The 208,814-nt window shown below is 64.3% G+C and carries 168 protein-coding genes, 11 pseudogenes and 1 riboswitch (1 of these 180 only partly in view); of the genes and pseudogenes, 119 read left to right on the forward strand and 60 right to left on the reverse strand.

The features are described from left to right. Positions 1-681: the 3' portion of an amidase gene (locus F6X40_RS02660; RefSeq protein WP_187626731.1), read on the forward strand. 672 nt of this gene lie to the left of the window's left edge; only the last 681 of its 1,353 coding nucleotides appear in the window; its start codon lies off the left edge, out of view; it ends in the stop codon at positions 679-681. Between the two features lie 116 nt (positions 682-797). Next, positions 798-951: pseudogene (locus tag F6X40_RS42095) on the forward strand (IS6 family transposase); the annotation flags it as partial. Between the two features lie 228 nt (positions 952-1,179). Here the strand turns inward: F6X40_RS42095 and F6X40_RS02665 are convergent. After that, positions 1,180-1,422: pseudogene (locus F6X40_RS02665) on the reverse strand (transposase); the annotation flags it as partial. 183 nt (positions 1,423-1,605) lie between these two features. On the opposite strand from F6X40_RS02665, the gene F6X40_RS02670 reads away from it, so the two are divergent. The 6 genes from F6X40_RS02670 (at position 1,606) to F6X40_RS02695 (ending at position 12,646) form a co-directional block, all read left to right on the forward strand. Beyond that, a complete protein-coding gene (locus tag F6X40_RS02670) occupies positions 1,606-1,956 on the forward strand; it encodes a hypothetical protein (RefSeq protein WP_187626732.1) in 351 nt (116 codons plus the stop codon). Positions 1,957-2,445: 489 nt separating this feature from the next. Beyond that, positions 2,446-3,732, forward strand: a complete 1,287-nt coding sequence (locus F6X40_RS02675) for an ATP-binding protein (protein ID WP_187626733.1) — start codon at positions 2,446-2,448, stop codon at positions 3,730-3,732. A gap of 264 nt (positions 3,733-3,996) precedes the next feature. Further along, on the forward strand, positions 3,997-4,995 hold the full coding sequence (locus tag F6X40_RS02680; protein WP_187626734.1) for an efflux RND transporter periplasmic adaptor subunit: 999 nt from the start codon (positions 3,997-3,999) through the stop codon (positions 4,993-4,995). Positions 4,996-5,007: 12 nt separating this feature from the next. Next, on the forward strand, positions 5,008-8,082 hold the full coding sequence (locus F6X40_RS02685) for an efflux RND transporter permease subunit (RefSeq protein WP_187626735.1): 3,075 nt from the start codon (positions 5,008-5,010) through the stop codon (positions 8,080-8,082). After that, a complete protein-coding gene (locus F6X40_RS02690) occupies positions 8,079-11,231 on the forward strand; it encodes an efflux RND transporter permease subunit (RefSeq protein WP_187626736.1) in 3,153 nt (1,050 codons plus the stop codon). The genes F6X40_RS02685 and F6X40_RS02690 overlap by 4 nt, the downstream gene beginning before the upstream one ends. Further along, positions 11,228-12,646: an efflux transporter outer membrane subunit gene (locus tag F6X40_RS02695; RefSeq protein ID WP_187626737.1), complete on the forward strand. Its 1,419-nt coding sequence runs from the start codon at positions 11,228-11,230 to the stop codon at positions 12,644-12,646. The genes F6X40_RS02690 and F6X40_RS02695 overlap by 4 nt, the downstream gene beginning before the upstream one ends. A 260-nt stretch (positions 12,647-12,906) precedes the next feature. Here the strand turns inward: F6X40_RS02695 and F6X40_RS02700 are convergent, their stop codons facing one another. Next, positions 12,907-13,698: a response regulator gene (locus F6X40_RS02700; RefSeq protein ID WP_262421344.1), complete on the reverse strand. Its 792-nt coding sequence runs from the start codon at positions 13,696-13,698 to the stop codon at positions 12,907-12,909. Positions 13,699-14,256: 558 nt separating this feature from the next. Between F6X40_RS02700 and F6X40_RS02705 the strand changes: the two genes are divergently transcribed. Continuing rightward, on the forward strand, positions 14,257-15,003 hold the full coding sequence (locus tag F6X40_RS02705; RefSeq protein WP_184071184.1) for a response regulator: 747 nt from the start codon (positions 14,257-14,259) through the stop codon (positions 15,001-15,003). A 223-nt stretch (positions 15,004-15,226) separates the two neighbouring features. Here the strand turns inward: F6X40_RS02705 and F6X40_RS02710 are convergent, their stop codons facing one another. After that, positions 15,227-16,234 (reverse strand): response regulator transcription factor, encoded by a 1,008-nt coding sequence (locus tag F6X40_RS02710; RefSeq protein WP_187626738.1) that lies wholly within the window; start codon positions 16,232-16,234, stop codon positions 15,227-15,229. Continuing rightward, positions 16,197-19,625: an ATP-binding protein gene (locus F6X40_RS02715; protein WP_187626739.1), complete on the reverse strand. Its 3,429-nt coding sequence runs from the start codon at positions 19,623-19,625 to the stop codon at positions 16,197-16,199. Before F6X40_RS02715 ends, F6X40_RS02710 begins: the two co-directional genes overlap by 38 nt. Positions 19,626-19,806: 181 nt before the next feature. Between F6X40_RS02715 and urtA the strand changes: the two genes are divergently transcribed. The 11 genes and pseudogenes from urtA to F6X40_RS02770 form a co-directional block, all read left to right on the forward strand. Beyond that, positions 19,807-21,081: an urea ABC transporter substrate-binding protein gene (gene urtA / locus F6X40_RS02720; protein WP_090804068.1), complete on the forward strand. Its 1,275-nt coding sequence runs from the start codon at positions 19,807-19,809 to the stop codon at positions 21,079-21,081. Between the two features lie 55 nt (positions 21,082-21,136). Next, the gene (gene urtB / locus F6X40_RS02725) at positions 21,137-22,054 is read left to right on the forward strand and encodes an urea ABC transporter permease subunit UrtB (protein WP_090804070.1); all 918 of its coding nucleotides are present in this window, start codon (positions 21,137-21,139) and stop codon (positions 22,052-22,054) included. A gap of 53 nt (positions 22,055-22,107) precedes the next feature. Beyond that, the gene (gene urtC / locus F6X40_RS02730) at positions 22,108-23,274 is read left to right on the forward strand and encodes an urea ABC transporter permease subunit UrtC (protein ID WP_184071190.1); all 1,167 of its coding nucleotides are present in this window, start codon (positions 22,108-22,110) and stop codon (positions 23,272-23,274) included. A 3-nt stretch (positions 23,275-23,277) separates the two neighbouring features. Beyond that, positions 23,278-24,021: an urea ABC transporter ATP-binding protein UrtD gene (urtD, locus tag F6X40_RS02735; RefSeq protein WP_090804072.1), complete on the forward strand. Its 744-nt coding sequence runs from the start codon at positions 23,278-23,280 to the stop codon at positions 24,019-24,021. 20 nt (positions 24,022-24,041) lie between these two features. Continuing rightward, positions 24,042-24,731, forward strand: a complete 690-nt coding sequence (gene urtE / locus F6X40_RS02740) for an urea ABC transporter ATP-binding subunit UrtE (RefSeq protein ID WP_184071192.1) — start codon at positions 24,042-24,044, stop codon at positions 24,729-24,731. 52 nt (positions 24,732-24,783) lie between these two features. Then, positions 24,784-26,022 (forward strand): formamidase, encoded by a 1,239-nt coding sequence (gene fmdA, locus F6X40_RS02745; protein WP_187626740.1) that lies wholly within the window; start codon positions 24,784-24,786, stop codon positions 26,020-26,022. Between the two features lie 25 nt (positions 26,023-26,047). Further along, entirely contained in the window at positions 26,048-26,383 is a 336-nt protein-coding gene (locus F6X40_RS02750) for an FmdB family zinc ribbon protein (RefSeq protein ID WP_187626741.1), read from the forward strand. A 72-nt stretch (positions 26,384-26,455) separates the two neighbouring features. Continuing rightward, positions 26,456-27,481 (forward strand): aliphatic amidase, encoded by a 1,026-nt coding sequence (locus F6X40_RS02755; protein ID WP_187626742.1) that lies wholly within the window; start codon positions 26,456-26,458, stop codon positions 27,479-27,481. A 55-nt stretch (positions 27,482-27,536) separates the two neighbouring features. Beyond that, a pseudogene (locus F6X40_RS43435) lies at positions 27,537-27,727 on the forward strand (IS6 family transposase); the annotation flags it as partial. 508 nt (positions 27,728-28,235) lie between these two features. After that, entirely contained in the window at positions 28,236-29,582 is a 1,347-nt protein-coding gene (locus tag F6X40_RS02765) for an acyltransferase family protein (protein ID WP_187626743.1), read from the forward strand. A gap of 23 nt (positions 29,583-29,605) precedes the next feature. Beyond that, a pseudogene (locus F6X40_RS02770) lies at positions 29,606-29,782 on the forward strand (ubiquinone-dependent pyruvate dehydrogenase); the annotation flags it as partial. Between the two features lie 67 nt (positions 29,783-29,849). Here F6X40_RS02770 and crcB read toward each other — a convergent pair. From crcB to F6X40_RS42100, 3 genes are all read right to left on the reverse strand, one after another. Further along, positions 29,850-30,230 (reverse strand): fluoride efflux transporter CrcB, encoded by a 381-nt coding sequence (crcB, locus tag F6X40_RS02775; protein WP_187626744.1) that lies wholly within the window; start codon positions 30,228-30,230, stop codon positions 29,850-29,852. A gap of 72 nt (positions 30,231-30,302) precedes the next feature. Further along, a riboswitch (Fluoride riboswitch) is annotated at positions 30,303-30,364 on the reverse strand. Positions 30,365-30,441: 77 nt separating this feature from the next. After that, complete coding sequence (locus F6X40_RS02780; protein WP_090804085.1) at positions 30,442-31,629, reverse strand: ammonium transporter; 1,188 nt, start codon at positions 31,627-31,629, stop codon at positions 30,442-30,444. A gap of 245 nt (positions 31,630-31,874) precedes the next feature. Next, on the reverse strand, positions 31,875-32,009 hold the full coding sequence (locus F6X40_RS42100) for a hypothetical protein (protein ID WP_260336579.1): 135 nt from the start codon (positions 32,007-32,009) through the stop codon (positions 31,875-31,877). 52 nt (positions 32,010-32,061) lie between these two features. On the opposite strand from F6X40_RS42100, the gene F6X40_RS02785 reads away from it, so the two are divergent. Further along, a complete protein-coding gene (locus tag F6X40_RS02785) occupies positions 32,062-33,831 on the forward strand; it encodes a sensor histidine kinase (protein WP_187626745.1) in 1,770 nt (589 codons plus the stop codon). 42 nt (positions 33,832-33,873) lie between these two features. Here F6X40_RS02785 and F6X40_RS02790 read toward each other — a convergent pair whose 3' ends face one another. Next, positions 33,874-34,197, reverse strand: coding sequence for a hypothetical protein (locus F6X40_RS02790; RefSeq protein ID WP_090804088.1), 324 nt, complete (start codon positions 34,195-34,197; stop codon positions 33,874-33,876). A 272-nt stretch (positions 34,198-34,469) separates the two neighbouring features. Further along, positions 34,470-35,327 (reverse strand): oxidoreductase, encoded by an 858-nt coding sequence (locus F6X40_RS02795; RefSeq protein ID WP_187626746.1) that lies wholly within the window; start codon positions 35,325-35,327, stop codon positions 34,470-34,472. 321 nt (positions 35,328-35,648) lie between these two features. On the opposite strand from F6X40_RS02795, the gene F6X40_RS02800 reads away from it, so the two are divergent. From F6X40_RS02800 to F6X40_RS02815, 4 genes are all read left to right on the forward strand, one after another. Continuing rightward, positions 35,649-36,113, forward strand: coding sequence for a hypothetical protein (locus F6X40_RS02800; protein ID WP_187626836.1), 465 nt, complete (start codon positions 35,649-35,651; stop codon positions 36,111-36,113). Positions 36,114-36,203: 90 nt separating this feature from the next. Continuing rightward, the gene (locus tag F6X40_RS02805; RefSeq protein ID WP_187626747.1) at positions 36,204-36,653 is read left to right on the forward strand and encodes an Rrf2 family transcriptional regulator; all 450 of its coding nucleotides are present in this window, start codon (positions 36,204-36,206) and stop codon (positions 36,651-36,653) included. 180 nt (positions 36,654-36,833) lie between these two features. Then, the gene (locus tag F6X40_RS02810) at positions 36,834-37,481 is read left to right on the forward strand and encodes an NAD(P)-dependent oxidoreductase (RefSeq protein ID WP_187626748.1); all 648 of its coding nucleotides are present in this window, start codon (positions 36,834-36,836) and stop codon (positions 37,479-37,481) included. A 118-nt stretch (positions 37,482-37,599) separates the two neighbouring features. After that, positions 37,600-40,404 carry a mechanosensitive ion channel family protein gene (locus F6X40_RS02815; RefSeq protein WP_187626749.1) on the forward strand — a complete coding sequence of 935 codons (2,805 nt, stop codon included), beginning with the start codon at positions 37,600-37,602 and terminating at the stop codon, positions 40,402-40,404. Between the two features lie 31 nt (positions 40,405-40,435). Here the strand turns inward: F6X40_RS02815 and F6X40_RS02820 are convergent, their stop codons facing one another. Further along, positions 40,436-41,104: a cysteine dioxygenase family protein gene (locus tag F6X40_RS02820; RefSeq protein ID WP_187626750.1), complete on the reverse strand. Its 669-nt coding sequence runs from the start codon at positions 41,102-41,104 to the stop codon at positions 40,436-40,438. Between the two features lie 138 nt (positions 41,105-41,242). On the opposite strand from F6X40_RS02820, the gene F6X40_RS02825 reads away from it, so the two are divergent. Beyond that, positions 41,243-41,728, forward strand: a complete 486-nt coding sequence (locus tag F6X40_RS02825; protein ID WP_090804098.1) for an Lrp/AsnC family transcriptional regulator — start codon at positions 41,243-41,245, stop codon at positions 41,726-41,728. A gap of 286 nt (positions 41,729-42,014) precedes the next feature. After that, positions 42,015-42,224, forward strand: coding sequence for a hypothetical protein (locus F6X40_RS02830; protein WP_184029963.1), 210 nt, complete (start codon positions 42,015-42,017; stop codon positions 42,222-42,224). A 19-nt stretch (positions 42,225-42,243) separates the two neighbouring features. Here the strand turns inward: F6X40_RS02830 and F6X40_RS02835 are convergent, their stop codons facing one another. After that, complete coding sequence (locus F6X40_RS02835; protein ID WP_187626751.1) at positions 42,244-44,796, reverse strand: FUSC family protein; 2,553 nt, start codon at positions 44,794-44,796, stop codon at positions 42,244-42,246. 213 nt (positions 44,797-45,009) lie between these two features. Here F6X40_RS02835 and recC point away from each other — a divergent pair, with 213 nt between their 5' ends. Genes recC through F6X40_RS02850 form a run of 3 tightly spaced genes read left to right on the forward strand, consistent with a single transcriptional unit; the run spans position 45,010 to position 54,205 of the window. Then, positions 45,010-48,402, forward strand: coding sequence for an exodeoxyribonuclease V subunit gamma (gene recC, locus F6X40_RS02840; protein WP_187626752.1), 3,393 nt, complete (start codon positions 45,010-45,012; stop codon positions 48,400-48,402). Continuing rightward, positions 48,399-52,118, forward strand: coding sequence for an exodeoxyribonuclease V subunit beta (gene recB / locus F6X40_RS02845; protein WP_187626753.1), 3,720 nt, complete (start codon positions 48,399-48,401; stop codon positions 52,116-52,118). Before recC ends, recB begins: the two co-directional genes overlap by 4 nt. After that, the gene (locus F6X40_RS02850; RefSeq protein ID WP_187626754.1) at positions 52,115-54,205 is read left to right on the forward strand and encodes an AAA family ATPase; all 2,091 of its coding nucleotides are present in this window, start codon (positions 52,115-52,117) and stop codon (positions 54,203-54,205) included. Before recB ends, F6X40_RS02850 begins: the two co-directional genes overlap by 4 nt. A 55-nt stretch (positions 54,206-54,260) precedes the next feature. Here F6X40_RS02850 and F6X40_RS02855 read toward each other — a convergent pair whose 3' ends face one another. Beyond that, complete coding sequence (locus F6X40_RS02855; protein WP_187626755.1) at positions 54,261-54,902, reverse strand: VC0807 family protein; 642 nt, start codon at positions 54,900-54,902, stop codon at positions 54,261-54,263. 189 nt (positions 54,903-55,091) lie between these two features. Here F6X40_RS02855 and arfB point away from each other — a divergent pair, with 189 nt between their 5' ends. Further along, entirely contained in the window at positions 55,092-55,496 is a 405-nt protein-coding gene (gene arfB, locus F6X40_RS02860; protein ID WP_184029945.1) for an alternative ribosome rescue aminoacyl-tRNA hydrolase ArfB, read from the forward strand. Between the two features lie 12 nt (positions 55,497-55,508). On the opposite strand, the gene F6X40_RS02865 is transcribed toward arfB, so the two are convergent. Beyond that, positions 55,509-56,804 carry an EAL domain-containing protein gene (locus F6X40_RS02865; protein ID WP_187626837.1) on the reverse strand — a complete coding sequence of 432 codons (1,296 nt, stop codon included), beginning with the start codon at positions 56,802-56,804 and terminating at the stop codon, positions 55,509-55,511. Between the two features lie 492 nt (positions 56,805-57,296). On the opposite strand from F6X40_RS02865, the pseudogene F6X40_RS02870 reads away from it, so the two are divergent. Next, positions 57,297-57,455: pseudogene (locus F6X40_RS02870) on the forward strand (putative quinol monooxygenase); the annotation flags it as partial. An 83-nt stretch (positions 57,456-57,538) separates the two neighbouring features. Here the strand turns inward: F6X40_RS02870 and F6X40_RS02875 are convergent. The 3 genes from F6X40_RS02875 to F6X40_RS02885 all read right to left on the reverse strand — a co-directional run bounded on the left by F6X40_RS02875 (position 57,539) and on the right by F6X40_RS02885 (position 59,196). Further along, positions 57,539-57,796 (reverse strand): DNA-binding protein, encoded by a 258-nt coding sequence (locus tag F6X40_RS02875; RefSeq protein WP_090804111.1) that lies wholly within the window; start codon positions 57,794-57,796, stop codon positions 57,539-57,541. A gap of 235 nt (positions 57,797-58,031) precedes the next feature. Beyond that, positions 58,032-58,271, reverse strand: a complete 240-nt coding sequence (locus F6X40_RS02880; RefSeq protein WP_187626756.1) for a hypothetical protein — start codon at positions 58,269-58,271, stop codon at positions 58,032-58,034. 205 nt (positions 58,272-58,476) lie between these two features. Further along, complete coding sequence (locus F6X40_RS02885) at positions 58,477-59,196, reverse strand: YdcF family protein (RefSeq protein WP_409259021.1); 720 nt, start codon at positions 59,194-59,196, stop codon at positions 58,477-58,479. 265 nt (positions 59,197-59,461) lie between these two features. On the opposite strand from F6X40_RS02885, the gene F6X40_RS02890 reads away from it, so the two are divergent. Further along, the gene (locus tag F6X40_RS02890; protein WP_187626757.1) at positions 59,462-59,785 is read left to right on the forward strand and encodes a hypothetical protein; all 324 of its coding nucleotides are present in this window, start codon (positions 59,462-59,464) and stop codon (positions 59,783-59,785) included. A gap of 372 nt (positions 59,786-60,157) precedes the next feature. On the opposite strand, the gene F6X40_RS02895 is transcribed toward F6X40_RS02890, so the two are convergent. Beyond that, on the reverse strand, positions 60,158-60,409 hold the full coding sequence (locus F6X40_RS02895; protein WP_090804114.1) for a hypothetical protein: 252 nt from the start codon (positions 60,407-60,409) through the stop codon (positions 60,158-60,160). A 335-nt stretch (positions 60,410-60,744) separates the two neighbouring features. Next, positions 60,745-61,140: pseudogene (locus F6X40_RS02900) on the reverse strand (transposase); the annotation flags it as partial. Positions 61,141-61,543: 403 nt separating this feature from the next. Here F6X40_RS02900 and F6X40_RS02905 point away from each other — a divergent pair. From F6X40_RS02905 to rluB, 4 genes are all read left to right on the forward strand, one after another. Next, positions 61,544-62,446 carry a LysR family transcriptional regulator gene (locus F6X40_RS02905; RefSeq protein ID WP_187626758.1) on the forward strand — a complete coding sequence of 301 codons (903 nt, stop codon included), beginning with the start codon at positions 61,544-61,546 and terminating at the stop codon, positions 62,444-62,446. Between the two features lie 190 nt (positions 62,447-62,636). Continuing rightward, on the forward strand, positions 62,637-63,857 hold the full coding sequence (locus F6X40_RS02910; protein ID WP_184071229.1) for a pyridoxal phosphate-dependent aminotransferase: 1,221 nt from the start codon (positions 62,637-62,639) through the stop codon (positions 63,855-63,857). Between the two features lie 375 nt (positions 63,858-64,232). Then, on the forward strand, positions 64,233-65,276 hold the full coding sequence (gene scpB, locus F6X40_RS02915) for an SMC-Scp complex subunit ScpB (protein WP_187626759.1): 1,044 nt from the start codon (positions 64,233-64,235) through the stop codon (positions 65,274-65,276). Between the two features lie 63 nt (positions 65,277-65,339). After that, positions 65,340-67,115 (forward strand): 23S rRNA pseudouridine(2605) synthase RluB, encoded by a 1,776-nt coding sequence (gene rluB, locus F6X40_RS02920; RefSeq protein WP_184071232.1) that lies wholly within the window; start codon positions 65,340-65,342, stop codon positions 67,113-67,115. A gap of 301 nt (positions 67,116-67,416) precedes the next feature. Here rluB and F6X40_RS02925 read toward each other — a convergent pair. Beyond that, positions 67,417-67,886: pseudogene (locus F6X40_RS02925) on the reverse strand (transposase); the annotation flags it as partial. A 654-nt stretch (positions 67,887-68,540) separates the two neighbouring features. Between F6X40_RS02925 and rimP the strand changes: the two are divergent. From rimP to truB, 5 genes are all read left to right on the forward strand, one after another. Beyond that, positions 68,541-68,999, forward strand: coding sequence for a ribosome maturation factor RimP (gene rimP / locus F6X40_RS02930; protein WP_006052964.1), 459 nt, complete (start codon positions 68,541-68,543; stop codon positions 68,997-68,999). Further along, positions 68,996-70,471, forward strand: a complete 1,476-nt coding sequence (gene nusA, locus F6X40_RS02935) for a transcription termination factor NusA (RefSeq protein WP_187626760.1) — start codon at positions 68,996-68,998, stop codon at positions 70,469-70,471. Before rimP ends, nusA begins: the two co-directional genes overlap by 4 nt. Positions 70,472-70,565: 94 nt before the next feature. Further along, positions 70,566-73,487: a translation initiation factor IF-2 gene (gene infB, locus F6X40_RS02940; protein ID WP_187626761.1), complete on the forward strand. Its 2,922-nt coding sequence runs from the start codon at positions 70,566-70,568 to the stop codon at positions 73,485-73,487. 222 nt (positions 73,488-73,709) lie between these two features. Continuing rightward, complete coding sequence (gene rbfA, locus F6X40_RS02945) at positions 73,710-74,075, forward strand: 30S ribosome-binding factor RbfA (protein ID WP_008922231.1); 366 nt, start codon at positions 73,710-73,712, stop codon at positions 74,073-74,075. A 78-nt stretch (positions 74,076-74,153) separates the two neighbouring features. Then, positions 74,154-75,089, forward strand: a complete 936-nt coding sequence (gene truB / locus F6X40_RS02950) for a tRNA pseudouridine(55) synthase TruB (protein WP_187626762.1) — start codon at positions 74,154-74,156, stop codon at positions 75,087-75,089. A gap of 124 nt (positions 75,090-75,213) precedes the next feature. Here truB and F6X40_RS02955 read toward each other — a convergent pair whose 3' ends face one another. The 4 genes from F6X40_RS02955 to F6X40_RS02970 form a co-directional block, all read right to left on the reverse strand. Next, positions 75,214-76,776, reverse strand: coding sequence for a DHA2 family efflux MFS transporter permease subunit (locus F6X40_RS02955; protein WP_187626763.1), 1,563 nt, complete (start codon positions 76,774-76,776; stop codon positions 75,214-75,216). A 34-nt stretch (positions 76,777-76,810) separates the two neighbouring features. Further along, a complete protein-coding gene (locus F6X40_RS02960; RefSeq protein ID WP_184071240.1) occupies positions 76,811-78,052 on the reverse strand; it encodes an EmrA/EmrK family multidrug efflux transporter periplasmic adaptor subunit in 1,242 nt (413 codons plus the stop codon). Between the two features lie 83 nt (positions 78,053-78,135). Then, the gene (locus F6X40_RS02965; protein WP_187626764.1) at positions 78,136-79,668 is read right to left on the reverse strand and encodes an efflux transporter outer membrane subunit; all 1,533 of its coding nucleotides are present in this window, start codon (positions 79,666-79,668) and stop codon (positions 78,136-78,138) included. Between the two features lie 53 nt (positions 79,669-79,721). Continuing rightward, complete coding sequence (locus tag F6X40_RS02970; RefSeq protein ID WP_184071244.1) at positions 79,722-80,237, reverse strand: MarR family winged helix-turn-helix transcriptional regulator; 516 nt, start codon at positions 80,235-80,237, stop codon at positions 79,722-79,724. Between the two features lie 326 nt (positions 80,238-80,563). On the opposite strand from F6X40_RS02970, the gene typA reads away from it, so the two are divergent. The 6 genes from typA (at position 80,564) to F6X40_RS03000 (ending at position 90,401) form a co-directional block, all read left to right on the forward strand. Next, positions 80,564-82,393, forward strand: a complete 1,830-nt coding sequence (gene typA / locus F6X40_RS02975) for a translational GTPase TypA (protein WP_187618988.1) — start codon at positions 80,564-80,566, stop codon at positions 82,391-82,393. A gap of 405 nt (positions 82,394-82,798) precedes the next feature. Next, the gene (locus tag F6X40_RS02980) at positions 82,799-85,660 is read left to right on the forward strand and encodes a 2-oxoglutarate dehydrogenase E1 component (RefSeq protein ID WP_187626765.1); all 2,862 of its coding nucleotides are present in this window, start codon (positions 82,799-82,801) and stop codon (positions 85,658-85,660) included. A gap of 141 nt (positions 85,661-85,801) precedes the next feature. Next, positions 85,802-87,076 carry a 2-oxoglutarate dehydrogenase complex dihydrolipoyllysine-residue succinyltransferase gene (odhB, locus tag F6X40_RS02985; RefSeq protein WP_184029896.1) on the forward strand — a complete coding sequence of 425 codons (1,275 nt, stop codon included), beginning with the start codon at positions 85,802-85,804 and terminating at the stop codon, positions 87,074-87,076. Positions 87,077-87,214: 138 nt separating this feature from the next. Continuing rightward, positions 87,215-88,657, forward strand: coding sequence for a dihydrolipoyl dehydrogenase (gene lpdA, locus F6X40_RS02990; protein ID WP_187626766.1), 1,443 nt, complete (start codon positions 87,215-87,217; stop codon positions 88,655-88,657). 88 nt (positions 88,658-88,745) lie between these two features. Continuing rightward, positions 88,746-89,843: a cell division protein ZapE gene (gene zapE / locus F6X40_RS02995; protein ID WP_090804139.1), complete on the forward strand. Its 1,098-nt coding sequence runs from the start codon at positions 88,746-88,748 to the stop codon at positions 89,841-89,843. Between the two features lie 99 nt (positions 89,844-89,942). Next, entirely contained in the window at positions 89,943-90,401 is a 459-nt protein-coding gene (locus F6X40_RS03000) for a transposase (RefSeq protein WP_187626767.1), read from the forward strand. A 159-nt stretch (positions 90,402-90,560) separates the two neighbouring features. Here the strand turns inward: F6X40_RS03000 and F6X40_RS03005 are convergent, their stop codons facing one another. Next, positions 90,561-91,046, reverse strand: a complete 486-nt coding sequence (locus F6X40_RS03005) for a DUF2147 domain-containing protein (protein WP_187626768.1) — start codon at positions 91,044-91,046, stop codon at positions 90,561-90,563. Positions 91,047-91,247: 201 nt separating this feature from the next. Then, positions 91,248-91,446 (reverse strand): annotated as a pseudogene (locus tag F6X40_RS41795) (ShlB/FhaC/HecB family hemolysin secretion/activation protein); the annotation flags it as partial. A 294-nt stretch (positions 91,447-91,740) separates the two neighbouring features. Between F6X40_RS41795 and F6X40_RS03010 the strand changes: the two are divergent. After that, positions 91,741-92,457: a DUF2968 domain-containing protein gene (locus tag F6X40_RS03010; protein ID WP_184029876.1), complete on the forward strand. Its 717-nt coding sequence runs from the start codon at positions 91,741-91,743 to the stop codon at positions 92,455-92,457. Between the two features lie 240 nt (positions 92,458-92,697). Here the strand turns inward: F6X40_RS03010 and F6X40_RS03015 are convergent, their stop codons facing one another. After that, positions 92,698-92,889 carry a hypothetical protein gene (locus F6X40_RS03015; protein ID WP_090805694.1) on the reverse strand — a complete coding sequence of 64 codons (192 nt, stop codon included), beginning with the start codon at positions 92,887-92,889 and terminating at the stop codon, positions 92,698-92,700. Positions 92,890-93,085: 196 nt separating this feature from the next. Between F6X40_RS03015 and F6X40_RS03020 the strand changes: the two genes are divergently transcribed. After that, positions 93,086-93,313, forward strand: a complete 228-nt coding sequence (locus tag F6X40_RS03020) for a hypothetical protein (protein ID WP_187626769.1) — start codon at positions 93,086-93,088, stop codon at positions 93,311-93,313. 30 nt (positions 93,314-93,343) lie between these two features. Here the strand turns inward: F6X40_RS03020 and hfq are convergent, their stop codons facing one another. Beyond that, positions 93,344-93,829 carry an RNA chaperone Hfq gene (gene hfq, locus F6X40_RS03025; protein WP_187626770.1) on the reverse strand — a complete coding sequence of 162 codons (486 nt, stop codon included), beginning with the start codon at positions 93,827-93,829 and terminating at the stop codon, positions 93,344-93,346. Between the two features lie 438 nt (positions 93,830-94,267). On the opposite strand from hfq, the gene F6X40_RS03030 reads away from it, so the two are divergent. The 5 genes from F6X40_RS03030 to F6X40_RS03050 all read left to right on the forward strand — a co-directional run bounded on the left by F6X40_RS03030 (position 94,268) and on the right by F6X40_RS03050 (position 98,063). After that, positions 94,268-94,405: a hypothetical protein gene (locus F6X40_RS03030; protein ID WP_184071258.1), complete on the forward strand. Its 138-nt coding sequence runs from the start codon at positions 94,268-94,270 to the stop codon at positions 94,403-94,405. 26 nt (positions 94,406-94,431) lie between these two features. Beyond that, complete coding sequence (locus tag F6X40_RS03035; protein WP_187626771.1) at positions 94,432-94,995, forward strand: sigma-70 family RNA polymerase sigma factor; 564 nt, start codon at positions 94,432-94,434, stop codon at positions 94,993-94,995. Continuing rightward, a complete protein-coding gene (locus F6X40_RS03040) occupies positions 94,992-95,900 on the forward strand; it encodes an anti-sigma factor family protein (protein WP_187626772.1) in 909 nt (302 codons plus the stop codon). Before F6X40_RS03035 ends, F6X40_RS03040 begins: the two co-directional genes overlap by 4 nt. Positions 95,901-95,996: 96 nt before the next feature. After that, entirely contained in the window at positions 95,997-97,574 is a 1,578-nt protein-coding gene (locus tag F6X40_RS03045; RefSeq protein ID WP_187626773.1) for an FAD-binding oxidoreductase, read from the forward strand. Positions 97,575-97,634: 60 nt separating this feature from the next. Continuing rightward, complete coding sequence (locus F6X40_RS03050) at positions 97,635-98,063, forward strand: hypothetical protein (protein WP_187626774.1); 429 nt, start codon at positions 97,635-97,637, stop codon at positions 98,061-98,063. On the opposite strand, the gene F6X40_RS03055 is transcribed toward F6X40_RS03050, so the two are convergent. The 8 genes from F6X40_RS03055 to F6X40_RS03090 all read right to left on the reverse strand — a co-directional run bounded on the left by F6X40_RS03055 (position 98,060) and on the right by F6X40_RS03090 (position 109,911). Beyond that, the gene (locus tag F6X40_RS03055) at positions 98,060-98,998 is read right to left on the reverse strand and encodes a DUF1571 domain-containing protein (protein ID WP_187626775.1); all 939 of its coding nucleotides are present in this window, start codon (positions 98,996-98,998) and stop codon (positions 98,060-98,062) included. The genes F6X40_RS03050 and F6X40_RS03055 overlap by 4 nt on opposite strands. Before the next feature lie 76 nt (positions 98,999-99,074). Continuing rightward, positions 99,075-100,862, reverse strand: coding sequence for an AMP-binding protein (locus F6X40_RS03060; protein WP_187626776.1), 1,788 nt, complete (start codon positions 100,860-100,862; stop codon positions 99,075-99,077). Between the two features lie 34 nt (positions 100,863-100,896). Beyond that, entirely contained in the window at positions 100,897-102,198 is a 1,302-nt protein-coding gene (locus F6X40_RS03065) for an acetyl-CoA C-acetyltransferase (protein ID WP_187626777.1), read from the reverse strand. Positions 102,199-102,257: 59 nt separating this feature from the next. After that, positions 102,258-103,190 (reverse strand): MaoC/PaaZ C-terminal domain-containing protein, encoded by a 933-nt coding sequence (locus F6X40_RS03070; RefSeq protein ID WP_090804158.1) that lies wholly within the window; start codon positions 103,188-103,190, stop codon positions 102,258-102,260. A 14-nt stretch (positions 103,191-103,204) separates the two neighbouring features. Then, the gene (locus F6X40_RS03075) at positions 103,205-104,620 is read right to left on the reverse strand and encodes a 3-oxoacyl-ACP reductase (protein WP_187626778.1); all 1,416 of its coding nucleotides are present in this window, start codon (positions 104,618-104,620) and stop codon (positions 103,205-103,207) included. Positions 104,621-104,764: 144 nt separating this feature from the next. Continuing rightward, positions 104,765-107,263: an acyl-CoA dehydrogenase gene (locus tag F6X40_RS03080; RefSeq protein ID WP_187626779.1), complete on the reverse strand. Its 2,499-nt coding sequence runs from the start codon at positions 107,261-107,263 to the stop codon at positions 104,765-104,767. Between the two features lie 202 nt (positions 107,264-107,465). Further along, the gene (locus F6X40_RS03085; protein WP_187626780.1) at positions 107,466-108,329 is read right to left on the reverse strand and encodes a TetR/AcrR family transcriptional regulator; all 864 of its coding nucleotides are present in this window, start codon (positions 108,327-108,329) and stop codon (positions 107,466-107,468) included. A gap of 331 nt (positions 108,330-108,660) precedes the next feature. After that, positions 108,661-109,911: an MFS transporter gene (locus F6X40_RS03090; protein WP_184071280.1), complete on the reverse strand. Its 1,251-nt coding sequence runs from the start codon at positions 109,909-109,911 to the stop codon at positions 108,661-108,663. A 371-nt stretch (positions 109,912-110,282) separates the two neighbouring features. On the opposite strand from F6X40_RS03090, the gene F6X40_RS03095 reads away from it, so the two are divergent. Both F6X40_RS03095 and F6X40_RS03100 read left to right on the forward strand, forming a co-directional pair. Then, the gene (locus F6X40_RS03095; RefSeq protein ID WP_187626781.1) at positions 110,283-111,692 is read left to right on the forward strand and encodes a 3-deoxy-D-arabino-heptulosonate 7-phosphate synthase; all 1,410 of its coding nucleotides are present in this window, start codon (positions 110,283-110,285) and stop codon (positions 111,690-111,692) included. Positions 111,693-111,810: 118 nt separating this feature from the next. Beyond that, on the forward strand, positions 111,811-112,056 hold the full coding sequence (locus tag F6X40_RS03100) for a hypothetical protein (RefSeq protein ID WP_090804167.1): 246 nt from the start codon (positions 111,811-111,813) through the stop codon (positions 112,054-112,056). Between the two features lie 164 nt (positions 112,057-112,220). On the opposite strand, the gene F6X40_RS03105 is transcribed toward F6X40_RS03100, so the two are convergent. Continuing rightward, positions 112,221-112,622 carry a DUF6566 family protein gene (locus F6X40_RS03105; RefSeq protein WP_184071284.1) on the reverse strand — a complete coding sequence of 134 codons (402 nt, stop codon included), beginning with the start codon at positions 112,620-112,622 and terminating at the stop codon, positions 112,221-112,223. 224 nt (positions 112,623-112,846) lie between these two features. On the opposite strand from F6X40_RS03105, the gene F6X40_RS03110 reads away from it, so the two are divergent. The 3 genes from F6X40_RS03110 to F6X40_RS03120 all read left to right on the forward strand — a co-directional run bounded on the left by F6X40_RS03110 (position 112,847) and on the right by F6X40_RS03120 (position 113,917). Continuing rightward, on the forward strand, positions 112,847-113,221 hold the full coding sequence (locus tag F6X40_RS03110; RefSeq protein ID WP_184071286.1) for a phage holin family protein: 375 nt from the start codon (positions 112,847-112,849) through the stop codon (positions 113,219-113,221). Beyond that, entirely contained in the window at positions 113,218-113,520 is a 303-nt protein-coding gene (locus F6X40_RS03115) for a hypothetical protein (RefSeq protein WP_262421345.1), read from the forward strand. Before F6X40_RS03110 ends, F6X40_RS03115 begins: the two co-directional genes overlap by 4 nt. A gap of 208 nt (positions 113,521-113,728) precedes the next feature. After that, on the forward strand, positions 113,729-113,917 hold the full coding sequence (locus F6X40_RS03120) for a hypothetical protein (RefSeq protein ID WP_090805701.1): 189 nt from the start codon (positions 113,729-113,731) through the stop codon (positions 113,915-113,917). Between the two features lie 229 nt (positions 113,918-114,146). Here F6X40_RS03120 and F6X40_RS03125 read toward each other — a convergent pair whose 3' ends face one another. Both F6X40_RS03125 and F6X40_RS03130 read right to left on the reverse strand, forming a co-directional pair. Next, positions 114,147-114,449 carry a DUF4148 domain-containing protein gene (locus F6X40_RS03125; protein ID WP_090804172.1) on the reverse strand — a complete coding sequence of 101 codons (303 nt, stop codon included), beginning with the start codon at positions 114,447-114,449 and terminating at the stop codon, positions 114,147-114,149. Between the two features lie 293 nt (positions 114,450-114,742). After that, on the reverse strand, positions 114,743-115,507 hold the full coding sequence (locus F6X40_RS03130) for an SDR family oxidoreductase (RefSeq protein WP_187626782.1): 765 nt from the start codon (positions 115,505-115,507) through the stop codon (positions 114,743-114,745). 138 nt (positions 115,508-115,645) lie between these two features. Here F6X40_RS03130 and F6X40_RS03135 point away from each other — a divergent pair, with 138 nt between their 5' ends. The 7 genes from F6X40_RS03135 to F6X40_RS03165 all read left to right on the forward strand — a co-directional run bounded on the left by F6X40_RS03135 (position 115,646) and on the right by F6X40_RS03165 (position 121,385). After that, positions 115,646-116,554 carry a LysR family transcriptional regulator gene (locus F6X40_RS03135; RefSeq protein ID WP_187626783.1) on the forward strand — a complete coding sequence of 303 codons (909 nt, stop codon included), beginning with the start codon at positions 115,646-115,648 and terminating at the stop codon, positions 116,552-116,554. A 272-nt stretch (positions 116,555-116,826) separates the two neighbouring features. Continuing rightward, positions 116,827-117,864 (forward strand): phosphate ABC transporter substrate-binding protein PstS, encoded by a 1,038-nt coding sequence (pstS, locus tag F6X40_RS03140; protein WP_316251783.1) that lies wholly within the window; start codon positions 116,827-116,829, stop codon positions 117,862-117,864. Positions 117,865-118,054: 190 nt separating this feature from the next. Next, on the forward strand, positions 118,055-118,483 hold the full coding sequence (locus tag F6X40_RS03145; protein ID WP_187626840.1) for a YciI family protein: 429 nt from the start codon (positions 118,055-118,057) through the stop codon (positions 118,481-118,483). 337 nt (positions 118,484-118,820) lie between these two features. Further along, a complete protein-coding gene (locus F6X40_RS03150; protein WP_184071289.1) occupies positions 118,821-119,216 on the forward strand; it encodes a tautomerase family protein in 396 nt (131 codons plus the stop codon). 129 nt (positions 119,217-119,345) lie between these two features. Beyond that, positions 119,346-120,278 (forward strand): hypothetical protein, encoded by a 933-nt coding sequence (locus F6X40_RS03155; RefSeq protein WP_187626784.1) that lies wholly within the window; start codon positions 119,346-119,348, stop codon positions 120,276-120,278. Between the two features lie 183 nt (positions 120,279-120,461). Next, on the forward strand, positions 120,462-120,890 hold the full coding sequence (locus tag F6X40_RS03160; RefSeq protein ID WP_184071293.1) for a YybH family protein: 429 nt from the start codon (positions 120,462-120,464) through the stop codon (positions 120,888-120,890). A 93-nt stretch (positions 120,891-120,983) separates the two neighbouring features. Then, positions 120,984-121,385 (forward strand): GFA family protein, encoded by a 402-nt coding sequence (locus tag F6X40_RS03165; protein ID WP_187626785.1) that lies wholly within the window; start codon positions 120,984-120,986, stop codon positions 121,383-121,385. Positions 121,386-121,394: 9 nt separating this feature from the next. Here F6X40_RS03165 and F6X40_RS03170 read toward each other — a convergent pair whose 3' ends face one another. After that, a complete protein-coding gene (locus F6X40_RS03170; RefSeq protein WP_262421347.1) occupies positions 121,395-122,372 on the reverse strand; it encodes an alpha/beta hydrolase family protein in 978 nt (325 codons plus the stop codon). Between F6X40_RS03170 and F6X40_RS03175 the strand changes: the two genes are divergently transcribed. The 8 genes from F6X40_RS03175 (at position 122,365) to F6X40_RS03210 (ending at position 131,553) form a co-directional block, all read left to right on the forward strand. Then, positions 122,365-122,532, forward strand: a complete 168-nt coding sequence (locus tag F6X40_RS03175; RefSeq protein ID WP_184071345.1) for a hypothetical protein — start codon at positions 122,365-122,367, stop codon at positions 122,530-122,532. The two genes, F6X40_RS03170 and F6X40_RS03175, sit on opposite strands and share 8 nt — an antisense overlap. A gap of 129 nt (positions 122,533-122,661) precedes the next feature. Further along, positions 122,662-123,783: an AI-2E family transporter gene (locus tag F6X40_RS03180; RefSeq protein ID WP_187626787.1), complete on the forward strand. Its 1,122-nt coding sequence runs from the start codon at positions 122,662-122,664 to the stop codon at positions 123,781-123,783. Between the two features lie 29 nt (positions 123,784-123,812). Continuing rightward, positions 123,813-125,354, forward strand: coding sequence for a TolC family protein (locus tag F6X40_RS03185; RefSeq protein ID WP_187626841.1), 1,542 nt, complete (start codon positions 123,813-123,815; stop codon positions 125,352-125,354). Further along, positions 125,351-126,487, forward strand: coding sequence for an HlyD family secretion protein (locus tag F6X40_RS03190; RefSeq protein ID WP_184071301.1), 1,137 nt, complete (start codon positions 125,351-125,353; stop codon positions 126,485-126,487). Before F6X40_RS03185 ends, F6X40_RS03190 begins: the two co-directional genes overlap by 4 nt. Before the next feature lie 7 nt (positions 126,488-126,494). Then, a complete protein-coding gene (locus F6X40_RS03195) occupies positions 126,495-127,508 on the forward strand; it encodes a DUF2955 domain-containing protein (protein WP_187626788.1) in 1,014 nt (337 codons plus the stop codon). A gap of 52 nt (positions 127,509-127,560) precedes the next feature. Then, entirely contained in the window at positions 127,561-127,941 is a 381-nt protein-coding gene (locus F6X40_RS03200) for a potassium channel family protein (protein WP_184029705.1), read from the forward strand. 357 nt (positions 127,942-128,298) lie between these two features. Then, a complete protein-coding gene (locus F6X40_RS03205; RefSeq protein ID WP_184071307.1) occupies positions 128,299-130,035 on the forward strand; it encodes a SulP family inorganic anion transporter in 1,737 nt (578 codons plus the stop codon). 63 nt (positions 130,036-130,098) lie between these two features. After that, positions 130,099-131,553, forward strand: coding sequence for a DUF2252 domain-containing protein (locus F6X40_RS03210; RefSeq protein WP_187626789.1), 1,455 nt, complete (start codon positions 130,099-130,101; stop codon positions 131,551-131,553). Positions 131,554-131,592: 39 nt separating this feature from the next. Here the strand turns inward: F6X40_RS03210 and F6X40_RS03215 are convergent, their stop codons facing one another. The 8 genes from F6X40_RS03215 to imuA all read right to left on the reverse strand — a co-directional run bounded on the left by F6X40_RS03215 (position 131,593) and on the right by imuA (position 145,703). Next, positions 131,593-132,060: a nuclear transport factor 2 family protein gene (locus tag F6X40_RS03215; RefSeq protein WP_187626790.1), complete on the reverse strand. Its 468-nt coding sequence runs from the start codon at positions 132,058-132,060 to the stop codon at positions 131,593-131,595. 116 nt (positions 132,061-132,176) lie between these two features. Further along, complete coding sequence (gene glgX / locus F6X40_RS03220) at positions 132,177-134,273, reverse strand: glycogen debranching protein GlgX (protein WP_222945975.1); 2,097 nt, start codon at positions 134,271-134,273, stop codon at positions 132,177-132,179. After that, positions 134,263-136,758, reverse strand: coding sequence for a glycogen/starch/alpha-glucan phosphorylase (locus tag F6X40_RS03225; RefSeq protein ID WP_187626791.1), 2,496 nt, complete (start codon positions 136,756-136,758; stop codon positions 134,263-134,265). Before F6X40_RS03225 ends, glgX begins: the two co-directional genes overlap by 11 nt. Positions 136,759-136,791: 33 nt before the next feature. After that, the gene (locus F6X40_RS03230) at positions 136,792-139,188 is read right to left on the reverse strand and encodes a phosphoketolase (protein ID WP_187626792.1); all 2,397 of its coding nucleotides are present in this window, start codon (positions 139,186-139,188) and stop codon (positions 136,792-136,794) included. A gap of 232 nt (positions 139,189-139,420) precedes the next feature. Then, positions 139,421-140,380, reverse strand: a complete 960-nt coding sequence (locus F6X40_RS03235) for an SOS response-associated peptidase family protein (protein ID WP_187626793.1) — start codon at positions 140,378-140,380, stop codon at positions 139,421-139,423. Between the two features lie 47 nt (positions 140,381-140,427). Further along, positions 140,428-143,577, reverse strand: coding sequence for an error-prone DNA polymerase (locus F6X40_RS03240; RefSeq protein WP_187626794.1), 3,150 nt, complete (start codon positions 143,575-143,577; stop codon positions 140,428-140,430). Positions 143,578-143,596: 19 nt separating this feature from the next. After that, positions 143,597-145,066, reverse strand: a complete 1,470-nt coding sequence (locus tag F6X40_RS03245) for a Y-family DNA polymerase (protein ID WP_187626795.1) — start codon at positions 145,064-145,066, stop codon at positions 143,597-143,599. After that, complete coding sequence (gene imuA / locus F6X40_RS03250) at positions 144,996-145,703, reverse strand: translesion DNA synthesis-associated protein ImuA (RefSeq protein ID WP_184029676.1); 708 nt, start codon at positions 145,701-145,703, stop codon at positions 144,996-144,998. The genes F6X40_RS03245 and imuA overlap by 71 nt, the downstream gene beginning before the upstream one ends. An 82-nt stretch (positions 145,704-145,785) precedes the next feature. Here imuA and F6X40_RS03255 point away from each other — a divergent pair, with 82 nt between their 5' ends. From F6X40_RS03255 to F6X40_RS03270, 4 genes are all read left to right on the forward strand, one after another. Beyond that, positions 145,786-146,070 (forward strand): hypothetical protein, encoded by a 285-nt coding sequence (locus F6X40_RS03255; RefSeq protein WP_090804206.1) that lies wholly within the window; start codon positions 145,786-145,788, stop codon positions 146,068-146,070. Between the two features lie 30 nt (positions 146,071-146,100). Continuing rightward, entirely contained in the window at positions 146,101-146,508 is a 408-nt protein-coding gene (locus tag F6X40_RS03260; protein ID WP_187626796.1) for a GFA family protein, read from the forward strand. A gap of 226 nt (positions 146,509-146,734) precedes the next feature. Then, positions 146,735-146,983 (forward strand): AbrB/MazE/SpoVT family DNA-binding domain-containing protein, encoded by a 249-nt coding sequence (locus F6X40_RS03265; protein ID WP_187626797.1) that lies wholly within the window; start codon positions 146,735-146,737, stop codon positions 146,981-146,983. Further along, positions 146,977-147,297: a type II toxin-antitoxin system PemK/MazF family toxin gene (locus tag F6X40_RS03270; protein ID WP_090804212.1), complete on the forward strand. Its 321-nt coding sequence runs from the start codon at positions 146,977-146,979 to the stop codon at positions 147,295-147,297. Before F6X40_RS03265 ends, F6X40_RS03270 begins: the two co-directional genes overlap by 7 nt. 204 nt (positions 147,298-147,501) lie before the next feature. On the opposite strand, the pseudogene F6X40_RS43155 reads toward F6X40_RS03270, so the two are convergent. The 5 genes and pseudogenes from F6X40_RS43155 to F6X40_RS03290 form a co-directional block, all read right to left on the reverse strand. Further along, positions 147,502-147,610: pseudogene (locus F6X40_RS43155) on the reverse strand (dihydrodipicolinate synthase family protein); the annotation flags it as partial. A gap of 271 nt (positions 147,611-147,881) precedes the next feature. Then, positions 147,882-148,136 (reverse strand): annotated as a pseudogene (locus F6X40_RS43160) (RNA polymerase sigma factor region1.1 domain-containing protein); the annotation flags it as partial. Then, positions 148,120-148,434, reverse strand: coding sequence for a high-potential iron-sulfur protein (locus F6X40_RS03280; protein ID WP_187626799.1), 315 nt, complete (start codon positions 148,432-148,434; stop codon positions 148,120-148,122). The gene F6X40_RS03280 and the pseudogene F6X40_RS43160, both read right to left, overlap by 17 nt. Before the next feature lie 86 nt (positions 148,435-148,520). Beyond that, a complete protein-coding gene (locus tag F6X40_RS03285; protein ID WP_187626800.1) occupies positions 148,521-149,792 on the reverse strand; it encodes a c-type cytochrome in 1,272 nt (423 codons plus the stop codon). Positions 149,793-149,909: 117 nt separating this feature from the next. Beyond that, positions 149,910-151,637, reverse strand: a complete 1,728-nt coding sequence (locus F6X40_RS03290; RefSeq protein ID WP_187626801.1) for a methanol/ethanol family PQQ-dependent dehydrogenase — start codon at positions 151,635-151,637, stop codon at positions 149,910-149,912. Positions 151,638-152,006: 369 nt separating this feature from the next. Between F6X40_RS03290 and F6X40_RS03295 the strand changes: the two genes are divergently transcribed. The 4 genes and pseudogenes from F6X40_RS03295 to pqqD all read left to right on the forward strand — a co-directional run bounded on the left by F6X40_RS03295 (position 152,007) and on the right by pqqD (position 154,811). Then, entirely contained in the window at positions 152,007-153,992 is a 1,986-nt protein-coding gene (locus tag F6X40_RS03295; RefSeq protein WP_187626802.1) for a sigma-54-dependent Fis family transcriptional regulator, read from the forward strand. Between the two features lie 302 nt (positions 153,993-154,294). Continuing rightward, the gene (gene pqqA, locus F6X40_RS43440) at positions 154,295-154,369 is read left to right on the forward strand and encodes a pyrroloquinoline quinone precursor peptide PqqA (protein ID WP_187626843.1); all 75 of its coding nucleotides are present in this window, start codon (positions 154,295-154,297) and stop codon (positions 154,367-154,369) included. A 65-nt stretch (positions 154,370-154,434) separates the two neighbouring features. Next, positions 154,435-154,533: pseudogene (locus F6X40_RS03305) on the forward strand (pyrroloquinoline quinone biosynthesis protein C); the annotation flags it as partial. Continuing rightward, positions 154,530-154,811, forward strand: a complete 282-nt coding sequence (gene pqqD / locus F6X40_RS03310) for a pyrroloquinoline quinone biosynthesis peptide chaperone PqqD (protein WP_187626803.1) — start codon at positions 154,530-154,532, stop codon at positions 154,809-154,811. The pseudogene F6X40_RS03305 and the gene pqqD, both read left to right, overlap by 4 nt. Here the strand turns inward: pqqD and F6X40_RS03315 are convergent. Beyond that, complete coding sequence (locus F6X40_RS03315; protein WP_187626847.1) at positions 154,803-155,051, reverse strand: hypothetical protein; 249 nt, start codon at positions 155,049-155,051, stop codon at positions 154,803-154,805. The two genes, pqqD and F6X40_RS03315, sit on opposite strands and share 9 nt — an antisense overlap. 236 nt (positions 155,052-155,287) lie before the next feature. Here F6X40_RS03315 and F6X40_RS03320 point away from each other — a divergent pair, with 236 nt between their 5' ends. From F6X40_RS03320 to F6X40_RS03345, 6 genes are all read left to right on the forward strand, one after another. Next, entirely contained in the window at positions 155,288-155,839 is a 552-nt protein-coding gene (locus tag F6X40_RS03320; RefSeq protein WP_187626844.1) for an RNA polymerase sigma factor, read from the forward strand. Next, on the forward strand, positions 155,839-156,771 hold the full coding sequence (locus F6X40_RS03325) for an anti-sigma factor (protein ID WP_187626804.1): 933 nt from the start codon (positions 155,839-155,841) through the stop codon (positions 156,769-156,771). Before F6X40_RS03320 ends, F6X40_RS03325 begins: the two co-directional genes overlap by 1 nt. Next, on the forward strand, positions 156,755-157,819 hold the full coding sequence (locus F6X40_RS03330) for a catalase family peroxidase (RefSeq protein WP_187618854.1): 1,065 nt from the start codon (positions 156,755-156,757) through the stop codon (positions 157,817-157,819). The genes F6X40_RS03325 and F6X40_RS03330 overlap by 17 nt, the downstream gene beginning before the upstream one ends. Positions 157,820-158,039: 220 nt before the next feature. Next, positions 158,040-158,924, forward strand: coding sequence for an anti-sigma factor family protein (locus F6X40_RS03335; protein WP_187626805.1), 885 nt, complete (start codon positions 158,040-158,042; stop codon positions 158,922-158,924). A 519-nt stretch (positions 158,925-159,443) separates the two neighbouring features. Further along, complete coding sequence (locus F6X40_RS03340) at positions 159,444-159,998, forward strand: RNA polymerase sigma factor (protein WP_187626806.1); 555 nt, start codon at positions 159,444-159,446, stop codon at positions 159,996-159,998. After that, a complete protein-coding gene (locus F6X40_RS03345; RefSeq protein WP_187626807.1) occupies positions 159,995-160,222 on the forward strand; it encodes a hypothetical protein in 228 nt (75 codons plus the stop codon). Before F6X40_RS03340 ends, F6X40_RS03345 begins: the two co-directional genes overlap by 4 nt. Before the next feature lie 29 nt (positions 160,223-160,251). On the opposite strand, the gene F6X40_RS03350 is transcribed toward F6X40_RS03345, so the two are convergent. The 4 genes from F6X40_RS03350 to F6X40_RS41800 all read right to left on the reverse strand — a co-directional run bounded on the left by F6X40_RS03350 (position 160,252) and on the right by F6X40_RS41800 (position 163,865). Next, a complete protein-coding gene (locus F6X40_RS03350) occupies positions 160,252-161,658 on the reverse strand; it encodes a serine/threonine-protein kinase (protein WP_187626808.1) in 1,407 nt (468 codons plus the stop codon). A gap of 28 nt (positions 161,659-161,686) precedes the next feature. Next, the gene (locus tag F6X40_RS03355) at positions 161,687-162,577 is read right to left on the reverse strand and encodes a DUF3365 domain-containing protein (RefSeq protein ID WP_184064128.1); all 891 of its coding nucleotides are present in this window, start codon (positions 162,575-162,577) and stop codon (positions 161,687-161,689) included. Further along, positions 162,574-163,542: a hypothetical protein gene (locus F6X40_RS03360; protein WP_187626809.1), complete on the reverse strand. Its 969-nt coding sequence runs from the start codon at positions 163,540-163,542 to the stop codon at positions 162,574-162,576. The genes F6X40_RS03355 and F6X40_RS03360 overlap by 4 nt, the downstream gene beginning before the upstream one ends. A 95-nt stretch (positions 163,543-163,637) precedes the next feature. Further along, complete coding sequence (locus tag F6X40_RS41800; protein ID WP_184029557.1) at positions 163,638-163,865, reverse strand: hypothetical protein; 228 nt, start codon at positions 163,863-163,865, stop codon at positions 163,638-163,640. Positions 163,866-163,960: 95 nt separating this feature from the next. Here F6X40_RS41800 and tssB point away from each other — a divergent pair, with 95 nt between their 5' ends. The 18 genes from tssB (at position 163,961) to F6X40_RS03450 (ending at position 188,556) form a co-directional block, all read left to right on the forward strand. Beyond that, the gene (gene tssB, locus F6X40_RS03365; protein ID WP_184064122.1) at positions 163,961-164,482 is read left to right on the forward strand and encodes a type VI secretion system contractile sheath small subunit; all 522 of its coding nucleotides are present in this window, start codon (positions 163,961-163,963) and stop codon (positions 164,480-164,482) included. An 8-nt stretch (positions 164,483-164,490) separates the two neighbouring features. Further along, a complete protein-coding gene (gene tssC, locus F6X40_RS03370; protein ID WP_184064118.1) occupies positions 164,491-165,984 on the forward strand; it encodes a type VI secretion system contractile sheath large subunit in 1,494 nt (497 codons plus the stop codon). Positions 165,985-166,096: 112 nt separating this feature from the next. Beyond that, entirely contained in the window at positions 166,097-166,600 is a 504-nt protein-coding gene (locus tag F6X40_RS03375; RefSeq protein ID WP_090804249.1) for an Hcp family type VI secretion system effector, read from the forward strand. A 57-nt stretch (positions 166,601-166,657) separates the two neighbouring features. Next, entirely contained in the window at positions 166,658-167,470 is an 813-nt protein-coding gene (locus F6X40_RS03380) for a type VI secretion system accessory protein TagJ (protein WP_187626810.1), read from the forward strand. Positions 167,471-167,483: 13 nt separating this feature from the next. Beyond that, the gene (tssE, locus tag F6X40_RS03385; RefSeq protein ID WP_187626811.1) at positions 167,484-167,987 is read left to right on the forward strand and encodes a type VI secretion system baseplate subunit TssE; all 504 of its coding nucleotides are present in this window, start codon (positions 167,484-167,486) and stop codon (positions 167,985-167,987) included. 5 nt (positions 167,988-167,992) lie between these two features. Continuing rightward, entirely contained in the window at positions 167,993-169,885 is a 1,893-nt protein-coding gene (tssF, locus tag F6X40_RS03390) for a type VI secretion system baseplate subunit TssF (protein ID WP_187626812.1), read from the forward strand. Further along, entirely contained in the window at positions 169,849-170,865 is a 1,017-nt protein-coding gene (gene tssG, locus F6X40_RS03395) for a type VI secretion system baseplate subunit TssG (RefSeq protein ID WP_187626813.1), read from the forward strand. Before tssF ends, tssG begins: the two co-directional genes overlap by 37 nt. 84 nt (positions 170,866-170,949) lie before the next feature. Then, positions 170,950-173,754, forward strand: coding sequence for a type VI secretion system ATPase TssH (gene tssH / locus F6X40_RS03400; RefSeq protein WP_187626814.1), 2,805 nt, complete (start codon positions 170,950-170,952; stop codon positions 173,752-173,754). A gap of 64 nt (positions 173,755-173,818) precedes the next feature. Continuing rightward, complete coding sequence (locus F6X40_RS03405; RefSeq protein ID WP_187626815.1) at positions 173,819-174,823, forward strand: TcdA/TcdB catalytic glycosyltransferase domain-containing protein; 1,005 nt, start codon at positions 173,819-173,821, stop codon at positions 174,821-174,823. Positions 174,824-175,212: 389 nt separating this feature from the next. Further along, positions 175,213-177,099, forward strand: coding sequence for a type VI secretion system tip protein TssI/VgrG (gene tssI, locus F6X40_RS03410; RefSeq protein ID WP_262421348.1), 1,887 nt, complete (start codon positions 175,213-175,215; stop codon positions 177,097-177,099). Next, the gene (locus F6X40_RS03415) at positions 177,096-177,650 is read left to right on the forward strand and encodes a DUF6931 family protein (RefSeq protein ID WP_187618819.1); all 555 of its coding nucleotides are present in this window, start codon (positions 177,096-177,098) and stop codon (positions 177,648-177,650) included. The genes tssI and F6X40_RS03415 overlap by 4 nt, the downstream gene beginning before the upstream one ends. Continuing rightward, positions 177,647-179,251: a type VI secretion system-associated FHA domain protein TagH gene (gene tagH / locus F6X40_RS03420; RefSeq protein ID WP_187626816.1), complete on the forward strand. Its 1,605-nt coding sequence runs from the start codon at positions 177,647-177,649 to the stop codon at positions 179,249-179,251. The genes F6X40_RS03415 and tagH overlap by 4 nt, the downstream gene beginning before the upstream one ends. Before the next feature lie 91 nt (positions 179,252-179,342). Further along, entirely contained in the window at positions 179,343-180,680 is a 1,338-nt protein-coding gene (tssK, locus tag F6X40_RS03425) for a type VI secretion system baseplate subunit TssK (RefSeq protein WP_187626817.1), read from the forward strand. Continuing rightward, positions 180,677-182,077 (forward strand): type IVB secretion system protein IcmH/DotU, encoded by a 1,401-nt coding sequence (gene icmH / locus F6X40_RS03430; protein ID WP_187626818.1) that lies wholly within the window; start codon positions 180,677-180,679, stop codon positions 182,075-182,077. Before tssK ends, icmH begins: the two co-directional genes overlap by 4 nt. Before the next feature lie 4 nt (positions 182,078-182,081). Next, positions 182,082-185,678: a type VI secretion system membrane subunit TssM gene (gene tssM / locus F6X40_RS03435; protein WP_187626819.1), complete on the forward strand. Its 3,597-nt coding sequence runs from the start codon at positions 182,082-182,084 to the stop codon at positions 185,676-185,678. Further along, entirely contained in the window at positions 185,675-187,186 is a 1,512-nt protein-coding gene (gene tagF / locus F6X40_RS03440; RefSeq protein ID WP_187626820.1) for a type VI secretion system-associated protein TagF, read from the forward strand. Before tssM ends, tagF begins: the two co-directional genes overlap by 4 nt. Continuing rightward, positions 187,183-187,902, forward strand: coding sequence for a PP2C family protein-serine/threonine phosphatase (locus F6X40_RS03445; protein ID WP_184064080.1), 720 nt, complete (start codon positions 187,183-187,185; stop codon positions 187,900-187,902). The genes tagF and F6X40_RS03445 overlap by 4 nt, the downstream gene beginning before the upstream one ends. A gap of 306 nt (positions 187,903-188,208) precedes the next feature. After that, positions 188,209-188,556, forward strand: coding sequence for a hypothetical protein (locus tag F6X40_RS03450; protein ID WP_187626821.1), 348 nt, complete (start codon positions 188,209-188,211; stop codon positions 188,554-188,556). 65 nt (positions 188,557-188,621) lie between these two features. Here F6X40_RS03450 and tssA read toward each other — a convergent pair whose 3' ends face one another. After that, positions 188,622-189,890, reverse strand: a complete 1,269-nt coding sequence (gene tssA / locus F6X40_RS03455) for a type VI secretion system protein TssA (RefSeq protein WP_316251784.1) — start codon at positions 189,888-189,890, stop codon at positions 188,622-188,624. A 208-nt stretch (positions 189,891-190,098) separates the two neighbouring features. Between tssA and F6X40_RS03460 the strand changes: the two genes are divergently transcribed. The 5 genes from F6X40_RS03460 (at position 190,099) to phaZ (ending at position 195,374) form a co-directional block, all read left to right on the forward strand. Beyond that, a complete protein-coding gene (locus F6X40_RS03460; RefSeq protein ID WP_187626822.1) occupies positions 190,099-191,742 on the forward strand; it encodes a fatty acid--CoA ligase in 1,644 nt (547 codons plus the stop codon). Between the two features lie 22 nt (positions 191,743-191,764). Beyond that, entirely contained in the window at positions 191,765-192,229 is a 465-nt protein-coding gene (locus tag F6X40_RS03465) for a MaoC family dehydratase (RefSeq protein WP_184064068.1), read from the forward strand. A gap of 47 nt (positions 192,230-192,276) precedes the next feature. Further along, complete coding sequence (locus F6X40_RS03470) at positions 192,277-193,983, forward strand: alpha/beta fold hydrolase (RefSeq protein ID WP_187626823.1); 1,707 nt, start codon at positions 192,277-192,279, stop codon at positions 193,981-193,983. Between the two features lie 66 nt (positions 193,984-194,049). Then, positions 194,050-194,469 carry a phasin family protein gene (locus F6X40_RS03475; RefSeq protein ID WP_187626824.1) on the forward strand — a complete coding sequence of 140 codons (420 nt, stop codon included), beginning with the start codon at positions 194,050-194,052 and terminating at the stop codon, positions 194,467-194,469. Positions 194,470-194,540: 71 nt separating this feature from the next. Next, complete coding sequence (gene phaZ / locus F6X40_RS03480; RefSeq protein ID WP_187626825.1) at positions 194,541-195,374, forward strand: poly(3-hydroxyalkanoate) depolymerase; 834 nt, start codon at positions 194,541-194,543, stop codon at positions 195,372-195,374. A gap of 159 nt (positions 195,375-195,533) precedes the next feature. On the opposite strand, the gene F6X40_RS03485 is transcribed toward phaZ, so the two are convergent. Continuing rightward, positions 195,534-198,185 carry a LuxR C-terminal-related transcriptional regulator gene (locus tag F6X40_RS03485; RefSeq protein WP_262421349.1) on the reverse strand — a complete coding sequence of 884 codons (2,652 nt, stop codon included), beginning with the start codon at positions 198,183-198,185 and terminating at the stop codon, positions 195,534-195,536. 328 nt (positions 198,186-198,513) lie between these two features. On the opposite strand from F6X40_RS03485, the gene F6X40_RS03490 reads away from it, so the two are divergent. The 7 genes from F6X40_RS03490 (at position 198,514) to F6X40_RS03520 (ending at position 207,572) form a co-directional block, all read left to right on the forward strand. Continuing rightward, positions 198,514-199,770 (forward strand): acyl-CoA dehydrogenase family protein, encoded by a 1,257-nt coding sequence (locus F6X40_RS03490; protein WP_187626827.1) that lies wholly within the window; start codon positions 198,514-198,516, stop codon positions 199,768-199,770. Between the two features lie 55 nt (positions 199,771-199,825). Beyond that, positions 199,826-200,941, forward strand: a complete 1,116-nt coding sequence (locus F6X40_RS03495) for a saccharopine dehydrogenase family protein (RefSeq protein WP_187626828.1) — start codon at positions 199,826-199,828, stop codon at positions 200,939-200,941. Between the two features lie 64 nt (positions 200,942-201,005). After that, on the forward strand, positions 201,006-202,247 hold the full coding sequence (locus F6X40_RS03500) for a thiolase family protein (protein ID WP_187626829.1): 1,242 nt from the start codon (positions 201,006-201,008) through the stop codon (positions 202,245-202,247). 54 nt (positions 202,248-202,301) lie between these two features. Continuing rightward, positions 202,302-203,918 carry an AMP-binding protein gene (locus tag F6X40_RS03505; RefSeq protein ID WP_187626830.1) on the forward strand — a complete coding sequence of 539 codons (1,617 nt, stop codon included), beginning with the start codon at positions 202,302-202,304 and terminating at the stop codon, positions 203,916-203,918. A 136-nt stretch (positions 203,919-204,054) separates the two neighbouring features. After that, complete coding sequence (locus F6X40_RS03510) at positions 204,055-204,804, forward strand: electron transfer flavoprotein subunit beta/FixA family protein (RefSeq protein WP_187626831.1); 750 nt, start codon at positions 204,055-204,057, stop codon at positions 204,802-204,804. Between the two features lie 15 nt (positions 204,805-204,819). Continuing rightward, a complete protein-coding gene (locus F6X40_RS03515; protein ID WP_184064037.1) occupies positions 204,820-205,767 on the forward strand; it encodes an electron transfer flavoprotein subunit alpha/FixB family protein in 948 nt (315 codons plus the stop codon). A gap of 14 nt (positions 205,768-205,781) precedes the next feature. Continuing rightward, complete coding sequence (locus tag F6X40_RS03520; protein WP_187626846.1) at positions 205,782-207,572, forward strand: acyl-CoA dehydrogenase C-terminal domain-containing protein; 1,791 nt, start codon at positions 205,782-205,784, stop codon at positions 207,570-207,572. Positions 207,573-208,414: 842 nt separating this feature from the next. Here the strand turns inward: F6X40_RS03520 and F6X40_RS03525 are convergent. Further along, positions 208,415-208,814, reverse strand: a 400-nt coding sequence (locus tag F6X40_RS03525) for a transposase (protein ID WP_187626832.1), incomplete at its 5' end; no start/stop codon positions are given.

Here is a 208,814-nt window from a genome sequence, read left to right on the forward strand (position 1 = left end):
GCCGATGCAGCCGATCCGCACGTCTCGCACGTTCCGCACACTGCCGCGACGACGCGCGGCACTGGGACGCGGCGCATCGGCGTGCTGTCGAAACAGGTCGGCGGCGAAGTCGAGCCGGCGCAACAGGCTGCGCTGGACAGGCTCGCGGCCCAGCTCGCGCGAGACGGTGCCGAGATAGTCTCAGTCGATCTGCCTGCCGAGATCTTCGAAACGCCCGCGCATGCGTTGAAACTGATGTCCGTGGAAGCGGCCATCACGCACGGCGAACTTGTAGACCGCACGCCCGAGCTCGTGAGCCAGGCAATGCGCGGTCTCGTCGACGAGGGACGCAAGCTGCCCGTCACCGCCTACGCCAGGATCAAGGCGGCGCAGATGCCGATGGCGCATCGCTTTCACGACTGGCTGACGCGCACGATGGCGCTCGATGCGCTGCTGGTCGCGCCGGCCACGGGCGAGCCGCCGCGCGGACTCGACTATACGGGCGACGCATCGTTCTGCGCACCGTGGACGTTCCTCGGTGTACCGGCCGTGACCGTTCCGGTGGGATTCGGGCCGGCGGGCTTGCCGCTTGGCGCACAACTGGTGGGCGCCGCTCACGGCGACCTGGATTTGCTGATGTTGGCGGAGTGGGTGGAAGCGCGCACTGGCTGGCAAGCGACGGTGGCTCAGCAGCACGGCTGAGCGCAGAGGCAAGGCTGGGGGCAATCGAAAACCGCATATCGCCGAGGGGCCGGTGAGCCGGCCTTTCCCATCGGCCGGTGTTGATGTTCGTAAATTCCGCTAGCCGTGTTCGCAGCAGCTATCCGGCGGCGAAGGCCAATATCCCTGAACTGGCGAACGTCAGGCATGTGTTCGTCAAAGCGAGCGCTCGTGTCAACAACCGCGCAAAGCAGTCATCAGCCGACGCGCGAGCGCGAGCGCCGAATGCGTGGCTTCCGAGCCCCAGAGAAATTGAACAGGGCCTAGGCATCCGGATCGAAGCAACGCGTTCAGATCGCGTCGACGTCGACCGAGCTTTCGTCGTGCGCGAGCAACTGGCTGTCCGGCAGGCGCAAGGGCACGAGGTTGTCAGCGAGTTCAGGCTGATCTGCGTGTTGACCGCCAGCTCCAGTTCGCCATCATGCCTCACCCGCGCGCGAATGGACGAACGGGACGAACGGCCCAGCTGAGCCGCTTACGAGTCAATTGCCCGATCTTCGCGTGCAACACCTTCACATCGACCGGGGGCTCGGCCGATGTCTGGCCCGTCTCGAACACTTCGGCAACACGCTCCTGCAGTTGCTTCTTCCAGTCCGTGATCCGGTTCGGATGCACATCAAACTGCTAGGCCAGCTCGGCCAGCGTCTTGTCGCCCTTGAGCGCCGCGAGTGCCACCATTGCCTTGAACGCCGGTGAGTGTGTCCGTCGGTTGCGTTTCGTCATCTTCTGGTTCCTTGTTGCCGGCCATTATGACCGACTCACGTCCCAGCTTTTCCACTTACCCGCCAGTGCCAAAGTGACATTTTTTGACACACCTTTCCAACAGATTTGAGGTCGCGATCTCTGTACATTCTCTTCTCGGCGCGCAATCCACTTCGTGCGCCCTCTATGTAAAGGAGGATGCTCATGAAAACTCGAACGTTTGCCATGCTGGTGGGAGGGGCTTTGCTCACATGCATGACTGCTTCCGCATTCGCCGGCGTGGTCGTCGGTGTCGCCGTGCCGGCCCCCGTCGCTGTCGTTCCGGCGACACTTGTCTATGCGCCGCCGACCGTGGTCGTGCAGAACGGTTACGCAGCAGCCGCCGTGCCGGCGGCAGTCGCACCGGTTGTGACGGTTGCGCCAGCGCCCCCACCTCCCATGGCGGTCGTCGTCATGCCGCGTCGTCCTGAGATGTATGTAGTTACGGTGCCGCGTCGCGTCTGGATGCCTGGTCACTGGGTAGGTGGGGTTTGGGTGGCCGGTCACTGGTCGTGAATTCTCTGCGCCGAACCCGTCTCGTGCGATACATCACCCCGGTCCATCAAAGCAGCAATGCCATGTAGCACATCGCTTCGGCGCCAACGCTGCTCGCCGCGGTCTGCTGGTTGCCGACTTTGTGCTGCTGGGCGTCCTCGGTGCACTTACGGTTGGAGGGTGCATGAGGCTGAATGGACGTGCACCCAAACGATTGTCCCCCGCAGCGATAATTCATCATCGTTTACAGCTTGGCATCGCAGTGCACAGTGCCGCATGCGGCGCTAATGAATCTGGCGGAGCTCGCGCGACGCTATGGCAATTCGTCCGCCATCCTTTTGGACGCGCTGTACGGCACGACCGCGCAAGTGGATGAGTGCCTTTCCCGGGCAAGGATGCAGAGGACCCACTGCGATCCCGGGACTGGTCAATCGAATGCAAAAGGCATCTGACTGTTTTATGTATACCTGCGTAGCAGGTCATCGAGAGAGCGAGATGAAAGGAAGCGGTATGTCGGTATGGCGGGGTTCCCTTTTCGCGCGCAACGTATTGCTGTTGATTGTACTGATGCTGACAAGTCAGATCCTGGTCTTTGCCGTCTATCTGAACTTTATCCAGAAGCCCAGAGTTGACGATGGCGCAGCGCTCGTGGCATCGCAGATCCGGATCCTGGACCGGCTGTTGTCAGTACTGCCGGACGACGAGCGAAACCGGCAACTGCTCGAAATGAACGGAGCGCCCCAAGGTGAACTGCCGCCGCCACAGGCTCGCGACGGGTTGCCTCCCGACTACATGGCGCACCGCTTTTTCGGTCGACTGGCATCGGAACTTGCCCCGGACGAACAGCTTCGCTGGGAGCGCGACGGGCACCGGATCTGGGTGCGTCTCCATGTGCAGGACGTGCGGTACTGGGTGGCGCTGCGTGGAACCTCGGCCATGAGCAGTACGCTGCCTTGGGCGCTGATCGGTCTGTTGTTAAGTGCGGCCACCCTTCCTGCTCTTGGGGCCTATCTGATCCACCGGCCGGTCGAACAGGCGCTGCGCCGGCTGGCGCGCGCTGCCGGCACCATCGAGCGTGGCGTTTGGCCCGAAGCGGTTCCCGTGAGCGGCCCGCGCGAGCTGGCAACAGTAGCGGAGGCGTTCAACCGGATGGCGTCGACGCTCGAAGATCTCGAAGCGACGCGCGCCGAAATGCTTGCGGGCATATCGCATGATATCCGCACGCCGCTGACCAAGCTGCGCATGGCCATCTTCGCGCCGGAGTCATTCGAGGCCCCGGCCGCCAGTGCGGAACGCTTTGTCGAGGAGATCGACACGATCGTCCAGCAGTTTATCGATTTCGCCCGTGGGTGGGATAGCGAACCGGCGACGCACGGCGATCTGAACGCGCTGATCGAACAGCTCGCCGCCGACTATGCAGGTCTCGGTCGCACGTTCGAACTGTCGCTCGCGGAATTGCCACCTATTGCGTTCCGACCGGTGGGCATGCAGCGCCTGTTGATGAACCTGATGCAGAACGCGGTCGTGTACGGTCAGGTCGGGCTCGCAGTACGGACGACCATGGACGCGCGAAGCGTCACGATTGCGGTTGAGGATCGGGGGCCGGGCCTGCCTCAAGAGCTTCTGTCGTTGATAAAGCAACCATTCCGGCGCGGCTCAGAGGCGGATCGAAAGGGCGGGAGCGGCCTCGGCCTCGCGATAGCGGAGCACGTCGCACAGCAGCATGGCGGCACGCTCGATCTCTTCCAGAATGCGCCGTCCGGACTCAAGGCCGTGGTGCAAATTCCCATTCCTTAACGGGCACTTGTCGGCGCGATGACTGCGCCGTCGACGTGGTGTGGCAGGGACTACGACTTAATGTGACGCTCGAGCCCCGCCCAAAGGGTCTGGCAGGGCAGCGTGAGCATTTGATGAGATGGCCATTTTTCAGGTTGTGTGATGAAAAACCTTACAAGATACTTTGCGCTACTTAGTATATTCATGGCCGGCGTCGTGGCCGTCGGGTGGTTCCACCAGGCTCACGCTCACCGTCAGACGGCTGTCGCACCAGATCCGATCCCCGTGAGCGCGGTTGCGGCTTCGGTTACCGATGTTCCTGTCTATATCGACTCGCTCGGCACCGTGACACCGACACGGACCGTCACGGTCATCACGCAGGTCAACGGGATACTGCGTTCCGTCGATTTCAGCGAGGGGCAGACGATCAGGAAAGGACAGGTGATTGCACGCATCGATTCGCGGGCGCTCGAAGCGCAGTTGCTGCAGGCACAGGGTACGCTGCGTCATGACCAGGCTGTACTCGCGAACGCGAAACTGGACCTGCAACGTTATCAGCAGCTGATCAAAGCGGGCTCGATTACGCAGCAGACGCTCGATACGCAAGTAGCTACCGTCCAGGAGGACGAAGGCACCGTGCTGGCGGACACGGGCAACGTGAACAATCTGCAGGTTCAGGTCGGCTATTGCACCATCACGTCTCCCGTGGATGGCGTGGTGGGCCTGCGCCTGGTCGACCCCGGCAACTACGTGAGCAGCACCAGCACGACCGGTATCGCGGTCATCACGCAGCTGCAGCCGGCGACCGTGATCTACTCGGTGCCGGAAGACTACCTGGGACGGATCCGGCGGGCGATGTCGCAGGGGGAGGTTCAGGTGCTGGCCTATGACCGTGACGGCAAATCGTTGCTCGCGAAGGGCTCGCTGCTTGCGGTCGACAACCTCGTCAATACGAGCGCCGGCACGATTAACGTCAAGGCCGTCTTCCCCGATTCCGGCAGCGCGCTGTTCCCGAACGAATTTGTGAATGTCCGGATGCAGGTCGACACGCTGCAGCGGATTCCGGTCGTGCCGACTACGGCGATCCAGCATGGCGCGAACGGCGATTTCGTTTTCGTGATCGGCGGCGCAGGCGCAGTGGCATTGCGCAACGTGAAGACCGGGCCGGTAAAAGGCGACGACACGGCGATTCTCGATGGCGGGGTGAAGGAAGGAGAGCGGGTCGCGACCGACGGTGCAGACAGGCTCGATACCGGCTCGCTCGTGAAAGTCGTGGCGCACTGAGCGGAGCCGACGATGAACGCTTCACGAATCTTTATCGAGCGACCCATTGCGACCGCGCTGTTGATGATTGCGTTGTTTCTGGCCGGGGTGCTGGGATACATCCTGCTGCCTGTTTCGGCGCTACCGGAAATCGACTATCCGACGATCCAGGTCTACACGCAGTATCCCGGCGCAAGCCCGGATGTGGTCAGTTCGTCCATCACCTCGCCGCTCGAAAGACAGCTCGGCCAGATGTCGGGGCTGAAGGCGATGAACTCGACGAGCTCGAACGGCACATCGGTGATCACGTTGCAGTTCGATCTGTCGTTCTCGCTCGACGTCGCCGAGCAGGAAGTGCAGGCTGCGATCAATGCGTCGTCGAGCTTTCTGCCGGCTAATCTGCCGTATCCGCCTGTCTACAGCAAGGTCAACCCTGCCGACCCCCCGGTGCTCACGCTGTCGCTGACATCCGACGTGCTGCCGCTGACGAAGATCGAGGACCTGGCCGATACCCGGCTTGCGCAGAAGATCTCGCAGATTTCAGGCGTGGGCCTCGTCACGATCAGCGGCGGTCAGCGGCCGGCCGTGCGGGTGCAGACCGATACCGGCGCGCTCAACGCACTCGGCATGTCGATCGACGACGTGCGCACCGCGCTCGGCAGTGCCAACGTTGACCAGGCGAAGGGCAGTCTCGACGGAAAATACCAGTCGTATTCGATCGGCGCGAACGACCAGCTGCAATCGGCGGCGGACTATCGCGACCTGATCATCGCCTACCGGCAAGGCGCACCGGTTCGGCTGGCGCAGATCGCCAGGTCGATCGACAGCGCCGAGAATTTGCAACAGGCGGCATGGACCAACAGCACGCCGTCTATCGTGCTGAACATCCAGCGGCAGCCGGGCGCCAACGTGATCGATGTGGTCGATAGCGTGCAGAAGCTGTTGCCGCAACTGCGGGCGAGCTTGCCCGCATCGGTGAAGGTCGCCGTGCTGACGGATCGCACGAAGACGATCCGCGCGTCGGTTGCCGACGTCGAAACGGAGCTGGCAATCGCCGTGGCGCTCGTCGTGATGGTGATCTTCGTATTCCTGCGCAATGTGCCCGCTACCGTGATTCCCGCGGTCACCGTGCCGCTTTCGCTCGTTGGCACGCTCGCGGTCGCGTACGGGCTCGGCTTTTCGCTGAATAACCTCACGTTGATGTCGCTGACTGTCGCGACAGGCTTTGTCGTCGACGATGCGATCGTAATGATCGAGAACATTACGCGCTACATCGAGGCTGGGGAAACGCCCCTGAGGGCCGCGATCAAGGGTGCGAAGGAGATCGGCTTTACGATCGTCTCGTTGTCCGTGTCGCTGATTGCGGTCATGATCCCGTTGCTGTTCATGGGCGACGTGGTCGGGCGCCTGTTCCGCGAGTTCGCGCTGACGCTGTCGGTCGCGATCGTCCTGTCGGCGTTCGTATCGCTGACGCTTACGCCGATGATGTGCTCGCGCATGTTAAAAGCGCAGCCACACTCGCATCGGGTCGATTTCTTCGACCGGCTCAACAGCAGGTACATACGCGGTCTCGACTGGGTGTTGTCGCATTGGCGCCTGACGATCGCATCGGTGGTGTTGACGGCCACGCTGACGTTCGTCGTGCTGATGCTGATGCCGAAGGGCTTCTTTCCCGCGCAGGACACAGGTCTGATCGAAGGTGTCGTGCAGGCCGCGCCGACCATTTCGTTCCAGCGCATGATCGGCCAACAGCAGCAGGTCGTCGAGCGGATCGCACGCGATCCGGCAGTCGCAAGTCTCTCGTCGTTTGTCGGCATCGATCAGACGAGACCGACGGTCAATCAGGGCACGCTGTTGATCAACCTGAAGGACAAGGGCGAGCGAGCGCGCATCGACGAGGTGATCCGCCGACTGACCGATGACACCGCAGGCCTCGCGGGCGTGCGCCTGTTTCTGCATCCGGTGCAGGATCTGACGCTCGACGACACCGTCTCGACGACGAGCTACCGGCTCGGCGTGCAGTCGACCGATCCGGCGCTGCTCACTCGCTGGACTGGCGAGCTGGTTGGCGCGTTGCGCGGCGATCCGGCGTTTGCCGACGTGCAGAGTGAGGCGATGCAGTCAGGCAATCAGGTGCAACTCACGTTCGACCGCGATACCGCGTCGCGCCTTGGCATCACGCCGCAGGCGATCGACGACGTGCTGTACGACGCGTTTGGTCAGCGCCAGGTGTCGACGATCTACACGCAGTTGAACCAGTATCACGTGGTGCTGGTCGCGAGAAACAACGCCGACGACCTTGCGCATCTGCTTTCAGGACTCTATGTCGATACGTCGTCGGGCAGCCTCGCGCCGCTCGCGTCGATGGCGACGATGAAGGTAATGCCCGCGCCGCTGAGGATTGATCGCAAGGGCCAGTTCCCGTATGCGGACGTGTCGTTCAATCTCGCTCCCGGATACAGCCTCGGCACGGCGATCGCCCGTCTTGAGCGGGTCAAGGAGCAGATAGGGTTGCCGCAGTCCGTCCAGGTGTCGCTGGAAGGATCGGCCGCGACCTTTCAGTCGTCGCTGGCGAGCGAAGGGTATCTGGTCGCCGCTGCCGTGATCGTGGTCTATCTGATGCTCGGCATCCTGTACGAGAGCTTCATTCATCCCGTCACGATCCTGTCCACGCTCCCCTCGGCGGCGCTTGGCGCGCTGCTGGCGCTGCTGATGGCCGGAACCCAGTTCGACATCATGGGCCTGATCGGAATCGTGCTGCTGATCGGCATCGTGATGAAGAACGCGATCATGATGATCGACTTCGCGCTGGACGGGCAGCGCAACCACGGCCTGTCCGCACACGCTGCGATCCGGCGTGCGGCTGAACAGCGCTTCCGTCCGATCCTGATGACGACGATGGCGTCGCTGTTCGGCGCACTGCCGCTCGCGTTCGGCTCCGGCATGGGCTCCGAGTTGAGGCATCCACTTGGCATCGCGATTATCGGCGGCCTGTGCGTCAGCCAGTTGCTGACCTTGTTCTCGACGCCGGTGATCTATCTGGCGATGCATCGTCTGGAAAGACGCTTTGCCGCGGACGAGCCGATCGTAACGGAGTATGTGCAATGAACCTGTCTGGCCCATTCGTCAGGCGGCCCATCGCGACGACGTTGCTGGCGGTCGCCCTTGCGTTGTTCGGTATCCTGGCATTCAGGCTGCTGCCGGTTGCGCCGCTGCCCGAAATCGACTTTCCTACGATCCTCGTGCAGGGGCAACTGCCCGGCGCCGATCCGACGACCGTGGCCACCTCGGTCACGACGCCGCTCGAGCGGCAGTTCGGCCATATTGCGGGCCTGGCCCAGATGACGTCGGTCAGCTCGCGCGGGCAAACGCAGATCACGTTGCAGTTCGACCTGAGCAGGAATATCGACGGCGCGGCACGCGACGTGCAGGCCGCGATCAACGCGGCGAAAACCAACCTGTCGCCCAACATGGACGGCAGCCCGACGTATCGCAAGGTCAATCCCGCGGATTCGCCCATCCTCGTGATCAGTCTGACCTCCGACACGGCCACGCCAGCCCAGCTTTACGACGCGGCGTCGACGGTGCTGCAACAGAAGCTGATGCAGACAACCGGCGTGGGCAACGTGGTGGTGGCCGGCGCCGCGCTGCCGGCGGTGCGGGTCGAACTGAATCCGGATCGGGTGAGCCACTACGGCATCAGTCTGGAGCAGATCCGCAGCACGATCGGGAATGCGAATGTCGATTTGCCCAAGGGATCGATGTCGGCGAGCGGGCAGAACTATTCGATCGGCGCGAACGACATGCTGTATTCGCCCGCCGACTACGGACGGCTGATCGTCAGGCAGAACAACGGCAACATCGTGCGTGTGTCGGACCTCGGCTATGTACGTCAGGATGTCGAGCAGCTCGAGAACTACGGGCTGTCGAACGGCAAGCCGGCCGTGTTGCTGGTCCTCTATAAGGAACCGGGCGCGAACGTGATCGACGCCGTCGACAACGTGAAGGCCGAACTGCCGGCGCTCGAGGCGGCGATCCCGTCGTCCATCAAGCTGGCGATTTCGGTTGACCGTACGAAGACGATCCGTGGCTCGCTGCTCGACGTCGAAATGACGCTGCTTGTATCCATCGTGCTCGTGACGGCCGTCACGTTCGCGTTCTTCCGCAGCTGGCGCGCGACGCTCATTCCGGCGATCGTCGTACCGCTGTCGCTGCTGGGTACGTTCGGGGTCATGTACGTCCTTGGCTACAGCTTGAACAACCTCTCGCTGATGGCCTTGACCATTTCGACCGGTTTCGTGGTCGACGATGCAATCGTCGTCGTCGAAAACATCATGCGGCATCTGGCGCGCGGCAAGAAGCCCATCGAGGCGGCACTCGCAGGGGCGCAGGAAGTGGGCTTCACGGTGTTTTCGATCAGCGTTTCGCTGATCGCGGTATTCGTCCCGCTGCTGTTCATGGGTGGCCTGATGGGCCGGCTGCTGCGTGAGTTCTCGGTGTCGCTTTCCGTTGCGATCGTGATGTCGATGCTGATTTCGCTCACGGTCACGCCGATGCTGACGAGCATTTTCCTGCGCGCAGGACCGCAAGCCGGGAACGGCGACGAGCATCACGAGAGCGGATTTTCTCGCCTGTACGGCACGTCGTTGCGCTGGGTCATCCGCCATCCGCTATTGATGGGTGGCGTGACGGTGCTGGTGTTCGTGCTGAACCTCTGGCTGTTCACCGTGGTTCCGAAAGGCTTCTTCCCGGAGGAAGACACGGGGCTGCTGCTTGGCACGCTGCAGGCGTCGCAAAGCATCTCCTGGCACGAGATGCAGCATCAGTTCCAGATGGTCAACAAGGCGGTGCAGGAGAATCCGAACGTCGCGTTCGTGGGTGGCTTCGTGGGGGGAGCGAACGCGCTCAACAACGCACTGCTGTTCGTCACGCTCAAGCCCCTGGGTGAGCGTCGCGCGACGGCCGATCAGGTGATCGCTCAGGTGCGCCGACGGCTTGCCGATATGCCGGGGACACAGCTCTATCTGCAGTCGTTGCAGGACCTCGCGGCCGGTGGCCGACAGAGCGCCGCGCAGTACCAGTACACCCTTACCGCGGACGACCAGGCGACACTCGATCAATGGGTGCCGAAGTTGGTCGCGCAGATGCACAAGATGCCGGCGCTGGCCGACATCAACACCGACCAGCAGGACAAGAGCATGCAGGTCGGCATCGATGTCGACCGCGACTCCGCCGCGCGAATGGGCGTGAGCTTCAAAGATATCGACGAGGCGCTTTATGACGCGTTCGGCGAACGGCAGGTCTCGGCCATCTACGGGAGCGCGAATCAGTATCACGTCGTGATGGAGGTGGCGCCCGAGTACTGGACAAGTCCTTCGGTACTGAAGGACATCCATGTTCCGGCGAGCCCGGCGCTCGCCACGAGCGGCGCGTCGACGACCGCCGCCGGGGGGGCAACCGGCGCAAGCGCCGCTACGCCGTCGGCCGCGGCCCAGGCGAACGGTTCAGCGTTGGTGTCGCTCGCCGCGATGGCCCGGTTCTCGACCGACCCCAGCGCCATTTCGATCAATCACCAGGCTACGTTCCCCGCCATTACCGTATCGTTCAATCTGCGCCCCGGTGCATCGATCGGACCCGTGACGCAGCAGATCAGTCAGGCCGTCGCTGCGCTCAGAATGCCGGCGAGTATCTCCGGCGCGTTCGCGGGCACGGCAGCAGCGTTTCGTGAGTCGATGGCGAGCGAGCCGCTGCTGATCCTCGCCGCGCTGTTGTCGGTGTACGTCGTGCTCGGCATGCTGTACGAGAATCTGGTTCATCCTTTGACGATTCTCTCGACGCTGCCTTCTGCGGGCGTCGGCGCTTTGATCGCGCTGCTGCTCACTCACACGGAGCTGTCGATCATCGCCTTGATCGGCGTGCTGATGCTGATCGGCATCGTGAAGAAGAACGCGATCATGATGATCGACTTCGCGATTGCCGAAGGGCGTCAGCATGCACTGCCGCCGGAGGAGGCGATCGTGCGCGCGGGCCTGATCCGCTTCCGTCCGATCATGATGACGACGGTCGCCGCAATTTTCGGCGCGCTGCCGCTCGTGCTGGGGTCAGGCTACGGATCCGAATTCCGCAAGCCGCTCGGTATCTCGATCATCGGCGGTCTGGTGTTCAGCCAGATCATCACGCTCTATACCACCCCTGTCATCTATCTCTGGCTCGATCGGGCGTCGCAGCGGTTGCGGCGCCGAAGGAAACACGCATGAAATCGCCCATCGGATACCTGTCGGCCGTGTCGGTCGGCATGCGCTGCTGCGCCTGTGCGCTCGGCGCCACGCTTTGGCTTTCGGGCTGCGCGGTCGGCCCGGACTATCACCAGCCGGCCGTAGCGATTCCAACGCAGTTCAAGGAAGCGGGCACACAGTGGCGACTTGCGGCGCCCAACCCGCAGGCATCGCTCTCAACCCGGTGGTGGGACGCGTACGACGATCCCGAGCTGTCCCGGCTCGTCGACGCAGCACTGCAGTCGAATCAGTCGATTGCAGGCGCGGCGGCCGCCTATCGGCTCGCGCAGGCCACCGTCGCTGCAGACCGGGCGAGCCTGTTTCCGACGCTCGGTGTCGACGCGTCGGCCTCGCACAGCTCGGGCACGACGACGCAATATGCGAAGGCCGACGCGAGTTGGGAAGTCGATCTGTGGGGCGCCGTGCGCCGGCAGATCGAGTCGGGCAAGGCGAACGCGCAGAGCGCGGATGCGACGCTTGCCGGCGAGCGCTTGTCGATTGCCGCGACGCTGGCGACCGACTATTTCGACATCCGCCAGCTCGATATCGACATCGACCTGTTGCGGCAGCAGGAGGCGGTCAACGGGCGGATTCTCGCGATCACGCGCACAGCGCTGGCACAGGGGACCGCATCGCAAGTCGATCTGCTGTACGCGCAGGACACGCAGGAGGCGGTTGTCGCGAACCTGCAAATTTCACAGACCTCGCGTGAGCAGGACGAGCACGCAATCGCGGCGCTCACGGGTGTGCCGCCGGCTTCGTTGTCGATTGCACCGCGGCTCGACTATGTGTTTCGCCAGCCGGAGGTGCCATCCGTGCTGCCGTCTGCGTTGCTGGAAAGACGGCCTGACGTGGTCAGCGCGGAACGCACCGCTGCTGCTGCGAACGCGCTTATTGGGGTAGAGAAGGCCGCATTCTTTCCCGACCTCGATCTACGGGCACAGGGTCTCGTGCAACACAACACCTTCGCGACGCTGTTCTCATTGCCGACCCGGATGTGGTCGCTTGGTCCCTCACTTGCCGCCACGCTGTTTGACGGTGGTGCCCGCGTGGCCGGCGTGCACAAGGCGCAGGCGACCTATGACGAAGACGTCGCATCTTACCGCGAAGCCGTGCTCACGGCGTTCCAGAACGTGGAAGACGGCCTGTCGTCGCTGAACCATCTGCGCCAGCAGGAGCACGCGTTTGCCGACATTTACCAGCGCAACCGGCAGTTGCTGGAGAGCGTCGCCGCGCAACTGACGGCCGGAACCGCGAGCGAGCAGTCCGATTTGACTCAGCAAGTGACGCTACTGACGGCCAGACAGAACCTGAACGACACGCAGGGGGCACTGGCGAAAAGCGGCGTTGGGCTGGTGAAGAACCTCGGCGGCGGCTGGATGTCGTCGAAGAGTTAGGCTCGATCCCATGATGGCGGGCGCGCCGTTGTGACGTCGTCTGCCGATCTGCGCGGTCCAGAGTCCGGTAGCGCCCACGGCCGTTTTTCAAAGTCCGCGTCTCGAACTGCGTGCAAGGCCCCGTTACGTCCACTCGTGCGGTATCGCTTCCCCGCGACGTGACTTGACATGACATGCAACACATTTCCAACCACATGTAGCGCACAGGTTCCCTACATTGGCGGCTGTGTCATGCGAAGTTCGCCAGTGGGGCGAATCCATCAGGTGGAGAGTGTGCAGTGAAATTTAAAATCGTTCTCGTGTCTGCTGCCAGTGCGGCAATTTCTATGGCTGCCGGCAAGGTGCTCTTCGAGGTCCGGCACGAAGACGTATCCGCACCCGCGAACGGTCTGGATGAATCGTGGTGTCGACGGGTCAGTTTCCACGATGCGGCGCAGACGATAGACCTGAACGTCGATGCCGCGATCGGCGGACTCGGATTCCGCGCCATGAAGTGACTTGAGCAGACGCCGGCGGGTGAGTGTGCACATGGGAGAATTAACGAAAATCTGCAGCAACGCAAACTCACTGGCAGATAAGGTAAGAGACGTCTCTGCGCTATTCAGAGTGCGCGACTGAAAGTCCAGCGTGAACGCGCCGAATGTGTAAGGTTGCCGTCGTTCGGGAATGCCCGCATCGGGTACGGCGCGCTGGCGCCGCAGCACTGACTGAATCCGTGCTACCAGCTCACGCGGGTTAAACGGTTTGCGGAGATAGTCATCGGCACCCAATTCAAGGCCAGCGATGCGGTCCTCTTCGTTGGCGCGGGCGGTGAGCATCAAGACTGGAATGTCGTCGCCTGATGCGCGCAACCTACGTAGTGCCGTCAAGCCGTCGACGCCCGGCATCATAAGATCGAGCACTATCAGGTCCGGGCGTTCGTGTTTGAGCCGGTGTTCGAGCGAACGCGCGTCATGTAGCACTGACACGTCGAAACCCCACCTTACCAGGTAGCGGAGAGTCGCATCACACAATTCGGCGTCGTCGTCGATTAGAAGAATCTGAGCTGACATAGGAAGAGAATAACGCTCACAAACGAGTGATGACCGGGGCCGCGACTAACCGCAATGCGAGCGCACCGCAGAAGCTGCAGCACACGATCGATCGAAGAAATGTAGGCGAATTTCATAACGCCAGGTGTTAGCAAATCATGTCAAGAAATGTCATCGACGGGGCCAGTTTTTCTGTCCGCAAATGCACGGGTGCACTCGCTTTCTCGCTGACCACGAGCGACAGATGTAATATGAGCAGTCAGGATGGCATGCCCGGTACATACGGGTGGCGCCGGGCGGTCGTGGGCTTTCGCCAGTCAGTGTTGTGGCCAGCACAATCGATGACATCTTTTGACATACCTTTCCAACACATCCAGTGCGGAGATCCTTGTATATTCCGTTCGTCGAACCATACGGAACTTCCTTTGGCCGGCAGGCCGCCCGGCGCAGCCCGCTTCGACGAGATCGTCGCCGCCCACCGAGGCACGTGACGGCGGTAGCAAAGCTAAGCGGTTCGCCGCGTAGCATCGGAAACAGGAACTAAAAGACAGGCGTTATTAGAGGTGTCTGCTTAATCATATGTCAGATGATCTGCCAACCGGTCGCATCATCGTGCTTGACGATGATGTTGAAATCCGCAATATGCTGCAACGCTTTCTGACGGCACAAGGTTTCTCCGTGCGCGCGGTGAAGACAGGCATTGAGTTGGACGTATTGATCGAGCGCTACCCGTTCGACCTGTTGATTCTCGATATCATGATGCCAGGCGAAGACGGCCTGTCCATCTGCCGTCGGTTGCGTGCTCGGAGAGAGACAATCCCCATCCTCATGCTAACAGCGCGTGGCGATCCCGCGGACAAGGTCGTAGGTTTGGAGATTGGCGCCGACGACTATCTCGCGAAACCGTTTCTGCCGAGCGAGCTGATAGCGCGGGTTCGGGCGATGTTACGTCGGCAGCAGTTTCAGGTGCGCCTGCAAAACGTGCGGGGCGAGATGCTGCTCGCAGGCGAGTCGCAATGCTTGCGGTTCGGCGCCTTCAGGCTGGACGTTCGGCGTAGAGAATTGATGTCGGACGAAGCGGGCATCGTCGAACTCGGCGCAGCTGAAATGCGTCTCCTGTGTGCGCTTGCGGAGACGCCAAACCGTCCCGTAAGCCGCGCAAATCTGATAGAGCGCGCGCGCGGGTCGCAATATGAGGCGAGCGCCCGCAGCGTTGACGTGCAAGTTCTTCGCTTACGACAGGTGATTGAGACAGAGGCAACCTCGCCGCGACATATCCGTACAGTGTGGGGCCTCGGCTACATGCTCGTTGCAACCTCAAACTAAAGCGTCACCTGTTGGACGCTCGAAAGTGACATTCAAGCCGCTTCCTCTGCTTTCCGTGTACACCGCGCGCAATGCCGTGGCTACAGCGTTCATCGGGTCTCTTGCGCTGCAACTCCCGCAACTCGTGTGGCTCCCGACAAAGCGTCGAGCGTGCCGCGGCTGCTCGGGTAAAACAACAAGGCAGGGTAGTTTCCGTCATCGCTTCCGCGTCCGTTCAGCTATTTCAGGCCCTGTCCAGCGCCTTGATCGCAAGCGCAGCGCCAGCCGCGCGCGTCTCGACGTGCAGCTTACGGAACAAATGTTCGAGGTGCTTGTTCACCGTGCGCGGCGCCATGCCGAGAATGTCGCCGATATCGCGATTCGTCTTGCCGCGAGAGACCCAGAGCAGCACTTCGGCCTCGCGCGCCGTCAAATTGAAGCGCGCCGCGAGTGCGCTGCTATGCACAGTGTCATCGGTCTCCTTGAGGGTGAGGATCCACTCTCCAGGATCGGGAGCGGAGGTTGCGCTCGCAGAACGCCGCACGTGTCCTGCAGTGAATTCGAGGACGGCGCCGGTCGGACTCCCGCGCCCGAGCCAGTCCGCAAACCAGTCGCGCAACAGCGGCGGCAACATGGGGTGCGCAACCGCTTGCACGAGGTCATCGGCGTGGCTGGCCCGGTAGGCAGAAATTTGCCGTGCCGCTTGCGGACTCTGCCAGCGGATCGCGCCATCGGCGCCGACGATCAGCGCCGCCCGCGCATCGAGCGACAGTGCCGCGTGCGCATAGAGTTGCGCACGTGAGCGCTGCACGTGTGCGCCAATGCGCGCGCAAACCTCCTCGGGACGCACGGGTTTCGTCACATAGTCGATGCCGCCGACGCGAAACGCGCGCACCACATGCTCGCTTTCCGTTAATGCCGTCATGAAGATCACGGGCAGATGTTCGTGGCGAACGTCCTGCTTCAGGTGGCTGCAGGTCTCGAAGCCATCCATGCCAGGCATCATCGCGTCGAGCAATACGACGTCGGGCGTCACGCGTGCGAGGCGCTTGAGCGCATCTTCGCCCGAGAGCGCGACCAGCACCGCGTAACCATGTGCCTGAAGCGTATCGGAGAGAAATGCGAGGTTGTCCGGCGTGTCGTCGACAATCAACACGACGGGACGCTCGCGCAGCCACTCGGGCGACGCATCGGTGGAGTTCGTCGCGCGCGCGTCAGACGTCCGCGGCGCGAGACAGTCGGTCGAGTTCATGCTCAAGCTCCCTTAGCTGAAAGCGTTCCGCCAAAGCGCGCAACACGTCGATCTGCTCCTGTAGCGCGGGCCATGTCGCGCGCGCCGAGTCGAGTTGTTCGATCACGCCTTGCAGGTAGCCGACTTCGAGGTGTGCGCGCAGCCGCTCGAGCACCGCTTTCGGCCACGCGACATCCAGTGACGCGTGCCTGACGGGCGGCGTGGCTTGCGCGGACGTGGACGGCTCGGAGGCGATCCAGTCGAGCACGAGTAACTGCGCGAGCTTGTCGAGCAACAAATTGATCTGGAGCGGCTTCACGAGATATCCGGCGCATCCGGTCGCGCTCGCGCGTTCCCGATCGTCGGCAAATGCATTAGCCGAAAGCAGCACGATCGGGGCGTTCGACAACTGGTTTTCGCGGATCAGCCGGCTGGCTTCGTAGCCGTCCATCAGCGGCATTGAGATGTCCATGATGATCACGTCGACGCTGTGTGTCGCCAGCCAGCGCAACGCGTCGGGGCCGCTCTCCGCCTCGGCGACGTCGAAGCCGAGCGGCGTCAGCAGTTGCACGACGATGCCGCGCTGATCCGCGAGATCGTCGACGACGAGAATCGCGCGCTTCGGCCCGGTATAGCCGCGGATCGCCGCGAGTTCAGTGCGCGCGTCGGCTGCGCTGTTCACTGCTGGCGCGAACAGTCGCACGATGAAGCGCGTGCCGCGCCCGACCTCGCTGTCCACTTCCAGACTGCCACCGAGTGCCTGCGTGAGAAGCCGGCAGATCGTGAGCCCCAGTCCCGCGCCGTGATCGTGCGCATGCGCCGCTTCGCCTCGCTCGAACGGCAGAAACAGGCGCTCCATCTCGGCCGGAGGAATTCCGGGGCCGGTGTCGACTACTTCGAACTTCAACGTGTCGAGCACGTGACTCACACGCAGCGTCACAGTACCCGTGGACGTGAAGCGAATCGCGTTGCCGATCAGGTTGGTCAAAATCTGACCCATGCATTTCTGGTCGGTACGCACGGTGGCGGGCAGGCGGCCTACGGTCTGCACGTCGAAAGCGAGCGTTTTCTCGAGCGCCTGCGGGCGCAGCATTGAGGTGACGTGCGCGACGAAATCCACCAGTGACACGCGTGCGATGTTCAGTTCCAGCTTACCCGCCTCGATACGCGCGACGTCGAGCAGCCCATCGACGAGCGCAAGCAGATGTTCGCCGCTGCGGTGAATCGTTCGCACGGCACTGTAGCGCGTCGGCGAAAACTCCTCTTTCGCCTGCAAAAGCAACTGTGCGTAGCCGAGAATGCTGTTCAGCGGTGTGCGCAACTCGTGGCTCAAACCGGACACGTAGCGGCTTTTCGCCTGATTCGCCGATTCGGCGGCGGCCGTCGCGCGCTTGAGCGCGGCGTCGGTTTTCTGGTGCGCGTCGATTTCCTGCATCAGCAATTCGTTTTGCCGTTGCGATTCTTCCTGCGTGACGCGACGGCTTTCGCGCTCCAGCACGAACCACCACGCCGCTATGCAGCCGACGAGAGAAAGCGCGAAGAATATCTTCAGAAAACTGTGGCCGATCGCGCTGTCGATCGACGATCCGTCGACGGCGAGCGAGGTCACGCTCTGTGACCAGATCAGATAGAGCACGCTCGCGAGCACCGCGAGTATCGCGCACATGAGGCTGGCATAGTGCATGAGACGCAGGGCGGCTGGGCCGAGCCGCACGCGGGGAAACACGCGATGTAGCGCGCGATCGGCTTGCGACGCAAAGCGTGCGTGCGGCTTGCAGCGATCGTGGCAGCGCGAATCGAGCGAACAGCACAGCGAGCAGATCGTGCCGCCGTAGGCAGGGCAGAAGGCGGTGTCTTCCGGTTCGAACGCGTTCTCGCAGATCGCGCAGCGAAGCGAAGTGGCGTTGCCCGTGGGTTGGGCGGCGCGCGCGATGTAGTAGCGTCCGCGCGTGACGATCGCGAGCACCGGAGCACAGGCGAGCGCCACGCCGAACGCGATGAACGACGACATGGCTTGTGCCAGCAAGCCGAACATGCCGCTCCGCGCGAGCATCGCGGCGGCGGCGGCGATCAGCATCGCGCCTACGCCGACGGGATTCACGTCGTACAGGTGTGCGCGTTTGAATTCGATATGACGCGGGCTAAGCCCAAGCGGCTTGTTGATGACGAGATCGGCGAACAGTGCGCCGATCCACGCGATCGCGATGTTTGCGTAGAGCGACAGCACCCTGGCGATCGCCTCGAATACACCCATTTCCACGAGCAGCAGCGCGATCATCACATTGAACACGAGCCACACCACCCGCCCCGGATGGCTATGCGTCAGACGGGCAAAAAAATTCGACCACGCGAGCGAGCCCGCGTACGCATTCGTCACGTTGATCTTCAACTGCGAAATGATCACGAACAGCGTCATCGCGGGCAGCGCCCAACTCGCGAGCCCAAACGGATCGAGCAGCAGGTGATAGGCGACGAGGTACATCTGGGTGGGCTGCGTGGCCTCCGCCGGACTGACTTCATACTGGATCGCGACGAAGGCGAGGAATGCGCCGCCGAGCATCTTGAGCGCGCCGGGCACGATCCAGCCTGGTCCCGCCGACAGCAGCGCGAGCCACCAGCGCGTGTGGTTCTTTGCAGTCAGCGGCGGCAGGAAGCGCAAGTAATCCACCTGCTCGCCGACCTGCACGATCAATGCAAACACCACGGTCGAGGCCTGCCCGAACGCGATCACGCTGAACGCGCGGCCTTGCGGAGCGAAGCCGGCAAAGGTCGTCCATTCGTGCACCAGACCCGGATGGTGCCACAGCACAGCCGCATAGGGCAGCGCGAACAGTACCAGCCAGAGCGGCTGAGTCCAGCTTTGCAGCCGATTGATCAGCGTGATGCCGAACATCACGATCGGAATCACGACGAGCGAGCTCAGTACATAGGCGATCGCCAGCGAGATATGAAAATAGAGTTGCAACGCGAGCGACATGATGGCCGCTTCGAGCGCGAAGAAAATAAACGTGAAGACGGCATAGAGCAGCGACGTGAGCGTCGAACCGATATAGCCGAAGCCCGCGCCGCGCGTCAGCAGATCCATGTCGACGCCATGGCGCGCGGCGTAAAAGCTGATCGGCAGACTGGTGAGCCAGATGAGCACCGATACGACCGCGATCGCCCAGACCGCGTTCGTAAAGCCATAGTTGACGACGAGACTGCCGCCGATCGCTTCGAGCACCAGAAAAGACACGGCGCCGATTGCCGTGTTGGCGACGCGCAGTTCCGACCAGCGTCGAAACGAACGCGGCGTGAAGCGCAACGCGTAATCCTCAAGCGTTTCGTCGCCGACCCACGCATTGTAGTCGCGCCGCACCTTGACGATGCGTTGGGTACTGGGCGTGCCCACTGACGGGTGACTCTGGGGCATGGAGATGATCTGGATTGGTGCGGAAACGATCGGATCGGTGTCTGATGCAAATTACATTCCAGTGCGACTGCGGGGAATACGTCAATCGACGTATTCCGGTTGCCAATTTGGCTTTCTACATTGCGTCCAACCTCGAACCAGCTCTCGCAGGAAGCGCAGGGCGACCGATAAGGAGAATGTGATGTCCGCAGACGATCGAATCGATGATGATGCTCGCACACCGTCGCCGTTGCGCCGGAAACTGATCGGCGGCCTCGCCGCCGCGCCGTTGATGGCGCTGGGGCTGCCACGTACTTCATTTGCTCAAACGCCGCCCACCGCCAAGGTGAACACCACCGGACTCGCGGTGACCGATACCACGGTGACAGTCGGCCAGTTGCATTCGGCGACCGGCACGATGGCGATCTCCGAAACCGGTTCGATCCAGGCCGAACGCCTTGCGATCGAGCAGATCAACGCAATGGGCGGCGTGCTCGGGCGCAAGATCCAGATCATTCAGGAAGACGGCGCCTCCGACTGGCCGACCTTCGCGGAGAAGTCGAAGAAGCTGCTCGAGAACGACCACGTCGCGGCCGTGTTCGGCTGCTGGACCTCGGCCTCGCGCAAGGCAGTGCTGCCGGTGTTCGAGAAGGACAACGGGCTGCTCTATTACCCGACCTTCTACGAAGGCCTCGAACAATCGAAGAACGTGTTCTACACGGGCCAGGAAGCGACCCAGCAGATTCTCTGGGCGCTCGACTGGGCATCGAACACGAAGAAGGCCAAGACGTTTTTCCTGATTGGTTCCGACTATATCTGGCCGCGTACGTCGAACAAGATCGCGCGCCGCCATATCGAGCAGCATCTGCACGCGAAGGTCGTCGGCGAGGAGTATTACCCGCTCGGCACGACCGAGTTTGCGTCGCTGATGAACAAGATCAAGCTCGCGCGGCCGGACTGCATTTTCGCGAGCGTGGTGGGCGGCTCGAACGTTGCGTTCTACAAGCAGCTCAAGGCGGCCGGTATCACTCCGCAGAAACAGTTCCTGCTGACGCTGTCGGTAACCGAGGACGAAGTGCTCGGCATCGGCGGCGACAACTTCGCGGGCTTCTATTCGTCGATGAAATACTTCGAGGCACTCGATAACGAGAACAACAAGAAGTTCGTCGCTGCGTTCAAGGCGCGCTACGGCCAGAAGTCCGTGATCGGCGACGTGACCCAGGCCGCGTATCTCGGCCCATGGATCTGGAAGGCCGCCTGCGAGCGCGCGGGCAGCTTCGACGTGGACAAGGTGGTGGCGTCGTCGGCGGGCATCGACGTGGCCAATGCGCCGCAGGGCTATGCGAAGGTCGATGCGAATCACCACCTGTGGAGCCGCTCGCTGATCGGGCAGGGCCAGGCAGACGGCCAATTCAAGGTCGTCGCGCAGTCCGACCAGCCGATCCAGCCGAATCCGTTCCCGAAGGGCTACATGTAATCCGTCAACCGCAGCTGCGCGGCGACGCAACGCGCCGCCGCGCGAGGAGCGCTCGATGTCCGCCACCGACATTTTCAACATCACGCTGATGCAGGGCTTCGCCGGTCTGAGCCTGTTCAGCGTTCTGCTCCTGATGGGGCTTGGGCTCGCCGTGATCTTCGGCCAGATGGGCGTGATCAACATGGCGCACGGTGAATTCATGACGATCGGCGCTTATACCGTCTACATGTTTTCGTGGTTCTCGCAGAACGTCTGGCACGCGTTCACGCCGGTGTACTTTTTCTTCGCGATCGTCGCGGCGTTCGGCCTCGCGTTCGCGGCGGGCTGGCTCGCCGAATGGGCATTGATCCGCCATCTATACCGCCGTCCGCTCGACACGCTGCTCGCTACCTGGGGTCTGAGTCTCGGCATGCAGCAAGTGTTTCGCTCGACGTTCGGGCCGAAGGAAGTGAGTCCTGCGCTGCCCGACTGGCTGATGGGCTCCTGGGAGCCAGCGCCGGGCCTGGATATTCCAGTCAGCGGGATGTTCGTGATGGGACTCGCGCTGGTCATGACAGGTGGACTGCTGCTCGCGCTCTACCGCTCGCGCTGGGGCCTGCGCGTGCGTGCCACGGTTGCCAACCGGCCCATGGCCAACGCTGCCGGCATCAACACGCGGCGCACTGACCGGATGACCTTCGCGATCGGCTGCGGTATTGCGGGGGTGGCGGGCGCGGCGTTCACAGCGATCGGCTCGACCGGACCCACCAGCGGTTCTCTTTATATCGTCGATTCGTTTCTTGTCGTCACCTTTGGCGGCGCGGCGAGCCTGCTCGGCACCGTGGCCTCGGCGTTCGGCATCGCGCAGATGCAGTCGATCAGCGAGTTTTTCCTGTCGGGTTCGATTGCACGTGTTCTTACGCTGCTGACGGTCGTCGTGATCCTGATGCTGCGTCCGCAGGGACTCTTTGCGTCGAAGGTGCGGCGCGTGTGAGTGCGGGGCGCCGGGCACGGCTCATTCACTGATTAATTCGTATGGAGATGGACATGGAACCCATCCAAGCCGTGGCGGGGAGCGTTTCCCCGCGATCCGGTCCCAGCGCGCCGGGAGGCTGGCGCGCGCTCGCGATGCGGCTCGACGCGTCGGGTTACGTGGGCATCGCGATACTCGCGGTGCTGATCGTTGTCGTGTTTCCGCTTGTGCTGGATACGTTTCGCTTGAACCTGATGGGCAAGTACCTCACCTACGCTTTCGTGGCGATTGGCCTCGTGATCGCGTGGGGCTACGGCGGCGTGCTCAGCCTCGGACAAGGCGTGTTCTTCGGCCTCGGCGGTTACGCGATGGCGATGTTCCTCAAGCTTGAGGCGTCCGACCCGGCCGCCACCCACACGCAGACCACGCCCGGCATTCCCGACTTCATGGACTGGAATCAGCTCACCGCGCTGCCTACGTGGTGGAGGCCGTTTCATTCTCTACCGTTCTCGATCCTCGCCGTGCTCGTGGTGCCTACGGCTCTCGCGTTCGTCGTCGGTTATGCGATGTTCAAGCGGCGGGTGGGCGGCGTGTACTTCGCGATCATCACGCAGGCGGTCGCCTTGATTCTTTCGGTGCTGATCATCGGCCAGCAAGGATATACGGGTGGCGTGAACGGGATCACCGATCTGCGCACGCTGCTCGGCTGGGACATCCGCACCGACCACGCGAAGCTGGTTCTTTATTTCGTCAATGCGGTGCTGCTGATCGGCGCGCTGCTCGCCTGTCGCTGGGTCCAGCGCAGCAAGCTCGGCACGCTGCTGCTCGCGATGCGCGACAAGGAGGACCGCGTGCGCTTCTCCGGTTACGACGTCGCGATGTTCAAGGTGTTCGCGTTCTGCCTCGCGGCGCTGCTCGCGGCTGTCGGCGGCGCAATGTTCACGTTGCAGGTGGGTTTCATGTCACCGTCGTTCGTCGGCATCGTGCCGTCGATCGAGATGGTGATCTATGCCGCAGTCGGCGGGCGCATGTCACTGGTGGGCGCGGTGTATGGCGCGATTCTCGTCAACCTCGGCAAAAGCTGGTTCTCGGAGAGCCTGCCTGATCTCTGGCTCTATCTGATGGCGGCGATGTTCATCGGCGTGGTGATGGCCTTTCCGAACGGGCTCGCGGGTCTCTACGAAGAGCATGCCCGGCCGCGTATCCGCCGGTGGCTCGGCGCAGCGAACAAGGAGATCTGACGCATGAGCAACACTGACTTTCTGCTTGCGATCGAAGATCTGAGCGTGTCGTTCGACGGTTTCAAGGCGATCGATTCGTTGAACCTCTATCTCGAGCGCGGCGAATTGCGCGTCGTGATCGGCCCGAACGGTGCGGGCAAAACGACGCTGCTCGATCTGATTTGCGGCAAGACCAGGGAAACCGCCGGCAGTATCAAGTTCCGCAACGAGGAAATCACGAATCTCGCCGAGTTCCGGCGGGTGCGCAAGGGCATCGGCCGCAAGTTCCAGACGCCGTCGATCTACGAAAACCTGAGCGTCGCGCAAAACCTCGAAGTGTCGTTTCCGCGCGGACGCAGCGTATTCGGCGCGCTCGCCTATCGCGAGGATGCCGAAGTGGCCGACCGGGTGCGTGCGGTAGCCGATGAGATCGGTCTTGCCGCTTCGCTCGATCTCGAAGCCGGGCTGCTGTCGCACGGCCAGAAGCAGTGGCTGGAAATCGGCATGTTACTGATGCAGGACCCCGAACTCCTGATGCTGGACGAACCGATTGCAGGCATGAGCGCGCGCGAACGGGAAGTCACGGCGGAACTGCTCGATCACATTTGCCGCAATCGCTCGATGATCGTGATCGAGCACGACATGGCCTTCGTCGAGCGGATCGCGCACAAGGTCACGGTCATGCATCAAGGCAAGATCCTCGCGGAAGGGCCGATGGCGCAGGTGCAATCCGATCCTCGCGTGATCGATGTCTATCTCGGCCACTGAATTTACACGGAGAACACATCATGCTGGAAGTCGACGATCTCGTGGTCAGCTACGGCCAGAGCGAGGTGCTGCACGGCATCGGATTTTCCGTGGCGAACGGCGAAAGCGTCGCGGTGATGGGCCGCAACGGCATGGGCAAGACGACGCTTTTCAAGGCGCTCATAGGCATGCTGCCCGCCAATCGCGGCACGGTGCGGGTGGGCGGCGCCGACGTGTCCAAAGACGAGAGCTACCGGCGCGTGGCGAAAGGGATCGGCTACGTGCCGCAAGGCCGGCAGATCTTCGCTTCGCTGAGCGTCGAGGAGAACATCCAGACGGGCCTCGAAAACGCGCGCAGCCAGCTCGTGCCCGACGATCTCTACGCGCTCTTTCCCGTGCTGTTCGACATGCGACGGCGCAAGGGCGGCAACCTCTCGGGCGGCCAGCAACAGCAGCTCGCGATTGCGCGCGCGCTCGCGACCGATCCGAAGGTGTTGCTGCTCGACGAGCCTACCGAGGGCATTCAGCCGTCCGTCATCAAGGACATCGCGAAGGCACTCAATCAGATTCGCACGAGCCGCAACATCGCCATCGTGGTGTCCGAGCAGGTGTTGAGCTTCGCGCTCGACGTCGCCGACCGGCTCTTCGTGATCGAAGGCGGCCGCTTCGTACATCAAAGCACCCGCGATGCAGGCGACACCGACCGCATCCGCGAATACCTCTCGGTATGAGTGCGGCGCACCGAACCGCATTTACTGACCCTCGAACCACGGAGCGAACGCAATGCCCGAAACTCTCATCAAGGTGGATCTGAATCAGCCGGCCTACGAAAACACGCAGGTGCACAACCGCTGGCACCCGGATATTCCGATGGCTTGCTGGGTCAAGCCCGGCGACGACTTCATCCTCGAAACCTACGACTGGACCGGCGGCTTCATCAAGAACGATGACAGCGCCGACGACGTGCGCGACATCGATCTGTCGATCGTCCATTTTCTGTCCGGCCCGGTCGGCGTGCATGGCGCGGAACCCGGCGATCTGCTGGTCGTGGACCTGCTCGACATCGGTGCGAAGTCCGAGAGCCAGTGGGGCTTCAACGGATTTTTCTCGAAGTCCAATGGCGGCGGTTTTCTCACCGACCATTTTCCCGCCGCGCAGAAGTCGATCTGGGATTTTCACGGCGTCTACACGAACTCGCGCCACATTCCAGGCGTGAATTTCGCGGGTCTGATTCACCCCGGCCTGATCGGATGCCTGCCTGATCCGAAACTGCTGGAAACCTGGAACGCACGCGAAACCGGCCTGATCGCGACCGCGCCGGAGCGCGTGCCGCCGCTGGCGAATCCGCCGTTCGCCGCGACCGCGCATATGGGGCAACTCACGGGCGACGCGCGTGACAAGGCGGCGGCGCAAGGGGCGCGCACCGTGCCGCCGCGTGAGCACGGCGGTAATTGCGACATCAAGGATCTGTCGCGCGGCTCGAAGGTGTTCTTCCCCGTCTACGTGGATGGCGCAGGACTTTCCGTCGGCGATCTGCACTTCAGCCAGGGCGACGGCGAGATCACGTTTTGCGGCGCGATCGAAATGGCGGGCTGGGTACACATGCGCGTGAATCTGATCAAGGGTGGCATGGCGAAATACGGAATTCGCAATCCGGTATTCCAGCCGAGTCCTATCACGCCGAATTACAACGATTACCTCATTTTCGAAGGCATTTCGGTCGACGAGCAGGGCGCTCAGCATTATCTCGACGTGACGGTCGCGTATCGGCAGGCTTGTCTGAACGCGATCGAGTATCTGAAGAAGTTCGGCTATTCGGGCGCGCAGGCGTATTCGTTGCTCGGTTGTGCGCCGGTGCAGGGGCACATCAGCGGCGTGGTCGATATTCCCAATGCGTGCGCGACCTTGTGGCTGCCGACGCAGATTTTCGACTTCGACATTCGCCCGAATGCCGATGGGCCCGTCCAGCACATCAAGGGTGGTGTGGATTTGCCATGCTCGCCGGATCTGGCGAACGTCTGAGCCAACGCTACCAGGAGAGCTTGTCATGCCGATCTACGACTTCGAATGCGTGAGTTGCGGTCCCTTTTCCGTCATGCGGCGCATGGCGGACCGCGAAAAGCCTTGCCGCTGTCCCGAGTGCGGAGGGGAGAGTGGCCGGGTGATCAGCGCGCCGTCGCTAGCCTTGATGGCGAATACACGGCGCTCCGCGTACGCAACGAACGAGCGCGCGCAGCACGCGCCGCGCCAGTCCGGTAACGGGGCGCCGTTTCGTCATCGGGCAGGATGCAGTTGCTGCTCGGGTGGCAGCGCGAAGCTTGCGGGATCGGCTTCGGACGGACTCAAACGGCCGGCAGGACGACCATGGATGATCAGCCACTAATGAGTGTGTGCTGAAGCGGAGCGGGCGGCCCGAAGTCCGCCTGCGATCTGAGGGACTTAAGGAGGATATGTCATGCGACATGGCGATATTTCGAGCAGCAACGATTGCGTGGGCGTCGCGGTGGTCAACTACAAGATGCCGCGTCTGCATACGAAGGCGGAGGTGCTCGACAATGCGCGCCGCATCGCCGGCACGGTGATCGGCATGAAACAGGGATTGCCTGGCATGGATCTCGTCGTGTTTCCCGAGTATTCGACGCACGGCATCATGTACGACCGGCAGGAGATGTTCGATACGGCGTCGACGGTGCCGGGCGAGGAGACGGAAATATTTGCGGCGGCGTGCCGCCAGGCCAACGTGTGGGGGGTGTTCTCGATCACGGGAGAGCGTCACGAAGAACATCCGCGTAAGGTGCCGTACAACACGCTTGTGCTGATCGACAATCGCGGCGAGATCGTGCAGAAGTATCGCAAGATCATGCCTTGGACGCCGATCGAAGGCTGGTATCCGGGCGATCGTACCTACGTGACGGATGGGCCGAAGGGTCTGAAGATCAGCCTGATCATCTGCGATGACGGCAACTATCCCGAGATCTGGCGCGACTGCGCGATGAACGGCGCGGAATTGATCGTGCGCTGCCAGGGCTACATGTATCCGGCCAAGGAGCAGCAGGTGATGGTGGCTAAGGCGATGGCGTGGATGAATAACACTTACGTCGCCGTGGCGAATGCCACGGGCTGGGACGGCGTGTATTCGTACTTCGGTCACTCGGCGATCGTGGGTTTCGACGGGCGCACGCTCGGCGAGTGCGGCGAGGAGGAGATGGGCGTGCAGTACGCGGAGCTCTCGCTGAGCATGATCCGCGACGCGCGGCGCACGATGCAGTCGCAGAACCATCTATACAAACTTCTGCACCGCGGGTACACGGGCACGATCAATTCGGGCGACGGCGCGAACGGCGTGGCGGCCTGTCCGTTTGGGTTCTATCGCGACTGGATCGAAGACCCCGACGGCACGCGCCGCCGCGTCGAAGCACTCACGCGCCCGACGCCAGGGACGCCGGAGTGTCCGATTGAAGGGATTCCGAACGGGGCGTGAGGATTGGTTCGCCGGGCGTTGTCACGTTCGCGCGCTGGTCAGCTACGATGACGTGATGAAGAAGACGAAATCGCTCTACCATGGCCATCGATTCCCGGCGTCAGTCATCAGCCACGCGGTTCGGAGGTATTTCCTCCGCTTTCAACTCAGCCTTCGCGACATCGAGGAGCTACTGTTCGAGCGCGGCGTGGTTGTCAGCCGAATCGATCCGGCGGTGGACGGACAAGTTCGGCGCCGGTTTTGCGCATCAGGTCAGGACTGCCCGTCGCAAGCCGGGCAGCACATGGCCCGCGAAAACAGAGATCCCTGAGCTGGCGAATGTGAAGCACGTGTTCGTCAAGGCCTGCGCCCGCGTGAACAACCGCGCTGAAAACAGCCATCAACCCACGCGCGAACGCGAGCGCCGGATGCGAGGGTTTCGCTTGCCCGAACGCACGCAGTCATCTGCTGAGCGCCTCGCTCTATCGCAAACAGCTCGCCGCGCGATTTGAAGCGTGGCGTCTCTTCGCCGGCATTGCCCAAGCTCCGTCCACCGTGTTCTGAGACACGCCTATTCGTTGCGTTTTTTTACATCGCAGCTCTGCGCAATTATTTTGTCACTGTTTTCTCATTAACGGGATGGCGGGCGGAGAGACGCGCGCGCTGGTTTCGGGCGATCTTCGCACACAGTGGTTTTTTTGCAGCTGCAATTGGTGCGGAAGCGCACATACCGGTTGCCGCGCCTCCATGAATCATGCTCCGCATATCGAGCCGCGTGAATGCTTTCAATTTAAAAATTAAAGAATATAAAAATGAAAGGAAACGCAATGAAGAGATATTTCCACGTAAGAAAAAGGAAAACAAAATGAAGGCGATGCTCCCGGGGCTGGACATCCTGCGGTTCCTGCTGGCCTGCTATCTGGTCGTCTTCCACACGCTCGTCATTTACCCCGAGGCGAGGGCGATGCCAATGGCCGACTTCTTCAAATTCGGCGGCTGCGCGACGAGTATCTTCTTTATTCTGTCAGGATTCATTCTATCGCACGTTTCGGTGGAAAAGAAAACTGGCGAAGCGATGAAGGTTTCGGCGTCGAAGTTTTTTATCAACCGTTTTAGCAATATTTATCCCATTCACATTGTTACGTTAGCGCTGAGCGTTGCATTAATGGCTGTGAATTCCCATCCCTTCGACACCGAACTGAGCAACCTCGATTCAGCACCGCCGATTGTGCACACCATGAGCGGTGTGGAAGTGGCGGTCAATGCGGTTTTACAGATTCTGTTATTGCAGGCCTGGAATCCCTTTTATCTGTCATTCAACATTCCGTCGTGGTCGTTGTCGACGCTGTTTTTTTTCTATTTATTGTTTCCGGCGCTCGCGCCACGCCTGCTGTCGATGCGCTTGAAGTCCACGATGCTGATGGCGATGTGGGGCGCCAGCCTGTTGCCGGCCGTGATCGTCGTTGCAGGCGGCTGGTATCAGGTGTGGCCGATCGGTGTGTTGCATACCAATCCGCTGGTGCGGCTTCCGGAGTTTCTGGCGGGCATTCTCGCTTACGGGATATTCGAGGCGAACGCCGAAAGCATTACCGGCATGATCGCGAGTTGCCGGTGGATCATATTCGCTGCTACAGGGGCACTTTTCATCGGCGCTACTTTTCTGTTTACGGCGGGAATGCGTTCGTGGGAAGTACTTCTTCACAACGGCGCACTCTTGCCCGCGCAAGTCGCGGTGATTTTTGTTTGCGCGAGCGCACTGCAAAACGCGTCGCCGCGCGTGGCCGCCTGGACGAGACGGCTCGGCAACGCTTCGTTGTCGATCTTCGCGCTGCAATACCCGCTATTTATCGGCTTTCTCAAAGTGCAGAAGCTGCTTGGTATTCCGTATTCGCTGTTGTCATGCGTGCATCGACCGCATGTTTGCCGGGAGGCGGCAAGCCAGGTGCCCATGCATTTTTCCGCCTATCCGGTCTATCTGATCCTGGTGCTGGTGGCGTCGGTGCTGTTTCAGGAGCGGGTCGTGGTGCCGCTCAGGACCAGGCTGCGCCGCGTGCTGAAGAGCCGCTGGGACGCAGCGCGGCCCGCGCCGCTGCCTGCGACGTCGGTGCCGAAGACACAGTGAGACGCGCTGCCGGCCAGGTGCAGGCGTTTGCGCATCCCGGTCCCGCACTCGTCGATGTGATCACATCGAAGCATGAGCTTGCCATGCCTCCGAAGGTGGAACTTGCCCATGCGAAGGGATTCAGCCTTTATATGCTGCGTGCGATATTGAACGGACGCGGCGACGAGATCGTCGAGCTGGCTCGCACCGAGCTCAGATGAAAACAGGCGCGAGCCCGATTGCCGACGGCTCGGGCCCGCGTCCGTGATCCTCGTCAACGTGTGCGCCTCAGCGCGCCAGCAACGAAACCGTCGCGATGCCGAGAATCGTCATGATCAGCGAAGTGCTCAGGTGAATCGCCACTTCGCCCGCCGCCCAGCCGAACCGGCCGTCCTGCAGACGCTGCACGACCTCCGCGGAGAACGTCGAGAACGTCGACAGCCCGCCCATCAGACCGGTGATGACGAACAGCCGCCATTCCGGCGTGAGCTGGGGCACACGCGCGAAGCCCGCGACCGCCACGCCGATGATGTAGCCGGCGATCACGTTGGCGGCGAGCGTGCCGAGCGGCAGGTCGCTAAAGACCGGGTTAAGTCGAATGCCGAGGAACCAGCGAAACAGCGAGCCGAGTGCGCCGCCAAGCGCGACAGCGAGAAAAGACCAATACATGGAAGAGGATCGAAACCGGAATGTCGACAGACCGGTCGATGCGGGCGAGTTGATGCCGCGTCCGCATAACCGGGCGTAGCAGGCATCATCAGCCCCAAGGGCGGTTAATGGAGAATGCCATCTCCAGCCGCGAAGTCTAACATCGGCTCGCGCATTTGGGGACAGGCGCGGGATTCGCGCCTCTCCTGTTTCCCGCGAGCGCCGCCTTCGTTCACTCCGGCGTTGCCGAAATCTTGTGAATCGACAGATCGGCGCCGTTGTATTCCTCTTCCTGGTCGAGGCGCAGACCGACCGTCATGCGGATCACGCCATACACGACCGTGCCGCCGAGCCCCGACACGACGATTCCGCCGAGCGTGCCGATGACTTGCGAGGCGAACGACACACCGCCCAGCCCGCCGAGCGAATGGATGCCGAAGATCCCGGCCGCGATGCCGCCCCATGCGCCGCACAGCCCATGCAGCGGCCACACGCCGAGCACGTCGTCGATGCGCCAGCGGTTCTGCACGCAGGTGAACATGTAGACGAACAGCACGCCGGCGATACCGCCCGTGACCAGCGCGCCGAGCGGATGCATGATGTCCGAGCCCGCGCACACCGCGACGAGCCCGGCGAGCGGGCCGTTGTACGTGAAGCCCGGGTCGTTGCGGCCCGCGAACCACGCGCTCAGCGTGCCGCCGACCATCGCCATCAGCGAATTGACCGCGACGAGGCCGCTGATCTTGTCGAGCGTCTGCGAGCTCATCACGTTGAAGCCGAACCAGCCGACCGTCAGCACCCATGCGCCGAGCGCGAGAAACGGAATGTTCGACGGCGGATGCGCGGCGATACCGCCGTCGCGGTGATAGCGACCGTGGCGCGCGCCGAGCAGCAGCACGGCCGGCAGCGCGACCCAGCCGCCGAACGCGTGCACCACCACCGAGCCCGCGAAGTCATGGAACGGCGCGCCGAAAGCCTGCGTGAGCCAGTCCTGGATGCCGAAGCGGTCATTCCACGCGATGCCTTCGAAGAACGGATAGATGAAACCGACCAGCACGAACGTCGCGAACAGCTGCGGATTGAACTTGGAGCGCTCGGCGATGCCACCCGACACGATCGCGGGGATCGCGGCGGCGAACGTCAGCAGGAAGAAAAAGCGCACGAGCGCATAGCCGTTGTGCTGGGCGAGCGTCGCCGCGCTGTCGAAAAACTGCACACCGTATGCGATCGTGTAGCCGATGAAGAAGTACGCGATCGTCGAGACCGCGAAGTCCACCAGAATTTTGACCAGCGCATTCACCTGATTCTTCTTGCGCACGGTGCCAAGCTCCAGGAAGGCGAATCCCGCGTGCATCGCCAGCACCATGGCGGCGCCGATCAAAAGAAACTCGGTATCGGCGCCGTATTTCAGACTTTCCATCGATATGTCCCGCTTATGCCAAAAAAGTGCGCTATGTCAGCAAGAAGCGGGCCAAAGCTGTGCTGGTCGCGTCGACACGGTGCAATCGGGCACCGGGATGGGCATCCGGTGGGTTTTGAGCCATGCGCCGCCCGAGCGCGTCATGCACCTGAACAGAGATGAAGAGCACAAGAAAAGTGCATAAATCGACGCCCTTGCGCAGATTGACCCAGACGAGGGCGAAATATTCGATGTAAATTACATTTTCATTCGAAGTCCTGACGCAGCGAGATGCTGGTCGGGCGCGTCGATGCCCATTTCTGGCGCACTGTGCGCGAACGGCAGAAGCTGCCGTCGACGCGTTCGTGCCCCTCTTTCTTTTCCCGCGCAAACGCCGACATAATGTGCCGACTCCGTGCACGATCCGCCGGCCAACCCCTCCCATGGGCACGCATGAGACTGACCACTAAAGGCCTGCTTCTGATCGCGATCCCGGCCGTTTTCGAACTCGCGCTGCTCACCGGTGTCGTGAAGGCCCAGGCGGATGCGACGATGGCCGAGCGCTGGGCGATGCATAGCGAGGAGGTGTTGCGCCAGACCACGGAGATTCTCGATCCGGTGCTGGCCGAATCGGTCGCGCTGCGGGGCGCGGTGCTCGCCAACGACGCGCATTTCACCACCCCGATCGCGGTATGGATGGACGTCGACCGGCGCATCGACGAGCTCGCCGAACTCGTCGCGGACGATCCGGCGCAGGTCGAGCGCGTGGCCGAGGTGCGCCAGGCGGTGCAGACGTACCGCCAGTGGTCCGACCGGATCCAGGACATGCTGCACGCCGGGCGGCGCGGCGAGATTCTCGCGCGCTTCCACGATCTCGCCCAGGCCGACGTGCTCGATCATTTCCGTGTGGAGGTGACCGCGTTCCAGGCCGAGGAGCGCCGTCTCGATAGCTCGCGCTCGAATGCCGTCGCCGCCGTGCGCGAACGGGAACAGACGCTGATCGTCGCGGCCGCGTTGGGCTCGCTGGTGTTCGTCGCGCTCGCCGTCTGGATGTTCACGCGCGGTGTGCGCGGCCGGCTCGCGCTGCTGTCCGACAACGCGGGCCGGCTCGCCGGCAACGAGCCGCTCGCGCCGCTCGGCGCGGGTAGCGATGAAATCGCGCGGCTCGATCTGACCTTGCACGAGACGAGCCGCCGACTGCTCGAAGCCGAGCGCATCGAAGCTCGCTTTCACGCGGACCTCGAGCGGCGCGCCGCCGAGCTCGCGCGCAGCAACGAGACGCTGCGCCAGCAGACCCAGGAAAACGAAATGTTCATCTACAGCGTGTCGCACGACCTGCGCGCGCCGCTCGTGAACCTGCAGGGATTTTCCAGGGAGCTGATTCGCGCAAGCGACGAGTTGCGCGACGCGGTGCGCGGTTCGTCGCTCGCGATCAGCACGCGCGAGCGGATCGAGCGCCTCGTCGACGAGGACATCGGCGAGGCGCTGCACTATCTGCAGACCGCGGTGCTGCGCGCGTCGCACATCATCGACGCGCTGCTGCGGCTGTCGCGGGTCGGGCGTGTCGAGTACCGGCGCCAGAATGTCGATGTGCGCGACATCGTGCAACGTGTCGTCGATGCGATGCAGGGCTCGATCCGTGCGCGGCGCGCGCGCGTGACGGTCGGCGAACTGCCCGCGGTAAGGGGCGATCCGACCGCGCTCGAACAGATCTTCGCAAACCTGATTGGCAACGCGGTCAACTATCTGGACCCGGCGCGCGAGGGCCGCGTCGAAATCGGCACGACGCCTGCGCCGCCGGGCGTGCATTCGCTGCGGATCTTCTACGTGCGCGACAACGGCCTCGGTATCCCGGCGATCGCGCTGCCGCGCCTGTTCACCGCGTTCCAGCGGCTGCACGGCAATGCCGCGGCCGGCGAGGGCATCGGCCTCGCGCTCGTGCGGCGGATGGTCGAGCGACATGGCGGCCGCGTGTGGGCGGAATCGAAGGAGGGGGTGGGCACGACGTTCTATCTGTCGCTGCCAGAGGCGGGTGCCGCGGGCGCGAAACCGGGCGCGAAGCCGGCCGCGGCTGGCGCGGCTGCGCTCGCCGCGGCGGGTCCGGCTCCGGCGGCGCGCGGTGCGCGTCAGAGTGTGCCGGGCGCTGCGGGACCAGGCTTGGGCGCAGGCAGCGGGTCGTCCGCGCGTTCGATCGACGCGGTGCGAGGAATCAGCGCGCGGTAGGGGGCGCTCGATCGTGCGGCGCGGATGGCGCTCGCCCGCGCATCAACCGGCGAAAATCCGCCGCGGCTTCAGCAGTCTTCTGCCGCGCACCGACCAGTAGCAACCGCATGCCAGCAGCACGGCGATGCCGGCGAACGTTTCGGCCGGTGTTGGCCGAATGCCCGCAAGACCCTCGACGGCAAACAGGCCGTGCGTGACACCGAGCAGCGCCGCCCACAGTGCACACGCGGCCTGCATCAGCAAACGGGTCCCTTTCATATGCCGAGCGCGGGTGTCGTGCGACCAGGTGGGCAGCCGGCGCGCGCAGAAAAAAACGATCGCCATCAGCATGATGACGAGGGTGACGATCCAGTCGATCAGTTTCATCGAAACAGCACTCCCCAAAAGCAGCCGCGACTATAGGGAGGTGTTTCGCCTGCAACTGTCGGAAGATTCTGAATTGTGGGGCGATGTTGAGGCGAGCGCCGCTGCAAGTCGACGCTCGTTGCTGCACGTGGTCTCGGGGCTCGGTGCGCGATCCGCGTGCCGCCCAGCTGCGAGTACATCGATGTGCTCGCCAGATTGCATCAATCCTCGCAGGGTTCGGGCGCAATGCCAGAACAGCGGCTCAACCCATGCCGAACCGCCGCTTTCCTCACTCAGGCAGCGAAGTCGGTCGAAGACGACAGCTGTTTCCACGTTTCCGTTTCCTGCGTCACATAAGCGTTTTTCGCAGCGATGGCGGCCAGCGTGTCTGTCCCAAGCGGCAGGCGCAACGGCGGGGACGCCGCGTCGACCAGCGCGATCATCGCGGCCGCAAGCCTGGTCGGGTCGCCAGGCTGCTTGTGATTCAATTGCATGGCCTTGCGGCGAACCGCACCCGAGGTTTCGTCGTAATCGTCGATCACCTCGGGCGCCACGACCAGCGAGGATGCATCGAGAAAGTCGGTACGAAAATACCCCGGCTCGACGACTGTCGCGCGAATGCCCAGCGGTCTCAACTCGGCATGCAACGCTTCCGTGATGCCTTCGACGGCGAACTTCGTCGACGAATACACGCCAAAGCCCGCCGCGGCACGATAGCCGCCAATCGATGAAACATTGATCACGTGGCCCGAGCGGTTCGCGCGCATGGTCGGCAATACAGCGCGCGTGACGTTGAGCAAGCCGAAGACATTCGTGTCGTAGATGCGACGCACCTCGTTGTCGGCGGATTCTTCCACCGCGCCAAGGAGACCAAACCCGGCGTTGTTGACCAACACGTCGATGCGGCCGAATTTTTCAATCGCGGCCTGCACCGCCGCCTTTGCCTGGGCCTCGTTGGTCACGTCCAGCTCCACCGGCAGCAACGCAGCCGACTCGCCAAGACGCTCGCTGATCGCCGCGACCTTGCGTCCGGCGGCCACCACCGCGTTGCCGTCCGCGAGCGCAGCTTCAGCTATCAACGCGCCGATGCCTCGCGATGCGCCGGTGACGAACCATACCCGCTTGAAACCACCCTGTTGAACGTTAGCCATGATGTCTCTCCTGCGTGTGTGATGAAGTGATGCCATCGTAAGCTCGGCGATTGACACAAACTAGCCGTACATGATTGGCGACATAATCAACTTTTATTTGCTAATTGGGGCTTCGCAATACTGCCGCGGCAAGAGGCGCGCGACGAAGACGATCGTTGAGGAAAGGGTCGCCTTTTGAATCGCGCGGACGTCAGCTCCATCAGGTTCGACAGAGCCGCGACCAACTCGCCGGGGCAATCCGAAGCGGGCGCGCGGCGCAACGGCGGTATCATGGGCACGTCTTCGCATGTGCGAGCCGCCCGACGCGGCTCCTTCCAGATCATGATTTCATCTGTTTCCTCATCGTTATTGCGCCGCGCGGCGGTCGTGGTCCTCGTGTTCGGCACGCTGGCCGCGTGCCAGAAGAACGACGCGTCGGCCGGCCAGGTCGCGGGCAAGCTGAACGACGCCGCGCAGCTTGCCGGTCAGAAGCTCGATCAGGCCGCGAGCTACGTCGGCCAACAGGTCGACGCGACCAAGGACGCCGCGCAACAGAACCTCGACTCGGCCTCCGCGCCGTCGCTCAAGATCGACCCGGCCGCGCTCGCGTCGAGCGCGCAGGCCAACCTGCAGAACGCGGCGAGCGCGGCCAACGCGCAGCTCGGCAAGGCCGCGTCGATCACGGGCCAGGGCCTCGAAACGGCGGGGCGCAAGCTGCAGGCTTGGTCGGCGCAGAATGCGGGCGCGTCGGCTTCGTCGACTGCATCGACCGATTCCGCCGACGCGCAGAAGCAGATGGATAAATGACCCGCGCCGTTCGATCCGGTTTCGCCGTTTGACATTAGCTTTATATGTAATTACGATGGATACACATTGTCGTTTCGGGACGGATCTGCCGTGAACACGAGTAGCCGGTTTGCCTTTGCCGTGCATGTGCTCGCGCTGTTGTCGCTACAGGGCGGCGTGCCGTTGTCGTCGGAGATGATCGCGGGCAGCGTGAACACCAATCCCGCGCTCATTCGCCGGCTTCTGAGCATGCTCTCCGACGCCGGCATCACCACCTCGCAGATGGGCGCCGGTGGCGGCGCGTTGCTTGCGCGGCGGCCGGAACGAATCACGTTGCTCGAGGTCTATCGCGCGGTGGAAGACGCACAGTTGTTCGCGTTGCATCGCGAGGAGCCAAATCCAGCGTGCATGGTGGGGCGCAATATCCAGAGCGTGTTGAGCGGGATCATCGACGAAGCGCAGCAGGCAATGGAAGCGACGCTGGCCGCGCGCACGCTCGCCGACGCGACCGCCGACGTGGTCCGCTCGGAGAAGCAGCGCGAGCGCAAGCGCCGTGCTTGAGCGTGTCTTCGCGCGCAAGACGCGGCGGCGGTGAACGATAGAAGCGCAGTGTCGTAGGGCGCGGGTCGAACTATTCCGGCACGTGTGCCAAACAAAGGAACGGGGTGAGCGCCCCGCTTTTTTTCTCGTTATATGTAACTATAAAAGTTACATATAAGACAACCTGAGGAGTACGCTGATATGAGCAAGCAACTGAAGATCGCCCTGTTTGGCGCGACTGGCATGATCGGTTCGCGGATTGCCGCGGAAGCCGCGCGTCGCGGGCATCAGGTGACGGCGCTGGTGCGCGATCCGGCGCGCGTGCCGACCGGCGTCGCGAATCTGCATGCGGCGCAGGCCGATCTGCTCGACGCCGCGAGCGTCGGCGCGGCGGTGCGCGGTCACGACGTGGTCGCAAGCGCGTATGCGCCGCCGCAGGGCGATCTCGCCACCCTGACGCAAGCGACACGCGCGCTGGTCGAGGGGGTGCGCGCGGCGGGGCTGAAGCGCGTCGTCGTGGTAGGCGGCGCGGGCTCGCTCGAAGTCGCACCGGGCAAACAACTGGTCGATACCGACGGCTTTCCGGACGCGTACAAGGGTATTGCACTCGCGCACCGCGACGCCTTCGAGCACTACCGCGGCGTGACCGATCTCGACTGGACGTTCTTCGCGCCAGCCGCGCTGATCGCGCCGGGCGAGCGCACCGGCAAGTTCCGCACGGGCGCGAACACGCTGATTGCGGACGCGGACGGCAACAGCCGCATTTCGGCCGAAGACTACGCGATCGCGTTCGTCGACGAACTGGAGCAGGGCCGCTTCATCCGCCAGATCGCGACGGTCGCGTACTGACGAGCGGCGGTTCGAATTCGCCGGCCGCGCAAGCGTACTAACATTCGGTTACGCATGTTCGGCCGCGCCGGGCGAAACTGCGGCTACACTGGCGTCTGCCGTTTTCTCACGGATTGCCATGCAGTCATGCCCGTCGCGGCGTGAGTCCGAGGCTGCGCCGTCTGACGGCGGGCAGCAGCCGGCGATTCTCAGCGCCCCCCATCTCTCCTCCGCTCACACCGCTCGCGACACGGCCAGCGGCGACGCCCGCCCGCGCGCGAGCACAGATGCCGTCGGTTGGTTTGCCGCGCTGCTGTGCGCCGCGCTGATTCTGTGCCTTGGCGCGCTGCCGCGCATGGCGCAAGCCGCGGGCCCCGCGGTCGGTGGCGGCACACCGGTGATCCCGGCATTGCAGAGCCTGATCAACAGCGCGACGGTGAACGCGACGCCGGCGTCCGCGGCATCGGGGGCGTCGGCGCCCGAGGCGGCGTCGGCGCCGTCGCCCGCGAGCCAGGCGGAGCTGGCGCGCTCGCTCGACAGCGTGATCGCCACGCTCGACAACGACCGCCAGCGCAGCGCGCTCGTTGCCCAGCTGAAAAAGCTGCGCGACGTGTCGCAAAGCGCCGCGCAAAACGTCGGGCCACCCGCGCCCGCGTCCGCGCAACCTAGCCCGGGCCTGCTCGGCGCGATCGCCTCGGGCATCGCGTCGTTTGAATCCGACGTGCATCAGGGCCGCACGCCGGTGCGCTACTGGAGCGGGCGCGTGACGGCGGCCGGCAACGAGCTGTACACGATCGTCTCGGGCCAGGGACACGAGGGTGTCGGCACGATCCTGTTGGCGATGCTGGGGATGCTGGCCGGCTGGGGCGCCTGTGCCGGCGCGCTGATCTATCTGCAGCAACGGCTGCACCGGCGCTTCGGTGTCGAGCTGGTGCTGCGGCCCAATCCCACCACGCGCGAGCTGCTGATCTTCGCGTTGCGCCGCGTCGGTCCGTGGATCATCGCGTTCATCGCGGCGCTGCTGTTCATGCGCGCGATGCCCGATTCGCTCGGCCGCACGCTCGGCATGGTGGTCGCGTATGCGATCGTCGCGGGCGCGGTGTTTTCCGCGATCTGTCTGATCATGTTTTCGCTGTTCGGCTCGGGCCACCGCCGCGTCGCGGTGCGCCTGCTGATCGATCACGCGCGCCGCGTGCTGTTCGTGATCGGCGTGTGCGGCGCGCTCGGCGACGCAGCCGTCAATTACGACGTCGAGCATCAGCTCGGCACCAACCTCGCCGCGCTGATTTCGACCGCGGCCAACATGACGGCCGCCGTGCTGACCGGCTATTTCGCGCTCGCGTTTCGCCGGCCGGTCGCGCATCTGATCCGCAACCGGCCGTACGAACAGCGCAACGACCACAAGGCCGCGACCGATGCGTTCGAGGTGCTCGCCGCGCTGTGGCACGTGCCGGTGCTGGTGCTCTCGGCCGCGTCGGTGGTCGCGACGCTCGGCGGCTCCGGCTCCAGCGAAAACGTGCTGCAGATCTCGATCGTCACCGCGCTGCTGCTGGTGCTGGCGTTCTTCCTGTCGGCGATCGTGCTGCGCATGACGCGGCCGCGCAGCGCCCGCGCGCGGCGCCGCTCGCCGTATCTGACGCGGCTGCTGCGCTTTTGCGGCACGTTGCTGACATTGTTCATCTGGCTGTTTTTCTTCGAATCCGCGGCGCGTCTGTGGGGCGTGTCGCTGGCCGCGATGATCGAGAGGAACGTGGCGGCACGCGGCATCGCGCATGCGATGACGGCGATCGTCGCCACCGTGTTCATCGCGTGGCTGCTGTGGATTCTGGTCGACACCGCGATCACCGAGACGCTCAATCCGGGCAGCCCGCGCAACAAGGCGCGCAGCCCGAGCATGCGCGCCCGCACGATGTTGCCGCTGGTGCGCAACGTGTTGCTCGTCACGATCATGACGATCGGTGCGATCGTCACCGCCGCGAACCTCGGCATCAACGTGACGCCGCTGCTCGCGGGCGCGGGCGTGATCGGTCTGGCGATCGGTTTCGGCGCGCAGTCGCTGGTGACCGACCTGATCACCGGCCTCTTCATCATCATCGAGGACACGATCTCGGTCGGCGACTGGATCGACGTCGATGGCGGGCATGCGGGCACGGTCGAGCATCTGTCGATCCGCACCGTGCGGCTGCGCGACGGGCAGGGCGCGATCCACGCGATTCCGTTCTCGCAGATCAAGATCGTGAAGAACCTGTCGCGCGATTTCGCGTACGCGGTGTTCGAGGTGCGCATGTCGTTCTCGACCGATGTCGACGAGATCACGCAGCTGATTCGCGAAGTCGGCGCGGAGCTGATGGCCGACTTCCGCTACCGGCGCGAGATGCTCGGGCCGATCGAGGTGTGGGGCCTCGACCGCTTCGATCCGAACTGGATGGTCGTCAAAGGGCAGATCAAGACGCGGCCGCTGCAGCAATGGAGCGTCGCGCGTGCGTTCAATTTGCGGCTCAAGCGCAAGATGGACGAGGCCGGCATCGAGATTCCGGTCGCGCATATGCGGGTGTACACATCGTCGAAGGATCGCGAGGGCGAGCCGCTGCGCGACGATGAGATAACCGGGTTCGTCGCGCCTGTGAATGCCGGTGCCGATGACAGCCGGCATGCGCATGGCGAGGCGCAGCAGCCGGCGCGGGACGGCGAGCGCGGCAAAACCCGTCAAAGGGCGCATGAACCCACTCGCGAAAGAGACCGCGAAGCGGCGCACGAGTATCCGCGCGAAGCTGAGTATGAGGTGGGCGTCGTTGGCCCGTCGGCGCGCGCGTCGACACAGGTGCCGCTTGCGCCCGCCCGTGACGTGTCGCACGAACCGCGTCCGGCGCCGCCGACGACCGGACAGACCGCGCCGATTCCGCCGCAGATTCCGACGGCGGGTGATGTGGGTGGGAAGAATTGAGGCGGGGGTGTGTTTGGGGGCCGTGCAACCGTCAAACCATCTCTGCCGCGTCGGCCATGCGCACGATGTCGTTCACGTGCGTGCCGATCCGCGCGCCTTCGACGCCATAGATATGCAGCGACACCGCCGGCGCATCACTGCTGTTGCCAAGCCGATGAATCGCAGCACGGCCGCCGCGCACGAACGACACTGCGCCGCGTTTGCGCGTCTGAGCGCGCAGCGCGCTCGCGCATTGATGCGCGTCGTCCCATTCGAAGACCGTTTCGCTCAGCTTGCCCTCGACCACCGCGTAACCGCACCAGGTGTGATGCGCGTGCACGGGGCTCGCCTGGCCGGGCTGCCAGACCAGCGCGGCAATCGCATAGCGGCCTTGCGGATCGGCGATGAGCAGATGGCGCCGATAGGTGTCGGCGGAACCTTCGCGTTGCATCGGTGCGAGCAGCGCCGGGTCGGCGGCCGCCTCGGCGAGCGCGAGCCGCATGGTGCGCGCGAAGAACGTCGAATGCGACGGTTCCGGAAATTTCGCGCAGGCTTCGAACATCGCGTCGAGCGTGTCGCACAGGCGCTCGAGCGGTGTGCGCCCGATCTCGCCCAGCGTTTGTGTCGGTAACGCGGCCGCTTCAAGTCGGGCCGGGTCCGGCAGCGACTTCAGGTAGTCGGGAAGGTGCTCGAAAGCGGTGGCGCGAAGGTCGTCGCTCATGGTTTTATTGCAGCGCGGGCGCTGCTGTTCGGCAATTTTCGGTATCGATATTTATACCGGTTTTCCCGGAGAAAGAGTTTCCATATAATTCCCTCGACCGTCAGAAAAGTAGAATAATTTCCTATGAGGGGTGGTGGTATGAGTATGGATATCATCGATCGGAAGCTGCTCGAATTGCTGCAGGCAGACGCGACGATGCCGATCGCCGAACTCGCGCAGCGCGTGAACCTGTCCCAGACGCCTTGCTGGAAGCGGCTGCAGCGCCTGAAGGAGGCGGGGGTGATTCGCGCGCAGGTGGCGCTGTGCGACGCGCGCAAGCTCGGGGTCGGAACCACGGTGTTCGTGGCGGTGCGGACGAATCAGCACACGGAGACATGGGCCGCCGCATTTACGCAGGCGGTGCGCGATATTCCGGAAGTGGTCGAGGTCTACCGGATGAGCGGCGAGACCGACTATCTGCTGCGCGTGGTGGTCTCCGATATCGACGACTACGACCGGATCTACAAACAGTTGATCACGGCCGTGCCGCTGTACGACGTGAGTTCGAGCTTTGCGATGGAGCAGATCAAGTATTCGACGGCGTTGCCGGTGCGGCCGGCTGTGACTGTCACAAATAACGGCTGACGCGCGACATGCGATGGGGCGGTGACGAACGAACGGAACACGGGTTCGCTACGATGGCGACGTGGTCGATGCATTTAAGGCGACGGGACAGCACAGACCAAAATCACCAGCAGCGACACGAGGCAGACCGGGTGCCGTCAGGAGCGCCGCTTGCCGCCTCGACAGTAAACGCGCCACAGCGCATCCGTACTGCTCCCCCGGCTGCAAGCCGCGTGCAAGCCCACGGGGCGTAGAATGCCGCCTTCTCCGACCCATCCGCGACTGCGTCGCGAATCGAGCCCGCTTCATGACCAGACCGCCGCGCAAGAAGAATCCGACCTTTGGCATCTCCGTCTTTATCGTGGTGGCGATCCTGCTGGTGATTGCCACGCTGTTCTATAACGCGATCCGCGAAAAGCACGAGTTCGACAGCCAGTCCACGCAGGTGCCGCCGGTGGCTTCGCAGGCAGCCGCGGCGGCCACCGCGATGAAACCGGCGAGCGGCGCCGCGCAATAACGCCCGCGCGCTTCCTGCTTCACTCCTCCGGCAGCCGGATCATGCTCGCGTCTTTGCGAATCTGCGCGGACGCCGCGAGCATCTGCTTGCATTGATGCGCGAGCAGCTTCGTGTCATGCACGGCATCGGCCGTATAGTCCGGCGATTTCTCCGTTTCGACGACCATCGCATCGAGCTCGCGACTCATCAGTTTGATCTGCTCGCCCTGCTCGGCGGGCAACGCGGTGCCGGCTTCGGCGGCGCTCAGGTTGTCGCGCACGAGGCTCAAAGCGCGCTGCAGCGGCTGTAGCGAGATATCCTCGACCTGGTGCTGCTGTTGCGCGGAAGTGCGCAACAGCGGCGCGGCGGCCGTGATCTGCGACGCGAGCACATGGCTGCGCACCAGCAGACCGTTCAACTCCGGCACGAACTTCTGCGCGGACTTCGGTTCGAGCATCATCCGCTGGAACGCCTGACCGAGATTCGCGAACGCAACGTGAACGTTCTTGCGCGCGAGCCGATAACGGTAATCGCGGTCGAGCGCGGTCGCCGCGGCGGCAGCGGCGACCGATGCACCGCTTGCCGGCCGCGCGGTCGCGTTGCGGATCGTGGTGGTGTCATGGCTGGCCTCGTCCGCGTTCGCCTCGGCATTGGCGTCGGCGACCGGCTGTGCCACGCCGGCGCGCCCAGCGCCGCGCGCACCGACGCCACCCGCCACTTCGGCACCGGCACCGGCACCGGAGCCGGAGCCGGAGCCGGAGCCGGCGACGGCGACGGCGAGCGCCGGGCCGCCAAAGCCGATCGCCGGATCCGCCATCGCCGCCGCCGGCGCGCGCGCGCCCGCTTCGGTCACGGCCGCGATCACCGCCGCGGCCGGTTTGCCGCTCCACCACCAGCTCGCTTCGAGATACTGCCGCGTCGCGCTGATCATGTTGTTGACGAGCTTGCCCATCAAGCGGTACTCCCAGTACGGGAACAGGTGGCTTGCCGCGATCGCGATCGCGCAGCCGACTACGGTGTCGATCGCGCGCTCGCCGATGATGCGCATGCTGCCCGGCGCGAGCAGATGGAACAGCAGCAGCACATACGATGACGTGAACACGACGCTCGCCGTGTAGTTGAACAGCAGCAGGCTGTAGCTCATCACCATCGACGCGAACATCACGACCATCAGGATGTGCGGCTCCTTCACGAAGATGATCAGCGTGATGCTCGCCGCGCAGCCGATCAGCGTGCCGATGATCCGCTGCCCATTGCGCTGCTTGGTCAGCGAGTAGCCGGGCTTCAGAATGATCACGGTGGTCATCACGATCCAGTACGCGTTCGTGAGCGGCAGCAAGCGGCCGAGCCAGAAGCCCACGGCGACCGCGATCGTCACGCGCAACGCGTGTCGAAAGCTCGGCGAGGCCATTGTCAGATTCGACAGGATCTGCCCGAACGGCACGCGCCGGCTCGACACGAAGCGGCTCAGCGCCTGGTCGATGCGCAGTTCGGTTTCGGTCGGGCTCGGCCCGGTGGCAAGGCTTCGGCGCATCTTGTCGATCAGCCGCGTGGCGCTCCAGATGCGGCGGAAATTCGACGACACGGCCGAATACGCCTCCGGGTTCTGCGTCGGCAGCTCCTGCTTGCGCATCAGTTCGATTTCATACTCGATCGCGCGCAATTCCGCCTTCACGTTCACGCGCATGCGCGGCGCCTGGTTCTGCAGCACCGCGAGGCCGATCTCCTCGAGATCTTCGGCCGCCTTGCGGATCAGATCGCGATAGAACACCAGCAGATCGGAGCCGCCGAACGTGCTGCGCACGAGCGTGTAATCGGTTTGCGCGCCGACGAACAGCTCGTGCAGATCGACGCTATTGATGAACAGGTTGTAGAGCATCGCGCGGCGTGGTTCGAGCTTGCCGCGCTTCAACCTGGGCAGATTGCGCAGCACCATGTCGCGCGCGGCGTCCTGGCGATCGACCGCGGAGATCTGCTTGTCGACGAGGTTGCGATAGCACTCGTCGAGATCGTTGTCGAGATCGTAGAAGGCCGCGCGCGCGAGCAGATAGTCCGCGCACGCGAACACGCTTTCGGCGAGCGCCTGCTGCTCGATCCGATGCATCATCCAGCGGCTCACGAAGGTCGACCAGTACGTGTACCAGAGACCGCCGAGCAGGATCCACGACGCGTTGACGAGCGCCTGCAGCGGCGTGAAGTGTTCCTCCAGCGTCATGATCATCATGAACAGCGTCGCGAAGCTGATCTGCGGCCAGCGATTGCCGTACACGACGATCAGCGACAGCACGAACGTGAGCGGCACGACCGTGCACCACAGCGCGATCGGATTGACGGTGGCGAGGCCGGTGGCGAGCGCGGACAGAAAGCCGATCATCGAGCAGGCCAGCATCTCGTTGTGCTTGTACTTGAGCGGGCCCGGCATGTCGACGACGCAGGCGCCGAGCGCGCCGGTCGCGATCGTGAAGCCGAGGTCACGATTGTGAAACACGATCAGGCACAGGATCGCCGGTAACGACACGCCGACCGCGATGCGCAGGCCGCCATAAAAATACTGGCTATAAAGGAATTTTCTTATTTCGACCGAATAGCGCATCGACTACCTGAATCCATTCACCGAGAAAACCGCAGTTGGAAAGACAGCGCGAAACTGCCGTCGAGTCTAACTGATTTTGCGCGCGTTCTGACCTCGTCCATTCGGCGAGGTTATGCCTTGGGGATGGGTTTGTTATGCTGTCGCTTCAATGTCCGCCGTGGCTCGCGCGCATCGCTCGCGGGCCATCAGCGTGCCAAATGTGATCTGGAATCCATGCTTCAGCTCTTCTACTCGAACCGCTACGAAACGCTGGTGGGCGCGCTGCTCGGCGACCTCGCGCAAGCGCCGTCCGACCCGTGGACCGCGCGGCCCGTGATCGTGCCGAGCGCGGCCGTGCGCCGGCGGCTCGAGCTCGATATCGCCGCGCGCCAGGGCATCTGCGCGAACGTTAACTTTGGTTATCTCGCGCAATGGCTGTGGGCGCAGATCGGCGGCGTGATCGAGGTGCCGAAGCATTCGCCGTTCGCGCCGGACCGGCTCGTGTGGCGCTGCTACCGGCTGCTCGACGACTCAGACGAAGCGCTGCCGTGGAACGCGTCGCCGCGTCTGCGCACCTATCTCGATGCGGCCGACGCGTCGATGCGCTACGAGCTGGCACGGCGCGTCGCGACCGTGCTCGATCACTATCTCACCTATCGCCCCGAATGGCTGCTGCAATGGCACAAGGGCGGCTCGATCTTCGCGAGCGGCGCGGCTGACGACACCGGTCCGCGTCTGACCGGCGCGAGCGACGCGGCGCGCGAGGACGAGCGCTGGCAGGCGGCGCTGTGGCGCGCGGTGCTCGCCGAGCTCGCGCAAGCCGGCGGTCATGCGCACACATCCGAGGCCGCGCTGCCGCCCGCGTATCGGTTCCTCGATGAAATCGCGGCGCTCGATCTCGAGGCGATCTCGAACGCGCGATGGCCCGAGGCGGTCAGCGTGTTCGCGCTGCCGACCATGCCGCCGCTGCATATCGCGTTGCTGTGCGCGCTGTCGCGCTGGATCGACGTGCGTCTGTACGTGATGAACCCGTGCCGCGAGTTCTGGTTCGACGTGGTCAGCGAAGGGCGCGTACAGGCACTCGACGCGGCGGGGCAGCTCGACTATCAGGAAGTCGGTCATCCGCTGCTCGCCGAATGGGGCCGCCAGACTCAGGCGCAGCTGCATATGCTGCACGAGCTGACCGAAAGCGCCGCATCGGCCGAGACCGGCGACTTCACCGAAAACCCGGAGCCGAGCTGGCTCGCCGCCGTGCAGAACGGCATCCTCGCTTTGCGCAATGAGGCCGATGCCGACGAGTTGCCCATCGAGCGCGGTATCGAGGTGCACGTCTGTCATAGCCTGTCCCGGCAGCTCGAAGTGCTGCACGATCGCCTGCTCGGCTGGTTCGACGAATTCGACGATCTGCAGCCGTCCGACGTGCTGGTCGCGGTGTCCGATCTCGCGGCGGCCGGTCCGCTGATCGATGCGGTGTTCGGCACCACGCCTGCCGGCGACACGCGCCGCATTCCGTACCGCATTACCGGCCTGCCGCCGTCGCAGGCCAATCCGGTCGCGCGTCTGTTGCTCGACTGGCTCGCGCTGCCCGAGCGCAGCGTCGGCGCGCCGGATCTGATCGAATGGCTGCGCGTCGATGCGGTCGCGGTGCGCTACGGCATCGATGCGAATTCGCTCGAAGCCGCGCAGGAATGGCTCGCGGCCGCCGGCGCGCGGCGCGGGCTCGCGCCGCTCGAACCGTTGGGTGAACACGTGCCGGTCGCGCGTCATACGTTCGCCGATGCGCTGACGCGCCTGTACCTCGGCTACGCGATGCCGGCAGGCGGCGAACCGGTCGATGCGTGGCTGCCGGTCGAAGGCGCGGGCGGTTCGGATGCTGAACTGCTCGGTCGTCTGTCGCGTTTCGTCGACGACATCGACAGCTTCGCGGCGAGCTGCGCGATCGAGCGCACGCCGTCAGACTGGTCGCAACTGCTGCTCGAAACGCTCGGGCAGTGCTTCGACGGCGGCGTCGAGTTCGCCGATTCGCTCGCGGCCGTGCGCGACGCGCTCGATGCGATGAGCGCCGCGATGCAGGCCGGCGCGCATGATGTGTTGCTGCCGGCGTCGGTGGTGCGCACCGCGCTCACCGAAGCGCTCGACGACCCCGCACGCGGCGGCGTGCCGTGGGGCAGCGTGACGTTTTCTTCGCTGACGAGCTTGCGCGGTTTGCCGTTCCGCGTGGTCTGCCTGCTCGGCATGGACGACGGCGTGCTGCCGTCGCTCGCGCGTGCCGACGAGTTCGATCTGATGGCCGCGTTTGGCAAGGCCGGCGACCGTCAGCGCCGCGACGACGAGCGCAATCTGTTCCTCGATCTGCTGCTCGCCGCGCGCGAGCGGCTCTTCATCGCCTACACGGGCCGCAGCATTCGCGATAACGCGCCGCTGCCGCCGGCCGCGCTCGTCGACGAACTGCTCGATCATCTCGCGCAGGTGTCGGCGGGCGAGGACGCGAGTCCGGCCGAGGTCGACAGCGCGCGGCGCGAGTTCATCGTCGAGCATCCGTTGCAGGCGTTCGCGTCGGACTACTTCGCGGCGAAGCCCGACCTGTTCACCTACGACGCCGATCGCGCCGAACTGGCCACGCTGCTTGCCGAACCGCAGCATGCCGCCGCCACGCCGTTCTTCGATCAACCGCTGCCGCCGGAAGATATGCACGAGGTGGAGTTCGACGACTTCGTGCGCTTCTGGCGTCATCCGGCGCGCGCACTGCTGCGCGACCGGCTCGGAATCGCGTTGTCGGATGCGCAGGGCGAGTTGCTCGACACCGAGCCGTTCGATCTCGACTATGCGGGCCGCGACGCACTCGCCGAGCGCCTGCTGCCGGTCCTGCTAGACGCCGGCACCGACGACGAGGTGATCTATAGCCGCGTGCAGCGCGTCGCCGAGGCGAGCCCCGAGTTGCCCGGCGGCGCGACCGGCGCGGTCTGGCGCGCGCGCGAGCTGTCCGCGCTGCGGCAGTTGGCGCAAAGCGTGCGGCGCGAAGTGGCCGCGGGCGTCGAGCGTTTGCCGTTCGTGCTCGACGTCTCGCCGCGCTGGCCGCAAGGCGGCGATGGCACCGACGGCGCCGTCTCCCTGTTTGGCGACTACGACGCGCTGTTGCTCGAGTCCGCCGAAACGCCGCTGCATTTGCGCGGCACGTTGAACCTGCTGACCGGAACGGGACAAGTGATCTTTCGTTATGCCAAAGCCAGCGCGCGCGACTATCTGTCCGCGTGGCTCGCGCATCTGGTCTATTGCGCGGCGCAGCCGGACGGCCCGCGCCGCACCGTGTGGCACGGCAGCGGCGAGCGCTTCGAGCTCGCGCCCGTCGCGGCTCCGCTCGACGAACTCGCGCCGTTGGCTGCGCTCTTCAATGCCGGCCGCCGGCTGCCGCTGCGCTTCTTCCCGAAAAGCGCATGGGCGCGGCTCAGCGAAAGCGAATCGGCGGCGCAAGGCGTATGGGTCAACGACCGCGTGCGCGGCGAATCCGACGACCCCGCGTTGCGCATCGCGCTGCGCGGCACACCGCTCACGCTCGACGAGCCGTTCGGCAGCCTCGCCGCGATCGTTTTCAAGCCACTGATCCAGCATTTGCGGAGCGCCTCATGAGCGACGCGCTGCGCCATCAAAGCCTCGCCGCCGACGAACTCGACGTGTTCGCATGTCCGCTCGACGGCGTGAACCAGATCGAAGCGTCGGCGGGCACCGGCAAGACGTGGAACATCTGCGCGCTGTACGTGCGGCTGCTGCTGGAAAAGAACCTGAACGCGGATCAGATTCTCGTCGTCACGTTCACGAAGGCCGCGACCGCGGAGCTGCACGAGCGCATACGCGGCCGTCTCGCGGAACTGCATCGCGCGATCGAGATGGACGACGACGGCGACGATCCGTTCATCCGCCGGCTGTTCGAAACGACGCTCGCGCCGGAGCGCGGTATCGAGCGCGAGGCCGCGTTGAAGGTCGTGCGCCGCGCGCTGCGCACGTTCGATCAGGCCGCGATCCACACGATCCACGCGTTCTGTCAGCGCGCCTTGCAGGAAGCGCCGTTCGCGGCCGCGATGCCATTCGCGTTCGAGATGGAAGCCGACGACGCGGCGCTGCGTTTCGAACTCGCCGCCGATTTCTGGCGCGAGCAGGTCGAGCCGGTCGCGCATGCGCATCCGGCGTTCGCCGCGTGGCTGGTGGCCAAGCGCGCCGGTCCCGCGTCGCTCGACGAGCAGCTGGCCCGGCGCCTGAAAAAGCCGCTCGCGCAATTGCGCTGGGGCAGCGTCGACGCGGCCGGCGCAAGCGCCGATCCGCAGGCCGGCTTCGATGTCGCGTGCGCGATCTGGTGGGCCGAACGCGACGCGATCGTCGCGCTACTGGCCGAGGCACAGGAGCGCCTGAGCAAGACCACGCACAAGCCCGATCACGTGAGCGCCGCGATCGCCGCGTGGACCGACTACTTCGCGCAGGGCGATTGCCATGCGCCGCCGCCGCGCGCCGCGCTGAAGCTGACGGCGTCGGCGTTGAAGAAGGCAACCAAGGTCAAGTTCGAGCCGCCCGCACATCCGTTCTTCGAGCATGCCGACGCGCTGGCCGCGGCCGTGGTCGCCGCCGAGGCCGCGCAGCGCGCGCGCTGGCTCGCGCTGGTGCAGACATGGCTCGACTACGCGCCGGCCGAGTTGGTGGCGCGCAAGCGCACGCGTCGCGTTGTATCGTTCGACGATCTGCTCGCGAATCTGTATCGCGCACTGGCCGGGCATGGCTGGCTCGCCGATGCATTGCGTAGCCGCTATCCGGCCGCGCTGATCGACGAGTTCCAGGACACCGATCCGCTGCAATTCGCGATCTTCAGCCGCATCTTCGCGCCGGCGGGACCGCTGTTCCTCGTCGGCGATCCGAAGCAGGCGATCTACAGTTTTCGCGCGGCGGATCTGCATACGTATCTCGCGGCGCGCGAGTCGGCGTCCGCGTGCTACACGCTCGCGGTCAACCAGCGTTCGACCGCACCGATCGTCGAGGCGTGCAACCGCATCTTCGAAGCGAACCGCCAGGCGTTCGTGCTCGACGGGCTCGACTATCAGCCAGTGCGTGCGGGCGAGCGGCGCCGCGCGCCGTTTACCGATCCCGACGCGAGCGGCGGCGATTTCCGCATCTGGACGTTGCCGCGCGGCGCAACGCCGCTGGACAAACGCAGCGCGCAGCGCGCCGCGAGCGAAGCGTGCGCGGCCGAGATCGTGCGGCTTTTGCGAGGGGCGCGCGAAGGTGTCGTGACGATCGGCGACAAGCCGCTCGCACCGGGCGATATCGCCGTGCTCGTGCAGACGCACAGGCAGGGCAGCCTCGTCAAACGCGTGCTCGCGGCGTGGGGCGTCGGCAGCGTGGAGCTTGCGCAGGCGTCGGTGTTCGCGACGCTCGACGCCGAGCAGATCGAGCGCGTGCTGGCCGCCATCGACACGCCCGGCGATCTGCGTCGCCTGCGCGCCGCGCTCGCCACCGACTGGCTCGGGCTCGATGCCGCCGCGCTGTGGCGTCTCACGCAGGTCGCCGATGCGCCCGCGGCCGCGGCCGTTGACGAACCCGCGCCGGCGCTCGACGCCGCCGACGCGATGGGCTGGGTCGAGCGTTTTTCGCGCTACCGGATGCTGTGGCACGAACGCGGCTTCGCGGTGATGTGGCGCACGCTGATGCGCGAGCTGCGCGTCGCGCAGCGGCTCGTCGCGGGTGTCGACGGTGAGCGTCGGCTGACCAACGTGAACCATCTCGCCGAGCTCGTACAGGCGCGCGCGGCCACCCAGCCCGGCATCGCGCCTACCTTGCGCTGGCTCGCCGCGCAGCGCGAGCAGGGCGGCGGTGACGAGGCCCAACTGCGGCTCGAGTCGGATCGCAACCTCGTGCAGATCGTCACGGTCCATAAATCGAAGGGACTCGAATACGCGGTCGTGTTCTGTCCGTTCCTGAACGATGGCGGCTTGCGCGAGCCGCCCTCGTCGGGCTTGCCCGATGCGCGCGAGTATCACGACGACAGCGGCGACGCGGTGCTGCACTACGGTTGCGACGAAGAGGAAGCCGAGCGCGCCTCGCGTTACGCGGTGCGCGAGCAGGCGGCGGAACGCGCGCGGCTTGTCTATGTGGCGCTCACCCGCTCGGTGTATCGCTGCTACCTGGTCGCGGGCACGTATCTGTCGTCGCGCTCGACGAAGGAGTCGCGGCGCAGCGTGCTGAACTGGCTCGTCGGCGGCAGCGGCCACACGTTCGACGCCTGGCTCGCCGAGCCGCCCGACGAAGCCGCGCTCGCGGCGAGCTGGCAGGCGCTCGCGGGCGGACCGGTCACGTTGCGGGCGCTGCCCGAAGTGACGCGCCGCGTACCGCTCGAAAGTCTGCGGGATCAGGGCGCGCATCTGCACGCGCGCGCGAATCGGCGGCCGTTGCGCGATCAGTGGCGCATGGCAAGTTTCAGCGGGCTGATCGCGGCCGGCGGCAGGAGCGGGGATGCGCACGCGCCGCAGGAAGACGTGCGGCCCGACCACGATGAAATCGCCGATGCGCTACCCTCCGCGCCGCTGCTCACGCCGCTCGCCGCGGCGAGCGCCCCGGCGCATGCCGACGACGACATCCTCGCGTTCCCGCGCGGCGCGGCGGCCGGCGATTGCCTGCATCGGATGTTCGAACTCGCCGATTTTACCGAGGCGCGCACCTGGCCCGACGCGATCCGCGGCGCGCTGCGCGAGCGTCCGGCGCCGGCCGCGCCCGAGCTCGCCGCGCGCTTGCCCGCGATGATGCATCGGCTGATCGCCGACGTCGTCTCGACCGAACTCGTGCCGGGCATGACGCTCGCGCGGCTCGATCCGCGTCGGCGCCTGAACGAACTCGAGTTTCTGTTCGCGGCCCCATCGCTGGATTTTCGGGCGCTGCGCGAGCTGCTGATCGAATACGGCTATCCCGACGTCGCGCTGGAGCCCGGCGTGCTGCGCGGGTTCGTCAAAGGATTTATCGACATGATCGTCGAGCACGACGGCCGCTTCTGGATCGTCGACTGGAAGTCGAACCATCTCGGCGACACCGCCGCCGACTACGCGGCCGCGCCGCTCGAAGCGGCGATGACGAGTCACGCGTACCACCTGCAGGCGCTGCTTTATACGGTCGCGCTGCATCGCTATCTGAAGACGCGCGTGCGCGACTATGCATACGACACGCATATCGGCGGCTACCTGTATCTGTTCGTGCGCGGCGTGCGGCCCGACTGGCGCGATGTCGACGGTGCCGCCGGTGTGCACAGGCGGCGTGCGCCGTTCGAACTGGTGGCGCTGCTCGACGCGGCGATGATCGGAGGTGGCGCATGAGCACGCCCGGCACGCTTGATGAGCGCGCGGCCGCGCCGCTCGGGCTCGAAGACATCGGCGTCAACCTGCCCGCGCCGGCCGATTTCAGCATCGCGCTCGCCGAAGGGTTCGCGCGCCGTATCGGCATGCTCGCGCGGCGCGGTGGCGCCTCGACCGAGGTGGTGAAGTGGGCGGCGCGCGGCGCGTTCGCCGCGAGCCGCGCGACCGCCGAAGGGCACGTGTGCGTGCCGCTCGCGACGCTCGCGCGCCGCTTCGACGCGTCGAGCGCCGAAGTGCGCGCGGCGCTGCTCGCGAGCGGCATGGCAAGCGATGGCGCAGCGGACGCAGCGGGCGCGGCGGCGTTGCGCCCGCTCGTGATCGACGCGCAGGGGCGTCTCTATCTCGCGCGCTACTACGACTACGAGCGGCGCCTGGCCCACGCCCTGGTCGCGCATGCGACGGGCGAGGCGAGCACCGCGAAGGCCGACGCCGACACCGCCCCCGCCGCTTTGCGCGAACGCCTGCTGCGCTACTTCGGTCCGCCGCGAGACGACGACGTCGACTGGCAACGCGTCGCGGCCGTGATGGCGCTGTCGGGGCGGCTGACGATCGTCAGCGGCGGCCCGGGAACCGGCAAGACCACGACCGTGGTCGGCGTGCTTGCGTGTCTGCTCGATGCGCGGGCCGATTTGCGCATCGCGCTGGCGGCGCCGACCGGCAAGGCGGCGCAACGGATGCAGGAAGCGTTGCTCGCGCGCGCGGGCGACCTGCCGCCCGAACTCGCCGCGCGTTTGCCGCAGACCTCGTACACGCTGCATCGATTGCTGGGGTCGGGGCCGGGCGGGCGCTTCCGGCATCATCGCGATAATCCGTTGCCGTATGACGTGGTCGTGATCGACGAGGCGTCGATGATCGACGTGGCGATGGCCACGCATCTGCTCGACGCGATCGGGCCGCAAACGCGGCTCGTGATGCTCGGTGACAAGGACCAGCTCGCCGCGGTCGAAGCCGGCGCAGTGTTCGCCGAACTCAGCGCGCGGCCGGCGTTGAGCGCGCGCGGATTGCAATGGGTCGCGCAGGCGCTCGACATCGACGAGGCGCGGCTCGAGCGGGCTTTGCCGCGCGCGTTGCGTGAAGTCGATGAAGCACCGTTGGACGATTTATTTGCGCCGCCCGAGACGCCGCAAACCTTCGAGTCACCCGCGTCGGGCGATCTGTTCGGTGACGGCGTGACATCGGCGACTGGCGAGCAGGCGGATCGCGATAAGCGATCGGCGATCGAACGCAACCCGCTCGCGGACTGCGTCGTCTGGCTCGAGCGCAACTACCGGTTCGGCCTCGAGTCGCCGATCGGCCGTTTGTCCGTCGCGATTCGCAACGGCTCACCGAGCGCGGCGCTCGACGTATTGGAGATCGACCCGACCGAGGTCTGCGCCGCGGCGCTGCACGAGGACGCTCACACGACGCTGGCCCAGCGCACCACCGCAAGACTTGCCGGTGGCTTCGCGCCGTACGCCGACGCGCTTGCCAGGGCGCTCGCCGTCGATACGCCCGATCCAGTGCCGCTCTTCGACGCGCTCAACCGCTTCCGCATCCTCTGTGCGACGCGGCTCGGACCTCGCGGCGTCGATCAGGTCAACGCGGCGATGGCGGCTGAGGTGCGCCGCGCCGCGGGCGTCACGCTCGCGGTCGGCGCGCAGTGGTTTTCCGGACGTCCGGTGATGGTGACGCGCAACGATTACGCGCTGGGTCTGTTCAATGGCGACATCGGCATTGCGCTGCCGGGCGCGGGTGGCGCGTTGCGCGTGTACTTCCGCACCGGCGACGGCGGTGTGCGCGCGGTGTCGCCGGCCGCGCTGCCGCCGCACGACACCGCGTTCGCGCTGACGGTCCACAAGTCGCAAGGTTCGGAGTTCGAGCAAGCGGTGCTGGTGCTGCCGTCGGCGTTCAGCCGGGTGTTGTCGCGTGAGCTCGTGTATACGGCGATTACTCGCGCGCGCGAACGCGTCGAGGTGATCGGCGCGCGGGCCGTGCTCGCGCAGGCGATCGCGACGCCGACGCAGCGTGATTCGGGGCTGGCCGCGCGGATTGCCGAAGCATCGCGTTGATCGCGCGGCAGCAGGCAGAAAAAGCGAAGTGGCGGACTTGTGGTGCGAGCGGCGCTCAACCGGCAACCTCGCTCGCCCGCTCGATGGCCTCGACGCGGCTGCGCATCGTCCTGCGATACCACAGTGTCCACAGCGCGAGTCCCGCGTAGATGCCGTAGCCGATCAAGGGCGACACGACGAGGAAGCGTTCGATCGGCCACGTCAGCGCCATCCACGCGCGTAGCGCGGTTTCGGCGGTCAGCCCGATGCCCCACACGAGCGTCATGGTTCGCATCGCGGTGGCGAGACCGGGGCGCTCGCGCCATAGCGCCTCGAAATGCGCGGCGCCGCCTTCCATTTCGCGCGCGACCGTCGCGCGCGCGAGGTAGAAGATCAGAGGACGACGCATCGGCAGTGACAGCAGGAACACGACGCCGACCGCGCCGGACACCAGCGACTCGCGCAACAGCAGCATGCGCGGACTGCCCCCGAGCGCCATGGCCGCGACCGACAGCACGATGCCCGCCACCACCATCACGCTGAGCGCATCGACGCGCCTGAAGCGCGCGAGCTCGATCGCGCTCCACACGAGCGGCGGCACGGCGGACGCGATTAGCGCGCCGGTCTCGCCGACCCGCGGCAACGCGAGCCGGTAAGCAAGCCACGGCAGCAGAAAGTTGACGGCCAGTTCGAGCACGAAACCGGGACGGATTTTCATATGAATTTACGCCGTAAGCGAAAGAACCAGTATCGATGAACCGGTCGGGCCGACGCAAATGGTTTTTTTCGTAGCGTTCGCGAGCCGGTGCCGCCGGGCGCCGCACCGGGCGCTCCGCCGCCTTCCCGCGAGTTCGGGCATCTCGCGTCGAGCGCTTGTACACTGACGCATCTTCCTTGCCGACCACCCATGACATCCCGCTATCCGGTCCCGCCCAACGAAATCGAATTGACCGCCGTGCGCGCGCAGGGGGCGGGTGGTCAGAACGTCAACAAGGTGTCGAGCGCGATCCATCTGCGTTTCGACGTGCGTGCCTCGTCGCTGCCGGAAGTGCTGAAGATGCGTCTGCTCGCGCTGTCCGACCACCGGCTCACACGCGACGGCGTCGTGATCATCAAGGCGCAGGAGCATCGGACCCAGGAGATGAACCGCGCGGCGGCGCTCGCGCGGCTCGATGAACTGATCGAAAGCGTCAGCGTGACCCGCAAGCATCGGGTCGCGACGCGGCCGACCCGCGCGTCGAACCTGCGGCGGCTCGACAGCAAGACCAGGCGCAGTGAGGTCAAGTCGGGGCGCGGCCGCGTGCACGAGTAGCGGCGTGGGTCGCTAACGCCCGGCGCCGCGTCTGCCGGTGCGCACATCCGGCGGCGACGCCTCCGGCACGAAGTCGACGCACAGCACGTGCGTGCCGTCGCGCTCGAACGCGATCGCCGCGGTGTAGCAGTCCTGACCATCGGCGAGCGAATAATGCGGCCCCATCATCGCGACGCGGCCCGGCGCCGCGAGCGCGTGCCGGAAATACGCGCGACGCGACCAGTTGCTGCGCGTCTCCGTATAGAGCGGCGCGAGCCGCTTCGGAGGCGGCGGGACCGACGCCGCCGTCACCGAAGGCTGGGTCTGCTCGCCCAGGCCGTCGGTGAGGAACACGCGGCGCGCTTCGGGCAGATGCCAGACCTTTTGCGCGGCCTGTTCGAGGTCACCGGTCGCCTTGTAGGTGTCGGCGGCGGCCAGCACCGCTTCCGCGAAGCCCTCGAACCCGAGCCGCTGGTGGCCGGCGTGCGCACGCTCGTATTCGGCGAACTTGCTCCAGATCGACGCGACGAGCGCAGGCACCTTCGTGCAGGCGGCCAGCACGCTGCTCTTTGGCTGACCGAACCAGAACCCCTGCACGAAATCGACGTCGGCCTGCATCAGGATCATCAGCTCTTCATCGGTTTCGACGCCTTCGGCGAGCACGAGCGTGCCCGACTGATGGAGCATCGCGATCAGATGGCTGATCATCGATTCGTCGCCCTCGCGCTTGCCCGCGCGCGCGACGAGCGAGCGGTCGAGTTTGACGATGTCGGGGCGGAAGCGCCACACGCGATCGAAGTTCGAGAAGCCGGTGCCGAAGTCGTCGATCGCGATCAGAAAATCGCGCGGCTGCGAGGCGGCGAGCATGCTGGCGACGGCGGATTCATCGTCAGCGGGCTGCTCGAGCACTTCGATCACGATGCGCTCCTGCGGCAGCCCGAAATGCGCGGACAACTCGTCGATGAAAGCGCGCTGCGGCCAGCCGGTTTCGAACACCTGTGGGCGCGTGTTCAGAAACAGCCACCCGGTGCTGATGCCTTGCTCCATGAAGTTCGCCACATGCAGGCAGCGCGCGATGCGATCGAGTTCGCGCGCTTCGGCGGCCGAGCGCGTGCCCGAGAACAATACTTCGGGCGAGACGGGCAGACCGACGGGATCGAACGCGCGCAACAGCCCCTCGTAGCCGACCACGCACTGATGCGTGACCGACAGCACCGGCTGGAACACGCTGTGCAATGTCAACGCGCGCCAGGTCGCGGTCCAGCCCGACTCGTCGCGGACCAGGTGCGGGAGCAGGCCGCTCACGGTCAATTCGCTGACGGATGGCATAGAAGCGGGCATGAAAGCTGACATGGGATCGTTGCGGCAAGGGAATGAAGGGGCACGCAAACCCGTTCGGCGCGTAGCGCTCGCACACCCGAAGCGCCGCCGGAACGAAACGAATGCGTCCCGCGAACACGGAGGGCGGTACCAGCCACGCTGGACTCCGGCGAATTGGTCAAAATGAGTCTAGCAGTTTGCAGCGCGCGACAATGTGCGGGTTATCACAAACGCATGGGCGCGAAAATTGTCTGCAAAACGGCTGCCTACGGCCGCGCGGCAATCCGTTGCGGTCATGCGCCGGAGCGTCCCGCGCGCTTGCCACGCGCGAAACCGATTCTCAATCGCAATGAGTTACCGTACCACGCCGAGGGTAGCAGGGCGCCCAGTGGTCGCCCGCCAAACTCCAGGCCGACGGTGCTCACATGCTAGTGCCGCTGTAGGCGCTGATGCGGCCATTCGGGCGGCGGGCGTGGCACGGCTCTGCCGGGCGGATTCTGGCGCGACGTGCAGGAGCCGCGCCGGTTCGTGTTCACCGAGCGGTGGGAAAGCCAGGATGCGCTCGCGGCGCATGCGAAATCCGCGCATATCCAGGCTTATAAGAAGGCGGCCGCGGATTGGATCGAGCACGCGGAGATTCGCGTGGTGTCGAAGATCGCCTGGATTCGGGCGCGGGCGTCAGCGGCGCGCGGACACGCTGGACAGGTGGGGCGGCCCTGAGGCCGCCGGCGCGCCGTCAGCGATCAGTGGGTTGCTTGCGGGACATCGAGAATCAGGATGATGGTCCAGTCGGCGTCGCCGTCATGGTGATACTGGCGCTCCGCGACAATGAACGGCTCCTGCTTGCCAGCCGGGCCGAGAAACAGCACGTCGCCTTCCATCGGCAGGCATTCGACGGGCGGCAGCGCGAGGTACGCTTCCTGACCGCCACGCGGCATCAGTTTTTCGATCTTGCGAGATGCTGCTTCGGTCCATTCGATATCAAGCTGGATGTTGCTCATGCTGTCCTCCGCACCAGGGTGCGCACGGGTTAGGGGATGCCGGCGGCTCGCCGGTCGGTGCGCGACTTTAGCATACAGAGAGCAGAGCGCCGGCGGCTTGCCAAGCCGGTGCGCGCTCGGAGTGCCTTGCCAGCAGCGAGCGGGTCGCACAAATAAAAAAAGCCGAATCCGGCGCTGCCAGCTTCGGCTTTTTCACCTTCACGACGAGGCCGCGAGGCGAGATCCGCGAAGTCGTTCAGGTGCCCGACGCGTCGGCACCCTTCTTCGGATGATGCGGAGCCATCTTGTGATGCTTGGCCGGCGTGGCCGGTGCGCTTCCCATCGACTGCTCGCGGTTTTGCAAATCTTGCGCACGCTGCTCGACGTCGGCGGCCTTCGCCGGATCGGTGCTCGTCGTGATGCCGTTGTCCTGCGCGTGAGCCGCGCCGGCTGCGGCACACAAGGAAACCAGGATCGCCATGGACACTTTCTTCATCGTTACCTCCGTAGAATGGTGGTGGACCCGAGTATTGCCTGTCCAGTGGGAAAGACAATGCATTCTATCGAGCAAACTCTTCTCCAGCCGATGGCTTTGTAACCGTGCTCAACACTTGTTACGTTTTGTAATAGCTCGAGGCTGGTTGAATAAACCGCGACGTCCTCGAGTGCGAGTGCGAGAGCGGAGCGGCCTACATCGTTCGTCAGAACCAGCCGATCGCGCGATACAGGTGAAATTGCGCGAGGCCGATTAGCTCATGCAACGCTATCTCCGCGGCCACGAGATTGGCGAAGCGCGGCAGCACGCCGATCCGCGCGCGCCGCGCGCTCGAAATCTGCGGCTGCGGCTCGACGCCGAAGCGCTGAAAATCGAGCAGCGCACGCGGCATGTGATACGCGGAGGTGACGAGTATCAACGTGTCGTAATGTGATTGACCGACAATAACCGAGACGTTGCGCGCGTTCTCATAGGTCGTGCGGCTGCTTCGCTCGAGCACGATGTCCGAGCGCGCCACCTGCTGACGCAGCAGATAGGGCAGGTAGGTGTCGGCTTCGGTCGCGCTATGCCGCTGCGGATTGCCGCCGCTGACGATCACCCGGCACGTGCTCGCCGTGCGCTTGCAGGCCGCGTAGTTCTGCGCGCTGACCTCGATGCGCGAGAGTACGTCGCGCGGTGGCACCAGCACGTGGTCGTGGTCGTAGACCGTGCCGCCGCCGAGCAGGATGATCGCGGTGCGTGGCGCAAAGGTGGCGGCCGTGGCGCTCTGTCGTTGCGGCTGCGCCAGATCGAGCAGTGGCGCGGTCAGCCAGCCGGCCGCGAGCAGCCAGAACAGCGCGATCATGCAGACGATGAGCGGCCGGCGCGCACGTTTCCATAGCACGATTGCTGCAAAAAAAAGCGCTAATAAAGTGAATAGAATCAATTTAAATGGGGTAACGTATGTCTTTCGGGACAAATCCACGGGCCTGCCATCGCGCCGCGGCGGTTGCATCGTCGGTTCATGGAGAGAACGCTAACATGCCGTTCTGACGGGGGTTCCGAAAACGAGACCAGGCAGCACCTGGCGGAAATCCGCCGTCAGACAGGCGGCGAGCTTCCGACCAGGAGCGGGTGCTACGCGCGTCGCCGGTGGCGCAGTGACGCGTGGGCATGAATGTGTCATAGCTGCACTTTAAGAAAGAAGTGAGATGACCACGTATTCCAACGAAGCGGTACTTGAAGGGCTGCGGCGAGCGCAATATCGTCAGGTTCCCTGGGCCAGAAGGCCGGGTGTCTTCCAATATCTTCGCGCGCTGGGGCTGATGGACACCGTTCGTCAGCGAACCGTCGCACCGGCGCCAGGCTTTCATGCTCCCGTCGACATCGCGGTGCTCACCGAACGCGGCAAAGCGGAGTTTGCGCGGCTCGAGCACGACGAGCGTCTGCTCACATGGACAGCGCAACGCATGAACGATTATGTTCTCGGCGCGGCCGAACCGCAGTCCGCCGCGACAGCCGAAGTCAGATCTTAGCTCAAGGTTCATCGCTTATCTGAACTGAGTCACTGTCCGCCCGGGCCTGTCACCCCCTCGGCGGGCCGTCGCTGACGTCGACCGGTCGCCGTGCGCGTCCGGGGGCGAATCTCCGTTTCCCATCGACAAGGCGGCGACGCGATCCGCGCAGGTCGTTGCCGTTGCGCGCCTTTCATGCCATCAACGCCTCGAGGGCGAAAAAAAGCCCGTATCACGAAGATACGGGCATACCGGAATTACTACTGCCACGCTGTGCTAATGGCGTTAGTCAGACTGGTGCCGCGTCCGGTGGTTCCCCGATCGTAAGTGCGCAATGCAAGATACTGGGCGACCGCGTCGCGCCACGCGCCGTCCGAGCGGCGACTCAGCAAATCATCGCCGCCGCTGATCCTCACGCGGCGCATCGGGCCGTGCCCGCACATTGCTGGCGATATCGCCGCGCAGATCGCCACGCGGCGTCGGCGGCGTGAAGTCGCGATTATGGGCCTCGCTCTGCTGCCACGCTTCCAGCGTGGCTTGGCGGTCCGGGCGCCAGTTCCACCCTTGCGGGCGTTGTTGCGCAATTGCGGGCGCGGCCATCGATGAAATCACAATGCCGCACAACACCAGTGACATTGGTTTCATTCCGAAATCCCCCTCAACCTCGAGCCCCTCGACTCAAGGCCTGTTTGCATAAGTATTAACGTATGCCGGGGGACGAAAGCACGTTGTAATTAATAGTAAATGGATGTTTCACCCGGAGCTATCGGGTAGTTTGGCAGTCTGAGGCAGCGCGCAAGGAGCGCTGTGGCGGTCGTGCGGGAGGCGCGACGAAAGGGGCGCGCGAAGCGGAGAAGACAGCGTCTCGCGGCGACCGTCAAATGCTGGCGGCTCGTGGGCGCGCACGCAATCGTGGAAAAGTCGGCTGGATAAAAAACCGGGCGCCTACAGGCGCCCGGTGACCGCGTAGTTTCGCGTCAGGCCATCTTGACCGGCGCGCGCCACGATTCCGGATTGGTCCAGAACGCGCCGCGTAGGCGGTCGCGGCTCGGCGGTGCCGGCGGTTTCGCGGCCGTTGCGCCGATCCGGCCGCGCAGCGAGATTTCGCGGCCGCTCGTGCCAAGCCGTTTCACAATTTCAGCGAGCGTGCCATCGGCTTGCCACTCGTCGAAGCGCCGGCGGCAAGTCGGGGGGGACGGGTAGCGGCCCGGCAACTTGGACCAGCCTTCGCCTGTCGACAACACCCAAAGCACGGCGTTGACCACCGCCCGAGCTTCCACGCGCGGTCGACCGCGCCGTTCGCTGCGCGCCGGCTCGGCGCAGAACAAAGCCTCGACCAGCGCCCACTCGTTATCTCTCAAATCGTCGAACAGCATCATGTTTCACCTCAGCGAAGCTAACTCCGGTGCGCTGCCCCGCGCCGCGCACTCTTCACGCACTCGATAGGCGAGTGCCAAAGGGGACGGGCTTGCCACGGATTGCCGTCGGAAATCATGGCGCCCTCCCTGTGCGTTTCACAACGCACGAAGTGTGCCAATCTGCTGCCGATTGCCTGAAAGCCCCGTGGCGGCGGGCCAACGCGGGCGCCAACCAGGGCCGTATAAGAATCCAAAAAACCCATCTCGCAAATCGGGACAATCACCAATCTGGGGCAGAAAAGCCCGGCCGGCGTGCGTTCGCGCTTTTTTGCTGCATTGCAGCGGCCGCGTGGACGGTGCTATGCCGCATGTATTTGGTCGTACAATGCGCATCAAGCTGCGCTATTGATGAGGTGAACAAATGAATGTGACGCTGCGACAGCTCAGGGTTTTCATCGAGGTGGCGCGCTTGCAAAGCTTCAGTCGGGCCGGCGACGAGATCGGCCTCACGCAGTCGGCGGTCAGTCGCTGCGTACGCGAGCTCGAAAGCGAGATCGGCCTGAAGCTCATCGATCGCACGACGCGCGAAGTGCAACTAACCGACGTAGGCGGCAACCTCGTGGCGAGTGTGTCGCGACTGCTGGGGGATCTCGACGACGCGTTGCGCGAGATCCGCGAAATCGGCGAGCAGCGCCGCGGACGCGTGGTGGTCGCGGCGAGCCCGACCGTCGCGTGCCGGCTGATGCCGCGCGTAGTCGCGTCGTGCGGACAGCAGTTTCCTTATGTGACGCTTGGGCTGCGCGACGACGTGCAAAGCGACGTAGTGCGCAAGGTGAAGTCGGGTGAAGTGGACTTCGGCGTGATCATCGGCCCGTTCTCCGACGGCGATCTGCTCAGCGAGACGCTGATGACGGACTCGTTCTGCATCGTGTCGCGTGACGATCACCGGCTCGCCGCGCGCAAACAGGTTACGTGGAAGGACCTCGACGGCGAGCAACTCGTGATGCTCGATTATGCGTCCGGCAGCCGCCCCCTCATCGATGCCGTGATGCAGGCGCAGGGCGTGAACGCCACCGTGGTGCAGGAACTCGGCCATTCGGCGACGGTGTTCGGGCTCGTCGAGGCGGGCGTCGGGATCAGCGTGCTGCCGTGGCTCGCGCTGCCGCTGCCGGCGGGGGCGTCGCTGGTCGCGCGTCCGCTGGTGCCGCGCGCGGAACGCCTCGTCGAACTGGTGCGGCGGCGCGACCGGTCGCTGTCGCCCGCGGCCGAGGCGGTGTGGAATCTGATCCGCCAGTTGCCGGGCCGGGCCGAGGAGTTGAATTAACGGGCGGGATCGCCTGCGATCCGTTCGACTGGTGGATTGGCGCCGGGCGCGGCCCGCCGCCCACACGCCGCCTACCGCTACTCGCTGCGCCGCTGTCCGGTTACCCGGCGCGCTAAACTACCATCTTCATCGCGCACGCCTTCGCGGTTGCGCTTCGAGCCTCTTATCCTTCACCCACCCGGAAGCCTCGATGAGCGAATTGGACCTGCCCGTGCCCTCCATCCCGAATGCGCGCGACGCCGTACGCGCGCTGCGTCCATCGCAAATCCGTGAAGTCGCGAACGCCGGTTTCGGCGTCGACGACGTGCTGCCGTTCTGGTTCGGCGAGTCCGATCGCGTCACACCCGCATTCATTCGCGACGCCGCGAGCGCCGCGCTCGCCGCCGGCGCGACGTTTTACACGCACAATCTCGGCATCGCGCCATTGCGCGCGGCACTTGCGGGCTACGTCAGCGAGTTGCACGGGGCGACGTCGCCCGAGCACGTCGCGGTCACGAGCGCGGGCGTCAACGCGCTGATGCTCGCCGCGCAGCTGGTGGTCGGCGGCGGCGACCGCGTCGTCGCGGTGACGCCGCTATGGCCGAATCTGGTCGAAATCCCGAAGATTCTCGGCGCGCATGTCGAAACCGTCGCGCTCGGCTACGGCGAACGCGGCTGGGAGCTCGACGTCGGGCGATTGCTGAGCGCGCTGACGCCTGACACGAAGATGCTGATGATCAACTCGCCGAACAACCCGACCGGCTGGGTGATGAGTCGCGACGACCAGCGCAGCGTGCTCGAACACTGCCGGCGGCACGGCATCTGGATCGTCGCGGACGAGGTCTATGAGCGGCTCTACTATCCCGGCGATGACGCCGCCCAGGCGGCCGGTGTGCGCACCGCGCCATCGTTTCTCGACCTCGCGACACGCGGCGAACGCGTGATCTGCGTGAATTCGTTCTCGAAAGCCTGGCTGATGACGGGGTGGCGGCTCGGCTGGATCGTCGCGCCGACCGCGTTGATGGACGACCTGGCGAAGCTGGTCGAGTACAACACGTCGTGCGCACCGTCGTTCGTGCAGCAGGCGGGCATCGCGGCGCTCGAGCAGGGCGAGCGTTTTACGCAGCAGCTGGTGCGCGACCTGAGGACGTCGCGCGATCATCTGGTGCGCGCGCTGTCGGCGGTTCCCGGCGTCGATGTGAAGGCCCCGCTGGGCGCGATGTATCTGTTCTTCTCGATGCCGGGCTCGACGCGCAGTCTCGATTTGTGCAAGGCGATGGTGCGGGAGGTCGGGCTCGGCGTGGCACCGGGCAGCGCGTTCGGGCCGCAGGGCGAGGGGTTCGTGCGCTGGTGCTATGCGTGCGATACGGTGCGGCTCGATGCCGGCGTCGAGCGCTTGACGCGGTTTCTGGCGCGCCACGCCGGGGCCTGATCATGCGGCCTCGTACGCCCCCCGCGCTTCGTGTTGACGCACCGCGAGCGGCGAAAAGCCGCGAATCGTGAGAATCTTCTTGCTGTCGACTCGACCCGGGCGGGCGCGGCTACACCGGTCGGCGCCGCAGCAGAAGATGCACGGCAGATCGCGGCTTTACGCCCCGGTCGTTTTTGCGTAATATGGCGCTCAGTCACGCGATTCCTTTCAGGAATTTCGCCGCTCCGTCCGGCTGGGTCTGGCTCGATAAGTCTGTTCGCCACCCCCCGGTGCGTGCTCCCATCAATATGACCGATCAGAATCGGGCGAGCGCGTCTTCAGTTCCACATCGTCTGTTTGATCCGGTTCTTTGACCACAGGGTCTGACCTAGCTGCATGAATACCCAAGAGGCGAAGATCGTCCTCGAGACTGCCTTGATCTGCGCGCAGGAGCCGTTAAAGCTCGGCGAGTTGCGCAAGCTCTTTGCCGACGGCGTGTCGGCGGACACTGTTCGGACCTTGCTCGAAGACCTGAAGCGGGACTGGTCTGGGCGCGGTGTGGAGCTGGTCGGGCTGGCATCGGGCTGGCGGTTTCAAAGCAAGCCCGCGATGCGTTCGTACCTGGATCGGTTGCATCCGGAAAAACCGCCGAAATATTCGCGCGCGGTGCTCGAAACGCTCGCGATCATTGCCTACCGGCAACCGGTGACACGGGGCGATATCGAAGAAATTCGCGGTGTGACGGTGAATACGCAGGTCGTCAAGCAGCTCGAGGATCGCGGCTGGATCGAGGTGATCGGTCATCGCGACGTGCCGGGGCGTCCGGCGCTGTATGCGACCACGCGCCAGTTCCTCGATGACCTTGGTCTAACGGCGCTTGACGAGTTGCCTCCGCTTGCCGATCCGTCCGCACAACTGAACGCGGATCTGCTGGGTCAGCATGCGATCGAGTTTGCCGAGGGCGACGCGCAAAGCATGCAGCAGCCGGTGCAGGATGCCGGGCACGACATCGCGGGTGAGGCTGGCGAGCCGGCTCCGCCGGAAGCGGCGCAGCACGCCGCGTCGGGATTTGAAGCAGCGCCTCCCGAGACGGTAGCCGAGTCGACGCTCGAACCGGAGCCCCCCGCGGAAGCGACCGGGCAGGCCGGCACGACGAATGCGTCAGACGCGTCGAGCGCGCCGCACGACACGCAACAACAGCCCGAACCGGCACCCGCGGCAGCGCATGCCAGCGTCGCCGGCTCGGCACAGCATTACGATCCGGTCGCCCAGACCGATCCGGCAACACCCGCGCACGGCTCGGGCGTAGCTCGCAATACGGAGCACGCTGCCGAGCCGAATCCGATCGAGGCGGCGCACGGCGATCCCGAGGATCGCCGCGATGCCGCGCAGGACGCAGGTTTTCTGACCGACGACGAAACCGAGTCGCGCAGCGCCTGACGTAACCGAACTTTTTTGCCGCGCCCGCAACGGGCGCGCGCGACCTGACATTTTGAGGTTGTTTTGACACATACCCACGACACCGATTCGTCCGAATCCGAGCGCCCCGTGCCGTCGGCGCGGACCGACGAACGCACTACGCAAGCGGCGGCAGGCGAGGGCGAGCGCCCGGCTCATGGCCCGGAAGCAGAGGGCGAAGAGCGCCCCCGCCGCGGTCTGCGTCGCGGGCCGCGCAGCCTGATCGCGCGACGCCGCGCCGGCGCGAAGACGAAGGCAGCCGAGGGCGCGCCCGCGCAAGGCGCGCCGGTCGTCGCCGAAACGCCGCCGGACGGCGAGGTCGTCGCCCAGGTGCGCACGCCGCGCAAGGACGCGGGCGCGAAACAGGGCGGGCGTCGTAACGCTGGCGGTGCGAAGCGCGAGGGCGTATCACGCGAAGACCAGCGCGAACGTCAGCCGCGCGAAGGTCAACGTGAGGGCCAGCGCCAGAATCGCCGCGGCGCCGATGCGGCCGCGGAGTCAGCTCAGGACGATCTGTTCTCATACGTGACGTCGCCCGCATTCGATGCCGACAACACCACGACTGGCGGCGTACGCGCGCCGATGCTGCGCCGTGGCCAGGCAGCGGGCCCGAAGCGCGTGCTGTCGCCCGATGACGACGCGCCGAAGCTGCACAAGGTGCTCGCCGAGGCGGGCATGGGCTCGCGCCGCGACATGGAAGAGCTGATCATCGCCGGCCGCGTGTCGGTGAACGGCGAACCGGCGCACATCGGCCAGCGCATCATGCCGACCGACCAGGTCCGCATCAACGGCAAGCCGGTCAAGCGCAGGCTCGCCAGCAAGCCGCCGCGCGTGCTGCTGTACCACAAACCGACCGGCGAAATCGTCAGCCACGCGGACCCGGAAGGCCGTCCATCGGTGTTCGACAAGCTGCCACCGATGAAAACCGCCAAGTGGGTCGCGGTCGGGCGTCTCGACTTCAACACCGAAGGTCTTCTGATGCTGACCACCTCGGGCGATCTCGCGAACCGGTTCATGCATCCGCGTTATAGCGTCGAGCGCGAATACGCGGTGCGTGTCGTCGGCGAACTCGCCGAGGGTATGCGTCAGAAGCTGCTAAACGGCGTCGAACTCGAGGACGGCCCGGCGAATTTCTTGCGCATCCGCGACGGCGGCGGCGAAGGCACGAATCACTGGTACCACGTCGCGCTCGCCGAAGGGCGGAATCGCGAAGTACGCCGCATGTTCGAAGCGGCCGGCCTGATGGTCAGCCGGCTGATCCGTACGCGCCACGGCCCGATCTCCCTGCCGCGTGGTCTGAAGCGCGGCCGCTGGGAAGAACTCGAGGACAATCAGGTGCGCGCACTGATGGCATCGGTCGGCCTGAAGGCGCCGGCTGAGGAGCGCGGTAGCCGCAATGCGGCGCCGGAGCGTCGTCAGCCGGATCCGATGCAGACGTCGATGGGCTTTATCAACCGCGAGCCGGTGTTAATGTCGCACAGCCGCTTCGAGCAGCAGCCGCGCGGACAGGGTCGCCGTGGCGCGGCGGGCGGTGGCTTCGGCGCGGGCATGGGGGGCGGCACTGGTTCCGGTGTCGGTGTGGGCAATCGCGGCGCCGGGGGGCAGCGCGGCCGCGACGTCGACGGCAACCGCGCGTCGTCGCCCAACGGCAACCGTGCGCGCACTGGCGGCAAGCGTGCCGGCGCGTCCGGCGACAGCGGCGGCAATCGCGGGCCGGGCGGCAATCGTGGCGGCAACGCCAACCGTGCCGGCGGCAACGCGGGTTCGGGCGGCGCGAATCGTGGCGGCGGCACGGCGCGCGGTCGCTCGCGCGGCCGTTGAGCGGGGCGCTGTACCGCGTTTGAGGGGTGGCCGTTGAACGGCCATACCCTTTGGTGCAGTTCGCATGACCTGCCAGGCTGATATGCTCCCGGTGTCAATCGGGATCGGGCTTTTAGTTTCTCGAATTCATGTTGCCGGAATTTCCTCAGGGCGGCGTAGCAGTACATTTCGGCGGTGGATCAAGCTGATATCCGCGGGTTGGGTACCGCACTACAGATGTCCGCCCAATGAGCCTGCCGCTATCTGGAACCGCAAGTCGGATGCAGTAGTCCGTTGCGTAGCCTGGTCGCGGCTTACTCGTCCCAAGCGAGAGTAGAAAGGCCTTCACGCGTTGCCGTGCGCGCTTCAGGTCGTCTTTGGCGCCACCCACGTCCGTGCCAGATCGCGGAACGCTTCGTCGTCGTCGCTCGGCACGTACACCGCGGAGAGGTCACCGGCGCGCAAAGACCGCACAAGCTTGATCGCATCACGCCGCTCAGTCTTGACCCGTTCACCCGGTTTTTTCGGAATCGGCGATCGGGCGCACACGATGCACCCGAATCCCTTCTGCACGGACTGCCGGTAAAGTCCGTAGCCGCATGGACCGGCCTCGCAGACAACGCAGATGTGCCGCACATTCGACTGCAGGCGCCTGCACAGGTGATCGATATCAGTCTGCGTCATACCGATCTTGCCCAGCAGTTCGACTTCGCCCGAGCCCGGCGCATACGCGACTGTGATCGAGTCCTTGTGTACATCGAGACGGACGCACAGCGTGCTGTCGTCTTCCATGCTGGCCTCCGTGCCGGAAATCGCCGGGAGCGGCCGTGTCCGCACTGTGCTGCTCTGGCTGCAATGCTAACCCGCGCTTGATTCCTTGCGGCGGCCCAGCCATTGCCTCACGGGAGTCATACTGCATACTGACTAGCAATGTCGAGTGCTTCCCGGCCGAGCCGTTTATCGTTTTTGGCGATTTTATGCCGCCTCTTGTTTGCCGCGTTCGCACGGCGTTCCGATGCGTCAAACGCCGTGCGAAACTGCGCTGAAGACCGACAGGACGCATCGCCGCAAAGTGTTGGCGTAGCCCGTCCGGCTCCCCTTCCCGACGGCTCGGGCGACCTTGCAAAAGCCCGGATTTGCCGCCACATTGTCGAAAGATTCCTATCAAATCAAGCGGAAATGCGCATCGCCCGGCGTTCCGCGGATTGCGTTTGGGCCGGAAAATGGCTACAATCGCGAAGTCGCTGGGCGTACGGTTTCATGTGCGGCTCAGGTGCGACCACCGGCAATAAGATGATGGGCGTTCAGCCCATTTTTTTTTGCCGCTCAGTTCATCGTGGTTCGGCATCTCGGGTTCGCACGAACGTGCGCCGGCTTGGCGCGCGGCCCGCATTGGTTGTTTGCAGAAGAGGCGAGGCTCGCTGCGCGAACATCTAAGAGGGCACTGTGCAACTGACGGAACTGATTGAAACCACGGTCGTGGGACTCGGCTACGAGCTCGTCGATCTCGAGCGCACCGGGCGCGGCATGTTGTGTATCTATATCGACCAGCCAGCCGGCATCGCAATCGAAGACTGCGAGAAAGTCACGCGTCAGCTCCAGCACGTTCTGACGGTCGAAAATATCGATTACGAGCGGCTCGAAGTATCGTCACCCGGTCTCGATCGCCCGCTGAAGAAGCTGGCGGATTTTGAACGTTTCGCGGGCAGCGAAGCGGTTATCACACTGAAAAAGCCATTGGACGGTCGGAAATCGTACCGGGGCATTTTGCATGCTCCGCAAGGCGAGACGATCGGTCTGGAATTTGAAGGAAAAGAAGGGGCCGCGATGCTCGATTTCACGCTCGCGGACATGGACAAGGCGCGCCTTGTTCCGAAAGTTGACTTTAGGAGCCGCAAACAATGAGTCGCGAAGTGTTGATGCTGGTGGATGCGCTGGCACGCGAGAAGAATGTCGATAAGGACGTGGTATTTGCCGCGCTCGAAGCGGCTCTCGCTTCGGCCTCCAAGAAACTCTTCGAAGAAGATGCGGATATCCGCGTCCACATCGACCGTGAAAGCGGCGAGCACGAAACGTTTCGCCGCTGGAAGGTGGTGCCGGACGAAGCAGGTCTGCAGGAACCGGATCAGGAAATTCTGCTGTTCGAGGCGCGCGAGCAGCAGCCCGATGTTCAGCTCGACGAGTTCATCGAGGAGCCGGTGCCGTCGATCGAATTCGGCCGTATCGGCGCGCAGGCCGCCAAGCAGGTGATCCTGCAGAAGGTGCGCGACGCCGAGCGCGAGCAGATCCTGAACGACTTCCTCGAGCGCGGCGAACACATCATGACCGGCTCGGTGAAGCGCCTCGACAAGGGCAACTTCATCGTCGAATCGGGCCGCGTCGAAGCGTTGCTGCGCCGCGACCAGCTGATCCCGAAGGAAAACCTTCGGGTGGGCGACCGCGTGCGCGCGTATATCGCGAAGGTCGACCGCACCGCGCGTGGTCCGCAGATCGAGCTGTCGCGTACGGCGCCGGAATTCCTGATGAAGCTGTTCGAGATGGAAGTGCCGGAAATCGAGCAGGGCCTGCTCGAGATCAAGGCGGCGGCTCGCGATCCGGGCGTGCGCGCGAAGATCGGCGTGGTGGCTTATGACAAGCGCATCGATCCGATCGGCACCTGCGTCGGTATTCGCGGCTCGCGCGTGCAGGCCGTACGCAACGAGCTCGGTGGCGAAAACGTCGACATCGTGCTATGGTCGGAAGACCCCGCCCAGTTCGTGATCGGCGCGCTCGCGCCGGCAGCCGTGCAGTCGATCGTCGTCGATGAAGAAAAGCATTCGATGGACGTCGTCGTCGACGAGAACGAACTCGCGGTTGCGATCGGCCGCAGCGGCCAGAACGTGCGGCTTGCCAGCGAGCTCACCGGCTGGCAGATCAACATCATGACGCCGGACGAATCTGCGCAGAAGCAGAATCAGGAGCGCGGCGTCCTGCGCGACCTGTTCATGGCGCGTCTCGATGTCGACGAGGAAGTCGCCGATATCCTGATCGACGAAGGCTTCACGAGCCTCGAAGAGATCGCCTACGTGCCGCTCAACGAAATGCTCGAAATCGAGGCATTCGACGAAGACACCGTTCACGAACTGCGCAACCGCTCGCGCGACGCGCTGTTGACGATGGCGATCGCGAACGAAGAAAAGGTCGAGAATGTAGCGCTCGACCTGAAGAGCCTGGACGGCATGGACGCCGACCTGCTCGCGAAACTGGCCGAACATCAGATCCAGACGCGCGACGAACTCGCCGAGCTGGCCGTGGATGAACTGGTCGAGATGACTGGGATGGGAGAGGATGCCGCTAAGGCGTTGATCATGAAAGCACGTGAACACTGGTTCCAGTGAGAAATGACCATGGCGCACTGAATTGAACGCGGCCGTCAGGCCGCATGACCCGATGCTAACCGCAAGGAATCGGTCCTTGCATTAAGAGGAATGAATGGCGAGTAACAACGTAGCCCAATTTGCCGCGGAACTGAAAATGCCTGCAGGCGTGCTGCTTGAGCAGCTGCAGGCAGCTGGCGTCACAAAAGCGAGCGAAGCCGACGCCTTGTCCGAAACGGACAAGGCGCGTCTGCTCGACCACTTGCGCAAGTCTCACGGCTCGACTGATGCAGACAAGCGCAAGATCACGCTGACGAAACGGCATACGTCGGAGATCAAGCAGTCCGATGCGACGGGCAAAGCTCGCACCATTCAGGTCGAGGTGCGCAAGAAGCGCACGTTCGTCCGCCGCGACGAGACTGTCGCGGAAGGCGGGGATGCATCGAATCATGTGGCCGAGAACGCGGACGCAGAAGATCTCGAACTGCAGCGTCGTGAGGAAGAAGCACGTCACGAAGCTGAGCTGCTCGAAAAGCAGGCGCAGGAGCTGAAGGCGCGCCAGGAACAGCTCGAGCGCGAAGAAGTCGACCGTCAGGCGCGCGAGCAGGCCGCGGAAGCCGAGCGTCAGCGCGCGGAAGAAGATGCAAAGAAGCGCGCATCGGCTGCGGCCGAGGCGGCGGCTCGCGAGAAGGCCCAGCAGGCGGCGGCGAAAGCCGCTGCACCGGTTGCCGAGAAGGCAAACGAGCAGGACGACGAACGCGCGGCAGCGGAACGCGCCGCGCAACGCGAAGCCGCGAAGAAAGCGGAAGACGCCGCGCGCGTGGCCGCCGAAAAGGCGCGCGCCGAACAGGAAGAAATCGCCAAGCGCCGCGCGGCGGCCGAAGCCGAAGCGCGCGCGATTCGCGAAATGATGAACACGCCGCGCAAGGCGCAGGTGAAGGCGCCGGAACCGGCACCGAAGCCCGTCGAGCCGGCCAAGGCGGCCGAAGCCAAGGGCACGCTGCACAAGCCGGCGCGTCCGGCTGGTGAAGCACCGGCGCGCCCGGCAGCGAGAAAGCCGGCAACCGCCGCGACTCCGGCGCCCGCGAGCGCACCGTCGGCGGGCGACAAGAAGAAGCCGGGCGGCGGTAAGAGCGGCTGGCAGGACGACGCAGCGAAGCGCCGCGGCATCAAGACGCGCGGCGATTCGAGCGGCGGCGTCGATCGTGGCTGGCGCGGCGGTCCGAAGGGGCGTGGCAAGCATCAGGAGCAGAACACCACGTTCCAGGCGCCGACCGAACCGATCGTGCGTGAAGTGCATGTGCCGGAAACCATCACGGTCGCGGATCTCGCGCACAAGATGGCGGTGAAGGCTTCGGAAGTCATCAAGGTGATGATGAAGCTCGGCCAGATGGTCACGATCAACCAGATGCTGGACCAGGAAACGGCGATGATCATCGTCGAGGAACTGGGCCACCATGCGCTCGCGGCGAAGCTGGACGATCCGGAAGCCATGCTGGTCGAAGGCGAAGCGAGCGACGCCGAAGCGCTGCCACGTCCGCCGGTCGTCACGGTGATGGGCCACGTCGACCACGGCAAGACCTCGCTGCTCGACTACATCCGCCGCGCGAAGGTTGCGGCAGGCGAAGCGGGCGGCATTACGCAGCACATCGGCGCCTACCACGTCGAAACGCCGCGCGGCGTGATCACGTTCCTCGACACGCCGGGTCACGAAGCCTTTACGGCAATGCGTGCCCGCGGTGCGAAGGCGACCGATATCGTGATCCTGGTGGTGGCCGCCGACGACGGCGTGATGCCGCAGACGAAGGAAGCGATCTCCCACGCGAAGGCTGGCGGCGTGCCGCTCGTCGTCGCGATCAACAAGATCGACAAGCCGGAAGCGAATCCGGAGCGCGTGAAGCAGGAGCTCGTCACGGAAGGCGTCGTGCCGGAAGAGTACGGCGGCGACTCGCCGTTCGTGCCGGTGTCGGCGAAGACCGGCGCGGGCATCGACGATCTGCTCGAAAACGTGCTGCTGCAGGCCGAGGTGCTGGAGCTGAAGGCACCGGTCGAATCGCCGGCCAAGGGTCTCGTCATCGAAGCGAAGCTTGACAAGGGTAAGGGTCCGGTCGCAACGATCCTCGTCCAGTCAGGTACGCTGAACCGCGGCGACGTCGTGCTGGCAGGCAGCGCCTACGGTCGCGTGCGTGCCATGCTCGACGAAACCGGCAAGCCGACCAAGTCCGCGGGTCCGTCGATTCCGGTCGAAATCCAGGGTCTGTCGGAAGTGCCGCAGGCTGGCGAAGAAGTGATCGTGATGCCGGACGAGCGCAAGGCGCGTGAAGTTGCGCTGTTCCGTCAGGGCAAGTTCCGCGACGTCAAGCTCGCAAAGCAGCAGGCCGCGAAGCTCGAGAACATGCTCGAGCAGATGGGCGAGGGCGAAGTGCAGTACTTGCCGCTCATCGTCAAGGCCGACGTGCAGGGTTCGCAGGAAGCGCTGGTGCAGTCGCTGCAGAAGCTCTCCACCGACGAAGTACGCGTGCAGATCGTGCACGGAGCGGTCGGCGGCATCAGCGAGTCGGACGTCAATCTCGCGACGGCGTCGAAGGCGGTCATCATTGGCTTCAACACCCGCGCGGATGCGCAGGCTCGCAAGCTCGCGGAAGCTAATGGCGTCGACATCCGCTACTACAACATCATCTACGACGCCGTGGATGACGTGAAGGCAGCAATGTCGGGCATGCTGGCGCCGGAGAAGCGCGAAGTCGTGACGGGCACGGTCGAAGTACGCCAGGTATTCAAGGTGCCGAAGGTCGGCACGGTGGCCGGCTGTATGGTCACGGATGGTTTCGTCAAGCGCTCGTCGTCGGTGCGCGTGCTGCGCAACAACGTCGTCATCTTCACGGGCGAACTCGATTCGCTCAAGCGGTTCAAGGACGATGTGAAAGAAGTCCGTCAGGGCTTCGAGTGCGGTATGTCGATCAAGAACTTCAACGATATCGTCGAAGGCGATCAGTTCGAAGTCTTCGAGGTCACCGAAGTCGCGCGTACGCTGTAATTCGCGCGGCACGGCACAGCGGGCGGAACGGGCTTGACGCCCGCTCCGCCCGTTATTTTTGAGCCCACAGTGTCGAGTTTGTTGCTGGCTTGGTTGCCGCGTTCGTCGCAAATGGACTCTCACCCCGCCGCGGCGACCGCGACGCCGTCGTATCGAACGAATATCGAACACGGCTCGCGCGAACCAATTTTTTGCATCCGTCTTAGCGGAGCACACAACACCATGCCTAAGAAACGTACTACTCCCAATCGCAACGTGCAGATCGCCGATCAGATCCAGCGCGACCTGGCTGAGCTTCTGCGCGAGGTCAAGGATCCGCGCATCGGCATCGTCACATTTCAGAGCGTCGAGCTAACGCCCGACTACGCGCACGCAAAGGTCTACTTCACGACGCTGACGGGCGACCCGCAGCAAACGCTCGAAGCGCTGACGCACGCTGCCGGCCACCTGCGCAATCTGCTGTTCAAGCGCCTGCATATCCACACGGTGCCGACGCTGCATTTCCACTACGACAAGACGATCGAGCGCGCCGTGGAGATGTCGCGTCTGATCGACGAGGCAAATTCCACGCGCGCGAAAGACGACTGAGCGTCTGCCATGCCGTGGCGTTCCATGTAGCGCGCGGCGCCTTTTTTCGCATTTCCCGAACGTTCTGCCTCCCTCGACATGACCGCACCTCAACGCCCCCGCGTGCCGCGTCGCGCGCTCGATGGCGTGCTGCTGCTCGACAAGCCGCTCGGCCTGTCGAGCAACGACGCGCTGGTTCGCGCGAAACGTCTTTATCTGGCGAAAAAGGCGGGCCACACCGGCACGCTCGATCCGCTGGCAACCGGCCTGCTGCCGCTGTGTTTCGGCGAGGCCACCAAGTTTTCGCAAGACTTGCTCGAAGCCGACAAGACCTACGAGGCGACGATGCGCCTCGGTATCCGCACGACCACAGGCGACGCCGAAGGCGAGGCGTTCGACATCCGTGCCGTCGACTGCGACGAAGCTGCGGTGCGGGCGGCTTTGCCGAAATTCATCGGCGAGATCGTTCAGATTCCGCCGATGTACTCGGCGCTCAAGCGCGATGGCAAGCCGCTGTACGAGTACGCGCGCGCCGGCCAGACGGTCGAACGGGAAGGGCGGCAGGTGACGATTCGCGCGCTCGAGCTGATTGCGTGCGCGTTGCCGGATGTGACGTTTCGCGTGACGTGCAGCAAGGGCACCTATGTGCGCACGCTTGCCGAGGATATCGGCGAAGCGCTCGGCTGCGGCGCGCATCTGGTCGCGCTGCGGCGCACGGGCGTCGGCGCGCTGACGCTCGAGCATTCGGTCACGCTCGACGCGTTGTCCGACGCGACTGAACTCGAACGCGACGCATGGCTGCAACCGGTCGACGCGCTGCTGTCGACGTTCCCGCAGGTCTGTCTGAACGACGATGACACGCGCCGCTTCCTTCATGGCCAGCGCCTGAAGCTGTCGTCGCTGACGATCGCCGCCGACGCGGTGAATGCCCCGCGCGTGAGGGTGTACTCGGCGCAGGGGCGGCTTCTGGGGGTCGCGAAGCCGGGCGAAGGCGTGCTCGCGCCCGACCGTCTGATCGTGACGACGGAGAGCTAGAGGTCGCCGTTTTGCCAGCCCGGCGCGGACAATAAAAAAACGGGATCGCCATCGAGCGATCCCGTTTTGATCATGCCCTCTGGTGGAGCGGTGTCGAACTAAAGCAACACCACAAACGCCCCCCTCAATGTGCCGCGGCCGCCGCCGCTCCCGCATCGCCGCCTGCCCGTTCCGGCCGCGTGATCCAGATCAGCGCGATCAGCGCGACAAAAATACCGGCCGAAATGAAGAACAGATCGTTTACGCCGAGCTGCGCGGCCTGCTGCGTGACCATGGTGTTGAAGAGACCGTAGGTCTGCTGCTGATCCAGGCCCGCCGCGCCCATCTGATGAATCGATTGACCGAACACTGGGTTGTAAGCATTCGCCTGTTCGGTCAGTTGCGCGTGATGCATGATCGTGCGGTGATCCCAGGCGGTCTGGAAGATCGACGTGCCGATACCGCCGCACATGATCCGCACGAAGTTCGACAGCCCCGAGGCCGCCGGAATCCGATGGCCCGGCAAGCCCGACAGCGTGATCGACACGAGCGGAATAAAGAAGCCGGCCATACCGATACCTTGAATCAGCGTGGGCAGCATCAGCGAGTACGTATCGACGCCCGTCGTATAACGCGAGCGCATCCAGAAACACAGCGCGAAAATCAGGAACGACAGCGTCGCGATATAGCGCGGATCGGTACGCGGCAGCACCTTGCCGGTCAGCGGCGACAACAGGATCGCGAACACACCGACGGGTGCCATCACGAGTCCGGCTTCGGTCGCCGTGTAGCCGATCTCGGTCTGGAGCCACAGCGGCAACAGCACGAGATTGCCGAAGTAAAGCCCATAGCCGATCGACAGCGCGATCGTGCCGCCGGTGAAATTGCGTCGGCTGAACAGCGACAGATCAACCACCGGATGCTCGGCCGTCAACTCCCACACGATAAAAAACGCGAGCGCGATCACCGCGACGAGCGCGAGCACGACGACCGTCGTCGACGAGAACCAGTCGAGGTCCTTGCCCTTGTCGAGCATCACCTGAAGCGAGCCGACCCAGACGATCAGAAGACCGAGGCCGACGCCGTCGATTGGCGCCTTCCTGATGACCGAATCGCGGTTACGGAAGATCATCCACGTCGCGGCGGCCGCGACCGCGCCGACGGGAATGTTGACGTAGAAGATCCACGGCCAGGAGATGTTGTCGGAAATCCAGCCGCCGAGGATCGGACCGGCAACCGGTGCGATCAGCGTGGTCATCGCCCACATCGATAGCGCCATCGGCGCCTTCGCGCGCGGATAGCTCGCGAGCAGCAGCGTCTGCGACAGCGGGATCATCGGGCCGGCCACCGCGCCTTGCAGCACGCGCGACGCAAGCAGGAACGGCAGGTTCGGCGACAGCCCGCACATCCATGACGACAGCACGAACAGCACGATCGACGCCATGAACAGCCGCACCTGGCCGATGCGGTCGGTGAGCCAGCCGGTCAGCGGCACCGAGATCGCGTTGGCCACCGCGAACGACGTAATCACCCACGTGCCCTGGTCGGACGATACGCCGAGGTCGCCGGAAATCGACGGGATCGACACGTTCGCGATCGACGTGTCGAGCACGTTCATGAACACGGCGAGCGACACCGCGATGGTGCCAATCACCAGTTGCGCGCCCTCGAGCGGCGGGTGAGGGACTTGCGCCTGAGCCTGAGCCATTAAAAGAGCCTTCCATGAATCATCGGGCGGAGCCTCAGCTCTTATGGGCCGCCGGTTTCGCGGCGGCCGCGGCGCTCGCCGCGGTCGACTTCTGCGCGCCGCCGTTCGCGTTCGTGCCGGCGTTTTCCGAGATGATGCGCGCGATTTCCGCATCGGCTTCCGCGCCGTACTTGTCGAAGACGTTGGTCTGGTAAGCCGTGGACGGCGCCTGACCGAGCTGGCCGCCGGTGTCGTCCTTGATGTTCACGTCAGCTTGCATCGACAGACCGATACGCAGCGGATGCTTCTCCAGTTCCTGCGGATCGAGCGAAATACGCACCGGCAGACGCTGCACGACCTTGATCCAGTTGCCGGTCGCGTTCTGCGCGGGCAGCAGCGAGAACGCCGAACCCGTGCCGGCCGAGAAGCCGACCACCTTGCCGTGATACGGCACCGACGAGCCGTAGACGTCGGCCGTCAGTTCTACTGGCTGGCCGATGCGCATGTGCTTCAGTTGCACTTCCTTGAAGTTCGCCTCGACCCACACGTCATGCAGCGGCACGATCGCCATCAGCGGCGAGCCGGGCGATACGCGCTGGCCGACCTGCACCGAGCGTTTTGCGACATAGCCTGTGACCGGCGCCGGCAGAGTATTGCGAGCGTGGTTCAGGTATGCGTCGCGCAGCTTCGCGGCGGCGGCCTGCACGTTCGGGTGATCGGCGATCGTGGTGTTCGCGGTCAGCGCGCGGTTTGCCGCGAGTTGCTGTTTGGCGGCGTCGAGCGCGGCTTGCGCGCTCTTCACGGAGTCGCGTGCGTGCGAAATTTCTTCCTGCGATACCGCGCCGGTCTGCGCGATCGTCATACGGCGCTTCAGGTCGTCCTGGGCGCGCGACAGATCGGCCTGGCTCGCCGCGACCCGCGCTTCGTACTGGCTGTCGTCGGCGAACAGACCGCGCACCTGGCGCACCACCTGCGCAAGATTGGCCTCGGCCTGTTCGAGTGCGACGCGCGCGTCGGCCGGGTCGAGCACGACGAGCGGGTCGCCGGCCTTGACGACCTGGGTGTCGTCCGCGTTGACCGCGATCACGGTGCCCGTGACCTGCGGGGTGATCTGCACGACGTTGCCGCTCACGTAGGCATCGTCGGTGTCTTCATGGAAGCGCGCGACGAGGAAGTAGTACAGGCCGTACGCGACCGCGGCAATCAGGATCACGATGACGAGCAGCGTCATCATGCGCTTGCGTTTGCCGTTGTTCGCCGCTTGCGGTGGAGTGGCGGGCTGCTGGGGGGTGCTCATTGATGTGCTCCGGGTTCTTTTGAACGTCGTCGTTTATTCGAGTGTTCGTGTGTATGCGTGTGCGTCGGCGCGGGCGGGCTCGCTCAGTTCGCGGCGGTGCTCGTGGCGTGGTTCGCGGCGTGGTTTGCGGCGTTGGCCGATGCGGGAGCATCGGTCGGCACGACGAGACCGGTCTGGGTTGCGTCGAAGCCGCCGCCCAGTGCCTTGATCAGACCGATCTGCAGACTACGGCGGCGCATCTGCAGACCCGTGACTGTCTGCTCGGCGGCAAGGCGGTTTTCGTCGGCGGTGAGCACCTGCAGCTGCGGCGACAGGCCGGCCTTGTAGCGGATTACGGCGAGCTGGTACGCCTTGCTCGACGCGTCGAGCGCGCGCTGGGCGTCGCCCTCCTGGCGGTCGATGGAGCGGATCGACGACACCTGCGTCGAGACGTCCTGCAGCGCGTTGATCAGCGTCTGGTTGTAGTTCGCCACGTCGCCCTCGAAGTCGGCGTAGCGGCCCTTCAACTGCGCGCGCAACGCGCCGGCGTCGAAGATCGGCAGATGGATCGCCGGGCCGAACTGGATCTGACGGCTCGACGCGGTCAGGAAACGGCCCCAGCCGAACGCGTCGAAGCCGAAGCCGGCCGCGAGATTCACGTCCGGGTAGAACTCGGCTTTCGCTTCCTTCACGTCATGCATCGCGGCTTCGACCTGCCAGCGCGCGGCGACGATGTCCGCGCGACGCGCCACGAGGTCGGCCGGGATGTTGTCCGGCAGAGCGACCACGTCGCCGCCGGTGAGTACCGGCTTGTCGATCTGCAGGCCACGGTCCGGGCCTTTGCCGAGCAGCGCGCCCAACTGGTAGCGCACGACGGTGATCTGTCCGTCGAGGTCGGTCAGGTTCGACTGGCTCGTCGCGACGTTGCCGGCGGCGGTCTGCTTCTCGACGTTGGTGTCGAGGCCGGCCGTCACGCGGTCATTCGTGATACGGCCGACGTCCTGGCGGTTCGCGATTTCACGCGCGGCGATGTCGCGAAACGCATACAGCTGCGAGAGCTGGTTGTAGGTGCTCGCGACCGACGCGGCGAGCGTCACGCGCGCCTGCTGCATATCGGCCTCGGCGGCTTTCTGCTGCGACACGGCCTGGCCGAGCCGCTGACGGTTCTTGCCCCACAGGTCGAGATCCCACGACGCGCTCGCGAGCACGTTGTTCTCGCTATACCAGGTGCCGCCGAACGGAGGCGGGTAAAGGGAGTTTGCCGAGTACAGCTCGCGGGTCCACGAATAGCTCGCGCTGACCTTCGGGAACAGCGCTGCGCGCGAGCTTTCGATATACGACGAAGCCTTTGCGAGCCGCGCTTGCGCCTGGGCGATCGACGGGCTGCCCTCGAGCGCTTCCGCGATCAGCTTCGGCAGTTGCGGGTCGCCGAACTGGTTGGCCCAGTCGAGCGATGGCCACTGGCCGCCCTCGTTGGGCAGACTCTGCGTCGACTCGTACTGCGTCGGCGACGCGATCTGCTTGTCGCTTTTGACGCCGAAGTAGTTCGCGCACCCCGTGAGGGCGAGCGCCGTCACCGCGGCGGCGACAGCGGCCCGGCTCGACAGCGCGGGCGCGGACAGGGAAAGGGATTTCATCGCTCGACTCTTTTTTGAGTGGAAATGTATTGATGGACGCAGCAAGCAAGCTATTACGATTTGCTATCGGGATGGCTTGCGGCGTCGCGGGAAAGTCCCGTGTGTTCGCCGGAATTAACGAGCACGCGACGCAGCATGCTCTTCAGGAAGCCCACTTCTTCCGGGGTGAACCCGTTCAGCAGGTTATCGAGCACGCCATTGAAAATGGCCGGCATGCGAGCCGCGATCGCATGGCCTTCCGGCGTCAACGCGAGGCGCACGACGCGCCGGTCTTCGTTACTGCGCACCCGCGTGAGCAGGCCGCGCTTTTCGAGCCGATCGATCAGGCGCGTGACGGCGCTTGCGTCGATACCGTATTCACGCGCCAACTCAGCCGCGAGCAGGCATTTGCCGCTTGCCACCATGAACAGGATGCTGCCTTGCTGGCTGGTGATGCCGAGTTCGGCCATGCTGCGCTGCGTGATCAGGTTTGATAGCGTCGATTTCACCCGCGAGATGAGATAGCCGACGCTTTCGCCGAGCTGGTACTCGCTGGGATCCGGCGTGAATTTGTTGGACGGCTGCGTCATGATTCTCGTGCGAATGCAATGGTTGACTAGGCATTAGTATAGCTGGCTGTTGATTGACGCGACAAGCGTTAATACAGCTTAGGCAAGGATTATTTCGCGCTCAAGCAACAAACCGTACCGAATGACGTAGGGCGGGGCAAGGCGCGATTCGCGCAACTCGCCCAGGCGCGGAGAGCGGACGGTCTATCGGGGAATACCAGAAAAGGATCATCCGTGCGTGCTATAATTTTGGGTTCCCAAAAGTGCGCTTTGGGCTTGTTGTCGTGGTTTGGCTCCTCAACCAGCAGCATAAGCAAGCGGCGCACTCAACCGTCTTCAGGTTTCCTATGACCCGCGCCCTACGCAACATCGCCATCATTGCTCACGTCGACCACGGCAAGACCACGCTCGTCGACCAGCTCCTCCGTCAGACCGCCACGTTCCGCGAGAACCAGCAGATCGCCGAGCGCGTGATGGACTCGAACGACATCGAAAAAGAGCGCGGCATCACGATCCTGTCGAAGAACTGCGCGGTGGAGTATGAGGGCACGCACATCAATATCGTCGACACGCCGGGGCACGCCGACTTCGGCGGCGAAGTGGAGCGCGTGCTGTCGATGGTCGACTCGGTGCTGCTGCTCGTTGACGCGGTGGAAGGCCCGATGCCGCAAACCCGCTTCGTCACGAAGAAGGCGCTCGCACTGGGTTTGAAGCCGATCGTCGTGGTCAATAAGGTCGACCGTCCGGGCGCGCGGATCGACTGGGTGATCAACCAGACCTTCGACCTGTTCGACAAGCTCGGCGCCAGCGAAGAGCAGCTCGACTTTCCGATCGTCTACGCATCGGGCCTGAACGGCTACGCGGGTCTCACGCCTGATGTACGCGACGGCGACATGCGTCCTTTGTTCGAGGCAATCCTGCAGCACGTGCCGGTGCGCCCGGCCGACCCGGAAGGTCCGCTGCAACTGCAAATCACGTCGCTCGACTACTCGTCGTACGTTGGTCGTATCGGCATTGGCCGTATCACGCGCGGCCGCATCAAGCCGGGCATGGCCGTCGCGGTGCGATCGGGCCCGGAAGGCGAAATCCTCAATCGCAAGATCAACCAGGTGCTGTCGTTCAAGGGTCTCGATCGCGTGCAGGTCGACTCGGCCGAGGCGGGCGACATCGTGCTGATCAACGGTATCGAGGAAGTGGGCATCGGCGTGACGATCTGCTCGCCGGAACAGCCGGAAGCGCTGCCGATGATCACCGTCGACGAACCCACGCTGACGATGAACTTCCTCGTCAACTCGTCGCCGCTCGCGGGCCGTGAAGGCAAGTTCGTCACGAGCCGCCAGATTCGCGACCGCCTGATGAAGGAACTGAATCACAACGTCGCGCTGCGCGTGCGCGATACCGGCGACGAAACGACGTTCGAAGTGGCCGGCCGCGGTGAGCTGCACCTGACCATTCTGGTCGAAAACATGCGCCGCGAAGGCTACGAGCTGGCCGTGTCGCGTCCGCGCGTCGTGATGCAGGAAATCGACGGCGAGAAGCACGAGCCGTACGAAAATCTGACCGTCGACATGGAAGACACCCACCAGGGCGGCGTAATGGAAGAACTTGGCCGCCGCAAGGGCGAAATGCTCGACATGGCATCGGACGGCCGTGGCCGCACGCGTCTCGAGTACCGTATTTCGGCGCGTGGTCTGATCGGCTTCCAGTCGGAATTCCTCACGCTCACGCGCGGTACGGGTCTAATGAGCCACACGTTCGATTCTTACCAGCCGGTCAAGGAAGGCGCAGTCGGCGAACGTCGCAACGGCGTGCTGATCTCGCAGGACGACGGCGCGGCAGTCGCGTACGCACTGTGGAAGCTGCAGGACCGCGGCCGCATGTTCGTGGCGCCGGGAGAAGCGCTGTATGAAGGCATGATCATCGGCATCCACAGCCGCGACAACGATCTCGTCGTGAACCCGATCAAGGGCAAGCAGCTTACCAACGTGCGCGCGTCTGGCACCGACGAAGCCGTGCGTCTCGTGCCGCCGGTTCAGCTGTCGCTCGAATACGCGGTCGAGTTCATCGACGACGACGAGCTGGTCGAAGTCACGCCAAAGTCGATCCGTCTGCGCAAGCGCTACCTGAAGGAACACGAGCGCCGCAGCGCGAGCCGCAACAAGGTTGCCGGCGAATAAGCCGGACTCGAATATCCGTCTGGATAGCAGGAAGCGGAAGCCACCTTCGGGTGGCTTCCTTGTTTTTGGCGCATCAAAACGTTTGGCGCTGCATCATGCCTGCCACTTTCCGGGGCGGCACACATGTAGACACCCATTGCGCCGTTCGCCTTCATTTCTCACAGAACACTGTTGCGCGCTGTGAAAAGGCACCCCGTCGCCCGCGAAACGCCCGCCATCACAGGCTTTGCGCCTGTGCCGTTCGCTATCTGGGCTTTTCGTTCTGTGCTATGCTCCCGGGTGCAAAGTTTTAGGTCCTTCCAAGCAAGACTTGATTCGCGCAATCCGCTAAACGGTCAGGCCGTGTCGCGGAAGGTTCGGTAACCCGCTATTTCTCGAGAAACTCGAAGAAAGGTGAGCGTAAAAATGATGAAGCAACTCCAGTCGAACTCTTATCTGTTCGGCGGCAATGCTCCGTACGTTGAAGAAATGTACGAAGCGTATCTCGATAATCCGGCGTCAGTGCCCGAGACCTGGCGCAGCTATTTCGATGCGTTGCAGAACGTGCCCGCATCGGACGGCAGCAACGCCAACGACGTGGCCCATGGCCCGATCGTCGAATCGTTTGCCCAGCGCGCCAAGGCCAATGCCTTCCTGCCGCGCGCAACGGCCGGCGGCGAAGATCTCGCAACCGCCCGCAAACAGGTTTACGTCCAGTCCCTCATCGGCGCATATCGCTTCCTCGGCTCGCAATGGGCCAATCTCGATCCTCTGAAGCGCCGCGAGCGTCCCGCGATCCCCGAACTTGAACCCGCGTTCTACGACTTCACCGAAGCCGACATGGACCAGGAGTTCAGCGCAACGAATCTGTACTTCGGGTTCGAGCGCGCAACGCTGCGCGATATCGTCAAAGCCCTGCGCGACACGTACTGCGGCACGATCGGCGCCGAGTACATGTACATCAGCGATCCGGAGCAGAAGCGCTGGTGGAAGGAACGCCTCGAATCGATCCGTTCGACGCCGAGCTTCAACAACGACAAGAAGAAGCACATCCTGAATCGCCTGACGGCCGCCGAAGGCCTCGAGCGTTTCCTGCACACCAAGTACGTCGGCCAGAAGCGCTTCTCGCTCGAAGGCGGCGAGAGCTTCATCGCGGCAATGGACGAAGTCGTGCGTCACGGCGGTCTGCGCGGCGTTCAGGAAATCGTCATCGCGATGGCTCACCGTGGCCGTTTGAACGTGCTGGTCAATACGCTCGGCAAGATGCCGGCAGACCTGTTCGCCGAATTCGAAGGCAAGCACGTCGATGATCTGCCGGCCGGCGACGTGAAGTACCACAAGGGCTTCTCGTCGGACGTCGCGACGGAAGGCGGCCCGGTTCACCTGTCGCTCGCGTTCAACCCGTCGCACCTCGAAATCGTCAACCCGGTGGTCGAGGGCTCGGCGAAGGCGCGTATGGACCGTCGCGGCGACGAAAACGGCGTTCAGGTGCTGCCGGTGCAGATCCACGGCGACGCGGCTTTCGCTGGCCAGGGCGTCGTGATGGAAACGCTGAACCTCGCGCAAACGCGCGGTTATGGCACGCACGGCACGCTGCACATCGTCATCAACAACCAGATCGGCTTCACGACGTCGGACCCGCGCGACTCGCGCTCCACGTTGTACTGCTCGGACGTGGTCAAGATGATCGAAGCGCCGGTGCTGCACGTGAACGGTGACGATCCCGAAGCGGTCGTGCTGGCCACCCAGATGGCGATCGACTTCCGCATGCAGTTCCACAAGGACGTCGTCGTCGACATCGTCTGCTTCCGCAAGCTGGGCCACAACGAGCAGGACACCCCGGCGGTCACGCAGCCGCTGATGTACAAGACGATTTCGAAGCACCCCGGCACGCGCGCGCTGTACGCTGAAAAGCTCGTTCAGCAGGGCGTCATCAAGGCCGAGGATGGCGAGGAATTCGTCAAGGCTTATCGCAGGGCGATGGACGAGGGCCACCACACGGTCGACCCGGTGCTCTCGAACTACAAGAGCAAGTACGCGGTGGATTGGGTGCCGTTCCTGAACCGCAAGTGGACCGACGCGGCCGACACGGCCGTGCCGCTCGCGGAACTGAAGCGCCTCGCCGAACGCATCACCACGATTCCGGAAAACTTCAAGGTTCACCCGCTCGTCGAGCGCGTGATCAACGACCGTCGCGCCATGGGCCGCGGCGAAGCGAAGCTCGACTGGGGCATGGGCGAGCACCTCGCGTTCGCGTCGCTGGTCGCATCCGGTTATGCCGTGCGCCTGACCGGTCAGGATTCGGGCCGCGGCACGTTCACGCACCGTCACGCAGTGCTGCACGACCAGAACCGCGAGCGCTGGAACGACGGCACCTACGTGCCGCTGCAGAACATCGCCGAAGGTCAGGCGAAGTTCACGGTGATCGACTCGGTGCTGTCGGAAGAAGCGGTGCTCGGCTTCGAATACGGTTACTCGACCGCTGAACCGAACACGTTCGTCGCGTGGGAAGCGCAGTTCGGCGACTTCGTGAATGGCGCGCAAGTCGTGATCGACCAGTTCATCTCGTCGGGCGAAGTGAAGTGGGGCCGCGTGTCGGGCCTGACCATGCTGCTGCCGCACGGCTACGAAGGCCAGGGTCCGGAGCACTCGTCGGCGCGTATCGAGCGTTTCCTGCAACTGTGCGCAGACCACAACATGCAGGTCGTTCAGCCGACCACGCCGGCGCAGGTCTTCCACCTGCTGCGTCGCCAGATGATCCGCCTGTTCCGCAAGCCGCTGATCGTCGCGACGCCGAAGTCGTTGCTGCGTCACAAGGAAGCCGTGTCGGATCTGTCGGAACTCGCGAAGGGTTCGTTCCAGCCGGTCATCGGCGAAGTGGACGAAACCATCGACGCGAAGAAGGTCAAGCGCGTGCTGGCCTGCTCGGGCCGCGTGTACTACGACCTGGTCGCGCATCGCCGCGAAGCGAAGGTGAACGACGTCGCGATCATCCGTATCGAACAGCTCTATCCGTTCGCGCACAAGCAGTTCGAAGCGGAAATGAAGAAGTACGACAACGCAACCGAAGTGGTGTGGGTGCAGGACGAGCCGCAGAATCAGGGCCCGTGGTTCTACATCGAGCACCATCTGAAGGAAGGCATGAAGGAAGGGCAGAAGCTGGCGTACAGCGGCCGTCCGGCTTCGGCTTCGCCTGCAGTCGGCTACTACGCGAAGCACTACGAGCAGCAGAAAGCGCTGATCGAAGGCGCTTTCGGCCGTCTCAAGAGCGCGTCGATCGCTAAATAAAGAAACAGACGAGCCGGGAAAGCGCAGTGCGCTTTCCCGCGCCGCGCCGAACGTTTCCCATGAGGTTCAGGCGCGGCGTTCACGGTTCGCAGGCGGTCGTGAAGAAGCGCCGTCACCCGATACGTATTCAGGATACTCATAATGGCTATTGTTGAAGTCAAGGTTCCCCAGCTCTCCGAGTCGGTCTCGGAGGCAACCATGCTGCAGTGGAAGAAGAAGCCCGGCGAGGCTGTCGCTCAGGACGAAATCCTCATCGAAATCGAGACCGACAAGGTCGTGCTCGAAGTGCCGGCACCGGCAGCAGGCGTGCTCGCGCAAGTCATTTCGAACGACGGCGACACGGTCACGGCCGAGCAGGTGATCGCGAAGATCGACACGGAAGGCACCGCGGGCGCCGCCGCTGTCGAAGCCGAAGTGAAGCCGGCTCCGGTCGCTGCCGCGGCTCCCGCACCGGCGGCTCAGGCCGCTGTCGCAACGGGGTCGAACACCGCTGCTTCGCCGGCTGCCGGCAAGCTGATGGCAGAGAAGGGTCTGGCTGCGGGCGACGTCGCCGGCACCGGCCGCGACGGCCGTATCACGAAGGGCGACGTGCTCGTCGCCGGCCAGGCTGCTCCGGCTGCCAAGGCCGCACCGGCTCCGGCTGCCGCACCGAAGGCTGCGAAGCCGTCGCTGCCGGACGTCAAGGCCCCGGCATCGGCCGATCAATGGCTGAAGGACCGTCCGGAACAGCGCGTGCCGATGTCGCGTCTGCGTGCTCGTATCGCCGAGCGTCTGCTCGAGTCGCAGCAAACCAACGCCATCCTCACGACGTTCAACGAAGTGAACATGGCGCCGGTCATGGAGCTGCGCAACAAGTACAAGGACAAGTTCGAGAAGGAACACGGCGTGAAGCTCGGCTTCATGTCGTTCTTCGTGAAGGCAGCTGTTCACGCGCTGAAGAAGTTCCCGCTCGTGAACGCGTCGATCGACGGTAACGACATCGTCTACCACGGCTACTTCGACATCGGTATCGCTGTCGGTTCGCCGCGCGGTCTGGTGGTGCCGATCCTGCGCAATGCAGATCAGCTGAGCCTCGCCGACATCGAGAAGAAGATCGCCGAATTTGGCCAGAAGGCGAAGGACGGCAAGCTGTCCATCGAAGAAATGACCGGCGGTACATTCTCGATCTCGAACGGCGGCGTGTTCGGCTCGATGCTGTCCACCCCGATCATCAACCCGCCGCAGTCTGCGATTCTCGGCGTGCACGCCACCAAGGAACGCGCAGTGGTCGAAAACGGCCAGATCGTGATCCGCCCGATGAACTACCTCGCGCTGTCGTACGACCACCGTATCATCGACGGCCGCGAAGCAGTGCTGTCGCTGGTCGCGATGAAGGATGCGCTGGAAGATCCGGCTCGCCTGCTGCTCGACCTGTAAGCGCACGTTCCACCGACGCCGGCCGGCGGTTTGCGCGGGCCGGCGTCATCCGTAGCACGTCTTTAGCATTCCGCAGTACAGGAACGGCGCGCGCCACCTCGGGCGGCCCGGCGCCGTTCCGCCATCAAAGGGATTGTCATGTCCAAAGATTTTGACGTCGTCGTGATCGGCGCAGGCCCTGGCGGTTATGTCGCCGCCATCCGCGCAGCGCAGCTCGGCAAGACCGTCGCATGTATCGAAAAGTGGAAGAACCCGGCCGGCACGCTGAAGCTCGGCGGCACCTGCCTGAACGTCGGCTGCATTCCGTCGAAGGCATTGCTCGCTTCGTCGGAAGAGTTCGAGAACGCGTCGCATCACCTTGCCGACCACGGCATCTCGGTGGAAAACGTTTCGGTCGATATCTCGAAGATGATGGGCCGCAAGGACGGCATCGTCGAGAAGATGACCAAGGGCATCGAATTCCTGTTCCGCAAGAACAAGATCACGTGGCTCAAGGGCCATGGCAAGTTCACCGGCAAGACGGACGCCGGCGTGCAGATCGAAGTGAGCGGCGAAGGCGAAGATGGTGCAAGCAGCGAAGTCGTCACGGCGAAGAACGTGATCATCGCAACGGGTTCGAAGGCGCGTCATCTGCCGGGCATTCCGGTCGACAACAAGCTGATCGCCGACAACGAAGGCGCACTCTCGTTCGACACGGCACCGAAGAAGCTCGCCGTGATCGGCGCAGGCGTGATCGGTCTGGAACTCGGCTCGGTGTGGCGCCGCCTCGGCGCGGACGTGACCGTGCTCGAAGCGCTGCCGGAATTCCTTGGCGTGGCTGACGAGGCGCTGTCGAAGGAAGCGGCCAAGCAGTTCAAGAAGCAAGGTCTCGACATCCGCGTCGGCGTGAAGGTCGGCGAAGTGAAGACGAGCGAAAACGGCGTGACGATCGCCTACACGGACAAGGACGGCAACGCGCAGACGCTCGAAGCCGACCGCCTGGTCGTGTCGGTCGGCCGCGTGCCGAACACCGACAACCTCGGCCTCGAAGCGATCGGCCTGAAGGCGAACGAGCGCGGCTTCATCGACGTGGACGACCACTGCGCGACGGCCGTGCCGAACGTGTACGCGATCGGTGACGTGGTGCGTGGCCCGATGCTCGCGCACAAGGCTGAGGACGAAGGCGTGCTGGTTGCCGAAGTGATCGACGGTCAGAAGCCGCACATCGACTACAACTGCATTCCGTGGGTGATCTACACCGAACCGGAAATCGCATGGGTCGGCAAGACGGAGCAGCAACTGAAGGCGGAAGGCCGCGAGATCAAGACCGGCCAGTTCCCGTTCATGGCTAACGGCCGCGCGCTCGGCATCAACAAGGCGGACGGTTTCGTCAAGATGATCGCCGACGCGAAGACCGACGAACTGCTCGGCGTGCACATCATCTCGGCGAACGCATCGGACCTGATCGCGGAAGCCGTGGTGGCGATGGAGTTCAAGGCGGCGTCGGAAGACATCGGCCGTATTTGCCATCCGCACCCGTCGCTGTCGGAAGTCATGCGCGAAGCGGCACTCGCCGTCGACAAGCGCGCGCTGAACATGTAAGCACGCACGCCTGACCGAAACGCAACCTTGGCATCACCAAAGGCGGGCGGGGTTCAATCCCTCCCGCCTTTCTTTTTGCAGCAACACGATGAACGTCACCGAATACTACGAAAAAGAACTGCAGACGCGCGGTTATCAATCCGATCCGGCGCAGCGCGCGGCGGTCGACCGCCTGCAGCGGTGCTATGAAGAGTGGGTCGCATACAAGTCGCGCCGCTCGAACGCGTTCAGGAAGCTGATCATTCACCCCGATCTGCCGCGCGGCGTGTACATGTGGGGCGGCGTGGGCCGCGGCAAGAGCTTCCTGATGGACAGCTTCTACATGATCGTGCCCTTGCATCGCAAAACCCGTCTGCACTTCCACGAGTTCATGCGCGAAGTGCATCGCGAACTCGAAGAACTCAAAGGCCGGGCCGATCCGCTCGACGAACTCGCGCGGCGCATTGCGAAGCGCTATCGGCTGATCTGTTTCGACGAATTCCACGTGTCGGATATCGCCGACGCGATGATCCTGTATCGCCTGCTCGACAAGCTGTTCGAGAACGGCGTGCAGTTCGTGATGACGTCAAACTACGCGCCCGACACGCTGTACCCGGACGGCCTGCATCGCGACCGCATGCTGCCCGCGATCGAACTGATCAAGCAGAAGCTCGACGTGATCAACGTCGACGCGGGGATCGATTATCGCCAGCGCACGCTCGCGCAGGTGGAGGTCTATCACACGCCACTGGACGCCGCCGCCGGCAAGGCGCTGCGCGACGCCTTCGCGCGCCTCGCCGCGGTGCCCGACGAAAGCCCGCTGCTGCATATCGAGAAGCGCGAGCTGAAGGCGCTGCGCCGCGCGGACGGCGTCGTCTGGTTCGACTTCGCGACGCTGTGCGGGGGCCCGCGCTCGCAGAACGACTACCTCGAACTCGCGACCCGCTTTCACGCGGTGATCCTGTCGGACGTGCCGCAGATGTCGGTGCGCATGGCGTCGGAAGCGCGCCGCTTCACGTGGCTCATCGACGTGTTCTACGACCACAAGGTCAAGCTGTTGATGTCGGCTGCGGTGCCGCCGGAGCAGTTGTACGTCGACGGTCCGATGGCTAATGAATTCACGCGTACGGTGTCGCGCATCGTCGAGATGCAGTCGAAGGAGTATCTCGACACGCCGCGCCGGATCGTCGACACGTCCCTAACCTGAGCTACCGCGCACGACACATTTTCAGGAATCGGAGTGGTCTGATATACAGCGCACGGATGACTGGCTATCTTTTGTCGTTGTTCTGACAAAGGAGGAAGCATGAACCCGTATCGCGAAATCACCGATGAAGAATGGCAGCGCGTTGCGTCACTGCTGCCCGAACTCCGGCCGCGTACCGAAATGCGTGGCCGTCCACTTGCCAATACCCGCTCGGTGCTCAACGGCGTGCTTTGGGTCATGTATAGCGGCGCCACCTGGTCCGCAATGCCGCGCCGCTACCCGCCATATCAGACCTGTCATCGCCGCTTCAAGTCGTGGTACGAATCGGGCGTGCTCAAGCACGTCACGGAGCAACTGCTCGGCACCGCGAGCGAAGATTTCTGCAGATTGATGGAAGCGCGTATGCGCACGCACGCGAGCGTGCAGCACAAGCGCGCCGCGTCCAAGCGCGTGCCCGCGGCGTTTCGTGTTCCGGCCGCCGCATACAATCCGGTACCGGCCACGTCGGTGCCGGCGTCGCCGATCGCTTACGCTGCACCGCTCAAGCGGGCAGCATGACCATCGCAAACAGCTTGCCCCAATGAAAACGGCCGCGCGATTCTTGATCGCCGGCCGTTTTTTATGTTGCACCTCCTGGCGCAGAGCGCGCATCGTTGCAGCATCATGCGCACATTCAGGCGACGTGCCAGGCGCCACGCATGCGCCGCACGTCGACCCTCATTGCTGCCGTATCCACGTTTGCGAGCGGCCAAGCAGCGCGACCCCAATGTAGCCACGCACCACGAGCTTGTTGCCGCCGTCCTCGAGATGCATCTTGCATTTGTAGACCTTGCCGTTTTCAGGATCGAGAATCTGGCCGTGATCCCACGCGTCGCCATCCTTCTTCATGCTGTTGATGATGGTCATGCCGAGGACCGGTTGATCCTTGCGCGCGTCGGTGCATTCGGTGCAACGGCGATCCGGCTGATCGTTCGCGCCGAGACCCTTGATAACCTTGCCGTTCAGTTCGCCATTGCCGTCTTGAGTGATCTGCACGAGCGCCTTCGGCTGGCCCGTGTGATCGTCGATGGTTTGCCACGTGCCGATCGGTGTATCGGTCTGCGCCATCGCGGTCACGGCGCTGGCGAGCAGGGCGCCGGCGAGCGCGGCGTGACGGGCGGTGCGCAGCGTAAGCGCGCCGGCACGCCGAGTGAATTGCGTCATTGCCTTCCTCCTTGATATGAGACAGCGCGATCATGGTCGCGCGGCGTTATGGGCATCGTGGTCGGATGTGCGGTACCAGCCCTCGCGATGCGTAACGGTGCCAGCGGTGTGCCGTTTGCATCGTCAGCGCAGAATACGCGAAAGTGCATGCGTCGTTTGATAGTGGAGCTTCTAATCCGCTCGCGGCACTTCTGAAGCGTGTCAATTCAACTGGTAGCAGAACCTCGCGTTGATGCGCGGACTGTGCGATGCGCTCTCCACCGGCGCATCACCGACCGCTTTTCCGACGGACACATCGAGGCTGTCGCAGTACGCATAGGTGAAGCCGAGCATGATCGGCCGGTTGGCCCTCGACCGTCGCGCCCCAGCCGGAATCGCCCGACGCATCGCCCGGCTCATGGCATGTCATCGCCGACGAGCGGTGTGAAGCGTTGCGCGACTTCGTCGAACGAAATCGACTTCCCGCCGTCGACCTGCACGGTCAGGTTCGGACCGCGGTGGGGCGCCTCGATCAGCGGCAGGGAATCGAACGGACCGTCGTCTACCGCCGCGCCGGTGAGGCGGGACTACGCTTGTGCCTGTTATAGAAGCAAACGCGCAAGTACCATATTTTCGACGAAGAGCCCGAAACCCGCGAAAGTGAGTAATAATTCCCCGTTTTCTACTAAAACAAAATCTGTTCAACAGGTATCACATGGACCGAAAGTCGAAGCTACGAGAGATTGCTCTGGCCGCATGCATCGTATTGGGGGCCCTTCAGGGCGCGAATGCACAGGCTCTGGAGAACAGTGGTGCGAGCGGTACGGTCGTGTCCCAGCCGGGTACGACGAGTGCGTTGCCCGACACCTCGCAGGCCGGCCAGGCGGAAACCACTGCACTGACGCCGGATGAAAACCGGCAATCCGCCACCGGGAACGTGGCTGAATTGCAGCAGATGATCCACGGCCCGGATCTGAGCGAATTGCGCACCACGTATAACGGCAGCTATGGCGCGAGCCTGCTGTTCTACGGCAAGGAGATGACCTACTACGTCGCGCTGTTCCAGCAGAAAAACTTCTGGCGCGTGATCAAGTCGCAGGACGCCGCGCGCGCCGAGCTGATCTACAAGGATTTCGCGCGGCAGACGATGCAACTGTCGGACATCGAGATCCGCCGTACGCAACTCGAAGCGCAGAAGGCGTTCACGCAGCGCATGGTCGCGCTGTCGCAGGAACGCGCGAGCCGGCTGCAGGCCGACCTCGACGTCGCGCGTCAGCAGCAAAGCATCGTCGCGAGCCAGCAGGAGCAGAAGCGGGCCGAGGCGACCGAACTGGCGCAGCAGAAGGCCGCCGCGCAGGATCAGTTGCGCGTCGCGCAGCGCCAGGTGCGCGACCTGCAGCGTCAGCTCAATAGCGGCTTGCCGGTGCATTGAGCACGACGGTGTGAGCCTGGGTGGAGTGGCGGGATGGCGCGGAAATCGGTGCGCCGTCCGGCTCGTCCGCGGGCGTTACCGTTGTTATGTTTGATCGGTGCTTTCCGCACCCCGCCAGCCCGCGCATGCACTTTTACCGCCGGGCATTTCGGCATTTGCACTCGGCATTTTTCGCGAGCCCTGACGGCTCGTTGCCGCGTCGTTGTGCGCCGCCGTCGTACGACGCAAGACGGCGCGACTTCAATGCCGCTTGCGCGTATCCGCTTGCGTTTTGCGCATCCGTTCGCGAGGCGGCTGCGTCACGTCGACGGCGATCGGATCGCTGGCGGGAAAGCTTTCCATCAGCGCTTCGTCGAGCCGCGTATCGGCGGACGTCGGGGGCGTCCGGCGCGTGCGCGCCGGTCGGGAGGCATGCTGGTTTTTGCTGGTCATGGCGCGCTCCTTCGGTAGAGGGTCGATCATTCAGCATAGCGCATCGCGGCTATCGGCGAACGACCGCCAGATGGCGCAGGCGCGTCGTTTAAAGCCGGCCGGCATCGATTCGTTCTCCGAGTGGTGTCCCGGCCGCGCTTGAGCCACGCTTGAGCCGCGAACGACACCTCCATCGATTCATCACACAGCGAACCTGATGAACGGGAAAAAGCCGGCGGGCTCGCGACGAGTGCTCGCAGCCCACGTCGTGGAAACCGAACTGGAACACCTGGATTGGGCGACGCGGCAACCGGCGCTGCACCTGTTCGACGCCAGCTACTGGCGGCGCCGCGTGCTGGCGGTCAAGGGGAGATTCGAGCTGACCGAGCGTCAGCTGACCCAACTGGAGAAAATTCTGCGGCGCCTCGGTTCGTCCGCGGAGTAGCGAGGCGCGGCCGCTACAGCTTCTTCGTATTTATTCCTGATTGCCGCCGGGGCTGCCGCCGCCGTGGTTGCCGCCGTGGTTGCCGCCATGATTGCCGCTTTCGCCGCCGGTGCCGAACAGACGCCGCCGCCGCGTGACGACCACCGGACCTTCGGAGTTGCCGCTGCGCTCGCTCGGCGTGCGTTCCGCCGACGGCGTGCCGTACGATTCACGCCCTTCGCGCGGCTCGCGATGTTCGCGCGAACCATGGGGACCGCGCGCGCCATGTTCGCCATGCGACGTTCGGCCCGTGCGCGGCGCCGGCCGCGTGCCGGTGTCGAGCTGGATCGTGGAGATCGCGCGCTTGTAGATGCCTTGCAGGCCAACCGGCGTGCGCAGCATCACCAGGTACTGATCGAACGACTCGATGCATCCGGTCAGGCGGATGCCGTTGACCAGATAGATTTCGACGCGCTTTCGTTCCTTGCGCGCAGCGTTCATGAAGTCGTTTTGCGGATGCGATTCTGCGGAAGCCATGGACAATTCAGGTTAGATAGACGGTGGTTCGCCGCGATTTTACCCTTTCTACCCTATGCGGGGGCAGAACGCGTCGACGGGGCGAACTTTGTCCACTATAACGACTTGCGAGCACATAAGCATCCGATAACGCGGGACTGTAACGTTGAGTTACGAATCTGCTGGTCAATGTCGTCTTCTTCCGGTCGCTCCAGGCATTGCCGGCATGGTTGGCGGAAAAGGAAGAACATAGGGGCATGTTGCGCGACCACGGCGGCGGCGTCGAAGCGCCGCGAAAAAGCCCGGAGAAACAGCGCAGCGAAACAGCGCCACGACGGCGATGGAATAAACCACGCGATCGCGGCGTTAAGTCCAGTATGGCAGTACCGCATCCCGCGGCCTGCCGCCCGCCGCGCCGGTCGGTCGATCGTGTGCCGGGCATCTGCCAGGAGGCTCACCATGAAAGCATCCCGTATTCTGTCAGCGCTCTTCGTCCTGCTCGCGCTCGCGTGCGGCTCCCTCGCGCACGCGGCCGATACCGACAACGCCGCGTCGGGTTCTAGCAGCAACAGCAACAGCAGCGGCGGCGGCTACTAACGCCGCGACCGGGCCTGGCACGCCGGGTGACATTCGAAGCGGAAGTGATCGCGTGGCTGCCCCAGCTGCGCCGCTATGCGCGCGCACTGACGGGCGACCGCGCCTGGGCCGACGATCTCGTGCAGGATACGGCGGAGCGCGCGCTTTCGCGCTGGTCGGCATTCCGGCCGAACAGCAACCTGCGCGCGTGGCTGCTGACGATCCTGCGGCATCTGTACATCGACCAGCTGCGCGGGCGCCGCGAGATCGCCGTCGACGACGAAAGCGCGCCGTGGCGCAATCTCGAGGCGCCGCACGGTGAGGTCGACGGTCTGGTGCTGCGCGACGTGCAGCGCGCGCTGTACTGCCTGCCACTCGAGCAGCGTGAGGTGCTGCTGCTGGTGTGCGTCGAGGAGCTGTCGTACCAGGAGGCATCGAGCGCGCTGGGGGTGCCGATCGGTACGGTGATGTCGCGGCTGTCGCGGGCGCGCGAGCATATGCGCGCGTTGCTGTGCGAGGAGCCGCCAGGGCCGATGCACGGACCGCAGCCCCGTGCGCCGCGGGCGGCGCATAAAGTCGCGCCGCTGAAAGTGGTGAGAAATCGACAATGAACAACGATGACTCCGATTCCGGCTTGCATGACGAGCTCGATCTGCGCGCGCTGTCGGCCTATGTCGATGGCGAATTGCCGGAAGAGCAGCGCGCCGCGATCGAAACGCAGCTTCGCCAGCATCCGCAGGCCACCGCGCGCGTGGCCGCGTGGCGCGCGCAGAAGGCGGCGCTGCGGGCGCTGTGCGGCGCGCCGGACAGCGATGCGCGGCAAGCGCAAGCAGGGCAGCGGGCCGACGATCGGCACCAAGCCGCTGAAGCCGGCGAGCGAAGCTATGCAGGCAGCCAGCCCACGGAGGCGGAGGAGCCGGCTTTCATCGTCGTGCGTCGGACGCGGCCGTGGTGGCAGCGCGCGGGTCTCGCCGCCTGCTGGCTCGCGGCTGGCGCCGGGCTCGCGCTGGCCCTCGGTCCGCTCGCGCCGCGGCTGACCGGCGGCGCGTGGAGCGGCTTCGGCGGACAGCCGGCCGGTTTTGCGCAGCGCGCGGATGTCGCGTACGCGGTGTACTCGCCGGAGCGGCGTCATCCGGTCGAAGTCGCCGCGAGCGAAGAGGAGCATCTGATCACCTGGCTGTCGAAGCGGCTGAATCGTCCGCTGTCGGTGCCGTCGCTGCAGGAGTATGGTTATTCGCTGGTGGGCGGCCGGCTGTTGCCCGGCGAGGCCGGGCCGGCTGCGCAGTTCATGTACGAGAACCAGGCCGGCGCGCGCCTGACGCTGTACGTGACCGGCGTCACCCGCGACGAAACCGCGTTCCGCCTGTTTCGCGACGGCAACCGCCGCACCTTCTACTGGATCAGCGACGGCATGGGCTACGCGCTGTCCGGCGCGATCGCGGAAGGCAAGCTGCGCGAGATCGCGATCGACGTGTGCAGCGAGCTCGGTGGTAAGCCTGACACGTGGCAGCAGTAGCGGGCGGTAGGGTGTCGTCAAGGCCGTCAGCGGCGACGCACGCATAGCTGCCCGCGCGACTGCACCCGCGGGTTGCCCGACCGACAAGGAGACGCCTTGCCCCAGACGCTGCCGCCCAACCTGTCCGCCGCGCAGTTCGAGCGGGCGCTCGCCGGCTGGCGCGCGATCGTCGGTGAAGCGCACGTGCTGCGTTCCGACGCCGGCCTCGCCGCCTATGTCGATCCGTTCGCGCCTGGCGAGCCGGGGGCGTTTGTCGCGAGCGCCGCGCTGCTGCCCGCGTCGGTCGATGAAATCCGCGCGGTGCTGCGCATCGCCAATCAGTACCGGATTGCGCTGTGGACCGTCTCGACCGGGCGCAACTTCGCGTACGGCGGCGCGGCGCCGCGTCTCAGCGGCTCGGTCGTGCTCGACTTGCAGCGCATGAACCGCATCCTCGAAGTCAACGAAACGCTCGCCTACGCGCTGGTCGAACCGGGCGTCAGCTATTTCGATCTGTACGCGCATCTGCGCGACAAGGGCTACAAGCTGTGGGTCGATCCACCGGCTGCCGGCTGGGGCAGCGTGGTCGGCAACACGCTGGAGCGCGGCTTCGGCTATACCGACTACGGCGATCACGCGGCGGCCCAATGCGGGATGGAGGTCGTGCTCGCCAACGGCGACGTGCTGCGCACCGGCATGGGCGGCGTCGAGATCGGCACTGCGTGGCAGCTGTATCAGCCGGGCTACGGGCCGTCGTTCGATGCGATGTTCATGCAGTCGAACTACGGCATCGTGACGAAGCTCGGCGTGTGGCTGATGCCCGCGCCGCCCGCGTATCTGCTCGGCGAAATCCAGTTTCGTCGCGAGGCCGATCTGGAGGAGATCGTCGAGATTCTGCGGCCGTTGCGGCTCGACGGCACGATCCGCAATCACGCGGTGATCGAGGGCGGATTGCGGCGCGCGGCGAGCCTGTCGCCACGCCGGCAGTGGTACGACGGCGCGGGCGCGATGCCCGAAAGCGCGGTGCAGGCGATGCTCGACAAACTCGGCGTCGGGCGCTGGAACCTGCATTTCGCGCTGTACGGCACGCCCGGGTTGATCGATGCGCGCTACGCGCTGATCGAGCGCGCGTTCGCGCGGGTGCCAGAGGCGCGGCTCACGGCGGCGCGCTATGCGGGCGATGCTCAGCCGACTGGCGGCGGCGACCGCAACATGGCCGGCATTCCCGCGATGACCGCGTTTCGCATGCTCGACTGGCGCGGCGGCGCGGGCGCGCACGTCGACTTCGCGCCGATCTGTCCGGCGACCGGGCGCGACGCGATGCGCCAGTACACGATGGTGAAAGCGCGCGCCGCCGAATACGGCTTCGACTACTACGGTGGCTTCACCGCGGGCGCGCGGCATCTGCATCATATTTTCGCGGCGATTTTCGACCGCGACGACGCGAACCAGGTGGAGCAGGCCGGCGCGCTGCTGCGCTCGCTGATGAGCGACGCGCGCGCGGCCGGCTACGGCGAGTATCGCGCGCATCTCGCGTACATGGATTTCGCGGCCGCGCAATACAGCTTCAACGACGGTGCGTCGCTGCGCTTCGCCGAAACCTTGAAGGATGCGCTCGACCCGAACGGCATTCTCGCGCCGGGCAAGCAAGGCATCTGGCCGGCGGCGTGGCGCGACCGGCGGGGGTACACGTGAACGACGCGTGCGGACACGCACGGCAAACCGAAGCGCAAACAGAACGGAACGTACAAGCCAATGGATCGACGCACTTTCATGCTCACCGGTGCATGCCTCGCGACGGCCGCGGGCGGCGCATGGCCGTGGCTCACGCAAGCCGCCGCGTGCGCTGACGATGCGCGCGCGTTCGCGATCGTCGACTCGACGCTCGAATGCGGCGCGTCGTTCGCACGCTATGCCGCGCATCTTCGCTTGCCGACCTTCGAAACCGGCGACGATGCGGGCGCGCTCTGGTTCACCACACTTGCGCCACTGCTCGACGTTGGGCGGACCCCGCACGCGATGCCCGCGCTGATCGGCTTCACGCGCGCGTCCGATTACTTCGTCCTGCAACACCTCGCGCTTCGCACGGGACGCTTCGTCGAGCATCGTCACGAAGCGCGCGAGGGGCTGGATGCGCAACCCGCCCACGTGGCCTTCGCGCTGACGCCGCGCCGCGCGCGCTAGAACTTGTAGTCCTTGTTCTTCGGATCGAAGGTCGAATCGTCGAATGTCTTCGGCGTGATGCTCTCGAACACGATCTGCTCGAAAATCTTGCCGTCGTTGTCGTAAGACTGGACGCTGCGAAAGAACGGATGACGCAGATCGAGCCCGAGCGTTTCCTTTTTCGAGTAGAACTGCGGCTGGCCGACCGGTGTTTCGAACGTGAACGCGACGACGCGCACACCGTCGATGGTCTTCACTTCGATCTGCACCGAACGAGGCAAGCCGGCCTCGGTGTATTTTTTTCCTTCAATCAGGTATTGATCGGCAACGTACTCAGTGCCGAGATCGCGCACGCTGTGATTCGATTGCGAGCGTGCGAGCGCGCCGGTCAGCGACGTCCACAACGGCATCACGTTCATGATGCCGCCGAGGTGGCCGTAGGTCTCATCGCTACGTTTCGATTCGTCGTAGATGATTTCCTGGCCCGCGTGCGCGCCGTCGGGCAGCCACTTCGCGTAGATGCGCAGCGGCTCGTGCGCGACGCGCACCAGCATGTGATCGGGCTTGTCGGGCCAGATGCCGCGAATGCGCTCGGAGCGCGACATCGTGAACTCGTACGACGGGTAGTCGTTCGGCCCTTCCTTGATATAGCGCGGCAGCGCGAGCGGATCGAGCGACTGGAACAGCGCGACCAGTTGCGCGTCGTCGAGCTTTTCGAGCGTGCCGCTTTGCTGCGCGGCGCGCAGCCATTTGACCTGCTGGTCGAGCGTCAGCTTGCCGACCTGCGCGGCCGGCGTGGTGGGCGGCTTGACGGCGCTCGCGGTGTTGAGCGGGGGCGGGCGGTCGTCGTTCTGCGCGAAGGCCGTCGGCACCGACAGCAGGCCGAGCGCGACGAGCAGCGCACCCAGCAAGCGCTGTCGCCGGCGATGCGAACGGGCGGACATGCGGTGCTTCATGAATTTCTCCAGAAAGTGACGCGGCCGCTCATGCAACATGCAAGGCAATAACGCTTTGAAGCAACGCTTATTCCCGTCAGGCAGACTTCTGTTTCGCGAGTTCCTCGTCGCGCAACGCACGGCGCAGAATTTTGCCGACGTTGGTTTGCGGCAGCTCGTCGCGGAACTCGACGAGCTTCGGCACCTTGTAGCCAGTCAGATTCTTGCGGCAGTACGCAATCACCTGCTCGGCGGTCAGTGTCGGCGTGCGCCGCACGATGAACACCTTCACGCGCTCGCCCTGCGCGGGGTCGGACACGCCGATCGCGGCGACTTCGCGCACGTCCGGATGCGCGGCGATCACGTCCTCGATTTCGTTCGGATACACGTTGAAGCCCGACACGAGGATCATGTCCTTCTTGCGATCGATCAGACGGATAAAGCCGCGCGAGTCCATCACGCCGATGTCGCCGGTCGCGAGCCAGCCGTCGTCGTCGATCACCTTCGCGGTTTCGTCGGGGCGGTTCCAGTAGCCCTTCATGACCTGCGGGCCCTTCACGCACAGCTCGCCCGCCTCGCCGATCTTGGCCCAGCTGCCGTCGTCTTTCCTGAAGCGCACCTGCGTGGACGGCGCGGGCAAGCCGATCGAGCCCTCGAAGTCGCGCAGATTGGTCAGATCGACCGGATTCATCGAGACGATCGGCGAGCACTCGGTGAGTCCGTAGCCCTCGATGATCGGCTTGCCCGTCACCGCCTTGAAGCGCTCGGCGACGGCTTTCTGCGTCGCCATGCCGCCCGCCATCGCGAGCTTCAGGTCCGAGAAGTCGCGCCGACAGAATTCCTCGTTGTCGAGGAACGCGTTGTAGAGCGTGTTGACCGCGGTCATGCCGGTGAATTTTTCGTGACGGATGATCATCATCACGCGCTTCATGTCGCGCGGATTCGCGATCAGGATGTTGCGCCCGCCGAGCCCCATGAAGATCAGCGCATTCACGGTCAGCGAGTAGATGTGATAAAGCGGCAGCGGCGTGAGCACCGTTTCGCCCTCGCCGGACAACTGCCCCGCGGCCCACGCCTTCGCCTGCAACAGATTGGCGAGGATGTTCCGGTGCGTGAGCATCGCGCCTTTCGCGACGCCGGTCGTGCCGCCCGTGTATTGCAGGAACGCGATGTCTTCGTGGGTCGCGCGCACCGGTGTGTGCGGCCGCGCATAACCGGCCGAGAGCGCTTTCAGGAGCGGCACCGCCTGCGGCAGCTTGTAAGGGGGCACCATCTTTTTCACGTGACGCAGCATGAAATTGAGCAGGTGTCCCTTCAGGTTCGCGCCGTCGGCGAGCAGATCGCCGAGCCCGGTCACGATCACGTTGCGCACCTTGGTGCCGGGCAATGCATCTTCGAGCGTCTTCGCGAAGTTCTCGAACACGACAATCGTCTGCGCGCCGCTGTCCTTTAGCTGGTGCGCGAGTTCGCGCACCGTGTAGAGCGGATTCACGTTGACGACCACCGCGCCCGCCTTGATCGTGCCGAACAGCGCGACCGGATACTGGAAGGTGTTCGGCAGCATGATCGCGACGCGCTCGCCCGGCTCCACGCCGATGCTTTGCAGGTACGCCGCGAACGCGCTCGCCTTGCGGCCCAGTTCACCGTACGTCAGGTTCGCGCCGACGCTCACGTACGCGACGCGCTCGCGGAACTGTGCGATGCATTCGTCGAAGAACTGATCGATCGACTCGTATTGCGTGACGTCGATGTCGCGCGGCACGTCGTCCGGATAGGACGCGTACCAGATGCCGTCGGTGTTCGGAGCGGGGTGGGGCACCGGGTTTTGACGAGGCGTGCCGCCTGCGTCCGGCACGTGCAGCGGGGCTTGGGTGGGCTCGGTCATCGGTTGCCTCCTGAAAATGTTGGTATGCGCTGCCCTAGCGTTCCAGAATCGCGACGACCCCCTGGCCGCCCGCCGCGCAGATCGAGATCAGCCCGCGTGCGCTGCCGGCCGGTTTGTCGAGTTGCGCCAGCATCTTCGCGAGCACGGCGACGATACGTCCGCCCGTCGCCGCAAACGGATGGCCGGTCGCGAGCGAACCGCCGTTCACGTTGAGCCTGGTGCGGTCGATCGCACCGAGCGCGCCGGCGAGGCCAAGCTGCGTGCGGCAATATTCGTCATCCTGCCATGCCGCGAGCGTGCCCAACACCTGAGCCGCGAACGCTTCGTGGATTTCGTAGAAATCGAAGTCCTGCAACGTGAGGCCGGCGCGCGCGAGCATGCGCGGCACCGCGTAGGCGGGCGCCATCAGAAGGCCTTCCTGCTTGTCGAAAAAGTCGACCGCCGCGGTTTCCGACCAGCTCAGATACGCGAGTACGGGCAAGCCACGCTCGGCCGCCCACGCTTCGCTCGCGAGCAGTACCGCGGATGCGCCGTCGGTCAGCGGCGTCGAGTTGCCGGCGGTCAGCGTGCCCGCGTCGCGGTCGAACACGGGCTTCAGGTTCGCAAGCCTTTCGAGCGACAGGTCGGCGCGCAGGTTGTTGTCGCGCGCGAGGCCTTTGTACGGCGTCATCAGATCGTTGACGAAGCCGCGCGCGTACGCATCGGCGAGCTTGCGATGGCTCTCGTACGCAAGCACGTCCTGCGCCTCGCGCGAGATGTTCCAGCGCTTGGCCGTCAGCTCGCAATGCTCGCCCATCGACAGCCCCGTGCGGGGCTCGCCGTTGCGCGGCAACAGCGGCTTGAACAACATGCCGGGCCGCAGCCTGCTGAGCGCGGCGATACGCTGACCGGTACTCTTGCCGCGATTCGCTTCGAGCAGGATCTTGCGCATGCGCTCGTTGACGCCGATCGGCGCGTCGGACGTGGTATCGACGCCGCCCGCGATGCCCGCGTCGATCTGCCCGAGCGCGATCTTGTTGGCGACGAGGATCGCGGCTTCGAGGCCGGTGCCGCAGGCCTGCTGCACGTCGTAGGCGGGCGTTTCCTTCGCGAGCGTGGTGGACAGCACGGACTCGCGCGTCAGGTTGAAGTCGCGCGAATGCTTGATGACGGCGCCCGCCGCGACTTCGCCGAGACGCACGCCGTGCAGGTCATAGCGATCGATCAGCCCTTGCAGCGTGAAGGTCAGCATGTCCTGATTCGATGCGCTCGCGTACGCGGTGTTCGAGCGGGCGAACGGAATCCGGTTGCCCCCGATGACGGCGACGCGGCGCACGGCAGGTTGCGGGTGGGACATGCTCGGCTCCTTTGGGTCGTTCCCAGATTATTGGTCGATGCGAACGGCGCGCTCGCGGTTCACAGCAGCCGCCACTGCATGCGCCCGCGCAAATGCGGCTTTTCCCCGGCGATATCGCGCACCTCGAGATCGCGCTCGATCAGCGAAGGCGATGCGCTCCACAGCGACGCTTCGCCCGGCAGCAGCATCGGCACCTTGAACTCGGCGCTGAGCGTTGCTTCGGCGAGCGGCTTCGGCGGCTGCAGCGACGACGCCGCGCGCGCGAGCGTCCACATGCCATGCGCGATCGCGCGCGGAAAGCCGAACGCCTTCGCCGACAGCGCGCTGATGTGGATCGGGTTGTAGTCGCCGGACGCGCTCGCATAGTCGCGGCCCAGTTGCGGCGCGAGCTGCCAGCGCGCGATCCGTTGCAGCGCATCGGGGCCGAGCGTCAACGCTTCGAGCGGATGGCCGAGCGCCGGCACCGCGCGCTTCAGGTAGATGCTGTCGCCGTCCCACACCGCCTCGCCGCGTCGATAGATGCGCGTATGCACGACGAACGCCTGGCCCTTGTCGTGACGCAGCAGCGCGCCGAATTCGACCTCGATGCGCAGCAGGTCCTTGTAGGCGAGCGGGCGGCGCAGCCGCACGTGATTGGCCAGATGCACGAGACCGAGCGCGGGCCACGGAAACGCGGGGTCGGTCAGCATCAGCAGATGCAGCGGAAACGCGAGCAGGTGCGGGTAAGTCAGCGGCACGCCGTGCTCGGGAATGAAGCCGCACACGCGCGCATAGCGCCACACGGGGCCGGGCTCGAGCACGACGGCGGGGCGCACGAGCCGCAACGGCGGCAGCCGCGTGTCGCGGCCGCGCTTGACGATGCCCGTCAGCGCGCGCCCGTACAGCTTTGCCGGGGCGGGCAGCGTTTCGATGACGACGGTTTTCGGCCGCGCGCCGTCGCCCGGCGCGGGAGCGAGCTGACGGCTGCCGAACGGATCACGCGGTTCGTCCATACCCATGCTCCCGTTCAGGCGCCAATCAGGCTTTGACCGCACACGCGCACGACCTGGCCCGTCACGCCCGCCGAGCCCGGATGCGCGAGCCACGCGATGGTCTGCGCGACGTCGACGGGCTGGCCGCCCTGGCTCATCGAGTTCATGCGGCGGCCGGCCTCGCGGATCGCTAGCGGAATCTTCGCGGTCATCTGCGTTTCGATGAAGCCGGGCGCGACCGCGTTGATTGTGATGCCGCGCGCGCGCAGTGGCGGCGCCATGCTCCGCACCCGGCCGATCACGCCAGCCTTAGACGTCGCGTAGTTGGTCTGGCCGGGATTGCCCGCGATGCCGCTGATCGACGACACCGCGACGATGCGCCCGCCGTCGCGCAGGATGCCGCCCGCGAGCAGCGCGTCGTCGATGCGTTCCTGCGCGCTCAGGTTGATGTCGATCACGCTTTGCCAGACGGCGTCGGTCATCTTTGCGATGGTCTTGTCCTTCGCGATGCCGGCGTTGTGCACGACGATGTCGACGCCGAGCTCGTCGAGCGCGGCGGCGATCTGCGCGGGCGCTTCGGGCGCGGCGATGTCGAACGCGAGCGGGCTGCCGTTCAGCTGCCGCATCGTCGCATCGAGCGCGTCGCGCGCGGACGGAATGTCGAGGCCGATCACATGCGCGCCCTCGGCCGCGAGCACGCTCGCAATCGCCGCGCCGATGCCGCGTGCCGCGCCCGTGACCAGCGCACGCCGGCCGGCGAGCGGCTGGCGCCAGTCGAACGCGGGCGCGTCGTGCGGCAGCGCGCCATGTGCCGCGATCCGCACCACCTGACCGGACACATAGGCCGAGCGCGGCGACAGGAAAAAGCGCAGCGTCGCCTCGATGGCGTTTTCAGCGCCTTCTTCCACGTACACGAGATTCGCGGCGATGCCGCGCCGCGCTTCCTTACCGAGCGAGCGCACGAGCCCTTCGAGCGCGCGCTGGGCAGTCCACTGATGCGGACTCGCGCAGGCCTCGGGCGGCCGGCCCAGCACGACGATGCGCCCACACTTGCCGAGCGAGCGCAGCGTGTCGTGGAAAAAGCCGTGCAGCGGTTCGAGCAGGCTGCTGTCGTCGATACCGCTCGCGTCGAACATCAACGCGGCAAGCTTGCCCGGCGCACCGGCTTCGGCCGGCTCGAAGCGGCCGGTCATCAGGCCGTGGCGATGGGCGAGCGGCACCCACAGCCCGGCGCTTTCGTGCGCGACGCTCGTCATGCCGATGGTGGCGATCAGACTCGCGAGCGCGTCGAACAGGCGCGGCTCGCGGCCCGCGCCGATCGCGATCAGTCCGTCGAACTCGGGCCGGTCCGCGCGATAGCGCCGCAGCACCTCGGGCTTCGGCAGCCCGAGCGCGCGCGCGAGACGGCCGCCGAACGGCGAGTTGACGAACTTCAGGTAGGAGTCGGTCATGTTATCGGTTGCTCTGCTGGACGCGCCGCGGGCAGCCCCGTGATTTTCAGGGGCGCCGGACGTGTGTCAGTGTGCCTTGAGTTGCGTGACTCGGGTACGGTTTGCCGCGCCGGGTCGGTCGTTTTTTCTGCGTGAGCGCGCGCATCAGGCCACCAGCTCCAGCGCCTTTTCGAGCGCCTGCTTGCGCTGTTGCAAGCTCGCGAGCAGGTCGAAGTCGGCCGGGAAATCGTCGACCTTGACGACCTGCGCGCCGTAGCGCGCGTAGTCGTCGAGCACGCGCCGCTCGTCCGCGTCGACGAGGCCCTGGCGTTGCGCCGCATCGGTCCATGCGGCGAACTGCGGCAGGCTTTGCGGCAGCGGTTCGAGCAGACCCTGCTTCACCGCCTCGCGCAGCTTCTGCTCGATTTGCGTGAACTGCGGATTGAGCGCGAACGCGAGCTCGCCATAGCCGAGCGCATCGACGTCGGGGTGCGGCACGTACGAGTCGGCGACGAGCCGCTCGCGCGCGGCGCCGGGCGTTTGCATCAGTTCGGCGATCTCGCTGCCGAGCCGGTCCGACGGCTCGCGATGCGGCAGGCCGAATGGGAATGCGAGCACACGCACGAGCGTCGCGGCGACCCGGTTCGGGTAGTTCGCGAGCACGCCGTCGAGCGCGTGCTGCGCCTTGTACAGCGCATCCTCGACGCCCCACCGCACGAGCGGCAGGTCGTCGTGCTGTCGGCCTTCGTCCTCGAAGCGCTTTAGCGTCGCCGAGATCAGGAACAGCTGCGACAGCACGTCCCCGAGGCGTCCCGAGATGCGTTCGCGACGCTTCAGATCGCCGCCGAGCACGAACATCGACACGTCGGCGAGCAACGCGAACACGGCCGACAGCCGTGTCGCCGCGCGATAGTACGCATGGAGCGGCGCATACGCGCGGCGCGGCTTCGCGATCAGCGCGCCGCCGCTCAGCCCATACACGGCGCTGCGCACCACGTTCGACACCGTGAAATTCACGTGACCGAAGAACGCCGCGTCGAACTCGCGCAAGGCTTTCGCGCGATCGGGCTCGCGCGTCGCCGTCATTTCCTTCAACACGTACGGATGGCAGCGAATCGCGCCCTGGCCGAAGATGATCAGACAGCGCGTCAGAATGTTCGCGCCTTCGACGGTGATCGAGATCGGCATTTGCTGATACGCGCGCGCCAGAAAGTTCGACGGCCCCATGCAAATACCCTTGCCGGCGACGACGTCCATGCCGTCGTTGATGACCATGCGCGCGCGCTCGGTGATGTGATATTTGGCGATCGCCGACATGACGGACGGCTTTTCGCCGAGGTCGACCGCCTGCGCGCACAGGCGGCGCGCGGCGTCCATCACGTACAGGTTGCCGCCCATGCGGCCGAGCGCTTCCTGCACGCCCTCGAACTTGCCGACGGCGGTGCGGAACTGGCGCCGAATCGCGGCATACGCGCCGGTGCCGCGCACGGCAATCTTCGCCATCCCGACGTTCGACGACGGCAGCGAGATCGCGCGGCCCGCCGCCAGACACTCCATCAGCATGCGCCAGCCGTTGCCGACCTGGGCGCGTCCGCCGATCACCCAGTCGAGCGGAATGAACACGTCCTTGCCCGAGTTCGGGCCGTTCTGGAACACCGCGTTCAACGGCCAGTGACGGCGGCCGATATCGACGCCAAAGTGGTCGGTCGGAATCAGCGCGCAGGTGATGCCGGGTTCGTCGTTCGCGCCGAGCAGATGGTCGGGGTCGAGCGCGCGGAACGCGAGGCCGAGTACGGTCGCGATCGGCCCGAGCGTGATGTAGCGCTTGTCCCACGTGACGCGAAAGCCGAGCGTCTCGCGGCCCTCGTGCAGGCCCTGGCAAGCGATGCCGACATCGGGAATCGCGGCGGCGTCGGACCCGGCATACGGGCTCGTCAGCGCGAAGCAGGGGATTTCCTCGCCGCGCGCGAGACGCGGCAGATAGTAGTTCTTCTGCGCGTCGGTGCCGTAGTGCATCAGCAACTCGGCCGGGCCGAGCGAGTTCGGCACCATCACCGACACGGCCGCGGCCGAGCAGCGCGTCGCGAGCTTCATGATCACCTGCGAATGCGCGTACGCGGAGAACTGTTTGCCGCCGTACTGCTTCGGAATGATCATGCCGAGAAAGCCGTGCTGCTTGATGAACTGCCACGTTGGCGGCGACAGGTCCTGCCAGACCATCGTGGTTTCCCAGTCGTTCGCGAGGTCGCACAGCTGCTCGCATTCGACCTCGAGGAACGTCTGCTCTTCGGCGCTGAGCATGGCCGGGCCATAGCCGAGCAGCGTGTCCCAGTGCGGGCGGCCCGAGAACAGCTCGGCGTCCCACCAGACCGTGCCCGCCTCGATCGCGTCGCGCTCGGTCGGCGACATCTGCGGCAGGATCTTGCGGAACGTGTCGAGCACCGGTTTCGCGAGCCATGCGCGGCGCAGCGGTTTGATCGTCAGCACGAGGGCGGGGAGTACGAACGCGATCGCGAGCAGTGTCGTCAGCAGCGGGTCGGCCGCGCCGCTCACGAGCGCGGCCGCGACCCAGACGATCAGTGCCGCGAGCCACCATGAGGCGCGGGCCTGAACGTAGACGAGAGCGAATGCGGCGATGACGAGCGCCAGGATGAACCACGGCATGACGTTTCCTCCTCTGTGGTGACGCAATCGCCGGGCCAGCTGCGAGTCGCGCTCTTGCGTCGGGCGTTACCGCGTCTTACCGACTCGACTGACGGGCACGGCGCAGCTGCGCAACGTAGAGGTACTGCTCGGGTAAGCGAGCTCGATCGGGTTCCATGTCCGACGTGTGGTGGTTACGTCGAGTGATGACGCGATGACGTCGTCAGGCGGTGCCGTGCAACCCATGCTGAGAGCTTGCCGGCGCCGCTTCCATAGTGCCGCCGCGGCTGTTGCTGTCGAACGTGTCGCGTGCCACCGCGCACGCGGCCGCCTCGCCGCTGGTGTGTTCTTGCGCACTGGCGAACGTGCTATCTACGCCGCCGTCGGTCGCATCGCCGAGCACGGCGCCGAACGCGGCCAGTTGCGTGCCGTCCGGCAGCGGCGCCTTCAGCGCGGAGACCATCAGCGACGCCAGGCGCGCGATGAGCTGCAGATCGTTCATCGACTTGCCTTGCGAGAACTCGGCAATCAGGCTGTCGGTATCGGTGCCGGCGAGCACCCCCGACAGCGCGCCGATCGCGAAATGCAACCGCCAGCCGAGCTCCTCGCGCGGCAGATGCGGCAGCGCGCGCTGGAACGCGTCGAAGAAGCGCATCGCCACCGCTTCGTAATGCGCGTTCAGAAAGTCGCGGATGAACGACGAGGGATCGGTGTAGGCGCGCCCGAGCAGGCGCAGAAACGCTTTGCCGCCGACACGCGGATCGCGCGACAGACGCAGCGCCGGAATGAACATCGCGCCGAGCACGTGCTCGCAGGTCAGGCGCGCGCCGAGCATGACGTCGAAACGGTCGAGCAGCTTCAGGCGCTCCCGGTTCAGCTGATCGAGCCGGCGTGACAGCATCGAGTGAATCAGCGATTCCTTGCTGCCGAAGTGATAGTTGACCGCCGCGAGATTGACTTCGGCGCGCGAAGTGATCTGGCGCAGCGACATCGCCTCATAGCCGCATTCGATGAACAGCGTCTCCGCGGCGTCGAGAATGCGTGACTTCGTATCGCCGGCATGCCGGCCGGGTGTGCGAACTGCCATGTTGCCGTCTCCGAGTTGCCGGGGCTGCCGGCTCGCAAACACGCGATTCAAATCGATATTTGAAACGACCGTTTTTTAAGATAAGAAAGGATGGTCGGTGCGATCAAGGGACGGGCTCGACGAACTCCTCTAGAAGACCTGTCGGGGAGCCATGCTGGCGAAGCGCGGCGCGTCATGCCGCGCGGAAAATAAAAAGGCCGTTCCGAACGAATCGGAACGGCCTCGTGTCGTGTTGCGATGTAATCTGGCCTTGCGCTCGACGATCGGGTTGATCCGGCTCCCACGCGTTGACGCGTATTGGCTAGCCGTCTGGTTCGAAAGCCTCGAGCTCTTAAACTTGTCCTCCGACCGCGCCGCCCGTCGATTCCGCGCCGACGACTTCACGCGCGGACTGCGTCATGTCGATGCCGCGGCGCTCGCGGCTGAACGGAATCAGCGCGCAGATCAGGATCGCGACGATGCCGATCACGACCGCCATCACGAGCGCGTAGTTGTTGCCGTGCAGTTCGGCGATTTTCGCTTGCAGCGGCCCGTTGACCGACGCGATCAGATTGCCCAACTGATACACGAGACCGGGGAAGGTCGCGCGGATTTCATCGGGCGAGATTTCGTTCAGGTGCACCGGAATCACGCCCCAGGCGCCTTGCACCGAGATCTGCATCAGGAACGCGCCGAGCGCGAGCAGCATCGGCGTGGTCGAGAAGACCCACAGCGGCAGCACCGGCAGCGCGATCAGCGCGGCGATGAAAATCGCGCGCTTGCGGCCGATCTTCTCCGACGCCCAGCCGAAGAACAGACCCCCGCAGATCGCGCCGATGTTCAGCGTGATCGTGATCCACGACACCGTGTGCGCATCGAACTGGTGCTGTACGCGCAGGAAGGTCGGATACAGATCCTGCGAGCCGTGCGAGAAGAAGTTGAAGGCGGTCATCAGGATGATCGCGTAGATCGACAGACCGACGTTCTGCTTGAGCGTCGCGACGAGGCCAGGACGGACCTTCTTCTCGAGCGTCTTGAACGCGGGCGACTCCGGCACGTGCGCGCGAATGTACAGCACGAGCAGCGCGGGCAGCACGCCGACGAAGAACATGCCGCGCCAGCCGATGTGTTGATAGAACAGGCCGAACACGATCGAGGCGAGCAGGTAGCCGCTCGGATAACCGGCTTGCAGAAGACCCGAGACGATACCGCGCGACTTCGGCGGCACGGTTTCCATGGTCAGCGCGCCGCCGACCCCCCATTCGCCGCCCATCGCGATACCGAACAGCGCGCGCAACACGAGCAGCGTCATCAGGTTGGGCGACAGACCGGACAGCAGTTCGAGCAACGAGAAGCACGCGATGTTGAGCATCAGCGTCGGACGGCGGCCGTATTTGTCGGCGAGCCAGCCGAAAATCAATGCGCCGAGCGGGCGCATCATCAAGGTCAGCATGATCGCGACCGCGACCGACGGAATGTCCGTATTGAATTCCTGCGCGATATCTTTCAATACGAACACCATCAGAAAGAAATCGAATGCGTCGAGCGTCCAGCCTAGATAGGCGGCGATCGTGACGTTTCTCTGTTCCCGAGTCCAGCTCATCGATTGTTCTCCTGAGTCTCCACAAAACCGCGTTTGATCGCGGACGGCACCGTAGCCCTTGCGCCTTATGGCAAGCGCTTCACGGCGAGTGTACGCCGAGCATTAAGCGTCTGCCTGGTTGAAGCCGGTTTTCTCCGTGTTAATCCGGAGAGCAATTTTCGTGCTGAATTCGTCATGCATGTTTAATGTCGGAAAAATGTAATTGCCGGTTCGATTCATGTTTGTATTTTGTAATGTTTATCGGGATTTCCCAGCGTCCATTTTTTATGAAGTTTATGGCAATGGCGTTTTGACGGGGCGGCCCGTGCCGGTCCGCGCGCCGCATCGAACCTTCATGTACAGTTATTTCGCCAACTGATCGACATATCGCTATGTCCTTGACGCCACCGCCTTCGTTGCTCGACGAGATGCTCGACGCTGTCGCGCGTCGCTATCGCCTGCCGGCGCTTGCGGCCGTCTGCGCGCCGACGCAGCAAGCGAGACCCGCCACCGTGCTCGCGCTCGCGATCGAGCAGGCTCGCGAGGCGAGCGCGCGTGGCGAAGCGCCGGATGCGGCGAACCAGCGCTTCTTCGTCGAGGCGCTCGCGCGCATGATTCGGGAGGCGATGCGCGAGGAAGCCGGCGACCCGGTGTTTCAGGCGATGCTGCTACGGCATCGCAGCACGGTGGTGCGCGAGTACGCGTCGCTGGCCGCGCACGCGAGCGTCGATCGCCGGCTGATCTACGCGGCCGTCAATGCGATCGCACATCCGGCCAAACAGCAGCGGTTGCTACCCGGCCTGCAACGCGACGCGCTGGCGCGTCTGCACGCGCTGGCGTTCGCCGAAGCGTGGCCCGAGCTGGCCGAAGCCGTGCAAGCTTGCATCGATACGCCGCAAATCGCGCACGACGCGGCGCTGCAACGCGGCCTCGCGCAATTGCTGGAGAGTGCCGCTTTGCAGCGCTTGCGCCGTCTTTACGCGCTCGCGTCCGACGAGCGCGTGCGTCAGTACCAGACGCTGTGGGATCGCCAGGGGCCGCGCCCGGGAAGCTCGACTGCCGTGGCACGAGGCTTGAGTTCGAAGCAGCGCGGCGCCGCGGTCGAGGCATCGGCCGCCGACGCGCTCGACGCGCTCGCGCGGCGCCTCAATGATGCGCAGGGTGCGCTCGCCTCGTACCGTGTCGTGAACTCGATGCGCGTGCCGGCCGCGATACCCGCGAGCCACGAGCGCGCGAAAACCGAATGGGACGTGGTGCTGCTGCGCCAGGCACAGCCCCCGGCCGACGCGGCGGCGTGGGACGTATGCCTGCTCGTCGAAGCGAAGGCATCGGTCGATGCGGCCACCTCCGATCTGCCGCGGCTCGTGCGTGGACTGACGCTGCTTGCGCATGCGGACCCGCACACCGTCTACCCGTTTCGGACGCAGCAGGGGACGGTGGGTTTGAGCGGCGCGTCGCTCGCCGCGCTGACGAGCGACGGGGCCGCTCTTCGCAGGACCGTGCTCTATTGCTGCGACGCCCCCGTCGAAGCGGCGCCGCGCGTGCTGGGCCCTGCGAGCCGGATGCAGCTGCTGTCGGCGCACGCCAGCCTCGATTTCGCGGCCGCACTGGCGGATGGCCGCGATGCCGATTGCGCGGTGCTGGAACCGGTGTGGCATCAGTTGCTCGAATCGCCGAGATGGCGGACGGCGCTCGACCAGTACGCGACGCTGCGCGAGGTCCGCGAATTGATGGTTCATCCGGACGACTTGCGGGCCGCCGTCGGCATCGCCGACGCAAGACGGTTGAGCGCGGCGCGCTAGGCCTGCCAGGTCTGCCTGGGGCCAACGCAAGCGCTGTGCCGCAGTCGCGGCGCGATTGCATTGGAGGTGGCGCGCGCGTTGCTCGTAGCGATAGATCTTCCAGCAAAAAGGAGTGGTGATGGAAACGCCGTCGAAGCGACTGTCGGACACACAGGTGCAGGTTGCCAGCAAGATCTACGGATTTCGTTCGCCACAGGAGGCGGACCGTTTCGTGCAATGTCTGCGCGACGGCGACGCGAGCCGCTGTGTTGCGGACGTTCCGCCCGAGACAGCAACCGATGCCTATCCCCCCGGAACCCGCACAGGGTCGGGCGCGGGCATGACGATCGGGCCGCTGCCGGGCGGGCTCGATAGCGACGAGTAACGCGTTTGCGCCGGCTCGCCGGGGCGGGCACGGTTCTGACGCCTCGGCGATCAGAAAGACAATCTCGACCCGGGCAATCCGTCGAACCTGCAATCACGACATTTGCGACATGCGCGTATTGCGACATGCGCGTATTGCGACATGCGCGTATTGCGACGCCCGCGTCAGCGCACCGGCCCCAGCGACGCCGACAGAGGTGCGGAGCCGCCGCCCAGCGTCCGGTCGATCAGATAGCGGCCCTGTTCGACGCCGGCGCGCAACGCTTCCGCCTCGGTGAGCCATTCCGGCGTCACGGGCTCCACGTTGGCCAGATTGGCGGGTATCTCCAGCGGCCGGCCCTCGCGGGAAATCGACACGTCGGCGATCCAGGCGCCTCGCGAGTTCCGATGCGCGGTCACCGTGATCAGCGCGCCGCGGTGCGCGTCATACATCGCGTGGTGGGAGCCGGGCTCGGCGCGCGCGGCCGGCATCGCGCGTCCGTCCGCGCTAGCCATATCGGAGCCGGTCTCGCCGATGCTTGCGCCGGCGCTGCGGTCAGTGTGATCGGTTGGGGGGAGCGGGGTCATGCTGTCCTCGGCGAGCGAATGATCTGCCTGATTCGAGCAAGCGCTGTGCCGACACGGCGAACGCGTGCAGGCATCCGTCCAGGACCGGGCACGCGGCGTGCGATCGCTCAGCGCGGGCCCGGCTCTCGCGCTGCGTTCAGCGCTGGCGTCGCTTCGCTCTGTCGGCCGAGAGGCGAAGTCTTTGCTGATGGCGGCCGCCGCAAATGAATCGTAAGGAGGACGGAATGTCGATCCATGCGAAGGTCACGAGGTGGCGCAACGTCGGGCGATTCTGCGTCGAACGTGTAACCGACTATAGCGAACTGTTCGCGCTTGAAGTCGAGGAGACGCGAAAGCGTCTGGTGCGCGAGTTGAGCGCACTCATGGCGTTGGCAGTCGCGGGCCTGTTCACGCTGTCCTTCATTTGCATCGCGATCATCGCCACCGCGTGGCAGACGCCTTACTTCCTTGCGGTGGTCTGGGGCGTGGCCGGCGCGTGGCTGCTCGTGTGCATCGTGTCCTTGCTCTTCCTGCGGGCGCAGAAACCGGCGCAATCGCTTCACGTGCTCAAGGCCGAGATTCATTCCGATCTCGACGCTCTCAGGGAGTCGCTCAAATGAGTCAGCCACATCACACAAATGAGCTTGCCCGGGTCACCATTCTGGAACGCATGGAGGCATCGCGAGCCGCATTGGTCGCGGCGAACCAGACTGCCGCGTTGCCGGCGGGGCGGGCAGCCTCGCGCTCCTCCGCCGGCAATGTGCTCGCGTCGCTCGCCGAGGCGCCGCATGTTGCGCTGCTTCTCGCGCTGGTGATCGGCGGCATCGTGCTGGGGCCGCGCCGCACGCTGTCGATCGCGGGCCGTTCCGGTCTTGCGGCGTGGATCGCCCGCAATGTGCGGCGGTCGATCGCGAAGTGACGCCCTGAGCGAAAGCAGCGATCGGACCAGGCAAAGCAGAATCGCCTGGTTCTTGAACGCACGACGGTCGCTATCGTCACGTGTTGCCGCGGTGCGCGGCAACGGGACTTTTCCTCGCTTCCTTTTCCAGCCCATCGTCTCAGCGAACCGTGTGCAACCCTACCAGCCTGCTAGACTGGAAGTTCCCCTGCAAGCCATGGAGGGAGAAATGACGACCGTCTACGTCGTAAAGACCGGCGAAAAGTTCCTCTGCACCGCAGAGGACGGCGATATCGGCATGGCGCCGGAGATCAAGGAAGCCACGTCCTTTCGCTCGTATGAGGAAGCGAATAAAGTCGCGAACGAGCACGCCGACCCCGGATACGAAATCCTGACCATCGACGTTAAGAAACGCTGACGAGGTGTTAGCTGTTCGCGCCAGACGCTCAGCGAATGAACGCTGGCAATTCAACAGGCGCCATGCAATATGGCGCTCGATCGGGTGCGTCCGAAATCGTCGTCATGACGGCTTCGGGCATTCAGGCGGCGGCCGAAATCACTCTGCAAGCGCGCATAGCACGACACTCCACGCCGTCCCCGGCGGGGAGGGCATGCTCTGCAGCGGCGAACTGGTCAGACGGGCAGGCTTACGATCCGCCAAAGAACACCGGCTTCATCCCACTCGTGCTGGCCGGATGACCCATCTGCTGCGTACCGCTGGTCGCGGGGCCGTAGCCGCTGCTCTGGCCTGCGGCAGTGGCGTTGGTCGTCGGCATGTTGGTAGGAAAGTCGACGGTATTCGCATTGGCCGGATTGAAGCCGGCTTGCTCGAGCTGAGCGATTTCTGCCTGCACTTGCGCGTGCGTCAGCGCCCCGTCCGACTGCGCCAGCGATGCAACTGACACAGCCATGACCGCGACCGCGCAAGCTGTGTGGACTAACGTCTTCATGATGGCCCACCTCCTTGTTGGTTACTCCAACTGACTCGCGTTTCGCTTTTCGCGGTTCAGCTGATCAAAGATTAGGTGAGGAACCGTACAGTGGTCGTTTATTTTTCATGGTAGGGGGTTCGTCCATCAGCCGACGCCGGTCGACGCTCGCGCCCGAACGCTCCGATGTCGGCCGCGCATCCGAGATGCGTACCTCCGGACACGAGCCGACATCATCGAAGCGTGGGTCAAGCAGCCGTTCGCGGGTCGTCGTCGAACATCCGCATTCCCGCGGGCGCCGTCGTCAAGAAAGCTCAGGTGCGCGTAATCGAAGCCCCACCGTCCACCAACGAAGCGGTACCCGTCACGAAGGACGAATCGTCGGAAGCAAGGTAGAGCGCCGAGCGGGCAATCTCTTCCGGCTTTGCGACCCGCTTGAGCGCGTGCAGCCCGGTCACGAACGTCTGCGATTCGGCCGTATCGTTCATACCGCGATACATCTGCGTGTCCACCGCGCCCGGGAGGATCGCGTTGACGCGCACGCCTTGCGGGCCGTATTCAGCCGCGAGCGCTTGCGTCAGTCCGATCAGCCCGGCTTTGCTCGCGGCATAGGCGGCGGTCCCCGGGAAGGCGAACGAGTAGCCGACGAACGTCGACGTGAAGATGATCGACCCACCGCCTTGCTTGATCATTTCAGGAATCTGATGCTTGGCGCCGACAAACGCGCTCGTCAGGTTGGTGGCCAACGTCGCTGACCAGCCCGCTTCCGATACGCCTGTGGACGGTCCCATTTCACCGAGCGTCCCCGCGTTGTTGTAGGCGATGTCGAGGCGGCCGAAGCGGCTGACGGCGAGTTCGACCAGCGCTTTCGCGAATTCTTCGGATTGCACGTCCCCTGCCAGCGAGACAGCCGTGCCGCCGTCGCGAGCGATCTCGCTCACCAGCGCGTCGAGTTCAGCTTCGCGGCGTGCGGCCACGACAACTTTCGCGCCTTCCGCGGCGAACAGCCTGGCGGCGGCGCGACCAATGCCCGCGCTGGCGCCAGTGACGATAGCGACTTTTCCTGTCAAGCGTTGCATGTTGAATCTCCGGTTTGATCATCGGCCGATGCCCAATGCGTCGGCTCGTTGAGACGTACTATAAGATTCCGTTCTTGAGACAAAAAGACCAAAAATATGGCGATATCATTCAGCTTTTATGAATGACAGGAGTGCCATATGGACCGGCTGCGCGCGTTTGAGATCTTCGTCACCGTAGTCGACCGGGGCAGCTTTGCGCGCGCGGCCGACGCGCTCGAAACCTCGCCCGCGAACGTGACCCGCTACGTGAATGAACTGGAGGCGCATCTCGGTGCGCGGCTTCTGAATCGCACCTCACGCAGATTGTCTGTTACCGAGGCCGGTGAAACGCTTCATTCGCGATGCAAGGCAATCCTCGAAGACGTTGCGGAAACGGAAGGGCTCGTGTCGACAACGTCGATCGAACCGCGTGGACGGCTGCGTATCAATGCACCGGTCAGCTTCGGCATCCTGCATCTCGCACCGCTGTGGCCACGGTTCATGCAGCAATATCCCGACGTCGAACTCGACATCACGCTGATAGATCGCGTCGTCGATATCGTCGAGGAGGGCTTCGATCTCGCCATCCGCATCTCGCGCGCCGGCACGGTCGATCACGCGGCGCGCAAACTGGCGACGTCGACAAACATCCTGTGTGCATCTCCCGACTATCTGAAGCGTTGGGGACATCCTGAAACGCCGACGGACCTGCTCGGACATCGATGTATCGGCTACACGTATGCCGCCACGGCGGACGAGTGGCAACTGATGGACAAAGACGGCAAAACGCATGCTGTCGAGGTCGACTGCCACATGCACACCAATAACGGCGACACCGCGCGCGCGGCGGCGCTCGCGGGGCATGGCGTGATCTGGCAGCCGACGTTTCTGATCGGCGAGGACCTGCGCGTAGGCCGGCTCGTCCAGGTATTGCCTGAATACCGTTTGCCGGATATCGATGTGCTCGCGCTGTATCCGAGCCGTCGCCACGTGAGCGCAAAAGTTCGTGCGGCAATCGATTTCCTGGTCAACGCGTTCTCGGGCGTGCCACCGTGGGACGAGACGTGAAGGGGATGTCTGATGTGCGTCGGCTATCCGGAAACCGGATGCCTGCAATTAGGGAAGAGGCCGCCGGGCACGGCGCGCTCGATAGCACGATTCAACTGGAATTCGGTCTGTCACCGTTCTTTAATGTGTCGTATGGTGCGTCATGCAGGAGACCTGACACACCCGATGAAAACTGCACATTGAATCACCGGCACGGTCGCCCTCCAACGAGTTCACGCAGTGGCAGGTCTGGATCAGCGATGTCCCGGAACAAGAACCGACGGGAGACATTCGTGAGAACATTCGACGCCATCATGGCTGGTCTGATCTGCTGTTCATGCGCAGCCGCGGCCTACGCCGCCGACATCAAGGGAGCCGGCAGCACGTTCGCCGCTCCCCTCTACACCCGATGGGCCGCCGACTACCAGAAGTCGGGTGGCAGCAGGGTGATCTATCAGGGCACGGGTTCGTCCGATGGGCTCAAGCAGGTCATCGCCCGGGAAGTCGACTTTGCGGGCTCGGACGCGCCACTGACCGACGATCAACTGACCCGCAACGGCTTGCGGCAATTTCCAATCGTAATCGGCGGCGTGGTACCCGTCGTGAACCTTCCGGGGCTCAAAGCCGGCGAGGTGATGTTGACGGGGCCGGTCGTCGCCGACATCTTTCTCGGCAAGATTCAGTTCTGGGACGACCCGGCAATCGTGCGGTTGAACCCAAAGATCAAGATGCCTAACTACCCGATTGCCGTGGTGCGTCGCCAGGATGGCTCGGGCACGACGCTGATCTGGACTCACTACCTCGCGCAGGTCAGTCCGGAATGGAAGCGCAGGGTAGGCGAAGGCACTAGCGTGCGATGGCCGCTCGGCATCGGCGGCAAAGGCAACGAGGGCATTGCCACGTACGTCGGCTATCTGCCCGGCGCAATCGGCTATGTCGCATGGGATTTCACGAAACAGAACCGCTTGAAGTACGTTGCCATGACCAATGCGGCGGGTAATGTCGTTCAGCCCAGCGCCGCGACCTTCAGGGCAGCCGCGGCGAGCGCCGACTGGTCGGGTTCTCTCTCGCAAGCGCTGACCAACCAGCCGGGCAAGGATGCCTGGCCGATCATGGGCGCGACTTATGTGTTGCTCCCCGCGGCGCCGATCAAGCCGGGCCACGACGAAGCCACCTTGAAGTTTTTCGAATGGGCGTTGAGTCATGGCGGGCCGACGGTCAACGCGCTGGATTACATACCGCTTCCGGACCTGGTCGTGACGAAGATCCGCGCACAATGGCCCGCCGATACAGGCGAAAAGTCGGTGCACAACGCATTCGCAGTGCCGTGACCACCTCGTGGCGGATCGGTGAGTTCTGTCAATGCTCACGGCAGCCAGACGCCGTTACGCTCATCGAGAAACGTTCTGAAAAATCGCGCAATCGTGTCTGGCGCGTGTCGATTTCTCCTATGATCATTCGTCGTAGTCACTGGAGGCGCCGTTGCCTCCAGACACTTTCGTCTTCAAAGGGAAAACCCAAATGCGCGTTATGGTCATGATCAAGGCAACCCCCGAATCGGAAGCCGGGCAAATGCCGGGTACGGAACTCCTCACGGCGATGGGGCAGTACAACGAGCAATTGGTCAAGGCCGGCATCATGCAGGGCGGAGACGGGTTGAAGCCGAGTTCGGCCGGCGCTCGCGTGAGGTTCTCAGGGAAGGACCGCACCGTCATTGACGGCCCGTTTGCGGAAACCAAGGAATTGATCGCCGGGTACTGGCTCTGGCAGGTTCAATCGATGGACGAAGCGATCGAATGGGTAAAGCGCTGCCCGAATCCGATGATCAGTGATTCAGAAATCGAGATTCGCCCGTTCTTTGAGCCTGCGGACTTTGGCGAAGCTTTTACGCCCGAGCTTCAAGACGAGGAAAATCGTCTGCGCAAGCAAATTGACGGGCAGATGCGTTGACGATTTTCACCGCATCGGTCTGCGGGTATGCGCAGGCCATCCCACTCCGACTGTCTGAGACTTGACGCGGGCTTCCGATGCATTGTCCGGAAGCCCGATGCCACGGGTCGATGATTGCCGTCGTCAGTGGCTGTCGCCCGGCCAGGCGTTCGAAGCCGGTCGGTGCGAAGGTATCTGCTCGATCTTTTCGGCGCTCAGGTCGCTCGGGAAGCAATCGCCCACATCCGGTTCGGCTTGAAGATCCCGCCGTTGGCATTGGGCGGGTTCACGACCGTACGCAACTGCTTTTCGGCATATAGTTGGCGCGTGCGAAACGCTTTCCCCGGAGATCGACGCAATGCCTTATCTACAGCTTGATGTAAACGATCACTACTCTGTCGAGAGTAAAAGACTGCTCGCGGCGAAAATGAGTGAGACCTATGCTCGGATGATGTCGGTGGACGTCAGGCGAATCAGCGTAGCCATACGCGAACTCGGTCCCGGTAGCGTCTGGCGCATTGCGCAGGAGAGCGGAGAACCGGTGCCCGTCGCGTTGATGATGCTCGATATCAGAAGGGGGCGGCCGCCCGAGTCGCGCATGGAGGTGGCCAAAGCGCTTTGCGCGCTGTGCATCGAAATTCTTGGCTTGCGCGAGGACCGACTCAACGTTGAGTTCACTCAGCACTCCGGCGATGAGATGTATCACCCGGCGCTTGGAGGTTACAGCCCGGAATGGGAGCCGGGCGAGCGATGAGGGTCCGGCTTCCGCGGCCTGTATTTGCGCATGGCCGTGTGACGTCGCCGATATGCGGGAACCACGAGGGCGCCAGGATCGGATCCGCCTGCGTTGCGCCACGACCTGAGCCAAAGTAGGAGGAGGGCCATGAGCGGGCTTGCCACATACCTGGCGGGTAATCGGCGGACGCGACCGTGGTGGATTGTCCTGATCACGACGGTGTTCTGTTTCTTATGCCAGAGCGTCGTCGCGCAAGCGGACGACGGCGCGGCTCGCCTGCACGCGAAATATCAAAGTCTGACGCAGCAACTCGCGCACAACCAGTTTCAGCGACCGCTGTACCTCGAATCGCAGGAGTTGCCGTCGGCGCTCAAGGGCGATATTTACGGGCTGCTCAACTATCCTTTCGCGGTGGTCAGCGGCGCGCTCAACGACCCGACTCAGGGCCCGGCCAACTGGTGCGACGTGCTGATCCTGCATCTGAACACCAAATACTGCCACGCGTCGACCAGCGACAGCGGTACGATCCTCACCGTGAACATCGGCAAGAAAACCAGGGAATCGCTTTCGTCGTCGTACCGCGTGCAATTCAACTTTCGTGCGGCAGCGAGCACCCCTGATTATTTTCGCGTCGAGCTCACTGCCGCCAGGGGTCCGCTGAGCACGAAAGATTACCGTATCGTGCTGGAAGCGATACCGGTGGGCGATAACCGCACCTTTATTCACCTGACCTACGCGTACGGATATGGCACGGCGGGACGGATTGCCATGAAAACCTACCTGGCGACGATCGGCAGCGACAAGGTCGGCTTTTCCGCTACGCCCGATTCGTCGACGAGCGAGCCGCAATACATCGGCGGCGTGCGCGGCCTGGTCGAACGCAATACGATGCGCTACTACCTCGCCATCGATGCCTATCTTGGCGCGCTTTCCAGCCCGCCCAACGCCCGCCTCGACAAACGCCTCGCTGACTGGTTCGATGCGACCGAGCAGTATCCGCGGCAATTGCACGAGGTCAGCCGCGCCGACTATATGCAAATGAAGCACGACGAGTATCAACGTCAGCAGATCGCCCAGTGATCCGCGCAGCGGGCGGGGATCTGATCAATGCAACGCAATATCGTGTTGAAGGTTTTTTCGGGGGGATGTCGATCCGATGGTGCGTCGATCGTCGTTACCTGGTAAGACAATTGGCCAAAAACCTTGGATCTGCCGTTTTGCGCCAAGTCTGGCCGCCATCGTCAGCCGACCTGGGAGCACACTGTGAACCGACTCGACAATCCGATCCTGCAAGTCCTGGAGGGCTACAAAGCCGCGGTATTGGCAAAAGACGTGGACGCGTTCGTTGCGCTATACGACCGCGATGCGCTGGTCTTCGACATGTGGGGGACATGGTCGTACAACGGCATCGCAGCGTGGCGCGCCATGGTGGAGGGCTGGTTCGGTTCGCTGGGTACGGAACGTGTGATAGTCGATTTCAGCGCGGCGCAAACGATCGTCGCCGCGGACCTCGCCGTCGTTCACGCCTTCGCGACATATAAAGCCGTCGACGCCGACGGATCGGAACTGCGCTCCATGGACAATCGCCTGACCATGACGCTGAGGCAGCAGGCCGACGGATGGAAAATTGTCCACCAGCACACCTCCTCTCCGATCGAGGTCGGCACGGCGCAGGTAATTTTCAGGCGCTAGCGGTCTGGCGGTTCGACATCGCGCGTCGGCTCGCGAATAATCACGGCTGCGTGACTTTCCAATTTGCGACCTACCTTCTGTTTAAAAGCAGCCATGAAACCATTGCTTGCCGGCCGATGCCTTTGCGGTGCCGTCCATTACTCGGTGAAGGACGAATTCGCCTATGCGTTGAACTGCCACTGTTCAAGCTGCCGGCGCGCGACCGGCTCGGCGTTCAAACCCTTCGCGGGAATCGAGCGCGACAAGCTGCGCATCACTCGGGGCGAAGACAGCCTGTTGATTTTCGGCGATGAACGAGCGTCGCATGATGTGCGCTGCAAAATATGCGGAAGCCTGATGTTCTCGGTGGTTCGTCAGGGGCAATACGTTCACGTCACGCTGGGAACACTCACGGACTCGCCCGCCATGTCTCCCACTGCCCACATTTTCGTGGGTTCAAAGGCACCGTGGTATTCGATCACTGACCAATTGCCGCAACACGACGAATTCGGGTGAGTCTCTTTCCTATCGCAACATCGACTCGAAAGATCGCACCACAGCGGCGTTGAATCGCTGATGGAGCGCCGTCCGATCGAAGCCCGGCCCGCTGTCGCAGATCTCCGGGCGCAGCCGCGCAAGACGCGCATCGCAAGGTGGCAGAAAGTCGTAATGGCCGGCGTTGGCCACCACGCGATAGTCGGGAGCGCGGGGCAGGTCGTCCCGCACCGGCTCGTCGTACCAGGGATGCGGCTGATGACGATCGTCGGCGGCGCTCCACAGCTGGACCGGGACGCGCACGCCGCTCAAGCCCGCGCGGCCGAACGCGAAGCCGAACGAAGGCGCCGCGATGACGACGGCCTTGATGCGCGCATCGTGGACCCATACGCCGGTGGGAACATTCGCGCCGAAACGAACGTCGACGCCCGCATGCCGCAACGCTTCGCAGAGGTCATGATCCGGGTGAACTTCGCAAAACGGAGCGATTTTCGAAAGATCCGGGATGCCGCCCGCGGCCACGAGCACGGTGAAGCCACCGTTGGAAAAGCCGAATGCGCCGACGCGGTTCGCGTCGAGCCGCTCGCGCCCACGCCAGTCGTCGAGCATGTAGTCCACCAGCCGATGAAGCTGCGCGGGCCGGCGCCAGAGTTGCAGCACGCGGCTCTGGTCATCGAAAGTGTCGCCGGCGTGACTGACCGCCGCCGCGACGAAGCCCGCGCGAGCCAGCGCGAGAGCCGTGTCGTAATGGGCGCCGTACCATCCGCCGCCGCCGTGCGACAGCACGATCAGCGGCAGGTGATGGCCCGCGATCGGCGCGTCGGCCGCGACGGTCTGGGTGACGTCGCCCAGGGCGTGCGGCGTGGCCGGCGCATCGGTGGGATACCAGATTCCGGCAGTGAGCGGCGGCTCGGCGCCATTCGGTATGTCGACCTTCTGAAAGCCGACCCCGGCGGCGAGGGCAGGCGCGCCAGGCGTCATGGCCAGAAGAAGGGCGACGATGGCCATCAATCTCACGGTTTTCTCCATGATCGTCGGCGGCGGGCTGAGCTCCGGACGGCTCGAGGTCTATGAGACCAAAGTCCAATTGAATATATCAGGCGCGGGTTCAATAGTAGTGAAACGCCGCGTTCTGTCGACGACAAAGCCGGCGCGATTCTCTTCTTAAAATGCCGGAATTGCAGGCAGGCCTTGGTATTGGCGTCAAGAACGTTCCAGTGGGTTTGAGTTTTCGCGATTGCAGGCCTATCACGGTGTCGCCGCCGAACCGCGACGCGACCTGGCGGGAGAACAACTTATGCTGCTCACACCGATTCCCCAACGGACTCCGTCCCGAGAGATGCTCGACGTCCTGATCCGCGCCGGACTCGTCGCGGTCCTGGCCGTATTCTGTTTTCGGATCTTCGCGCCGTTTCTTAACCTGATGGCCTGGTCGGTGATTCTTGCGATCACGCTCTATCCGCTGCAGGTCCTGCTTCGCTCCATGCTCGGCGGCAAGGATGGCCTGATCGCCACGCTGATCGTCCTTATCGCGTTTATTGTGATTCTGGTGCCAACGTATGCGCTGGGTCTCGCGGTAGCCGATTCGGTCGAGAAATCGATCGCCATTGCCAGGAGCGGTACCTTCCGGATACCGCCTCCCGCGGAGTCGGTGGCGAGTTGGCCGCTGGTCGGCCAGCGTGTGTACGACTTCTGGCAACAGGCATCGACGGACCTGACCGGTCTTGCGCATAAATTCGCCCCGCAGCTGAAGGAGGCCGGGCTCGCTGTGCTTGCAACGGTGACGGGTCTCGGTGCCGGCCTGGTGATATTTTTCGTCGCGCTGATCGTCGCAGGAATCCTGATGGCCCACGGTGAGAAGGGCTATCACAGCACGGTGCAGATCGCCTCGCGCATCTCGGGCCCCGAGAACGGCGCTCAGATCGCCGACTTGTGCACGGCGACGATTCGCGCGGTGGCCCAGGGGGTAGTGGGCATCGCGTTTATCCAGATGCTGCTGATCGGCATCGGCTTCGTCGTGAAGGGGATACCCGGCGCGGGGTTGCTCGCGCTGGCCGTGCTGCTGCTCGGCATCATGCAATTGCCGGCCACGCTGATCACCATTCCGGTGATCGCCTTCGTGATCGTCACGGACGGCGTGAACACCGCAAACATCATCTTCTCGGTTTACGTGTTCGTCGCGGGCCTCGCCGACAACGTGCTCAAGCCACTGATGCTGGGTCGTGGCGTCGCGGTGCCGATGCCCGTCGTGCTGATCGGAGCGCTCGGCGGCATGGTGACGGGAGGCGTCATCGGGCTATTCGTTGGGCCCGTGATGCTGGCCGTCGGTTATCAGCTGTTCTGGCGCTGGGTCCGAGACCAGCCTCAACCCAGGCAACCCACGCAACCCACGCAGACCCACGAACAGAAGCAGACCTGAAGCTCGAGGATGGCTCCGTGTCACCGTTGATGCGTCCGTACGGGATCGCAGTGCTTTTCGGGGCGGCGGTTGGCCTGAGCGGATGCATGCGGGTGGGCCCGGACTTCAAGCCGCAGCATGAAGCGTGGAGCGAGCACTGGAGTAGCGAATCGATCACGCGGGTCACGCAACAGGGTGTACAGCCCGATGTGCGCCAGTGGTGGCTGATCTTCGACGATAGGAATCTCGAACGTCTGATCGCCGAAGCCGACGCGCACAACGGCGACCTGAAGATCGCCGGACTGCGCGTGCTCGAGGCGCGCGCACAGCTCGGCATCGCGCTCGCGGGACGCTATCCGCAGGTGCAGCAGGCGAGCGCCGATGTACTGGCTTCGGCGCGCAAGCGCTCGGATGGTTCCAATCCGCGCTCGGGCGCCTTCGTGCAGTACGGCGCGGGCTTCAGCATCGGCTGGGAACTCGATTTCTGGGGGCGTTTCAGCCGCGCGATCGAATCGGCCGACGCCGGGTTCTTCGCCGCGCAAGCCAACCGCGACGATGCGCTGGTTCTGTTGCACGCGCAGGTCGCGGATACGTATTTCACACTGCGGGTCGCGCAGGCGCGGCTACGCATCGCTCGCGAGAACGCCCAGTTGCAAAAACGCAGCTACGACATCGCTCAAAAGCTCTTCAAGGCTGGCGAATCCGACGAACTCGACTTCCAGCAGGCGAAGACGCAGTACCTCGGGACGCTGAGCAGCATCCCCGATCTCGAAAGCCAGATCGTGCTTGCGCGTCATGCGCTGTCGGTGCTGATCGGGCGAGCGCCGGGTCCGCTGCCGGAACTCGACGTGCAGTCGGGCAAGGATGGCGTGGTGCCGCTGGTGGATCATGCGGTGCTGCAGGACGTGCCGGCCGATCTGCTGTTGCGCCGCCCTGACGTTCGCGCGGCCGAGTATCAGATGGCTTCGCAGTCGGCGCTCATCGGCGTGGCACAAGCGGATCTGTACCCGTCGGTATCGTTGCTCGGCACGCTGACGTGGACCGCCAGTTCGCTCGCGGGCGCACCGAGCACACTGCTCTTTGCCGCGGGCCCGAGCGTGACGTGGAACGTGTTCGATTACGGCAGGATCACGAACAACGTGCGCGTCCAGGACGCACGGCTGCAAGAGTTGACGGTCGCTTATCAGAACACGGTGCGCGAGGCGGCGCGCGAGGCCGACGACGCCGCGACGGCGCTGCTCGCCGCCTTGCAGCGCGACACCATTCTGAACGACGCGCAGGGCGCGGCGCGGCGCTCGCTGACGCTCGCCAATACGATCTATCGGGAAGGGTATTCGGACTTCCAGCGGGTCCTCGATGCGCAGCGCGCGCTGTTCGCGCAGCAGGACGCGTACGTGGTCAATCGCAGCAATGCGCTCGGCAGTGTGATCGCGCTTTACAAGGCGCTCGGAGGCGGCTGGGAAACCGAACAGCCGCTCGTCGACGCGGCGACGCGCGCGCAGATGCGGCAACGCACCGATTGGGGCGACCTGCTCGACCAAACGGCGCCGTCTTCCTGTACGCCGGGGCAAGCCGAAGGGGCGTCACGATGAGCGATACCCAGGATACCCGCGAGCCTCGAACCGCCGCCCCGCCGAAGTCGTCGACGCCTGCCGCCGACCCTTCGGGCAGGGCGGTCAAATGGGTCGTCTGTCTGATCGTGCTGAGCCTGATCTGGTATCTGCTCGCCGACCGTTTCACGCCGTATACGCAGCAGGCGCGGATTCAGGCCTATGTCGTGCCCGTCGCCGCCGAGGTGTCGGGACGCGTGACGCGGGTGTTCGTCCACAACAACCAGGATGTCAACGCGGGGGACGTGCTGTTCGAAGTCGATAGCGAGCCCTACCGCATTGCCGCTGACCGCGCGCGCGCCGATCTGGAGTCCACGCGCCGGCAGGTCGGTGCCAGCACGGCCGGTATCGAGTCGGCACTCGCGGCGTTGCGGGCCGCCATCGCGAACGAGGTCAAGGCGCGCCAGGACAGCGACCGTCTCGAGCGGCTCTATCGTGAAGACGAGGGCACCGTCTCCCTGCGACGCCTCGAGGTCGCGCGGGCCACGCATCAACAGGCGCTGAGCCAGGTCGACGGGGCCCGTGCCGAAGTCGAGCGGGCGCGGGAGCAGCAGGGCGGAAGCGAGGCGGAGAATGCGCAGTTGCGCAGCGCCGCTGGCGCGCTGGAGAAGGCCGAACTCGATCTCGCCAACACGCGGATCAGAGCCCGCTCGAGCGGCGTCGTGACGGATCTGCGCACGGAAGTCGGTCAGTTCGCCGCGGCGGGCAATCCGGTCATGACGCTGATCGCGATCCGCGACGTGTGGGTCAGCGCCGACATGACGGAGAACAATCTGGGCCATCTCAAACCCGGCACGCGCGTCGAGATCGCATTGGACGTGCTGCCCGGCGAAGTGTTCGGCGGGCGGGTTCGCAGCGTCGGCTATGGCGTGAGCGTGGGGCAGAGCACGCCGGCGGGCAGCCTGCCCACCGTGCAGAATAGCCGCGACTGGCTGCGTCCCGCGCAGCGTTTCCCGGTAATCGTCGAATTCGACGACAGCGAGCGCGCGCGTCTGCGCGATCTGCGGGTGGGCGGGCAGGCCGAAGTGATGGCGTTTCCGACTCAGGGCAATCCGCTCAATCCGCTGGGACACGCGTTCATCCGGCTGATGAGCTGGCTCTCCTACGTCTATTGAGAAGCCCATGCAGCCCGCGACCCAGCGCCTCGGTTATCGCGCGATACGTGTGGCCATCGGAACGGCGATCGCGCTTGCCGTCAGCTTTGGACTCGATTTCCCGATACCCGTCGTCGCGCCGGTATTCACGGTTTTTCTGCTGGCCACGCAGAATCGCCCGCTATCGTTGAAGGCCGGCGTGATTCTTTCGCTGGTCGTGGCGTCGACCACCGGCAGCGGCCTGCTCCTCGTTCCGTTGCTTCGTCACTATGCGTTGGCCGGCATCATGATCGTCGGCCTCATGCTGTTCTTCGCGTTTCGTTACGGGCTGCGTGGCGGCAACAATCTCGTCGCGACTTTTCTGGTCGCGGGACTGACGATGATTTCCGCCGCGGGCACGGCCGACTTCGAACTGGCCCTGACGGTCGTCGGCGCGCTGGCGAAGGGACTTCTGCTTGCCGTGCTGGCGTCGACGCTGGCGCACAGATTGTTTCCTGAAAGCATGGGCGCGCGAGAACAGTCCGCCGCGGCAGCGATGGCGGAAGACGAGGCGGCCTATATCGCGCTGCGTGCCGCGCTCGTCGTCATGCCGGCCTATCTGCTCGCGATGACCGACCCGGCGAACTACATGCCGATCATCATGAAGTCCGTCAGCCTCGGCAGACAAACCTGCACGACCTCGGCCCGCGGCGCCGCACGCGATCTGATCGGCTCGACGCTGCTCGGCGGTCTGCTCGCCATCGCGTTCTGGTTTGCGCTGAGGCTGTTCGTGCATTTGTGGATGTTCTTTCTGTGGATGCTGTTGTTCGGCCTGCTGGTGGGACGCAAGCTGTACGGCCTGCAACCCACGCGTTGTTCGCCGGGCTTCTGGCTGAACAGTCTCGTGACGATGATCATTCTGCTCGGGCAATCGGTGCAGGACAGCGTGGCGGGCAAGGATGTCTACACCGCGTTTGCCGTGCGAATGGGGCTCTTTCTGGCCGTAACGGCCTATGCGTATTTGATGCTTCTGCTTTTCGAGCAGCACCGCCGTGCGGAGTGAGGCGGGGCGGCATGCTGCAAAGCCGACCCGATGATCGCAACAGGAGCGTGCAATGGGAAATGCGACAGGCGATGGCGCGGTCCGTCCTCGGGCCGGCGAGATCCTGAAGGAAATGGCGATAACCCTGTGGTTTCTGAGAGCGATTCTGATCGGCCTGCTTCTACTGTTCGTCTTGCTGACGTTTGGCATGTACTACTGGGGCGCGCCCGTCGAGACAGCGAACCGGACACCGTCGCCGCTGGGTGAAACCGTGTACTTCTGCGCGATCACGGCGCTCACCATCGGGTACGGCGATGTCGTGCCCACTTCGGCGTTCGGCCGGATCGACGCCGCATGCCTCGGGCTGATCGGCGTGGTATTCACCGGCTTGATCGTGGCCGCGGCTGTACGAGGTGTGCAGGAGGCCGCGCATCGGGCGGAAAGGACGGGATAGCAGGATGAAGCCGTCGTGGCCGTCAGCGATGCCGTGCGGCGCGCGCGTGCCGGCTTCAACGGCCTTTTCGATGGGGCTCCCGACTATTGACTACCGGCGCGAAAAGGGGGAGCGTGTCTGTCTGGGTTTGGATTCGCTGTTGTCTCGATCAGTTCGACTATCCGAGGTAACCATGTGGATCTTCCGTTTGGAGGCGCCTCGCCGTGGGGGCGTCCGTATTCGGGAATGGCGCCGCCGCGTGCGCCATACGATCAGGCTTCTCGTCCTGCTGCCGGGCAGCGCCGCCACTGGGCTGGTCATCCTTGGCCGGTCCAATACCTCCATTGGCAAGCTCACGACCCGAGCGGAGGTGGACAGATGAAACCAGCGGCTTCCACGCGCTCCCGTCTGCAACATTCGCCCTTTCTGCAGGGGCTTTTGCCCTTCAATTCCGCTCAACTGCCGCACGACATCATCGCCGGGCTCACGCTGGCGGCACTCGGCATTCCCGAAGTGATGGGATACACGAAGATATCCGGCACGCCCACCGTCACGGGTCTTTATACGATCCTGTTGCCGCTGGTGGCGTTTGCGCTTCTGGGTGCTTCGCGTCAACTGGTAGTCGCGGCGGACTCCGCGACGGCCGCCATTCTTGCCGGTACGCTGACGACCGTGGCTGCGTTGGGCAGCAAGGAATACATCGGCCTTACGAGCACGGTGGCCCTGACGGTCGCTGTGATGCTGGTGATCGCGCGTATCTTTCGGCTCGGTTTTCTGGCCGACTTTCTTTCCCGTAGCGCACTGATCGGCTTCCTGACGGGGGTAGGCGTGCAGGTCGCGGCGGGGGAACTCGCCGGGCTGATCGGGCTCGCGAAGCAGGGGCACGGCCCCGTCATGCAATTGGTGAGCGTGGTTCAACGTGTCGCCGAGGCGAACTATCCGACCACGCTCCTTTCACTTGCCGTACTCGCGGTGATCATCGGGTGCAAGCGTCTCGCGCCGCGCGCGCCGGGTGCGCTGATCGCCGTGATCGGCTCCATCGTGGCGAGCGGGGCGTTCAATTTCGCCGGACATGGCATCGCGGTGACGGGCGAAGTGCCCGGCGGACTGCCGTCGCTGTTCATGCCGCCGTTGCACATGAGCGGGGTCAACCAGGTGCTGGCGACGGCGGCCTCGTGCTTCATCGTCATCATCGCGCAGAGCGCGGCGACGGCGCGTGCCTACGCCACCCGCAACAACGAGAAGGGCGACGACAATGCCGATATCATCGGACTCGCGGCGGCGAACGCAGCCGCAGCGTTTACCGGCACCTTCGTCGTGAACGGCAGTCCGACCAAGACCGAGATCATCGACGACGCGGGAGGGCGCACCCAGGTCGCCCACCTCACCACGGCCGTGATCGTGCTGCTGGTGCTGCTGTTCCTCACCAGGCCGCTCAGCCTGATGCCGGCCGCCGTGCTGTCGGCTATCGTCTTCATGATCGGTGTGAAGCTGATCGACGTGAAGGGGATGGTCGAACTGTTTCGCATGCAGAAGGACGAATTCGTCGTTGCGTTGCTCGCGGCGGGTGTGGTCGTGTTCGTCGATGTGATGCACGGTATTCTCGCCGCCGTCGTGCTGTCACTGATCGCGCATGCGCGGCATAGCTATCGCCTGCGCACGCGCGTGTTGACGCGTGGCCCCACCGGCCACTGGATCCCCCATCACGTCGAGCCGAATCTGCTCGCGGCACCCGGCATCGTCATCTACCGGTTCGAGGCGGATCTGTTCTATGCGAACACGGGGCGCTTCACGGAAGAAGTGCTGAAACTCGTCAACGAGGCGAGCGTTCCGTTGCGCTGGGTCGTGATCGACGCAACCGAGATCAACAATATCGACTACACGGCAGGCAAGACGTTGCTCCAGCTGGGTGCGGAACTCGACCAGCGCGGCTTGGGTATCGCCGTGGTCGCGGTTCCGTCTGGCGTGCGGCACGAACTCGAGCGGTATAAGGCCCTGCGGGTGAGTGGCGCGCATCGCGAGATCTTCGCGACGGTCGATGCGGCGATCGACGCACTACGCGATCTGTCGCCACCCGCATCCGCGGCTGCACCGGACGCCGACAAACCGAGATGAAGCAAAGTGAAGTGAAGTGAGATGACGAGGCCCCTTGATCCCGATTCGAAAAAGGAGTGACGCGTGTCCGATTCCGCTGCTGCAAAGTCCATGGAACCCGCCACGGATCAGGCTGATCCGAGGACGCTGGCGGCCCAGGAAGATCCGTCCACGCTGTTCGCGGGGCGTGGCTCGCTGGCCGCGCGCGTCGAGCAGGGCAAGGCGGCGCGCAAAAAGGCGCCGCGCGCGGAGCTGGGGACCTGCAAGATCGACGATCGCGATCCTGTTGCTCTGCTCGATGCGTCCAACGTGGGCCGGGTGCCGGAGCTGATACCGATCCGCTACGGGCGGATGGTCGCGAGTCCGTTCGCGTTCTATCGGGGTGCCGCGCCGCTGATGGCACACGACCTGTCGAAGCTGCCGCATTCCAACGTGACCGTGCAGCTGGGCGGCGACGCGCATCTGGCCAATTTTGGGCTGTTCGCGAGTCCGGAACGGCGCATTCTTTTCGGACCCAACGACTTCGACGAAACCCTGCCGGGCCCGTTTGACTGGGACGTGCGCAGGCTCGCTGCCTCGTTCATGATAGCCGCGCGCGAACGCGGCTTTGCGATTCGCGACCAGCGCGCCGTGGTGCGCCGGCTCTGCGAGACCTTTCGGCAACGGCTCGCCGGATTGAGCGGCATGGACACGCTCGACGTCTGGTATTGCCAGTTCAAGGCGGCGAGCATGCTGGCGATTGCCGATTCAGTGGAGGAGAGAAGGAAAGAACTGGCGGTTATCGAAAAGGCGAGGCAGCAGTCGTCACGTTCCGTGATGACTCGCGCAACCGAGCTTGTTAACGGCGAGCTGCGCATCAAGGACGCACCGCCGCTCGTGTACCACGTCCCGCTCGAGAACCCGCACGACCAGAAACAGTACCAGGCGTTGGTACGGCGCTTCTTCGCCGACTACCGGTTAACGCTTCCCGATGACAGGCGCGCACTGTTCGATCGCTATGAACTGGTGGATGTCGCCATTCGCGTCGTGGGCATCGGGTCGGTGGGAACGCGTTGCTACGAGGCGCTCTTCATGGCCGACGGAGAGTGCCCGCTGTTCCTGCAACTCAAGGAGGCACGGGCTTCCGCGCTGGAGGGGTATCTGGCGCCGAGCCGCTATGCCAATCACGGCCAGCGTGTGGTGAACGGGCAGCGTCTGCTGCAGTCGGCCAGCGACATTTTTCTCGGCTGGTCGAAGATGCATCACACCGGCAACGACTTCTATGTGCGGCAATTGCGCGACATGAAGGGTGCGTTCGACTTCACCACGTTCGACGTCGAAGATCTCGGCGAATACGCGGTGTCCTGCGCTCACGCGCTGGCCCATTCGATGGCGAAAGCTGGCGACCCTGCGTTGCTCAGCGGATATGTCGGCAAGTCGGAGGTATTCGACGAAGCCGTCGTGCAATTCGCGCTCGCTTACGCGGAACAGAATGAGGCGGACTGGACGGTATTGAAAGCGGCAGTCAAGGCTGGACGTATTCAGGTCATTCGTGAATGAGGTTCAAGTCCCAGCCTGACTTTTTCTAAACCACATCGGCTAATTGCCTTCCGGCATTTTGGACGAGTGATGGCTGGTAATCAGCCACTTGTGTCCATTCCACGCGTAGGTGAACGTATAGCGCGCCTTGACGACCGAGCCGTCCGCGAACTTGAAGGTGTAGAGCCCCGAGTCGATCGCCGTGTTGCATTCGATCATGATGTCGCGGAAGTCGATCGTGCCGACCGGTTTGTTTTCGAGGAAGCGTTTGAAATAGTCGAGCTTTTCGTCGGCGGTCAAACGCGGCTTGTTCGAGACGGTCGGCAGCAGGATCGAGTTCGGCGCGTAGTTCGCCACGACCTTCTGCGGGTCGCCGGTTTTCAGCGAGTCGTTCCAGCGATCGAACAGTGCGGAAATCTGCTTTTCCGAGGTGGGATGGCAGGCTTCGGACTTCGCGAATGCGTTGCCATGGGCCACGACCGCAACCATCGCAAAGACGACGGACGGCCCGTCTACGCTAATTCTCATGATGCCCTCCGCGATTGTTGCCGGTGGATTCTTCCGCCAGTAAATCGAAATTGCGCACGGCATATCCGCCACAGCATCGACATTAGAGGACAAGAACCCGGGTTATTTGCGTCGGTTCAGCTCGCTTCTTCCAGAACCACGACGCTGCGTGCCTCGACGCGAAATTGATCGCTTTCGACAGCGGCCTGTTGCGCCGCTTGCACGATGTCTTGCGGACTGTCGCGCGCGGTATCGACGATACGCCGCCAGTGCCGCCCGTCGGACGCGGGCAACTGGACCGCGCGGGCGCAATCGTCCATGTTGAACACCGCGTGCAGTGCCGGCTCGCCCGGCTCTTCTCCGCCCAGCGTGACGGCGAGAAGCCGCGCGCCTGGATCGTGCCAGCCCGGCTCGTTCAGGCGCTCGCCGTGCCACGCCGCATCCGGCCGAGTCTGCCCCGGCGAGGGCCGGCCGGTCAGGAAATGCCGCCGCCGCAAACTTGCGTGGCGCTTGCGCAGCGCGATCAGCTCGCGCACGAAGCGCGACATGGCCGAGCCGGCTTCAGTGGGTGTCCAGTCGAACCAGCTGAGCGAGTTGTCCTGACAATAGGCGTTGTTGTTGCCGCGCTGGCTGCGCAGCACCTCGTCGCCGGCGAGCATCATCGGCACACCCAGACTCAGGAACAGGATGGCCATCACGTTACGCGCCTGGCGATGTCGCAGACCGAGAATCCCGGCGTCGCCGGTCTCGCCCTCGGCGCCACAGTTCCACGACAGGTTGTCGAAGCTGCCGTCGCGATTCGCGTCGCCGTTGGCTTCGTTGTGCTTCGATTCGTAGCTGACGAGATCGATCAGCGTGAAGCCGTCGTGGCACGTCACGAAGTTGACGCTGTTGTTGGGCAGCCTGCCGTCGTCCGCATAGAGGTCCGAGCTGCCCGCGATGCAGGTCGCGACCGCCCCGATGAGCCCCGGGTCGCCGCGCACGAAACGGCGAATCACGTCCCGATAGCGGCCGTTCCACTCGGCCCATGCCATGCCGGGAAAGGCGCCGACCTGGTACATCCCGGCGGCGTCCCACGCCTCCGCGATCAATGGCACGCGCGACAGCACATGCGAAGACTCGATCGCCCAGGGCAGCGGTGGATCGACCATCAGCTCGCCGCGCTGGTCGCGCACGAAGACACTCGCCAGATCGAACCGGAAGCCATCGACGCCGAGTTCTTCCACCCAGTATTCGAGGCAGCGCACGATGAACGTCGTCACCAGTGGATGGTTGCAATTGATCGTGTTGCCGCAGCCGGTGTAGTCCCGGTAGCGGCGCCGGTCGGCCGCGTCGAGGTGGTAGAAGATATCGTTGACGAGGCCCTTGAAGTTGATGACGGGGCCCGTCTCGCCCGCTTCGGCCGTATGGTTGAACACGACGTCGAGCAGCACGGCGAGGCCCGCGGCGTGCATGGCGTCGGTCAGCGCGCGAAACTCCTGGGGCGCGCGCGCGGGATCGCGGCAGTAGCGAGGATGCGGGCTGTAATAGCTATGCGTGCTGTAACCCCAGTAGTTGCTCAGGCCGAGGGCCGCCGTGGCGGGCGGAACGTCCTGTTCGTCGAAGGCCATCACCGGCAGCAGCTCGACGTGGGTCACGCCGAGCTGCGTCAGGTACGGAATCTTTTCGATCAGGCCGGCGAAGGTACCGGGATGCTGCACGCCGCTCGACGGATCACGTGTAAAGCCGCCGACATGCAGCTCGTAGATGATCGCGTCGTCGAGTCCGCGCGAGATACGCCCAGGGGACGAGGGCAGGGGTTCCGTCACGATCGCGCGGTGGGTTTTGTGCCCGTTGGGATTCGGCTGGCCGAGCGCAGGCCGCGTCCACAGCACGTCGCTAATCGCGCGGGCATACGGGTCGAGGAGTTCGCGGTCGGGGTCGAACGCGTAGCCGCTAGCGCGCGTATCGCGCGGACCGTCCACCCGCCACGTGTAGCAGGTGCCGAACGGCAGCGCTTCGACCATCACATGCCAGTAGTAGAAGGTGCGGTTGCAACCGGCGGCGAGCGTGATGATCTGGAACGGCTCGGGGCTGTCAGCCGCGTCGTACAGCAACAGCTCGACGCGCGTCGCGTGACGGCAGAAGATGCAGAAATTGATGCCGCCGGGCACCGCCCACGCGCCCACGGGAAACCGCGACCCGGAGCGAACCGCATGAGCACGCACCGATCCCGTTTCAGGGTCATTGATCAAGGGTGATCCTCATCGGGCGGATCTTCCAGATCTTGTCGCAGTATTCGCCGATGGCGCGGTCGGAAGAGAACTTGCCCGAGCGCGCGGTGTTCAGGATCGACATCCGGGTCCAGCGCCGCGTGTCCTGCCAGGCGGCGCTCACGTCGTCCTGACGCGCCACGTAGGCGGCGTAGTCGGCGAGCACGAGAAACGGGTCCGCGTGCGTCAGATTGTCGATCAGCGGGCGGAACATCTCGCGGTCTCCTCGCGAGAAATGACCGTCGGCGATCAGTTGCAGCACGTCGCTCAGTTCCGCGTCGTCCTTCACATAGTCCGCGGGGCGATAACCCGCGCGCTTCACACGTTCCACTTCGTCGGCGCTCAGGCCGAACAGGAAGAAGTTTTCGTCGCCGACCTCTTCGCGGATTTCGACGTTGGCGCCGTCGAGCGTGCCGATCGTCAACGCGCCGTTCATCATGAACTTCATGTTGCCGGTGCCCGATGCTTCCTTGCCGGCCGTCGAAATCTGCTCGGACAGGTCGGCGGCAGGGTAGATGAAGTGCGCGTTCTTCACATTGAAGTCCGGATAGAACACGACTTTCAGCCGCCCGTTCACCACAGGGTCGTCATTCACGACTTCGGCGATGCCGTTGATCAAACGGATGATCAGCTTGGCCGTCGCGTAGCCGGGCGCCGCCTTGCCGCCGAATACGAAACAGCGCGGTGTCAGCGCGAGCTGCGGATCACGCAGCAGGCGCCGGTACAGCGTGATGATCAGCAACGCGTTCAGATGTTGCCGCTTGTATTCGTGGATGCGCTTGACCTGCACGTCGAACAGCGCGGCGGTGTCGACGCCGATGCCCGTGACGCCCCGGATATGCTCGGCGAGCACGGTCTTGTTCGCCTGCTTCACGCTACGCCAATGCTGCTGAAACGCGGCGTCGTCGGCATAGGCTTCGAGCTTGCGCAGTCGCGCGAGATCAGTGACCCAGCCAGCGCCGATGGTCTCGTCGATTAGCCGCGCGAGCGCCGGATTGCAAAGCAGCATGAAACGGCGCGGCGTGACGCCGTTCGTGACGTTGTGAAAGCGCTCGGGCCACAATTCGGCGAAGTCCCGCAGCACGGTCTGCTTGAGCAGCCCGGAATGCAGTTCGGCGACGCCGTTGACCGCGTGGCTGCCGACCGTCGCCAGATGCGCCATGCGCACGAGTTTGTCACCGCGCTCGTCGATCAGCGACATGCGTTCGATGCGCGCGTCGTCGCCCGGATAGCGCTGCCGGACCTCGTCGAGGAAGCGGCGGTTGATCTCGTAGATGATTTCGAGCAGGCGCGGCAGCAGGTTGCGCATCAGCGGCAGCCCCCAGGTTTCGAGCGCTTCGGGCAGCAGGGTGTGATTGGTGTACGCGAGCGCGCGCCGCGTGATGTCCCAGGCCTCGTCCCACGGCACCTGCCTGTCGTCCACCAGCAGACGCATCAGCTCGGCGACGGCGATCGACGGGTGCGTGTCGTTCAACTGCACGTTGAACAACTGCGCGAAGTGTCCGACCGGCTCGCCCTTGATTTCGAGCAGGCGCAGCATGTCCTGCAGCGAGCACGACACGAAGAAGTATTGCTGCGCGAGACGCAGGCGCTTGCCGATCTCGGGCTCGTCGTTCGGATACAGCACCTTCGACAGCGTCTCGGAGATGACCTTTTCGTTGACGGCCTCGTAATAGTCGCCGGCATTGAAGTCCTGCAGGTCGAACGACTCGACCGCCTCGCTCTTCCACAGCCGCAAGGTGTTGCACGTGTTGACGTGATAGCCGGGCATCGGCGTGTCGCAAGCCACGCCTTTGACCTGCCGTGTGGGTGTCCAGCGCACGCACAGGTGCCCGCGTGCATCGGTTTCGTCGTGGGTGCTGCCGCCGAACCCCACGTAGTACGCAACCTCCGGGCGCACGATCTCCCATGGATTGCCCTTTTGCAGCCACTTGTCGGTGGTTTCGACCTGCCAGCCGTCGCGAATCTGCTGGTCGAAGATGCCGAACTCGTAGCGGATGCCATAGCCGATGGCCGGTATTTCCAAACTTGCGAGCGAATCCAGATAGCAGGCCGCGAGGCGGCCAAGTCCGCCATTGCCGAGCCCCGGCTCTTCCTCGAGTTCGAGCAGCATATCGAGGTCGACGCCGAGCGCGCGCAGCGCTTCGCGTGTGCTGGCCTCGATGCCGAGATTGACGAGGTTGTTGCCGAGTTGCGGGCCGATCAGGAACTCGGCGGACAGGTAGCAGGCGACCCGCGCATCGCTTCCGGCGTAGGTCTGTACGGAGGTTGCCCAGCGGGCCAGCAGCCGGTCGCGCACGCTATACGCGAGCGCCATGTACCAGTCATGCGGGGAAGCGATCGCCGGATAGCGGCCCCGCAGGCACAGCAGATTGTCGAGCACGCCGCGCTGGAGCGCGGCGGCGCTCAGGCCGATGCGCGCTGCATCCGCGCTTTGCTGCGAGGTCGTGGTGGGAGCGTCGGCCATGATGCTTTCCTCGGTGCATGCTGCGCGTGACGTTCAGAAGGGCCAGACCCAGTCGGCGACCTCGGTGCGGTCCGTGCCATGCGTATGCGCATAGTTCAGGTTGCTGACGATCGCGTTCCTCATGTCTTCCCTGAGATGCGCGGATCTGCCCTGCAAGCGCGGCACGCGGTCGAGCACGTCGATCACCAGATTGAAGCGGTCCACCTGATTGAGAATCGCCAGTTCGAGCGGCGTGTTGATGTTGCCTTTCTCCTTGTAGCCCCGCACGTGCAGATTCTCGTGATTGCGAAAGCGATAGGCGAGCTTGTGGATCAACCACGGGTAACCGTGGAAATTGAAGATCACCGGCTTATTGGTCGTAAACAGGCTGTCGAATTCGCGTTCGGTCGAGCCGTGCGGGTGCTCGCTCGCCGGCTGCATCCTGAACAGGTCGACCACGTTGACGAAACGCAGCTTCAGTTCGGGCAGACGTTCGCGCAGGATCGCCGTCGCCGCCAGCGCTTCCTGAGTGGCGACGTCGCCGCACGAGGCCATCACCACGTCCGGTTCGGCGTCCTCGTCGTTGCTCGCGCGCCGCCACACGCCGATGCCTTTGGCGCAGTGCACGACGGCTTCGTCGATGGTGGTGAATTGCAGGTGTTTCTGCTTGTCGGCGACGATCACGTTGATGCAGTCGGTGGTGCGCAGACAGTGGTCGGCGACCACCAGCAGCGTGTTCGCGTCGGGCGGAAGATAGACGCGCGTGACCGAGGGGCTCTTGTTGGTGACGAGATCGATGAAGCCGGGGTCCTGATGCGAAAAGCCGTTGTGATCCTGCCGCCACACGGTCGACGACAGCAGAATGTTTTCCGCCGACACCCAGGCGCGCCATGGCACGTGATTGCGGCTGATGTCGAGCCACTTCGCATGCTGGTTGAACATCGAATCCACCACGTGCGCAAACGCTTCATAGGTATGGAAGAAGCCGTGGCGGCCCGTCAGCAGATAGCCTTCGAGCCATCCCATCAGCGTATGTTCGGACAGCATCTCCATCACGCGGCCGTCGCGCGCCAGTTCGCCGCCGTCCTCGTCCTCGGGGAGCATCTCGGCCATCCACACCTTCTTGCTGACCTCGTAGATCGACTGCAGACGGTTCGAGGCCGTTTCGTCCGGGCCGAACACGCGGAAGGTTTTCATGTTCGCGCGCATCGTGTCGCGCAGAAATTCGCCGAGTGGCCGCGTGTTCTCCTGCAGCACCTTGCCCGCGTGCTGCACATCCACCGCGTACGCGCGGATGTCGGGCAGCTTCAGTTCGCGGCGCAGCACGCCGCCGTTCGCGTGCGGATTGGCGCTCATGCGCCGCGGGCCTTGGGGCGACAGCGCCTTGAGTTCGGGGATCAGCCGGCCCTCGGCATCGAAAAGTTCGGCGGGCCGGTAGCTGCGCATCCATTCTTCGAGCACTTCGAGATTCGCGGAGTTGTTGCGCACATCGGAAAAAGGCACCTGATGCGAGCGCCACGAGCCTTCGACCTTGTGCCCGTTGATCTGCTTCGGTCCGGTCCAGCCCTTGGGCGTGCGCAGCACGATCATCGGCCAGAGCGGCCGCTCGAGATTGCCGTTCGTGCGTGCCTGCTGATGAATTGCGCGAATTTCGCCGAGCACGGTATCGAGCGTGTGCGCCATCTTCCGATGCATTTCCGCGTGATCCGATCCTTCGACGAAATGCGGGGTGTAGCCGTAGCCGACAAAGAGCGCTTCCAGTTCTCTGCTGCTGATGCGCGACAGGATGGTCGGATTGGCGATCTTGTAGCCGTTCAGATTCAGGATCGGCAGCACGGTGCCGTCGCGGGCCGGGTTGATGAATTTATTCGAATGCCACGCGGTGGCGAGCGGCCCGGTCTCCGCTTCTCCATCGCCGACCACGCAGGCCACGATGAGGTCCGGGTTGTCGAGCACGGCGCCATACGCATGCGACAGGCTGTAGCCAAGCTCGCCGCCTTCATGGATGGACCCTGGCGTCTCCGGCGTCACATGCGAACCGATATGGCCGGGAAACGAGAACTGCTTGAAGAACTTCTGCATGCCCTCGGCATCCGCGCTCTTGTCCGGATAGATCTCCGAGTAGGTGCCTTCCAGATAGGTGGGGCCGAGCACGCCCGGTGCGCCGTGTCCGGGACCGGCCATGAAGACGACGTCGAGATCGTCGCGTTTGATCACGCGGTTCAGATGCGCCCAGACGAACGATAACGCCGGGCTCGCGCCCCAGTGTCCGAGCAGGCGATACTTGACGTGTTCGACTTTCAGCGGCTCCCGCAGCAGCGGGTTGTCCAGCAGATAGATCATGCCGACCGAAAGGTAATTGCATGCGCGCCACCACGCATCGATCAGCTGAAGTTCGTCGCTGCCGAGCGCGGTCTGCTGCGAAGCGTCCGCCGCGGGATGTTTGCCCATACCGACGTCTCCTGTGCTTGCAGCCGCAACCCGAGGGTGTGGATCGTGTCGGGCCCGCTGCGCAGGCGCTTCGATGATTGATGGGGTCCGAATCGCGCCTGTTGGCGGACCTCTACAACCGGGTATTCTTCGCCAGCCGATGAACATCCATAACGCAGAATATGTTACTGCGTGAAGATTGCAAGGATGATCCGACACCGTCTCGCGCGGCCTGCGAAACCGCGTCTTGTATTCAGGCCGCGATCCGATGTTCGTAGAACGGCCGGTCCCGATCATCGAGAATCGCGTACAACGCTGCCAGATCGCGCGGATCGGGATTCAACCACGCGTCGATATGCTCAGGCTTGATCGGAATGATGCAGCGATCATGGCCGGCAGCGGCCACCTCGGGTGGCGGATCATCGGTGATGGCCGCGAAGGACAATAGATCGGGCTCGCCTTTGCCGCTCCAGCGGGACCATAAGCATGCAACCAGCATGTCGTGAGGCGGATTGGGCCGGAACTCGAGCCGGACATTTTCATCTTTCTCGCCGGGCGCCGGTTCGCGGCCTTCCATTCGCGCGCGCGAGACGTTCTCATAGAAAGAACTGGCCAGCATGAGTCCATGCGAATAGCCGAATAGCGCTTTCCAGAAACTTTCGAGACTGTCCCGACGAGCGTTGTACGTGCCGGGATAGCGGGTGTCGTACGAGGCGGGCTTGCCGGCCAGGCGGCACTGATAGCGCATCGGTTTGACGACGCGCTGGCCGTTCTCCGTCACCATCACCGGCGCGTAGTAGCCGGGAAAGATGCGCGAGTCGCCTGCTTTGGGAGCGGTTCGGCCGAGGTCGTCGAGTCGCTCGAGCGTGCGGTCGATCTTGTCTTTCGCGATCCGTTTGCTCTCGGTCGCCGCCTTGGTGGCTTTGGTCTGCAAAGAGCGCTCGGCATCGGCGAAGCGGGTGCGCTGTTTGAACAGTTCCTGTTCGAGCTTCACGGTCTGCTGCGATCTGAAGCGCTCGATCAGCGCCCAGACTTCCCGTTGCGCGTCGGACTGCGGTTCCGAGAAGGCGTCTTCCATCGCTTTGGGAATCCTGGCCTGACCGTCCTCTGCGCGTTCGAAGAAAAGACGCGCGAATTCCTCGATGCTCATGTGCGCGCCGAACATGCGGACGTAGCGCCGGTAGTCCGCCAGAATCTGAGCCGAATAGCACATGGATGCCTCCGTTTGCTGTTCCGATGATACGCATTTGCGCGCTCGCGTCAGCAGAAGTCTCTGCTCGTCGTTTGCAACTCGCCCAACAGATGAGACATGTCGACGAGCCGCTGCGCGACGAGGTGCCGTACTTCTCCCTGACACTGCCACGTGCCGTATACGGCGAGCAGCGCGGCGCCCAACGCTTCTTTGCGCTGTTTTTCGAGCAGACTCGGCCAGATGATCACATTGACGTTGCCCGTCTCGTCTTCGAGCGTGACGAACACGACGCCCTTGGCCGTGCCGGGACGCTGACGCACCGTCACCAGTCCGCAGCCGCGCGCGAGGCGGCCGTCGCGATAGGTCCGCAGCGTCGAGGCCGGCATCAGCCGGTTCGCGAGCAACTGCGGCCGGAGCAGTTCCAGCGGATGGCGGTTGAGCGTCAGGCCGAGCGAACGGTAGTCGGCGACGATGTCGTTCGCTTCGCTCGGTGCGCCCAGTTCGGGCGTTTCGTCCTGAGTCGCCGCGGCCGCGAGCATATCCTTGTCCGGCACCGCGACGACCGACTGCCACAGCGCTTCGCGGCGGTTTCCCGCGAGCGCTGCCAACGCATTCGCATCCGCGAGCGCATGCAGGTCTTTGCGGTCGAGCTGCGCGCGGCGCGCGAGATCGTTGACGCTCGCGAACGGGCGAACCGCGCGCGCGTTCTCGATCCGTTCGGCGGCGCCGTCCTTCATGCCGCGCAGCAGCGAAAGACCGAGACGCACGGCGGGGCGCGTCGCCCCCGCACGGTGTTCGAGCGAGGAGTCCCAACCGCTGATCGTCACATCGACCGGCAACACCGTGACGCCGTGCCGCTGCGCATCCTGAACCAGTTGCGACGGCGAATAGAAGCCCATCGGCTGGCTGTTCAGCATCGCGGCGAGAAAGGCTTCGGGTTCGTGACGCTTGAGCCAGCTGCTCGCATAGACCAGCAGCGCGAAACTGGCCGCGTGACTTTCGGGGAAGCCATATTCGCCGAAGCCCTTGATCTGCTCGAAGATCGCCTCGGCGAAGGCCTGGTCGTAGCCGCGCTCCTGCATGCCGAGCACGATGCGGTCATAGTATTTTTCGAGTCCGCCCTTGCGTTTCCACGCGGCCATCGCGCGTCGCAGCTGGTCGGCTTCGCCGGCGGTGAAGCCGGCCGCGAGAATCGCCACCTGCATCACCTGCTCCTGGAAGATCGGCACGCCGAGTGTGCGGCCCAGCGCGGTCTTCAACGCGTCGCTCGGATAGGTCACGGGCTCGAAGCCCTGACGGCGCTGCAGATAGGGATGCACGGCGCCGCCCTGAATCGGACCGGGCCGCACGATCGCGACTTCGATGACGAGGTCGTAGAACTTCTCTGGCCGCATGCGCGGCAGCATGCTCATCTGCGCGCGCGATTCGATCTGGAACACGCCGACCGTATCGGCGGCCGAAATCATCGCGTAGGTCGCCTCATCCTCGGCGGGGATGTCCTGCATTTCGAAACGTTCTCCGCGCTGTTCCGAAACGAGGTCGAGCGTGCGCCGGATCGCCGACAGCATGCCGAGCGCGAGCACGTCGACCTTCAGCAAGCCCAATGATTCGAGGTCGTCCTTGTCCCACTCGATCACCGAGCGGTCGGCCATCGCCGCGTTTTCCACCGGCACGAGCCGGGTGAGCTTGCCGCGGCTGATCACGAAGCCGCCCGAATGCTGCGACAGGTGGCGCGGAAAATTCAGCAGTTGCGAGGCGAGCTTCGCCCAGGCCTGAATCAGGGGCTGGTTCGGATCGAGGCCGGATTCCGCGAAACGCGCGAGCAGATCCCGACTGGTATCGAACCAGTGATGCGACTTCGCGACCGCGTCGACGATCTGCGGATCGACGCCGAGTGCCTTGCCCGTTTCCCGCAGCGCACCACGCGGACGATAGGTCGACACCGCCGCCGCGATCGCCGCCCGGTCGCGGCCGTACTTGCGATAGATGTACTGGATCACTTCTTCGCGCCGCTGGTGCTCGAAGTCGACGTCGATATCGGGCGGCTCGCCGCGCTCCTTGCTGATGAAGCGCTCGAACAGCATGTTGCCGCGCGCGGGGTCCACCTCGGTCACGCCGAGGCAATAGCAGACCGCCGAGTTCGCGGCCGACCCGCGCCCCTGACACAGAATGTGCTGGCTGCGCGCGAAGCGGACGATGTCGTAGACGGTCAGGAAATATGGCTCGTACTGCAGGTCCGCGATCAGTTCGAGTTCGTGCTCGATCTGCTGCTGCACGTGATGCGCAATCCCCGCGGGAAAACGCCGCTGCGCGCCGACATAGGTTTCCTGACGAAGATACGAGGCCGGCGTATGGCCGGCCGGCACCAGCTCGTCGGGATACTCGTAGCGCAGCTCGTCGAGCGAAAACGTGCAGCGGCTCATGATGTCGACCGTCGCGGCCAGCGCGTCTTGCGGGTACAGGTTGGCGAGCCGCAACCTCGAGCGCAGATGCTGCTCGGCGTTCGGCGCCAGATCATAGCCGCACTGATGGACCGGTTTGCCGACCCGGATCGCGGTCATCGTGTCCTGCAGCGGCTTGCGCGAGCGCACGTGCATCACGACTTCGCCGAGCGCGACGACGGGCACGTCGCGGCTGCGCGCGACGAACTCGACCGCGCCGCGATGCAGGTCGTCCATCGCGCGTTGATGGAGCACGAGGCCGACCCATGCGCGGCCCGTGAACGTTTCGTCGAGCCATTCGACCTGCGCATCGAGCGCGTCTTCGCTGGCCGGGAAATCCGGCACGAGAATCGCGAGGCAGTCGGGCATGCCGAGCAGGTGGCGATACTCCTTCTCCGGCCGCGACAGATCCTGCGGCGTGAGCCGGTATTCGCCCTTGGGCGCGCGCATGCGCGCCAGCGTGATCAGCTCGGACAGATTGCCGTAGCCGTTGCGGTTGCGGGCGAGCAGGATCAGGCCGAACGCCGGCGAACCATCGGCGTTGACGAGCCGGAAATACGAACCGACGATGAACGGCAGCTTCGCTTCTTTCGCCGCGACATGCGCGCGCACGACTCCCGCGAGCGAGCATTCGTCGGTGATCGCGAGCGCGGAGTAGCCGAGTTGCGCGGCACGCTCGGCCAGTTCCTCAGCGTGCGACGCGCCCCGCAGAAACGTGAAGTTGGAAAAGCAGAACAGCTCGGCATACGCCGGCAGCATCGTGAAGGTGGTGTCCATGGCCGCTCATCCGCGCCTATCAGCCGAACAGGCCATGCAGGAACCAGCGTTGCTCTTCTTCCGCGTCGCGGCTGCTCACGCGCTCGCGGTAGATCCAGTAGCAGCTCTGGTCGTCCGCCTGCGCGACGAAGTAGTCGCGCGTGACGAGCTCGCCGTCGAACCAGCCGCTCTCGATGCGCTCGCCCGGCGACACCATGCGCAACGGCGAGCCATAGAACGGGCGGTGCTGGCGCATCAGCAGACGCACGGGCGTGTCGAGCATCCACGTCGGGCGGGGCAGATTCTGCGGCAGCGGGCCGGGCTTGACCGGCTGCGACACCGGCAGCCAGCGGTTCGCGATCTCCGGACGATGATCGGCGCTCGGCGCGGGTTTCAGCACGTTCTCTTCGCCGAGCCGCGCGACCAGCAGTTCGAGCAGCCGCGCGTGATCCTCCTGCGAGCCGCCCGGTTGGGGAAACAGCGTGTCGGACGCGGGCGCGGCCGACTCGACGTTCGACGCGTCGAGCCGCAACGCGATCACGGGCGCGGCGAGCTCGATACGATGCAGCCGCTCCTTGAGCAGGCGCATCAGATGTTCTTCGCGCCAGGTCGGCTCGCCGAGTGCGACGTCGATCGTGGTCGGCTCGATCGCAGCGCGTCCGCGCTCGTGTTCGAGCGACAGGCGAATGCCGGTGAGCGCGAGCTGTTTTGCGCACAGCCATCCGCACAGTTGCACGATCAGGCGCTGCGCGCCGAACACCGCGCCATCCGCGTGTTCGAGCCGGTCCGGCATCTCGATGCGCGCCGAGAACGTGGGTGGCAGTTCGAGCCAGTCGAACAGTTCGGGCGCGGTCCCGAACGCGCGGTCGAGCGAGTCGAGCAGATGTTCGCCGCAGCGGCGCTGCAAGCCGGCGCGGGGCAGGCGGCGCAGATCGGCGATTAGCTCGCAACCGAGGCCCGTGAACCAGTCGGCGAACGGGCGGACTTCGGGCACGGCGAGCATCGGCAGGGCGGACAGGCGCTGGTCGAGCGACGCGAGCTTCAGCACGCGCCGGTTGCCGAACTTCGCGAGCAGCCACGCGCCCTGGCCGGTCGGCGCGGCACTGATGCGCGCGGTGAAGCCGAGCGCGTCGAGGATGGCTTTCGTATCGCGGCACAGCGCGAGCAGGCCGCCGAAGAGCCGCAAACTCGCGCCGATCTCGACGACGACCGTCGCCTCATCGAGCAGCGCGACTTCGGGCGAGAAGCGCATCAGCGCGATACCCACCTCGCGATGGGCTGCCGTTTCACGGCCGCTATCGCGCTCATACATCTCGGTCTGCGGCGACAGCGTCAGCACGCCGCCGCGCTTCATGCCCGGACGCACGCCTGCCGAGCGCGCGGCGGGGTCGGCCATGACCACCTTGTCTTTCTCCAGCACCGCGCAGCCATGCGCGGGCTCAGGCGACCACTTCGGTCTGAAGACCTCGAGCGGCAACTTTGGCAGATGAACGGCGAGAAAGACGCGCATGTCGGGAAAGCAGAACGGGAGTGGGTTGAAGGGGAATCGACAGGGGCTCTGCGCGAGCGGGCCCTCGTCGTTTCACGATGTCGATGGTCAGGCCTTCGGCCGATGGCCTGAGCGCGAGCCGCAGCAGCGCGGGGGATGCCTCCTGCGCGGTGGCGAGCGGCCGCACCATGATGAAAAGCGTCTCCGACGACTGCGCGGCCAGATGCAAACGGCGCAGCGAGGACGCCTGCGCGTACTGCGCCCAGAAGATCAGCGCGCCGCAACTGCCGGCGCGCAGGATCTGCTCGGCGGACCACAGCGCGTCGGCGGTTTTCGGCGCATTGATCCGCAGCACCTGCTGCAGCGACAGGCCGATGTAGTTGAGCCCGAGGCCGTCCGGCGTATGCGGCGGTTGCACGAAGACGAGCGGACGCTCGCCGACGGCGCTGAGCGCCGGCTGCAACAGCCGCAGTTCGCCGACGCCGGCCTGCTGCACGAGCAGATCGACCAGCGCGCCGAGCGGCCAGCCACCGCCGGGCAACTCCGCCGACAGGGCCGGATAACCGGTATCGACGCTGCGGCCGCGGCCAGCGCCAAGCTGGGACGCCCGCCACAAGGACGGGTGAATGGCTTCCGGTGCTGGCAGGGCGGCTGTCATTTGCGAAAATACCTGTATGGATATACAGTATCCTACATGGTTTTATGAGATAGCGAACAGGCACTTTTTGGGGGGCGGGTTCATGGACATGCGAGTGCGCAAGCCAGCCGGGCATCCGATGCCGGAGATCGCGGCGTTCGTGGCCGAACTGAAAGCGGTGTTCGGCGAGCCGGACATCGATGAAGCGATTCGCCGCGGCAAGGCGGGCGAGCCGACGTTTCATGCGCGGGAAAACGGACGCTCGGCGGGGACGGCGGCGCCGGTTGCGGCGAACGTCTGGCGCGTGGATCGCGCGGTGCGCGACCGCCATTACTGCGAGGGTTGCGACGGCTCGTGCATTGGCAGCGCGAAGTCGTGCCGTCCATAATGGCAGCGGCCCTCAACCCCGGAGAACCCCATGTTGCGCACGTACCTCGGAAGTTGCCATTGCCAATTCGTGAAGTTCGAGGCTCGCATCGATTTCGACGAGGGCACGTCGAAGTGCAATTGCAGCTACTGCAGCAGGCTGCGATTCTGGCACGTGCAGGTTCGCCGGGAAGATTTTCGTCTTCTTTCGGATGAAGCCGCGCTCAGCGAATATCAGGGGCACAGTGCGGTCGCGCATCACCCGTTCTGCAAACGCTGCGGGGTCCACGTATTCGATCGCATCGATATGCCAAACGGCACAGGGTATCCGTATATCAACGTGAACATCATGTGCATTGACGAACTCGATCTCGATGCGGCGTTGAATGCGCCAGTCACCTATCGTGATGGGCTGCACGACGACTGGGGCAATCCGCCCGCGCAAACACGGCACCTTTGATTGCACCGGTCAGGGCGCTCTTCGCGGATGGTGGGCATCCAGTTGATGGCGTTCGGACGTGAACTGGGCGAACTCGGGCTTGAAGGATCGCCGCGAGGCGATAGCGGGCTTTGACGCGTTGTACGACTGAGCGCGCGCTAGATGCATTTCAAAACCTCGAAAAATGTAATAACATTGTGTTTACCTCGCATTAGGCTGGGTATAACATTGTATATACGGTATAGCCATGAAAACGACGATTCGCAAAATGGGCAACTCGCAAGGGGTGTTGATCCCCAAGCCGATACTTGCCCAGCTTGGTTTAGAGAATGAGGTAGACATGGAAGTCGAGAACGACGCGCTAGTAATTCGTCGTCCGCAGAAAGCTGTGCGCGAAGGCTGGGCCGTTGCAAGCAAACGGGTTGCGGAAACCGGCGACGACGCACTGGTGATGGGTGAGTTCGGCAACGCAGGTGATGCGGAGATAACGTGGTAGTGCGCGGCGAGGTTTGGCTAGTTGCTCTCGATCCGACGTTAGGTAGCGAAATCCAAAAGACACGTCCTTGCGTCGTAGTCTCTCCGCCTGAACTGCACGATCACCTTCGCACGGTCATTGTCGCCCCGATGACCTCGAAGGGCCGCCCCGCGCCCTTCCGCGTGCCGGTGACTTTCAAGCGAAAGCAAGGATTGATTTTGCTAGACCAAATTCGCACCGTTGATAAGGTGCGGCTGGTCAAGAAAGAGGGTTTTGTTGCCGGGAATACTTTGATGGACACCCTGAGAACGTTGCAGGAAGTGTTCGCTGAATGAAGGGGAAAGTACTTGGCGCGCAAGCGCTCCGCACGCCGGCCGGTAGCCGATCTGGACAGATTGAAGATGGCAAACCTACTTTACGTCGACAACTCGAACGTCTGGATCGAAGGAATGCATGTGGCGGCTGGCAGAGCATCGTCCTGGTCTTCGATGCATGGCAGACCGTCTCGAGGTACTCGCGGCCCATCGACACGCTCATACGGCCGGCCGCGATCAGCGATTCGAGCACGTCGGCAAAGGGCGTCTTGTCGATTTGCCCTTGCGCGGTCAACGGCGTGATAGCAGGGGTGTAGATGCCTTCGAATTTCATGATGTTGTTCCGGATAGAGGGAAACGGGAGTCGAGACGATGGGCGTGCCGTTGCCTGATCGGCAACGGCACGCCGGTGAGCGGGTTAGTGATTCAGCGATGCCGCCTCTTGCCGGCTCAGCGAGCACGTCTCTGGCGCGAGGGCAAGCGAAGCGGCGAGACCGATGGACGACACCGCCGCGGCTGCGACGCAGCATCATCCGACCGGAGACGGCGTCAGCGTTCGCAAAATGCCGCTCGGGCGCCCATGCCGCTTGCGTAGCGGCGGCTTCGCGCACGGCGATGCCCAACTCGCGGAGCGTCACCGTTGCCGCGGCGATTGGAGCGTCGTCGGCTGCATGCTGCGGGAGGGCGTCGACGATGTCGCCGCGGGTGAGGAAGCCACGCGTGAGGCCGAGTTCGATCAGCGCCTGAAGGGGGGCCGACGCGTCCCCGTCCGACGGACCGATCACGGCATCGGCCGCGGCCATCGCGCGTGCGCCGCTTGGCGGCGCACCCACAAACCAGCGCTCAAACGCGTGGCGCATAGACGTTGCACCAGCCGTCGGCCGAAACGGATTTGCCCGGGAACATCGGGCACCGTCCGGCGGAGTCGCCCGCTGCGCCAGTGTAGAAACGACAGTTCGCGCAGGTCTGGCCCGCGTGGTACTTGGGGAACTTCGCGGCGTCGACGCTGCTCGCTTTCGCACGATAGCCGAGCGAGCTGGGCGTGGCGTCGTTTTCATCGACGGCGGGCGGCGCGGCTAACGCGAGGTCGGCGCTGGCGAGCGCGGCACACAGGCCCGCGGCCTGGAGAATGAAGTGTCTGCGGTTGTGAGAGACCATGATGATGCCCTGAGAAAAGAAATGTGTCCTCCATGCCGCATTCGCTTGAAGCGGCGTGGCGTCGTAATGCGGTGCGAAGCAACGTGTTAGTGGCGCGGTCCGGCGTTCAGCGGTGTGGTCGAGGATTGCGCGGCTTGCGCGGTCAGCTTCGCGCTGCCGGTGTCGTAGCCATTCGTATAGAGCAGGAAGGCCATCAGATCGGCGTACTCCTCGTCGCTCATCTTGCCGGGATGGTCCGCGGGCATGTTGGTCGACATGTACTGGTAAATGCCGCCGATCGTCAGATGCGAGTTCGCCGCTGGCGCGAAGGCCGGTCCGATCAACGACGGCGCGGTGTTGCCTTCGAGCTTCTCGCCGTGGCATTTCGCACACGAATCCGCATACAGATGTTCACCGTGGGTGACCTGATCGTGATCGAACGACGGTGTCTCGGTCGTCGCCGCAACCTTGATGAAGCCGCCGGCGGCGGGCATGCCGCCCACGCGCCATAGGTCCGCACGCGGCGACGCCTGGGTCGGGCCGTCGAGATAGCGCGCGAGATTCGCGTGAGTGCTGGCCGTGGTCGCCGAACCGCTCGCAAGGGTGGTTGGCAGCGCCCAGTTGCGCGTGAGCGCTGCGAGCCGGCCATCGCTGCGCAGACGCGTGAGCGCGTCATCGATGCGCTTTTGCAGCGGCTGCGTGTCGGGCCCCGACGCGAACACCAGATTCCAGTCGGCATAGGGCGACTCGGCGACGGCAACCTCGAAGTGCTGCTGCGGGTGCGCATGCCGATACGCCACCACGGCCGGGTACCAGACGATCGCGCGCTGGGCGCGCCCTTTCGCGAGGGCGTCGACGGTCAGCTCGGAGGTGGTTTCCAGATCGAAGCGCGCATTCTTCTGCTGGACCGCGATCAGTTGCGACGGGCTCGACCAGGTGGCGGCAATGGTGATCTTGCCGTCCGGCGCCGCGACGGGGGTGTTGGCCGCATGGGCGCCGCGCAGCGTGACGCTGACGTAACCGGAGTGCAGATAGCTGTCGGAAAAGAGCAGGTGCGAGTCGGAGCCGTCGGCCACGCTCGAACGCGGAAAGCCCGCGATCACGTCGCAGTTGCGCTGCAGCGATGTCGAGAGCTCGCGAGCGGAGATGCCGTCGTCGCCGCCGTCGTCGTCGATGCCGCGCGGCGCGAATGTCGCGGTAATGCCCGCCGCGCTCAACACCGCGCGTGCAACGGACTTGTCCAGCTCGGCCGAAGGGCTGCCGGGCATCGTGCACACGCGGACGCTAGGAGACGTCCGCGCGGCCGCCTGGGCGGCAACATGTGCGGCGCCGGCGACGAGCGCGCTGGCGAGAGCAAGGTGAGTGAATCGAATGTTCATGATGGTGCGTTCCTGTGATGGCGGGAACACCGCAGCCCGCATGGGCTGCGTGCGGGCGCGGAAAGATGCAGCTGCGAAGGCCGGATGGGCAGAACGACGAGGGTGCGGTGGCTGCGCCTAGCTGCGATCGAGCGCGAACACGTACAGCGTGCCGCCGCGCGGAACGTCCTTCGCGACGTCGGCCATCGGGCCGCCCCAGATCGGATTCGCACCGCCGTAGCCCGCGAGCACGGCCACGTATTCCTTGCCGTCGACTTCGAACACGGAAGGTTGCGCGACGATGCCGCTCGCGAGTTGCGGGCTCTCCCACAGCACCTTGCCCGTCGTCACGTCGAACGCGTACAGATGGCCGTCGAGCGAGCCGCTGAAGGCGAGGCCGCTGGCCGTGGTGGCGACGCCACCGTTCCAGGGCATCCTGGTCCAGTGACCCCACAGCTTCTTGCCCGTATTGACATCGATGGCCTGAAGCTCGCCATAACCCTGGCTGCCCGGTTCAGGCTGGATCTCGAAGCCTTCGCCGAGGTAGGGCAGACCCTCCATGTAGCTGACCGACTTGCCGGACAGGCTCATGCACGCATGCAGCGAGGGCACCACCGCGATGTGCCGCTCGGGATCGTAGGAAGTCGACCACCAGTTCTTGCCGCCGAGAAAGCTCGGACAGGTGTTGATCGTCGTGCCGGCCTTGGGAAACCGGCTGGCGTCCTGAACTGGTTTGCCGTCGGCGGTATAGCCCGTCACCGACAGCGCCTTGACGAACGGCTCCGCGTAGATCAGCTTGCCGGTCTTGCGGTCGATCGCGTGGAAGAAGCCGTTGCGGTCGGCATGGATGATGGCGTCATACTGCTTGCCCTTGTAGCTGATGTTGGCAAGAACCGGCGTGTTGACGCCGTCGTAGTCCCACGTGTCGTTACTCGTGTACTGATAGTGCCACTTCAGGTCGCCGTTCTTCGGATCGAGCGCGAGCAGGGAATCGGAGTACAGATTGTCGCCGGGACGCAGCGCGGCGAGCCACGGTCCCGGATTGCCGACGCCCCAGTACAGCGTCCGCGTGGCGGCGTCGTAGGTGCCGGTCAGCCACGCCGCGCCGCCGCCATGTTCCTGCATGCCGTCGGGCCACGTATCGCCGCCCTTGTCGCCGGCATTCGGGATCGTATAGCGCTTCCAGATGATCGAGCCGTCGTCGGGATTGAGTGCGGCGATATAGCCGCGAATCCCATACTCGCCGCCTGATGTACCGACCACGATCGCGCCGTCGAGCGCGAGCGGCGCGAGCGAGAACGCGTAGCCGAGACCCGGTTCGAACATCTGCTTCTTCCACACGACATTGCCGCTCTGCGCGTCGATCGCGGCTACCTCGCCGCTCAGCATGGCCACGTAGACGTTCTTGCCATACAGCGCGACGCCGCGATTCACTACGTCGCAGCATGCGGTCTTGAACGATTCCGCGCCGAGCTTCGGCTCGTATTTCCAGAGCTTCGTGCCGCTCTTGACATCGAATGCATAGACGTTGTCTTTCGGCGTGCTGACGAAAAGGTAGCCGCCGTTGACGATCGGGGTTGCTTCGAAGCCTTGCTTGAGTTCCGCGGGGAACTGATAGCTCCAGGCCTCCTTGAGCCCGGCGACATTCGATGCATCGATCTGCTTCAGTGGCGAATGTGACTGGCCGCTATAGCTGCGGTAGTAGGTGAGCCAGCCCGGGTCGCTCTGTGCTTGAGCGAGGCGCTCGTAGGTCACGGCGGGGTAGTCCGGGGCGGCGTGCACCGCAGCCACGTTCAGTGCCATCGCGATCGCGATGCTCGCTCCAAGGACAGCCAGCCGGCCTGCGGCGGGCGAACGGTTCTTCATGGTCGTCTCCTGAGTGTTTGTCGATGCAGTGCCGGGAGAGGCGTCGCCCCTTTGTTCCGTGTCGATCCGGTTGCGGTGCCGTTACTGCAAGTCACATGCCATTTTTGTGGGCGAGTCCGAAAGGGCGGCGCGCCTGAAACGTGCGGCGGCACATATCGCGCGCAGGGCGCTCCATGTGTTGCGTCCCGGTACAACGCCGGGCGATGGAGTGTTGAGAAACAGGACAGTTGCAGCGCCGGCGCGCATCGCTCGGGTCGAGGGCGACGCCAAAATCGCGGGCGAAGCTGTCGCTGAAATGGATGGCCCGGAGCTTGCTTGAGAGGACGGAGAAAAGTCTGGCAAGGTACCAGGCTTTCCAGGAGGGAGACAATGCGCGATGACGTTCACCGGGCCGTGGCTCAGACTGCCATACGGTCCAATGACTTTCCCGTGCCGGCAATTCAGAAAGCGCACGAACGCTCCGAAACGTTTGGTCTGTGCGCGTCGGCGCGGCCGGAATACGAGGTTCTTTCGAACGCGGGTCTCGTGCTCAAACGCGAGCAGAACCGGGTGTTGTGCGCGCATGCGATGCCGGTGATGGAGTCGCTGCACGAGCAGATCGCCGACACGCAAAGCATGATCGTGCTGACCAATGCCGAAGGGCTGATCCTGCATTCGATCGGCGACGACGACTTCCTCGCGCGCGCGGAGAAAGTCGCGCTGCGGCCCGGCGCGAACTGGGCCGAGGACCGCCAGGGCACCAATGCGATCGGTACGGCGCTGGCCGAGCGCTGCGCGATGGTCGTGCACGGCGACCAGCACTACCTGGCGGCAAACCGCTTCCTGACCTGCTCGAGCGTGCCGATTCTCGATCCGTATGGCGACGCGATCGGGGTGCTCGACGTGACGGGCGACTACCGCAGCTACCATCAGCACACGATGGCGCTCGCCAAAATGTCGGTGCAGATGATCGAGAATCATCTCTTTACGACCACCTTTCACGAAACGCTGCAAGTGTCCTTCCATAGTCGTCCGGAGTTTCTGGGCACGCTGATGGAAGGCATCGTGGCGTTCACGAGCGACGGACGCTTTCTGTCGGCCAATCGCAGTGCCCAGTTCCAGCTCGGCATGTCGCTCGCCGGGCTGCGCGCGCATACGCTGTCGTCACTGTTCCAGGCCACGAGCGCGCAACTGATCGATCGCGCGCGCGTGAGCCTCGACCCGCACCTGATGCTCAACCTGAGCAGCGGCGCGGTTGTCTGCGCGCGCGTGCAGTTCAGGCGGGCGTCGCTGGCCGAGGGCAGCCGCCCGGTCGCCGTGCACGACGGCGCCCGCGCGGTGGCGCGCGAGGAGCCGCCGCAGGCGGCCGCCGGACTCTCGCGTCTGAGCTATCTCGACACGGGTGACCCGCAGGTCGCCGCGGTCGTTGCGAAGCTCAGGAGGGTGATCGGCAAGGACATTCCGATCCTGATCAATGGGGAGACCGGCACGGGCAAGGAACTGCTCGCGCAGGCGATCCACAACGATTCGCCGCGCTGCGCCGGGCCGTTCATGGCGGTCAACTGTGCTTCGATTCCCGAGACGCTGATCGAATCCGAGCTGTTCGGCTACGAGGAGGGCGCATTCACCGGGGCGCGGCGCAAAGGCGCGATCGGCAAGCTGCTGCAGGCAAACGGCGGCACGCTGTTTCTCGACGAGATCGGCGACATGCCGTACTCGCTGCAAGTGCGGCTGCTGCGCGTGCTGCAGGAACGCGTCGTCAACCCGCTCGGCTCGACGAGGAGCATTGCGGTGGACGTCGCGATCATCTGCGCGACGCACCGGGACTTGCGCGAGATGATCGCGCAAAACCGCTTCCGCGAGGATCTCTACTACCGGCTCAATGGCCTCGTGGTGCGTCTGCCGCGGCTGCGCGACCGTACCGACCTCGCGGTCGTGATCCAGAAGATGTTGCTGCGCGAATCGATCGCCAGCGCGAGCGGACGGCCGCTTCACGTCGCACCCGATGTCATGGCGATGTTCGAGCGCTGTCCATGGCCGGGCAACTTCAGGCAGCTTGGCAACCTGCTGCGCACCGCGGCGGCCATGGTCGACGCGGACGGCGAGATCCGGCGCGAGCATTTGCCCGATGACTTCTTCGATGATCTGCGCTGCGGCGTTTCGTCGAGCGGCGCGGCGGATACGCCGGGCTCGGGCAATGCGTTCGCGCCGGAGTGCGCGCGCCTGCAGGACGTGACCGTGTCGGTGATTGCCGCCGCGCTCGCGCGGCATGGCGGCAACGTTTCGGCGGCCGCGCGCGAGCTCGGCGTGTCGCGCAACACGATCTATCGCAAGATGCCCGCGGTCGAGCCGGATCGTGAGGTGGACGACTTCTGAACCCACCGCGCCGCTTTCATCAGCACTTCTGTTTCGCCCACGTGCTGTCACACCGTTGTTGCCTCCCGCAGCAGTGGTGCTCCAAAAATCAACACTGCCCATCTCCCGAACGCGTCGTATGGCGACGCGTTTGTCCCGCTTACGTCAGCGAATTGACGATGTCGGTGCCCATACCCAGGCGAAGGCTTGTGCGCGAGCCAAACGAGCCTCGCGTGGCGACATCGGCATGTCCTTTGCTTTGAAGGGAACGGCCGCGCATCGAGTGCGGTTCTTCCGTCCCATCGCAAACAAGGAGACATGCCATGCAATGGATCACCCCGTGGTACGCCGAGGTGCGTTTCGGCTTTGAAGTCACGATGTATATCGCCAATCGCTGAGCGGGCTGCGGCGTACCGCCCGCAGTGCCGTAGTGGCGCCGCGGGCGGCGCTCGCAACGCCGGGCACGCCCGAGGCGCAGCAGCGCGCGCTCGATATCCTGCGGTTCAAACTCGATATTCTCTGGTCGATCCTCGATGCGCTCGAAAAGGCCTGGCCCCTATGAACACGCGTGACGCGGATAGCGGCGTGCCGCTGCGCCCCCGCCTGCGGAGCGTCTTCCGCCTGCAGTGGGAAGTGGCGCAGGACGCCTACGTGCTGCTCTATCCCGAAGGGATGGTGAAGCTCAACACTAGCGCCGGCGCGATCCTCGCGCGTTGCGACGGAGAACACGAGCTCGACGACATCATCGGCGAACTCGAACGGCTTTTCAGCACGTCTGAACTTGCACCCGACGTCTACCGCTTTCTCGATCACGCGCGGCTGCGCGGCTGGCTAGACTGACCTGGCCCACGACCATCCCGGTCCTTCCGTGCCTGGCGGTTTGGTCAGCCAGATCAGCGGAATGATCGCGATAAAGATCACCGCCGATAACCAGAAAATGTCGTTTAAGCCCAGCATCGAGGCCGCCACGCAAAAATCGCCGATGCCAGCGGTATAGATCGGACCGCGCAAAACAAAAAAACCTCGCTGGTATGGCAATTTCCACAACACATTGGCGCCGGTGAGGACACCGGCGACCATGGATCATGAAGTAAGCGGAGGAAGGCGCGTCGAATGCCGACGCGACCGTCAAAGACGGCGCGCGTGCTTCGCCGATCTGACGCTCATTGCCGCGGATGATGTTTGCGAGCCGATTGCCGCGCGTCAGCAAACATTTTGCGAACGTTGCACAATACGGCTTGGAGACACCAGCCGGAATTGGCCAGTCGTTGGCCGCCACGCCCGGCCGCCATCAATCCGCCATTAGTCAGTCAATCATGCCAACAGCAGAGGTTGAGAGTCTGCCCAGTCAACTGCCGGGAATGCTACCGCGATTATGGGCGTTCTCGCTGCGCCTGTGCGGCAACCAGCACGACGCCGAGGATCTCGTCCAGCGGGCCTGTGTCCGCGGACTCGAACGCGCCCATCAATTGCAGCCAGGCACTTCTCCTCTGAGCTGGATGTTTTCGATCGTTCATTCCACCTGGATCAACGAGCTGAGAGCGCGCAACGTGCGCAACCGCTCGAGCATGGAATGGGACGACGATTTTCTGCAGACCGTTGCTGATCCCGATGCGCGCACGCCGGAAGAGAACCTGCTGAATGGCGAGATCATCGCGGCCGTCAACCGTCTGCCCGAGGCACAACGGACCGTCATGCTGCTCGTGGCCGTCGAGGGCCTGAGTTACGCCGAGGCCGCCAAGGCGCTCGACGTGCCGATCGGCACGATCATGAGCCGCCTGTCCCGCGCGCGGCAGACCCTTGGGGCGCAATTCGGTAATCGTGAAGCCACGGCGGCGCGCTCATCCAGCAGCGAGCGAGAAGTGTGATGACGATCGACGACACCACCCTGTTAGCGTACGTCGACGGAGAATTGCCGCCCGACAAACGCGCACATGTCGAGAGCGCGATCGGCAAGTCGGACGACGTGGCATCGCGCCTGTCGATGCTGCGGGCCTCGCAATTGCCGTACGCGGAAGCGTTCAGCCAGCAGGCTTTGCCGCCGGTACCGGAGACGTTGCGCCGCAAAGTCGACGAACTGATTCGACAGCATCTGGCAGGTGCGTCGGCACAAGGCGCGGTCAATGCCGCCGACGCAATCGATACCGCGACCAGCGGTGAGTCATCGATCCCGTCCGGTGGCAATGTGCATCGGCTGAAGCCGCGCGCATCATTGCCGTGGCTGGCGGTGGCGTTCGTCGCGGGCGTGTTCTCCTGCGGCATCGCGTTCCGTCTGTTGCCGCAACTGACCGGCGGCGGCGCCATCACGACGGCATCGAATGATCCGGGCGTGTCGCCGTGGATCGCGGCGGCGGCCGGCTATCAGCAGCTTTACACACGCGACACCGTCGCCTCGTTGCAACCCGACATGCGCGCGACCGCCGCCACCGCGGCCAATATTCGTCAATACGACAATCTGGCGTTGCAGATTCCCGACCTGCGCAGTCAAGGGCTCTCGTTCAAGCGCGTGCAGCGCCTGAGATTTCGTGGCAAACCGCTCGTGCAGATCGTCTACTTGCCGGAGCATGGCGGCCCCGTCGCGTTATGCGTGCTGAAAGAAGCGAAGGCCGACGCGGCGCCCGCGCGCGATCGCGTCGGCGGCATGGACGTGGTGGCGTGGCGGCGCGGCCAACTCGGTTATGCGCTGATCGGCGAGCACGGCGGCGTCGATCTCGAAGCACTCGGCAAACGCCTTTACGACGGCCAGGTGTCGACCACCATCGGCCGCACGGACGCGCATGACGATGCCCGGTCGGGCTGATCACCAGCGAGGCCATGGCTTGCTGCTGCGCTGGCTCGCGGTTTTCGCGGCGCCTATGTTACTGCTGGCGCTGTTCGTCTGGTGCGCCGGATGGTTCCCGCCGCGCCTGACTTCGCAGCGGATCGTCGATGCATTCGAAGCGACGACGACGCCGCACCCGGGCTTCCGGCGCAACCACGCGAAGGGCATCTGCATCACCGGACACTTCGACAGCAACGGCAACGGCGCGTCGGTATCGCGCGCAAGCGTGTTCGAACGCGGCAGCTACGCCGTCGTCGGGCGACTGTCGAGGCCCGGCGGCAATCCGCAACAAGACGACGGCGAAGCCCTGGTGCGCAGCTTCGCGTTGCTGATCGCGCTGCCGCGCGGCGAGCAATGGCGTCTCGCGATGAATTCGACGCCGATTTTCGCGGTGCGCACGCCGCAGGCGCTATTCGAACAGCTTCAGGCGGAAGCGCTGGATCCGCACACCGGTCAGGCGAACCCCGCAAAAATGCAGGCGTTTCTCGACGGCCATCCTGAGGCCCGCGCGTTTCTCGAATGGGTCCGCTTGCACCCGCCATCGTCCCGCTTCGACAACGCGGCCTATTTCGGTATCAGTTCGTTCCAGACTACGGATGCGCAGGGCGCGAAGCGTTTCGTGCGTTGGGAGGTGGTGCCGGACAGTCCCTGGCGTCCTGTCGAAGCACGCGCGCAAAGCGATCCAGACTTTCTGTCGCACGCTCTGATGACGCAACTCGCGAAGGGGCCATTGCGCTGGCATCTGGTGCTGAACGTCGCGATGCCCGGCGATCCGATCGACGACTCGACGCGGCAATGGATCGACTCACCGCAACGCGAGCGGGTCGACGTGGGCACGATCGTCATCGATCGCGCGCAGGCGCAGATCGATGGTCCCTGTCGCGACATCACGTTCAATCCGACCATCCTGCCCGATGGCATCGCGCCATCCGCCGATCCGTTGCTGGCCGCGCGGTCGTCGACGTATAGCGTATCGTTCAATCGCCGAACTCGGGAGGAGGCCGTTGCCGGATCGAATGGTCATTGAATGTCGTCTCTACCGCGAGGTTTCGGGAGCGACGCCTGAGAAAACGGTTGGCAATCGCAAGTCCTGGCCAGTGATCCACGCTTCATCCGCGCGCTGCGTACGACCTGCGAACAACGCGCAACTACGGTTATCATAGAATTTGATGACGAACGGGCGGTGCCCGCCTGCGCCTTGCAGGCGAATGCTGATCGCGCTCAACCTCCTTTAAGCCTATCGTCCTATGAGACCCGACGACAGTAAATTGATCGCGTATGTCGATGGCGAACTCGACCCGTCCGAGGCGGCATCGATCGAAAAGGAACTCGCCGTTTCGCCTGAGTTGCAGGAGAGCGTCGATTTGCTGCGCGCGTCGCAGCTCCCTTATCGCGAGGCGTTTGCAACGCAGAAGCTACCGCCTTTACCGGGCGAATTGCAGCGCCGTATCGAAGCAATGGCGAGCGCCGCACAGCGCGACGAATCGAATCACGCATCCCATCAGCCGATACCCGCAAGAAAGCCGCAAACGCGGCTGTGGCTTGCCGCGGCATTTGTCGCCGGCGCGTTTTGCGCGGGCCTCGCGATGCGGCTCGGACCTGCATGGCTGGGCGTGCCCGGCAGTGGCGGCGCGATTGTCGCGTCGAACGACGCGACGTCGTGGATCCATGCAGCGGTGGGCTATCAACGGCTCTATACACGCGATACCGTTGCCGACATCACGCCCGACCTCGGCGCGTCGGCGAAGACCGTCACGGCGATCCGGTACGTCGACGGCATTGCATTGCGTGTGCCGGATTTGCGGGAGGCGGGGCTGTCGTTCAAGGCAGTCGCGCGCCTGCGCTTCAACGACAAGCCGCTGGTCCAGATCGTCTATCTGCCCGACCACGGCGCGCCGGTTGCGCTGTGTGTGATGAAGGACGCGCGACCGGACCAGGCGATCGCGCAACGGCAGTTGAACGGCATGACCGTCGTATCGTGGCGGCAGAACGATCTTGTCTATGCGCTGATCGGCAAACCGGACTCAACCGATCTCCAGTCGATCGCACAGCGGATCTCGAACAGGAGCGTGGACGCGTTGTTCGCGCTTAACGATGCGCCTGATGCGAAGCCGAGGGATGCGCGTACATGAGCGCGGCGCGATCTGATCGCAGTGCGGGCCATTCCGCGTGACGGCGTTCGGAGTCAAGATCTGCCGGTTTTTGCGTGACGGGGTATGACAGGAGAGTCGTAGTGAAACGAAACGATGACCTCGCTGGTCGTTGTTTCGCTCTATTCAGTAAACGGTGAGCCGTGAGCCGTGAGCCGTGATTCGTAATCGAGGTCATAGTCACAAACGATTGGTCGCAACAGTGGTTTTTGGATAAAGATGCCCTGCGCACGCGTTAGGACAAAATCGAAATGGAGCGGCGCTGCCTTTGGCAATTCTGCAAGTATCCGCGTTCAAGCCGTTGACGAACTCCATGCAACGGTCCCAGATAAAGAGGTGGCGTCAGATCCGCCAAACCTCTGCTCGGCGAAGAGACCAATCAATCGGTCCAGAGAAATTCTGTCTGGCCTTGTTCCTGATGTGACCGGTGTTACGACGTGACCCTCAAGCGGCACGTCGAGCCGTCGTTCAAGGGCTCTACTCGAAATTGGCCACTCAACCATGTCCACCACTGTCGTTGAGAGTTTGTCGGATCTTTTACCCGGAATGCTGCCCAGATTGTGGGCTTTCTCGTTGCGCCTGTCCGGCAATCAGCACGACGCCGAAGACCTGCTGCAACGTTCGTGCGTACGCGGACTCGAACGGGCGCGTCAACTGCAGCCCGGCACGGCGCCGCTCAGCTGGATGTTCTCGATCATCCATTCCACGTGGCTCAACGAATTGCGGGCACGCAGCGTACGAGGCCGGGCGAGTGTCGAGTGGGATGACGCATTGCTAGCCGTCTCCGATCCTGCCGCGCGTTCTCCCGAAGATGTGCTGCTGAGCCGTGAGATCATCGCCGCCGTCGGGCGCTTGCCCGAGGCTCAGCGCGTGGTGATGCTGCTCGTCGCGTTCGAAGGATTGAGTTACGCCGAAGCCGCGCAGGTGCTCGATGTTCCGATCGGCACGATCATGAGCCGCCTGTCGCGCGCGCGGCAAAGCATTGGCGCGCGCTTCGACAGCGGCGCGGGACCGGCCGCACGTTCGGCTCCGCCTCGGGTCGAAGTCGGGCGATGACGATCGACGACGCCGACCTGCTTGCTTATGTCGATTGTACGTTGGCTCACGCGCGCGCGGCCGACATAGAGCGAGCGATGCACGAGTCCGTCGATATTGCGAATCGCGTGATATGGCTGATGGCATCGAAGTTTCCATACACTGAGATCGTTGGCCGGCAAAGCTTGCCCGCATTGCCGGTAGCGCTGCGGTTACGGATCGATCGCCTGATCGCGGCCGCCTGACGATCGATCGGCGGCGCGAGCCGGGAGATTCAGGGTGGCGGGTCGTCGAAGGCACGCAAAAAAGCCTCGCGATCCACCGACGCCGGCAGCGCGTCGGCCAGTCGCGCACGGAAGGTCGCTGCGTCCGCGCCACGCGCGGCCCGCTCGGCGATCACGTGTGCGAACGGTCCGACGTGCGATGCGAGCCGCCGCGCAGCGGCCTCGACGTGCTCGGCATCGAGCGGCATGCACGCCGCGGATGTCGATTCGATGGGCAGCGCACCGCGCTTCCAGTCATCGCCCGAAGCGATCACGTGCTGCTTGAGCAGCGTATCGAACTCACGACGAGCGGCGTCGTTGGACAAATGGCGCGCAAGCTGAGCCGCCAGTGTTTGCGAGTCAGTCGCATGCGACGCGGCGCGCCGCACGAGCAGCGAGGCAATGGGGCCGACGTGGCTGGCGAGCCGTTGCTCCAGTTGGGCCAGAAACTCGGGTGGCCAGTCTGGTCTGGCAGCCCCCGCCGCTGGCGCAAGCGCCTGGCGCAACGGCTGCGCGCGCACGACGGTATGGTCGGGATCGAGCCGCGCCATGAACGAGTCGTGCAGCGTCAACAAGGCGTTGCGCCAGCTTTGCGCGGACGCATAGCGGTCGTCCGGCCGTTTGGCGAGCGCCTTCAGCACCATGCCATCGAGTTCGGCGGGCAGGCTTGTGACATGCGTCGATGGGGGCGGCGGCATCTCATTCATCACCTGATGCATCACGGCGGCTGGCGCGCCGCTAAACGGGCATTGCCCGCTCAGCATCTCGTACAGAACGACGCCGGCGGAAAACAGGTCGCTGCGTGCGTCGATCTCCGCGCCTGCATACTGCTCCGGCGACATGTAGCTTGGCGTGCCGATCATCATGCCGGCCTGCGTCAGGCGTCCTGTATCGAGCTGTGCGATGCCGAAGTCGGTCACCTTGCATTCGCCGCGCGGCGCGATCAGCAGGTTGGCGGGCTTGATGTCGCGATGGATCACGCCGAGTTCGTGCGCATAAGCGAGTGCATCGAGCAGTTGCGCGAACCACGTGAGCGCATCGAGCAACGGCATCATGCTGCCATCGCGGGCGTGCTGCGCGAGCCGTTGCGCGAGGTTCTCGCCGCGTACGTATTCGAGCGCGATGAACGCGACGCCTTGCGCCTCGCCATAGTCGAACACGCCGACGATATGCGGATGCACGAGACGGCCGGCAGCGCGCGCTTCGTTGAGAAAGCGTGCGGTCAGCTCCGCACCGGATGGCTCCGCCGTGCCTTGTCCGTCGTTCAGTGACGGGGTGCGAATCGTTTTTAGCGCCACCTCGCGCTGGATATGCGGATCGGTCGCGAGATAGACCGTGCCCATCGCGCCGCGACCGAGCACCCGTTCGACCCGATAGCGGCCGATCTGTCGCGGAGTCGCGCCGGTTCGGGAAGTCATGGAGTCGTCCACGATGTGTGCGGCACGCTTACGCCTGGCGCTCTTCGATCATCTCGAACGCTGCGACGAGGCTCGTGCGCATCCGTCCGAACGACACCGCGAGCGACGCTATTTCATCGCTGCCGCCGGCCGGCAGTTCGACGTCGCCGAGTTTGCCGAGACTCACCTCGTCCGCGGCGCGCGACAACATCTGCAAACGCCGCGTGACGAGGAAGTGCACCATTGCGTTCAGCACGACGAGCACCACCGCGAATACAGCGGTCAGTGAGACCATCAGGCTGCGCCATACCGCACGGCCGCGCGCGATCGACTCCGACATCGGCACCGACACGAACTCTGCGCCGATCACGTCGTTCATGGTCCAGCCGAAACCGTTGGCCGGCCCGTACTTGTCGATCATCGTGTGCGGCGCCGCGGACGGCGTGCTGTGACATTGCATGCACGCGGCGTCGGTAATGCGGCTCGGATGGGCGAGAAACAGCAACTGCTCGCCGCCCGGCGTATGACGCTGTCCGGTGGCCTGTTTCAATTCCGGATGGTCGTGCAGATGAGCGATCACTTCGCTTTCCCAGTCGCTTGGCCGGTCGCGCGGGTTGGTCGGATTGAGCATCGCCGACTTGTACGAGAAGTTCGGAAACGCGCTCTGCAACGAGTTCAGCATTTCGATGGCCGAGTACGCCGGCACCGACTCGGGCACGAACGAATATTTGATCTGCGTCGCGAGCAGCGGCGTGATGTGTTGCGCCGTGTAGTTCTGCATCGCGCTGGCGGCGTTCAGAAGCACGTCCGCATCGTGACGCGTTTCGTCGAGCGCCTGCTGTTGCAACACACGATCCGCGACGAATCCGATGGCGGTCAGTCCGATCGCGAAGATCGCGATGAACACGAGATTGAACTTGATGGCGAGTGACAGCTTCATGGGCGAACCGGAGCGGATGGGTAAGCGGAACGGTAGACGGAACCGGTCTGGATTGCGGGGCTCCGTATCACGGCACGCGGTGGCGGCGGAAAGACCAGCGCATGCCAGTCCGGCAAATCGCGAATGCGCTGCACGACTGCGCGGCGAAACGCGGGATCGGTCAGGCGCGCGCGAAAGCGTGAAGAGAAACGCGTCGATGGATCCCTGCGCACCGCGAGTTCGCTGTCGAGCCAGTCCGATACGTCGTCGTAAGCGACCGGTCGGATGCTGCCCGGCGGCTCGTTGCGTGGATGGGCCGGCATCGGCAGCACACGCAACGCGTCGCGGAATGTAACGGGCATCGCGGCGACGAAAGCGGGATCAGGGCCTGCTGTCACGGCAATCGTGTCGCTCGCCGCGGGATGCATGGCGAAGCGATGCGCATCGAGCTTGAGCGGCGCAACATTGCCGTGCGAAGCGCCGATGCCGAGAATGCTGGCCGCGCCGCTCTCACAGAACACTGCGTCGCGGTCTTGCGCGTGCGCGATCTGCTCATTGGCACTCCGATAATTCGTTGCCGTTGCCGCGATGACCAGCACGGTATCGTTCGCGGGCGTGAATCGCGTGCGCGCGGTGTCGATCACAGGCGCGGCGCAATTCGCCGTGTTTGCGTCGCACGCGTGCAGCACCTTCAGCCAGCCCCCGAGCACCGCGATATGCCCGTCGCGCATCAGCATCACGCGAGTGCCATGACCCAGCGCGACGCTATTGCCCGCGTCGTCCTGGATCTGCACGCCTGCGCTCGTCGGCGTTTCGACCATATCGTCAAGCGCAAAGCGCTGCCCGACATCTGCCTGATAACGCCCCGTCTCATGAATGACGGTGGCGGGCGCATCGGCCTGCACGAGCGTCCACGCCGCATTGGCATTGGGTGCAAGCAGCAGCAAGGCGAACGGTACAGACCGCTTGAAAAGTCCGAAGATCATCCGGATGAGCCTGGTTGAGCGTTTCAATTGGCGAAGCGCGGTGAATACGGCGCGTTATATCGCGCGAGTATCAACAGAACAGCCGGCTCGCGGGTTTATTCCAGGGTTTCGATGATCACAAACTCGCCTTCGCGTGTCCCATATGGTGAGCCTGTCTCTGCGTGACGCACGCACGAAAAGATCCAGTCCACGACACAACGGAATATCTGCCCGGCTGGGCTGTTCTGATTTGCGCAGACGGCGGCGAGTGTGATCTGGAACATGAACGCAACAGTTTCGACAGACGTGGAATAGATCGCGATGCTGCGCTGTTCTGGGTGCATGGACGACGCGTCTGCAACGCGGCAAGTCGAGTGCAGGCTCGTAAGACGCATCGCCGGATTCACGAAACCCTACGGATACCAGAGGAAATCAGCGCATGGCAACGAGACAGAGCAGTCAGAAATTCATCGCGCGCAATCGCGCGCCACGCGTACAGATCGAGTACGACGTGGAGCTGTACGGCGCGCAGAAAAAAGTGCAGATCCCGTTCGTGATGGGTGTGATGTCGGATCTGTCAGGCGCCAATGCCGGCGATCTTCCGCCGCTCGAAGCGCGCAAGGCGGTGGAAGTGGACGTCGATAACTTCGACAGCCGCATGCAGTCGATGAAGCCGCGGGTGAACTTCAGCGTGCCCAACACGCTGACGGGCGAAGGCAATCTGGCGGTCGATATCACCTTCGAAGGCATGGACGATTTTTCGCCCGCCGAAGTGGCGCGCAAGGTCGACTCGCTCGCGAAGCTGCTCGAGGCGCGCACGCAGCTCGCCAACCTCGGCACTTATCTCGATGGCAAGTCGGGCGCGGAGAAGCTGATCGCGCAGGCGATCAAGGATCCCGCCTTGCTGCAATCGCTGGGCGCGGCGCCGAAAGCCGCCGACACCGAACCCGCACAGGAGTGAGCGCGATCATGGAAAGCCAGAATCAGATCGAGCAAGACGTCGAGGGTGCATTGAGCGGCACCGACGATTTCGCCGCGCTGCTCAACAGGGAGTTCAAGCCGAAGAACGAGCGCGCGAAGCAGGAAGTCGAATCGGCCGTGCGTACGCTCGCTGCACAGGTGCTGCAGGATTCGCACATCGTTTCGGATGACTTGACGCAAACCATCAACGCGTATGTCGCCGAGATCGACCGCAAGCTCAGCGAGCAGTTGAACCAGATCATGCACCACGCGGACTTTCAGAAGCTGGAAGGCGCATGGCGAGGGCTGCACCATCTCGTTACCAACACCGAAACGGATCCGATGCTGAAGATCCGGGTGGTGAACATATCGAAGAAGGAACTCGCAAAAAATCTCAAGCGCTTCAAAGGCGTTGCATGGGACCAGAGCCCTGTATTCAAGCGCATCTATGAAGAAGAATATGGTCAGCTGGGCGGCGAACCGTATGGCTGCCTCATCGGCGATTACTACTTCGATCACGGTCCGCAGGACGTCGAACTGCTACGCGGCATTTCGCAGGTCGCCGCCGCCGCGCATGCGCCGTTCATCTCGGCGGCGGATTCGACGTTGCTCGGCATGGAAGGCTGGAACGAGCTGGCCAATCCGCGCGATCTGTCGATGATCTTCACGACGCCGGACTACGCGGGCTGGCGTTCGCTTCGCGAAATGGACGACGCCCGCTATCTCGCGCTGACGATGCCGCGCACGCTTGCACGCCTGCCGTACGGCGCGAAGACCGACCCAGTCGACGGGTTCGACTTCGAAGAAGACACCGAAGGCGCGGATTCATCGAAGTACACATGGCAGAACGCTGCGTATGCGATGGCGGTAAACATCAACCGTTCGTTCAAGTACTACGGATGGTGCACGCGGATTCGCGGCGTCGAGTCGGGAGGAGCGGTCGACAGTCTGCCGGTGCATACCTTCCCGAGCGACGACGGTGGCGTCGACATGAAGTGCCCGACCGAGATCGCGATCACCGATCGGCGCTCGGCCGAACTCGACAAGATGGGGTTGATGCCGCTCGTGCATCGCAAGAATTCGGACATCGCGGCATTCATCGGCGCGCAATCGGTCGCGAAGCCGGAAGAGTACGACGATCCGGCCGCCACGGCGAATTCGAATCTGTCGGCACGTTTGCCATACATGTTCGCGTGCTGCCGTTTCGCGCACTACCTCAAATGCATCGTGCGCGACAAGATCGGCTCATTCAGCACGCGCGAGCAGATGGAGAGCTGGCTGTCGAACTGGGTCATGAATTATGTCGATGGCGATCCGGTGAATTCCAGCGAGGAAACCAAGGCCCGCAAGCCGCTCGCTGCCGCGCAAGTCGTCGTCGAGGACGTCGAAGGCAATCCCGGCTACTACACCTCGAAGTTCTTCCTGAAGCCGCACTACCAGCTCGAAGGACTCACCGTATCGCTGCGGCTCGTCTCGCGACTGCCTTCCGCGCAGGCGGCCTGAGGCTTTCTGCTGCATCTCACCTTGCAGGTAATCGTCCGGAGCGGCAGCGTTCCGGTCCTGATCGTTCGCCGCTACGGCGAGCGCATTCTTTGGCTCACAAATAGAGGTCACTATGGCATTCGACATGCATCTGAAATTCGGCTCCGGAGCGGTCACGATCCAGGGCGCTTCCAATCACTCGAAGCACAAGAACCAGGTTCCGATCATCGCGTGGTCGTGGGGCGCCAGCAATACCGGCAATCTGCACACGGGTGCGGGCTATGCATCGGGCGGCAAGGCCAACATTCAGGACATCACCGTCACGAAGTACATCGACAGTTGCTCGAACGCGTTGCTAAACGCTTGCTGCACGGGCGCGCGCGTCGACAACGCCTATCTGTACGTCACCAACGCAACGGGTCAGCAGACCGACTTCCTGACCATCGAGCTGAGCGAAGGGGTGCTGGTCACGTCGGTATCCACGGGCGGCAGCGGTGGCGACGAACGACTCACCGAGAACATCACGTTGCATTTCGGGAAGTTCAAGTACTCGTTCCAGCCGCAGGACGATGAAGGCAAGGCAAACGGCGGCACCAAGGATTTCACATTCGATATCCAGCAGGTCACCAAGCAGTAAGCAGGCGGCGATACCGGTCTTTTCGCCCGCTTTCTTTCATTGAATGGAGCACATCCAGTGACACTTTCTTCAGTCGATGTCAAACCTGAAAAGCTGCTCGCGGACGGTCATTTGAACGACGCGTTGCAAGCGTTGGCCGCGAAAGTGAAAAACTCGCCGGCGGACGCGACGCTGCGCGTGTTTCTGTTTCAGTTGCTTGCGTTGCGGGGTGACTGGGAGCGTGCCGGAACCCAGTTGACCGTGGCGGGCGAACTGGAACGACAAAACGCGTTGATGGTCGCCGCCTACCGCGCGGCACTGGTCGGCGAACGCGAACGCGAAGCCGTGCTGGCCGCCCTGCGTAACCCGGCAACGGTCGGCGAGCGGTCGGAATGGGAGCGCTTGCTGTTGCAGTCGCTGCAACAACTGTGCGGCGGACGGATCGCCGAAGCGCTCGCATTGCGCGCGCGAGCCTTCGACGAAGCGGAAACGGTGCGCGGCAGCATCGACGGCGTGCCGTTCAAATGGATCGCCGACGCCGACCCGCGTTTCGGGCCGTGCCTCGAAGTGATCCTGAAGGACAGTTATGCGTGGGTGCCGTTCTCGCGCGTCGCTGCGCTGTCTTTCGATGCGCCCACTGATCTGCGCGACAAGATCTGGGCGCCGGTGCGAATCACCTGGAAGAGCGGTGATGAGGCGATCGGTTTCGTGCCTTGCCGCTATTGCGGCAGCGAGCGAGGTGAAGACGTCGCGCTCGCGCTGGCAAAGCGTACGGCGTGGACCGATCTCGGCGACGGCTGTTTCGTCGGCGTTGGTCAGCGCATGCTGATCACCGACGTCGACGAATATCCTTTGCTCGACGTGCGCTCGATCACGTTCGAAACAGCTTGAGGGGGCGCACGTCATGGCAGAACTGATCCCCCAGGAGCGTCTGCAGCCGTCGCTGCTCGATCGTCTCACCGATTTCGATCCTGCGCGGCGCGAGGAGAGCCGGGAGCAGCGCGTCATTACGGCCGCGCGTTTGCGCGAATACGTGACACGCGATATCGCGTGGCTGCTCAACTGCACGCGGCACTGGAGCAGCGACGAGCTGACCGGATTCGCGCAGGTGGGTAATTCCGTACTGAATTTCGGCATCCCCGATCTTGCGGGTGCGGCGTTATCGGGTATCGATGTCGAGCTGTTGCAGAACCGGATCCGTTCGGCGCTGCTCGACTTCGAACCCCGTCTGATCGCCAGCACTGTTCAGGTGAGCGTCGAGGTCGACGAAGCGCGCATGGGCAGCCGTTCGCTGCGTTTCCTGATCGAAGCCGACATGTGGGCGAACCCGATGCCGCTTTCTCTCTATCTTCGCACCGACGTCGATCTCGAGACCGGCGTGTTTCACGTGTCGCAACACTTCGGCTGATCGTCATGGACCCACGACACTTGCGCTATTACAACCGCGAGCTGCAACACGTCCGCGAGATGGGCGCGGAGTTTGCGAGCGAGTATCCGAAGATTGCCGGCCGTCTCGGCATGGAAGGTCTCGATTGCGCTGACCCGTACGTCGAACGGTTGCTCGAAGGCTTCGCGTTTCTGGCGGCGCGCGTGCAAATGAAGCTTGATGCGCAGTATCCGGTGTTCACGCAGCATCTTCTGGAGATGATCTACCCGCATTACCTGACGCCGATTCCGTCGATGGCGGTCGTGCAGTTGTATCCGGATCAAGCCGAAGACCTTCCTGCCACCGGACACCCGGTCGCGCGGCACACGGTGTTGCGCAGTCTCACCGGCTTCGGCGAGCGCACGGCGTGCGAATACCGCACCGCGCACGACGTGACGCTGTGGCCGCTCGCGATCACCGAGGCGAGATACCTGGACACACCCGCGGCGCTTGCCGCCGCTGACCTCGTGCCGCCGCCGTCGAAAGCCGGGCAGGTCCGCGCGGGTTTGCGCCTGAAGTTCGCAACGCTTTGCGGCGTGCCGGCGAACACGCTCGCGCTCGACAGCCTGCCGGTTTATCTCGCCGGCGCCGACGATCTGCCGCGATGGCTCTACGAGCAACTGATGGCCAACCGCATCGGCTATACGGTGCGCGCAACCGCGCCGGATGGGCAAACCATCGAGACACAGCATGACGCGTCGGCGCTGCGCGCCAAAGGCTTCGACGAAGAGGACGCGATACTGCCCTACGGTGGCCGTTCGTTCAGCGGTTACCGGCTGTTACAGGAGTATTTCGCGTGTCCGGAGCGTTTCCTGTTTGCCGAGTTCACGGAGCTGCGCCCGCTGCTCGCACGTTCGCGGGGCAACGAGTTCGAGATCGTGGTGTGGCTCGAGCGCAGCGTGACGCGCCTGCACAACGCGATCGATGCAGCCAACTTCCGCCTGTTCTGCGCGCCGGCAATCAATCTGTTCGAGCGCCGCGCGGACCGTATTCATGTGCAGCAGGGCGACACCGAGTATCACGTGCTCGGCGACCACACCCGGCCGATGGATTTCGAAGTGCATAGCGTGCTGGAAGTGCAGGGCTACGGCGATCGCCAGGAGCCGGAGCAAAGCTTCCTGCCGTTCTATGACAGCACCGCTCGCACATGGCACGGCGGGCAGGCGGCCTTCTACACGCTGCGCCGCGAGGCGCGGCTGGTCTCGAGCCGCCAGAAGCAACGCGGCGCACGCTCGAGCTACGTCGGCAGCGAAACGTTTATCGCGCTCGTGGATGCCAACGACGCGCCCTATGCGACCACGCTGCGCCAGTTAGGACTGCGGCTGCTGTGCACGAATCGCGATTTGCCGCTGCATATGCCGGTGGGCAAGTCGTACACCGATTTCACGCTCGATACCGACGCGCCCGTGTCGTCGATCCGCTGTGTGGCTGGACCGACCCGGCCACGCGCGCCGACCGCGACCGGCGAATCCGCGTGGCGGCTAATCAGCCACCTGCAGTTGAACTATCTGTCACTGCTCGACGAGGAAGGCGAAACGGGCGCGGCGGCGCTGCGCGAAATGCTCGGCCTGTATCACGACGAGTTCGACGCCGCGACGCGACGGCAGATCGAAGGCATCAAGCATGTCGCGGCGAAGCCCATCACGCGTCGCGTGCCGGTGCCCGGGCCGATCACGTATGGCCGCGGGCTCGAGATTACGCTGAGCTGCGACGATGCCGCTTTTGAAGGCAGCGGCGCATTTCTGCTCGCGTCGGTATTGCAGCATTTCTTTGCGCGCTATGTCTCGCTGAATTCGTTTGCCGAGACGGTGTTGCGCACGCTCGAACGAAACGAGGTGGCCCGATGGCCCGCGAATCCCGGCAAGCGCCCGATCCTGTAGTGCTCGAAGCCGCGTTGCGCGCGAGCCCGGAAGATTTCGAGTTCTTCGAGGCAATGCGCCGTCTCGAATGCGCGTATCCGCAACGGCCGCGGTTCGGTCATTCGACCAGGCCGGCCGAAGATCCTGTGCGTCTCGCCCATGCCGCGGCACTGGAATTTCCGTCGCGCAGCATCGCGCGTTTCGAGGCGGGAAAGGCCGGCCGGCCGGCGCGGCTGGTTGGGCTGTTTCTCGGTTTGTTCGGACCGAACGGGCCGCTGCCGTTGCACCTCACCGAATACGCCGTCGATCGGGAGCGGAACGCGAAAGACCCGACGTTCGTCGCGTTTGCCGACGTGTTTCATCACCGGATGCTGAGCCTCTTCTATCGCGCGTGGGCCGATGCGCAGCCCACCGTGCAGCTGGACCGTCCGGAACAGGATCGGTTTCGCACCTATGTCGGCGCGCTGATCGGCATCGCCACGCCGCACCTCGACGGACGCGACGCGCTGCCCGATCAGTACAAGCGCTTTTTCGCCGGGCGTCTGGTGCCGCAAGCGCGCAATGCCGAAGGACTCAGGCGTTTTCTCGAGCACTTCTTCGGTGTGCCGGTGCGCGTGCTCGAGTTCGTCGCCGGGTGGATGCAATTGCCTCGGGACGCGCGTTTGCATATGGGCAAGAGCATGGCCTCGATGGGCCGCGACGCATTGCTCGGCACGCATGTGCGCGGCGCGCAGCAGCGCTTCCGGCTGCGCGTGGGGCCGCTGACCCGCAACGAGTTCAACCGTTTTTTGCCGGGCGGCGACACGCTCCTGCAACTGGTGGCGGCGGTCAAGTTGTATGTGGGCGAAGAGAAGGGCTGGGACGTGCAGCTCGTGCTGAAGAAAGAAGAAGTGCCGCTGACGCATCTGGGTCAGGCGGCCCGCATGGGCTTCAACACGTGGATGGGCCGCTATGCGCAGCACAACGATGCCGACCAGGTCGTGTTGAGCCCGGCCGAGTGAAGTCCGGCGTACGCATGTCCGGGCATCTTTCAACTGAACTGGCGACTGCTTCGCGGCCGCCTCTGGTCATACAGGATTGGAATCATGGCTGAAATAAGTCGTGGCGCCTTGTTCGGCAAGCTCAACGCGCTGGCCTATCGGGGTATCGAAAGCGCTACCGTGTTCTGCAGGCTACGCGGCAACCCGTACGTCGAACTGGCGCACTGGATTCATCAGATCCTGCAGCTGCAGGATTCGGATCTGCATCGCATCGTCAGGTATTTCGGCCTGGATCCGTCGCACCTTGCACGCGACGTCACGGTCGCACTCGAACGTTTGCCGCGCGGCAGTACGAGCATCTCCGATCTGTCGGCCGAGGTGGAAGAAGCGGTCGAGCGCGGCTGGGTATTCGCTACGCTGCTGTTCGGCGAATCCCAGGTGCGCACCGGCTATCTGATCGTCGGCCTGTTGCGTACGCGACACTTGCGCCACGCATTGCTCGATGTCTCGGGGGAATTCGACAAGCTACGCGCCGAGACGTTGGCCGACGACTTCGCCGGCATCGTCGAAGGCTCGCCGGAAGACGGCCAGCTTGCCACCGACGGGTTTCGTGCCGGCGCGGTTGCGTCCGGCGCGGTTGCGCCGGGCGAGAGCAGCGGTGCGATGGCGCCCGCGCAGATGGGCAGGCAACAGGCGTTGCAGCAGTTCACGGTCGATCTGACCGCGCAGGCGCGCGACGGCAAGATCGACCCGGTGGTCGGCCGCGACGCCGAGATTCGCCAATTGGTCGACGTACTGATGCGCCGGCGCCAGAACAACCCCATGCTGGTCGGCGAAGCGGGTGTCGGCAAGACGGCTGTGGTGGAGGGGTTCGCACTGCGCATTGCGCGTGCCGACGTGCCGCCGCCATTGCGCAACGTGCAGGTATGTGCGCTCGATATCGGCCTGTTGCAGGCCGGCGCGAGCATGAAGGGCGAGTTCGAAAACCGCCTGCGTCAGGTGATCGACGAAGTGCAGTCTTCGCGCAAGCCGATCGTCCTGTTCATCGACGAAGCGCATACGCTGGTGGGCGCGGGCGGTACGGCGGGCACCGGCGACGCGGCGAACCTGCTCAAGCCCGCGCTCGCGCGCGGCAATCTGCGCACGATCGGCGCGACCACCTGGGCCGAATACCGCAAGCACATCGAGAAGGATCCGGCGCTGACGCGACGTTTCCAGCCCGTGCAGGTGGACGAACCGAGCGAAGAGAAGACCATCCTGATGATGCGCGGTACCGCGAGCGTGATGGAGCAGCATCATCGTGTGCAGATTCTCGACGAAGCGCTCGAAGCTGCCGTCAAGTTGTCGCATCGCTATATTCCCGCGCGTCAGTTGCCGGACAAGGCCGTGAGCCTGCTCGATACCGCGTGCGCGCGTGTCGCGATCAGCCAGCACGCGGTGCCGGCGAAAATCGACGACACACTCAAGCGGATCGAGGCGCTGGAGACCGAGCAGACGATCATCGCGCGCGAGAAAAGCGTCGGCATGGAGGTGGAGGCTCGCGAGTCGCTGGCTGCAGCGACGCTCGAAGCGGAACGGCTGCGTTTGCAGCAGTTCGAAGCCGCGTGGGACCACGAGAAATCGCTGGTCCAGCAGATTCTGGCGTTGCGCGCGCGGCTAGGAGGCGAGGCCGCGCCGGGCGAGAGCGCCGGCAGTGCGCGGGAACCGATTGCGCACGGCGACGCGAAGTCCGACGCATCGACGAACTCGTTCGCGCCGCCGGCGCTCGACGATGACACGAGGGCAGAGGTGCTTGCCGAGTTGAAACAACTGCAGGCGCAGCTCGCCGAGCGGCAGGGCGAAAACCCGCTGATCCTGGCGAATGTCGACTACCAGGCGGTCGCGTCGGTTGTCGCTGACTGGACCGGCATTCCGGTCGGGCGCATGGTCCGTGGCGAACTGCGGACCGTGATGAATCTCGCCGACCTGATGTGCGAGCGCGTCGTCGGTCAGGACCACGCGATGGAGATGATCGCCAGGCGCATCCAGACATCGCGCGCCGGTCTCGACAACCCCAACCGTCCGATCGGCGTGTTCATGCTCGCCGGCACGTCGGGCGTCGGCAAGACCGAGACCGCGCTGGCGCTCGCCGAGGCGCTATACGGCGGCGAGCACAACCTGATCACGATCAACATGAGCGAGTTTCAGGAAGCGCACACGGTTTCGACGCTGAAGGGCGCGCCGCCAGGCTATGTCGGTTATGGCGAAGGCGGAGTGCTGACCGAGGCCGTGCGGCGTAAGCCGTATTCGGTGGTGCTGCTCGACGAAGTGGAGAAAGCGCATCCCGATGTCCACGAAATCTTCTTTCAGGTGTTCGACAAGGGCGTGATGGATGACGGTGAAGGCCGCTCGATCAACTTCAGGAACACCTTGATCCTGCTGACCACGAACGTCGGCACGGATCTGATCGCCGGCCTGTGCCAGGACCCGGAGCTGATGCCGGATGCGCAGGGCCTCGCCAAAGCGCTGCGCGAACCGTTGCTCGAGGTGTTTCCCCCCGCGCTGCTAGGCCGGCTCGTGCCGATCCCTTACTTCCCGCTCAGTGGCGCGATGCTCGCGAAGATCGTGAGACTGCAACTGGACCGCATCAAGCGGCGTATCGAGGATCGCTATCGCGTGCCGCTCGACTATGACGACGCCGTGGCGCAACTGGTCGTGAGTCGCTGCACGGAGAGCGAATCGGGTGGCCGGATGATCGATGCGATTCTGACCAACACGATGTTGCCTGCGATCAGCCGCGAGTTTCTCGCACGCATGATCGACGGCGTCGCGATCGAGCGGGTTGGCGTGAGCGTCGAGGACGGCGATTTTGCGTATCGCTTCGACGAGTGTGCGCCGCTCATCACCGCGATTCCCGGCATTCCTGATTAGTGTGACCGGGGCGCCACACGCTGAGGCGGTCGAAAGAAATTGACCTTTACGAGGAGTTCAAAACGTGAAAGCTATTCCAAAGATAATTCATATTATCTGGATTGGCGGCGATGTCCCGCAACGAAACCGCGATTGCATCATAACGTTTCCAAGGTTGAACCCCGATTGGGAGGTGAATCTCTGGATTGACGCCAATCAGTTACTGACAGGCGAACGTCGCCGCCAGATCAGCGTACAACACAATGCCAGCACTACGCCGAACCAATGGGATGAGGTGGCTCAACGTTTGGGTAAGGACGGGGGCGATTCGGCAACGATGAGATATCTGAATCAGTATCTGAACATGCGCGGCGAGGATTTGCATGGAATGCGGGGCCGCCAGGTCAACTCGATCATAAACTTCTGCGAGCAGAACAGGATCAAGCTGCGCGAGGTGCAGCATGATTTGAAGATGGGTAAGAACTCGACGATTTACCGACGCGAATTGGTCAATCGCGGAGCCAACTTCGGTTCGGCCAGCGATATTCTGCGAATCGAGATTCTTCTTCAGCATGGCGGTCTCTATGTCGATACCGACGTCAGCTGCGTCAGTCCCTTGGGGGAAATCATCTGCCACCAGTCTTACCCGCGATTCTCCGCCGTGCATTCCGCCTGGTATCACGGAATAAGCGAGAGCGACTGGGTGAATCCAAACTGGTGGGAACAGCACGTCAGAGACGACCAGACGCCATCGATCAGCAACTCAATCATCGCGAGTCACGCTGGCAGCGGTGGCTTGAAGTCCTACAAATCGCTCATACACAGCAACTTCAGATCGATCAGGAACAGCGATGCTCTGCGAACAGAATATATGAATGACGTCCGCACGAGCACGATCAGAATGACGGGACCAAAGGCAGCAGCGGAGAGTTCAGGCTTCAAAAAGGTCCGGGACAAAATGTTCGAGGAGCAAGTCCGCTCTGAGACCTCGGATCAGAAACTGCAGAACAATCTATTCATGCGAGATAACTGGTACTTCCCCATGCACAAGGTCAAGGACAGTTACTTTCACGATTGGCTTGGCGTATGAGTTCTTCGAGCGAATCCGGGATCACGGCAATATCGGGTTGATCCATAACACGCAGGACGACCGTCCCGTGGTCGCGAACGACCCGGTGGACAATTCGCGGCAACTGGTCAATAAGGGTTCGGATCCGCTCACTCAGGAGACCTATAAGGAGACCTATATCAAATTCATTTGCGCCATGGCGAAGGAATAGATCGCGTGGGCCGGGTGTTCTGTTTGCCAAAGGGCGTACTAATCGCGCCGGGAGATGGAGCGAGGCCAGCAGGCAAAAACCGTCGACCTAAAGGCGTCCGGTTCGCAACAGCGGCGCCGATACCGGTTCGATCACCGCGCTGCGGCTTTCCGTCCAGTACGACTTACCCGCAACGTAAAGAAGGTTCGCAGATCACGTCATGGCCCACGCAATCACACTCACTTCCAGTCTCGGCAGCAGTCTCCTGTTCGCAAACATGACCGCGACCGAGTCGCTTGGTCGGCTGTTTTCATATCGGCTCGAAGCGATCAGCAAGAACGCGGAAGTCGACCTGCGTTCGCTGCTGGGCACGCCGATGACGGTGAAGCTTGTCACGCCGCAAGGCTATACGCGCTACTTCAACGCGATTGTCCGCGAAGGCGAGCAAGGCGGCTTCGTCAACATCGACAACGTGCGCTATGCGGTCTACACGTTCACGCTCGTGCCGAAACCGTGGTTAGCGACGCGCAGACGCGACTGCCGCATCTATCGAAGCATGAGTGTGCCGCAGATCGTCCAGTCGGTACTTGGCGACATCGGCTATAGCGATCTGAAGGTGAGCCTCAGCGGTAGCTATCCGCCGCGCGACTATTGCGTGCAGTACCGCGAAAGCGACTTCGACTTCGTCAGCCGGCTGATGGAGCAGGAAGGCATCTACTACTTCTTCACGCATACGCAGAGCACGCACACGATGGTGCTCGCCGATGCGCTCGGCGCGCACTCGAGCGTGGCTGGCTTCGAGCAGATTCCCTATGCGCCGCCGATCGGGCGGGGCAAGCGCATGAAGGCGTCGATCAGCGACTGGGAGACCTCTCGCGCGGTCAACGCGACGAAGGTGCAACTCGACGACTACGACTATCTGAAGCCGAAAGCATCGCTGCTTGCCACCGAAGAGCTGACCGACATGGAGGACGCGCACAACGTGAGCGGCCTCGACATCTACGACTATGGGTACGACTACGTTGGCTACGACGAGCGTCTGTCCGACGGCCAGCGCTACGCGCAGGTGCGCGCGGATGCGTTGAATGTGCCGCTCGCGATGAGCGCCGGCCACACCGACGCCTGTGGTCTCGCCACGGGTGCGCTGTTCAGGCTCAAGGACTTTCCGCTTGCCGACGCGAATCACGAATACCTCGTGATCGACGCGGTGACGCGCCTCGTCGAGCCGGACTACTCGGCGGGCGGCGGTGGAGACGATGGCGAGGCGCCGTTCAGGTGCGGCTTCAAGGCGATCCGCAGCCGCCAGCTGTTTCGCACGATGCCGACCACGCCGCGTCCGGTGATCGCTGGCCTGCAGACGGCGGTGGTGTACGGCGATACGCCCGAAGACATCGCCGTCGACAAATACGGCCGCGTGCAGGTCACGTTCTTCTGGAATCGTCAGGGCAAACCGAACGCGCGGAACTCGTGCCCGGTGCGGGTCGCGCAGATGTGGGCCGGCAAGCGCTGGGGCGCGCAGTTCATCCCGCGCGTCGGACAGGAAGTGGTGGTCAGCTTTCTCGACGGCAATCCGGACCGGCCGCTGATCATCGGCAGTGTCTACAACGCCGACAACATGCCGCCGTACAACCTGCCGGACAACAAGACCCAAAGCGGTGTGAAAAGCCGCAGCCACGAAGGTGGCGGTAGTGACGACTACAACGAGATCCGCTTCGAAGACCGGCTAGGCAGCGAGCAGGTGCTGATTCACGCGCAAAAGGATCTGCGCGAAGAGTCGGAGCACGACCACGATGTACAGGTCGCGTGCAACTACACGCTGACGGCGGGCAACCAGATCAGGCTGGTCACCGGACTTGCCAGCATCACGATGAACAGCACCGGCGAGATCGCGATTCAAGGCACCAGCATCTCGCTTAACGGAGACATGAACGTGACGATGGCATCGGGTCTTGCGATGGAGATCAACTCGAAAGCGAATCTGAACATGAGTTCGATCGCGGCGATGGAAATCCTGTCCGAGGCCGACTGCCTCGTGCAGTCCACCAACCTGCAGTTGATCGGGACCGCGACGGCGGTACTGGGCGGCGCGGCTCCGATGATCTTATGAGCACGCCGTCGATTTTCGAAGCAGCGCGCCAGATGCGGCTGTCCACGCGCGCGCAAGCGTGCCTGCGGCCGTCGATGGCGGCGCGTTCGGCGGTGCAGACATTGCTCGACGCCGGACATTCAGCCGATGCGTTGAGCCTGCTGGGTCGTCTGCTGCCGCGCCGTTATGCGGTGGCGTGGGCGTGCCAGTGCTGCCGCCGTCAGACGCTCGACGAACACGATCGCGCAGGTCTCGAACTGGCGGAAGCGTGGGTGCGCGATCCCATGGAAGCGCAACGCGCCGCGGCGCTCGCGTTCGCGAAGACGCATCGCTACCAGACGATCGGCGCATGGACGGCTGCCGCCGCAGGTTGGTCGGGCGGCAACCTGAATCCGCAGCACGAGCGGCCGACGCCGCCGCCGGAGCATCTGACGGCGATCGCGGCGACGGCCGCGGTGAGCTACATGGCCGCGCTGGTTCCCGCGCGGTTCGATGCACGCCGTGCCGCGTTCGTGCGCGATGCGCTGGGCCTGCTGAGTGTTCCTGAAGGTATCGATGGAGGTAGGCAATGAGCGCCGCGCAGAGGCTGATTCTCTCGATAGAAGGCGAGGGGACTGGCGGCTTCGACGCAAGCCGCGAGCAGGTGTTCGACTGCCGCGATGGCAGCATCGGCCGTTCCGACGAGTGCGACTGGGTGCTGGGCACGGAAGGCGTGTCGCGTCTGCACGCGCTGGTGCGCTACCTGAACGGCATGTATTTCATCGAGGACCGCAGCACGAACGGCATGTCGCTGAACGGCGCGCCACTGCGAAAAGGCGATCCGGCCGCCCTGAAGCAAGGCGACCGCTTGCAGATCGACACGTTCGATGTCAGCGTGCGCTTGAGCGGCAACGGATCGACCGAACCGGACCCGCGGGCCGGCGCGGTCGATCCGGGGCGCACCGCGTCTTTCGGTGCTGCCGCGCCGGCCCCTGCCTGCGCACCGGCGCCTGCGCCTGCGCAAAACAGGGGTCCGCTGGACCTGAGCCTGCTGCTCGCGCCACGGCGCGCCACCCCGGCGCAGGAGCATGCGGGCGAGGCCGAAGGCCTGATTCCGGGCGTCGCCGATGGATCGGCGCCGGGTGCGAGTCTCGATCCACTCGCGTTGTTCGATGTGCCATCGTCCTACGCCGACGAACCGCTGCCTCGCGTATCGTCCGCGCCCGGTTGGAACCACTCGCCTGCGGCGGCCGACCGCTTCCGGCCGCCGCAGGCCGAGGCAGCACGGCTTGGCGGGCCCGTGCTCCCGGAAGACTGGGACGCGAGCGCGAGCCTGGTCGCCGCGCGTTCCGGGCAGGGGCGGTTCGAACCTTCCGAAGATGTGTCCATGACGACTGGCGGGATCCCGGCGCTTGTGCCCGCACCGTCGCCGCGACAGCAACGCGTGTCGGGAGATCTGACCGGACCATTCGCGGTTGCGCCAACGCACGCATCGACGCCGACGCAGGTGCCGCCGCAAAATCAAACGCAGTCGGAAACGCCGATGCATTCGCACGCGTCGCCGGACTCGCCGGACACAACACCCGTCGTGATCGCTGCGGCAGTTGCAGCGCCGGCAGTGCCTGCGGTTCCGACCGCTCCGCTCGCCTCTGCCGCCCCGTCGCCCGCCGGCGAAGACGCTCCCGAATTGATGGAAATGTTCCACATCGCCGTCGACGCGATGATGGACGTGCTACGCGCGCGCGCCGAACTGAAGAACAGCTTCCGGCTGCCCGCGACGTTGATCCAGCGTTCTGAAAACAACCCGTTGAAGTTCGCGCCGACCGCGCAGGAAGCCGTCATGAGGCTGCTCGCGCCGCCCGATGGCGGCTTCCTGCGCGGCAACGCCGCGCTGAACGATGCCGCCGCCGACATCCGCAATCACCAGATGGCGATGCTTGCTGGCGTGCGTTCCGCGTTCCAGTCGCTGCTCGCGCATTTCGATCCGGCGAAGATCGAACGGGAAGCCGAAGGCAGCGTGCGCCGTTTGCCGCTCGGTGGCCGGCCGCGTCACTGGGAGCGCTACAAGGAACAGTTTGAAGAAGTCACGAGAAATCCCGATGAATGCTTCAGGCGGCTGTTCGGCGATGAATTCGCGCGCGCCTACGAAGAACAGCTCGGACGCCTGAAAAGGCGGCGCAACGAGCCAACGTAACCAGCCAACGCGACCCGGTGCGGCGAGGCCCGAGGCCGTCGCGCCCGCACTCGTCGCGCGACGTGTGACAACCCCTATCCGGTTCACCGACATGACCCAGAGCAACAAGGTGGTATGGAGCGAAGGCCTGTTCCTCAGGCCGCAGCACATGCAGCAGCAGGAACGCTATTTCGAGCGTTACGTCGAGCTGCGCGCGGGCAATCTGCGTCCGCACGCATGGGGCTTTCACGAACTCGAACTGGAAAGCGATCTGCTCGCAATCGGCAAGCTCGGCATCAAGCGCGCACGCGGCGTGTTTCCCGACGGCACGCCGTTCGCAATGCCCGGCGATGATCCACTGCCGCCGCCGCTCGATATCGATGCGAACTGGCGCGACCAGATCGTCCATCTGACCTTGCCGCTGCGTTCGCCCACGCAGCCGGACAGCGCATGGCCCGGCGCCGGCAGCGATCAGTTGTTCCGCTATCGCGTGCGCGAAGCCGAAGTGCGCGATGCGTCGGGCAGCATGGAAGGCGTCACCGCGCTCGAAGTCGCGGGCATGAGCACACGTCTTTTACCCGAATCGCAGCCGATGGAAGGCCTGATGCGGATTCCGTTGGCACGAGTCGTCGAATGCCGCGCCGATCGGCGTGTGATCCTCGACGATGGCTTCGTGCCGACCGCGCAGAGCACCGAAGCGGCCGGGCGGCTTGTCACCTTCCTGTCCGAGCTGCTAGGCCTGCTGCATCAGCGCGGCGAGGCGCTCGCGGGACGTGTGAGCGAGACCGATCGCGGCGGTGCCGCGGAAATCGCGGACTTTCTGCTGCTGCAGGTGATCAACCGCTATCAGCCGCTCGTCGCGCATCTTGCCGAGGCGCCGCTGCTGCACCCCGAAGCGCTTTACCGGCTGCTGCTCGAACTGGCCGGCGAGCTGGCTACATTCACGACGCCGGGCAAGCGCGCGCAGGCTTTTCCGCCGTATCGGCACGAACTGCTGCGCGAAAGCTTCGAGCCGGTGATCGCGGCGCTGCGCATCGCGTTGAGCGCGGTGCTCGAACAGAGTGCTGTCGCGATTCCGCTGCAGCAGCGCAAGTATGGCGTGTGGGTCGGCATGGTGCCCGATCTCACGCTGCTCGATACGGCGACCTTCGTGCTCGCCGCGAAGGCCGACCTGAAGTCCGAAGACATGCGCCGGCAACTGCCGACGCAATCGAAGATCGGCCCTGTCGAAAAGATCCGCGATCTGGTGAACCTGCAACTGCCGGGCATCGGCGTATCGCCGATGGCGGTCGCGCCGCGCCAGTTGCCCTACATGTCGGGCTTCCTCTATTTCGAGTGCGACAGAAACTCGCCGATGTGGCGCATGTTGAAGACGTCCGGCGGCATCGCGATGCACTTCGGTAGCGGCTTCGCCGGTCTCGACCTGCAACTGTGGGCGATACGCGCATGAATACCACCAACGACCGTTCCGCCGACGCAACCCGGCGTGGCGATGCGACGATGGTGCGCCCGCAGCGCGCCGTCAACGGCGATCCCAACGCCGATCCCAACACCGACGCCGGCGAGCTCACGCGCATCGTGCGGCCAGCATCGCCCACTTCGCGCGTGATGCCGGCAAACCGGCCGTCGCAGCCGCCTGGCCCGCCGCCGCTGCGCGCCGAGCTGGGCGACTTCCTGAGCGGTGTCGCCAATCCGCTCGTCCGTGCGGCCAATCCGCTGCTGCTGCTGACGGTGCAATTGCGGCACAGCGTTGCGCCGCCCACCGACGTCGGCCGTCTGCGCGAACAGGCGGTCGCACAGGTGCGCAGCTTCGAGCGCTACGCACAGGGCGCGGGCATCGACACGCAAACCATCGTGGCAGCGCGCTACGTGCTATGCACGATGCTCGACGAGTCGGTGAACAATGCGCCGTGGGGCGACCTGAGCGGCTGGGCGCAAAAGACGCTGCTCGTGACATTCCACGGCGAGGCCTACGGTGGCGCGAAGTTCTTCCAGATTCTCGATCGCCTGAGCGTCGACTTCTCGCGCCATCTCGATCTGATCGAGCTGATGTACATCTGTCTCGCGCTGGGCTTCGGCGGACGCTATCTCGTGGAACCAGGCGGGCTCGCGCGCCTGGCCGACATTCAGGACGATCTCTATCGGCGCATTCGCGGGCTGCGCGAAGCGCCCGCCGCGGAACTGGCGCCGCATTGGCGCGGCGTCGAAGACCGCCGCAATCCGGTGATGCGGCATGTGCCGATGTGGGTCGCCGCGTCGGCTGCGGCCGTCGTGCTGCTGGGTGCATTCCTGGTGTTTTTCACGAAGCTCAACGCGCTCGCTGCGCCGGTCGGCGCACAGCTTGCCGCGATCGGTCTCGAGAACACGCCGCCGCCGCAAACCGTCGCGACGCTCGCGCCCACGGCTGCGCGCGTGACGCTCAAGCAACTGCTCGCGCCACAGGAACAGGCCGGCCAGTTGAGCGTCGACGAACAAACCGATGGCCGCGCCACGGTGCGTCTCGCCGCCGCCGAACTGTTCCCGTCGGGCGGCGCCGACATCGCGCCCGACGTGGTGTCGCTCCTGCACCGGATCACGTCGGCGCTGAATCAGGTGAAGGGCAGGGTGATCGTCGTCGGCCACACCGACGACCAGCCCGTGCGTTCGCTGACCTTCAAGGACAACTTCGCGCTGTCGACGGCGCGCGCGCAGAACACGCAGCAGATTCTCGCGCAGGGGCTCGACGATCCGCGTCGTCTCGAAGCGAGCGGCGCTGGCTCGTCGCAGCCGATCGCGACGCCGGCCGATCTGCCGGCGAACCGCACGCGCAACCGTCGCGTGGAAATCCTGTTTATCCCGGAGCACTGAACCCATGAACACGCTGAAAACCTGGGTGACGTCCCGGTGGTTCACCGTCGCGATCGGATTGCTATTGATCGCTGCGCTGATCTGGCTGGGCGGCCCCTATCTCGGAATCGGAGAACGGCAACCGCTCGCGAGCGCCGCGGCCCGGCTGGCGCTGATCTTCGCGATCGTGCTTGGCTGGCTGCTGGTCGAACAGGCCATGCAATGGCGCGCGCGGCGCAAGACGTCGCAACTGTCCGGCGAGCTGGCTGGACAGGACGCGCAGCTTCCGCTCGACGAACCCGGCAGCGCCGAACGCGAGCAGTTGCAGCGTCGCTTTCGCGAAGCAATCGATATGTTGCGCAAGACCCGCAGGAATGGCAGCAATCTCTACGCGCTGCCGTGGTATGTGGTGATCGGTCCGCCGGGCTCGGGCAAGAGCACCCTGGTGCAGAATTCCGGGCTCGAGTTTCCGCTCTCGGAGCGCTTCGGCAAGGAGGCGCTGCGCGGCATCGGCGGCACGCGCAACTGCGACTGGTGGTTTACCGACGAGGCGGTGTTTCTCGACACCGCGGGCCGCTACACGACGCAGGACTCCGATGCGGCCGCCGACGCTTCTGCGTGGCAGGCGTTTCTGTCGCTGCTGCGCCGCTATCGGCGGCGCCGTCCGTTGAACGGCGTGATCGTGACCATGAGCGTGTCCGATCTGCTGACGTTCGACGAAGACGCGCGTCAGCAGCACATCCGCACCGTGCGCCGGCGCCTCGACGAACTCGCGCAGCACCTGAAGGTGGCGGTGCCCGTGTATCTCGTGTTCACCAAGTGCGATCTCGTGGCGGGCTTCACCGAGTTCTTCGACGATCTCGGGCCCGATCTGCGCAGTCAGGTCTGGGGCATGACGTTTCCCGTCGACGTGAGTATCGAAGGTAGCGCCTGCGCGCGCTTCGCGGGCGAGTTCGACTTGTTGCTGGAGCGTCTGAATACGCGCGTGATCGAGCGTCTGCATGGGGAGCGCGATCGCAGCCGACGCGCCGCCGTGCTCAGCTTTCCGCAGCAGCTCGGCGCGTTTCGCGAAATTGCGCGGCAGTTCGTCGAAGGCGCGTTCGGGCGTCATCAGTACGGCGCAGCGCCGCTGTTGCGCGGCGTCTATCTGACCTCCGGCACCCAGCAGGGCGCGCCGATCGACCGCATGCTGAGCGCCGTCGCGCGCACCTTCGGCGTCGACGCGGCGCGCGTGCAGGGCGGCGGCACGCAACGCCGGACCTTTTTCGTCGAACGGCTGCTGAAGGAAGTGCTGTTCCGCGAGTCGGGCCTCGCCGGCACCAACCCGCGGCTGGAACGGCAGAAGCTCCTGATGCAGGCCGGGATGTATATCGGCATCGCGCTCGTCACGGCGCTGCTGATCACCGGCTTCGCCACCAGTTACACGCGCAACCGTCTCTACGTCGCGCAGGTGCAGGACACGCTGGAAGACCTGCCGCCAGCCAGCAGCCTCGCCGGCGCACCGGATCTCAAGACGTATTTCGCGCGTGCGCTCGCGCGCCTCGAAGTCATCTCCGGCGCGCAGGGCGTCGCGGGCCAGTATCAGGGCCACGTGCCCTGGCTGATGCGCTTCGGCCTGTTCCAGGGACACGCGTTGTTCGGGCAGGTGCATGCCGCGTATCTGCGCGAACTCGACGGCACCTTGCTGCCCGGCGTCGGCGTGCGCTTTCGGGAAGGACTCAACGCCAGTGCCAACGCTCCGCAGGTACTCTACGACTACCTGAAGGGCTATCTGATGCTCGGCCAGCCGCAGCATCTCGATCCCGGCGAGCTGGCCGCGCTCGCGCGCATCGAATGGCAACGCATGTTCCCGCAGGACCCGGCGATCCAGAACGCGCTCGACAAACACTTTTCCGCGCTGGTCGACGATCCGGCGAAGCCGCGCGCGCTGACGCTCGACAACGCGCTCATCGATCAGGCGCGCGCGACGCTGAAGACCGCCGATCTCGCGACGCTGATCTACGGCAGCGTCCAGCTCGACGCCGGGCGTTCGGGGGCGCCGCCGGTGCGACTCGACCAGTCGCTCGGACTGCTTGGCAGCGTGTTTCGCCGCAAGAGTGGCGCGCCGCTTTCGCAACCGTTCCCCGCGCTGTTCACGAGGCCGGTTTTCGCCGCCGAGGTGAACGGCGGAATCGATCGATCGGTGGACGGCTTCGTGAAGGACTACTGGGTCTTCAACGCCAGCCGCATCGATCCGCTCGCGCGCTCGCGCTATGAACAGCAGGTGCTGGCACTGTACGAGCAGGACTACATCAAGGCGTGGGACGCATTGCTCGCCGATCTGCAACTTCAGCCGGTGTCCGACATTCAGGCCGCGAGTGCGCTGGCCGCGAAACTGTCGGGTCCGAGTTCGCCGCTGAAAGCGCTGCTGCATCTCGTGCATGACAACACCAGTGACATGTTGCGTGGCGCCACGGCTGACGGTGCAACTTCGGCTTCATCGGCCTTGTCGGCTTCGGCGGTGGGCGCGCAGGCGGCGTCCGTCGGCGGGAACCTGATTGCGAGACGTGCGGCGAACACGCGTCTGGCCGGCGAATTGCGCGACGCGGGCGCAACGCTGCCGGACGGCACCACGACCAACGGCCCCGCAAGCGCCAGGCCGGGTTCGGGCGAAGCGCCGGCCAGCCGGGCGGGCGCCGCCATCGAGGCGCATTTCGCGCAGTTGAACCAGATGAGCGTCGGCACGCCGGGCTCGACGCCGCTCGATCAGATGTCCACCGTGCTCGACCAGCTCGGCAAGAACCTGTTGACGATGACTGACCTGAGCGCACCCGGCGCGCAGAACAATCCGGCCGTGCTCGCGGCGCGCCAGGAGAGCGACCAGTTGCCGCCGCAGGTGGCTTCGCTGATTTCCGGCCTCACCGGCAAGAGTGCGGATCTGGTCGCAAGCGGAAGCAGCGCCGCGCTCGCCAGCCAGTTTCGCGAGGCAGCGGGCAACGACTGCGCGAGCTTTGTCGATGGCCGCTATCCGTTTGCGTCGAACCGTGCATCGGACATCCCCGTGCAGAACTTCGCCGAGCTGTTCGGCAATGGCGGACGGTTCGACAGTTTCTTCAAGTCGACGCTCGCGAAATCAGTCGACACGAGTGGCCGCAACTGGCGCTGGAAGCCCGGCGCGCCGGCCGGCCCCGACGCCGTGCTGAGCGAAGCGCAGAGTGCCGACGCGATCCGCCAGATCTATTTCCGCAACGGCGCGCAACTGCAGGTCGGCTTTACGCTGCTCGCGCCGCAGCTCGATCCGGCAATTGCGAAGCTGACCGTCGAAATCGACGGGCAGAAGTACGACTACGCGGCGAACGGCTCCGCGAGCATGACGATGACGTGGCCTGGACCGCAGCCCGGACACGTGGTCGTCAGTGCGTTCGATACGTCCGGCCATCCGGTCGGCACGCCGCTAAAATTCGATGGGGACTGGGCACTCTTCCACGCGCTCGATGCGGCCCATCTGCAAAAACAGAGCGACCTGCGCTATCTCGCGACCTTCGACTTCGGCGGCCATGCAGTGAAGCTGCCGATCGCGCCCGCGAGTCTGAAGAACCCGTTCCTCGACGACGAAGTCCGGCGTTTCAGGTGCCCGCGATGAACGGTGGAGTCGGCTTCTTCGGGAAATTGCCCAGCGCGGGCGATTTTGTTCAGCGACGGCTGCCGTCCGCGTTCGTCGAAGACTGGGACCGTGACTTCCAGCGCGCGGTTGAAGCCGGGCGCGGCGAGCTCGGCACGCACTGGGACGCCGCATGGCGACAGGGCGCGGCGTGGCGCTTCGTGCTGCCCGCAACGGTGTGCGGCGAGCTCGCGTGGTGCGGGCTGATCGGACCGGCCGTCGATCGGCTCGGCCGTGCCTTTCCGATGGTGCTGGCCGCGCCCTGTGGCGGCGATGTCGCGACCGTGCTCGGCAATCACGCGTGGTTCGACGCACTCGAGCGCGTCTATCGCAGTGCGCAGCACGAGGTCGTGAGCGTCGAAACCTTCGATGTGCGCGTGGCGGCGTTGCCCGGTCCGCTGACGCACGTGCGACCTGCGACCGACATGGCTGCGTTCTGGCGCGCGCTGCCGTGGGACGGCGGTCAATGGCGACTGGCGATGCCCGAAGGCGCGGCCGTTGGGATGGTGCTGGCCGAGGCATGGTCGCAACTCGGCAAGCGGCCGGGGCCGTGGTGCCTCTGGTGGACCGAACGTGCTGCGTGCCTGCTGGCGACGCGTGGTTTGCCGTCGAGCTACGCAGTGCTACTGGAGCCGGTGGTGTCGAGGGCGGGCGACGTGGGCGACGTGGGTGACATGGGCGAAGCGCTGCGCGAGTTCGGCTCGGCATCCGCTCGTCAGTGGGAGTCTGTTGCGTTGCTGGGCGATGACGAGATCGCTGCCGGGCAATGCGGTCTGCACGCGGAGGATGGTCACGATGATCGAGTGTTGCCCGTCGGTTCATCGGCAGCCGGTCACGCTGCAGATGCCAGCGATGCGCTGCTGCTACTCGACGACGGCCGCACGCTGGTGCTGAGTGCCGATGACGGCCCGTCTCACTCGCACCAACGTGCAGCGCGCGCCATCCGCGAGACGGCGCAGCGCAGTGCGGCGGATCTGCCCAGTCTGCGGACCGGCCTGCTGGCGCTGCACGCGCAGCTGCGCGGCGCCCGGCACGATGCGCACGATGCGCACGATGCGCGCCACGCAGCGGCAGCAAACGGCGCTGCCCTCGTCGCGCGCTTTGACGCAGCGCAGGTGCGACTGCTGCGGATCGGCGCCGCGGCAGCCTGGCACTGGCGGCGCGGCCAGTTGCAACCACTGTTCGTCGAGCGGGCGGCAGGCGCGGGCGGCGAATTTGACGATCTGCTGTTCGGCGATGCATGGCTCGCGATGCCCGGCATCGGCGCCTCCGAAGAGCCGGATTGCGACGAAGCGTGCATCACGCTCGAGGATGACGATCGCCTGCTGTTGCTCGTCAGCCGCGCGCTCATCCAGCTTCCGCACGCGTGTCTGCTCGAGGCGCTGGCATTGACCACGAACGAGGACGCCCGCCTGCATCTCGCGATGTGCGCGGGCCTCGGCACGCAGCCCACGCAATGGCCGCTGGCCGTGATCGAAGCCGGCTCATGACGACGCATTGTTGCTCCGCCGGCCGCACCGAGACAGGCAAGGTGCGCCGCCGCAATGAAGATGCGATTCTGGTTCGCGAGGACCTCGGACTGTGGGCTGTGGCCGACGGTCTGGGCGGCCATTCGGCCGGCGACTACGCGAGCACGCTGATCATCGAACGCCTTGGTGCGCTGACGCGCGAAGGCAGCGTCTTCGACTTCATTGCTGCGATCGAAGACAGCCTGCAGCAGGTGAACACCGAACTGCGCGAGGCCGCCGTCGCTCGACAAACCGACGTGATCGGTTCGACCGTCGCGCTGCTGGTGCATGACCAGCAGTTCGTGCTGTGCGGCTGGGTCGGCGATAGCCGCGTGTACGTTCAGGAAAACGGCGCACTGACGCAACTCACTCGCGACCACGTGCATGGTCAACCGGTCGACATCACGCATTTCGGACCACGCGCGCCGGCAGGCGTGGGCACTGGCGTGCTGACCCGGGCGGTCGGCGTCGACGAGACGCTCTACGTCGACTGGGCCATGGCCGGCAGCCGTCCCGGCATGCAGTTCCTGCTGTGCTCGGATGGCGTCAACAAGGAGCTCAGTGATGGCGAATTGACCGCCGCCTGTCGCGAGCAGCACAGTCCACGCCGGCAGATCGAGCGCCTGTTCGAGCTCGCCCTTGCGCGTCGCGCGCGCGACAACATTTCCGCCGTCATCGTGCGGCTCGAAGCATCGTGAAATTTCCGCCATGAACCATCCGGACCCCATCCCTTCCGCTTATCACGGGCGCACGCCGAAGCTGGCCGCGCTATCCGACGCTTTCAGGACACGTTGTGAGCGTCAGATCGACGTTCTTCGCAGCGGGTCGGCACCCGCGAGAACTGGCGCGCGTTCCACCACTTCATCGTCCGCACAGATGGCCGGTGCGTTATCGGCATCCGTGCGCCGCAACCACGGCATGACTATCGTGCTGCCCGCGCTGTCGGTCCGCAGCGATGTCGTGCAGTGCGAGTGGCTGCGACCGAGGAGGCAGCAGGCATGAGTGTGGACGAGCAGCAGGTCAACGACGCATTGCGCGCGCTCGACGAAGCCCATCGACTACAGCGGATTCAGCGCAACGAATACCGGTACCGCCGACGCATGTTGTTCGAATCGCTGGGGCGGGACACTGCGGGTACAGGCGACACCGTGCGGCGGGTCGTGCTGTCGGGCGTCATGCAACAGCCGGACGTGTCGGCGGAAGGTCACGATGCCGGAAGTGCGGCAAGTGCTGAAGGGGGGGCAGTGCGCACGGACCTCGGCGCGCGACCGCTCGCCGCGTGGGCCGCCGTGCTGCTCGGCGTGGCCGCGGTGGGCGTCATGCTGTTTTGCTGGTTTGTCTTCGCATATTGAGCCGCGTTTTCGAAGCAGCCAGTCCGAGCGCAACAGCCGCTCGATGTTGCGCCGATCTGCAGGGATCATTCTTCGTCCGGCCCGGATAGCGTCTGCAGTTCTGCGAGGCCGCCGGGCGCGATGTTTTGAAGGACTTCCGCGAAGCGCTTGCCGACCAGACGTCTGGCTCGCTTGAGCAGGATCGGCAGCGGACTGGACGGTTCGTGACGTTCGTAGTAGTCGCAGATTTCGTCGATGCACAGGACGACGTCATCGGGTCCCTGGATTCGTCCGTTATCGCGCCGAGGGGCAGGGTTCGTGGGCGCGTCTTCGCCGGTCGACACCAATCCGGCGGCGAGCGCTTCGCCGCGCTCTGGAAAGCGCCGCGCCAACTGTGCATCGACAAACTTCTTCAACTCTTCGATATCGTCGGTCAGGTGGCCCAGATCGGGTCCAGCGGTACCCAGCTTTTCGCTCGCAATTGCATCAATGGCGCGCGCGTGCTCCAGCGCCATCGCGAGTGCTGCGGCCGCATCGGGCAACTGGTGTTCGGGGCAATCCATGCAGCACGCTTCGACATCGATCAGCGTGGGCGCAGGCACGCCCTCCGCAGAGGGTGGCGGGGTGATTGCGCCCGTCGCGATACGCAGATCACGCAACGAAAAGCGGCCGAGTCGCGGTGAGCTCACGAAGGGCGCGTTGCGGAAATAGGCGAGCACGCTCCGGGGATCGCCGAGCGGCATGATCGCGTTGGTGCGCGCGGTAGCGTCGTTGTCGTCGGCGGCGTCCAATTGCGGGTGCGCCGCTTCCCAGTAACGTTCCAGCAGACCGCGAACCAGCCCCAGACCGGCGCTCCAGCCTGCAATGCCATGAATGCGGGTCGAGGCGGCGGTCAGATGGATGGCCACACGCAGGTCGTTGGTACGGTTGAACAAAGCCTCGGCGGCGGTTGCCACCTTATCCCAGTCCGGTTCTACGGCGGCCTTCAGGCTGTCGCCCATCGCCCGCTCGGATGTCGGTGTGGCGAGCCGCTCCAGCGCGATGAATTCTGGATCGTATTCGAGGTTCTCGCCTGTCGGCGTGCTGTCGTCGATGGGGCGGAGCAGGTGATCTGGATCGAATGGCGTCATGATTGGCTGGCGAAAAAGGAAGGGCGCTGAGACTACAACGACAGGGCGCGTCCAACGAGCGCGCGGCATCAAACGGACAACAGCTAATGCCCCGTAGTTATTCCGTCTCAACTGATCGTCAGCCTGGTACGCAGATCGAACTGCCGGGCGGCTGCCCTGATCAATGTTCTGTCGTGAGTTGGCAGCCGGTTGCCGCTGCGCCGTAACTCCCGCGCGGGCCGCCACAGGGGCGGTCCGCGAGTTTGTTCAGATCAGACCGCAGCGCCGCCGTGACTGGCATCCCCCGCGTCGCCCCTACCGCTCCCCCGTTCGAGGGATATTTCCGGATCGCAATCGCGCCGATGATGGCGTCACTCGGGATGCCAGCGTACGCGACATATAACGACGAACCTGTGTCAGCCCGCAGTCTATTTCTCGACTCAAGGAGATGTTGATGCAGGACGCAGTGCAAGACTCGACGCCATCCAACCATGCCTATCCGCTGCTGATCAAGCATCTGTTGCACACGCCGTTCGCTCAGGCGCCGGACCAGGAAATCGTCTACCGCGGGCAGCTGCGGATGACCTACACCACGCTGCAGGAACGTATCGCGCGGCTCGCCAATGGCCTCGACGGGCTCGGCGTGCGGCACGGCAGCACGGTCGCCGTGATGGACTGGGACAGCCACCGCTATCTCGAGTGTTACTTCGCGGTGCCGATGATGGGCGCGGTGCTGCAGACGGTCAACGTGCGGCTGTCGCCGGCCGAGATCGTCTACACGATCAACCACGCGGGAGCGGAAGTCCTGCTCGTTCACACCGATTTTCTGCCGGTGCTGGAAACGATCAAGGATCAGCTGGAAAAGGTACGCATCTTTGTGCGGATCGACGAGCCGGACAGCGACGCATGCGCGCACACCATCCCGTTTGCGACGGAATATGAAGCGATGCTGGCGGCGAGTGCGACGCACTACGACTTCCCGGATTTCGACGAAAGCACCAGGGCCACCACGTTCTATACGACGGGCACGACCGGCCTGCCGAAGGGCGTGTACTTCTCGCATCGTCAACTGGTTCTGCACACGATCACGCTGATGGCCGCGCTGGCGAGCCCGGTGTCGGGTCAGCGCTTTCACCGTGGCGACGTCTATATGCCGCTCACGCCGATGTTCCACGTGCACGCATGGGGCATGCCGTACATCGCGACGGTGCTGGGCGCGAAGCAGGTCTATCCTGGCCGCTATATGCCGGATCGTCTGGTGCAGCTGGTGCGAGACGAGGGCGTCACGTTTTCGCACTGTGTGAGCACGATCCTGCACATGCTGCTCAACTGTCCCGAAGGAAAGTCGGTGGACTTCAGCAAGTGGAAGATCGTCATCGGCGGCGGCGCGTTGCCGCACGGCATTGCGCGCGCCGCACTCGAGCGCGGCATCGACGTGTTCGCAGGCTACGGGATGTCCGAGACCTGCCCGGTGCTGAGTCTCGCGCAACTGCAGCCGCGCAGCGAGCCGCTCGACCTCGACGAAGAAGTCCGCCTGCGTTGCAAGACCGGACTGCCGGTTCCGCTCGTCGATCTGCGCATCGTCAACGACAACATGGAGGACGTCGTGCACGACGGCAAGGCATACGGCGAGATCGTCGCGCGTGCGCCGTGGCTCACTCAGGGGTACCTGAACAATCCGGAAGCGTCCGAACAGCTCTGGGCCGGCGGCTACCTGCATACACAAGACATCGCGAACATCGATACCACCGGCAATCTGCAGATCACCGACCGCATCAAGGACGTGATCAAGTCGGGCGGCGAATGGATCTCGTCGCTCGAGATCGAGAGCCTGATTTCGCTGCACCCGGACGTGTCGGAAGTCGCGGTGATCGGGATCAAGGACGAGAAGTGGGGCGAACGTCCGGTGGCGCTGGTGGTGCTCAAGGAGAACGGCAGGATCACCGAGGACGAAATCAGGCAGCACGTTCTCCAGTTCAGCCACACAGGGCAGATCTCGAAGTACGCGGTCCCGCAGACCGTCAAATTCGTCGACGCACTGGAAAAGACGAGCGTCGGCAAGATGAACAAGAAGTGGCTGCGCGAGCAGTTCGCGTAACCGGTGACCAGGAGCAGACACGATGAGCATCAAGGAATACAGCATTGCAAAAATTGACGACTTCGTTGGCCGCGAGCTGGGCCTGTCGGACTGGGTTGTCGTTGATCAGGCGCGCATCGACGCATTTGCGGCGTGCACGGGGGACCGGCAGTGGATTCACGTGGACGTGGAGCGCGCGAAGCGCGAGAGCCCGTTCGGCGGCACGATCGCGCACGGCTATCTGACGCTCTCGCTGCTGGCGGCGCTCGCGATCGAGATCGGTCTCATCCCCGAGGATGCGTCGGCCGGTCTCAACTACGGGCTGGACAAGGTGCGCTTCATGACGCCGGTGAAGGCCGGCGCGCGGGTGCGCAACCGCGTGACCCTCGTATCCGTGGAGAAGAAGGGCAGCGCACGGATCATCGTCAAGACGATGAACGAGTTGCAGATCGAGGGCGAGGACAAGCCGGCCCTGATTGCCGAGTCGCTGGCGATGCTGGTGGCTTGACCCTTACCCGTTGACAAAGCTGAATGCGTTGTTTGAGGAGCATCAAGATGGCAGCAACAACTGACAAACCGTCGCGAATCGACCAGACGGACGATCTCTCGGCGTCCGCCGCCGAAGGCATGCTGGGCCCCAACCCGTTTGTCGGGCTGCGTCCACGCGACTTTCTGGCGACCGCGCAACAGATCGGCACCCAGGCGCTGCGGCAACCCGCGCTGCTCATGGAGCAGGAAGCGACGCTCGTGCGCGAGCTGATCGCCGCGCTGTATGGCAGTGCGGAAGTTACGCCGCCGCCGGGCGACAAGCGTTTTGCCGACCCCGCGTGGCGCGACAATTCGTTCTACCGCCTCACGCTGCAGAGCTATCTTGCATGGCGCAACGCGATGACCGGATTCGTCGAGCGTTCCGCGCTGGACCCGAAGAGCAAGGAGCGCGCGCAGTTCGTGATGTCGCTGGTCACGGACGCACTGTCGCCGACGAACACGCTGCTCGGCAATCCCGCGGCGGTGAAGAAGCTTGTCGATTCCGGCGGCGCGAGCTTCATTGGCGGCGCGAAGAACCTCGTGACGGACATGCTGCAGAACCAGGGCATGCCCGCGCAGGTCGACAGGAGCGCGTTCGAGGTGGGCAAGAATCTCGGCACGTCGCCGGGCGCGGTGGTGTTTCGCAACGAGGTGCTCGAGCTGATCCAGTATGCGCCGGCGACCGCGAAGGTCTATAGCCGTCCGCAATTGATCGTGCCGCCGCAGATCAACAAGTTCTATGTGTTCGATTTGTCCGAAGGCAAGAGCATCGTCGACCATCTGGTGAAGAGCGAGTTCCAGGTGTTTGCGGTGAGTTGGCGCAACCCCACCGCGGCACAGAGCCACTGGGATCTCGACACTTATGTCAGCGCGCTTATCGAAGCGATCGCGGCGGTGCGCGACATCACCGGCAGCGACGATGTGAACCTGCACGGCGCGTGCTCCGGCGCGATGACGATTTCGGCGCTGCTCGGCCACCTCGCGAGCCGCGGTGAAAAGACCGTCAACGCCGCGACGCTGATGGTCGCCGTGCTGGACAGCTCTGCCGACTCGCAGCTCGGTCTCTTCGCGACGCCCGAAGCCATCGCGGCGGCGAAGCAGAACAGCATATCGAAGGGCGTGCTCGCCGGCGAGGAGATGGGACGCGTGTTCGCATGGCTTCGGCCCAACGATCTGGTGTGGAATTACTGGGTTAACAACTATCTGCTGGGCAAGGCGCCGCCCGCGTTCGACATCCTCTACTGGAATAACGACGCGACCCGGCTGCCCGCGCGGCTGCATGGCCAGTTGCTCGACATCTTCGCGGGCAACCTGTTCAGCAAGCCTGGCGCGCTGACGGTGCTCGGCACGCCGATCGACCTTGCCGGCGTCACGTGCGACAAGTACGTGGTGGCCGGTATGACGGATCACATCACGCCGTGGAAAGGCGTGTACAACACGGCGCGTACCTTCGGCGGCGACACGCGGTTCGTGCTGAGTTCGAGCGGGCACATTCAGAGCCTGATCAACCCGCCCGGCAATCCGAAGGCGAAGTTCTTCCTCAATCCCGAACTGCCGGCGAATGCCGAAACATGGCTGGCCGGCGCACAAGCCGAAAAGGATTCGTGGTGGAAAAACTGGGCGGACTGGCTGCGCGAGCGTTCCGGCGAAAGTCGTGCGGCACCGACGGCGCTCGGCAGCGAGCGGCATCCGGCGGGCATCAAGGCGCCCGGAACCTACGTAATGGAAGCTTGACACACACTCTGATTGGCCGGGTTATGGCCATTATTTTCCAGATGCAATTTTGTGGAGATTCGAATCATGGATTCAACCAACCCGAATAGTATTCTCGCTGAGTACACCAAGGTATTCGGACAGTTCAAATTGCCTGGCGTCGACGTCGGGAAGATCCTCGAGTCGCGTCGCAAGGACATCGAGGCGCTCGCCGAAGCCAACACGGCCGCGTTCGTGGGCGTGCAGTCACTCGCCCGGAAGCAGGCGGAAATCATGCGCGCGATGTTCACCGAGCTCCAGTCGTTCGGCGCGCGGCTCGCCGCATCGGCAAGCCAGCCCGCGAACGCCGGCGAAGTGGTTCAACAGGCCTTGCACAAGGCCTTGGCAGACATGCAGGAACTCGCGGATACGGCTGTGCGGGCGCAGTCGGACAGCTTGGCGGTGGTCACGAAGCGCGTCGCGGAGCACATCGAGGAGTTGAAAACGCTCCTGCAACCGAAGAAGTAACTCGGTATGGTGATATGGCATGCCGAACCCCCGATGAAGTGTTCCGCCAAAAGGTCGTCCGGATGACAGAGATGCAACTCACCCCTGAGTCTTTCTGCGGTATGCAGGTCCAGATGGTCGATCTGGACGGCCAGGTCCTGCGTGTCGCGACGTGGAAGGGCAGCGACGCTTCGCCGCCGCTCCTCATTTTCAACGGCATTGGCGCCAACCTTGAACTGGCGGAGCCGTTCGTCGCCGCGTTGGAGGATGTGAGCGTCATCATCTTCGACATCCCCGGTGTGGGCGGCTCGCCCGCGCCCCTCGTGCCGTACCGCTTCTCGACGCTGTCGGTGCTGACCGACAGGCTGCTGTCGCGGCTCGGCTACGACGGGCCTGTCGATGTGCTCGGCGTATCGTGGGGCGGCGCGCTCGCGCAGCAATTCGCGCGTCTCTATCCGGTGCGCTGCCGCAGGCTGATTCTCGCGGCGACCTCGCCGGGCGTCATCATGGTGCCGGCGAAGCTTTCGGTGTTGACGAAGCTGATCGGGCCACGCCGCTATACCGATCCGGACTACCTCCAGCAGGTGGGCGCGGAAATCTATGGCGGCGCGTACCGGCGGGATCCGTCGCTGCTGAAGGAACATGGCCGCCACATCCAGGCGCCGCGCGGCCGCGGCTACCTCTACCAGTTGCTGGCTGCTTCGGGCTGGAGCAGCCTGCCCTGGCTTGGCGCGTTGCGCCAGACCACGCTCGTGATGCACGGCAACGACGACCCGATCGTACCGCTTGCCAACGCGAAGATTCTTGCGGCTCGCATCCGCCACGCGAGCCTTCATGTCATCGACGACGGCCACCTGTTTCTCATCACGCGCGCGAAAGACGTCGCGCCGGTGGTGCGCCAGTTCCTGCGGCGGGAGGCGAGTTGAGCTTTCTCGCGAACGGCGGAGAAGGTCCGCGGCGCGCCGCGGCCGATGCGCCGGCGTATCGGAAAGCCCTGCGTTTGAAGCAGATGCGGCGGAGCGCGACATGTCTGCTCGTGGTCATGATCGCGCTGCTCTTTGCGTGCGTGGTTTCAGCCGTCAGGGCTAGCCGCTCCCGACGAGCCCCAGCGCCTGCGCGCGCGCAACCGCCTGTGCGCGTTTGTCGACCGACAGCTTCACGAAGATACTCTTCACGTGCGACTTGACGGTTTCCGGCGCAATGCCGAGGGTGCGCGCGATTTCCTTGTTCGACTGCCCCTCTGCGATCAGGCCGACGATATTGCGTTCCCGTGCGCTCAGAGACGCCCGCTCGGTGTCGAGTTCGGGTTTCCTGTCCCGCTGGTACAGTGCGCGCCAGCCGTCGAGCAAATGATCGATATAGCGCAGCATGTCCTGCGACTGCGCGCTCGGGTGCGTGTCGTCGCGAACAGCCTGCAGCAGCGAGCCGATTTCCGGACACAGGTCAATGATCGACTGGTAGATACCGGCTGCCGCGGCGTCCTTCAGGACTTCGCGAAAGATTTCGACGGCGCGGGCCCGTTCGTTCGCACTCAGCCAGACAAGCGCAAGCACGGTTCGTAGCCGCAGCGCGAGATAGTCGGCATGCCGTGCATTGGCGCCCTGCAGCGCGACGGTCAGTGCCTCGACAGCGTCTTGCGGTCGCTTCCCGGCCATCGCGACATAAGCCGCGCCGAGTGCGTGATAGGTCTGCGTCTCTGACGAGACGGTGCCCGAAGGGGCGGAGCCGGCGGCCGCAAACTGCTTCAGTTGCGCGACACATCCGGCGGCTTGCGCCGTTCTTCCTTCCACCAGATAGAGCCGCGTGCGCTCGACGAGGGCGGCCGCGACCAGCCGGTCCCAGCGGCGCGCGTGTCCCAGCGCCTGTCCCTGATCGAGCAACGCGTAGGCTTGCGCGGTATTGGACCGCGCGGCTGCGATCCGGACGAGCAACCGGTAGGCGATCAACGTGCTGTCGAGCAGCAGGACAGCCAGCTCGATCACCGGCATAAGATCGGCAAGCAATGCTTCGGCCTCGTCCAGCCGGCCCTGCTCGTATCTGATCTGCGCGATCATCGGCGCGCACAACGCGGTGGAGATGGATTGCGGACCGGCATGAAGCTCGGCCAGTTGCAGCGCCTCCATGAAATACCGCTCCGCCAACCCGAAGTGCATCTGCTGCATCTCCGCATGGCCGAGCAGGCAGAGCCGGTAGGCCGAAGCGAACACATTACGCTGGTCTTCTTCGAGCGAATAGGGGATCCACGGCGTCGCATGGAGCGCGTCGAGGTTGCCCGCTTTCCAGTGCCCGAAGCGCACGACGTTGGACGCGACATTCGTGGTCCAGAGGTCGTTCGACGGCCGCTCGAGGCACGGCTGTGCGATCGCGAGCGCCCGTTGCGGATCGTCCTGCAGCGCCGCTACCACCGCGCGGATCACCTGGCATTCCCAGCGGATGTTGCCGGGGTCGGCGTTCGCGCCGGCGTCGCGCTCGATCGCGTCCAGCATCGCGAGCGCCTCGTCGGAACGTATCGCGAGCGCCATGCCCCAAGCGATCGCAAGCGTGACCTTGACCTGTCCGCGCATGAGATCTGCCGGAAACCGCCGTTGCCAGCCGAGCAGCGTGAGCAGATCGCCTTTCTTGACGAGCGCCATCGCGCAGTGGCCCATCAACGAGATCGCCTCGTCGGTCGCGCCCGCGGCGATCGCGTGCCTGACGGCGTCGGTCCACTGTTCCTGCTCCGCATACCACTGGCACGCGCGGCGATGCAGGTCCGCCACCTCATCGCGATACTGCGTTTCCAGCCGCTGGCGCAAGTACTCGCGCATCAGGTGGTGGTAGCGGAAGCAGTGTCCCTCCAGATCCATCGGCTCCAGCAGCAACTGGCGCGCGGCGATCGTCTCCAGCATCGCCTGGCCGGATTCGGCGCCGGTCAGCGCTTCGCACAACGACGCGGTTAGCCGCTCGAGTATCGCTGTGCGCAGCATGAACTCGACCATCCTGGGCGGCAGGCGTTCGAGTATGTCCTGGAGGTAGGCCGCAAACGGCCGGGACGCGCCGGATGGCACAGCCGGTTCCCAGCCCAGTTTGGCTTCCTCCCGCAATAGCACCGACGCCGAAATGCGCAACGCCGCGGCCCACCCTTCGGTGTTCGCGAACAGCGACTTGACGCCCGTGGCGCGCAGCTTGCCGGGGCATGCGTGTTCGACAAAGCTGCACGTTTCGTCGAAGTTAAAACGCAGCGCCGACGCGTCGATTTCCATCAGATCGTTTTGCGCCCTCAGCCTCGCGAGCGGCAGCGCGGGGTCCGTGCGCGTACACACCACCACGTGCACATTGGATGGCGCGTTCGCGATGAAGAACGACATCGCTTCGTGAATCGCGGGAAGGCTGATCAGGTGATAGTCGTCGAGGAAGAGATAGACATCGTCGTCGACGTCGACGAGCTCGTTGATCAGCGTCGATACGACGGCGTGCGCGGGAACCAGCGACGCCTCTGTCGTGAGGCCGATTGCCGAAGCGCCGACATTGCAGCAGGCGTTGTGCAGCGCCCGCGCCACATGATGGAAGAAGCGCGCCGGTTCGTCGTCCTCGCTGTCGAGCGCGAGCCATGCGATCTGCGCGCCGCTCGCCCGCAGCCGGCTGAGCCAGGTGAGCGCGAGCGACGTCTTGCCATAGCCGGCGGGTGCCTTGATGACTGTCAGCCGACTGTTTTCGGTCTGCTCGGCAAGACTGACGAGCCGGGGCCGATCAATCAATCCCGCGGGCAGGCGCGGCGGAAAAACCTTCGTGGCAAGAAAGGGAGGCGGCCTCTTGAGGGGCGCTGCTTCAGGTACGTGCATCGGCTGCTCCGGGTGTTCGGATTGACGCTGGCTGCATCGCCCATTCCTGCTCCCGCGCCCCCTGTAAGGGGGATATGGCTCGGCGCGGCGCTGGGACATCATGGATTCCATAGAGGAGATCGAAGTTGAGCCAGCCGGACCTCGGTGTGCGCCGGCCGATCATGCCCGGATGGTTTGCCGGGCAACACGGAAGCCAGTGCGCTGCTCACGAAATGATACGCCCAACCACCTCGAAGGAGGAGACATGTCAGCCACATCCAGTCACATTGCAGCGCACAAACTCGGACCGCTCGGTGCGGAGCCCGAATTATCGGAAATGGGTCAGATGGTCCAGCAGACGGTCCATCGCTATGCGAAAGAAGTGTTGCGCCCGACAGGCGTCAAGCTCGATCGCATGACGCCTGAACAGGTGATTGCGCAGGGTTCGCCGTATTGGGACGCACGCGCGAAATTCGTCGAGCTGGGATTCGGTGTCGACGGGCTGCTCGAGCTCGAACCCGCCGAACGGGCGAAGACGATGTGCATTCTGTTCGAGGAACTCGGTTGGGGTGATTCGGGACTGGCGATTACGTATGGCGCGGGTCTTCTTCCCGCGTTGATGTCAGCCATGTTCAACAACCCGTTTTGCCGCGCGTTGACGCCGGACGAGAAGCTCGGCTGCTGGGCGATCACGGAGCCCGATCACGGCTCCGACATGCTCGACGCAAACGGCATGATCTTCCATTCGCAGGGCACGTACGGCCGGCCCAACTGCGTCGCGACGCTGCGCGGCGACGAAGTGATCGTCAATGGGCAGAAGTCCGCATGGGTGTCCAACGGTATCTCCGCGGACGTGTGCATTCTCTACTGCGCGGCGGACAGCGGCTTCGGCGTCGACACGAAGCGCGGCGTGGTGGTCATCGTGCCGCTGGATGCCAAAGGCGTGTCGCGCGGCAAGCCGCTCGACAAGATCGGTCAGCGCGCGCTCAATCAGGGCGAACTGTTTTTCGAGAACGTCACGCTTTCGAAGGACCACCTTCTCGCCGGTCGCGATCAGTATCTCGACGCGGTCTACGCGATCCACTCGCTCGCCAACGCGGTGATGGCGACGGTATTTACCGGCACCGCCCGCGCCGCGTTCGAGCTTGCGCTCGCCTACGCGCACGAACGCAAGCAGGGTGGCCTGCCGATCATCCGGCATCAGTCGGTCGCGTCGCGGCTCTTTCATATGTTCCGGAAAGTGGAGGCGTCCCGCGCACTCGCGCATCGCGTCGTCCACTACAACTTCACCGCGCCGCAGCCATCGCTGCATGCGGCGATGACGGCAAAGATCACCGCGACCCAGACTGCATTCGAAGTCGCCAACGATGCGCTGCAGATCTTCTGCGGCAACGGACTCACGCGCGAGTACCCGATCGAAAAGATCTGGCGCGATGCCCGTGCGTCGCTGATCGAGGACGGCTGCAACGAAATTCTTGCGATCAAGGGCGGCTACTACCTGATCGATCCGGAACTGCTCTGAACGGCGGCGGACGACTGCACAACTGAATGGATGACTAAAGGACGGAGACAAGGAAATGGCAACGGCTTACGAAGTGGTGCTCTACGGAGCAAGCGGCTACACGGGCAAGCTCACGGCATGGAAGCTCGCCGAACGCGGGATCCCGTTCATTGCCGCGGGTCGTAACAAGGAGCGGCTGGCGGAGGAAATGGCGAAGGTGCCCGAGCTTGCCGGACACGACTATCAGTGTGTGGCGCTCGAGCATGAAACCGGCGCGCTCACCGAGCTGTTCAAGGGCAAGAAGGCGGTGATCAACATCGTCGGGCCGTTCATGCAGCTTGGCCGTCCTGTCGTCGAGGCGAGCCTTGCGGCCGGCTGCCACTACTTCGACGCGACCGGCGAAACCGACTGGATGTCGCTGCTCAAGCGCACCTACGGACCATCCTTCGCCGCGAAGGATCTCGCGCTGTGTCCGGCCAACTCGTACATGTGGACGGAAGGCAATCTCGCCGCGGAGATCGCGCTTCAGACGCCGGGCATCGACACGCTCGACATGCTCTATCTCGGCGATTCGGAGGTGAGCGTCGCATCGACGATGTCGTTCCTGCGGATGTGCACGCAGCCGCAGTTCTATCTGCGCAACAACGAACTGGTGCAGTGGCCGTGGGCGACGTCGTACCAGGTGCACGTGCCGGGCGAGCACGTACTGCTGAATGCATTGCCCTGGAGCGGCGGCGGCGAGCCGATCTGGTACGAAGACGATCCGCGCGTGCGCAACTGCCAGACGCTCGTGTCGTTCAGGAATCAGGAGCGCTTCAACGGCGTGATCGGCCTCCTGAAGAAGTTCGAGCAAGAGTGCCGGCAGCTCGATGCGGCGAGGCAGGAAGAAGTCACCAACGAGTGGGGCAAGGCCGTGACGCAGGTCGAACCTGCGCGCGAGAACCCGGATGTCAACCGCTGCACGTTGTCATGCCAGGGGCGCGGCAATACGAACTCCGTCAGCGTGGTGCTGCGCGGCAACTCCCCTTATGCGCAAACCGGCGTGCTCGGCGCGGAAGCGGTACGCCGCGTACTGCGCGGGCAACTGCATGCGACCGGCTTCGTTTCGCCCTCGCAAGCGTTCGGCGCGCGCAACCTCGTTGCCGCCCTGGCCGAAGAAGGCTATCTGGCCTACGAAGTGAAGCACGTCTGACAGCGAACCGGACCGTCTGCGTCGCGCACGCGTGGCGCGGACATTTCACCGATGGAGAGTAGAGATGGCCAACGAAGTGTATATGGCGGGTGTCGGAATGACGCCCTTCGGCAAGCATCTGGACACGAGCGTCAAAGCGCTGACGCGCGCTGCGGTGGAAGGCGCGCTCGCCGACGCCGGCTGCGATCGCGCGCAATTGCAGGGTGCGTTTTTCGGCAATTCCACACAGGGGCACATGGAGGGCCAGCACATGATCCGCGGCCAGCTTGCGCTGCGCGCAATGGGCGTGGACAGGATTGCCGTGATCAACGTCGAGAACGCCTGTGCGAGCGCAAGCACGGCGTTCCATCTCGCGGTGAACTACGTGAGGGCCGGGGCTGCCGACATTGTGCTTGCGGTGGGTGCGGAGAAGATGTTCTCGACCGACAAGGCGCGCACGTTCAGCGCGTTCGACGGCGCGTGGGACGTGCACGACACGGAGAACGGCACGCGCCGGCTGCTCGAGATGGGCAGCGGTGTCGAGCCGCCTGCCGCAAGCGTATCGCCGAAGCCCTATAGCGTGTTCATGGATATCTACGCCTCGATGGGCCGCATGCATATGCGCGAGTTCGGCACGACGCAGCGCCAGTTCGCCGCGGTGTCCGCGAAGAACCACGGGCACTCGGTTCACAATCCGCTCGCCCAGTACCGCCAGGCGTATTCGATCGACGAGATTCTCAGTGCGCCGCCGATCACCTATCCGCTGACGCTGCCGATGTGCTCGCCCGTGAGCGATGGCGCGGCTGCCGCGATCGTGTGCAGCGCCGCCGGCCTCGAACTGCTCAACGGATCTCGCTCGCGAGCGATTCGCGTGCTGGCGTCCGTGCTGCAGACCGGCAGCGAAAGGCCGGCCACCGCGCTCGACCGGCATCTGGTCCGGCTCGGTTCGCAGAGCGCGTATGAGCAGGCCGGCGTCGGCCCGCAGGATGTGTCGGTCGCCGAAGTGCACGATGCGACGGCGATCGGCGAAATCATCCAGTCCGAAGTGCTCGGGCTATGCGAGCCCGGCTTGGGCGGCGTCGCGGCGGAACGCGGAGACACCACGATCGGCGGACGGATTCCGATCAATCCGTCCGGCGGCCTCGAATCGAAGGGGCATCCGATCGGCGCGACAGGACTGGGCCAGCTCTACGAACTCGTGATGCAGCTACGCGGCGAAGCGGGCGCACGCCAGGTGGAAGGCGCGCGCATCGCGATCGCGGAGAACGGCGGCGGGTTGTGCGGCGTGGAAGAGGCCGTTGCCAGCATCACGATTCTCGGACGTTGAGGCGCAGCCGTGAGAACCGCGAACCGAACCGCATCTGCAAGGAGATGAAGCGTCATGAGCACCCGACCCGATACCACACTGGCGGCGCTGATCGCCAACCGCGTCGAGACGATGCCCGATCTCGACGTGCTGACTGTCGAAGGCGGCGGCGTGCGGCCTGATGAAGTACGCACCTACCGGCAGCTCTGGGAGAACGGTCAGCGCCTTGCCCAGGTGCTGATCGATCAGGGCATGCGTCCCGGCGAGCACTTCGCGCTCCTGATGGCCAATCACGCGGAGTTCGTCGACGCGATGGTCGCGGCCTCGATCTCGGGCACGGTGTTCGTGCCGATCGATCCGCGCGCGAAGGGCGACAAGCTCGCGTACATGCTCGAGAACGCCAGGTGCAAGGGCGTGATCGCCGCCGACTACGCGCTCGGCAATCTGATGGCCGTCAAGGATTCGCGCGCGCGGTTGCAGTGGGTGATCGGGCTCGAAACCGACGAGGGAGCGAAGCCGCTTGCCGATTTCACGGGTGTGGCGTCGTACCGCGCGCTGCTGCCGGCGCATGTTCCCGAACTAGCCATCGACACCGGCAGCCCCGAGTCCGCGATGCAGCTGATCTTCACGTCCGGCACCACCGGCGACCCGAAGGGCATCGTGATGACGCATCAGCGTTATTGCGGGACGTCGGCGGCGGTATCGGCGCTGTTCGGCTACGCGCCCGACGACCGGCCTTACTCGGGATTGTCGCTGACGCACGCGAACGCGCAGATCGTGACGCTCGGCGCGTCGCTGATGGCGGGCATGCGCGCGGTGCTGTCACGCCGTTTCACGAAGTCGCGCCTGTGGGACATCGCACGCAAATACCGGTGCACCTCGTTCACGTTGCTGGGCGGCATGACCACGGCGATCTACAGCGAGCCGAACAAGCCCGACGATGCGGATAACCCCGTGCGCTTCGTGATTTCGGCGGGCATGCCGGCGGCCATCTGGAATGCGTTCGAGGCGCGCTTCGGCGTGCGGATCGTCGAGTTCTACGGCGCGGCGGAAGGCGGGATCACCGTGAAGCCGCTCGGGACCGGTCCGGTCGGCAGCATCGGCAGGCCGGTACCGATCCTGACACACCGCATCGTCGACGACGACGGCAACGACTGTGCCCCCGGCGTGTCCGGCGAACTGCTGTTCCGGCCGGCGGACGGCTCGCCGTTCAAGGTCGAGTACTTCGGCAATCCGGAAGCCTCAGCGAAGAAGTGCAAGGACGGTTGGCTGTACATGGGCGACGTTGTGCGCGAGGACGAGAACGGCTGGCTCTTCTTCGAGTACCGCAAAGGCGGCGGCATTCGCCACAACGGCGAGTTTATCGATCCGGCGCCGATCGAGAGGGTGATTGCCGAGTCGGGCGCGGCCGAGGACGTCTACGTCTATGGCGTGAAGGCCGCGTCCGGCGCGCCCGGCGAGAAGGATGTCGTCGCTGCCGTCGTGCCCAGGCACGCGGCCGGCTTCGACCCGCAGCAAGTGTTCCGCGCCTGCCGCGCGAAGCTCGAAGCGAGCTCCCTCATCACGTGGCTGCAGGTGGTGCCGGAAATCCCGAAGACCGCGTCGGAAAAACCGCTTGAGCGCTTTCTCGTCGAGATGTTCGAAGCGCGGCGCGACAACGTGTTCACCGAGGAGGGGGGCAAGCCTCGGTGACCTGATCGACCTTCCCGCATGCGCTGCCGCAAGCGAGCAGGCCGCGCGTGCTCCAGACGAACGATGCGACATCCGGGCCCGCCTGCTTACAGGGCCGGCCGGGTGGAGCGCTTTTTTTCGAAAAACGGAGTAGGCAATGAAAGTACTTGTTCCTGTCAAACGCGTCGTCGACGCGAATGTGAGGGTCCGCGTGAAGGCCGACGGCAGCGCCGTCGACATCGCCAACGTGAAGCTGTCGATGAACCCTTTCGACGAAATCGGCGTGGAAGAGGCCGTGCGCCTGAAGGAGGCCGGCGCGGCGTCCGAGGTGGTCGTCGCATCGTGCGGCGTACAGGGCTGCCAGGAAACGCTGCGCACCGCGATGGCGGCGGGCGCGGATCGCGGCATCCTCGTCGAGACCGACGCCGAGCTGCAACCGCTGGCGGTCGCGAAGCTGCTGAAGGCGCTGGTGGACAAGGAGCAGCCGCAGCTCGTGATCCTCGGCAAGCAGGCGATCGACGACGACGCGAACCAGGTCGGCCAGATGCTCGCGGCGCTGCTCGGCTGGCCGCAGGCGACGTTCGCGTCGAAAGTGACCGTCGAAGCGGGGAAGGCCACGGTGACGCGCGAGATCGACGGCGGCCTTGAGACGATCGAGGTCGATTTGCCGGCGGTGATCACCGCCGATCTGCGGCTCAACACGCCGCGCTACGCGACGCTGCCCAACATCATGAAGGCGAAGAAGAAGCCGCTCGACGTCGTGACGCCGGACACGCTCGGCGTCGACATCGCGCCGAGGCTGACGACGCTGAAGCTCGCGGAGCCGCAGAAACGCGAGGCAGGCATTCGCGTGGCCGACGCCGCGGAGTTGCTGGACAAACTGAGAAACGTTGCACAAGTCATCTGACCGGAGGGAAGCAAAATGCCCGTACTCGTTATTGCTGAGCACGACAACGAGGCGCTGAAGAGTGCGACTCTGAACGCCGTCACCGCCGCCGCCCGTCTTGGCGACGATATTCATGTCCTCGTGGCCGGATCGCAATGCGCGAAAGTTGCTGAACAGGCGGCGCGCATCGCCGGCGTGACCCGCGTGCGCATTGCCGATGCCGCGCATTACGGCCATTCGCTGGCCGAGAATCTTGCCGCGCTCATCGTCACGGTGGCCGAGGAGTACAGCCATGTGCTCGCGCCCGCCACCACGACCGCGAAGAACGCGATGCCGCGTGTCGCCGCGCTGCTCGATGTGGCACAAGTCTCTGACATCGTCGCGGTCGAGTCCGCCGATACGTTCGTGCGCCCCATCTACGCGGGCAACGTGCTCGCGACGGTGCGCAGCGCGGACCGTATCAAGGTCGTCACCGTGCGAACGACAGCGTTCGCCGCGGCGCCGGCCGAAGGCGGCGCGGCGACGATCGAACCGCTCGCGCCCGCCTCTGATGTCTCCGGCTCGCGCTTCCTGAGCCAGCAGTTGACGCGCTCGGAGCGCCCTGAACTGACATCTGCGCAGCGCGTGATCTCCGGCGGCCGCGGCATGGGCTCCGGCGAAAACTTCGCGCTGCTGGAGGACATCGCCAACAAGCTCGGCGCGGCGGTCGGCGCATCGCGGGCAGCGGTGGATGCCGGGTTCGTCCCCAACGACTATCAGGTGGGTCAGACGGGCAAGATCATCGCGCCGCAGCTTTACATCGCGGTGGGCATCTCCGGCGCGATCCAGCATCTGGCCGGCATGAAGGACTCGAAGGTGATTGTCGCCATCAACAAGGACGAGGAGGCGCCGATTTTCCAGGTCGCCGATTACTGGATCGTCGGCGATCTCTTCAAGGTGTTGCCGGAGTTATCCGGTGAACTGGACAAACTGCAACAGCGTTGATACCGGAGCACATGATGAGCATCTACATCGCACCGCTGCGCGACATGCGCTTCGTGATGACGGAACTGGCTGGGCTCGACGCAGTATCGTCGCTGCCGGGTTTCGAGGAGGCCACGCCCGAACTTGCCGAGGCCGTACTCGAGGAGGCCGCGCGGCTGGCGACCGAAGTGCTGGCGCCGCTCAACAAGCCTGGCGACGAGCAGGGCGCGCGTTTGACGCACGACGGCGTCGTGGCGGCGGACGGCTTTGCCGCGGCCTACCGGCAATTCACCGCCGGCGGCTGGAGCGGTCTTTCCGGCGACCCCGAATTCGGCGGGCAGGGATTGCCCGAACTACTGCATGCGGCCACGGTGGAAATGTGGAACGCATCCAACATGGCGTTCGCGCTGTGTCCGCTGTTGACGGCGGGTGCCACCGAGGCGTTGCGGCAGCATGGTTCGGAAGAACTGAAGGGTCGCTATCTGCCCAACCTCGTCAGCGGCGAGTGGACGGGCACGATGAACCTGACCGAGCCGCAGGCCGGCTCGGACCTCGCCGCCGTGCGCACGAAGGCCGTGCCCGAAGGCGATCACTATCGCCTTCATGGCCAGAAGATCTTCATTACGTGGGGCGACCACGACATGACGAGCAATGTGATGCACCTCGTCCTGGCGCGTACGCCCGACGCACCCGAGGGCGTGCGGGGCATATCGCTCTTCCTCGTGCCCAAGTTTCTGCTGAACGAAGACGGCTCGGCCGGGCAACGCAACGATGTGCGCTGCGTATCGATCGAGCACAAGCTCGGCATTCACGCGAGCCCGACCTGTGTGATGAGCTTCGGCGACGAGGGCGGTGCAATCGGCTATCTGGTCGGGCAGGAGAACAAGGGCCTTGCGCACATGTTCACGATGATGAACGAAGCGCGCCAGAAGGTCGGCATTCAGGGGCTGGCGATCGCGGAGCGTGCGTATCAGCAGGCTCGCGAATATGCGAAGGAGCGCGTTCAGGGACGGCTGGCGGCGAGCAAATCCGCCAGTGCCGTCGCGATCGTGCATCACCCGGATGTCCGGCGCATGTTGATGACGATGAGGGCGCAGATCGAAGCGATGCGCGCGTTCGCGTACGTGATGGCCGCCGACATGGATCACGCTCACCGCCATCCGGACGCCGGTGAGCGCGTACGCCATCAAGCGCGCGTCGACCTGCTGATTCCCGTGCTGAAGGCATGGTGCACGGAGCTCGGCGTGGAGATCGCCTCGCTCGGCGTACAGGTGCATGGCGGGATGGGCTACATCGAAGAAACGGGCGCTTGCCAGTTCCTGCGCGACTCACGGATCGCGACGATTTACGAGGGCACGACGGGCATCCAGGCGGCGGACCTCGTTGGCCGCAAGCTCGCGTCGGATCGCGGCGCCGCAATGGCCGAACTCGTCGCGCAGATGCGCGAGGTCGCGCTGGAGCTGACGCGCAGCCCTGATGCGCAGCTCGCGCCGATCGGCACGGCGCTGGCTACCGGCGTTCAGGCGCTCGAGGACGCGACCGGCTGGATGCTGCGCACGCTTGCGACGCAGGTCGACGAAGCACTCGCCAGTTCCGTCGACTATCTGATGCTGGCCGGTTACGTGTGCGGCGGCTGGCAGATGGCGCGCGCGGCGCTCGCCGCATCGAAACAATGCGCGGCGGGCGACGATCCGGACTTTCACCAGGCCAAGCTCGCGACCGCGCGCTTTTACGCCGACAAGATCCTGCCGAAAACCGGTGCGCTGACGGAAGCCATCCGCAGCGGCATGTCCGGCGCGTCGAATCTCGCGGCCGAGCAATTCTGAGCGGTGCGACTTATAGGAACAGATCGATTTACAACTATCAATTCGCTATACGAAGAAAGGGGAGAAAAATGATGAAAAAATCGCATGCCTTGCCCTGATACCGGGCGCGATATGTACCACCGCTTTCGCGCAGAGTGCGGGCAGTTTCGTCACCAGCGTGGGCGGGGCGTGGCTCGACTTTGGTCCTTCGCCCGTGACGTCCTTGCAGAGCACGTCGGCCGCGGGCACGTTCACGTCGACAGGAACCGGCGGCCAGATACACGACACGTCGATGTCAGTGGAACGCAAGGGATCCGTAGAGAACAAAAAACCCCGTAAGACGTTGATCTTACGGGGTTTCTCGAACTACATCGGCTTACGCCGGAAGAACTTGTGGTGCCAGGAGAGGACTCGAATATGAAGTTCAAGTGTTTGATTTTAAATTAAAAAAATAGTTGATTTATGGCGTATATACGCATTTGTATACGCAAAAATGTTGGATCCCACAGGACGCTATTCCGTGCCGGATGGTTCCGCACGCCGCGACGGCGAACAGACTCTTCAGCTCGGGGAGATTTGTTCCTTTCATGGGGTGCAGGTGGTCGGAGGTTCAAATCCTCTCGCCCCGACCAGGAAAATCAAGGACTTACGGTGAAAGCCGTAGGTCCTTTTCCGTTAGGAATCGATTTTTGCCCCCACGTTTGCCCCCACCCTGCGGATGGCTCTCGCAGGAACAGGGCGGAATTTTCGGAGGGGCGCCGCGTCGGTGAGATTCGGCATGCCCAGGAAGCCGCCATGTGCATATGCATATGAAAGGCTACCGATTCATGAACTGAACAAATAGGCGTGGTCTTATTCCATTTCTAATTCATTAGTGAATCAATAATCCAGGGCCATGCGACGATGGAGCGTACCCGTTGAAGGTCCAGTTCGAGGTTGCGAAGCGAGTCGCACAGATGGCGTTCTAGCGAATCGAGGCTATCGAAGACGCGGTTATGAAAGGACTTTTCTCGCAGATCGTCCCAGAGATGTTCGACGGGGTTGAGCTCGGGTGAGTACGGCGGCAGCGTGAGCATGCGCAGGTTGTGGTTCAGCCTGAGCGAAGCACTCTGATGCCATCCGGCGCCGTCGAGGATCATCACGATTCGATCGTCGGGATGACGAGCGCAGACCTCATCGAGAAACATCTGCATGCAGGCGCCGTTGACGTGTGGCAGGATCAGCGAGTCGAGCACGCCATCGGCCACTGAGACGGCCGCATAC

It is taken from the genome of Paraburkholderia sp. UCT31 (genome assembly GCF_014397655.1).
Lineage (GTDB): Bacteria > Pseudomonadota > Gammaproteobacteria > Burkholderiales > Burkholderiaceae > Paraburkholderia > Paraburkholderia tuberum.

Excerpts from the sequence above, each read along its gene's own strand:
- tssG (WP_187626813.1), top strand. The coding sequence starts at position 169,849 with ATGGCCCGCGAATCCCGGCAAGCGCCCGATCCTGTAGTGCTCGAAGCC.
- phaZ (WP_187626825.1), top strand. The coding sequence starts at position 194,541 with ATGCAACTCACCCCTGAGTCTTTCTGCGGTATGCAGGTCCAGATGGTC.
- F6X40_RS02855 (WP_187626755.1), bottom strand. The coding sequence starts at position 54,902 with ATGAAAATCCGTCCCGGTTTCGTGCTCGAACTGGCCGTCAACTTTCTG.
- F6X40_RS02685 (WP_187626735.1), top strand. The coding sequence starts at position 5,008 with ATGAACGCTTCACGAATCTTTATCGAGCGACCCATTGCGACCGCGCTG.
- F6X40_RS41800 (WP_184029557.1), bottom strand. The coding sequence starts at position 163,865 with ATGCACCCAGAACAGCGCAGCATCGCGATCTATTCCACGTCTGTCGAA.
- F6X40_RS42100 (WP_260336579.1), bottom strand. The coding sequence starts at position 32,009 with ATGTCGGCGTTTGCGCGGGAAAAGAAAGAGGGGCACGAACGCGTCGAC.
- F6X40_RS03175 (WP_184071345.1), top strand. The coding sequence starts at position 122,365 with ATGGCCATCAATCTCACGGTTTTCTCCATGATCGTCGGCGGCGGGCTG.
- F6X40_RS03190 (WP_184071301.1), top strand. The coding sequence starts at position 125,351 with ATGAGCGATACCCAGGATACCCGCGAGCCTCGAACCGCCGCCCCGCCG.
- F6X40_RS03415 (WP_187618819.1), top strand. The coding sequence starts at position 177,096 with ATGAGCACGCCGTCGATTTTCGAAGCAGCGCGCCAGATGCGGCTGTCC.
- F6X40_RS03245 (WP_187626795.1), bottom strand. The coding sequence starts at position 145,066 with ATGCGCGTCTTTCTCGCCGTTCATCTGCCAAAGTTGCCGCTCGAGGTC.
- F6X40_RS03255 (WP_090804206.1), top strand. The coding sequence starts at position 145,786 with ATGGACATGCGAGTGCGCAAGCCAGCCGGGCATCCGATGCCGGAGATC.
- tssH (WP_187626814.1), top strand. The coding sequence starts at position 170,950 with ATGGCTGAAATAAGTCGTGGCGCCTTGTTCGGCAAGCTCAACGCGCTG.
- urtD (WP_090804072.1), top strand. The coding sequence starts at position 23,278 with ATGAGCAACACTGACTTTCTGCTTGCGATCGAAGATCTGAGCGTGTCG.
- F6X40_RS03015 (WP_090805694.1), bottom strand. The coding sequence starts at position 92,889 with ATGACCAGCAAAAACCAGCATGCCTCCCGACCGGCGCGCACGCGCCGG.
- F6X40_RS03120 (WP_090805701.1), top strand. The coding sequence starts at position 113,729 with ATGACGACCGTCTACGTCGTAAAGACCGGCGAAAAGTTCCTCTGCACC.
- urtC (WP_184071190.1), top strand. The coding sequence starts at position 22,108 with ATGGAACCCATCCAAGCCGTGGCGGGGAGCGTTTCCCCGCGATCCGGT.
- F6X40_RS03070 (WP_090804158.1), bottom strand. The coding sequence starts at position 103,190 with ATGGACGAACCGCGTGATCCGTTCGGCAGCCGTCAGCTCGCTCCCGCG.
- F6X40_RS02820 (WP_187626750.1), bottom strand. The coding sequence starts at position 41,104 with ATGAGCGACGACCTTCGCGCCACCGCTTTCGAGCACCTTCCCGACTAC.
- F6X40_RS02875 (WP_090804111.1), bottom strand. The coding sequence starts at position 57,796 with ATGAGCAACATCCAGCTTGATATCGAATGGACCGAAGCAGCATCTCGC.
- urtB (WP_090804070.1), top strand. The coding sequence starts at position 21,137 with ATGTCCGCCACCGACATTTTCAACATCACGCTGATGCAGGGCTTCGCC.
- F6X40_RS02705 (WP_184071184.1), top strand. The coding sequence starts at position 14,257 with ATGTCAGATGATCTGCCAACCGGTCGCATCATCGTGCTTGACGATGAT.
- typA (WP_187618988.1), top strand. The coding sequence starts at position 80,564 with ATGACCCGCGCCCTACGCAACATCGCCATCATTGCTCACGTCGACCAC.
- F6X40_RS03215 (WP_187626790.1), bottom strand. The coding sequence starts at position 132,060 with ATGAGAATTAGCGTAGACGGGCCGTCCGTCGTCTTTGCGATGGTTGCG.
- F6X40_RS02955 (WP_187626763.1), bottom strand. The coding sequence starts at position 76,776 with ATGGCTCAGGCTCAGGCGCAAGTCCCTCACCCGCCGCTCGAGGGCGCG.
- F6X40_RS02790 (WP_090804088.1), bottom strand. The coding sequence starts at position 34,197 with ATGAAACTGATCGACTGGATCGTCACCCTCGTCATCATGCTGATGGCG.
- arfB (WP_184029945.1), top strand. The coding sequence starts at position 55,092 with ATGACATCCCGCTATCCGGTCCCGCCCAACGAAATCGAATTGACCGCC.
- F6X40_RS02910 (WP_184071229.1), top strand. The coding sequence starts at position 62,637 with ATGAGCGAATTGGACCTGCCCGTGCCCTCCATCCCGAATGCGCGCGAC.
- recC (WP_187626752.1), top strand. The coding sequence starts at position 45,010 with ATGCTTCAGCTCTTCTACTCGAACCGCTACGAAACGCTGGTGGGCGCG.
- F6X40_RS02795 (WP_187626746.1), bottom strand. The coding sequence starts at position 35,327 with ATGGCTAACGTTCAACAGGGTGGTTTCAAGCGGGTATGGTTCGTCACC.
- F6X40_RS03195 (WP_187626788.1), top strand. The coding sequence starts at position 126,495 with ATGCAGCCCGCGACCCAGCGCCTCGGTTATCGCGCGATACGTGTGGCC.
- F6X40_RS03225 (WP_187626791.1), bottom strand. The coding sequence starts at position 136,758 with ATGGCCGACGCTCCCACCACGACCTCGCAGCAAAGCGCGGATGCAGCG.
- tagH (WP_187626816.1), top strand. The coding sequence starts at position 177,647 with ATGAGCGCCGCGCAGAGGCTGATTCTCTCGATAGAAGGCGAGGGGACT.
- F6X40_RS03460 (WP_187626822.1), top strand. The coding sequence starts at position 190,099 with ATGCAGGACGCAGTGCAAGACTCGACGCCATCCAACCATGCCTATCCG.
- F6X40_RS03470 (WP_187626823.1), top strand. The coding sequence starts at position 192,277 with ATGGCAGCAACAACTGACAAACCGTCGCGAATCGACCAGACGGACGAT.
- truB (WP_187626762.1), top strand. The coding sequence starts at position 74,154 with ATGACCGCACCTCAACGCCCCCGCGTGCCGCGTCGCGCGCTCGATGGC.
- F6X40_RS02865 (WP_187626837.1), bottom strand. The coding sequence starts at position 56,804 with ATGCCATCCGTCAGCGAATTGACCGTGAGCGGCCTGCTCCCGCACCTG.
- F6X40_RS03080 (WP_187626779.1), bottom strand. The coding sequence starts at position 107,263 with ATGCCGTGGTTCATCCTGGCGCTCGTCATCGCCGCATTCGCTCTCGTC.
- F6X40_RS03295 (WP_187626802.1), top strand. The coding sequence starts at position 152,007 with ATGCGCGATGACGTTCACCGGGCCGTGGCTCAGACTGCCATACGGTCC.
- F6X40_RS03285 (WP_187626800.1), bottom strand. The coding sequence starts at position 149,792 with ATGAACATTCGATTCACTCACCTTGCTCTCGCCAGCGCGCTCGTCGCC.
- F6X40_RS02755 (WP_187626742.1), top strand. The coding sequence starts at position 26,456 with ATGCGACATGGCGATATTTCGAGCAGCAACGATTGCGTGGGCGTCGCG.
- icmH (WP_187626818.1), top strand. The coding sequence starts at position 180,677 with ATGAATACCACCAACGACCGTTCCGCCGACGCAACCCGGCGTGGCGAT.
- F6X40_RS02750 (WP_187626741.1), top strand. The coding sequence starts at position 26,048 with ATGCCGATCTACGACTTCGAATGCGTGAGTTGCGGTCCCTTTTCCGTC.
- nusA (WP_187626760.1), top strand. The coding sequence starts at position 68,996 with ATGAGTCGCGAAGTGTTGATGCTGGTGGATGCGCTGGCACGCGAGAAG.
- F6X40_RS03360 (WP_187626809.1), bottom strand. The coding sequence starts at position 163,542 with ATGATCTTCGGACTTTTCAAGCGGTCTGTACCGTTCGCCTTGCTGCTG.
- F6X40_RS03125 (WP_090804172.1), bottom strand. The coding sequence starts at position 114,449 with ATGAAGACGTTAGTCCACACAGCTTGCGCGGTCGCGGTCATGGCTGTG.
- F6X40_RS03170 (WP_262421347.1), bottom strand. The coding sequence starts at position 122,372 with ATGGCCATCGTCGCCCTTCTTCTGGCCATGACGCCTGGCGCGCCTGCC.
- F6X40_RS02895 (WP_090804114.1), bottom strand. The coding sequence starts at position 60,409 with ATGAAACCAATGTCACTGGTGTTGTGCGGCATTGTGATTTCATCGATG.
- F6X40_RS02700 (WP_262421344.1), bottom strand. The coding sequence starts at position 13,698 with ATGTCAGCTCAGATTCTTCTAATCGACGACGACGCCGAATTGTGTGAT.
- F6X40_RS03515 (WP_184064037.1), top strand. The coding sequence starts at position 204,820 with ATGCCCGTACTCGTTATTGCTGAGCACGACAACGAGGCGCTGAAGAGT.
- tssI (WP_262421348.1), top strand. The coding sequence starts at position 175,213 with ATGGCCCACGCAATCACACTCACTTCCAGTCTCGGCAGCAGTCTCCTG.
- F6X40_RS03520 (WP_187626846.1), top strand. The coding sequence starts at position 205,782 with ATGAGCATCTACATCGCACCGCTGCGCGACATGCGCTTCGTGATGACG.
- F6X40_RS03100 (WP_090804167.1), top strand. The coding sequence starts at position 111,811 with ATGGAAACGCCGTCGAAGCGACTGTCGGACACACAGGTGCAGGTTGCC.
- F6X40_RS03260 (WP_187626796.1), top strand. The coding sequence starts at position 146,101 with ATGTTGCGCACGTACCTCGGAAGTTGCCATTGCCAATTCGTGAAGTTC.
- urtE (WP_184071192.1), top strand. The coding sequence starts at position 24,042 with ATGCTGGAAGTCGACGATCTCGTGGTCAGCTACGGCCAGAGCGAGGTG.
- F6X40_RS03115 (WP_262421345.1), top strand. The coding sequence starts at position 113,218 with ATGAGTCAGCCACATCACACAAATGAGCTTGCCCGGGTCACCATTCTG.
- F6X40_RS02690 (WP_187626736.1), top strand. The coding sequence starts at position 8,079 with ATGAACCTGTCTGGCCCATTCGTCAGGCGGCCCATCGCGACGACGTTG.
- F6X40_RS03280 (WP_187626799.1), bottom strand. The coding sequence starts at position 148,434 with ATGGTCTCTCACAACCGCAGACACTTCATTCTCCAGGCCGCGGGCCTG.
- tssB (WP_184064122.1), top strand. The coding sequence starts at position 163,961 with ATGGCAACGAGACAGAGCAGTCAGAAATTCATCGCGCGCAATCGCGCG.
- F6X40_RS03085 (WP_187626780.1), bottom strand. The coding sequence starts at position 108,329 with ATGGCAGTTCGCACACCCGGCCGGCATGCCGGCGATACGAAGTCACGC.
- F6X40_RS03040 (WP_187626772.1), top strand. The coding sequence starts at position 94,992 with ATGAACAACGATGACTCCGATTCCGGCTTGCATGACGAGCTCGATCTG.
- F6X40_RS03335 (WP_187626805.1), top strand. The coding sequence starts at position 158,040 with ATGAGACCCGACGACAGTAAATTGATCGCGTATGTCGATGGCGAACTC.
- pqqD (WP_187626803.1), top strand. The coding sequence starts at position 154,530 with ATGAACACGCGTGACGCGGATAGCGGCGTGCCGCTGCGCCCCCGCCTG.
- tssM (WP_187626819.1), top strand. The coding sequence starts at position 182,082 with ATGAACACGCTGAAAACCTGGGTGACGTCCCGGTGGTTCACCGTCGCG.
- F6X40_RS03185 (WP_187626841.1), top strand. The coding sequence starts at position 123,813 with ATGCGTCCGTACGGGATCGCAGTGCTTTTCGGGGCGGCGGTTGGCCTG.
- F6X40_RS02980 (WP_187626765.1), top strand. The coding sequence starts at position 82,799 with ATGATGAAGCAACTCCAGTCGAACTCTTATCTGTTCGGCGGCAATGCT.
- F6X40_RS03010 (WP_184029876.1), top strand. The coding sequence starts at position 91,741 with ATGGACCGAAAGTCGAAGCTACGAGAGATTGCTCTGGCCGCATGCATC.
- F6X40_RS02695 (WP_187626737.1), top strand. The coding sequence starts at position 11,228 with ATGAAATCGCCCATCGGATACCTGTCGGCCGTGTCGGTCGGCATGCGC.
- lpdA (WP_187626766.1), top strand. The coding sequence starts at position 87,215 with ATGTCCAAAGATTTTGACGTCGTCGTGATCGGCGCAGGCCCTGGCGGT.
- F6X40_RS03230 (WP_187626792.1), bottom strand. The coding sequence starts at position 139,188 with ATGGGCAAACATCCCGCGGCGGACGCTTCGCAGCAGACCGCGCTCGGC.
- tssE (WP_187626811.1), top strand. The coding sequence starts at position 167,484 with ATGGCAGAACTGATCCCCCAGGAGCGTCTGCAGCCGTCGCTGCTCGAT.
- F6X40_RS02965 (WP_187626764.1), bottom strand. The coding sequence starts at position 79,668 with ATGAAATCCCTTTCCCTGTCCGCGCCCGCGCTGTCGAGCCGGGCCGCT.
- tagF (WP_187626820.1), top strand. The coding sequence starts at position 185,675 with ATGAACGGTGGAGTCGGCTTCTTCGGGAAATTGCCCAGCGCGGGCGAT.
- F6X40_RS02710 (WP_187626738.1), bottom strand. The coding sequence starts at position 16,234 with ATGAACTCGACCGACTGTCTCGCGCCGCGGACGTCTGACGCGCGCGCG.
- F6X40_RS02715 (WP_187626739.1), bottom strand. The coding sequence starts at position 19,625 with ATGCCCCAGAGTCACCCGTCAGTGGGCACGCCCAGTACCCAACGCATC.
- imuA (WP_184029676.1), bottom strand. The coding sequence starts at position 145,703 with ATGACAGCCGCCCTGCCAGCACCGGAAGCCATTCACCCGTCCTTGTGG.
- F6X40_RS02675 (WP_187626733.1), top strand. The coding sequence starts at position 2,446 with ATGTCGGTATGGCGGGGTTCCCTTTTCGCGCGCAACGTATTGCTGTTG.
- rbfA (WP_008922231.1), top strand. The coding sequence starts at position 73,710 with ATGCCTAAGAAACGTACTACTCCCAATCGCAACGTGCAGATCGCCGAT.
- F6X40_RS03155 (WP_187626784.1), top strand. The coding sequence starts at position 119,346 with ATGAGCGGGCTTGCCACATACCTGGCGGGTAATCGGCGGACGCGACCG.
- F6X40_RS03490 (WP_187626827.1), top strand. The coding sequence starts at position 198,514 with ATGTCAGCCACATCCAGTCACATTGCAGCGCACAAACTCGGACCGCTC.
- recB (WP_187626753.1), top strand. The coding sequence starts at position 48,399 with ATGAGCGACGCGCTGCGCCATCAAAGCCTCGCCGCCGACGAACTCGAC.
- F6X40_RS03150 (WP_184071289.1), top strand. The coding sequence starts at position 118,821 with ATGCCTTATCTACAGCTTGATGTAAACGATCACTACTCTGTCGAGAGT.
- F6X40_RS03055 (WP_187626775.1), bottom strand. The coding sequence starts at position 98,998 with ATGAAGCACCGCATGTCCGCCCGTTCGCATCGCCGGCGACAGCGCTTG.
- F6X40_RS02905 (WP_187626758.1), top strand. The coding sequence starts at position 61,544 with ATGAATGTGACGCTGCGACAGCTCAGGGTTTTCATCGAGGTGGCGCGC.
- F6X40_RS03090 (WP_184071280.1), bottom strand. The coding sequence starts at position 109,911 with ATGAGCTGGACTCGGGAACAGAGAAACGTCACGATCGCCGCCTATCTA.
- F6X40_RS03445 (WP_184064080.1), top strand. The coding sequence starts at position 187,183 with ATGACGACGCATTGTTGCTCCGCCGGCCGCACCGAGACAGGCAAGGTG.
- zapE (WP_090804139.1), top strand. The coding sequence starts at position 88,746 with ATGAACGTCACCGAATACTACGAAAAAGAACTGCAGACGCGCGGTTAT.
- F6X40_RS02810 (WP_187626748.1), top strand. The coding sequence starts at position 36,834 with ATGAGCAAGCAACTGAAGATCGCCCTGTTTGGCGCGACTGGCATGATC.
- odhB (WP_184029896.1), top strand. The coding sequence starts at position 85,802 with ATGGCTATTGTTGAAGTCAAGGTTCCCCAGCTCTCCGAGTCGGTCTCG.
- F6X40_RS02970 (WP_184071244.1), bottom strand. The coding sequence starts at position 80,237 with ATGACGCAGCCGTCCAACAAATTCACGCCGGATCCCAGCGAGTACCAG.
- F6X40_RS02670 (WP_187626732.1), top strand. The coding sequence starts at position 1,606 with ATGAAAACTCGAACGTTTGCCATGCTGGTGGGAGGGGCTTTGCTCACA.
- F6X40_RS03330 (WP_187618854.1), top strand. The coding sequence starts at position 156,755 with ATGCCCGGTCGGGCTGATCACCAGCGAGGCCATGGCTTGCTGCTGCGC.
- F6X40_RS03060 (WP_187626776.1), bottom strand. The coding sequence starts at position 100,862 with ATGACCGAGCCCACCCAAGCCCCGCTGCACGTGCCGGACGCAGGCGGC.
- F6X40_RS02880 (WP_187626756.1), bottom strand. The coding sequence starts at position 58,271 with ATGAAGAAAGTGTCCATGGCGATCCTGGTTTCCTTGTGTGCCGCAGCC.
- F6X40_RS03235 (WP_187626793.1), bottom strand. The coding sequence starts at position 140,380 with ATGTGCTATTCGGCTCAGATTCTGGCGGACTACCGGCGCTACGTCCGC.
- F6X40_RS02890 (WP_187626757.1), top strand. The coding sequence starts at position 59,462 with ATGACCACGTATTCCAACGAAGCGGTACTTGAAGGGCTGCGGCGAGCG.
- fmdA (WP_187626740.1), top strand. The coding sequence starts at position 24,784 with ATGCCCGAAACTCTCATCAAGGTGGATCTGAATCAGCCGGCCTACGAA.
- F6X40_RS03350 (WP_187626808.1), bottom strand. The coding sequence starts at position 161,658 with ATGACTTCCCGAACCGGCGCGACTCCGCGACAGATCGGCCGCTATCGG.
- F6X40_RS03065 (WP_187626777.1), bottom strand. The coding sequence starts at position 102,198 with ATGTCCCACCCGCAACCTGCCGTGCGCCGCGTCGCCGTCATCGGGGGC.
- F6X40_RS03165 (WP_187626785.1), top strand. The coding sequence starts at position 120,984 with ATGAAACCATTGCTTGCCGGCCGATGCCTTTGCGGTGCCGTCCATTAC.
- F6X40_RS03005 (WP_187626768.1), bottom strand. The coding sequence starts at position 91,046 with ATGACGCAATTCACTCGGCGTGCCGGCGCGCTTACGCTGCGCACCGCC.
- F6X40_RS03320 (WP_187626844.1), top strand. The coding sequence starts at position 155,288 with ATGCCAACAGCAGAGGTTGAGAGTCTGCCCAGTCAACTGCCGGGAATG.
- F6X40_RS02800 (WP_187626836.1), top strand. The coding sequence starts at position 35,649 with ATGATTTCATCTGTTTCCTCATCGTTATTGCGCCGCGCGGCGGTCGTG.
- F6X40_RS03050 (WP_187626774.1), top strand. The coding sequence starts at position 97,635 with ATGGATCGACGCACTTTCATGCTCACCGGTGCATGCCTCGCGACGGCC.
- F6X40_RS03135 (WP_187626783.1), top strand. The coding sequence starts at position 115,646 with ATGGACCGGCTGCGCGCGTTTGAGATCTTCGTCACCGTAGTCGACCGG.
- F6X40_RS03205 (WP_184071307.1), top strand. The coding sequence starts at position 128,299 with ATGAAACCAGCGGCTTCCACGCGCTCCCGTCTGCAACATTCGCCCTTT.
- F6X40_RS02835 (WP_187626751.1), bottom strand. The coding sequence starts at position 44,796 with ATGCGCTATTCGGTCGAAATAAGAAAATTCCTTTATAGCCAGTATTTT.
- F6X40_RS03200 (WP_184029705.1), top strand. The coding sequence starts at position 127,561 with ATGGGAAATGCGACAGGCGATGGCGCGGTCCGTCCTCGGGCCGGCGAG.
- hfq (WP_187626770.1), bottom strand. The coding sequence starts at position 93,829 with ATGGCTTCCGCAGAATCGCATCCGCAAAACGACTTCATGAACGCTGCG.
- F6X40_RS03465 (WP_184064068.1), top strand. The coding sequence starts at position 191,765 with ATGAGCATCAAGGAATACAGCATTGCAAAAATTGACGACTTCGTTGGC.
- F6X40_RS03510 (WP_187626831.1), top strand. The coding sequence starts at position 204,055 with ATGAAAGTACTTGTTCCTGTCAAACGCGTCGTCGACGCGAATGTGAGG.
- F6X40_RS03355 (WP_184064128.1), bottom strand. The coding sequence starts at position 162,577 with ATGAAGCTGTCACTCGCCATCAAGTTCAATCTCGTGTTCATCGCGATC.
- urtA (WP_090804068.1), top strand. The coding sequence starts at position 19,807 with ATGTCCGCAGACGATCGAATCGATGATGATGCTCGCACACCGTCGCCG.
- F6X40_RS02815 (WP_187626749.1), top strand. The coding sequence starts at position 37,600 with ATGCAGTCATGCCCGTCGCGGCGTGAGTCCGAGGCTGCGCCGTCTGAC.
- F6X40_RS03475 (WP_187626824.1), top strand. The coding sequence starts at position 194,050 with ATGGATTCAACCAACCCGAATAGTATTCTCGCTGAGTACACCAAGGTA.
- F6X40_RS03340 (WP_187626806.1), top strand. The coding sequence starts at position 159,444 with ATGTCCACCACTGTCGTTGAGAGTTTGTCGGATCTTTTACCCGGAATG.
- F6X40_RS03500 (WP_187626829.1), top strand. The coding sequence starts at position 201,006 with ATGGCCAACGAAGTGTATATGGCGGGTGTCGGAATGACGCCCTTCGGC.
- F6X40_RS03290 (WP_187626801.1), bottom strand. The coding sequence starts at position 151,637 with ATGAAGAACCGTTCGCCCGCCGCAGGCCGGCTGGCTGTCCTTGGAGCG.
- F6X40_RS02780 (WP_090804085.1), bottom strand. The coding sequence starts at position 31,629 with ATGGAAAGTCTGAAATACGGCGCCGATACCGAGTTTCTTTTGATCGGC.
- tssF (WP_187626812.1), top strand. The coding sequence starts at position 167,993 with ATGGACCCACGACACTTGCGCTATTACAACCGCGAGCTGCAACACGTC.
- F6X40_RS03020 (WP_187626769.1), top strand. The coding sequence starts at position 93,086 with ATGAACGGGAAAAAGCCGGCGGGCTCGCGACGAGTGCTCGCAGCCCAC.
- F6X40_RS03240 (WP_187626794.1), bottom strand. The coding sequence starts at position 143,577 with ATGGACACCACCTTCACGATGCTGCCGGCGTATGCCGAGCTGTTCTGC.
- F6X40_RS03145 (WP_187626840.1), top strand. The coding sequence starts at position 118,055 with ATGCGCGTTATGGTCATGATCAAGGCAACCCCCGAATCGGAAGCCGGG.
- F6X40_RS03110 (WP_184071286.1), top strand. The coding sequence starts at position 112,847 with ATGTCGATCCATGCGAAGGTCACGAGGTGGCGCAACGTCGGGCGATTC.
- scpB (WP_187626759.1), top strand. The coding sequence starts at position 64,233 with ATGAATACCCAAGAGGCGAAGATCGTCCTCGAGACTGCCTTGATCTGC.
- F6X40_RS03095 (WP_187626781.1), top strand. The coding sequence starts at position 110,283 with ATGTCCTTGACGCCACCGCCTTCGTTGCTCGACGAGATGCTCGACGCT.
- F6X40_RS03325 (WP_187626804.1), top strand. The coding sequence starts at position 155,839 with ATGACGATCGACGACACCACCCTGTTAGCGTACGTCGACGGAGAATTG.
- F6X40_RS02785 (WP_187626745.1), top strand. The coding sequence starts at position 32,062 with ATGAGACTGACCACTAAAGGCCTGCTTCTGATCGCGATCCCGGCCGTT.
- F6X40_RS03075 (WP_187626778.1), bottom strand. The coding sequence starts at position 104,620 with ATGACCGACTCCTACCTGAAGTTCGTCAACTCGCCGTTCGGCGGCCGT.
- infB (WP_187626761.1), top strand. The coding sequence starts at position 70,566 with ATGGCGAGTAACAACGTAGCCCAATTTGCCGCGGAACTGAAAATGCCT.
- tssC (WP_184064118.1), top strand. The coding sequence starts at position 164,491 with ATGGAAAGCCAGAATCAGATCGAGCAAGACGTCGAGGGTGCATTGAGC.
- F6X40_RS03265 (WP_187626797.1), top strand. The coding sequence starts at position 146,735 with ATGAAAACGACGATTCGCAAAATGGGCAACTCGCAAGGGGTGTTGATC.
- F6X40_RS03495 (WP_187626828.1), top strand. The coding sequence starts at position 199,826 with ATGGCAACGGCTTACGAAGTGGTGCTCTACGGAGCAAGCGGCTACACG.
- F6X40_RS02825 (WP_090804098.1), top strand. The coding sequence starts at position 41,243 with ATGAGTATGGATATCATCGATCGGAAGCTGCTCGAATTGCTGCAGGCA.
- F6X40_RS03180 (WP_187626787.1), top strand. The coding sequence starts at position 122,662 with ATGCTGCTCACACCGATTCCCCAACGGACTCCGTCCCGAGAGATGCTC.
- crcB (WP_187626744.1), bottom strand. The coding sequence starts at position 30,230 with ATGTATTGGTCTTTTCTCGCTGTCGCGCTTGGCGGCGCACTCGGCTCG.
- F6X40_RS03130 (WP_187626782.1), bottom strand. The coding sequence starts at position 115,507 with ATGCAACGCTTGACAGGAAAAGTCGCTATCGTCACTGGCGCCAGCGCG.
- F6X40_RS02830 (WP_184029963.1), top strand. The coding sequence starts at position 42,015 with ATGACCAGACCGCCGCGCAAGAAGAATCCGACCTTTGGCATCTCCGTC.
- F6X40_RS03105 (WP_184071284.1), bottom strand. The coding sequence starts at position 112,622 with ATGACCCCGCTCCCCCCAACCGATCACACTGACCGCAGCGCCGGCGCA.
- tssK (WP_187626817.1), top strand. The coding sequence starts at position 179,343 with ATGACCCAGAGCAACAAGGTGGTATGGAGCGAAGGCCTGTTCCTCAGG.
- F6X40_RS03345 (WP_187626807.1), top strand. The coding sequence starts at position 159,995 with ATGACGATCGACGACGCCGACCTGCTTGCTTATGTCGATTGTACGTTG.
- F6X40_RS03375 (WP_090804249.1), top strand. The coding sequence starts at position 166,097 with ATGGCATTCGACATGCATCTGAAATTCGGCTCCGGAGCGGTCACGATC.
- F6X40_RS03505 (WP_187626830.1), top strand. The coding sequence starts at position 202,302 with ATGAGCACCCGACCCGATACCACACTGGCGGCGCTGATCGCCAACCGC.
- F6X40_RS02960 (WP_184071240.1), bottom strand. The coding sequence starts at position 78,052 with ATGAGCACCCCCCAGCAGCCCGCCACTCCACCGCAAGCGGCGAACAAC.
- F6X40_RS03030 (WP_184071258.1), top strand. The coding sequence starts at position 94,268 with ATGAAAGCATCCCGTATTCTGTCAGCGCTCTTCGTCCTGCTCGCGCTC.
- F6X40_RS03315 (WP_187626847.1), bottom strand. The coding sequence starts at position 155,051 with ATGGTCGCCGGTGTCCTCACCGGCGCCAATGTGTTGTGGAAATTGCCA.
- F6X40_RS02850 (WP_187626754.1), top strand. The coding sequence starts at position 52,115 with ATGAGCACGCCCGGCACGCTTGATGAGCGCGCGGCCGCGCCGCTCGGG.
- F6X40_RS03000 (WP_187626767.1), top strand. The coding sequence starts at position 89,943 with ATGAACCCGTATCGCGAAATCACCGATGAAGAATGGCAGCGCGTTGCG.